Source organism: Streptococcus bovimastitidis (assembly GCF_001885095.1).
In the GTDB taxonomy this organism is placed as follows: domain Bacteria; phylum Bacillota; class Bacilli; order Lactobacillales; family Streptococcaceae; genus Streptococcus; species Streptococcus bovimastitidis.
This window is the reverse complement of sequence record NZ_LZDD01000002.1, coordinates 115,344-346,029: the sequence shown is the minus strand read 5'-3', so window position 1 is coordinate 346,029 and position 230,686 is coordinate 115,344. Positions and strand designations below refer to the sequence as shown.

At 37.0% G+C, this 230,686-nt stretch carries 225 protein-coding genes and 4 pseudogenes (2 of these 229 only partly in view); 168 read left to right on the top strand and 61 right to left on the bottom strand.

What is annotated here, in order from left to right; all coding sequences use genetic code 11:
• Nucleotides 1–937: pseudogene (locus A9Q68_RS07450) on the bottom strand (MATE family efflux transporter) (it extends 423 nt beyond the left edge of the window).
• Nucleotides 938–1,045: 108 nt separating this feature from the next.
• Between A9Q68_RS07450 and A9Q68_RS07445 the strand changes: the two are divergent.
• Together A9Q68_RS07445 and A9Q68_RS07440 are read left to right on the top strand one after the other, a co-directional pair.
• Nucleotides 1,046–1,573 (top strand): 5-formyltetrahydrofolate cyclo-ligase, encoded by a 528-nt coding sequence (locus A9Q68_RS07445; RefSeq protein ID WP_071794053.1) that lies wholly within the window; start codon nucleotides 1,046–1,048, stop codon nucleotides 1,571–1,573.
• Nucleotides 1,570–2,241 carry a rhomboid family intramembrane serine protease gene (locus A9Q68_RS07440; RefSeq protein ID WP_071794052.1) on the top strand — a complete coding sequence of 224 codons (672 nt, stop codon included), beginning with the start codon at nucleotides 1,570–1,572 and terminating at the stop codon, nucleotides 2,239–2,241. Before A9Q68_RS07445 ends, A9Q68_RS07440 begins: the two co-directional genes overlap by 4 nt.
• A 44-nt stretch (nucleotides 2,242–2,285) precedes the next feature.
• Here the strand turns inward: A9Q68_RS07440 and galU are convergent, their stop codons facing one another.
• Together galU and A9Q68_RS07430 are read right to left on the bottom strand one after the other, a co-directional pair.
• Nucleotides 2,286–3,215, bottom strand: coding sequence for a UTP--glucose-1-phosphate uridylyltransferase GalU (gene galU / locus A9Q68_RS07435; protein WP_071794051.1), 930 nt, complete (start codon nucleotides 3,213–3,215; stop codon nucleotides 2,286–2,288).
• Nucleotides 3,216–3,239: 24 nt separating this feature from the next.
• Nucleotides 3,240–4,256, bottom strand: coding sequence for an NAD(P)H-dependent glycerol-3-phosphate dehydrogenase (locus A9Q68_RS07430; protein WP_071794050.1), 1,017 nt, complete (start codon nucleotides 4,254–4,256; stop codon nucleotides 3,240–3,242).
• Nucleotides 4,257–4,471: 215 nt separating this feature from the next.
• Here A9Q68_RS07430 and A9Q68_RS07425 point away from each other — a divergent pair, with 215 nt between their 5' ends.
• From A9Q68_RS07425 to A9Q68_RS07415, 3 genes are read left to right on the top strand one after another with little or no spacing between them, the layout of a single operon-like run.
• Nucleotides 4,472–4,924, top strand: coding sequence for a MarR family winged helix-turn-helix transcriptional regulator (locus A9Q68_RS07425; protein ID WP_071794049.1), 453 nt, complete (start codon nucleotides 4,472–4,474; stop codon nucleotides 4,922–4,924).
• Nucleotides 4,917–6,629 carry an ABC transporter ATP-binding protein gene (locus A9Q68_RS07420; RefSeq protein ID WP_071794048.1) on the top strand — a complete coding sequence of 571 codons (1,713 nt, stop codon included), beginning with the start codon at nucleotides 4,917–4,919 and terminating at the stop codon, nucleotides 6,627–6,629. Before A9Q68_RS07425 ends, A9Q68_RS07420 begins: the two co-directional genes overlap by 8 nt.
• The gene (locus A9Q68_RS07415; protein WP_071794047.1) at nucleotides 6,629–8,413 is read left to right on the top strand and encodes an ABC transporter ATP-binding protein; all 1,785 of its coding nucleotides are present in this window, start codon (nucleotides 6,629–6,631) and stop codon (nucleotides 8,411–8,413) included. Before A9Q68_RS07420 ends, A9Q68_RS07415 begins: the two co-directional genes overlap by 1 nt.
• A 53-nt stretch (nucleotides 8,414–8,466) precedes the next feature.
• Here A9Q68_RS07415 and A9Q68_RS07410 read toward each other — a convergent pair whose 3' ends face one another.
• From A9Q68_RS07410 to A9Q68_RS07400, 3 genes are all read right to left on the bottom strand, one after another.
• Nucleotides 8,467–9,258 (bottom strand): formate/nitrite transporter family protein, encoded by a 792-nt coding sequence (locus A9Q68_RS07410; RefSeq protein ID WP_071794242.1) that lies wholly within the window; start codon nucleotides 9,256–9,258, stop codon nucleotides 8,467–8,469.
• An 80-nt stretch (nucleotides 9,259–9,338) separates the two neighbouring features.
• Nucleotides 9,339–10,586 carry an NAD(P)H-dependent oxidoreductase gene (locus A9Q68_RS07405; RefSeq protein ID WP_071794046.1) on the bottom strand — a complete coding sequence of 416 codons (1,248 nt, stop codon included), beginning with the start codon at nucleotides 10,584–10,586 and terminating at the stop codon, nucleotides 9,339–9,341.
• An 18-nt stretch (nucleotides 10,587–10,604) separates the two neighbouring features.
• Nucleotides 10,605–11,207, bottom strand: coding sequence for an NADPH-dependent FMN reductase (locus A9Q68_RS07400; RefSeq protein WP_071794045.1), 603 nt, complete (start codon nucleotides 11,205–11,207; stop codon nucleotides 10,605–10,607).
• Nucleotides 11,208–11,396: 189 nt separating this feature from the next.
• Between A9Q68_RS07400 and A9Q68_RS07395 the strand changes: the two genes are divergently transcribed.
• Nucleotides 11,397–11,756 carry a YbaN family protein gene (locus A9Q68_RS07395; protein WP_071794044.1) on the top strand — a complete coding sequence of 120 codons (360 nt, stop codon included), beginning with the start codon at nucleotides 11,397–11,399 and terminating at the stop codon, nucleotides 11,754–11,756.
• Nucleotides 11,757–11,839: 83 nt separating this feature from the next.
• Here A9Q68_RS07395 and A9Q68_RS07390 read toward each other — a convergent pair whose 3' ends face one another.
• The 3 genes from A9Q68_RS07390 to A9Q68_RS07380 are packed head-to-tail and all read right to left on the bottom strand — an operon-like array spanning nucleotide 11,840 to nucleotide 12,954.
• Nucleotides 11,840–12,199, bottom strand: a complete 360-nt coding sequence (locus A9Q68_RS07390) for a hypothetical protein (protein WP_071794043.1) — start codon at nucleotides 12,197–12,199, stop codon at nucleotides 11,840–11,842.
• 54 nt (nucleotides 12,200–12,253) lie between these two features.
• Nucleotides 12,254–12,595, bottom strand: coding sequence for a hypothetical protein (locus tag A9Q68_RS07385; RefSeq protein ID WP_083426043.1), 342 nt, complete (start codon nucleotides 12,593–12,595; stop codon nucleotides 12,254–12,256).
• 20 nt (nucleotides 12,596–12,615) lie between these two features.
• Nucleotides 12,616–12,954, bottom strand: coding sequence for a hypothetical protein (locus tag A9Q68_RS07380; protein WP_071794042.1), 339 nt, complete (start codon nucleotides 12,952–12,954; stop codon nucleotides 12,616–12,618).
• A 329-nt stretch (nucleotides 12,955–13,283) separates the two neighbouring features.
• Here A9Q68_RS07380 and A9Q68_RS07375 point away from each other — a divergent pair, with 329 nt between their 5' ends.
• From A9Q68_RS07375 to A9Q68_RS07310, 14 genes are all read left to right on the top strand, one after another.
• On the top strand, nucleotides 13,284–13,730 hold the full coding sequence (locus tag A9Q68_RS07375; RefSeq protein WP_071794041.1) for a dUTP diphosphatase: 447 nt from the start codon (nucleotides 13,284–13,286) through the stop codon (nucleotides 13,728–13,730).
• A 29-nt stretch (nucleotides 13,731–13,759) separates the two neighbouring features.
• A complete protein-coding gene (gene radA / locus A9Q68_RS07370) occupies nucleotides 13,760–15,130 on the top strand; it encodes a DNA repair protein RadA (RefSeq protein WP_071794040.1) in 1,371 nt (456 codons plus the stop codon).
• A gap of 154 nt (nucleotides 15,131–15,284) precedes the next feature.
• Nucleotides 15,285–15,782, top strand: a complete 498-nt coding sequence (locus A9Q68_RS07365) for a beta-class carbonic anhydrase (protein ID WP_071794039.1) — start codon at nucleotides 15,285–15,287, stop codon at nucleotides 15,780–15,782.
• Nucleotides 15,783–15,923: 141 nt separating this feature from the next.
• Nucleotides 15,924–16,637, top strand: coding sequence for a TIGR00266 family protein (locus A9Q68_RS07360; protein ID WP_071794038.1), 714 nt, complete (start codon nucleotides 15,924–15,926; stop codon nucleotides 16,635–16,637).
• A gap of 185 nt (nucleotides 16,638–16,822) precedes the next feature.
• Nucleotides 16,823–18,268 carry a glutamate--tRNA ligase gene (gene gltX / locus A9Q68_RS07355; protein WP_071794037.1) on the top strand — a complete coding sequence of 482 codons (1,446 nt, stop codon included), beginning with the start codon at nucleotides 16,823–16,825 and terminating at the stop codon, nucleotides 18,266–18,268.
• Between the two features lie 546 nt (nucleotides 18,269–18,814).
• Entirely contained in the window at nucleotides 18,815–19,774 is a 960-nt protein-coding gene (locus A9Q68_RS07350; protein ID WP_131814174.1) for a hypothetical protein, read from the top strand.
• Between the two features lie 4 nt (nucleotides 19,775–19,778).
• Nucleotides 19,779–21,134: a sensor histidine kinase gene (locus A9Q68_RS07345; RefSeq protein WP_083426042.1), complete on the top strand. Its 1,356-nt coding sequence runs from the start codon at nucleotides 19,779–19,781 to the stop codon at nucleotides 21,132–21,134.
• 47 nt (nucleotides 21,135–21,181) lie between these two features.
• Nucleotides 21,182–22,495: a hypothetical protein gene (locus A9Q68_RS07340; protein WP_071794035.1), complete on the top strand. Its 1,314-nt coding sequence runs from the start codon at nucleotides 21,182–21,184 to the stop codon at nucleotides 22,493–22,495.
• A 1-nt stretch (nucleotide 22,496) separates the two neighbouring features.
• The gene (locus A9Q68_RS07335; RefSeq protein WP_071794034.1) at nucleotides 22,497–23,843 is read left to right on the top strand and encodes a GHKL domain-containing protein; all 1,347 of its coding nucleotides are present in this window, start codon (nucleotides 22,497–22,499) and stop codon (nucleotides 23,841–23,843) included.
• 111 nt (nucleotides 23,844–23,954) lie between these two features.
• On the top strand, nucleotides 23,955–25,259 hold the full coding sequence (locus A9Q68_RS07330; RefSeq protein WP_071794033.1) for a hypothetical protein: 1,305 nt from the start codon (nucleotides 23,955–23,957) through the stop codon (nucleotides 25,257–25,259).
• Nucleotides 25,260–25,601: 342 nt separating this feature from the next.
• Nucleotides 25,602–26,606, top strand: a complete 1,005-nt coding sequence (locus A9Q68_RS07325) for a GHKL domain-containing protein (protein ID WP_165605229.1) — start codon at nucleotides 25,602–25,604, stop codon at nucleotides 26,604–26,606.
• Nucleotides 26,607–26,733: 127 nt separating this feature from the next.
• The gene (locus A9Q68_RS07320) at nucleotides 26,734–28,080 is read left to right on the top strand and encodes a GHKL domain-containing protein (protein WP_071794031.1); all 1,347 of its coding nucleotides are present in this window, start codon (nucleotides 26,734–26,736) and stop codon (nucleotides 28,078–28,080) included.
• On the top strand, nucleotides 28,081–29,388 hold the full coding sequence (locus tag A9Q68_RS07315) for a sensor histidine kinase (RefSeq protein ID WP_071794030.1): 1,308 nt from the start codon (nucleotides 28,081–28,083) through the stop codon (nucleotides 29,386–29,388). It abuts the gene before it with no gap.
• Nucleotide 29,389: 1 nt separating this feature from the next.
• The gene (locus A9Q68_RS07310) at nucleotides 29,390–30,127 is read left to right on the top strand and encodes a response regulator transcription factor (protein ID WP_071794029.1); all 738 of its coding nucleotides are present in this window, start codon (nucleotides 29,390–29,392) and stop codon (nucleotides 30,125–30,127) included.
• 318 nt (nucleotides 30,128–30,445) lie between these two features.
• On the opposite strand, the pseudogene A9Q68_RS07300 reads toward A9Q68_RS07310, so the two are convergent.
• Nucleotides 30,446–30,949 (bottom strand): annotated as a pseudogene (locus A9Q68_RS07300) (transposase); the annotation flags it as partial.
• A 521-nt stretch (nucleotides 30,950–31,470) separates the two neighbouring features.
• On the opposite strand from A9Q68_RS07300, the gene rnpA reads away from it, so the two are divergent.
• The 3 genes from rnpA to A9Q68_RS07285 are packed head-to-tail and all read left to right on the top strand — an operon-like array spanning nucleotide 31,471 to nucleotide 33,682.
• A complete protein-coding gene (gene rnpA, locus A9Q68_RS07295) occupies nucleotides 31,471–31,830 on the top strand; it encodes a ribonuclease P protein component (RefSeq protein ID WP_071794027.1) in 360 nt (119 codons plus the stop codon).
• Complete coding sequence (locus A9Q68_RS07290; protein WP_071794026.1) at nucleotides 31,814–32,626, top strand: YidC/Oxa1 family membrane protein insertase; 813 nt, start codon at nucleotides 31,814–31,816, stop codon at nucleotides 32,624–32,626. The genes rnpA and A9Q68_RS07290 overlap by 17 nt, the downstream gene beginning before the upstream one ends.
• 51 nt (nucleotides 32,627–32,677) lie before the next feature.
• Nucleotides 32,678–33,682, top strand: a complete 1,005-nt coding sequence (locus A9Q68_RS07285; protein ID WP_420806786.1) for a Jag family protein — start codon at nucleotides 32,678–32,680, stop codon at nucleotides 33,680–33,682.
• A gap of 30 nt (nucleotides 33,683–33,712) precedes the next feature.
• Here A9Q68_RS07285 and A9Q68_RS07280 read toward each other — a convergent pair whose 3' ends face one another.
• Nucleotides 33,713–34,162: an SRPBCC family protein gene (locus A9Q68_RS07280; RefSeq protein WP_131814172.1), complete on the bottom strand. Its 450-nt coding sequence runs from the start codon at nucleotides 34,160–34,162 to the stop codon at nucleotides 33,713–33,715.
• A 121-nt stretch (nucleotides 34,163–34,283) separates the two neighbouring features.
• Between A9Q68_RS07280 and A9Q68_RS07275 the strand changes: the two genes are divergently transcribed.
• The 13 genes from A9Q68_RS07275 (at nucleotide 34,284) to A9Q68_RS07215 (ending at nucleotide 44,620) form a co-directional block, all read left to right on the top strand.
• Nucleotides 34,284–35,138 carry an ABC transporter ATP-binding protein gene (locus A9Q68_RS07275; protein ID WP_071794023.1) on the top strand — a complete coding sequence of 285 codons (855 nt, stop codon included), beginning with the start codon at nucleotides 34,284–34,286 and terminating at the stop codon, nucleotides 35,136–35,138.
• Nucleotides 35,135–35,980, top strand: coding sequence for an ABC transporter permease (locus tag A9Q68_RS07270; protein WP_071794022.1), 846 nt, complete (start codon nucleotides 35,135–35,137; stop codon nucleotides 35,978–35,980). Before A9Q68_RS07275 ends, A9Q68_RS07270 begins: the two co-directional genes overlap by 4 nt.
• Nucleotides 35,981–36,108: 128 nt before the next feature.
• The gene (locus tag A9Q68_RS07265; RefSeq protein ID WP_071794021.1) at nucleotides 36,109–36,558 is read left to right on the top strand and encodes a LytTR family DNA-binding domain-containing protein; all 450 of its coding nucleotides are present in this window, start codon (nucleotides 36,109–36,111) and stop codon (nucleotides 36,556–36,558) included.
• 10 nt (nucleotides 36,559–36,568) lie between these two features.
• A complete protein-coding gene (locus A9Q68_RS07260; RefSeq protein ID WP_071794020.1) occupies nucleotides 36,569–36,955 on the top strand; it encodes a DUF3021 domain-containing protein in 387 nt (128 codons plus the stop codon).
• 143 nt (nucleotides 36,956–37,098) lie between these two features.
• Entirely contained in the window at nucleotides 37,099–37,233 is a 135-nt protein-coding gene (rpmH, locus tag A9Q68_RS07255; RefSeq protein ID WP_000831903.1) for a 50S ribosomal protein L34, read from the top strand.
• A 205-nt stretch (nucleotides 37,234–37,438) separates the two neighbouring features.
• Nucleotides 37,439–38,143 (top strand): N-acetylmannosamine-6-phosphate 2-epimerase, encoded by a 705-nt coding sequence (locus A9Q68_RS07250; RefSeq protein WP_071794019.1) that lies wholly within the window; start codon nucleotides 37,439–37,441, stop codon nucleotides 38,141–38,143.
• A 15-nt stretch (nucleotides 38,144–38,158) separates the two neighbouring features.
• Nucleotides 38,159–39,052 carry a carbohydrate ABC transporter permease gene (locus A9Q68_RS07245; protein ID WP_071794018.1) on the top strand — a complete coding sequence of 298 codons (894 nt, stop codon included), beginning with the start codon at nucleotides 38,159–38,161 and terminating at the stop codon, nucleotides 39,050–39,052.
• Between the two features lie 8 nt (nucleotides 39,053–39,060).
• Nucleotides 39,061–39,897, top strand: a complete 837-nt coding sequence (locus A9Q68_RS07240) for a carbohydrate ABC transporter permease (protein ID WP_015911954.1) — start codon at nucleotides 39,061–39,063, stop codon at nucleotides 39,895–39,897.
• A 46-nt stretch (nucleotides 39,898–39,943) separates the two neighbouring features.
• Nucleotides 39,944–41,299 carry an ABC transporter substrate-binding protein gene (locus tag A9Q68_RS07235; protein WP_071794017.1) on the top strand — a complete coding sequence of 452 codons (1,356 nt, stop codon included), beginning with the start codon at nucleotides 39,944–39,946 and terminating at the stop codon, nucleotides 41,297–41,299.
• A gap of 21 nt (nucleotides 41,300–41,320) precedes the next feature.
• Nucleotides 41,321–41,806: a NanQ anomerase/TabA/YiaL family protein gene (locus A9Q68_RS07230; RefSeq protein WP_071794016.1), complete on the top strand. Its 486-nt coding sequence runs from the start codon at nucleotides 41,321–41,323 to the stop codon at nucleotides 41,804–41,806.
• A 2-nt stretch (nucleotides 41,807–41,808) separates the two neighbouring features.
• A complete protein-coding gene (locus A9Q68_RS07225; RefSeq protein WP_071794015.1) occupies nucleotides 41,809–42,726 on the top strand; it encodes a dihydrodipicolinate synthase family protein in 918 nt (305 codons plus the stop codon).
• Between the two features lie 17 nt (nucleotides 42,727–42,743).
• A complete protein-coding gene (locus A9Q68_RS07220) occupies nucleotides 42,744–43,643 on the top strand; it encodes an ROK family protein (protein ID WP_071794239.1) in 900 nt (299 codons plus the stop codon).
• A complete protein-coding gene (locus tag A9Q68_RS07215) occupies nucleotides 43,640–44,620 on the top strand; it encodes an alpha/beta fold hydrolase (RefSeq protein WP_071794014.1) in 981 nt (326 codons plus the stop codon). The genes A9Q68_RS07220 and A9Q68_RS07215 overlap by 4 nt, the downstream gene beginning before the upstream one ends.
• Before the next feature lie 18 nt (nucleotides 44,621–44,638).
• Here the strand turns inward: A9Q68_RS07215 and A9Q68_RS07210 are convergent, their stop codons facing one another.
• Complete coding sequence (locus tag A9Q68_RS07210) at nucleotides 44,639–45,451, bottom strand: MurR/RpiR family transcriptional regulator (RefSeq protein ID WP_071794013.1); 813 nt, start codon at nucleotides 45,449–45,451, stop codon at nucleotides 44,639–44,641.
• Between the two features lie 128 nt (nucleotides 45,452–45,579).
• Here A9Q68_RS07210 and A9Q68_RS10780 point away from each other — a divergent pair, with 128 nt between their 5' ends.
• The 4 genes from A9Q68_RS10780 (at nucleotide 45,580) to rsmA (ending at nucleotide 48,166) form a co-directional block, all read left to right on the top strand.
• Complete coding sequence (locus A9Q68_RS10780; RefSeq protein ID WP_165605228.1) at nucleotides 45,580–45,735, top strand: hypothetical protein; 156 nt, start codon at nucleotides 45,580–45,582, stop codon at nucleotides 45,733–45,735.
• A gap of 90 nt (nucleotides 45,736–45,825) precedes the next feature.
• Nucleotides 45,826–46,602, top strand: a complete 777-nt coding sequence (locus tag A9Q68_RS07205; protein WP_071794012.1) for a TatD family hydrolase — start codon at nucleotides 45,826–45,828, stop codon at nucleotides 46,600–46,602.
• Nucleotides 46,571–47,161 (top strand): ribonuclease M5, encoded by a 591-nt coding sequence (rnmV, locus tag A9Q68_RS07200; protein ID WP_071794011.1) that lies wholly within the window; start codon nucleotides 46,571–46,573, stop codon nucleotides 47,159–47,161. Before A9Q68_RS07205 ends, rnmV begins: the two co-directional genes overlap by 32 nt.
• Nucleotides 47,162–47,293: 132 nt before the next feature.
• Nucleotides 47,294–48,166 carry a 16S rRNA (adenine(1518)-N(6)/adenine(1519)-N(6))-dimethyltransferase RsmA gene (gene rsmA / locus A9Q68_RS07195; protein ID WP_071794010.1) on the top strand — a complete coding sequence of 291 codons (873 nt, stop codon included), beginning with the start codon at nucleotides 47,294–47,296 and terminating at the stop codon, nucleotides 48,164–48,166.
• Between the two features lie 68 nt (nucleotides 48,167–48,234).
• Here rsmA and A9Q68_RS07190 read toward each other — a convergent pair whose 3' ends face one another.
• Together A9Q68_RS07190 and A9Q68_RS07185 are read right to left on the bottom strand one after the other, a co-directional pair.
• The gene (locus A9Q68_RS07190) at nucleotides 48,235–48,951 is read right to left on the bottom strand and encodes a DUF4811 domain-containing protein (protein WP_071794009.1); all 717 of its coding nucleotides are present in this window, start codon (nucleotides 48,949–48,951) and stop codon (nucleotides 48,235–48,237) included.
• Nucleotide 48,952: 1 nt separating this feature from the next.
• Nucleotides 48,953–50,452: an MDR family MFS transporter gene (locus A9Q68_RS07185; RefSeq protein WP_071794008.1), complete on the bottom strand. Its 1,500-nt coding sequence runs from the start codon at nucleotides 50,450–50,452 to the stop codon at nucleotides 48,953–48,955.
• Nucleotides 50,453–50,705: 253 nt separating this feature from the next.
• On the opposite strand from A9Q68_RS07185, the gene rsgA reads away from it, so the two are divergent.
• From rsgA to fusA, 10 genes are all read left to right on the top strand, one after another.
• Nucleotides 50,706–51,578 carry a ribosome small subunit-dependent GTPase A gene (rsgA, locus tag A9Q68_RS07180; protein ID WP_071794007.1) on the top strand — a complete coding sequence of 291 codons (873 nt, stop codon included), beginning with the start codon at nucleotides 50,706–50,708 and terminating at the stop codon, nucleotides 51,576–51,578.
• Nucleotides 51,579–51,587: 9 nt separating this feature from the next.
• Nucleotides 51,588–52,250 carry a ribulose-phosphate 3-epimerase gene (gene rpe / locus A9Q68_RS07175; RefSeq protein WP_071794006.1) on the top strand — a complete coding sequence of 221 codons (663 nt, stop codon included), beginning with the start codon at nucleotides 51,588–51,590 and terminating at the stop codon, nucleotides 52,248–52,250.
• On the top strand, nucleotides 52,243–52,875 hold the full coding sequence (locus A9Q68_RS07170) for a thiamine diphosphokinase (RefSeq protein WP_071794005.1): 633 nt from the start codon (nucleotides 52,243–52,245) through the stop codon (nucleotides 52,873–52,875). The genes rpe and A9Q68_RS07170 overlap by 8 nt, the downstream gene beginning before the upstream one ends.
• 34 nt (nucleotides 52,876–52,909) lie before the next feature.
• Nucleotides 52,910–54,148, top strand: coding sequence for a DNA recombination protein RmuC (locus tag A9Q68_RS07165; protein ID WP_420806785.1), 1,239 nt, complete (start codon nucleotides 52,910–52,912; stop codon nucleotides 54,146–54,148).
• On the top strand, nucleotides 54,138–55,076 hold the full coding sequence (locus tag A9Q68_RS07160) for a 3'-5' exoribonuclease YhaM family protein (RefSeq protein ID WP_071794003.1): 939 nt from the start codon (nucleotides 54,138–54,140) through the stop codon (nucleotides 55,074–55,076). The genes A9Q68_RS07165 and A9Q68_RS07160 overlap by 11 nt, the downstream gene beginning before the upstream one ends.
• Nucleotides 55,077–55,211: 135 nt before the next feature.
• Nucleotides 55,212–56,027, top strand: a complete 816-nt coding sequence (gene purR, locus A9Q68_RS07155; protein WP_071794002.1) for a pur operon repressor — start codon at nucleotides 55,212–55,214, stop codon at nucleotides 56,025–56,027.
• 28 nt (nucleotides 56,028–56,055) lie between these two features.
• Nucleotides 56,056–58,845 carry an SEC10/PgrA surface exclusion domain-containing protein gene (locus tag A9Q68_RS07150; RefSeq protein WP_240494213.1) on the top strand — a complete coding sequence of 930 codons (2,790 nt, stop codon included), beginning with the start codon at nucleotides 56,056–56,058 and terminating at the stop codon, nucleotides 58,843–58,845.
• A 187-nt stretch (nucleotides 58,846–59,032) separates the two neighbouring features.
• Nucleotides 59,033–59,446: a 30S ribosomal protein S12 gene (rpsL, locus tag A9Q68_RS07145; protein WP_003085715.1), complete on the top strand. Its 414-nt coding sequence runs from the start codon at nucleotides 59,033–59,035 to the stop codon at nucleotides 59,444–59,446.
• Between the two features lie 20 nt (nucleotides 59,447–59,466).
• On the top strand, nucleotides 59,467–59,937 hold the full coding sequence (gene rpsG, locus A9Q68_RS07140; protein WP_071794000.1) for a 30S ribosomal protein S7: 471 nt from the start codon (nucleotides 59,467–59,469) through the stop codon (nucleotides 59,935–59,937).
• 140 nt (nucleotides 59,938–60,077) lie between these two features.
• Entirely contained in the window at nucleotides 60,078–62,156 is a 2,079-nt protein-coding gene (gene fusA / locus A9Q68_RS07135; protein ID WP_071793999.1) for an elongation factor G, read from the top strand.
• Between the two features lie 82 nt (nucleotides 62,157–62,238).
• On the opposite strand, the gene A9Q68_RS07130 is transcribed toward fusA, so the two are convergent.
• The gene (locus tag A9Q68_RS07130) at nucleotides 62,239–63,498 is read right to left on the bottom strand and encodes an ISL3 family transposase (protein ID WP_071793998.1); all 1,260 of its coding nucleotides are present in this window, start codon (nucleotides 63,496–63,498) and stop codon (nucleotides 62,239–62,241) included.
• Nucleotides 63,499–63,887: 389 nt separating this feature from the next.
• Between A9Q68_RS07130 and gap the strand changes: the two genes are divergently transcribed.
• The 10 genes from gap to A9Q68_RS07080 all read left to right on the top strand — a co-directional run bounded on the left by gap (nucleotide 63,888) and on the right by A9Q68_RS07080 (nucleotide 74,913).
• The gene (gene gap / locus A9Q68_RS07125; RefSeq protein ID WP_071793997.1) at nucleotides 63,888–64,898 is read left to right on the top strand and encodes a type I glyceraldehyde-3-phosphate dehydrogenase; all 1,011 of its coding nucleotides are present in this window, start codon (nucleotides 63,888–63,890) and stop codon (nucleotides 64,896–64,898) included.
• Nucleotides 64,899–65,046: 148 nt separating this feature from the next.
• Nucleotides 65,047–66,243 (top strand): phosphoglycerate kinase, encoded by a 1,197-nt coding sequence (locus tag A9Q68_RS07120; RefSeq protein WP_071793996.1) that lies wholly within the window; start codon nucleotides 65,047–65,049, stop codon nucleotides 66,241–66,243.
• 406 nt (nucleotides 66,244–66,649) lie between these two features.
• Entirely contained in the window at nucleotides 66,650–67,165 is a 516-nt protein-coding gene (locus A9Q68_RS07115) for an FUSC family protein (protein ID WP_071793995.1), read from the top strand.
• Between the two features lie 80 nt (nucleotides 67,166–67,245).
• On the top strand, nucleotides 67,246–67,617 hold the full coding sequence (locus A9Q68_RS07110) for a MerR family transcriptional regulator (protein WP_071793994.1): 372 nt from the start codon (nucleotides 67,246–67,248) through the stop codon (nucleotides 67,615–67,617).
• A gap of 42 nt (nucleotides 67,618–67,659) precedes the next feature.
• The gene (gene glnA / locus A9Q68_RS07105; RefSeq protein ID WP_071793993.1) at nucleotides 67,660–69,006 is read left to right on the top strand and encodes a type I glutamate--ammonia ligase; all 1,347 of its coding nucleotides are present in this window, start codon (nucleotides 67,660–67,662) and stop codon (nucleotides 69,004–69,006) included.
• A gap of 229 nt (nucleotides 69,007–69,235) precedes the next feature.
• Nucleotides 69,236–70,894, top strand: coding sequence for a peptide ABC transporter substrate-binding protein (locus tag A9Q68_RS07100; RefSeq protein ID WP_071793992.1), 1,659 nt, complete (start codon nucleotides 69,236–69,238; stop codon nucleotides 70,892–70,894).
• A 70-nt stretch (nucleotides 70,895–70,964) separates the two neighbouring features.
• Nucleotides 70,965–71,879 (top strand): ABC transporter permease, encoded by a 915-nt coding sequence (locus A9Q68_RS07095; protein ID WP_071793991.1) that lies wholly within the window; start codon nucleotides 70,965–70,967, stop codon nucleotides 71,877–71,879.
• 9 nt (nucleotides 71,880–71,888) lie between these two features.
• A complete protein-coding gene (locus tag A9Q68_RS07090; RefSeq protein WP_071793990.1) occupies nucleotides 71,889–72,920 on the top strand; it encodes an ABC transporter permease in 1,032 nt (343 codons plus the stop codon).
• An 11-nt stretch (nucleotides 72,921–72,931) separates the two neighbouring features.
• Entirely contained in the window at nucleotides 72,932–73,978 is a 1,047-nt protein-coding gene (locus tag A9Q68_RS07085) for an ABC transporter ATP-binding protein (protein ID WP_071793989.1), read from the top strand.
• Nucleotides 73,978–74,913: an ABC transporter ATP-binding protein gene (locus A9Q68_RS07080; protein ID WP_071793988.1), complete on the top strand. Its 936-nt coding sequence runs from the start codon at nucleotides 73,978–73,980 to the stop codon at nucleotides 74,911–74,913. Before A9Q68_RS07085 ends, A9Q68_RS07080 begins: the two co-directional genes overlap by 1 nt.
• A gap of 184 nt (nucleotides 74,914–75,097) precedes the next feature.
• On the opposite strand, the gene rnjA is transcribed toward A9Q68_RS07080, so the two are convergent.
• Both rnjA and A9Q68_RS07070 read right to left on the bottom strand, forming a co-directional pair.
• Nucleotides 75,098–76,783, bottom strand: a complete 1,686-nt coding sequence (gene rnjA / locus A9Q68_RS07075; protein ID WP_071793987.1) for a ribonuclease J1 — start codon at nucleotides 76,781–76,783, stop codon at nucleotides 75,098–75,100.
• A 1-nt stretch (nucleotide 76,784) separates the two neighbouring features.
• The gene (locus tag A9Q68_RS07070; RefSeq protein WP_071793986.1) at nucleotides 76,785–77,015 is read right to left on the bottom strand and encodes a DNA-directed RNA polymerase subunit epsilon; all 231 of its coding nucleotides are present in this window, start codon (nucleotides 77,013–77,015) and stop codon (nucleotides 76,785–76,787) included.
• Nucleotides 77,016–77,293: 278 nt separating this feature from the next.
• On the opposite strand from A9Q68_RS07070, the gene tsaB reads away from it, so the two are divergent.
• Genes tsaB through tsaD form a run of 3 tightly spaced genes read left to right on the top strand, consistent with a single transcriptional unit; the run spans nucleotide 77,294 to nucleotide 79,414 of the window.
• Nucleotides 77,294–77,986, top strand: coding sequence for a tRNA (adenosine(37)-N6)-threonylcarbamoyltransferase complex dimerization subunit type 1 TsaB (tsaB, locus tag A9Q68_RS07065; protein ID WP_071793985.1), 693 nt, complete (start codon nucleotides 77,294–77,296; stop codon nucleotides 77,984–77,986).
• 2 nt (nucleotides 77,987–77,988) lie between these two features.
• Nucleotides 77,989–78,414, top strand: coding sequence for a ribosomal protein S18-alanine N-acetyltransferase (gene rimI / locus A9Q68_RS07060; protein WP_071793984.1), 426 nt, complete (start codon nucleotides 77,989–77,991; stop codon nucleotides 78,412–78,414).
• Nucleotides 78,404–79,414, top strand: a complete 1,011-nt coding sequence (gene tsaD / locus A9Q68_RS07055) for a tRNA (adenosine(37)-N6)-threonylcarbamoyltransferase complex transferase subunit TsaD (RefSeq protein ID WP_071793983.1) — start codon at nucleotides 78,404–78,406, stop codon at nucleotides 79,412–79,414. The genes rimI and tsaD overlap by 11 nt, the downstream gene beginning before the upstream one ends.
• Before the next feature lie 348 nt (nucleotides 79,415–79,762).
• On the opposite strand, the gene rpsN is transcribed toward tsaD, so the two are convergent.
• Both rpsN and aao read right to left on the bottom strand, forming a co-directional pair.
• Entirely contained in the window at nucleotides 79,763–80,032 is a 270-nt protein-coding gene (gene rpsN / locus A9Q68_RS07050) for a 30S ribosomal protein S14 (RefSeq protein WP_071793982.1), read from the bottom strand.
• Between the two features lie 206 nt (nucleotides 80,033–80,238).
• Complete coding sequence (aao, locus tag A9Q68_RS07045; protein WP_071793981.1) at nucleotides 80,239–81,411, bottom strand: aminoacetone oxidase; 1,173 nt, start codon at nucleotides 81,409–81,411, stop codon at nucleotides 80,239–80,241.
• Nucleotides 81,412–81,745: 334 nt separating this feature from the next.
• Between aao and A9Q68_RS07040 the strand changes: the two genes are divergently transcribed.
• Together A9Q68_RS07040 and A9Q68_RS07035 are read left to right on the top strand one after the other, a co-directional pair.
• Entirely contained in the window at nucleotides 81,746–82,273 is a 528-nt protein-coding gene (locus tag A9Q68_RS07040; RefSeq protein WP_071793980.1) for a DUF536 domain-containing protein, read from the top strand.
• A gap of 42 nt (nucleotides 82,274–82,315) precedes the next feature.
• Complete coding sequence (locus tag A9Q68_RS07035; protein ID WP_071793979.1) at nucleotides 82,316–82,903, top strand: 3'-5' exonuclease; 588 nt, start codon at nucleotides 82,316–82,318, stop codon at nucleotides 82,901–82,903.
• Between the two features lie 135 nt (nucleotides 82,904–83,038).
• On the opposite strand, the gene A9Q68_RS07030 is transcribed toward A9Q68_RS07035, so the two are convergent.
• The 7 genes from A9Q68_RS07030 to A9Q68_RS07000 all read right to left on the bottom strand — a co-directional run bounded on the left by A9Q68_RS07030 (nucleotide 83,039) and on the right by A9Q68_RS07000 (nucleotide 87,560).
• Nucleotides 83,039–83,338, bottom strand: coding sequence for a YbaB/EbfC family nucleoid-associated protein (locus A9Q68_RS07030; RefSeq protein WP_071793978.1), 300 nt, complete (start codon nucleotides 83,336–83,338; stop codon nucleotides 83,039–83,041).
• Between the two features lie 77 nt (nucleotides 83,339–83,415).
• On the bottom strand, nucleotides 83,416–84,567 hold the full coding sequence (locus A9Q68_RS07025; protein ID WP_071793977.1) for a site-specific integrase: 1,152 nt from the start codon (nucleotides 84,565–84,567) through the stop codon (nucleotides 83,416–83,418).
• The gene (locus A9Q68_RS07020) at nucleotides 84,564–84,815 is read right to left on the bottom strand and encodes a DUF3173 family protein (RefSeq protein ID WP_071793976.1); all 252 of its coding nucleotides are present in this window, start codon (nucleotides 84,813–84,815) and stop codon (nucleotides 84,564–84,566) included. Before A9Q68_RS07020 ends, A9Q68_RS07025 begins: the two co-directional genes overlap by 4 nt.
• A gap of 1 nt (nucleotide 84,816) precedes the next feature.
• A complete protein-coding gene (locus A9Q68_RS07015; RefSeq protein ID WP_071793975.1) occupies nucleotides 84,817–85,386 on the bottom strand; it encodes a replication protein in 570 nt (189 codons plus the stop codon).
• Between the two features lie 163 nt (nucleotides 85,387–85,549).
• Entirely contained in the window at nucleotides 85,550–85,954 is a 405-nt protein-coding gene (locus A9Q68_RS07010) for a hypothetical protein (protein ID WP_240494212.1), read from the bottom strand.
• A gap of 215 nt (nucleotides 85,955–86,169) precedes the next feature.
• Nucleotides 86,170–87,246, bottom strand: a complete 1,077-nt coding sequence (locus A9Q68_RS07005; RefSeq protein ID WP_071793973.1) for a cell division protein FtsK — start codon at nucleotides 87,244–87,246, stop codon at nucleotides 86,170–86,172.
• Nucleotides 87,246–87,560 (bottom strand): hypothetical protein, encoded by a 315-nt coding sequence (locus tag A9Q68_RS07000; protein ID WP_071793972.1) that lies wholly within the window; start codon nucleotides 87,558–87,560, stop codon nucleotides 87,246–87,248. The genes A9Q68_RS07005 and A9Q68_RS07000 overlap by 1 nt, the downstream gene beginning before the upstream one ends.
• Nucleotides 87,561–87,850: 290 nt before the next feature.
• Here A9Q68_RS07000 and A9Q68_RS06995 point away from each other — a divergent pair, with 290 nt between their 5' ends.
• The 5 genes and pseudogenes from A9Q68_RS06995 to A9Q68_RS06975 form a co-directional block, all read left to right on the top strand.
• The gene (locus A9Q68_RS06995; protein WP_071793971.1) at nucleotides 87,851–88,186 is read left to right on the top strand and encodes a PadR family transcriptional regulator; all 336 of its coding nucleotides are present in this window, start codon (nucleotides 87,851–87,853) and stop codon (nucleotides 88,184–88,186) included.
• Nucleotides 88,173–88,787 (top strand): DUF2812 domain-containing protein, encoded by a 615-nt coding sequence (locus tag A9Q68_RS06990; RefSeq protein ID WP_071793970.1) that lies wholly within the window; start codon nucleotides 88,173–88,175, stop codon nucleotides 88,785–88,787. The genes A9Q68_RS06995 and A9Q68_RS06990 overlap by 14 nt, the downstream gene beginning before the upstream one ends.
• A 59-nt stretch (nucleotides 88,788–88,846) precedes the next feature.
• Complete coding sequence (locus A9Q68_RS06985; protein WP_071793969.1) at nucleotides 88,847–90,100, top strand: erythromycin esterase family protein; 1,254 nt, start codon at nucleotides 88,847–88,849, stop codon at nucleotides 90,098–90,100.
• Nucleotides 90,101–90,237: 137 nt separating this feature from the next.
• Entirely contained in the window at nucleotides 90,238–91,128 is an 891-nt protein-coding gene (locus A9Q68_RS06980; protein WP_165605225.1) for a hypothetical protein, read from the top strand.
• A gap of 298 nt (nucleotides 91,129–91,426) precedes the next feature.
• Nucleotides 91,427–91,648, top strand: a pseudogene (locus A9Q68_RS06975) (IS3 family transposase); the annotation flags it as partial.
• A 166-nt stretch (nucleotides 91,649–91,814) separates the two neighbouring features.
• On the opposite strand, the gene A9Q68_RS06970 reads toward A9Q68_RS06975, so the two are convergent.
• Both A9Q68_RS06970 and A9Q68_RS06965 read right to left on the bottom strand, forming a co-directional pair.
• A complete protein-coding gene (locus A9Q68_RS06970; protein WP_071793967.1) occupies nucleotides 91,815–92,204 on the bottom strand; it encodes a hypothetical protein in 390 nt (129 codons plus the stop codon).
• A gap of 234 nt (nucleotides 92,205–92,438) precedes the next feature.
• Nucleotides 92,439–92,969, bottom strand: a complete 531-nt coding sequence (locus A9Q68_RS06965) for a hypothetical protein (protein WP_071793966.1) — start codon at nucleotides 92,967–92,969, stop codon at nucleotides 92,439–92,441.
• A gap of 247 nt (nucleotides 92,970–93,216) precedes the next feature.
• Between A9Q68_RS06965 and A9Q68_RS06960 the strand changes: the two genes are divergently transcribed.
• From A9Q68_RS06960 to A9Q68_RS06900, 13 genes are all read left to right on the top strand, one after another.
• The gene (locus A9Q68_RS06960) at nucleotides 93,217–94,923 is read left to right on the top strand and encodes a helix-turn-helix transcriptional regulator (RefSeq protein WP_131814171.1); all 1,707 of its coding nucleotides are present in this window, start codon (nucleotides 93,217–93,219) and stop codon (nucleotides 94,921–94,923) included.
• A gap of 1,389 nt (nucleotides 94,924–96,312) precedes the next feature.
• Nucleotides 96,313–97,473: an MFS transporter gene (locus A9Q68_RS06955; protein ID WP_071793964.1), complete on the top strand. Its 1,161-nt coding sequence runs from the start codon at nucleotides 96,313–96,315 to the stop codon at nucleotides 97,471–97,473.
• A 358-nt stretch (nucleotides 97,474–97,831) separates the two neighbouring features.
• On the top strand, nucleotides 97,832–98,341 hold the full coding sequence (locus A9Q68_RS06950) for a GNAT family N-acetyltransferase (protein WP_206281801.1): 510 nt from the start codon (nucleotides 97,832–97,834) through the stop codon (nucleotides 98,339–98,341).
• Nucleotides 98,342–98,350: 9 nt separating this feature from the next.
• Entirely contained in the window at nucleotides 98,351–99,142 is a 792-nt protein-coding gene (locus A9Q68_RS06945) for a PhzF family phenazine biosynthesis protein (RefSeq protein ID WP_071793963.1), read from the top strand.
• A 41-nt stretch (nucleotides 99,143–99,183) separates the two neighbouring features.
• Nucleotides 99,184–99,714, top strand: a complete 531-nt coding sequence (locus tag A9Q68_RS06940) for a GrpB family protein (RefSeq protein WP_071793962.1) — start codon at nucleotides 99,184–99,186, stop codon at nucleotides 99,712–99,714.
• Between the two features lie 511 nt (nucleotides 99,715–100,225).
• Nucleotides 100,226–101,341, top strand: a complete 1,116-nt coding sequence (locus A9Q68_RS06935) for a hypothetical protein (protein WP_206281800.1) — start codon at nucleotides 100,226–100,228, stop codon at nucleotides 101,339–101,341.
• Nucleotides 101,342–101,422: 81 nt separating this feature from the next.
• On the top strand, nucleotides 101,423–102,865 hold the full coding sequence (locus A9Q68_RS06930; RefSeq protein ID WP_071793960.1) for a HEPN domain-containing protein: 1,443 nt from the start codon (nucleotides 101,423–101,425) through the stop codon (nucleotides 102,863–102,865).
• Between the two features lie 460 nt (nucleotides 102,866–103,325).
• On the top strand, nucleotides 103,326–103,904 hold the full coding sequence (locus A9Q68_RS06925) for a hypothetical protein (protein WP_071793959.1): 579 nt from the start codon (nucleotides 103,326–103,328) through the stop codon (nucleotides 103,902–103,904).
• A gap of 2 nt (nucleotides 103,905–103,906) precedes the next feature.
• Nucleotides 103,907–104,125, top strand: a complete 219-nt coding sequence (locus A9Q68_RS06920; RefSeq protein ID WP_071793958.1) for a helix-turn-helix transcriptional regulator — start codon at nucleotides 103,907–103,909, stop codon at nucleotides 104,123–104,125.
• Between the two features lie 2 nt (nucleotides 104,126–104,127).
• Nucleotides 104,128–104,316 (top strand): hypothetical protein, encoded by a 189-nt coding sequence (locus A9Q68_RS06915; protein WP_071793957.1) that lies wholly within the window; start codon nucleotides 104,128–104,130, stop codon nucleotides 104,314–104,316.
• A 358-nt stretch (nucleotides 104,317–104,674) separates the two neighbouring features.
• The gene (locus A9Q68_RS06910) at nucleotides 104,675–106,468 is read left to right on the top strand and encodes a serine hydrolase domain-containing protein (RefSeq protein WP_071793956.1); all 1,794 of its coding nucleotides are present in this window, start codon (nucleotides 104,675–104,677) and stop codon (nucleotides 106,466–106,468) included.
• 11 nt (nucleotides 106,469–106,479) lie between these two features.
• Complete coding sequence (locus A9Q68_RS06905; protein ID WP_071793955.1) at nucleotides 106,480–107,139, top strand: response regulator transcription factor; 660 nt, start codon at nucleotides 106,480–106,482, stop codon at nucleotides 107,137–107,139.
• Entirely contained in the window at nucleotides 107,136–108,068 is a 933-nt protein-coding gene (locus A9Q68_RS06900; protein WP_071793954.1) for a sensor histidine kinase, read from the top strand. The genes A9Q68_RS06905 and A9Q68_RS06900 overlap by 4 nt, the downstream gene beginning before the upstream one ends.
• A gap of 106 nt (nucleotides 108,069–108,174) precedes the next feature.
• Here the strand turns inward: A9Q68_RS06900 and A9Q68_RS06895 are convergent, their stop codons facing one another.
• Both A9Q68_RS06895 and A9Q68_RS06890 read right to left on the bottom strand, forming a co-directional pair.
• On the bottom strand, nucleotides 108,175–109,464 hold the full coding sequence (locus A9Q68_RS06895; protein WP_071793953.1) for an MFS transporter: 1,290 nt from the start codon (nucleotides 109,462–109,464) through the stop codon (nucleotides 108,175–108,177).
• Between the two features lie 165 nt (nucleotides 109,465–109,629).
• Nucleotides 109,630–110,679, bottom strand: coding sequence for a helix-turn-helix transcriptional regulator (locus tag A9Q68_RS06890; RefSeq protein WP_071793952.1), 1,050 nt, complete (start codon nucleotides 110,677–110,679; stop codon nucleotides 109,630–109,632).
• Nucleotides 110,680–111,152: 473 nt separating this feature from the next.
• On the opposite strand from A9Q68_RS06890, the gene A9Q68_RS06885 reads away from it, so the two are divergent.
• The 11 genes from A9Q68_RS06885 to A9Q68_RS06835 all read left to right on the top strand — a co-directional run bounded on the left by A9Q68_RS06885 (nucleotide 111,153) and on the right by A9Q68_RS06835 (nucleotide 122,404).
• A complete protein-coding gene (locus A9Q68_RS06885) occupies nucleotides 111,153–111,590 on the top strand; it encodes a TM2 domain-containing protein (protein WP_071793951.1) in 438 nt (145 codons plus the stop codon).
• A 117-nt stretch (nucleotides 111,591–111,707) separates the two neighbouring features.
• Nucleotides 111,708–112,799: a hypothetical protein gene (locus tag A9Q68_RS06880; RefSeq protein WP_071793950.1), complete on the top strand. Its 1,092-nt coding sequence runs from the start codon at nucleotides 111,708–111,710 to the stop codon at nucleotides 112,797–112,799.
• Between the two features lie 10 nt (nucleotides 112,800–112,809).
• Nucleotides 112,810–114,696: a zinc ribbon domain-containing protein gene (locus A9Q68_RS06875; protein ID WP_071793949.1), complete on the top strand. Its 1,887-nt coding sequence runs from the start codon at nucleotides 112,810–112,812 to the stop codon at nucleotides 114,694–114,696.
• Between the two features lie 50 nt (nucleotides 114,697–114,746).
• Nucleotides 114,747–116,342: an Hsp70 family protein gene (locus A9Q68_RS06870; protein ID WP_071793948.1), complete on the top strand. Its 1,596-nt coding sequence runs from the start codon at nucleotides 114,747–114,749 to the stop codon at nucleotides 116,340–116,342.
• Nucleotides 116,339–116,857, top strand: coding sequence for a hypothetical protein (locus tag A9Q68_RS06865; protein ID WP_071793947.1), 519 nt, complete (start codon nucleotides 116,339–116,341; stop codon nucleotides 116,855–116,857). The genes A9Q68_RS06870 and A9Q68_RS06865 overlap by 4 nt, the downstream gene beginning before the upstream one ends.
• Before the next feature lie 9 nt (nucleotides 116,858–116,866).
• Nucleotides 116,867–117,652: an ATP-binding cassette domain-containing protein gene (locus A9Q68_RS06860; protein WP_071520120.1), complete on the top strand. Its 786-nt coding sequence runs from the start codon at nucleotides 116,867–116,869 to the stop codon at nucleotides 117,650–117,652.
• Between the two features lie 8 nt (nucleotides 117,653–117,660).
• Nucleotides 117,661–118,482, top strand: a complete 822-nt coding sequence (locus tag A9Q68_RS06855; protein ID WP_071793946.1) for a serine/threonine protein kinase — start codon at nucleotides 117,661–117,663, stop codon at nucleotides 118,480–118,482.
• Nucleotides 118,479–118,682, top strand: a complete 204-nt coding sequence (locus A9Q68_RS06850) for a hypothetical protein (RefSeq protein WP_071520122.1) — start codon at nucleotides 118,479–118,481, stop codon at nucleotides 118,680–118,682. Before A9Q68_RS06855 ends, A9Q68_RS06850 begins: the two co-directional genes overlap by 4 nt.
• Nucleotides 118,683–118,697: 15 nt before the next feature.
• Nucleotides 118,698–120,491 (top strand): DUF6287 domain-containing protein, encoded by a 1,794-nt coding sequence (locus A9Q68_RS06845; protein WP_071793945.1) that lies wholly within the window; start codon nucleotides 118,698–118,700, stop codon nucleotides 120,489–120,491.
• Nucleotides 120,492–120,538: 47 nt separating this feature from the next.
• Nucleotides 120,539–121,597 carry a hypothetical protein gene (locus A9Q68_RS06840; protein WP_071793944.1) on the top strand — a complete coding sequence of 353 codons (1,059 nt, stop codon included), beginning with the start codon at nucleotides 120,539–120,541 and terminating at the stop codon, nucleotides 121,595–121,597.
• A gap of 57 nt (nucleotides 121,598–121,654) precedes the next feature.
• The gene (locus A9Q68_RS06835) at nucleotides 121,655–122,404 is read left to right on the top strand and encodes a ChbG/HpnK family deacetylase (protein ID WP_071793943.1); all 750 of its coding nucleotides are present in this window, start codon (nucleotides 121,655–121,657) and stop codon (nucleotides 122,402–122,404) included.
• Between the two features lie 53 nt (nucleotides 122,405–122,457).
• On the opposite strand, the gene A9Q68_RS06830 is transcribed toward A9Q68_RS06835, so the two are convergent.
• Complete coding sequence (locus tag A9Q68_RS06830) at nucleotides 122,458–122,739, bottom strand: hypothetical protein (RefSeq protein ID WP_071793942.1); 282 nt, start codon at nucleotides 122,737–122,739, stop codon at nucleotides 122,458–122,460.
• Between the two features lie 286 nt (nucleotides 122,740–123,025).
• Here A9Q68_RS06830 and A9Q68_RS06825 point away from each other — a divergent pair, with 286 nt between their 5' ends.
• From A9Q68_RS06825 to A9Q68_RS06790, 8 genes are all read left to right on the top strand, one after another.
• Nucleotides 123,026–124,876 (top strand): PTS fructose transporter subunit IIABC, encoded by a 1,851-nt coding sequence (locus A9Q68_RS06825; RefSeq protein WP_071793941.1) that lies wholly within the window; start codon nucleotides 123,026–123,028, stop codon nucleotides 124,874–124,876.
• 60 nt (nucleotides 124,877–124,936) lie between these two features.
• Nucleotides 124,937–127,537 carry a glycoside hydrolase family 38 N-terminal domain-containing protein gene (locus A9Q68_RS06820; protein ID WP_071793940.1) on the top strand — a complete coding sequence of 867 codons (2,601 nt, stop codon included), beginning with the start codon at nucleotides 124,937–124,939 and terminating at the stop codon, nucleotides 127,535–127,537.
• Nucleotides 127,538–127,545: 8 nt separating this feature from the next.
• Entirely contained in the window at nucleotides 127,546–128,403 is an 858-nt protein-coding gene (locus A9Q68_RS06815; RefSeq protein WP_071793939.1) for a carbon-nitrogen hydrolase family protein, read from the top strand.
• Between the two features lie 38 nt (nucleotides 128,404–128,441).
• The gene (locus tag A9Q68_RS06810) at nucleotides 128,442–129,164 is read left to right on the top strand and encodes a MurR/RpiR family transcriptional regulator (protein ID WP_071793938.1); all 723 of its coding nucleotides are present in this window, start codon (nucleotides 128,442–128,444) and stop codon (nucleotides 129,162–129,164) included.
• A 4-nt stretch (nucleotides 129,165–129,168) separates the two neighbouring features.
• Nucleotides 129,169–130,227 carry a glycerate kinase family protein gene (locus A9Q68_RS06805; RefSeq protein WP_071793937.1) on the top strand — a complete coding sequence of 353 codons (1,059 nt, stop codon included), beginning with the start codon at nucleotides 129,169–129,171 and terminating at the stop codon, nucleotides 130,225–130,227.
• A 236-nt stretch (nucleotides 130,228–130,463) separates the two neighbouring features.
• A complete protein-coding gene (locus tag A9Q68_RS06800; RefSeq protein ID WP_071793936.1) occupies nucleotides 130,464–131,828 on the top strand; it encodes an MmgE/PrpD family protein in 1,365 nt (454 codons plus the stop codon).
• A 25-nt stretch (nucleotides 131,829–131,853) separates the two neighbouring features.
• Entirely contained in the window at nucleotides 131,854–132,993 is a 1,140-nt protein-coding gene (locus A9Q68_RS06795) for a 2-methylaconitate cis-trans isomerase PrpF family protein (RefSeq protein ID WP_071793935.1), read from the top strand.
• A 3-nt stretch (nucleotides 132,994–132,996) separates the two neighbouring features.
• Complete coding sequence (locus A9Q68_RS06790; RefSeq protein ID WP_071793934.1) at nucleotides 132,997–134,355, top strand: CitMHS family transporter; 1,359 nt, start codon at nucleotides 132,997–132,999, stop codon at nucleotides 134,353–134,355.
• Here A9Q68_RS06790 and A9Q68_RS06785 read toward each other — a convergent pair.
• Both A9Q68_RS06785 and citC read right to left on the bottom strand, forming a co-directional pair.
• Nucleotides 134,352–135,254, bottom strand: a complete 903-nt coding sequence (locus tag A9Q68_RS06785; RefSeq protein ID WP_071793933.1) for a LysR family transcriptional regulator — start codon at nucleotides 135,252–135,254, stop codon at nucleotides 134,352–134,354. The two genes, A9Q68_RS06790 and A9Q68_RS06785, sit on opposite strands and share 4 nt — an antisense overlap.
• A 151-nt stretch (nucleotides 135,255–135,405) precedes the next feature.
• Nucleotides 135,406–136,452 (bottom strand): [citrate (pro-3S)-lyase] ligase, encoded by a 1,047-nt coding sequence (citC, locus tag A9Q68_RS06780; RefSeq protein WP_071793932.1) that lies wholly within the window; start codon nucleotides 136,450–136,452, stop codon nucleotides 135,406–135,408.
• A 210-nt stretch (nucleotides 136,453–136,662) separates the two neighbouring features.
• On the opposite strand from citC, the gene A9Q68_RS06775 reads away from it, so the two are divergent.
• Entirely contained in the window at nucleotides 136,663–137,727 is a 1,065-nt protein-coding gene (locus A9Q68_RS06775; protein ID WP_071793931.1) for an AbrB family transcriptional regulator, read from the top strand.
• Between the two features lie 35 nt (nucleotides 137,728–137,762).
• On the opposite strand, the gene citG is transcribed toward A9Q68_RS06775, so the two are convergent.
• The 3 genes from citG to A9Q68_RS06760 form a co-directional block, all read right to left on the bottom strand.
• On the bottom strand, nucleotides 137,763–138,653 hold the full coding sequence (gene citG, locus A9Q68_RS06770) for a triphosphoribosyl-dephospho-CoA synthase CitG (RefSeq protein WP_071793930.1): 891 nt from the start codon (nucleotides 138,651–138,653) through the stop codon (nucleotides 137,763–137,765).
• Nucleotides 138,637–139,338, bottom strand: a complete 702-nt coding sequence (locus A9Q68_RS06765; RefSeq protein ID WP_071793929.1) for a GntR family transcriptional regulator — start codon at nucleotides 139,336–139,338, stop codon at nucleotides 138,637–138,639. Before A9Q68_RS06765 ends, citG begins: the two co-directional genes overlap by 17 nt.
• Before the next feature lie 144 nt (nucleotides 139,339–139,482).
• A complete protein-coding gene (locus A9Q68_RS06760; RefSeq protein ID WP_071793928.1) occupies nucleotides 139,483–140,886 on the bottom strand; it encodes a CitMHS family transporter in 1,404 nt (467 codons plus the stop codon).
• Between the two features lie 341 nt (nucleotides 140,887–141,227).
• Between A9Q68_RS06760 and A9Q68_RS06755 the strand changes: the two genes are divergently transcribed.
• From A9Q68_RS06755 to A9Q68_RS06720, 9 genes are all read left to right on the top strand, one after another.
• Nucleotides 141,228–141,551: a hypothetical protein gene (locus A9Q68_RS06755; RefSeq protein ID WP_071793927.1), complete on the top strand. Its 324-nt coding sequence runs from the start codon at nucleotides 141,228–141,230 to the stop codon at nucleotides 141,549–141,551.
• 19 nt (nucleotides 141,552–141,570) lie between these two features.
• Nucleotides 141,571–141,981 carry an acetyl-CoA carboxylase biotin carboxyl carrier protein subunit gene (locus A9Q68_RS06750; RefSeq protein ID WP_071793926.1) on the top strand — a complete coding sequence of 137 codons (411 nt, stop codon included), beginning with the start codon at nucleotides 141,571–141,573 and terminating at the stop codon, nucleotides 141,979–141,981.
• A gap of 29 nt (nucleotides 141,982–142,010) precedes the next feature.
• Nucleotides 142,011–143,132 (top strand): sodium ion-translocating decarboxylase subunit beta, encoded by a 1,122-nt coding sequence (locus A9Q68_RS06745; RefSeq protein ID WP_071793925.1) that lies wholly within the window; start codon nucleotides 142,011–142,013, stop codon nucleotides 143,130–143,132.
• 34 nt (nucleotides 143,133–143,166) lie between these two features.
• Nucleotides 143,167–143,292, top strand: a complete 126-nt coding sequence (locus tag A9Q68_RS11065) for an OadG-related small transporter subunit (RefSeq protein ID WP_276204047.1) — start codon at nucleotides 143,167–143,169, stop codon at nucleotides 143,290–143,292.
• 67 nt (nucleotides 143,293–143,359) lie between these two features.
• The gene (gene citD, locus A9Q68_RS06740) at nucleotides 143,360–143,665 is read left to right on the top strand and encodes a citrate lyase acyl carrier protein (protein WP_071793924.1); all 306 of its coding nucleotides are present in this window, start codon (nucleotides 143,360–143,362) and stop codon (nucleotides 143,663–143,665) included.
• The gene (gene citE / locus A9Q68_RS06735; protein ID WP_071793923.1) at nucleotides 143,653–144,540 is read left to right on the top strand and encodes a citrate (pro-3S)-lyase subunit beta; all 888 of its coding nucleotides are present in this window, start codon (nucleotides 143,653–143,655) and stop codon (nucleotides 144,538–144,540) included. The genes citD and citE overlap by 13 nt, the downstream gene beginning before the upstream one ends.
• Nucleotides 144,540–146,072 carry a citrate lyase subunit alpha gene (gene citF / locus A9Q68_RS06730; RefSeq protein WP_071793922.1) on the top strand — a complete coding sequence of 511 codons (1,533 nt, stop codon included), beginning with the start codon at nucleotides 144,540–144,542 and terminating at the stop codon, nucleotides 146,070–146,072. Before citE ends, citF begins: the two co-directional genes overlap by 1 nt.
• Nucleotides 146,065–146,619, top strand: coding sequence for a citrate lyase holo-[acyl-carrier protein] synthase (citX, locus tag A9Q68_RS06725; protein ID WP_071793921.1), 555 nt, complete (start codon nucleotides 146,065–146,067; stop codon nucleotides 146,617–146,619). Before citF ends, citX begins: the two co-directional genes overlap by 8 nt.
• A 1-nt stretch (nucleotide 146,620) precedes the next feature.
• On the top strand, nucleotides 146,621–148,012 hold the full coding sequence (locus A9Q68_RS06720; protein WP_071793920.1) for an oxaloacetate decarboxylase subunit alpha: 1,392 nt from the start codon (nucleotides 146,621–146,623) through the stop codon (nucleotides 148,010–148,012).
• Nucleotides 148,013–148,047: 35 nt separating this feature from the next.
• Here the strand turns inward: A9Q68_RS06720 and A9Q68_RS06715 are convergent, their stop codons facing one another.
• Together A9Q68_RS06715 and A9Q68_RS06710 are read right to left on the bottom strand one after the other, a co-directional pair.
• Nucleotides 148,048–149,685, bottom strand: coding sequence for a phosphoenolpyruvate carboxykinase (ATP) (locus tag A9Q68_RS06715; RefSeq protein WP_071793919.1), 1,638 nt, complete (start codon nucleotides 149,683–149,685; stop codon nucleotides 148,048–148,050).
• Nucleotides 149,686–149,782: 97 nt separating this feature from the next.
• Nucleotides 149,783–150,664: a MurR/RpiR family transcriptional regulator gene (locus tag A9Q68_RS06710; RefSeq protein ID WP_071793918.1), complete on the bottom strand. Its 882-nt coding sequence runs from the start codon at nucleotides 150,662–150,664 to the stop codon at nucleotides 149,783–149,785.
• A gap of 172 nt (nucleotides 150,665–150,836) precedes the next feature.
• Here A9Q68_RS06710 and A9Q68_RS06705 point away from each other — a divergent pair, with 172 nt between their 5' ends.
• From A9Q68_RS06705 to A9Q68_RS06695, 3 genes are read left to right on the top strand one after another with little or no spacing between them, the layout of a single operon-like run.
• Nucleotides 150,837–151,181: a Lin0368 family putative glycerol transporter subunit gene (locus A9Q68_RS06705; protein ID WP_071793917.1), complete on the top strand. Its 345-nt coding sequence runs from the start codon at nucleotides 150,837–150,839 to the stop codon at nucleotides 151,179–151,181.
• Nucleotides 151,178–151,519, top strand: a complete 342-nt coding sequence (locus tag A9Q68_RS06700; RefSeq protein ID WP_071793916.1) for a Lin0368 family putative glycerol transporter subunit — start codon at nucleotides 151,178–151,180, stop codon at nucleotides 151,517–151,519. The genes A9Q68_RS06705 and A9Q68_RS06700 overlap by 4 nt, the downstream gene beginning before the upstream one ends.
• 22 nt (nucleotides 151,520–151,541) lie before the next feature.
• A complete protein-coding gene (locus A9Q68_RS06695; RefSeq protein WP_071793915.1) occupies nucleotides 151,542–152,978 on the top strand; it encodes a 6-phospho-beta-glucosidase in 1,437 nt (478 codons plus the stop codon).
• Nucleotides 152,979–153,017: 39 nt separating this feature from the next.
• Here the strand turns inward: A9Q68_RS06695 and A9Q68_RS10580 are convergent.
• The 3 genes and pseudogenes from A9Q68_RS10580 to A9Q68_RS06685 all read right to left on the bottom strand — a co-directional run bounded on the left by A9Q68_RS10580 (nucleotide 153,018) and on the right by A9Q68_RS06685 (nucleotide 155,537).
• A pseudogene (locus tag A9Q68_RS10580) lies at nucleotides 153,018–153,944 on the bottom strand (MFS transporter).
• Nucleotides 153,945–153,949: 5 nt separating this feature from the next.
• Nucleotides 153,950–154,183: a hypothetical protein gene (locus A9Q68_RS10570; protein WP_083426039.1), complete on the bottom strand. Its 234-nt coding sequence runs from the start codon at nucleotides 154,181–154,183 to the stop codon at nucleotides 153,950–153,952.
• 193 nt (nucleotides 154,184–154,376) lie between these two features.
• Nucleotides 154,377–155,537, bottom strand: coding sequence for an MFS transporter (locus A9Q68_RS06685; protein ID WP_071793914.1), 1,161 nt, complete (start codon nucleotides 155,535–155,537; stop codon nucleotides 154,377–154,379).
• A 159-nt stretch (nucleotides 155,538–155,696) separates the two neighbouring features.
• Between A9Q68_RS06685 and A9Q68_RS06680 the strand changes: the two genes are divergently transcribed.
• Nucleotides 155,697–156,620 carry a LysR family transcriptional regulator gene (locus A9Q68_RS06680; RefSeq protein WP_071793913.1) on the top strand — a complete coding sequence of 308 codons (924 nt, stop codon included), beginning with the start codon at nucleotides 155,697–155,699 and terminating at the stop codon, nucleotides 156,618–156,620.
• A gap of 43 nt (nucleotides 156,621–156,663) precedes the next feature.
• Here A9Q68_RS06680 and A9Q68_RS06675 read toward each other — a convergent pair whose 3' ends face one another.
• Nucleotides 156,664–157,008, bottom strand: coding sequence for a helix-turn-helix transcriptional regulator (locus tag A9Q68_RS06675; RefSeq protein WP_071793912.1), 345 nt, complete (start codon nucleotides 157,006–157,008; stop codon nucleotides 156,664–156,666).
• A gap of 176 nt (nucleotides 157,009–157,184) precedes the next feature.
• On the opposite strand from A9Q68_RS06675, the gene A9Q68_RS06670 reads away from it, so the two are divergent.
• Nucleotides 157,185–157,415: a helix-turn-helix domain-containing protein gene (locus tag A9Q68_RS06670; RefSeq protein WP_071793911.1), complete on the top strand. Its 231-nt coding sequence runs from the start codon at nucleotides 157,185–157,187 to the stop codon at nucleotides 157,413–157,415.
• Between the two features lie 87 nt (nucleotides 157,416–157,502).
• On the opposite strand, the gene A9Q68_RS06665 is transcribed toward A9Q68_RS06670, so the two are convergent.
• Both A9Q68_RS06665 and A9Q68_RS06660 read right to left on the bottom strand, forming a co-directional pair.
• Nucleotides 157,503–157,838: a hypothetical protein gene (locus tag A9Q68_RS06665; RefSeq protein ID WP_071793910.1), complete on the bottom strand. Its 336-nt coding sequence runs from the start codon at nucleotides 157,836–157,838 to the stop codon at nucleotides 157,503–157,505.
• Nucleotides 157,839–157,868: 30 nt separating this feature from the next.
• Nucleotides 157,869–160,151, bottom strand: a complete 2,283-nt coding sequence (locus tag A9Q68_RS06660; protein WP_071793909.1) for a Xaa-Pro dipeptidyl-peptidase — start codon at nucleotides 160,149–160,151, stop codon at nucleotides 157,869–157,871.
• Between the two features lie 121 nt (nucleotides 160,152–160,272).
• Here A9Q68_RS06660 and gla point away from each other — a divergent pair, with 121 nt between their 5' ends.
• From gla to A9Q68_RS06635, 5 genes are all read left to right on the top strand, one after another.
• Nucleotides 160,273–161,121 (top strand): aquaglyceroporin Gla, encoded by an 849-nt coding sequence (gene gla / locus A9Q68_RS06655; protein WP_071793908.1) that lies wholly within the window; start codon nucleotides 160,273–160,275, stop codon nucleotides 161,119–161,121.
• A 168-nt stretch (nucleotides 161,122–161,289) separates the two neighbouring features.
• Nucleotides 161,290–162,042: a CppA family protein gene (locus A9Q68_RS06650; RefSeq protein WP_071793907.1), complete on the top strand. Its 753-nt coding sequence runs from the start codon at nucleotides 161,290–161,292 to the stop codon at nucleotides 162,040–162,042.
• Nucleotides 162,039–162,971 carry a serine hydrolase domain-containing protein gene (locus A9Q68_RS06645; RefSeq protein WP_071793906.1) on the top strand — a complete coding sequence of 311 codons (933 nt, stop codon included), beginning with the start codon at nucleotides 162,039–162,041 and terminating at the stop codon, nucleotides 162,969–162,971. The genes A9Q68_RS06650 and A9Q68_RS06645 overlap by 4 nt, the downstream gene beginning before the upstream one ends.
• 707 nt (nucleotides 162,972–163,678) lie before the next feature.
• Nucleotides 163,679–164,023 carry a hypothetical protein gene (locus A9Q68_RS06640; RefSeq protein ID WP_240494211.1) on the top strand — a complete coding sequence of 115 codons (345 nt, stop codon included), beginning with the start codon at nucleotides 163,679–163,681 and terminating at the stop codon, nucleotides 164,021–164,023.
• Nucleotides 164,014–164,274, top strand: a complete 261-nt coding sequence (locus A9Q68_RS06635) for an IS3 family transposase (protein ID WP_071793905.1) — start codon at nucleotides 164,014–164,016, stop codon at nucleotides 164,272–164,274. Before A9Q68_RS06640 ends, A9Q68_RS06635 begins: the two co-directional genes overlap by 10 nt.
• A gap of 51 nt (nucleotides 164,275–164,325) precedes the next feature.
• Here the strand turns inward: A9Q68_RS06635 and A9Q68_RS06630 are convergent, their stop codons facing one another.
• Together A9Q68_RS06630 and pflB are read right to left on the bottom strand one after the other, a co-directional pair.
• On the bottom strand, nucleotides 164,326–164,763 hold the full coding sequence (locus A9Q68_RS06630) for a GNAT family N-acetyltransferase (RefSeq protein WP_071793904.1): 438 nt from the start codon (nucleotides 164,761–164,763) through the stop codon (nucleotides 164,326–164,328).
• A 58-nt stretch (nucleotides 164,764–164,821) separates the two neighbouring features.
• The gene (gene pflB, locus A9Q68_RS06625) at nucleotides 164,822–167,149 is read right to left on the bottom strand and encodes a formate C-acetyltransferase (RefSeq protein ID WP_071793903.1); all 2,328 of its coding nucleotides are present in this window, start codon (nucleotides 167,147–167,149) and stop codon (nucleotides 164,822–164,824) included.
• Between the two features lie 208 nt (nucleotides 167,150–167,357).
• Between pflB and dinB the strand changes: the two genes are divergently transcribed.
• On the top strand, nucleotides 167,358–168,452 hold the full coding sequence (gene dinB / locus A9Q68_RS06620) for a DNA polymerase IV (protein ID WP_071793902.1): 1,095 nt from the start codon (nucleotides 167,358–167,360) through the stop codon (nucleotides 168,450–168,452).
• A 64-nt stretch (nucleotides 168,453–168,516) separates the two neighbouring features.
• Here the strand turns inward: dinB and A9Q68_RS06615 are convergent, their stop codons facing one another.
• From A9Q68_RS06615 to rnhC, 4 genes are all read right to left on the bottom strand, one after another.
• Nucleotides 168,517–169,002 (bottom strand): hypothetical protein, encoded by a 486-nt coding sequence (locus tag A9Q68_RS06615; protein ID WP_071793901.1) that lies wholly within the window; start codon nucleotides 169,000–169,002, stop codon nucleotides 168,517–168,519.
• Between the two features lie 71 nt (nucleotides 169,003–169,073).
• On the bottom strand, nucleotides 169,074–171,566 hold the full coding sequence (gene recD2, locus A9Q68_RS06610; RefSeq protein ID WP_071793900.1) for an SF1B family DNA helicase RecD2: 2,493 nt from the start codon (nucleotides 171,564–171,566) through the stop codon (nucleotides 169,074–169,076).
• A gap of 53 nt (nucleotides 171,567–171,619) precedes the next feature.
• Nucleotides 171,620–172,213 carry a signal peptidase I gene (gene lepB, locus A9Q68_RS06605; RefSeq protein WP_071793899.1) on the bottom strand — a complete coding sequence of 198 codons (594 nt, stop codon included), beginning with the start codon at nucleotides 172,211–172,213 and terminating at the stop codon, nucleotides 171,620–171,622.
• A gap of 11 nt (nucleotides 172,214–172,224) precedes the next feature.
• Complete coding sequence (rnhC, locus tag A9Q68_RS06600; RefSeq protein WP_071793898.1) at nucleotides 172,225–173,127, bottom strand: ribonuclease HIII; 903 nt, start codon at nucleotides 173,125–173,127, stop codon at nucleotides 172,225–172,227.
• 117 nt (nucleotides 173,128–173,244) lie between these two features.
• Between rnhC and A9Q68_RS06595 the strand changes: the two genes are divergently transcribed.
• The 4 genes from A9Q68_RS06595 (at nucleotide 173,245) to trxA (ending at nucleotide 176,927) form a co-directional block, all read left to right on the top strand.
• The gene (locus A9Q68_RS06595) at nucleotides 173,245–173,553 is read left to right on the top strand and encodes a hypothetical protein (protein ID WP_071793897.1); all 309 of its coding nucleotides are present in this window, start codon (nucleotides 173,245–173,247) and stop codon (nucleotides 173,551–173,553) included.
• Between the two features lie 2 nt (nucleotides 173,554–173,555).
• The gene (locus A9Q68_RS06590) at nucleotides 173,556–174,101 is read left to right on the top strand and encodes a CvpA family protein (protein WP_071793896.1); all 546 of its coding nucleotides are present in this window, start codon (nucleotides 173,556–173,558) and stop codon (nucleotides 174,099–174,101) included.
• Nucleotides 174,102–174,170: 69 nt separating this feature from the next.
• A complete protein-coding gene (locus tag A9Q68_RS06585; RefSeq protein ID WP_071793895.1) occupies nucleotides 174,171–176,504 on the top strand; it encodes an endonuclease MutS2 in 2,334 nt (777 codons plus the stop codon).
• Nucleotides 176,505–176,612: 108 nt separating this feature from the next.
• The gene (trxA, locus tag A9Q68_RS06580; RefSeq protein ID WP_071793894.1) at nucleotides 176,613–176,927 is read left to right on the top strand and encodes a thioredoxin; all 315 of its coding nucleotides are present in this window, start codon (nucleotides 176,613–176,615) and stop codon (nucleotides 176,925–176,927) included.
• A 534-nt stretch (nucleotides 176,928–177,461) separates the two neighbouring features.
• Here the strand turns inward: trxA and mutY are convergent.
• On the bottom strand, nucleotides 177,462–178,619 hold the full coding sequence (gene mutY, locus A9Q68_RS06575; RefSeq protein WP_071793893.1) for an A/G-specific adenine glycosylase: 1,158 nt from the start codon (nucleotides 178,617–178,619) through the stop codon (nucleotides 177,462–177,464).
• Between the two features lie 938 nt (nucleotides 178,620–179,557).
• On the opposite strand from mutY, the gene rpsF reads away from it, so the two are divergent.
• The 3 genes from rpsF (at nucleotide 179,558) to rpsR (ending at nucleotide 180,739) form a co-directional block, all read left to right on the top strand.
• Nucleotides 179,558–179,848, top strand: coding sequence for a 30S ribosomal protein S6 (gene rpsF, locus A9Q68_RS06570; protein ID WP_071793892.1), 291 nt, complete (start codon nucleotides 179,558–179,560; stop codon nucleotides 179,846–179,848).
• Nucleotides 179,849–179,868: 20 nt separating this feature from the next.
• Entirely contained in the window at nucleotides 179,869–180,363 is a 495-nt protein-coding gene (locus A9Q68_RS06565) for a single-stranded DNA-binding protein (protein WP_071793891.1), read from the top strand.
• 136 nt (nucleotides 180,364–180,499) lie between these two features.
• Entirely contained in the window at nucleotides 180,500–180,739 is a 240-nt protein-coding gene (gene rpsR / locus A9Q68_RS06560; RefSeq protein WP_002983142.1) for a 30S ribosomal protein S18, read from the top strand.
• 279 nt (nucleotides 180,740–181,018) lie between these two features.
• Here rpsR and A9Q68_RS06550 read toward each other — a convergent pair whose 3' ends face one another.
• Together A9Q68_RS06550 and A9Q68_RS06545 are read right to left on the bottom strand one after the other, a co-directional pair.
• Nucleotides 181,019–181,693, bottom strand: coding sequence for a DUF1129 domain-containing protein (locus A9Q68_RS06550; protein ID WP_071793889.1), 675 nt, complete (start codon nucleotides 181,691–181,693; stop codon nucleotides 181,019–181,021).
• A 169-nt stretch (nucleotides 181,694–181,862) separates the two neighbouring features.
• Nucleotides 181,863–182,807 carry a magnesium transporter CorA family protein gene (locus A9Q68_RS06545; protein ID WP_071793888.1) on the bottom strand — a complete coding sequence of 315 codons (945 nt, stop codon included), beginning with the start codon at nucleotides 182,805–182,807 and terminating at the stop codon, nucleotides 181,863–181,865.
• Nucleotides 182,808–183,026: 219 nt separating this feature from the next.
• Here A9Q68_RS06545 and uvrA point away from each other — a divergent pair, with 219 nt between their 5' ends.
• The 6 genes from uvrA (at nucleotide 183,027) to nusB (ending at nucleotide 189,079) form a co-directional block, all read left to right on the top strand.
• Nucleotides 183,027–185,855: an excinuclease ABC subunit UvrA gene (uvrA, locus tag A9Q68_RS06540; protein WP_071793887.1), complete on the top strand. Its 2,829-nt coding sequence runs from the start codon at nucleotides 183,027–183,029 to the stop codon at nucleotides 185,853–185,855.
• Nucleotides 185,856–185,994: 139 nt separating this feature from the next.
• Nucleotides 185,995–187,065 (top strand): M24 family metallopeptidase, encoded by a 1,071-nt coding sequence (locus tag A9Q68_RS06535; protein WP_071793886.1) that lies wholly within the window; start codon nucleotides 185,995–185,997, stop codon nucleotides 187,063–187,065.
• A gap of 10 nt (nucleotides 187,066–187,075) precedes the next feature.
• Nucleotides 187,076–187,534 carry a deoxycytidylate deaminase gene (locus A9Q68_RS06530; protein WP_071793885.1) on the top strand — a complete coding sequence of 153 codons (459 nt, stop codon included), beginning with the start codon at nucleotides 187,076–187,078 and terminating at the stop codon, nucleotides 187,532–187,534.
• Nucleotides 187,535–187,666: 132 nt separating this feature from the next.
• Nucleotides 187,667–188,224, top strand: a complete 558-nt coding sequence (gene efp, locus A9Q68_RS06525; protein WP_071793884.1) for an elongation factor P — start codon at nucleotides 187,667–187,669, stop codon at nucleotides 188,222–188,224.
• Between the two features lie 41 nt (nucleotides 188,225–188,265).
• Nucleotides 188,266–188,655, top strand: a complete 390-nt coding sequence (locus A9Q68_RS06520) for an Asp23/Gls24 family envelope stress response protein (RefSeq protein ID WP_071793883.1) — start codon at nucleotides 188,266–188,268, stop codon at nucleotides 188,653–188,655.
• Nucleotides 188,648–189,079 carry a transcription antitermination factor NusB gene (gene nusB / locus A9Q68_RS06515; RefSeq protein WP_071793882.1) on the top strand — a complete coding sequence of 144 codons (432 nt, stop codon included), beginning with the start codon at nucleotides 188,648–188,650 and terminating at the stop codon, nucleotides 189,077–189,079. The genes A9Q68_RS06520 and nusB overlap by 8 nt, the downstream gene beginning before the upstream one ends.
• Before the next feature lie 40 nt (nucleotides 189,080–189,119).
• On the opposite strand, the gene A9Q68_RS06510 is transcribed toward nusB, so the two are convergent.
• A complete protein-coding gene (locus A9Q68_RS06510; protein WP_071793881.1) occupies nucleotides 189,120–190,085 on the bottom strand; it encodes a LacI family DNA-binding transcriptional regulator in 966 nt (321 codons plus the stop codon).
• 4 nt (nucleotides 190,086–190,089) lie between these two features.
• Nucleotides 190,090–191,526, bottom strand: a complete 1,437-nt coding sequence (locus A9Q68_RS06505; protein WP_071793880.1) for a sucrose-6-phosphate hydrolase — start codon at nucleotides 191,524–191,526, stop codon at nucleotides 190,090–190,092.
• A 180-nt stretch (nucleotides 191,527–191,706) separates the two neighbouring features.
• On the opposite strand from A9Q68_RS06505, the gene A9Q68_RS06500 reads away from it, so the two are divergent.
• From A9Q68_RS06500 to A9Q68_RS06450, 11 genes are all read left to right on the top strand, one after another.
• Complete coding sequence (locus A9Q68_RS06500; protein ID WP_071793879.1) at nucleotides 191,707–193,575, top strand: sucrose-specific PTS transporter subunit IIBC; 1,869 nt, start codon at nucleotides 191,707–191,709, stop codon at nucleotides 193,573–193,575.
• A 131-nt stretch (nucleotides 193,576–193,706) separates the two neighbouring features.
• Nucleotides 193,707–194,588: a fructokinase ScrK gene (gene scrK / locus A9Q68_RS06495; protein WP_071793878.1), complete on the top strand. Its 882-nt coding sequence runs from the start codon at nucleotides 193,707–193,709 to the stop codon at nucleotides 194,586–194,588.
• A gap of 106 nt (nucleotides 194,589–194,694) precedes the next feature.
• Nucleotides 194,695–195,471, top strand: a complete 777-nt coding sequence (locus A9Q68_RS06490; RefSeq protein ID WP_071793877.1) for a MurR/RpiR family transcriptional regulator — start codon at nucleotides 194,695–194,697, stop codon at nucleotides 195,469–195,471.
• 91 nt (nucleotides 195,472–195,562) lie between these two features.
• On the top strand, nucleotides 195,563–196,855 hold the full coding sequence (celB, locus tag A9Q68_RS06485) for a PTS cellobiose transporter subunit IIC (RefSeq protein WP_071793876.1): 1,293 nt from the start codon (nucleotides 195,563–195,565) through the stop codon (nucleotides 196,853–196,855).
• A 62-nt stretch (nucleotides 196,856–196,917) separates the two neighbouring features.
• Entirely contained in the window at nucleotides 196,918–198,336 is a 1,419-nt protein-coding gene (locus A9Q68_RS06480; RefSeq protein ID WP_071793875.1) for a glycoside hydrolase family 1 protein, read from the top strand.
• Nucleotides 198,337–198,361: 25 nt separating this feature from the next.
• Nucleotides 198,362–199,312, top strand: coding sequence for a mannose-6-phosphate isomerase, class I (gene manA / locus A9Q68_RS06475; RefSeq protein WP_071793874.1), 951 nt, complete (start codon nucleotides 198,362–198,364; stop codon nucleotides 199,310–199,312).
• Between the two features lie 144 nt (nucleotides 199,313–199,456).
• Nucleotides 199,457–201,988, top strand: a complete 2,532-nt coding sequence (gene secA, locus A9Q68_RS06470) for a preprotein translocase subunit SecA (RefSeq protein WP_071793873.1) — start codon at nucleotides 199,457–199,459, stop codon at nucleotides 201,986–201,988.
• 111 nt (nucleotides 201,989–202,099) lie between these two features.
• The gene (acpS, locus tag A9Q68_RS06465; RefSeq protein ID WP_071793872.1) at nucleotides 202,100–202,456 is read left to right on the top strand and encodes a holo-ACP synthase; all 357 of its coding nucleotides are present in this window, start codon (nucleotides 202,100–202,102) and stop codon (nucleotides 202,454–202,456) included.
• Nucleotides 202,453–203,556 (top strand): alanine racemase, encoded by a 1,104-nt coding sequence (gene alr / locus A9Q68_RS06460; RefSeq protein WP_071793871.1) that lies wholly within the window; start codon nucleotides 202,453–202,455, stop codon nucleotides 203,554–203,556. The genes acpS and alr overlap by 4 nt, the downstream gene beginning before the upstream one ends.
• A gap of 65 nt (nucleotides 203,557–203,621) precedes the next feature.
• Nucleotides 203,622–205,637: an ATP-dependent DNA helicase RecG gene (gene recG, locus A9Q68_RS06455; RefSeq protein WP_071793870.1), complete on the top strand. Its 2,016-nt coding sequence runs from the start codon at nucleotides 203,622–203,624 to the stop codon at nucleotides 205,635–205,637.
• A gap of 126 nt (nucleotides 205,638–205,763) precedes the next feature.
• Complete coding sequence (locus A9Q68_RS06450) at nucleotides 205,764–206,681, top strand: aldo/keto reductase (RefSeq protein ID WP_071793869.1); 918 nt, start codon at nucleotides 205,764–205,766, stop codon at nucleotides 206,679–206,681.
• A 42-nt stretch (nucleotides 206,682–206,723) separates the two neighbouring features.
• Here the strand turns inward: A9Q68_RS06450 and A9Q68_RS06445 are convergent, their stop codons facing one another.
• Nucleotides 206,724–207,686: an asparaginase gene (locus A9Q68_RS06445; protein WP_071793868.1), complete on the bottom strand. Its 963-nt coding sequence runs from the start codon at nucleotides 207,684–207,686 to the stop codon at nucleotides 206,724–206,726.
• 70 nt (nucleotides 207,687–207,756) lie between these two features.
• Here A9Q68_RS06445 and A9Q68_RS06440 point away from each other — a divergent pair, with 70 nt between their 5' ends.
• Nucleotides 207,757–209,154: a Cof-type HAD-IIB family hydrolase gene (locus tag A9Q68_RS06440; protein ID WP_071793867.1), complete on the top strand. Its 1,398-nt coding sequence runs from the start codon at nucleotides 207,757–207,759 to the stop codon at nucleotides 209,152–209,154.
• Nucleotides 209,155–209,179: 25 nt separating this feature from the next.
• Here A9Q68_RS06440 and A9Q68_RS06435 read toward each other — a convergent pair whose 3' ends face one another.
• Entirely contained in the window at nucleotides 209,180–209,632 is a 453-nt protein-coding gene (locus tag A9Q68_RS06435; protein WP_071793866.1) for a universal stress protein, read from the bottom strand.
• A gap of 192 nt (nucleotides 209,633–209,824) precedes the next feature.
• Between A9Q68_RS06435 and A9Q68_RS06430 the strand changes: the two genes are divergently transcribed.
• Entirely contained in the window at nucleotides 209,825–211,039 is a 1,215-nt protein-coding gene (locus tag A9Q68_RS06430; protein ID WP_071793865.1) for a pyridoxal phosphate-dependent aminotransferase, read from the top strand.
• Nucleotides 211,040–211,230: 191 nt separating this feature from the next.
• Nucleotides 211,231–212,013 (top strand): GTP-sensing pleiotropic transcriptional regulator CodY, encoded by a 783-nt coding sequence (codY, locus tag A9Q68_RS06425; protein WP_071793864.1) that lies wholly within the window; start codon nucleotides 211,231–211,233, stop codon nucleotides 212,011–212,013.
• A gap of 49 nt (nucleotides 212,014–212,062) precedes the next feature.
• Here codY and A9Q68_RS06420 read toward each other — a convergent pair whose 3' ends face one another.
• Entirely contained in the window at nucleotides 212,063–212,323 is a 261-nt protein-coding gene (locus A9Q68_RS06420) for a metal-sensitive transcriptional regulator (protein WP_071793863.1), read from the bottom strand.
• A 134-nt stretch (nucleotides 212,324–212,457) separates the two neighbouring features.
• Here A9Q68_RS06420 and A9Q68_RS06415 point away from each other — a divergent pair, with 134 nt between their 5' ends.
• Genes A9Q68_RS06415 through A9Q68_RS06405 form a run of 3 tightly spaced genes read left to right on the top strand, consistent with a single transcriptional unit; the run spans nucleotide 212,458 to nucleotide 214,742 of the window.
• Nucleotides 212,458–212,784 (top strand): rhodanese-like domain-containing protein, encoded by a 327-nt coding sequence (locus A9Q68_RS06415; protein ID WP_071793862.1) that lies wholly within the window; start codon nucleotides 212,458–212,460, stop codon nucleotides 212,782–212,784.
• 15 nt (nucleotides 212,785–212,799) lie between these two features.
• On the top strand, nucleotides 212,800–214,449 hold the full coding sequence (locus A9Q68_RS06410; protein WP_071793861.1) for an FAD-dependent oxidoreductase: 1,650 nt from the start codon (nucleotides 212,800–212,802) through the stop codon (nucleotides 214,447–214,449).
• Nucleotides 214,446–214,742 (top strand): rhodanese-like domain-containing protein, encoded by a 297-nt coding sequence (locus A9Q68_RS06405; protein ID WP_071793860.1) that lies wholly within the window; start codon nucleotides 214,446–214,448, stop codon nucleotides 214,740–214,742. The genes A9Q68_RS06410 and A9Q68_RS06405 overlap by 4 nt, the downstream gene beginning before the upstream one ends.
• Nucleotides 214,743–214,804: 62 nt before the next feature.
• On the opposite strand, the gene A9Q68_RS06400 is transcribed toward A9Q68_RS06405, so the two are convergent.
• Nucleotides 214,805–215,779, bottom strand: a complete 975-nt coding sequence (locus A9Q68_RS06400; protein ID WP_071793859.1) for a 3-hydroxyacyl-CoA dehydrogenase — start codon at nucleotides 215,777–215,779, stop codon at nucleotides 214,805–214,807.
• Nucleotides 215,780–215,964: 185 nt separating this feature from the next.
• Between A9Q68_RS06400 and ccpN the strand changes: the two genes are divergently transcribed.
• From ccpN to A9Q68_RS10775, 10 genes are all read left to right on the top strand, one after another.
• Nucleotides 215,965–216,594: a transcriptional regulator CcpN gene (gene ccpN, locus A9Q68_RS06395; RefSeq protein ID WP_071793858.1), complete on the top strand. Its 630-nt coding sequence runs from the start codon at nucleotides 215,965–215,967 to the stop codon at nucleotides 216,592–216,594.
• Nucleotides 216,595–216,606: 12 nt separating this feature from the next.
• The gene (locus A9Q68_RS06390; protein WP_071793857.1) at nucleotides 216,607–217,422 is read left to right on the top strand and encodes a pyruvate, water dikinase regulatory protein; all 816 of its coding nucleotides are present in this window, start codon (nucleotides 216,607–216,609) and stop codon (nucleotides 217,420–217,422) included.
• A 13-nt stretch (nucleotides 217,423–217,435) separates the two neighbouring features.
• The gene (ppdK, locus tag A9Q68_RS06385; protein WP_071793856.1) at nucleotides 217,436–220,081 is read left to right on the top strand and encodes a pyruvate, phosphate dikinase; all 2,646 of its coding nucleotides are present in this window, start codon (nucleotides 217,436–217,438) and stop codon (nucleotides 220,079–220,081) included.
• Between the two features lie 225 nt (nucleotides 220,082–220,306).
• Nucleotides 220,307–220,609: an Asp-tRNA(Asn)/Glu-tRNA(Gln) amidotransferase subunit GatC gene (gene gatC, locus A9Q68_RS06380; RefSeq protein ID WP_071793855.1), complete on the top strand. Its 303-nt coding sequence runs from the start codon at nucleotides 220,307–220,309 to the stop codon at nucleotides 220,607–220,609.
• The gene (gene gatA / locus A9Q68_RS06375; protein WP_071793854.1) at nucleotides 220,609–222,075 is read left to right on the top strand and encodes an Asp-tRNA(Asn)/Glu-tRNA(Gln) amidotransferase subunit GatA; all 1,467 of its coding nucleotides are present in this window, start codon (nucleotides 220,609–220,611) and stop codon (nucleotides 222,073–222,075) included. Before gatC ends, gatA begins: the two co-directional genes overlap by 1 nt.
• Nucleotides 222,075–223,514, top strand: a complete 1,440-nt coding sequence (gatB, locus tag A9Q68_RS06370; protein ID WP_071793853.1) for an Asp-tRNA(Asn)/Glu-tRNA(Gln) amidotransferase subunit GatB — start codon at nucleotides 222,075–222,077, stop codon at nucleotides 223,512–223,514. Before gatA ends, gatB begins: the two co-directional genes overlap by 1 nt.
• Nucleotides 223,515–223,653: 139 nt before the next feature.
• Nucleotides 223,654–224,331 carry a phosphoribosylaminoimidazolesuccinocarboxamide synthase gene (locus tag A9Q68_RS06365; protein ID WP_071793852.1) on the top strand — a complete coding sequence of 226 codons (678 nt, stop codon included), beginning with the start codon at nucleotides 223,654–223,656 and terminating at the stop codon, nucleotides 224,329–224,331.
• A 176-nt stretch (nucleotides 224,332–224,507) separates the two neighbouring features.
• The gene (locus tag A9Q68_RS06360) at nucleotides 224,508–225,443 is read left to right on the top strand and encodes a DMT family transporter (protein WP_071793851.1); all 936 of its coding nucleotides are present in this window, start codon (nucleotides 224,508–224,510) and stop codon (nucleotides 225,441–225,443) included.
• 63 nt (nucleotides 225,444–225,506) lie between these two features.
• Nucleotides 225,507–225,743: a GlsB/YeaQ/YmgE family stress response membrane protein gene (locus A9Q68_RS06355; RefSeq protein WP_071793850.1), complete on the top strand. Its 237-nt coding sequence runs from the start codon at nucleotides 225,507–225,509 to the stop codon at nucleotides 225,741–225,743.
• Between the two features lie 269 nt (nucleotides 225,744–226,012).
• A complete protein-coding gene (locus A9Q68_RS10775) occupies nucleotides 226,013–226,177 on the top strand; it encodes a hypothetical protein (RefSeq protein ID WP_165605227.1) in 165 nt (54 codons plus the stop codon).
• A 51-nt stretch (nucleotides 226,178–226,228) separates the two neighbouring features.
• Here A9Q68_RS10775 and A9Q68_RS06350 read toward each other — a convergent pair whose 3' ends face one another.
• Entirely contained in the window at nucleotides 226,229–226,432 is a 204-nt protein-coding gene (locus tag A9Q68_RS06350) for a cold-shock protein (RefSeq protein WP_071793849.1), read from the bottom strand.
• 224 nt (nucleotides 226,433–226,656) lie between these two features.
• Nucleotides 226,657–226,953 carry a DUF4298 domain-containing protein gene (locus A9Q68_RS06345; RefSeq protein ID WP_071793848.1) on the bottom strand — a complete coding sequence of 99 codons (297 nt, stop codon included), beginning with the start codon at nucleotides 226,951–226,953 and terminating at the stop codon, nucleotides 226,657–226,659.
• Nucleotides 226,954–227,289: 336 nt separating this feature from the next.
• Here A9Q68_RS06345 and A9Q68_RS06340 point away from each other — a divergent pair, with 336 nt between their 5' ends.
• The 5 genes from A9Q68_RS06340 to A9Q68_RS06320 all read left to right on the top strand — a co-directional run.
• Nucleotides 227,290–227,556 (top strand): ACT domain-containing protein, encoded by a 267-nt coding sequence (locus A9Q68_RS06340; RefSeq protein ID WP_071793847.1) that lies wholly within the window; start codon nucleotides 227,290–227,292, stop codon nucleotides 227,554–227,556.
• A 14-nt stretch (nucleotides 227,557–227,570) separates the two neighbouring features.
• The gene (locus A9Q68_RS06335) at nucleotides 227,571–228,908 is read left to right on the top strand and encodes a PFL family protein (RefSeq protein ID WP_071793846.1); all 1,338 of its coding nucleotides are present in this window, start codon (nucleotides 227,571–227,573) and stop codon (nucleotides 228,906–228,908) included.
• A gap of 95 nt (nucleotides 228,909–229,003) precedes the next feature.
• Nucleotides 229,004–229,153 carry a CsbD family protein gene (locus tag A9Q68_RS06330; RefSeq protein WP_071793845.1) on the top strand — a complete coding sequence of 50 codons (150 nt, stop codon included), beginning with the start codon at nucleotides 229,004–229,006 and terminating at the stop codon, nucleotides 229,151–229,153.
• A 149-nt stretch (nucleotides 229,154–229,302) separates the two neighbouring features.
• Nucleotides 229,303–230,010, top strand: a complete 708-nt coding sequence (locus A9Q68_RS06325; protein WP_071793844.1) for a histidine phosphatase family protein — start codon at nucleotides 229,303–229,305, stop codon at nucleotides 230,008–230,010.
• Nucleotides 230,000–230,686, top strand: the 5' portion of a protein-coding gene (locus A9Q68_RS06320; protein WP_071793843.1) for a M15 family metallopeptidase. Its footprint extends 69 nt past the window's final position; 687 of the gene's 756 nt are visible here — the first part of the coding sequence; the start codon lies at nucleotides 230,000–230,002; the stop codon falls past the right edge of the window. Before A9Q68_RS06325 ends, A9Q68_RS06320 begins: the two co-directional genes overlap by 11 nt.

Sequence of the window (230,686 nt, the reverse complement as noted above, 5' to 3'; positions counted from 1 at the left end):
GAGACCCTGACGAATTCTAGCATATTCTTTTGCTCCGTAATTCTGGGCAGTAAAGGTTGAGATGGCTAAGCCCAGGTTAATCATGGGTAGCATTGCCAGTTGATCGGTTTTGCTAGCGATGGCCTGTGCTGCGATAGCATCTGTTCCCAACTTATTAATGGTAATTTGGAGGGTGATGGCTCCAATGGCGATAATGCTAGCTTGGAAGCCCATGGGAAATCCCAGGTGGGCGTGGTTGCGCAAGTGATTGGAATCTAAATGCAAGTCTTTACGACTGATGTGGAAATAAGGGATGTACTTTTGAATATAAACCGCTAAGTAAAGGACGGAAAAGGCTTGGGCGATGATGGTCGCAATACCTGCTCCTAAAACGCCCATTTTCAAGTAAAGGATAAAGAAAAATTCCAAGAGAATATTGAGAAGGCTGGCAATGATAAGGGCAACCAGGGGTGTTTTGGAGTTTCCTAAACTACGGATGGCACTGGAAAGGTAATTGAAGAGGATGGTGAAGACCAGGCCACCGAAAATAGCCAGTAAGAAATCGTAGGCATCTTGGATTAAGTGCTCAGGCGTTTGCATCAATACTAGGAGTTGTCGTAGAAAGATGAGGGAGATAACACTTAGAACAAGGCTGACCACAATAGAATAAAAGAGGCCATGGACAAAGCTTTTCTTAACCCCTTCAAAATCTTGGGCACCATAGAGTTGTGAGGTGACAATGGTTAAACCTGAGGTCAACCCCATGGCAAAACCGATAATCAGAAAGGTCAAACTTCCGGTTGCTCCAACACTGGCAAAGGCGTTCTGCCCTAAAGTATGTCCAACGATAATGCTGTCGGCAAAGTTGTATGTGAGCTGAAAAAAAACTCCCAATTAAGAGAGGAATGGTAAAAGCTAAAATGACAGTTAGGGGATTTCCTTTGGTTAAATTTTGCATGTTTTTCTCCGTGAATTCAGTTACCTTTCCATTCTACCTTTTGTTTTCTTAAATTTCAATACAGTTTAGAAGCATCAGGAAAAGGAAAAAATGTGTTAAAATAGGCCTATGTTAAAAAAAGAAATTCGAAATCAGATTATTCAAGAGATGAAATCTCTGGATAAAACAGAAAAAGCTGAAAAAGATTTAGCCCTACTAGAGGAATTACGAGCAAGTCAGGATTATCAAAGTGCTAAGGTGATTGCGACTTATCTGCCAATGCCCCATGAATACAAAACAGGTCTCCTGATTAAGCAGGCTCTAGCTGATGGCAAGCAGGTAGTGATTCCCAAAACTTATCCTAAAGGTAAAATGATTTTTGTAGCCTACGACCCTAAAAATTTGGAGCGGACGAACTTTGGACTTTTGGAACCCAAAAGTGAAGATGAGGTAGCTAAAAATCAGATTGACCTGATTCATGTCCCAGGAGTTGCTTTTAACGAGGCAGGTTTCCGTATTGGCTATGGGGCTGGTTATTATGATCGTTACCTAGCAGACTTTCAAGGAGCAACTGTCTCTACCATTTACGACTGTCAAAAGGCTGAGTTCCAAGAAGAAACTCATGATGTCGCGGTTCAGGAGGTCTTGATGAAATGACCTACAACCTTAAGAAAAGTCCTGTCACCTTCTTTTTCCTAGCCATCACAGTTCTGGTTTTCCTGGCAATGCAAGTTTATTATGGGTCGGTTGCAAGCTCTCCTCAGGCAGTTTTTAACTTTGGTGGTATGCTTGGTTTGGTAGTGAAAGCTGCGCCTAGTCAGGCCTGGCGTCTCATTACACCAATCTTTGTTCATATTGGTTGGCAACATTTTTTTGTTAATGGATTGACCCTTTTCTATGTTGGTCAACTAGCTGAGCAAGTTTGGGGTTCGAAAAATTTCTTCTTACTTTACCTATTATCAGGTTTTATGGGTAATCTCTTAACCTTGCTAGTGACGCCAGGAGTGGTTGCCGCAGGCGCGTCCACATCCTTATTTGGGATCTTTGCAGCCTTAGTCGTTCTTGGAATCTTTAGTAGAAACCATAGTTTAAAGGCCTTTGGCAAGACTTATCTGACCTTGATTATTCTCAATTTGGTCATGACTGTATTCATGCCTAATGTTAGTTTAGTAGGACACCTAGGTGGGGTTCTTGGTGGTGCTTTAGCAGCAATCTTCCTCACGAATCAGGTTGATCAGGCCTTATTTTCCCCTAGAAAAAGACAAGTGGCTTTCCTAATTTTTGGGGTTCTATCATTAGCCATTTTAATAGTAACTTTTATGTAAGAATAGAAAAAACGCAACTACAGGAAAGTAGTGCGTTTTTCTTTTTATTTTGTTTCTTTTGTCTTTTCAGTTTCTTTTTTCGTGTCAGCTTCGAGTGCTTTACCCAATTGGATGATATAGTCTTTGAGGTCATCTTTAACCTGTTCATGTTTGAGAGCATAATCAATGGAAGTTTTCATGAAGCCGAATTTGTCCCCGACGTCATATCGCTTACCAGTAAATTCACGAGCAAATACTCTTTGGGTTTTGTTCAGAGTATCGATAGCATCTGTTAATTGCACTTCGTTACCGGCACCTGGAGCTTGGTTTTCAAGTAAATCAAAAATTTCTGGTGTTAAGAGGTAACGACCGATAATCGCAAGGTCACTAGGTGCATCTTCAGGTTTTGGTTTTTCCACAAAAGTATCAACACTGTATAAACCATTAACGGATTTGCTATGAGGGGCAATGACGCCATAATTAGAGACTTCTGAATGTGGGACTTTCATGACGGCTATAGTTGAGGCATGTGTTGTTTCATAATCGTCCATCAATTGTTTTGTTAAGGGAACAGCTGAGCTATCAGTAATATCCATTAAATCATCACCTAACATGACGATGAAAGGTTCATTTCCGACAAAAGCTTTGGCTTGTAAAACAGCGTCGCCAAGACCACGTGGATGACTTTGACGGATAAAGTGCAGATTGATTGAAGTGGTTTCGTTGACCAGTTTTAAGAGTTCAGTCTTACTCTTAGCTTTTAAATTGTATTCTAACTCAAAGTTAGAGTCAAAGTGGTCTTCGATGGAACGTTTAGCTTTACCAGTAACGATTAAAATCTCTTCAATACCAGATTTCAAAGCCTCTTCAACGATAAATTGAATGGTTGGTTTATCCACAATTGGTAACATTTCTTTGGCAAGAGCCTTTGTAGCTGGTAAAAAGCGAGTTCCAAGACCAGCAGCAGGGATGATAGCTTTTCTTACTTTTGTCATTTAATTCTCCTAGTACCGATTAAATTAATGCCATTCGTTTTCAGATTTAAACTCGTTGGACATCATGCCTAGAATGCTTTCTTTAACACCAGCACCTTCATAAATAGATTTATAAATAGCCGTTGTGATTGGCATGTAGACACCAAGTTCTTGAGCAATCTCGTAAGCAACTTTAGTAGTTGAAATACCTTCGATAACCATACCCATGTTGCGTTCGATGTCTTCTAATTTTTCACCGCGACCAAGGGCATCACCAGCGCGCCAGTTACGTGAGTGTACGGAAGTTCCGGTAACAATCAAATCGCCAACACCTGATAAACCACTGTATGTCAATGGGTCAGCACCAAGCTTAACTCCAAGACGTGTGATTTCAGCTAAGCCACGTGTGATAACAGCGGCTTTAGCGTTATCCCCATAGCCAAGGCCATGAAGGGCACCTGCACCGACTGCAATAATATTTTTAAGCGCTCCAGCAGTTTCAACACCGATCACATCACTATTAGTATAGAGACGGAAATAACTATTGCTAAAGAGGGCCTGCACATATTTTGCTGCTTCTAAATCCTGTGATGCGGCAGTAATCAAGGTAATATCACGAACAATTGTTTCTTCTGCATGACTTGGTCCTGAAACAACAACGATTTCGCTTCTTAAGTCAGCTGGTACTTCTTCAGAGATAACAGTTGAAAGACGTTCATGGCTACCAGGTTCTAAACCTTTTGATGCGTGCATCATAACAACTTTATGATCTAAGGTTTGAGCCACTTGTTTAGCGACTAAACGAGTTACCTTTGTTGGAACAACGAAGAGAACAGCTTGAACACCCTCAAGGGCTTCTTTTAAATCTGTTGTCGCTTTAATTTTTTCATCAATTACAATATCTTTAAAATAGCGTGTATTTGTATGTTTGCTATTGATTTCATCGATTTGTTCTTGCGAGTCACCCCAAAGGCAAACTTGATGGCCGTTATCGTTTAAGACTTGGGCAAGTGCAGTACCCCATGAACCAGGGCCTAAAATAGCAATTTTTTCTTTTGTCATTTCTAATCTCCTTTAAGAGTCATCACTTCATTATATCATAAGAGCTAGTATTACTCTATTAGAAATGGTTAGTCTCAGCCTTAAGTATAAGCTATGATAAGGCTATCATGTCATTTATGAAAAAAGAAAATTGAAATTTTCAGAAAAAATCATATTCCTTGACAATAGTTCTTAAGAGAACTAAAATAGTTAGCACGAGAACTAAGGAGGATTACATGTCACGAATTATCGCTGATCTGAGAGAATTAACCCATCAGATTGAACAAATCAGTGAAGAAATTGCCAAAAAATATGCCATCGACCATCTATCAGGTCCCCAAGGGCATGTCTTGGTTTTTCTCCATAAAAATCCAGATACAGAGATCTATGTTAAAGACATTGAAATAAAACTTGGAATCTCAAAATCAGTTGCTAGTAACCTTGTGAAACGGATGGAAAAGAATGGTTTTATTGAAGTCTTTCCATCGCAGACTGACAAGCGTTATAAACAGGTGATTATGACGCAAAAAGGGGAAGATAAGCTGCCGCTTTTACAAGAATGTCGCAAAGACATTGAAAACTACTTTTTTAAAGAAATTACCCATGAAGAGTTTCAAGTGGTTCGTAAAGTCATTGATCAATTAAAACAAAATATGCTTGATTATAAAGAAGGAGAAGATGATGCTTAAAAAAGCCATTATGAATTACAAATGGTATGCTCTGGGATCATTATTGATGATAATTGCTGTTGTTGCAAGTACCTTGTTACAACCTCATTATTTAAAAGATGTTTTAGAAGCAGTCATTAAAAACGATAAAGACAAAATTGCCCAAGTTGGTGTTTTGCTTTTAATTATTGCGGGTGTTGGTTTAGTTGCCGGAACGGTTAATACCATTCTTTCAGCTAAGATTGCCCAAGGGGTTTCAGCGGATATTCGGGAAGAAACTTTCCGTAAAATTCAAAGTTTCTCATATGCTAATGTGGAAGAATTTAATGCCGGAAATCTGGTTGTTCGGATGACTAATGACGTTAACCAAATTCAAAACTTAGTCATGATGCTCTTCCAAGTCTTATTCCGTTTGCCAATTCTCTTTATTGGGGCCTTCTATATGGCTGTTCAAACCTTACCAAAATTATGGTGGGTCTTGGTCTTAATGGTAATCTTAATTGCTATTATTATGGTCCTCGTCATGAGCCAAATGGGTCCACGTTTTGGAAAATTCCAAACCTTAATGGATAAAATTAACCGTATTGCCAAAGAAAATCTTCGTGGTGTCCGAGTTGTTAAATCCTTCGTTCAAGAACGTGAGCAATATGCTAAATTTAAAGAAACTTCAAATGAACTTTTAGGTCTTAACCTCTTTATTGGATATGGTTTCTCAATGATGCAACCAGCCTTAATGTTGGTTTCCTATTTAGCCGTTTATGTTTCTATTTTAGTGGTTTCTGGGATGGTTAAAACGGAACCAACAGTAATTGGTGGTATTGCTTCTTTCATGACCTATATGATGCAGATTATGTTTTCTATTATCATGGTAGGCTTTATGGGAATGCAAGCAAGCCGTGCTTTCATTTCTATTGGTCGGATTAAAGAAGTTCTAGAAACAGAGCCAGCCATGACTTATGTCAATAAAGATGAGGCCGAAGATATTTCGGGTGATATTGTCTTTGAACATGTCAGCTTTACTTATCCAAATGAAGAAGAAGCAACCTTGAAAGATATCTCTTTCTCAATTGCTTCAGGTCAAATGGTTGGTGTTGTTGGTGCTACTGGTGCAGGAAAATCAACCTTAGCACAGCTTATCCCTCGCTTATTCGATCCACAAGAAGGTCGTATTTTAGTGGGTGGTAAAGATCTTAAGAGCCTCAGCCAGAAAACGCTGAAAGAAAATATCTCTATTGTTTTACAAAAAGCTATTCTCTTTTCCGGAACAATTGCCGATAATTTACGTCAAGGAAATTATCGTGCTGATTTTGAAACCATGCAAAAAGCTGCTTCCATTGCTCAGGCGCGTGAGTTTATTGACCGAATGGATCAAGGTTATGAGAGTCAAGTTGAAGAACGTGGGAATAACTTCTCTGGTGGTCAAAAACAAAGGATGTCCATCGCGCGTGGAGTTATTAATAATCCGAAAATTTTAGTATTGGACGATTCGACGTCAGCCCTGGATGCTAAATCTGAAAAATTAGTTCAGGAAGCTTTAAACCATGATTTGAAAGAAACAACAACTATTATCATTGCTCAAAAAATCTCATCTGTTGTCAAAGCAGACATCATTTTAGTCTTAGATAATGGTCGCTTGATTGGTCAAGGGAAACACGCCGAATTGATTGCTTCAAACGATGTTTATCGTGAGATTTATGAAACACAGAAAGGTAAGGAGGAAGAATAATGAAAACAGCACGTTTTTTCTGGTTTTATTTTAAACGCTATAAAATATCATTTTTCTTTATTGGACTAGCGATTATTCTTGCCACTTACCTTCAGGTAAAAGCGCCCGTCTTTCTAGGGGAAGCTTTGACTGAACTTGGTAAAATTGGTCAAAAATACTATATGGCTAAGATGATGGGGAAAACAGGTTACAAACCTGATACTTCAGCTTTCATGGCCGTCATGACAAAATTATTGTTAGCTTATCTCTTTACTGCTTTAGCTAACTTTGTTTACAGTTTACTCTTTACTCGGATTGTTGCCCAATCGACAAACCGCATGCGTAAGGGTCTCTTTGGTAAATTGGAACGCTTAACTGTTTCCTTCTTTGATAGCCATAAAGATGGTTCTATCTTATCTCGTTTTACCAGTGACTTGGATAATATTCAAAACTCGCTCAACCAATCTTTAGTGCAAGTTGTTACCAATATTGCCCTTTATATCGGTTTGATTTGGATGATGTTCCGCCAAGATACACGTTTAGCCCTTTTGACGATGGCAACGACACCTGTAGCCATCATCTTCTTGGTTATTATTATCCGTTTAGCCCGAAAATACACTGATATTCAACAAAAAGAAGTTTCAGCTCTTAATGCCTACATGGATGAGAAGATTTCCGGTCAAAAAGCGATTATCGTTCAAGGTGTTCAAGAAGAAACTATCGACGGTTTCTTAGAACATAATGAAAAAGTAAGAGCTGCAACCTTTAAAGGTCGTCTCTTTGCGGGTCTATTATTCCCAGTCATGAATGGAATGAGTCTCTTGAATACAGCTATTGTTATTTTTATCGGTTCAAGTATTGTCCTCAATGATAAATCAATCTCAATGGCTGTAGGCCTTGGTTTGGTTGTTACCTTTGTACAGTTCTCTCAACAATATTACCAACCAATTATGCAGGTTGCCGCTTCATGGGGCGAGCTTCAGTTGGCCTTCACAGGCGCTAGCCGCATCCAAGAAATGTTTGATGAGGAAGAAGAAGTTCGTCCTCAGAATGCTCCGCTATTCACCGAATTAAAAGAAGGTGTTGCCATTAATCACGTTGATTTTGGTTACAAACCTGGGCAAAAGGTTCTTTCAGACGTGACCATTCAAGCGCCTAAAGGTAAGATGGTGGCTGTCGTTGGACCAACGGGTTCAGGTAAGACAACCATCATGAACCTGATCAACCGTTTCTATGACGTTGATAGTGGTTCCATTACTTTTGACGGCATCGACATCCGTGATTATGACTTAGATAGTCTTCGTAAAAACGTTGGTATTGTCTTGCAGGAATCAGTCCTCTTCTCAGGAACAATTGCTGACAATATCCGATTTGGCGATGATTCCATTGGTCAGGATATGGTGGAAATCGCTGCGCGTGCCACCCATATTCACGAATTTATCAAGTCTTTACCGGAAGGTTACGAAACCATGGTCTCAGACGATGAGAATGTGTTCTCAACTGGGCAAAAACAGTTGATTTCAATTGCCAGAACCCTACTGACCGACCCACAAGTTTTAATTTTGGACGAAGCAACATCCAATGTTGATACCGTAACCGAAAGTAAAATTCAAAAAGCTATGGAGGCCATCGTAGCAGGTAGAACCAGCTTCGTTATCGCCCACCGCTTGAAAACCATCCTCAACGCAGATGAAATTATCGTCCTTAAAGATGGTAAAGTCATTGAACAAGGTAATCACCATGAATTATTACGCCAAAAGGGCTTCTATTCTGAACTTTACCATAACCAATTTGTCTTTGAATAAAACAACAAAAAGCCGAGAAATCTCGGCTTTTTGTGTTTTATAAATACTTAGTATTAGCTTTCAATGTGTTTAGTCTTGGTTTGATTTAACCAGGCATAGGCGATTCCCATAAAAAGACCGCCGCCAACCCAGTTGCCAAAGAAGACGACTGTCCATTGGCGTAAGACATTGATGACTGTAAATCCTTTAATATGATCAACGGGACTAAAGCCTGCTAACATAAAAGAGGCAAAATTGGCGATTAAATGCTCGTTGACTAAAAAGACAAACATAAAGATGGCAGTGACAACAACAAAGATTTTTGCAGATTCCTCTTTAAGTAACATGTAACCTAAAACAGCGATATTAACAAACATGTTGGCAGTAATACCTTCAATAAAGTTCATCCAGTCGGTTTTAGCTAGTTTTAATTGAACGGCATTGATGACAAAACTCTTATCCGTTAATTGGTGGTAAGTGAAGGATTGGTTAAAGAGCCAAGCTAAGAAGATGGCACCAACTAAATTAAAGAGTGTACAGTAGAGTAACATCAAGGTTACTTTTGACCACTTTATCTTTTTATAATAGGCACCGGCACTCAAATACATCATATTTGAGGTAGCTAATTCGCCATTAAAAATCAGGACATAAAAGAGACCAATAGCGAAGATTGCTGTAAACGTAAAACGTCCAAGAGATGGAAATTGAGTTGAAATCATATCAGCAGCTAAGATACCAACAGCTGTTGACATGGTAAGATAGGCACCGGCAAACATTGAGCGGACACCGTAACGAGCGAGACTTTCGTCAAAAAGTGCTTCTTTTTTGGCACAGGCTACTTCTATTTTTTCTTGAAAAGGAGACATGATTTCTACCTCGATAATCATAAAAACGAGAGAAGTTAATCTCTCGTTGAAAATAACTTATTTTATATGAAGGTCTAAAATTAATGCTCAGAGGCACCAGATGTGGCATCTGCTTCAGCAACTGCTGGAGTAGCAGGAGCTCCACCGGCATCAGATGCGCCAGAAGTAGCATCAACACTGCCATGTCCAGCTGGCATAGCGCTAGCTTTTCCACCAGCCAAATGCTGACCAGTTTCTTTCAAATACCAATCTAACCAAGGTTTAAAGTTGAAAACAATCTCGTTGATACCTGAGAAGGAACCATCTGGATAGTACATAGCTTGGTAATTGTGGGTATTAATGACTTCGGCTGGGCCACCAGGAACAATTGTCCGAACGTACTCTTCATTACCATTGCGGAGAGAACCAACAACCCACTCAACATTTTTCATCCGAGCGGCTGGAAGTGAGCCATGAACAGTTGATAAGCGGTTACCCACTTGTTCTGGAAGACGTTTAGCATACATTGTTTCTGGATCTTGATGGGCATTGTTGTAGTAAAGGAATTGGTTATTGTCATCTGAGTAAGTTAGTTCAAATGGCATAGCTTTCAAGAACATATTGATTTGATCAACTGTTAAAATCCCATGGTCAAGCTTAACATAGGTGTCCCCTTCTACAGCATTCACTAACTTGGCAGCTTTGTCAACCCAATCAGGATCATCAGGGTCAACTCCAGTGATAGTTGTCGCAATTGGATTGTTACAGTCTAAATCTTCTTTTTCAATTGGTTTTGGTTGACGCAAAGCTGAAACCACTTTAACGTATTTAATGAAATTATCTAAACAAGTTTCTAAGAATTTCACGGTACCCTCATTTATAATATTGCCATTGTTATCAAAAGCTTCTTTAGCTTTTCCTAGTAAGAATTCATTACCTGGAAGGGTGAAGGCATTAACCCCTGGCGCTTCCAAAATTTTACGGAGATGCACTTGGGCACGTGATGTTCCTTGGTCATAATAAGAGGCACCAACAATCATGACTGGTTTATTTTCAAGTGGGTGTAAGTTAAAGGATAACCATTCAAGAGTGCTCTTAAGAGCAGGTGTAATGGTATGGTTGTGTTCAGGTGTTGCAATAATAACACCATCAGCGCGAGTGATTTTATTATAAAGGTATTTAACTGCGAAAGAATCAGATTGATCTTCGTCTTGGTTAAACATTGGAATATCTTTAATTTCTAAGACTTCGAGTTCACATTTTAATTTAAATTGGCGTCTCATGAATTCTAACAACATGCGGTTGTATGATTGATCTGCATTTGAGCCAACAATACCAACAAATTTCATAGGTAAGATCCTTTCTTATTACAAGTTTTCCCAATCAAAATCTTCAGCTTCTTTACGCAAAAGTTCTTGAGCATTAGATAATTTTCCAGCAATTTTAACAAAAATACGGAAATCATCGAAGATAGCATCTAATTTTTGAATGGTTTCTAGGTCAAAAAGATTACCATTAGCATCAAATGCTTGTAATGAATGAGAAAGTAAAAATTCATCAGGAAGAACAGTCGCTTTCAATTCAGGCGCATTTAAAATTTGACGCAACTGCAATTGAGCACGAGATGAGCCAAGAGTACCATATGAAGCCCCTGTAATCATAACTGGCTTACCGAGTAATGGGTAAATACCGTAAGACAACCAGGCCAAGGCGTTCATCAGTGAAGCAGGGATAGAATGGTCATATTCTGGAGTACCGATGATGACGCCATCAGCCTCTTGAATTTTTGCGGCCATTTCCATAACACTTTCAGGTAATTCCTTATTAGCAGGCTTATTGAAGAGTGGTAAATCCTTGATTTCCATCAATTCAATTTCTGCTTTATCGGCAAAATGATTTGACATGTATTGGAGAAGCTGACGGTTAGTGGAACGGCTTGAATTAGTACCAACAAGACCAATGACTTTCATAATTTTTCCTCTATTTCTAAAATTTCAAGACTTTTATATCTTGTCTTTATGATAACGCTTTATTGCAATAATATCAATTATTTTCTGAAATATTCATTTATCTTGAATATTCTTATAAGCAAATGAATAAGCTGAAGGAGTGAATTTTTGTTATAATGATATATTGAAAAACTAAATAAAAGGATTTATATGAAAAAGACACTATATATTATTGCTGGCTGTGTCAGCTTCGCTCTCGCCATTATTGGTATTCCCTTACCTATTTTACCAACAACTCCCTTGCTTCTTTTAGCTGGTTTTTGTTTTTCACGCAGTTCAAATCGTTTCAACGATTGGTTATGTGGAACCAAAGTCTATAAATATTATGTTGGTGATTATTTAGAAACTCGTATTATCAAACGTGAGCGCAAGAAACAAATTTTGGTCCAAGTTTGGATTTTAATGGGAATCTCCATTATCTTTGCACCTTTTGTTTGGGTGAAAATTCTCTTTTTCACCATGACAACCATTATGTCATTTGTATTATTTAGATTTGTACCAGAAAAATAAAAAGAATCCCATCTAATAAAATGGGATTCTTTTACCACCATCTGAGAAAAGGTCTAGCCTATTAAGAGGCTAGACCTTTTCTATTAGGAGTTAAGTGAAAACCAGGTAAATCGGAGATTACGGACTTCAACTTGATTTTTATCCAGATGATATCTTTCCAAAATCATTTTGCGAATGTCGTTTGGATTCTGCTTTGTTTGACCATAATAGCCACCAAGATTTTTGCGATAAGTCCAATGACATAATTGATCAAGCTGCGGATAATCTGTTGGTTTTTTATCGGCAGCTTTAAAAATGATTAAAGTGGAGTAAGGAATTGGCTTTTCATTATTGGCTTTTAATCCTCTTTGGAAATAGATAAAACCAATAATCAGGATAAGAACAGTGATTTCGCCAACTATGATGTAGGGATCACTTTTAATGAATAGAGCGGCTTCTAGCATTCTTGTTCCTTTCAAAATTTAGCTTTCTTATTTTTTCAGTTGTTTGTCTTTCAATTAGACTGCCCCTAAAGTACCTGAAACTTGGAATGATGTTACAGACACTTCTTGATTACTTAAGTTGTATGCTTTTTTGATACTTTCTCTTAAGGCTTTATCATTTATTTTTGATTTAACAGAATAGATATCTGAGCTGGGCGCGTGAGAAATGATTTTGATATTTCTTAATAAAGTGGTATTTTTTGCTAAGTCAACTTCTTTTTCAGTATTAAGTTTAATGACATAACTATAACCACTGATTTTGGTAGCTTTTGACATGCCCTTGAAGGCTGAAGAAATCATAAAATTGACGATGGCAATAAGTAGGACAAAAACAAGTATTTGTAATACTAATTCCATGGTGATTAGACCTTTCTATATTAATGGACCGCTGGTCCCATACTGATATATTGTGAATTTTGAATGCTTATGTGACTAGGATTTAATTCTAATGTTTGACTGAGCAATTGCATGAGTTGATCATTAGTGAGGTTAGTTTGAACACTATAGGCAATATCATTTTGAAAATGATGAATAATTTTAATCTTCTTTAACAATTGAGGGTAGTCAGATAAGACGACCTTTGGTCCATCTTTATTAAATTTGATTAATTTAGGAGAAGATATATTTTTGCCAGCCCAAGGTCTTGCCGTTCTGGTCAAGAAAAAGATGAGGAAAACAAGGAGATAAAAGAGATATAAAGGCCATTCTGTTGGCATAAGATCACGCTTTCTTTAATGGAATTGAGATTATTATAGTCTTCTCATAATCTCATGTCAACACAATAAGCGAGCTATAGTTTTTTAATATAGTGACACAGGATGTAGTGCTTTGAGTCACGTTTAGCTACTAGGAGTAGATGACAAGAGATTTATTAAGTGCCAAGACTATAACTCTTTTAATTTGTGAAGCAATTTTCTTGTCATTTTCTTTTAAGACTATAAAAATATAGTGCTTCTTTTTTGTTTAGATGGGGTATTTTTGCTATTCTTTTACGAATAATTTATAATAGGGAGAATGAATTTTGTAGAGAAAAGGAAGTAATTTAATGAAAGTACGTGGCTTCGAGTTAATTTCAAAATATGCTGACGCTGCTCAGCTATTACCCAAAAGAGAAACAAAACATGCAGCTGGATATGACTTAAAGGTGGCAGAGGCGATTGAAATTGCTCCGGGTGAGATTAAATTGGTAGCAACTGGAGTGAAAGCTTACATGCAAGCTGGAGAAGTTCTTTACCTTTATGATCGCTCGTCTAATCCGCGTAAAAAAGGTTTAGTATTAATCAATTCCGTTGGTGTGATTGATGGTGACTACTATAATAATGAGGCCAACGAAGGCCATATTTTTGCGCAGATGCAAAATATTACGGATCAGTCAGTTACTTTAGAAGTTGGGGAACGGATTGTGCAAGCTGTTTTCGCTCCATATCTTTTGGTTGATGGTGATCAGGCGGAAGGTGTTCGAACTGGCGGTTTTGGCTCTACCGGTCACTAAGAGAGTCATTTTAAGGAAAAGAAGAAGTTATGGCAAAGAAAAAAGCAACTTTTGTCTGTCAGGAATGTGGTTACCATTCGCCAAAATATTTGGGACGCTGCCCCAATTGTTCGGCCTGGTCTTCATTTGTGGAAGAAGTGGAAGTTCAAGAAGTTAAGAATGCTCGTGTCAGTTTAACGGGTGAAAGAAGCAAACCGGTTAAACTTAAAGATGTTGATAACATTAATTATGCAAGGACAAAGACAGACATGGATGAATTTAACCGTGTCTTGGGTGGTGGTGTTGTTCCCGGCAGTTTGATTTTGATTGGTGGGGACCCAGGTATTGGGAAATCGACCTTGCTCTTACAAGTGTCGACACAATTGGCTAACAAAGGTACCGTTTTATATGTTTCAGGTGAGGAATCAGCAGAACAAATTAAATTGCGGAGTGAGCGTTTAGGCGATATTGACAATGAATTTTATCTCTATGCGGAAACCAATATGCAAAATGTACGGGCGGAAATCGAAAAAATTCAACCTGATTTTCTCATCATCGATTCCATTCAAACCATCATGAGTCCTGAAATTTCGGGTGTCCAAGGGTCTGTCAGTCAAGTTCGAGAAGTTACGGCTGAATTAATGCAGTTGGCTAAAACCAATAATATTGCAACTTTCATTGTTGGCCATGTCACTAAAGAGGGAACTATTGCCGGCCCAAGAATGTTAGAACACATGGTGGATACTGTTCTATATTTTGAAGGTGAGCGTCATCATACCTTTAGAATTCTAAGAGCCGTCAAAAATCGCTTTGGTTCTACCAATGAAATTGGGATTTTTGAAATGCAATCAGCTGGTTTGGTAGAAGTGACCAACCCTAGTCAAGTCTTTCTCGAGGAACGCTTAGACGGCGCCACTGGTTCAGCGATCGTGGTTACAATGGAAGGTAGTCGACCAATTCTTGCCGAGATTCAATCCTTAGTAACTCCGACTGTTTTTGGGAATGCCCGGAGGACAACAACAGGCTTGGACTTCAACCGTGTTAGTTTAATTATGGCAGTTTTGGAAAAACGCTGTGGCTTGCTTCTGCAGAATCAGGATGCCTATTTAAAGGCTGCCGGCGGCGTTAAATTGGATGAGCCAGCCATTGACCTTGCGGTTGCCGTTGCGATTGCATCTAGTTATAAAGAAATGCCGACCAATCCCCAAGTAGCCTTCTTGGGGGAAATTGGCTTAACAGGTGAAATTCGGCGGGTAACGCGGATTGAACAAAGGATTAATGAGGCAGCCAAGTTAGGATTTACCAAAATTTATGTCCCTAAAAATGCTCTCCAAGGTCTTGATATTCCAAAAAGTATTGAGGTTGTAGGGGTGACCACTGTCGGCCAGGTATTGAAAGCAGTCTTTTCTAACAAAGGTTAGGAAATAGACACTATTTATCGGAATTATTTAACATATCAAATTAAATATGCGAACATTTCTTCTGAATGAGTTAAAATTTTAGAATTTTTGCTGTTAAAGTGCTATGATGGCTACAAGAATTTGTTTAGCGGTAGAGTCATTTTAAGGAGGAATTATGTCATATTTTGAAAGTTTCATGTTAGCCAATAGTGCCTATGTTGATCTTCACGGAACAGCACATTTGCCATTAAAGCCAAAGACCAGGGTTGCTATCTTGACCTGTATGGATTCTCGGCTCCATGTGGCTCATGCACTGGGTTTGGCACTTGGTGATGCCCATATTTTGCGAAATGCTGGGGGTCGTGCAACCGATGATATGATTCGTTCACTGGTTATTTCCCAACAACAAATGGGAACACGGGAAATTGTTGTTCTTCATCATACTGATTGTGGAGCTCAAACCTTTACCAATGAAAGTTTTGCTCAACATATCCATCAAGAATTAGGTGTGGATGTTTCAGGTAAGGATTTCTATCCTTTCCAAGATGTGGCAGAATCTGTTCGTGAGGATATGCGTATTTTGAGAGAGTCACCACTTATCCCAGAAGACGTCGTGATTAACGGGGCTGTTTATGATGTGGATACTGGTAAAATGACTCAAGTAAAAGCTTAAAAATAACAACAAAAAGAGGGAAAATAATTCTCTCTTTTTTTCTTAATATTCTTATGTAAACATTGGACAAAAGCTCTTGAAATAGGCTATACTGAGGGTGTTAGAAAAACTAAATATGGAGATTTTTAAAGGAGAGTTCCAATGGCAGATAACCGGATGAAATTCACAATCGATTCAAACATGCAATTCCCTTTGGTAGAGATCGACTTAGAGAACGGAGAGTCAATCTTTTTACAACATGGAAGTATGGTTTATCACAACCCTGAAGTCCAATTATCGACAAAACTGAACAGTAAAGGTTCAGGTTTAGGTAAATTGGTCGGAGCTATCGGTCGTTCAATGGTTTCAGGTGAGTCAGTCTTTATTACCCAAGCTCATTCTTCTAGTGATAATGGCAAACTAGCTTTAGCTCCCAACACTCCTGGACAGGTTATTGCCCTTGAACTCGGTGACAAACAATACCGACTCAATGATGGTGCCTTCTTAGCGCTTGATGGTTCTGCCCAATACACAATGGAACGTCAAAGTATTGGTAAAGCCTTATTCGGTGGTCAAGGTGGACTCTTCGTTATGACAACAAGTGGCCAAGGAACTTTATTAGCCAATTCATTTGGATCAATTAAGAAAATTGATTTAAACGGTGGTGAGATGACAATTGATAATGCCCACGTTGTTGCTTGGAGCAAAGAGCTGGATTATGATATCCATTTAGAAAATGGCTTTATGCAGTCTATTGGAACAGGAGAAGGTGTGGTTAATACTTTCCGTGGCGTGGGAGAAATCTACGTTCAAACCCTAAATCTTCAACAATTTGCTTCATCACTCCAAAGATATATCACGACAAGTAGCAATTAATCAGAAGACAAAAATCAGCTTTTTTAAGGCTGATTTTTTATACTCAAAGGTGGAAAATATGCTATAATAGTAAAGATTTGAAACATTAATAGTTAGTGAAATGACCAAAGAGAACAAGCTCAAGATTCATTGTTGCTTGTTTTTAGCTGACTAAAATGCTTTTTAATAGGAATAGGAGAACTAGAATGTCTAAACCAATTCGTGTGCGTTATGCACCAAGTCCAACAGGGTTATTGCATATCGGTAATGCCCGTACAGCACTCTTTAATTATCTTTACGCTCGTCACCACGGTGGTACTTTTATTATTCGTATTGAAGATACTGACCGTAAACGACACGTCGAAGATGGTGAGCGCTCACAGCTTGAAAACCTCAAGTGGTTGGGAATGGATTGGGACGAAAGCCCTCAAACCCATGAAAATTACCGTCAATCAGAGCGTTTAGAACTTTACCAAAAATATATTGATCAACTTTTGGAAAAAGGCTTAGCCTACAAATCATATGTCACAGAAGAAGAATTGGCTGCTGAACGTGAACGTCAAGAAGCTGCTGGTGAAACGCCTCGTTACATTAATGAGTTTATCGGTATGTCAGAAGAGGAAAAAGCAGCTTATATTGCTGACCGCGAAGCGCAAGGAATTATTCCTACTGTTCGTTTGAAAGTCAACGAATCTGGTATTTACAAATGGACTGATATGGTCAAAGGTGATATCGAATTTGAAGGTGGCAACATAGGTGGAGATTGGGTTATCCAGAAAAAAGATGGTTATCCAACTTATAACTTTGCTGTTGTTATTGATGATCATGACATGCAAATTTCTCACGTCATTCGTGGAGATGACCACATTGCCAACACACCAAAACAATTAATGGTTTATGAAGCACTAGGTTGGGAAGCACCTGAATTCGGACACATGACCTTGATTATCAATTCTGAAACAGGTAAAAAATTATCAAAACGCGACACTAACACCCTTCAATTTATTGAAGATTATCGCAAAAAAGGTTACTTACCAGAAGCTGTCTTCAATTTTATCGCACTCTTAGGATGGAATCCTGGTGGTGAAGATGAAATCTTCAGTAGAGAACAATTAATTGAGCTCTTCGATGAAAATCGTCTCAGCAAATCACCAGCTGCCTTTGACCAAAAGAAAATGGACTGGATGAGCAATGAATACCTTAAAAATGCTGATTTTGCTAAAGTTTTTGAGCTTTGCAAACCCTTCTTAGAAGAAGCCGGACGCTTAACTGAAAAAGCGGAAAAATTAGTTGAACTTTACCAACCACAATTGAAATCAGCTGATGAAATCATCCCCCTAACAGACCTCTTCTTTAGCGAATTCCCAGAATTAAGCGAAGCTGAAAAAGAAGTTATGGCAGGGGAAACAGTACCAACAGTCTTGAAAGCCTTTAAAGAAAAATTAGAAGATATGACTGATGAAGATTTTAAACCCGAAAACATCTTCCCACAAATTAAAGCTGTTCAAAAAGAAACAGGAATCAAAGGGAAAAATCTCTTTATGCCAATCCGTATTGCGGTATCTGGTGAAATGCATGGACCAGAATTACCAAACACAATCTACTTATTAGGTCGTGAAAAGTCTATTCAACACATTAACAATATGTTGTAATATCTGAAATAGTGACTCACTTAAATGGACATTACCCCAATTTTTAGATAGTCTATCTATGAATTGGGGATGCTTTAAGCTAAGTGGGTCATTTTTTGTTTTTTCTCACTTGATGAAAAATGATAATTGTTAGAAATTGCCATATAGTAAGGCTTGTAGTATGATTATAGAAGCTAGAGAAAGTGAGGAAATAGACTAATTTTATCAATAAGAGTGCTAGTGTTATTCACTCGTTTTTTGACTTCTTGGACCATTTTCTTTTTGAACAGTGAGGAAGATAATAAATTAGTTAAAGCTGTTCTGTTAACAATTGGCGAGGTAATATTGGTATATTATTTTAGAGTACCCTTCACAGTTTTAGAACCACTGTTAATGTTATCTTATCACCTTCTTTTCCATGAAAAAATGTCTGTCTTTCTTAGAGTTTATTACACTCTTTTTCCAATCGTTTTGACCAGTTTAATTTCAAGTTTTTTGATTTTCTTTATTTTTCCCTTCCTCACTAGACAAAGTCTTTCGACGATTTGGCAGAGTGACGAGTATGAAATGTTATCTTATCTCTGTGTAATTCCACTTCTTACTTTTATAGAACGGATTTTCACTATTGAAAATTTTAAGTTTACTTATCCAGATTTGACAGTTACAAAGCGCTATTTATGGATTACCGATTCGTCCTTGGTCATTTACTTCTTAGGATTTTATTTCTTTGAATCAAAAAATGCTGAGGGTGGCGATTTGTTCTGGCTTTCTAAAATATTAATTCTTATCTTTTTCTTTATCTTCTTATATCTAGCTTCTTATTTAAATAATTTTTATAGAAGCATTGTCCAAAAACAAATTGAAGAGAGGGAAAGTCGTCATATGCTAGTCCTCGAACAATATAATCATTATATTGAAAATCTCTATAAAGGGGTTCGTTCCTTTAGACACGATTACCACAACATTCTGCTAAGTCTGGAAGGTAGTATTAATCAAGGTGATATCGATGCTATTAATACGGTCTACCACGAAACACTGGATAAGATGGCTAAGTCTACCCAAAGTGATGTCACTTTCGATACTTCTTATTTTGCGGGACTTAAGAACACTCAACTTGAAATATACTTGACCCTCAAGAGGGAAAAGTTGGCAGAAAAAGGTATTACTTTTGAACTTGTCAGTGATTCTGACTTGAGTCAACCTCCAATCAAAGAAGTTGACCTTCTGCTTATTCTTTCTTCTCTTTTAGAAATTGCAGAGCTGACAACTAGTTGTGAAGGGTCACCTTATATCAAGCTATTTTTGAAGTTAAGTCAAAGTCAGAGACTATCAATCTTAGTAGAAAGTTCATATTCCAAAGATTGGGAAAAGCAGACTCGAGACCGTAAGCTACCAATGGATAAAGTGAGATTAATTTTGAGATACTATTTAAAAGAGTGGCCAGAACTAATCTATAAAAGAGACAAAACAGACTTTCTGCTTTTACAGTCCCTAACCTATTCCCCAAGCCATGAAATAGAGAAGTGAGCAAATGTATTATTTTTTTGATTTTTTATTATACCTAGTTCTATTTATTAATACTTATCTCCTCTTTGTTATGGTTAGTGGGAGGAGAGCAAAATGGTACCAAGTTGTTTTATTTGGGATTATTAATATTGTCTTATCCTATGTTTTAGACAAGTTTTCAATTATGTTAGATCCACTTTATTTATTAGCTTTTTCTTACCTTACAAAGCAAGAACAAGCACTCTCATATCACGTTTTTTATAGTTTTTATGTTTTTACAAATGTGGACCTTTTTTCACGTCTTATTGGTTATTTAGTCTTACCAACTTTTTTAAATATTTCTATTGATCAAATTAATAATAATATTTGGCTGGTTCTACTAACTTATATGCTAGTTATTCCTTTTCATCTATTTTTTAAATCTCTTTTACACATTGACTACCACAACTTTCATGAAAATAACGTCAGTCATCTTAATCAAAGTCAGATTTTTAGACCTCTTAATGTAACTATGGTCCTTTTCTTTATTGTTTTGCAAACTTTAATATTTTGTCAATATAATATTGAAGGCTTCCCAGCCTATACGGAACAGTTTCGCTACATCCTAATTTCTTTGTATGTCTTAATCTTTTTCTATGGCTTATATCAGTTGAATAGACAGACTATGGAATTTTTACATCTAAGGATGGAACGTGACAAACAACAACAATATGACCATTTGACTCAATATAATTCTTATATTGAGTCACTATTTGCGGAAGTTAGCCACTTTAAAAACGATACTAAACATTCCTTACTTGCTTTTGGAAAAATTGTTGAAAAAGGACAATTATCAGAGATAAAAGAGTCCTATAAAAACTTGTTTGTTGGGGAAGATGTGCCCTTTCATCATCGAAAGTATAATTTTGACCATCTAACCAATTTAAATATACCGACAGCTAAAAGCTTTTTAGCCGCCAAATTATTTGATGCTCAGAACAAGGGAATGGATGTTAGCATTGAAATTCCTGATCTTATTACAGAAATACCATTAAAAATTTTGGATTTTATCATTATCATTTCAGTTTTTTGTGATAACGCCATTGAAGCTGCCATGACTTCTGAGAAAAAGCTCATTCGTTTGGCAATCTTTCAAACGGAGGAAAATCTTCATTTTGTGATTGAGAACTCAACTTCTGATAAAAAGATTGTTATTAATCAGATTTTTGAAGAAGGCTTTTCAAGTAAAGGCGGTGATAGAGGAATTGGATTAGCCAATGTTAAAACAATTCTTACAGACTATCCCTATTGTAGTTTAGCAACAAAGAGTGATAATTTTCTCTTTACTCAAAAATTATCTATGCCAAAATGGAAGAAAGAAATTAGAAGAAATCTGCAATAATTTTCTTATCAATTTTGATAGATGCCCCATTGGAGAGCCAACACCATATGTCGATATTAACAGTTGCAGTGTTTTTTACACGTTTTTTAACCAGTTGGACTATATTTTTCTTAAATACCAATACAAAAAATAAACTTCTTCGTGTTATTATTCTGACGATATTTGAAGTCTATTTAGTTCTTTTTTTACATATTCCATTTGTTATTTTAGAACCCTTCCTAATGCTTCATTATCGTGTCATCTTTCACCCTAAAGATACGTTACCATTAAGGATTTACTATACCCTCTTTCCAATTGTATTGACTAGTTTAATTTCCTCAGTTATGATCTTTTTTGTCCTTCCTTTTCTAACCCATCAAAGTGAATTGACAGTCTGGAAAAGTGCAGAAATGGAACTTTTTTCCTATTTATGTGTGATCCCAGTTTTGAATTTTGTTGAGCGGATTTTCAATATCGAAAACTTTTCTTTCGACCATTACTACCTACAAACCATATCCAAATTTTTATGGGTAACAGATATCTTATTGAGTTTTTATTTTTTCGGCTTTTATTTTTTTGAAAGTGCTAATGCTGAAGATACCTCGCTTTTCGGAATTTCAAAGATACTTATCTTACTTTGCTTCTCAATATTTTTGTACTTAACTTCTTATTTAAATGCTTATTCCAAGACCAGAGCTAAAAGACAAATTCAAGAAGAGGAAAACCAACACTTGCTGATGCTGGAAGCTTACAATGCTTATATCGAGGAACTTTATAAAAAAATTCGTTCTTTCAAGCACGATTATGATAATATCATTCTCTCTTTAGCAGGTAGTATTGATAGACGGGACCCAAAAATTATCAAAGAAGTGTATCAAGAAATTGTCGAAAAAATGGAAGTGACAACACACGATAACTATTCCATTAATCTTGAGGAATTTTCAAATATTAATAATTCTGATTTACAAATCTTTTTTGCCCTTAAATTTCATGAGTTACGGCAAAAAGGATTCGTTTGTAAATTCGTTAATGTTAGACCAATTTCTAACTTGCATCTTAAAACCTTTGATTTTTTAGTTCTGATGGCTGTCTTTATGGATTTTGCAACGATTTCAGGACAAGGCCTTGACGAACCATTCCTGACCATCTTTTGTCAAGAAGATGCAAATCAAAACATTTCGATTATTGTCGAAAGCCAACATAATCAAATGAATACTAAGGATTCAACTCAAAGATTGGAAGCACTTGAAAAGCTTAATCTGATTATTGATTCTTATCAAGATAAATACCACAATATTTCTTTTGAGCGAGATAAAACGGTTTTTACTTATAAGCAAACCATGAATATTAGTATTACTACCTTTGGAGAGGAGATAAATTAGAATGACAGACTTACTTTTTTATCTGCTTTTTTACCTGGTTCTTTTCCTAGATTATTATCTCCTATTTATCCTCGTCAGTGGACGCAGAGAAAAATGGCAATATGTTCTTATATATGCCCTTATTGGCATGTCAATGAATTATTTTGTCGATCATTTATCCTTTGTTTTGGATCCACTATACCTTTTTCTTTTCTCTTATTTAACTAAAAGAGATCTGCCGTTGAATAAGCATCTCTTCTATAGTTTCTTTGTCTTTACCTCTGTTGATTTGTCGGTTCGTCTGCTAGAATATATTATCCTACCCACACTGATGCAAAGCTCAGCTACAGTACTCAGAGAAGATGGCTGGAATATTTTATTAGCCTATGCTCTTATTATTCCAGTCCACTTTTTTATGAAATTTTTGCTACATGTTGATTATGAAAGTATTCGTGAGGCTTCTGATAATACAAAGGCTAATATTTTTCAAAATTTAAATCTTGGTATGATTCTTATGTTCATTTTTGTTCAAGTGAGTACCTTTTTTCAATACAATATTGCGTCTATGTCAGAAGTTTTTAATGAGTATTATCGTTACTTGGTTATTTCCATCTATGTCCTTATTTTTTTAGTTGGTGTTAATCGGCTCAATAGTCTCGCCAGTCACATTCTTGAAGAACAATTATTAAGGGAACAAGAACATCACTTTCACAACTTGGCCAATTACAATCAATATTTGGAAGGCTTATTAAAAGAAATTAACTCTTTTAAAGAAGAAACGTCTCTGTCGCTTAATCGATTGGGACAGGTGGTTGATCATGAAGATGTCGATGCGATAAGTGATGAATTTGACCAACTCTTTAAAATTGGCTTTAATCCATTTAAAAATCAACGGTTTAATCTCGATAAATTGGTCAATATTAATATTCCCACTTTAAAAAGCTTTTTGGCAGCAAAAATTTTCGAAGCACAAAAACTAGGCATTGAAACAAAAATTGAAATTCCAGATAAGATTATGGCATTGCCTATGAAATTGATTGATTTTATCATTATTATCTCTATTTTCTGTGATAACGCAATAGAAGCATCAGTGGAGTCGCAAGCAAAAGAGATTAAAATTGCCTTTTTTTGCCATAACGACGCCATCGTTTTTCTGATTGAGAATTCTAGCAAAGTAGAAAGAATAAATATCAGTCAAATATACAAAGAAGGTTATTCGACTAAAGGTAGAACAAGGGGAATTGGTTTACACAATGTTATGAAACTCCTTCAACCCTATCCCTTTGCGACATTGACCACAAAAAGCAAAGATTTCAGAGTCTCCCAAAGGCTTGAGATGGTTTTTAATAGTCAACAGACCATGTTTTGAAGAGTTGAGAAAAGAATGAATTATGTTAAAAATGAATAAAAATTAGAAAACAATTGCCTTTAAGAATGGCATATAGTATGATTAAATGGATTAAATTGAAAGGAAAAGTATTTGTTAGACATAACTGCTACGGTTTTTTTAACCCGTTTTTTAACCTCTTGGACCATCTTCTTTTTGTTAACAACAGAAAAAAATAGGCTGTTTAAGGTTTTGATTCTAACCTTAGTTGAAGCAATGCTTTATCTTTATTTGCATATTCCATTTGTTATTTTGGAGCCACTAATGATGCTCGTCTATCGGAGAAAAGCCTATCCAAACGATGGCATTTTTCATCTGATTTACTATATCTCATTTCCGATAGTTATCACCAGTTTATTTTCTAGTTTGATGATATTCTTTGTTTTCCCGTTTTTATTTGATATGACAACCTTAGCTGTCTGGAAAAGTCCGGAAATAGAATTGCTTTCTTATATAAGTGTTGTTCCGCTATTAACTTTTGTTGAAGAAGTTTTTGCAATCCAAACATTTCGATTCAAACATGATTATCTAAAAGTGATTTACAGACTATTAATCATTAGTGATATCTTCTTACTTATTTACCTGACTGGTTTTTATTATTTTGAAGTTAATAATAGTTCAGGGGGAGAATCAATATGGATATCAAAACTCTTAATTCTTTTTTTCATTTTTGTTTTCTTATTTCTATCTTCCTATATTAATCATTATGGTAAAGTTAGATCTGAACGCTACATCGAATTAGTTGAAGAACAGTATTTACTGGCCTTAGAGAATTATAATGTTTATATTGAAAACACCTATCAAACGATTCGTTCCTTTAAACATGACTATGAAAACTTGATGATTTCCTTAGCGGGGAGTTTAGAGCATAATGATCCAAGATTAATTCATCGAATTACTAGAGATATTTTAGCGAAAATGGGAAATGAAGCTGTTACCATTAATCAACTTTATGATGAAAAATTTCAAGAATTAATGGATAAAGATTTAGAGTTTTTTCTTTCTCAAAAATTTTATGAGCTAGAGAATAAAGGGGTTTTAACTTCTGTTCAAATTCTAAATCCAATAGATAACTTACATATCTTAACGATGGATTTCATTGTTCTTTTAACAGCAATTTTTAAATTTATTAATACTACTATCCCCAAAAATGAAAATGCAACAATGACATTTGTATTCAATAGTGATATGCATGGTACTGGTTTCCTAATTATTGAAAGCACCTATGATAAGTTTTTTAAAAGTATTAATAATTTACCTAAAGAATTGGTCGAACAAAATAATCTCATTTTTGATTATTTAACGGATAAGTATTCCAACATTTTTATCTATCGAAATCAAGGCGATTCAGTCTTTCAATATCGCATTAATATCACTAATCCTAAATCAGTGGAGTAGAAATGAGGGCTAATGGAAGAGATTTTTTATAGTGTGACTTTTTATTTTCTCCTTTATTTCAATTTATTGCTTATCTTTCAAGATATTTCAAAAGTGAAAGTACGAAAAATTGAATCCATTTTATTTATTTTTTTGAGTGGTTTATGTAGTTACTTTTTGGATAATTTTTCACTTATTATTGATCCCATATACCTATTAATTTTTTCTTTCGTAATAAGACCACAATTTTCTTGGTCGAAGCATATTTTTTATAGTTTTTTTGCTGTAACTAATATTGAACTTTCGTCTCGAATTATCTATTTTCTTTTCATTCCTGTTATTACAAATCAAACTTTAGATAAAATGACAAATCATCTATGGTATATTCACCTAGTTTATCTTTTGATTTTGCCTTATTACTTTTTTATTAAAGCAATGCTGCATATTGATTATGAAAAAATTCGTTTGGCTAATGACAAATCAGAGAATAGTTTGTTTAAACCTTTAAATATTTCAATGATTATTGTGTTTGTTTTAGTTCAAGGTTTGATTTTTATTGAAAATAATTTTAAATGGTTTGTTGCTTATGACCAAAACCTGAAGTATTATATTATTTTAGTCTATATGATTATCTTCTTGATTGGTATTAGAAGACTAAATGACCGGTCTTTGACTATTATTAATGAAGAGGTTCAGGCCAATCAAAGCCGTCACTTTAAACATTTGTCAGAATATAATGTCTATTTGGAAAAGCTATATCACGAAATTTCAAGCTTTAAAGATGATACGCGAACGTCTTTAGAAAGGTTTGAAAAGATTGCGCAGACGGAAGATTTAGATAAGATTAAAGCAGAATATAATACAATATTTACAAGTATCGATAACCCCTTCCGTGATCATCATTTTGATTTAGACCGGCTTGTCAATATTTCAATTCCAACGGTCAAGAGTTTTATGGCTGCAAAATTGTTCGAGGCTCAATCTGCAGGTGTTTCAGTATCAGTGGAAGTACCAGATGTTATTAGGAACATTCCAATGAAACTTATTGATTTTATCATTATCATATCTGTTTTCTTCGATAATGCCATTGATGCAGCTAAAGAATCAGATGTAAAAGAAATTTCGCTAGCATTCTTCTGCCAAAATGATACTATTATCTTCTTATTAGAAAACAGTAACAAGGTTGAGCGCATTAATATTAGTCAGGTTTTTCAAGAAGGTTATTCAACTAAAGGGGAAAACCGTGGCATTGGTCTTGCCAATGTCAAAAAAATCTTAGAGCAGTATCCCTACACAACAATTGTGACTAAAAGTGGTGATTACCATGTTTCACAACGACTAGAAATGATTTTTTCAGTAGATGTTTAATTACTAAATGTCTATCGAAAAATGTTTAAAGCACGTTTTTTAGGTGCTTTTAAAAAAAGAATAACTCTGTCTACATTTATATGATAGAATATATAAGTTACAGAAATTTTCAAGAAAGGAGAGCTTTATGTCAGTGACGTTTTTGATTGGGTTTCAACTGTCGGTCATTATTTTTTATTTTTCGGAAGTTAGTATTTTTACCTTCTTAACTGATATCAAGCTAGCTTTCTGGAAAAAACTTTTTATCATTTCAGCTTGTGTTTTCATGAATCAAATACCGAGTTTAGCACCATTAATAATCGATCCCATCTTTTTTTGGTTAATATTAATTATTAGAAAACATAAACCACTGAGTCTTAGAACGATTTATTTAGCCTTAGCTCCAAGTGTCTTTGTTGATTTGATCTCGCGTTTTTTGGAATCTTGTTTAATCCCCTATCTTTTACAATTAAATACAAGTATTAGTAACCATCTTTTAACAAGCATTCTTGCTTATTTACTCTTGTTTCCTTGTCTTAAAATCACGTCTTACTTGATTGGCAAAGATTATAAAAAGCTTTATGAAAATGAATCTTCAGAGCGCTCTAAACGATTTACGACAATTATGTTGTTTTTCATTGTTGCCTATTATATTGATGCTTTCTTTATTTTAGGCTTTGACGATCCTTTTCTATATTATTTAAAACCAATAGGAATCCCAAGGTCTTATCAGATTTTATACTTAATTTTTACAGGTCTGTTTTTAATTATAATTGCTTACTTTAATCGACAATCCAAACGTCATCTTGAAGATGACTTGAAACGAGAAAAAGAAGCCTACATCGAAAATTTACTTGATTATGGCAATAACCTTGGAAAGCTTTACGAAGATGTTAGACAATTTAAAAAATCGTATTTAAAAAAATTGGAAACAATCGGAGGGGCACTTGAAGAACAAGATATTCATAAAATTAAACATGTCTATCAAGCTACAGTAGGTGAAGCAAAAGACTACTGGGATGATAAACATTATACTATTTCAAAATTGTCAAAACTTGGAATGCCCTCTATCAAAAGTTTATTATCCGCTAAAATTATAAAAGCAGAAAAAGCAGGTTTAACTGTTCATTTAGAATTACCTGATACTATTAATGATACATACATTTCGCGCTTTGATCTTCTATTATTATTCTCTATTTTCTGTGATAACGCTATTGAATCTGCCGTTTTGTCGAAAGAAAAAGTGGTAAGTATTGCTTATTTCCTAGACCAAGATAATCAAATCATAACCATTTCAAATAGTACACAGGAAAAGCAAATTGATATCAATCGTATTTTTAAGGATGGTTTTTCTACAAAAGGGGGAGGACGAGGAGTTGGGCTAGCCAATGTCCTTTCAATTATCAAAAAGTATCCTAACATCTCTTTAAGTACCAAGAGTAAAAACTATGACTTCCAACAAACCTTAATAATCCATAAAGAAAGTGAGCAATAAATGTCAGATACCATTCATACAACATTATTTTGTTTGATTATTTTTATTGTTGATTGGTTTGTTTTTCAGAAATGTACCAATATTCGCTTGTCATTTAGTAAAATTGTGGGGATTTTTCTAATATTGTTTCTCACTAATCTTGTCACAACAGAGCTCATTATGGTCGATCCCATCCTTCTCATGCTTGTTAGTCGCTTTGCAATGCCTCAAAAAAGATGGTCGGAACATATTTTCTATGGCTTCTTCTCAATTATGCTAGTTGAAGTGGTCTTTCGAATGATTTCAGGGGTAATATTACCAATTATTACTGGTTATACTATCAACCAAATTGTTTCTAATATTTATCTCTTAGAGTTTTCTTACTTGCTAATCATCCCTGTGGCTTATGTCTTTAACTATACCTTTGGTTTTAACTTTAGTTTGATCCGTTTTATTTCTCACCAAAAATTGCAGTCTTGGTTGATTGGAATGAATTTTGCCATGATTACCTATTATCTGATTATTCATTTTTTCGCCCACTTAGAAAGTCCTTATCAGATTTATTTTAGGGAATATCGAACGCTCTTTATTTTTATCTATCTGGGAATGATGGTCACCGTAGTTTTTAAATTGGACCGCTTTGCGAAAGACCAATTGGAAAAAGAGGTTGCAGATGCTGAGTCAGCGAGAATTCATTATTTAGAGAATTATAACAATTATATTGAGCAGCTCTATCGAGACATTAGAACCATTAAACATGATTCTGAAAACATCTTAATCAGTCTTAAAGATAGTATAGACCGTGAGGACATGGCTGACATTACTTTTATCTACGAGTCAATCCTGCAAGAGTCTCAGAGACAAATGAAATCATTGGGACCAGATCTTAGTTCATTGAACAATGTCAAAGAATCAGTGGTCAAGTCTCTCTTGAATGTCAAAATTTTAGAAGCTAAGTTACAAAAAATTGATGTTTATGTTGAAGTTCCAGATCATATTAATAAAAATTATGTTGATATTTTAGATTTAGTGCCGTTACTATCGCATCTCTTTGACCACGCCATTATTACGGCTAAAGGTAGTCGTAATCCATTTATTTCTCTAGCTTTTTTTGAACAAGATGGAAAGCAGTTTTTTATCATGGAGAATAGCTCCAAAATGAAAAGAGTTGACATTGGACAGTTATTTGAAGACAATAGGAATGATGAAGTTAAGGTGGGGGAGAGTCACACACGTTTTTTAGAAATACTGTCTCGTTATCCTAAAGTTGTATTTTCAACAAAAAGTGATCACTACAGATTTAGGCAATTTTTAGAAATGGGGAATTAGAATGAATATTTTTATTTTAGAAGATGATTTTATTCAACAAGGACGGATTGAGACCGTTATTGATGAAATCTTAAAAGAACAGAAAATTACTAAATCTTATATGGAGGTTTTTTCAAGTCCTCAGAAATTACTTGATAGTATTAAAGAACGAGGTGAACATCAGCTTTTCTTCTTGGACATTGAAATCAAGAATGAAAGCAAAAGAGGGCTTGAATTAGCTGCAGATATCCGCAATCTAGATCCTAATGCAGTTATTGTTTTTGTGACAACTCATTCAGAATTTGCGCCAATCTCCTTTAAATATAAAGTTTCAGCACTTGATTTTATTGATAAGGCCGTTGATAATGTTCAATTTAAAGATCAAATTCAAGAATGCATTCTTTATACCTACCAAATGATGTCCAGTCATGAAACTGAAGAAATGTTCTTATTTGAAACGCCACAAACCAGACTTCGCTTACCTTATCGTGATATTCTATATTTTGCGACGTCGACAACACCACATAAGGTTTGTCTTTGGACACAAACAGAACGCTTAGAATTTTATGGAAATTTAGCTGAAATCCAAGATGCTGCTCCAAAACTTTTCTTATCCCATCGTTCCTTCTTAGTTAATTTAGAAAATGTTGTTCGAATTGATAAATCACACCAATTAGTCTATTTTGAGAATGGAGATTCTTGTATGGTTTCTCGATTAAAGATGAAATCATTAATAGAGAAATGGGAGTCAATCCACTAAATGATTAGAAATTTGACATTTTAGGACGGATTTTTGACATTTTAGGAAAAATATCACCATTATTTGTATTTTTATTTATAATAAGTTTATAGATAAAGACTTAAGTTATCTCTTAAAATAAGTTATTCCCCAATATATCAAAATATTGTTTTCTCTCTCTCTCCATAAAAAAACAAATAGTATTTTTGATTTAACTTGACTAAAAGCGATGACCAAAAAATTGTCTTTGTTTAGATATGAAACTGATTTTAATCAGTGAAAGCCTAGAGATATCTAGGTTTTTTGGCTCTTTGTCAACTGTAGTGGGTAGATGAAAAGCTAAGTTCTAGAGAGTATCAAATTGATACTCTCTTTTTTGAGGTTCAAAGCAATCAAAATACGTTTCTTAAAGTTTTCAAAGTTCCGAAATCCAAAAGCAGCTCTTTTAATATCTTTTATGAGTTTATTAGTAGCTTCTAGTTTGGCATTAGAAAAAGAAGTTTCGAGGGCATTAGTGATATACGTCTTATGTTTCATGAAGTTCTTAAAGACTGTTTTAAAGATTTTGTTTGTGGCTGTTAAGTTCTCTTCAATCAAACTAAAAAATGCATCAATTCTCTTCTCTTGAAAGTGAAAAAGTAATAATTGATAGAGATCATAGTAGTAACGAAGTTCCTCACAATGACTAAGAGCTTTATGAAGCACTTCCTTCGGAGTTACAGTTTGACCTAAGGTTCTGCAGTAAAAGGGTTTAACGGAGAGTTTACGGCTGTCTTTCTGAAAGAATCGCCAATGGAATTTCAAGAGACGGTAAGTCTGAGATTTAGTATCAAAAGATTTCATGAAAAGAGAATTAATCAGAAAAAATAGCAAATAGAGAAAATTCTGTCATTTTATCAAAAAAGACATAAATGGATTAGAAAATTAAAAACCAATGGCTAAAATAACATTTTAGGATAAATATGCAACATTTCAGGACATATATAAAAAAATCTGTTTTTATCAGCTATAATTATATTTGTAAAATAAAGACGGAAACTTGAGACAAGTACTAGAGTTCATTCCCCAATTTTATCAAAATATTGTTTCTCTCTCTCTCACCTAAATAACAAATTTTGAAGAACTTCTAGGAAACAGGTCCAAAAACAATTGTCTTTGTTTGGATATGATATACATAAAAAAACCGGTCTCTCACCGGTTTTTTTGTATTCTCCAGGATTTTATCGATACATGCCCTTTCCTTGACTTAACAAGGAGCGATTAGGTCATGACTTGTAAGCAGAAAAAGTGGCTAGAAACCAAGATTTGAATAGGTTTAGGGCTTGTGGTATAATGTAACTAATTTAGATTAATGGAGTTAGATTTTGAAGAAATCCTATCGGGTAAAGCGTGAAAAAGATTTTCAAGCCATTTTTGATGCCGGGAAAAGTACGGCTAATCGAAAATTTGTCATACATTTTTTAGAAAAAGACCAAGCTCATTTTAGGGTAGGCATATCTGTGAGCAAACGTCTTGGCAATGCCGTGACAAGAAACGCAGTCAAACGAAAAATCAGACACGTCCTAATGGAATTTGGAGAACATCTCAAAAGTGATGATTTTGTCGTCATTGCCAGAAAAGGTGTCGAAGAATTGGATTACCAACAAGTGAGACAGAACTTAAAACATGTCTTAAAGCTGGCAAAATTGCTCGAGGAAGGTTTTGAAAGTGAAAAAGAAAATTAAAATTGTAGGATTACTACCAATAGTCATCCTTCTTGCTGCTTGTGGAAGAGGTCAAGTATCCGCAAATTCTGCAAATGGATGGGATCAATTGGTTTATTTTTTTGCCAAGTCTATTCAGTGGTTGTCCTTTAATGGATCAATTGGGGTCGGGATTATCCTTTTTACCCTCTTAATCCGTATCTTGTTAATGCCACTATTTAATATTCAAATTAAATCAAGTCAAAAAATGCAAGATTTACAACCTGAATTAAAGAAAATTCAGGCTAAATACCCAGAAAAAGATTCCGTTAGTCGTATGGCCTTAGCAGACGAGACACAGGCTTTATATAAGGAAAATGGCGTCAACCCATACGCCAGCATGTTGCCTTTGTTTATTCAAATGCCAATCATGATTGCACTTTTCCAAGCACTAACCCGCGTGCCGTTCTTGAAGACAGGAACCTTTTTGTGGACGGAGTTGGCTCAACATGATCAGCTCTTCATTTTACCAATTCTAGCAGCTATTTTTACTTTTTTATCATCATGGTTAACCAATATGGCTGCCAAGGAAAAAAATATGGTAATGACCATTATGACCTACACCATGCCATTAATGATCTTTTTTATGGGATTCAGACTGGCAAGTGGGGTAGTTTTATACTGGGTTGTCTCAAATGCTTTCCAAGTCTTCCAGTTGTTGTTATTGAATAACCCATTCAAAATAGTAGCTGAAAGAAATCGTCAAGCACAAGAAGAAAGAGAGCGTCGTGCCAGAGAAAGACGTGCTCGCAAAAAAGCATTAAAACAAAGAAAGTAAAGTAGGAGTAATCTTATGGCCTTATATACAGGTAAAACAGTAGAAGAAGCAATTGAAGCAGGATTGCAAGACTTACACATTTCGCGCTTAAAAGCCCATATTCGTGTTATTTCAAAAGAGAAAAAAGGTTTTTTAGGCTTTGGGAAAAAGCTAGCGCAAGTAGATATCGAAGGTATTAATGAAGATACCGTTTATCAAGCAGACAAAGAAGCTATCAAAGGGGTTCCCGACGACATTAACCGTCAAAATGCACCCCTTGTCAAACCACAAGGATTTGTGAACCTGGAGAATCAACCGGAAGCCTCAGACTCAGACAGTTCTGAGATCGAAACAGTAACTACAGACGAGCAAGACATTCCAGTTGATAAAGCTAATGCTGAAAAAACAGATTCAGTAGAAGAAGCTCCTCAAGAAGTAGAGCTTAAGGAAGATTTTAGCCAAGAAGCTTCAGACATGCAATTGGCGGACCAAGAAGCTAGTGATAACCAAGCCCAAGCAGAAAATCAAGTTGCCCCGTCTGAAATCTCAGATCAAAAAGCTGAAGATGATTCTTTTGAAGCTTTCATTGCCAGCGAATTTCCAGAAGATGCCATCAGCAAAGATATTGAAAAAGCAACCGATGAAGTGGCTGATTATGTAACAAAAATCATCTATGAAATGGATATTGAAGCGACAATTGACAAGAGCCATAATCGTCGCCAAATTAACCTACAGATTGATACCCAGGAAGCTGGGCGTGTTATCGGCTACCATGGTAAAGTTCTTAAATCCTTGCAGCTGTTAGCTCAAAACTTCTTACACGATCGTTATTCAAAAAACTTTTCTGTAACCCTTAATGTTCATGATTACGTTGAGCACCGCACAGAAACCTTGATTGATTTCACTCAAAAAGTCGCTAACCGTGTTCTGGATAGTGGTGATAACTACACCATGGATCCAATGAGCAACAGTGAACGTAAAATTGTTCATAAAACCATTGCTGGCATTGAAGGTGTTGAATCTTATTCAGAAGGAAACGACCCTAACCGTTATGTTGTCGTAAGTTTACAAGCTTAATAAATAAGAAAAACTGCTAAGCCTAATGCTTTAGCAGTTTTTTTGAATTTCTTGTCTTACCCATTCCTGACAGTCCATAAAAGATTCCATAATATCGGGAATCTTACCAGTCTTGAAATAACTTTCTAGTCGTCGGTTTTGGTTGATCCAACCGGCCAGGTCTCTTTCTAGGTTGGGGAAGTGGCTTGGGGATTTTTCAGTGAAAGTAACCAGAGTTTTACCCTTTTCTTCCCTAAAAGCGAAGCTATTGACCGCACCAAACCAGTCAAAACTAAAGAGTTGGTTTTTGATTTCTTGTTGAATAGCCAAGCATTCCTTAAAGTCTGGCATATTAAAAACGAGTTCTTGCTCTTGCCGAGACAGTTGGGGAAACCAAAGGGCCAAGCCTTTAGAGCTAGTTAGCAAGTGCCAAAGCTGATTTGGACCTGAAGAAATCGTGTAGGTCAGCTGTAAAAGGTAATGATCGTGAGATTTTGTCAATTCTTTTTCCATAAGTCAAGTATAGCATAGAACCACTTAGGACCCGAAATAGATCACTTGACGAAAAAGTGGTCTTTTTGTCTGCTTGCTTTGCTACTCTATAGTCATGGAGGAAGTAACAATGACAACTTTAATTGAAGCAAAAAATGTAAGTAAGAAGTACGGAAACAAACAAGTTCTAAATCAACTCAATTTGACAATTGAAAAAGGGAGTTTAGTGGCTTATCTGGGAACCAATGGGGCTGGCAAGTCAACGACCATTAAAATCTTAACAGGTTTATTAAAGGCTAGTTCAGGAACTGTGATTAAGGATAAAGATATTAAAATTGGTATGGTCTTTCAAGATTCGATTTTAGATGGTGACCTCAAAGTTATTGACAATCTCAAGAACCGTTTCAAATTGTATAAAGACCAAGATAAAGAGTGGTTTAACAAGATGATTGATTTAACAGGTATCGATCAGATTTTGAATCAAAAATACAAAACCTTATCTGGTGGGCAAAGACGGCGCGTGGATATTGCTCGAGCTTTGATTCATAAACCGAATATCCTCTTTTTAGACGAACCAACAACGGGTTTAGATATTCAAAGTCGAGAAAGTCTTTGGCATTTATTTAGAAAACTGCAAAAAGAAGAACAGTTAACACTCTTTTTAACGACACATTATCTAGAGGAAGCTGAAAATGCAGAGATGACCTATGTCATTGATAAGGGGAATATTTTAGCTATGGGCTCAAGTCAGGAATTAATTGAAAAGTATGCCAAAAGTCATTTGCACTTAAGTTTTGAAAAGCCTCAAGCGGATCCCGACAATAGTGTTCAAGTGGTTGAAGATTTGGACCTTGAAGGTTTAGATGCCAGAGAAACGTTAGCCGTTCTCAATCACTATCAAGCTCAAATTAAGGATTTTGACTACCAAAAAGGGAACATCAATGATGCTTTCCTTGCGATAACAGGAAAGGAAATGGAATCATGATTGCAACTATTGAACGTCATTTAAAATTGTACTTTAATCAAAAAGCTGGGGTTTTCTTTTCCTTGCTTGGTGCTTTAATTGCTTTTATTTTATACCTTGTTTTTTTACAACATAATTTGGAAATATCCTGGAAAGAAAGCTTGCCCCACCCAACAAAATATTTAGATTTATGGGTTATGGGAGGTGTCTTGGCTGTCACTGCTATTACGACCTCTTGGGCAGCGCTATCGCGCATCGTGACGGATAAGGAAGAATCCATTTGGGATGATTTTCTCTTAACCGATGTCAGTCCAGTAAGCTTAAATCTTGGCTATTTTTTAAGTGGCACCATCATTTCCTTTATCATGCAGCTCGTCGTTCTTTCAATTATGGCCCTTTATTTCCAGATACAAGATCAGGTTATTTTTGATACTTCCTTGTTGCCACAACTAGCTTTAGTTGCTTTCTTGGGAGCTTTACAATCCTCCTTATTTGCGACAATTGTTTTACAGTTTATTGGAACAAAAGAAGTGGAGAGCCGCGTGTCAACTATTATTGGGACTGCCTCCGGTTTCTTAGTTGGTGTTTATATGCCCATTGGTGTTTTACCAGACGCAGCTCAAACTCTTGTTAAATTAACCCCTGGTGCCTATATTGCTTCCCTTTACCGGCAAATTTTACTGAAGTCTTCTCTTGCTGATTTAGGCAAAGGTCAAGCTTATTTTAAAGAATTTATGGGAATTGGCATAAAATTAAAGACTTTATCCAACCTAAATCAAGATTATCAACTTGTACTTCTGACAATTGGGATTTTATTAGTAATCATGGTTTTAGTGGTTTTCTTCAAGAGTCGTCAAAAATAAATGCTACTAGAGACCAGAGAAATCTTTTGCCACTTACCTCTTAAATTGGACCTCTTGGCGAATTCTTGTACTCTGAGCATCCATTTTTTGGTATCATATGGGTAAGAAATAAGCGAAGGGGTTTGTCGATGAAATGGCTATTTAAAGAAAACAAAGAGCAGAACGATTTGGTTTTGACCATTGAGAAAGCACAATATGATAAACAAGTTTCGGATCTGGTAGACTATTTAGAAGCTTTTCAGGCTATGAAAACGGATGTGATTGCCGTTAAATCAGATGACCATATTTACCTGCTGAAGACGGATGATATCATTGCTATTGAAGTTGATGGTGATTATTTGGTGATAATGACTAAAGAAAAAACGTTTCGCATGCGGGAACGCCTTTATAAAATGAAGGATCGATTGCCAAGTGATTATTTTGTCCAAGTTTCCAAACAAAGTTTGATTAATCTAGACCATTTGCAAATGATGGAGGCTTCTTTTTCAGGTAACATGCTAGCTATTTTAACTAATAAGACAAAGGTTATTATTAGTCGTCGCTATTTGAAGAATTTAGAAGAAAAACTAGGACTGTGAGGGTGAGATCATGAAAAAATTAATCAATATGTATATCTACGGTATTGGGATAGGGGGCATTATTTATAGTTTTTGTTTGCTTGCTGGGGATGTTGAAACACAGACCTTATCCAATATTATTTCCTGTTTATCTTTTAGCGGTTTTATGGGACTTGCCAGCCTCTATTATGATATCGAGAAATGGTCCTTCTTGAAACAAAGTTTCTGCCATTTCTTGACGATTGCTTTTATTGTTTTTGGGATGAATACCTATAATCATTGGCTGTCACCCAGAGAATATTTAGGATTTTTCCTTGAATTTTCACTTATTTATATTGTTGTTTGGCTATGTATTTACTTTTTGAATTACCGTAGTAGTCAAGAAATTAACAAAAAGTTGCGAGAAAGAAATAAATAATCGGTCATAATAGAATCTGAAACAAATGGGAAATATACCTTGACAAGGCAGTCAATATATAATAGAATATTAAGGTATGTTTAGTAACTGATATCACAATAGCCGGCTAAACGAATACGAAAATCTATGAGGAGGTATTCACTGTGAAACGTACTTATCAACCAAGTAAAATCCGTCGTCAACGTAAACACGGATTCCGTCACCGTATGTCAACAAAAAACGGACGTCGCGTGCTAGCTAGCCGTCGTCGTAAAGGGCGTAAAGTATTATCTGCATAATTGCGAATACAAAATAAAATCAAACCAAGAGTGCTCGAGACTCTTGGTTTTTTTGTGCTCTGAAAATAGTTTCAGAATTTGAGAAAAAAGACCTGATTTTGAAAGTATTATCTAAAGGTCTATAAACTATTGAAAACGCTTTATTTATTGTTATAATGAGGATTGTGAACGTTCTCTTTAATACATTACCCAAAGGAGCAATCAAATGCCTGATAGAATCAGCAAAGAAACTTTTTTAACAAACATTAAAGATGGCATAATTGTCTCTTGTCAAGCCTTGCCAGGGGAGCCATTATATTCTCCTGAAGGTGGCGTTATGCCTTTGATGGCAAAAGCTGCTGAAGAGGCAGGAGCTGTTGGTATTCGAGCAAATTCTGTTCGTGATATCAAAGAAATTCAAGCGGTGACTGATTTGCCTATTATTGGTATCATCAAAAAGGATTATCCACCTCAGGAGCCTTTTATTACAGCTACAATGGCTGAAGTTGATCAACTGGCAGAACTAGGCATTGCTGTTATAGCATTAGACTGCACAAAACGTCAACGTTATGATAGTCGACCAATAGAGGATTTTATTAGGGAAATCAAAAGGAAATATCCGAATCAGCTCTTTATGGCAGACATTAGTACGTTTGAAGAGGGGTTTAAAGCTTTTGAAGCAGGAATTGATTTTGTAGGAACCACCCTCTCTGGATATACTTCCTATAGCCGTCAACAAGAGGGGCCAGATATGACTTTAATAGCGGAGCTTTGCCAAGAAGGTATACCAGTTATCGCAGAAGGAAGGATTCATACTCCAGAACAAGCGCGCCAAATCAATGAATTGGGTGTTGCGGGTATCGTCATTGGTGGTGCTATAACAAGACCAAAGGAAATAGCTGCGAGATTTATAAAGGCTTTGAAAGACTAAGGATATGTGAGGTGAATGGCTTTGAGTTTAGAAAAAAATAGGATACGAAAGAACACGAGTCAAACGGCAGGCTATCTATTTATAGCTCCACAAATGCTCTTAATGCTTATTTTTATTGTCTATCCGGTCATTAAAGGATTCAAGATGAGCCTCTATAAGGTTTACGGCATGGATTCTTACTTTGTAGGGCTAGATAATTTTAAAGCATTATTTGAAGATGCGGTTTTTGTCAAATCCATTCTGAATACGGTCTTTTTTGTAGTCGCCATTGTGTTATTAACCATTATATTTGCTCTTTTTGTCTCAACGACAGTTTATGATAAAAATACAAGATACGTCTCTTTTATCAGGGGTTCATACTATCTTCCTGTTATGGTTTCAATGGTTGTTATGAGTATTGTTTGGAATTTTTTACTAAATCCATCGAATGGTTTGGTCAGTTATGTCTTTCAACAAATGGGATCCGGTCATGTCAATCTCTTAGGTAATCCTAAAACAGTTATGCCAATTATTGTCTTTGTGACCTTTGTAGGAAATGTGGGACAAGCTATTATTCTTTATTTAGCGACCATGATTGGGATTTCACCGGATTATTTTGAGGCTGCTCAATTAGATGGGGCAACCAGATGGCAACGTATTCGCCATATTATTATTCCTTTAGTTCGTCCGACAACAGCCTACCTCATTGTTATCAATATTATTGCTGTATTAAAAATATTTGTCGTTATTCAGCTGTTAACAGGTGGTGGTCCAAATAATGCTTCTGTGACAATGATGTATTACCTCTATCAAAATGCATTTGTTTACAATAACACAGGGGCTGCTTCAGCAATTGGTGTTCTGATGTTTATGATTGCACTCATACTGAGTGTGCCACAATTAAGAAGCTTTGTAAAAACAGATCGTTAGGAGAAGATATGCTTGAAAAACTAAAAAAGATGGAAAAATTTGATCTCATCACAAATGTTATAGTCTTAGTTTTGGCCTTATTTTTCCTATTTCCATTATTTTGGTTAGTGACTAATACCTTTAAAACCTCAGCAGAAATTTACAAAATGCCACCCGATATTCTCCCTCAAAAATGGTACATGGGAAATTTGGGGGAACTATTTGCCGGGCAACCAACACTAAAATGGGTCCTGAATAGTTTTATCGTTTCTTTTTTAACAGCTTTATTGAGTGTCTTCATTTCAGCTTTAGCAGCCTATGGCTTTTCAAAATTATCATTTAAAGGTAGAACAGTTCTCTTTTTAACGGTTATTGCCTCTATCATGATACCTAAAGAAACTTTCATTGTGCCATTATTTGATATTATTGAAAATTTGAATTGGATTGATACCTACCAATCCATGATCATTCCCAATCTAGCAACAGGTTTTGGAACATTTATGCTTTATTCTTATTTTAAAGTTATTCCAGAATCTATCCGTGAATCTGCGAAGATTGATGGTGCTAGTGAATGGACTGTTTTTTCAAAGCTCATGTTACCAATTGTAAAACCTGGTATAGGAGCTCTATTTATTCTAAACTTTGTAACTGCTTGGAATGATTATTTGTGGCAGTTATTGATGGCAAGAAGTAAAGAAATGAAAACACTAACCATTGGGGTGGCTAGCTTACAGCAAGATATCAATCCCAATATTGGTTTAAAAGTAGCGGGTGCGGCTATTGCTGCCTTGCCAATGATCATTATCTTCTTTATGTTCCAACGATTCTTTGTAAAAGGCGCTACAAATGGTGCTATCAAAGAATAAGTCACTTTGTTTATTTTAAAATTATATAGTTGAAAGGAATGTCAAAATGTCAAAAAAAATCTTAAAATTAGCTACACTAGCTATCTTGCCCTTTGTAGGACTTACAGCATGTTCTTCCAAAAAAGAATCAGCTAAAAGTGATAAAAATCAAAATCAAATTGAAGTATGGTTAACACCACAATGGAAAGGAACATACAGCGGGACAGAGGAAGGTGCTGATTATGATTCTTTCTTTAAAACGGCAGCAAGCATGTATGAAAAGGAACATCCAGGAAAAAAAATTAGTGTTCAGGTTATCCCAGGCGAGGAAAGAGATAGCAAGTTAAGTGTTGCCACACAAACGAAAACTCTTCCAGATGTTTTCTTCGAATCTACTTTTGCTATTAGCAATTACGCTCATCAAGGTCTATTAGCACCTTTAGATAACATTATTGACTCAAAAAGCAAATCAGATATTTCTTCATCTGTTTGGGAGAATGTTTCTATTAACAAAAAAACCTATTTTTACCCATTTGCGCAAAATCCAGGCATGCTAGTCTATAATGCTGAAATGTTTGAAAAAGCGGGTCTTCAAAAGTATATTGCTGATAAAGAAAAAATTGCAGATTGGACAGTAGATGATTTTAAAACAATTTTAACCGGCTTAAAAGCTAGCAATGAGAACGTTTCTCCGCTTGGATTTTATGCTAAAAATAATCAGGCTGATACCTGGACAATGATGTACCTTAGAATGTTTGGCTCATCTTTCTTTGGTAAAGATGGAAAATTAACTGTTAATGATAAAAAAGGTGTCGAAGCACTAGATTTTATTAAAGAGCTTAATGATAAAAAAATGATTACCTCAGGAGCAGAATCATTGACAAGTAATGATGTTAATGCCATGTTCCAAAATCAACAAGTAGCTATTAGTTTTACCAATTCCGTTGTTTATAAAGGCATGCAAGATAGCATGAATAATGGAACTTTAACTAAATTTGATGCCCGTTTAGCAAATGTTCCAAATGTAGAAGATCCAAAATCATTCACCTATGTTTTAGGTTCTGCTGTATTTAATACTAACGGTGACAAACGTATGAAGTTGGCTAAGGATTTTGTGAAATATTATTCTGAAAACGAAGAATTAATCAAAGCTAGTATGAACTTCATGCCAGTACGTAAATCATTGGTTGACAAAGAAAAAGCAAACAATCCATTGCTTGAAACCTATATCAACAATGATAAACATGTGATTAACTTTTCAAATAATACTCCGGGTTATGTTGAAATCAGAAATGCTTTATTCCCAGAAATTCAAGCAGCTTTAACAGGGGAAAAATCTTCTAAAGATGCCTTAGATGCATTTGTTAAAAATGGAAATAAAGCAATTGAAGAAGGTCAAAAACATTCCAAAGCACTTAAATAAACACTTCAAAAAGGAGATAACATGATTTTTGATGCAATCAGCCAACTGTCAAACTATCGCTATTTACATCCAAGACTTGCTGAGGCCATTGATTATATTTTGAACAATGACCTTCAGAGTCTACCTTTTGGTCAAAGTGTTATCAAGGATCAAGAGCTCTTTTTGAATTATACTAACAGCGTTTTTGAAGAAAAAACTTCGAGTACTTACGAATATCATAAAGATTATGCTGATATTCATATCATTTTGGAGGGCTCGGAAAAGATTTTTTATGGTGATGAAAAGGGAAATGATATCAAACCATATGATAGTGACAATGATTTTGCCTTGGCTCAATCCCAAGTCATTGCAGATCTTCTCTTGAGACCAGGGTATTTCATTGTCTTTTTCCCTGAAGAAAAACACCAACCTGGCGGACAAGTGCTAAAAGATGAACAGGTTAAAAAAGTTGTCTTCAAAGTTCGGATGACTGACGGTAAAGAAACAAATGAGAATAGGAAGAGATAATCATGACACATTTAGAGAAATATAAAGGCATTATCCCAGCATTTTATGCTTGCTATGATGAGAAGGGAGAAATTAGCCCTGAAAGAGTACAGGCCTTGACACATTATTATATGGATAAAGGCGTTCAAGGTTTATACTTAAACGGCTCTTCAGGAGAATGTATTTATCAAAGTGTGGCAGATCGCATCTTAGTTCTAGAAAATGTGATGTCGGTAGCTAAAGGAAAGTTAACCATCATAAACCATGTGGCTTGTAACAATACTAAAGATAGTATTCTTCTAGCCCAACACTCAGAGGAAATGGGTGTAGATGCCATAGCAGCTATTCCGCCAATTTATTTTCGACTCCCTGATTACGCAGTAGCCGACTATTGGCAGACCATTTCAGCTTCTGCGCCAGATACTGATTTCATTATTTACAATATTCCTCAATTAGCTGGAACTGAACTCAATGCAAGTTTGTATCAGGAAATGCTCAAAAACGAACGAGTTATTGGTGTTAAAAATTCTTCCATGCCAGTACAAGATATTCAACAATTTTGTTCTATTGGAGGAGAAAATCATATTGTCTTTAATGGCCCTGATGAACAGTTTTTAGCAGGTCGCCTAATGGGAGCTGAGGCTGGAATTGGTGGAACATACGGAGCCATGCCAGAACTTTTCTTGAAGTTAAATCAACTCATTTCTGAGAAAGATTTGCAAAAAGCTAAACAATTGCAATATGCTATTAACGATATCATTACAGTCTTGGTGTCTGCTCATGGGCATATGTATGCAGTCATAAAAGAGGTTCTTCGTATCAATGACTCCTTAGATATTGGAGGTGTTCGTTCTCCTTTAAGCAATTTGAGAGATGAGGACAAAGCTATTTGTCTTCAAGCGGCGAAACTGATTCAGCAAACAAAGGAAACATTTTGTTAACGACAGGAGGAAGTGATATGACTTATTATCTCTCTATTGATATTGGTGGAACAGCTATAAAGTATGGTTTATTAACGGAAACTGGTACCTTTATTGAAAAGCATGAAATGGCTACAGAAGCTTATAAAGGTGGACCTGCAATTCTTGAAAAAGTGAAAGACTTGATCAAGCAATATCAGGAAAAAAATCCACTTTCAGGAGTAGCCATTTCTTCAGCGGGAATGGTCGACCCGGATAAGGGAGAAATTTTTTATTCAGGTCCCCAAATTCCCAATTATGCTGGAACATCCTTTAAAAGTGAGATTGAAGATTATTTCCACATTCCTTGTGAAATTGAAAATGATGTTAATTGCGCTGGTTTAGCGGAAGCAATTTCTGGAAATGCAAAAGATAGTAAAGTGGCTTTATGTTTGACAATTGGTACAGGGATAGGGGGATGTTTGCTACTCGATAAACACATTTTCTCTGGTGTTGGCAATTCGGCCTGTGAAGTCGGCTATATGCATCTTGGAAAAGGTTCTTTCCAAGATTTGGCTTCTACAACGGCCTTAATAAAAGATGTGGCTAAAAGAAAAAATGAGTCTGAAGAAAGTTGGAATGGACGACGTATTTTTGAAGAGGCTAAAAAAGGAGATCAGCACTGTATTGCGGCAATTCAGCAAATGGTAGATTTTCTTGGTCAAGGGCTTGCTAATATGGCTTATGTCACTAATCCAGATCTTATTGTTTTAGGTGGAGGCATTATGGCTCAAGAGGATTACCTAGCACCATTGATAAAAAAAGCTCTTAAAAAGTATCTTGTTTCAAGCCTATTCGAGGTTTTAGACGTACGTTTTGCTCAACATAAGAATGATGCTGGTATGCTAGGGGCCTATTACCATTTTTGTCAAAAACAAAAGGAGAGAACTTTGGCATGATTGAAACGTTAGCAAAAAAAGACTTACAGGCATACAGGGGGAAAAGGGAAGTTCCAGAAGATTTTAACGATTTTTGGAATTCCAATCTTCAAAAGATTAAAGAATCTATTCCTTATCAATTGAAAGAAAAAGATTTTGGCTTATCTTTTGTCAATTGTTTTGAACTGACATTTGAAGCTAGTGGAAAAGGTACTGTTTATTCAAAATGCCTATTTCCTAATGTCAATGAACCTGTTCCAGTCATTTTTGTCTTTCATGGCTACCAAGGACAAAGTCCAGATTGGACAGAAAATCTCAAATATATTGCAGCAGGTTATGCTGTCGTATGCATGGATGTTCCTGGCCAAGCAGGTCACTCAGTCGATTCTGGTCAATATAAAGGGATTACCGTCAAAGGTCAGGTCATTAGGGGAGTTAGTGAAGGACGAGAACACTTATTCTATAAACATGTGTATTTAGACATTTACCGTCTGATATCAATTGTTTCTTCTTTATCAATGGTTGATGAAGATATGCTTTATAGTTTAGGAGCTTCACAAGGTGGTGCCCTTGCTTTAGTAGCGGCAGCCCTTCATCCCTCTATCAAAAAGACAGTAACGGTTTATCCTTTTCTATCTGACTTTGAAAGAGTTCTTGAACTTGGTAATCATTCAGAAGCTTATGATGAATTATTTAGATATTTTAAATTTACAGATCCGTTTCACCTAACGGAGGAAAAAATCTTTCAGATCTTATCCTATATTGATGTCAAAAATATGGCACAACGGATTAAAAATCCCGTGTTAATGGTAACTGGAATGGATGATGATGTTTGTCCTCCGTCAACGCAATACGCAATATTTAACAGATTAGAAGGCCAAAAACATCATTATGTTTTACCTGAGTACGGTCATGAGGCCTTAAATGTTGGTGTCAATGATTTGATTTATGATTTTTTAATTGGTTCTACAATCATGTCATCCGAAAAAGAATCCTAATGCCTTAGGATTCTTTTCTTAATTTATAATCGTATCTTTAAAAATTTCTTCTTTTTTCGCTTTGTCAATAGCTAAGACATAGGCGTAAATGATATCCATCATGATGAGCAGGGGGAATTGTGGCGAAATGCGGTTTCCGTAATTGAGTTTATGGGTAGAAGCCACTTTGATGACTTCGATTTCTTTGGGGAAAGCAGGTTTAGGATGTGTTGTGAGTAAAATACTTGGAGCTCCCTTTTGACTAGCTTTCTCTAGGGCCGAGATAACAGATTGCGTTTTACCTGAAAGTGAAAAAGCGATAACCAGACATTTTTCATTGACTAAACTATTGGCCCATGTAAATCCGTCGGTGTCAGAATAAGCATCGCAGATGAGACCAAGTCTCATAAAACGAAGTTTCATTTCTTGAGCAACCAATGCAGAGCTTCCTTTGCCATAGAAATAGATCCGTTCCGATTGATCAATTTTTTGAGCTAAAGCTTGCAACTTAGCCTCATCAATGAGATCGTATGTTTTATCAATCAGGGAATCGTAATCAAATAAAACCCGTTTTGTCCGTTCTAAGGTAAAGTTTTGACCGTTTGACTCATTTTTTTGTACACTTTTACTGTACTCAAAGGAAAAGGCACGGTAACCTGAAAAGCCACATTTTTTTGCAAAGCGTGTTAAAGCGGCGTTTGAAATATGTAGACGTGAGATGATTTTGGCAGATGCTAAATCATCATCTTTCAAATCTGATTCGATAAAAAAACGCGCAATTTCTTTTTCTAAAGGTGTCATTTGTTCAATGGCTTCCTCAATTTTGCTCATGAAATGATGTTTATGCCGCATAATCTTTTCCTCCTGTAAGCCCTATCAATCAGTATAGCATATTGTTAAGGAGATGATAAGCTTATACTTGTAACAGATGGCGAAGGAGGGAGGGGAACTGGCATAATGAGGCTATTAGGATTGTCATTATGATTTCTGTTAGTAAAGAATATTTGAAAAATGCGGAATTTAAAAAACTTTTTTCAGTCATTCGTTATGTGAGTCAATCCCAAGAACGGATCGACCAGATTTGTCAAAGTCATCATGCCCTAGAGATTTTACACCTCTTATCATTTTATGAATAAAGGTATCCAATTAAGGATTCCTTTTTATGGTATAATAGGGAGAATTGGAACACTAATGAGTCAATCAAAAGCATGATTAAAGGAAGACAAATGATCCCTATTTTTGACACACATACCCACTTAAATGTAGATAATTTCAAAGGAAAAATAGAAGAAGAACTTGCTCTCTCTAAGGAAATGGGAGTTGGTTACCACAATGTTGTTGGTTTTGATCAAGAAACCATTGATGAGGCTCTTTTATTAGCTAATAACTATCCTGACATCTATGCCACCATCGGTTGGCATCCAACAGAAGCCGGATCCTATAACCAAGACGTTGAGGAGATGCTTGTCTCACACTTAAAGGACCCTAAAGTGATTGCCCTAGGGGAAATTGGTTTGGACTATCATTGGATGGAAGATCCAAAAGAAGTACAGATTGAGGTTTTTAAAAAGCAGATTCAGCTGTCTAAAGATTACGATTTACCTTTTGTGGTCCATACCCGCGATGCTCTGGACGACACTTATCAAGTTATCAAAGAAGCCGGTGTAGGCCCTCGTGGGGGAATCATGCATTCTTACTCGGGTTCCTTAGAAATGGCTAACAAATTCATTGAGCTAGGCATGACCATTTCTTTCTCAGGAGTCGTCACTTTCAAAAAAGCACTAGACATTCAGGAAGCAGCTCAGCAATTACCCCTAGACAAAATTTTGGTAGAGACCGATGCCCCTTACTTAGCACCTGTTCCTAAGCGTGGTCGGGAGAATCGCACAGCCTATACCCGATATGTGGTTGATAAGATTGCGGAATTGCGGGGTATTTCAGTTGAGGAAGTGGCTGCGGCAACGACAGAAAATGCGAAAAGGATTTTTAGAATTGAGAGATAGAATTAAAATTCAGGAAGTGGTTGTGGTCGAGGGTAAGGATGATACGGCAAATCTAAGGCGTTTTTATGATGTCGATACCTACGAAACGCAGGGTTCAGCGATCAATGAGGAAGATTTAGAACGGATCCAAAGGCTCCAAGACTTGCGTGGTGTTATTGTCTTTACGGATCCAGATTACAATGGCGAACGGATTCGAAAAATCATCATGCAAGCTGTACCGACTGTCCGCCATGCCTTTTTGAACCGTGACGAGGCTGTACCAGGATCCAAGTCCAAAGGCCGCTCCTTGGGCGTTGAACATGCCTCTTTTGATGACTTGCAAAAAGCCTTATCAAAAGTAACCCAGGCTTTTGATGATGATAACCAATTTGATATCACAAGTGCCGATTTAATGAGACTGGGTTTAACCCTAGGTCAAGAAAGTCGACAAAGACGGGAATATTTGGGGGATCAACTCCGCATTGGCTACTGTAATGGCAAACAACTTTTGAAACGATTAGATCTTTTTGGCATTACTTTAGCCCAAGTTGAAGAAGCCATGGCTGATTACAATAATTAAAAAAAACTCACAAGGTTGGCTTGTGAGTTTTCTAGTGGTAATTTAGCATTTGGACAAAATGAACCCTATCTAATATTAGATATAAAAATTATGCTACAATAGAGAAAAGAAAAAAGTAGGAATATAAATTAAATGAGAATTGCTGATTACAGTGTGACTAGAGCTATCCTTGAACGCCATGGTTTCACTTTTAAAAAATCCTTTGGTCAAAACTTTTTGACGGATACCAATATCTTGCAAAAGATTGTAGATACGGCAAAGATTGACAAGCATGTTAATGTTATTGAAATTGGACCTGGTATTGGAGCGCTAACTGAGTTTCTAGCTGAGAATGCAGCAGAAGTTATGGCTTTTGAAATCGATGATCGTTTGGTGCCAATTTTAGCGGATACCTTAAGAGATTTTGATAATGTGCAAGTCATCAATCAAGATATTTTGAAGGCTGACTTACAAACACAAATTAAGGCTTTTAAAAATCCAGAACTACCTATTAAAGTTGTTGCGAACCTACCTTATTACATCACGACCCCGATCCTCATGCACTTGATTGAAAGCAAAATTCCTTTCCAAGAGTTTGTGGTTATGATGCAAAGAGAAGTGGCCGATCGCATATCTGCTGAACCTAACACCAAGGCTTATGGTAGCTTATCAATTGCCGTTCAATATTATATGGCTGCAAAAGTTGCCTTTATTGTTCCAAGAACAGTCTTTGTTCCAGCACCAAATGTGGATTCGGCGATCTTGAAAATGGAACGCCGTGTTGAACCCTTAATTAAGGTTCAAGATGAGGATTTCTTCTTCCGAGTAGCTAAAATGGGCTTTGTCCATCGTCGTAAGACTCTTTGGAACAATTTAACCAGTCACTTTGGTAAAACTGAAGAAGTCAAAGCAAAATTGGAAAAGGCTTTGGAGTTAGCCGATATTAAAGCAAGCGTTCGTGGTGAAGCCCTAACGATACCTGAATTTGGGAAATTAGCTGACGCTTTAAAAGAAGTTGGATTTTAACGATTAAAAGACCATAACAAATAAAGTTATGGTCTTTTTGAATGTTTGTGAATCTAAAAACGATAAAACTATTCTGTCATTCCTAAAGCTTTTTTCAATTGCTCTATTTGCATTCTGGTGAAGGCTTTTGGATCTTTTTTGGCTAATGCTTGCATCTGCATAGCCATTTTGGGGTTAGCTTTCATGGCTTTTTCTTGTTTTACTTTAAGCTGAGGTGCTAATTTAGTTAATCTTTTAGCTTGTTTTGGTGTTAGGGCTAACCAAGAATCTTTTGGAACAATGACTTGTGATTTTTCAGAAATGAGTTCATGATTTTCACCCCCAAAACCGTATATGAGTTTATCCAAATCAGAAGCCCAAATGTATCGTTTGGTTCTTGTTTTAAGAATAGCTTTGTCAGTGTCAGCTAATTTATAGTTTGCTGTCTTTTTAATGGCTTGGTTGATTTTTTTCTTATTTGGAACGAAGTGAGCCTTGGCTTCTTTTTGGCCTTTGCTGTCTCTAAAGACCAAAACATGATGGTCAGACTTGCTACCAATTTTTTGATTAATCAGAAGTCCGAAAGTGGCTTTAGGGTCACCGGCTGTGTAGATCGTTTTTTCTTCTGTTTTTGTTTCTACTTTCATACCACTATGGTTGACAAAATGGTTGGTTAAAAGAAGAGTGCTAGCTAAAAGAGTGACTAATGACAAACTACCTAATAGGTATCGAAGCCCTGCTTTTTGGATATACATCCAAGTCGCGAAGGATAGGATTGTTGATAAAATGATAAGGAATAAGATCATCTTAGAGCTCCTTTTCTACTTCAATAACTTTTCCTTTGCGAAGGAAAAGGGAGACAACAAAACCAATTACAGCGAAGGAAAGGCCGATGGCAAATGAGACATGGAAGCCTTTAAGGCTAGCATCAAGCATCTTAGCGGCGTATTCGAGTGGGTTTTGGTCTTGTAAGAGTTTTGAAGGTTTATTGTTATTGATGACGTTTTGTGTCACACTTGATAAGAGGGCAACGACTATAGCAGATGCGATTTGTCGAGCTGTATTATTTGAAGCTGTACCATGAGCAGCTTCATGCGGTGGTAAGGCACTCATCGCTGATGCCGTTAAAGGCATCATAATCATAGCAATACCGAACATACGAACTGCATATAAAAGCGTAATGTAGTGGTCTGGAGTAGTTCCTGTAAGGAAAATGAAAGGAATAGTACCGATGCCCAAAATTGTGAATCCGATTAGGGCTAAGCGGCGAGCACCAACTTTATCGTAAATACTACCTGCGATTGGACTGACAAGTCCCATCATTAGGGCTCCGGGTAATAGGACAAGCCCTGAATCAAGGGCTGAAAGGCCATGGACATTTTGTAAGTAAAGCGGAAGCATCATCTCAACCCCCATCATAGCCATCATTGACAGTGCAATAGCAAGGGTCGTCATGGAGAATTGTTTTACTTTGAAGACACGAATATCAAGGAAGGGTTGGTCCAAAATTAATTGACGGTGAATAAAGATTGTGATGAAAATCACGCCCACGAGGATTGGTGTGATAACTGTTTTGATATCGTCCCAACCGTCGCTAGCTACATTGGTAAATCCCCAAAGGAAAAGGCCAAAACCAATAATTGAAAAGATGAAGGAAGGGACATCTAAGGTCATTTTTTTGTTTGGGATGACATCTTTAATTAAAAATGGTGATAAGAGGAAAGAAATAGCCAATATGATGAGCGGTAAAACAAAGATTGCTCTCCAAGCTAAATTGTGTCCTAAGATAATGATGTCGTGTTTTAAGAGCCAGCCAGCAAATGTTGGGCCGATGGCAGGGCCAAGTCCGACGACTAGTCCACTAAGTCCCATGGCTGCTCCCCGTTGTTCTGGGGGATAAATATTAACCATAACCACTTGCATTAGTGGCATTGTGATACCTACGGCGATAGCTTGAACAATACGTCCAACAAGGAAAAGAGACCAGTTCGATGTCGGGGCAAGGGCAGTTATCAATAATCCAATAACCAAAGTAGCATAAGCAAATACATAAAGTAATTTTGTTGAAAAGCGAGTTGCTAGGTAAGCAGATACGGGAATCATAATTCCGTTTGCTAATAAGAACCAGGTTGTTGCTTGTTGAGCTGTTGCTAGGTTGATGTTAAAACTATCCATAAGTGTAGGAATAGCAGTTCCAAGACTGGTTTGATTTAAAATCCCGGCAAAGGTTGCGACCAATAATAGAATGACCATTGCTGTTCTATTAAAGTGTTTGCCATGGATATCAACGTTGTAATCTGTTGACATAGTTCTCTCCTTTTGTAAGTGGTGATTTTGTAAATGAATGAAATACATTATATTTTCAGAAATTCAAATAGTTACCCTGAGAACTATACCACAAGAAAAAATCTCCTGCAAGGATTTTGCACTAATTTGTAATAAAAAAATAAGACTCAGACATTTTTGAATTACTCAACTTGACAAAAATGTAAATCTACTGCTTTAAGTCCTTATTTTTGCTATAATGAACTTATTGTTATTATAGTTAAGAGGAGTTCATTTGCAAGGTAGAATTGTTAAATCCTTAGCTGGCTTTTATTATGTTGAGTCAGATGGAAAAGTATTTCAAACACGAGCGCGTGGAAATTTTAGGAAAAAAGGGCAAGTCCCTTATGTTGGTGATTTTGTGGAATTTTCTGCTGAAGATAATTCAGAAGGTTACATTCTAGCAATTCAAGAGCGTAAAAATGAATTGGTTAGACCACCAATTGTCAATATTGACCAAGCTGTCATAGTCATGTCGGCTAAAGAACCAGATTTTAATAGTAATCTATTAGATCGCTTTTTAGTATTGCTGGAAAACAAATCGATTAAGCCAATTGTTTATATTTCAAAACTTGATTTGCTTAATGACATGTCTGAGATTGAGGCTATTGCTCAAAAATATCATGATATTGGCTATGATTTTGCCTTGTCCTTGGAAGATTTGTTACCTCATTTGACTGGTAAAATTACTGTTTTCATGGGGCAAACAGGGGTTGGTAAATCGACCTTACTCAATAAAATTTCACCAGAACTAGGCTTGGAGACGGCAGCTATTTCAGATAGTTTGGGACGCGGACGCCATACCACGCGTGCTGTCAGTTTCTATGATGTAAATGGTGGAAAAATTGCTGATACGCCAGGATTCTCCAACTTAGACTACGCTATTGACAATGCGGAAGACTTGAGTGAAGCTTTCCCAGAGATTAGACATTTTAGTCATCATTGTAAATTCCGTTCTTGTAGTCATCGCCATGAACCGCAGTGTGCTGTAAAAGCAGCGGTTGAATCGGGTGATATTTGGCAAGTACGTTATGATAATTTCTTACAATTTCTTAGTGAAATTGAAAATCGTCGTGAAACCTTTAAAAAAGTAATTAAAAGAAAGTAGGTCTATCTAATGACAAGTTACAAAATCGCACCATCTGTTTTAGCAGCTGATTATGCTAATTTTGCTTCTGAATTGAAACGTATTGAGGAAACTGATGCGGAATATGTTCATATTGATATTATGGATGGGCAGTTTGTTCCCAATATCAGCTTTGGTGCGGATGTCGTTGCTAGTATGCGTAAACATAGTAAACTCGTTTTTGATTGTCATTTAATGGTCGTAAACCCTGAACGATATGTCGATGCCTATGCTCAAGCGGGTGCTGATATCATGACCATTCACACAGAAAGTACTAGTCATATTCATGGAGCTTTGCAAAAGATTAAAGCTGCCGGTATGAAAGCTGGAGTTGTCATTAATCCAGGAACGCCCGTTTCAGCTCTTGAACCAGTTCTTTCTTTAGTCGACCAAGTCTTAATTATGACCGTTAATCCAGGATTTGGGGGACAAGCTTTTATTCCTGAATGCCTTGATAAAGTGAGACAAGTTGTTGACTTACGTCAAGCAGGTGGCTTTGACTTTGATATTGAAGTTGATGGTGGTGTAGATGATAAAACCATAGCTGCATGTGCCAAAGCAGGAGCTAACGTTTTCGTTGCAGGCTCATATCTTTTTAAAGCTGAAGACCTAGTCTCACAAGTTCAAATCTTAAGGACAGCATTAGATGCCTAAGATTGCCTTAGTTGCTGGTGGTGATTTCTCAGGAATTTTTGGGGAATTTGACTATTTCGTTGGTATTGATCGTGGGAATCTACACCTCATGGCAGGAAATTTTCCAATTGATTATGCGATTGGCGATTTTGATTCCGTTTCTGCTCAAGAATTATCGGATATAAAGGTAAGGGCCAAAAAGTTTCAACAAGCACCAGCTGAAAAAAACGATACAGATACGGAACTAGCCCTTAAAATGATTTTTCAGGAATTTCCAGATGCCCAAGTGACTATTTTTGCAGCTTTTGGTGGACGGTTAGATCATTTGATGTCCAATCTCTATCTTCCTAGCGATCCGGAAATTGAACCGTTCATGTCCCAAATTCAATTGATGGACGCGCAAAATATTGTCCAGTTTCGCCCAAGTGGTAGTCATTTAGTTGAAGAAGTAAAGGGCATGAAATATGTGTCTTTCATGTCTGAAAGTCAATCCCCATTAACCATAAGAGGGGCGAAATATGACTTGGACGCTAGTAATTATTTTCAGAAAAAAGTCTATTCTAGTAATGAATTCATAGGACAGGCAATAGAAGTTAGTACGCAAACAGGTTATATTATCATTATTCAAAGTAAGGATAGGAGTTAAGTTGGAAATTATTATTGTGATTCTACTCATTCTGATGGGAGTTATCAGTATTTTTCTCTATCAAAAAGTGCACGCCTTAGAGGGTCAGTTGCAAAAAACTTTAGAGAGCAATGCCGATAATCTTTCAGATCAATTATCTTATCAATTAGAAAGTTTTAGTAAAAATCAGATTATTGAGATGAGTTCATTGGTGAATCGCAATCAGAACGAACTTTATCAACAATTGAATGATTTAAAAACAGTTCTCTATCAAAATTTATCAGAAAGTCGTGATCGTAGTGATCAAAGGCTGGCATTGATTGATAAGAATCTTTCACAATCGGTAAAAGAAATGCAAGATTCTAACGAAAAACGTTTAGAAGAAATGCGCCGAACTGTCGAAGAAAAACTAGAAGAAACTTTAAATAAACGTCTCCAAGTCTCCTTTGAAACTGTCTCAAAACAACTGGAAAATGTTAATTTGGGACTGGGAGAAATGCGTTCCGTAGCCAAAGATGTCGGAACCCTTAATAAAGTTCTTTCAAACACTAAAACAAGAGGTATTCTTGGAGAATTACAATTAGGTCAAATTATTGAAGACATCTTAACTGTTCAACAGTACGAAAAAGAGTTTGCAACCATTAAGGGGTCTAGCGAACGGGTAGAATATGCCGTTAAGCTACCAGGTCAACATGAGGATGACTATGTCTATTTACCAATTGACTCCAAATTTCCATTAGAAGATTATTATCGATTGGAAGATGCCTATGAATCTGGCGATAAACTCTTAATAGAACAGTCCCGAAAAGCCCTTTTGACAGCTATTAAGCGATTTGCTAAAGATGTGAATAAAAAGTACATCAAGCCACCAGAAACCACAAACTTTGGGATTCTATTTTTACCAACCGAGGGTCTCTATTCAGAAGTGGTTCGAAGCGCAGCCTTTTTCGATGCTCTCCGTAGAGAAGACAATATTGTTGTTGCCGGTCCGTCAACCTTATCTGCTTTGCTTAATTCCCTATCAGTAGGATTCAAAACCTTAAATATTCAAAAAAATGCTGATGATATTAGTAAGATTTTGGGGAATGTTAAGGTTGAATTTGAAAAATTTGGCGGTATTTTAGTTAAAGCGCAAAAACAAATTAATACTGCTAATTCAACACTGGATTCTTTGATTTCTACTAGAACAAATGCCATTGTTAGAGCCTTAACCAAAGTTGAAACTTACCAAGATAAGGATACCGAAGCCTTACTTAATTTGCCTGATTTAGAAGAGGATACAAATGAAAATTAACCAAATGAAGAAAGACCAATTATTCGAAGGCTTTTATCTGATAAAATCCGCTGAAGTCAGAAAGACAAGGGCGGGGAAGGATTTTATTGCCTTTACCTTCCAAGATGATTCAGGAGAAATCTCGGGGAACCTTTGGGATGCTCAACCATTTAATGTTGAGGAATTTGTGGCGGGTAAGATTGTTCATATGAAAGGCCGACGGGAAATTTATAATGGGACACCTCAGGTAAACCAAATTACTTTGCGGAACACTCGTGAGGGAGAACCAAATGACCCACGCGATTTTAAAGAAAAAGCCCCTGTAAGTGTTACCGATGTCAAAGAGTATTTGGAGCAAATGCTTTTCAAAATTGAGAACGCAACTTGGCAAAGAATTGTTCGAGCCCTCTATCGAAAATACGATAAAGAATTTTATACATATCCTGCTGCAAAAACCAACCACCATGCTTTTGAATCTGGATTAGCCTATCACACTGCTACCATGGTACGTTTGGCTGACAGCATAGGCGATATTTACCCTGAGTTAAATAAGAGTCTTCTTTTTTCAGGAATCATGTTGCATGACTTAGCTAAAGTTTTAGAATTAACCGGTCCTGATCATACAGAATATACAGTTCGTGGTAATTTAATTGGCCATATTTCATTGATTAATGAAGAAATCACAAAAGTTATTAATGAATTGCAAATTGATGATACAAAAGAAGAAGTTATTGTCTTACGTCATTTAATTCTAAGCCATCATGGACAACTAGAATTTGGAAGTCCTGTTCGTCCAAGAATTATGGAAGCTGAAATATTACATATGATTGATAATATTGACGCCAATATGATGATGATGTTAACTGCCTTGGGCCGTGTAGGCGAAGGCGAGATGACCAATCGTATTTTTGCAATGGATAACCGCTCGTTTTACAAACCTAAGTATTAAATATTACATTTTTGTTAAATTATCATCAAAAGTCCGAGAATAGCTTAAAAAGGCGATTTGTCGCAGTTGCGAACGTTCGTCTTTTTTTTGTCTTTGTGTTATAATGGCTCTAAAGTACATTATTATGGGGTCATTATGAAATTAAGACGTAGTGAACGGATGGTAGTTATTTCAAATTACTTGATTAACAATCCGTATAAATTAACAAGTTTAAATACATTTGCAACGAAATATGAAGCAGCTAAATCTTCTATCTCAGAAGATATCGCTATTATAAAAAAAGCTTTTGAAGAATCAAATATCGGTGAAATCGAGACTTTAACAGGAGCTAGTGGCGGTGTTGTCTTTACACCTAGTATTTCTGAAGAAGAAGCGAAGAGTATTGTTCAAGACTTGTGTCAACGTCTATCGGAAAATAATCGTATTTTACCTGGCGGATATATTTACTTATCTGATCTATTAAGTACACCGAAAATTCTCCAAAATATTGGCCGAATTATTGCAAATGCTTTTAAAGGACAAAAAATTGATGCAGTAATGACAGTTGCAACTAAAGGTGTTCCTTTAGCAAATGCAGTTGCAAATATATTGAATGTACCTTTTGTCATTGTTAGACGTGATTTAAAAATCACTGAAGGGTCAACAGTATCGGTAAACTATGCAAGTGCTTCAAGTGATCGTATTGAAAAGATGTTTTTATCTAAACGAAGCTTGCAACCAAATAGTAGAGTTTTGATTGTAGATGACTTCTTAAAAGGTGGTGGGACTATCACTGGAATGATTAGTCTTCTAGCAGAATTTGATAGCACACTAGTTGGTGTTGCAGTTTTTGCCGAAAACGCTAGAGAAGAACGTGAAGATATGGCTTACAAGTCACTGCTTAAAGTGTCTGAAATCGATGTTAAAAATAACAAGGTTGTTGTCGAAGTCGGAAATATCTTCAATAAATAAGGAATTGAACGAGAGAGAAAAGGGAAAAATGATGGAAACCGAAAAAATAAAAGGGAAGCAACTCAAAACAACAATCGCTTTGACATCTACTTTGGCTTTATTAGGAGCAAGTGTTGGTGTGCAACAACAAGTCAAAGCTGATGAATATGCTAGCCGTGAAACAAGTAATGCAGCAGCACCAACTCCAACAGCTGAAGAAACACAAGTGGCTCTTGATACTAAAGAAGCAACTTTAGCAAAGAAAACAACAGAACTTTCGACCGTGAATGCTTCTATTGAAAAAACAACTCAAGAAATTGCTGCTTTGGAAGCTGAAAAGATTGCAAATGAAACTGCTGTTGCGAATGCTGAAAAGACTTTAAAAACAGTTTCAAACGCTTCTGAAGAAGAGTTTACAGCACTTGTTGATCAACATAAGGCTGATTTAGCAAAAACGAATAGTCAAATTCAGGCTACAAAAGCAGCTGAAGTGAAAGTGAGTACTCAAGTTGCAACTCAAGCTAAAGAAGTTTTAGTAGCTTCAAATGAAGCAAAAAAATTAGCTGATCAAGCTAAGGAAGCTAACAAAGAAGTCACTAGTTTGACTAATCTTGTTTCGAAACCAGAAACAATTACGACACAGGCTGAAAATGCTACAAAAGCAGTTCAGACTGCTACTAGTGACTTAGCCAAAGCACAGACAAACTTAAAAACTGTAACTAATACAACTAAAACACAATTAACAAATGAATTGACTAGTAATCAAGCGGCCTTGGCAAGTAAAAAAGCGGAATTGGCTAAAGCTCAGACAGCTACTAGCAATATCAATGTTAACATTACTGGTGCTAACAAAATGGTTGCTCCAGCTGGTTACCCAATTAATGAAATTAAACGTTTGATTTCTAGTGGTTACATTGGAAGTCAATCATATCTTAATGCTTACTATCAAATGCAATCAACTTTGGTTTCAAAAGCTAATCCAGGCGCATCAATTAACCATTATGTTGATATTGCTAAGGACTTAAACCGTTTTGTTAACCCTGATAAGTTAACGCCTGAAATCCAAGACGAATTGGCATTATTTGCGGCATCGATGATTAATTCTGTCCGTAGCCAACTTGGTTTATCTCCGATTGTTGTCTCTAAGGGGTCACAAGAATTTGCACGTATTTTGACAACAACTTACAAAGCAACTCACGGAACTAGGGTGCCATTCTTTAATTATGGGCAACCGGGTGTAGCTGGTCACTATGGCATCGGCCCACATGACAGAACATTAATTGAGAATGCGGCTACTTCAGTCGGTTTAATCCGCAATGATGATAATATGTATGAAAACATCGGCTTCTTTAATGATGTTTATACAGTAAACGGGATAAAACGTAGTATCTACAATTCTTTGAGATACATGCTCTTTACTGATAACATGCATGGTAATACATTTGGTCATACGGCTAACCTTCTTAGAAGTGACAAAACCAACCCAAGTGCTCCTATCTATCTAGGTGTTTCAACTGAAACTGTGGCTGGATTAGGAACTCACTACGTTGTCTTCCCAGCTTCTAATATCCGGTATGCAAGTTTATTTGATAAGACACTTGTTTCTGCTCCAACGAAAACGACAATTGATCAAACTAAAGTTGCAAGCATTAAAACAAGTATCGCAACTATTTCTAATAAAATCACATCACTTCAAAATCGTTTGAATCACCTGACATCAGAAGCGCAAGTGGTTATCGCTCAGAAACAAGTTAATGTTAAGAAAGTTCAATTAGATGCTGCTAAAACTTTAGCGACAAGCTTAGCTAAACAAGTTGAACAATTAAAAGAATCTAAAGCTTACTTGCAAAAACAATTGAAGCAAGCACAAGCAAACCAAGCAGAAATTAAGGCTGAACTAGATAAAGTATTAGCGAATTTAGCTAGTCAAAAAGTTGTCCTTCATACTTTAGAAGAGCAACAAAAAAATCTTGGTTTACAAGTGACGGCTTTAGTTTCGAAAAAAGTTGAACTGGAAAAAACAGTTAACATCAAACAAGATTCTAAAAACCAACAACAAGCTCAAGATAAGCTTGACGCTGCTAAACGTGATTTAGCTAAAACAATCTCAGATTTAGCTGCGAAGAATAAACGTCTTGGAGAATTGGCTAGCCTGAAAGTTAATTTAGAAGCAGAAATTAAGGCAAATGATCAACAAGTGGTAGTCTTAAAAGAACGCCTTGCAAATCAACTTGAAGATAAAGGTCAATTAAATAAACCAACTATTGATCATGGGGCAACTCATGAACCTAAACAACCTGTTGGAAACATTATCCCAGGTGTAACAAATGGCGATAAGAATTTAGATGCACCAACGGTACCTGCAAAACCTGTTGAAACAGTACCAGTTGTTCCAACTGTTCCAGCTCCAGTTGTACCAGTTGAGGATACAACAAATGCTGAAAAAGTAGTTGCAGGCGAAGAAAAAGCACCGGCAGCAGATATTAATGAAACAAGTAAAGTCATTGCAAGTGCAGTGAATAAAGTTGAAGAAAAAGCTACTGAAGTGATTGCGTCTACAGCACAAGCTGTAACTGCAAATGCTACAGAAACTGTTAAAGAAGCATTGCCTGTAGTTCCAAGCATTGTTGGAAGTCAAAGTGTTGTTGGTAAAGTTGCTGAAAATGTAACCAAAAACAATAAATCTGATAAGAAAGAATATGCCACTGGTTCAACGACCGCAGGGAATATTGCAACATCTAGCGATGAAAGCACAAAACGTGCTATCCGCGCGGGAGTAGTTATGTTAGCTGCAGTAGGATTAACAGGCTATAAACTCAGAAAAGATAGTAAAAAATAAGAAAATTCAAGTAAAATTGAATTGACAAAGAGTGCCGTCTATGTTACTATAGTAGACGGTACTTTTTACTTTTGGTCTCTCAAAAGTGTACAGAGACGTGCTGACAATTGTTGCAAAAGTACACCCGGATATAGGCTGTCACCAAGCGCTATATCAACCAAAAATAAAAAAATACAGGAGAATGTAGATGCCTACAATTAACCAGTTGGTACGTAAACCACGTAAATCTAAAATTGAAAAATCAGATTCACCAGCTTTAAACATCGGTTACAACAGTCATAAAAAAGTTCACACTAAAATGTCTGCACCACAAAAACGTGGAGTTGCAACTCGTGTTGGAACAATGACACCTAAAAAACCTAACTCTGCCCTTCGTAAATTCGCTCGTGTACGTTTGAGCAACCTTATTGAAGTTACAGCATACATCCCAGGTATCGGACACAACTTGCAAGAACACAGTGTTGTTCTTATTCGTGGTGGACGTGTAAAAGACCTTCCAGGGGTACGTTACCATATCGTTCGTGGTGCACTTGATACTGCGGGTGTTGCTGATCGTAAACAAGGCCGTTCTAAATACGGTGCTAAACGTCCAAAAGGATAATAGAAGGGAGATAAGAATCAATGAGTCGTAAAAATCAAGCGCCTAAGCGCGAAGTATTGCCAGATCCATTATATAACTCAAAAATTGTAACACGTCTTATCAACCGTGTTATGCTTGACGGTAAACGTGGTACTGCTGCAACTATCGTATATGATGCTTTTTCATCAATCAAAGAAGCAACTGGAAATGATGCTTTAGAAGTTTTTGAAACTGCAATGGACAACATCATGCCTGTACTTGAAGTACGTGCACGCCGTGTTGGTGGTTCTAACTACCAAGTCCCAGTTGAAGTTCGTCCTGAACGTCGTACAACTTTAGGTCTTCGTTGGTTAGTAAATGCATCACGTGCTCGTGGTGAACACACTATGAAAGAACGTCTTGCAAAAGAAATCATGGATGCTGCTAACAACACTGGTGCATCAGTTAAAAAACGTGAAGATACTCACAAAATGGCTGAAGCTAACCGTGCATTTGCACACTTCCGTTGGTAAGATCTTTCAATTCTTTGAATTGATAATAATCAAGACTGCAAAAGTTTAATAATCTTGATAACGGGTAGGTCCTGCCTATCCGTTTTTTATAAATCATGATATAATAAACTTATCAAAAAAATAATAGGAGAAACAACCTAATGGCTCGCGAATTTTCACTAGCAAAAACTCGTAATATTGGTATCATGGCTCACGTCGATGCCGGTAAAACAACTACAACAGAGCGTATTCTTTACTACACTGGTAAAATCCATAAAATCGGTGAAACTCACGAAGGTGCATCACAAATGGACTGGATGGAGCAAGAACAAGAACGTGGTATCACAATCACATCAGCTGCAACAACTGCACAATGGGATGGACACCGTGTAAATATCATCGACACACCAGGTCACGTGGACTTCACAATTGAAGTACAACGTTCACTTCGTGTACTTGATGGTGCTGTAACTGTTCTTGATGCACAATCAGGTGTTGAACCTCAAACTGAAACTGTTTGGCGTCAAGCAACTGAATATAAAGTTCCTCGTATCGTTTTTGCTAATAAAATGGATAAAATCGGTGCTGACTTCCTTTATTCAGTAAGCACACTTCATGACCGTCTTCAAGCAAATGCTCATCCAATTCAATTACCAATCGGTGCTGAAGATGATTTCTCTGGTATCATTGACTTGATTAAGATGAAAGCTGAAATCTATACTAACGACCTTGGTACAGATATTCGCGAAGAAGATATTCCTGCTGAATATGTAGATCAAGCTAACGAATATCGTGAAAAATTAGTTGAAGCAGTTGCTGAAACTGATGAAGATTTAATGATGAAATATCTTGAAGGTGAAGAAATCACTAATGAAGAACTTGTAGAAGGAATTCGTAAAGCAACTATCAACGTTGAATTCTTCCCAGTTCTTTGTGGTTCAGCCTTCAAAAATAAAGGTGTTCAATTAATGCTTGATGCAGTTATTGACTACCTTCCAAGCCCACTTGACATTCCTGCAATCAATGGTGTTAACCCTGATACAGAAGAAGAAGAAACTCGTCCAGCATCTGATGAAGAGCCATTTGCAGCTCTTGCCTTCAAGATCATGACTGACCCATTCGTAGGTCGTTTAACATTCTTCCGTGTTTACTCAGGTATCCTTGAAAGTGGTTCATACGTTATGAATACTTCAAAAGATAAACGTGAACGTATCGGACGTATCCTTCAAATGCACGCAAACACTCGTAAAGAAATTGAAAAAGTGTATGCTGGGGATATCGCAGCAGCAGTTGGTTTGAAAAACACTACAACTGGTGATTCATTAACTGATGAAAAAGCAAAAGTTATTCTTGAGTCAATTGAAGTTCCAGAACCAGTTATCCAATTAATGGTTGAACCAAAATCTAAAGCTGACCAAGATAAAATGGGTATCGCTCTTCAAAAACTTGCTGAAGAAGATCCTACATTCCGCGTTGAAACTAACGTTGAAACTGGTGAAACAGTTATCGCTGGTATGGGAGAACTTCACTTGGATGTCCTTGTTGACCGTATGAAACGTGAATTCAAGGTTGAAGCTAACGTTGGTGCACCTCAAGTATCTTACCGTGAAACATTCCGTGCTTCAACTCAAGCTCGTGGTTTCTTCAAACGCCAATCTGGTGGTAAAGGTCAATTTGGTGACGTTTGGATTGAATTTACTCCAAATGAAGAAGGTAAAGGATTCGAATTTGAAAATGCTATCGTAGGTGGTGTGGTTCCTCGTGAATTCATCCCTGCAGTAGAAAAAGGTTTGGTTGAATCTATGGCTAACGGTGTCCTTGCTGGTTACCCATTAGTAGACGTTAAAGCTAAACTTTACGATGGTTCTTACCATGATGTCGATTCATCAGAAACTGCCTTCAAGATTGCTGCATCACTTGCACTTAAAGAAGCTGCAAAATCTGCACAACCTTCAATCTTAGAACCAATGATGCTTGTAACTATTACAGCTCCAGAAGATAATTTAGGAGATGTTATGGGTCACGTTACTGCTCGTCGTGGACGCGTTGATGGTATGGAAGCTCGTGGAAATGTACAAGTTGTTCGTGCATATGTTCCACTTGCAGAAATGTTTGGTTACGCAACTATCCTTCGTTCAGCAACTCAAGGACGTGGTACATTTATGATGGTATTTGACCATTATGAAGATGTTCCTAAATCAGTTCAAGAAGAAATTATCAAAAAGAATCATGGTGAATAATTAATTCACTTAAAAGAAGTTAGGACTTTGTCTTAACTTCTTTTTTTGGGCTCTTTGTCAACTGTAGTGGGTAGATGAAAAGCTAAGCTCTTGAGAGTATCAAATTGATACTCTCTTTTTTGAGGTTCAAAGCAATCAAAATACGTTTCTTAAAGTTTTCAAAGTTCCGAAATCCAAAAGCAGCTCTTTTAATATCTTTTATGAGTTTATTAGTAGCTTCTAGTTTGGCATTAGAAAAAGAAGTTTCGAGGACATTAGTGATAATATATGTCTTATGTTTCATGAAGGTCTTAAAGACTGTTTTAAAGATTTTGTTCGTGGCTGTTAAGTTCTCTTCAATCAAACTAAAAAATGCATCAATTCTCTTCTCTTGAAAGTGAAAAAGTAATAATTGATAGAGGTCATAGTAGTAACGAAGTTCCTCACAATGACTAAGAGCTTTATGAATCACTTCCTTCGGAGTTACAGTTTGACCTAAGGTTCTGCAGTAAAAGGGTTTAACTGAGAGTTTACGGCTGTCTTTCTGAAAGAATCGCCAATGGTATTTCAAGAGACGGTAAGTCTGAGATTTAGTATCAAAAGATTTCATGATGGCTATTCTTGTAGTCATCATAGCACGTGATAAATGTTGGATAAGATGAAAGCGATCAAGGACAATCTTAGCTTTAGGGAACAATTGTTTAATTATAGGAATATAGCTTCCAGACATATCAACAGTCACAACTTTAACGTGTTCTCTCGCCTTTCTAGTGTATTTATAGAAATAGTTTTTGATGGTGGTTTGACGGTTATTGTCAAGAATGGTGATGATTTTACGCGTTTCAAAATCTTGAGCAATAAAAGCTAGTTTTCCTTTGTTGTGAGAAAACTCATCCCAAGATAGTATCTCTGGTAAAGATGAAAAGTTCTCTTTGGAGGTGAATTGTGCTAACTTCCGTTGAATGGCAGATACAGAGACATGAAGAGTTCTAGCAATGTCAGAATGAGTCATTGTATTAGTGAGGAGTTGGGTCATTTTAAATAGTACAGGTTGAGATATTTGATGATTCTTTAGAACTAGAGGAGTCTGCGCAACAGTTACTCTAGAGCACGATTTACATTGGAAGCGACGCTTTTTGAGATGGAGGACGCAAGGGAATCCTTGGCAATCAAGTATAGGAATTTTTGATGGTTTCTGAAAGTCATACTTGATCATAGTGCCTTTACAATGAGGACAAAGAGTAGGCTTGTAATCTAGCTTAGCTCTCATTTCAATATGGGTTTGATGTTTTAAGACAAATAACATTTTGATATTAGGGTCTTTTAAACCGAGCAATTCTGTGGTATTCTTAAGTAGTTCCATATGATTCTTTCTAATGATATTGTTTGCGCTTTTCATTATAGGACATATGGGGCTTTTTTTGTGTGAAGAATTTAGAAAAAGAAAAAGACCCTATAATCTCTTTTGTGGATTTACCCACTACAGAAATTATAGATCCTTTTTTTGATGGATCTAAGATTTCTATCCTATAAAACAGTGAAAACACTTTCACAAAAACCTTGATATATAAGGGATTATGGGACTTTTAAAGTTTGTGAAATTAGTTATTTTGTTTGCAATTTTTAAGAAATAGTTATATAATAGTTCTGTTGAAAGGTTAGGACAAGTTCTTGTTGTTAATCTTTTCACAATAGGTAGGGACTTGTCCCTTAATAATAATTCTTTTGATTTTCATAAGGAGGAAATCACTAATGGTAGTTAAAGTTGGTATTAACGGTTTCGGTCGTATCGGACGTCTTGCATTCCGTCGTATTCAAAATGTTGAAGGTGTTGAAGTAACTCGTATTAACGACCTTACAGACCCTAACATGCTTGCACACTTATTAAAATATGATACAACTCAAGGTCGTTTCGACGGAACAGTTGAAGTTAAAGATGGTGGATTCGAAGTTAACGGAAACTTTATCAAAGTTTCTGCTGAAAAAGATCCAGAACAAATTGACTGGGCAACTGACGGTGTAGAAATCGTTCTTGAAGCAACTGGTTTCTTTGCTAAAAAAGCGGCTGCTGAAAAACACTTACATGCAAACGGTGCTAAAAAAGTTGTTATCACTGCTCCTGGTGGAGACGATGTGAAAACAGTTGTATTTAACACTAACCATGATATCCTTGATGGAACTGAAACTGTTATCTCAGGTGCTTCATGTACTACAAACTGTTTAGCTCCTATGGCTAAAGCTTTACAAGATAACTTTGGTGTTAAACAAGGTTTAATGACTACTATCCATGCTTACACTGGTGACCAAATGGTTCTTGACGGACCACACCGTGGTGGTGACCTTCGTCGTGCTCGTGCTGCTGCAGCAAACATTGTACCTAACTCAACTGGTGCTGCTAAAGCTATCGGTCTTGTTATCCCTGAATTAAATGGTAAACTTGATGGTGCTGCACAACGTGTTCCTGTTCCAACTGGATCAGTTACTGAATTGGTAGCCGTTCTTGAAAAAGAAACTTCAGTTGAAGAAGTTAATGCAGCTATGAAAGCAGCGGCTAACGATTCATATGGTTACACTGAAGATCCAATCGTATCATCAGATATCGTTGGTATGGCTTTCGGTTCATTATTTGATGCTACTCAAACTAAAGTTCAAACTGTTGATGGAAATCAATTAGTTAAAGTTGTTTCATGGTATGACAACGAAATGTCTTACACTGCTCAACTTGTACGTACTCTTGAGTACTTCGCAAAAATTGCTAAATAATTTTAGATAGAAAAAGGAAGAGCAATCTTCCTTTTTTTTTTGCATGAAAAAATTGTGAAAAAAATAATTAATTGCTTTCATTTTTATCTATCTTTCTAAAATTGTGCTATAATAGGGTGTATAAAATATTATTAAGGAGTCTATACAAATGGCTAAAATGACAGTTAAAGACCTTGACTTAAAAGGGAAAAAGGTTCTCGTTCGCGTTGACTTTAATGTCCCTTTGAAAGATGGTGTTATCACAAATGATAACCGTATTTCTGCCGCATTACCTACAATTAAATACATTGTTGAAAATGGTGGTCGTGCAATTCTCTTTTCACACTTAGGTCGTGTTAAAGAAGAAGCAGATAAAGAAGGTAAATCACTTGCACCTGTAGCTAAAAGCTTAGCTGAAAAACTTGGTCAAGATGTTGTTTTCCCTGGAGTAACTCGTGGTGCTGAATTGGAAGAAGCAATTAATGCTTTAGAAGATGGACAAGTACTTCTAGTTGAAAATACACGTTTTGAAGATGTAGACGGTAAAAAAGAATCTAAAAATGATCCTGAATTAGGTAAATATTGGGCATCACTTGGCGATGGCATTTTTGTAAATGATGCTTTCGGTACTGCTCACCGAGCTCACGCTTCTAACGTTGGGATTTCTGCAAATGTGGAAAAAGCTGTGGCTGGCTTCCTATTAGAAAATGAAATTGCATACATCAAAGAAGCAGTTGAAACACCAGAACGTCCGTTCGTGGCAATTTTAGGTGGAGCTAAAGTTTCAGATAAGATCGGTGTTATTTCAAACTTATTGGAAAAAGCTGACAAAGTTATCATCGGTGGAGGAATGACATATACATTCAACAAAGCTCTTGGTTATGAAGTTGGAAATTCACTTCTTGAAGCTGATAAGGTTGAATTGGCAAAAGAAATCTTGGCTAAAGCTGGAGATAAATTAATCTTGCCAGTTGACTACAAAGAAGCTAACGATTTTGCAAACTACACAGAAGTTAAATATACAGAAGATCAAAACATTGATGAAGGTTTTGAAGGTTTAGACATCGGACCAAAAACCATCAAAAACTTTGATAAAGCCCTTGAAGGTGCTAAAACAGTTGTATGGAATGGACCAATGGGTGTCTTTGAAAACCCTGATTTCCAAGCAGGTACAATTGGAGTGATGGATTCAATCGTTAAACAACCAGGAGTGAAATCTATTATCGGTGGTGGTGATTCTGCAGCAGCAGCAATCAACTTAGGCCGTGCAGAAAAATTCTCATGGATTTCAACAGGTGGTGGAGCCTCAATGGAATTACTAGAAGGTAAAGAGCTACCAGGATTAGCTGCATTAACAGAAAAGTAGGCGGTAAGTCAGGAATCTATGATTCCGTTGACACATATCCCCGCAAGGCTAAATAGGCTGTTCACACTACTAAAGAGGAGAAGAGCCGTTCAGCTAATGTACATTAAGTTTAAAAGAGTTGGATTTTTCCAATTCTTTTTTCTCATTATTTTTAGGAAATAATGAGAAAATCAAAACTTAAATTCAAGTATTGATGGAACTCAATCTTTTTCTGCGTATAAATTTTCCTAAATTATGAAAAATATAACATATTATAAGCTCTAATCTTAACTAATAAACATCCATAAAAAATTGTGTTTTTATTCAAATAATCTTTTCCATTTCCTAATGACAAGTTACAAAAGCTAAATGACAAATAGCTTATAATTATGGTAAACTAGCTATAATTAGAAAGGGGAAGTCACTGATGAGATATTATTTTGATCCCAAAAAAATAAAATTAGGGATGCGAACCTTTAAGACAGGATTCTGTGTTTTCTTGGTTATCTTATTCTTTCATCTTTTTGGGCTCGAAGGATTACAAATTGGTGCTCTGACTGCGGTTTTTAGTCTTCGCGAAAGTATGGATGAAACGGTCTCGTTTGGAACATCTCGAATTATCGGTAATAGTATTGGTGGCCTTTGTGCCATGCTCTATTATGTTTTGCAAATTTTCTTTAACCATCAGTTTTGGGTGACATTAGTTTTCGTACCTATTGTAACCATGCTTACGATTATCATTAACGTAGCGATAAATAATAAAGCTGGTATAATAGGAGCTGTTGCAGCATTACTGGTTATTACTTTGTCTATTCCGACAGGTGATACTTTTGTTTATGTTTTAGCTAGAGTTTTTGAAACTTTTTGTGGTGTTTTTGTGGCTATTTTAGTCAATACCGATCTCGAAAATATTCGAAAGAAGTGGCAAGAAAGAAAAAAATAGAACCGATGTGAGAAAATGTCACATCGGTTCTTGACATTTTAATATCATAGGTTATAATAAAGGATGTGAAAGGGGGATTCATGAAAGAAAAAGAATTAAGACGCTCGATGGCTGTCTTTCCAATTGGTACAGTAATGAAGTTAACAGATTTATCTGCTAGACAAATTCGTTATTATGAAGATCAAGAGCTGATTAAACCTGAACGGACTGAAGGAAATCGTCGAATGTTTTCATTGAATGATATGGACCGGTTATTAGAAATTAAGGATTTTATTGATGATGGTCTCAATATCGCTGCCATAAAACGTGAGTATATTCAAAGGGAAATAAAATTTAATCAGGCTGATAAAGCATTAACTGATGCTGACGTAAGGCGCATTCTACGTGATGAACTCTTAAATCAAGGTGGTTTCAGAGCACCAGCACAATCAATGGGTAACTTTCGTATTTAACTACGAACTAGATTTTTGGAAATAGTAAGGAGAATTATTTCTATGGCAATCACAGCAGCTGACATTCGTCGCGAAGTTAAGGAAAAAAATGTCACGTTTTTACGTTTAATGTTTACTGACATTATGGGAATTATGAAAAACGTTGAAATTCCAGCAACCGACGAACAGTTGGAGAAGGTCTTATCAAATAAAGCAATGTTTGACGGTTCATCTATCGAAGGATTTGTCCGTATTAATGAATCAGATATGTATTTATACCCAGATTTGGATACATGGATTGTTTTCCCTTGGGGTGATGAAAATGGTGCCGTCGCAGGCTTGATTTGTGACATTTATACTGCCGAAGGTGAGCCTTTCCCTGGCGATCCCCGCGGTAATCTAAAACGTGCCCTAAGACACATGGAAGAAGTTGGCTATAAATCGTTTAACCTGGGACCAGAACCAGAATTTTTCCTTTTCAAAATGGATGAAAAAGGAAATCCAACTCTCGAAGTTAACGACAATGGTGGTTACTTTGATTTAGCTCCTACTGACTTAGCTGACAATACACGTCGTGAAATCGTTAATGTTTTGACAAAAATGGGCTTTGAAGTAGAAGCAAGTCACCATGAAGTGGCTGTTGGTCAACATGAAATTGACTTCAAGTACGATGATGCCTTAAAAGCTTGTGATAATATTCAAATCTTTAAACTTGTTGTTAAAACAATTGCTCGTGAGCATGGCTTATATGCTACCTTTATGGCAAAACCTAAATTTGGAATTGCTGGTTCTGGTATGCACTGCAATATGTCATTATTTGATAAAAATGGTAAAAATGCTTTCTTTGATGAAAATGATAGCCGCGGTATGCAATTATCAGAAGATGCTTACTTCTTCTTAGGTGGTCTGATGAAACATGCATACAGCTACACAGCAATCATGAATCCAACTGTTAACTCATATAAACGATTAGTTCCAGGCTATGAGGCTCCTGTTTATGTAGCATGGGCAGGTCGTAACCGTTCTCCATTGATTCGCGTACCTGCTTCTCGTGGCAATGGTACTCGTTTAGAATTGCGTTCTGTAGATCCAACTGCCAACCCATATTTAGCAATGGCTGTGCTTTTAGAAGCAGGAATTGACGGAATCATCAATAAAATTGAAGCTCCACGCCCAGTTGAAGCTAACATCTATACAATGACTATGGAAGAACGTCAATCAGCTGGTATTATTGATCTTCCATCGACTTTACACAATGCCCTTAAAGCACTTCAAACAGATGAAGTGGTGATTGAAGCTCTAGGTGAGCATATCTATACAAACTTTATTGAAGCAAAACGTATCGAATGGGCTTCTTATGCAACCTTTGTTTCACAATGGGAAATCGATAATTATTTACATAGTTACTAATGCTAAAATCACTAAGTTTTCTTAGTGATTTTTATTATATTCATCTGACTGATTTTTTATTAACACGATAGTGCATAATCCTTGGTATCAAAAGGTTTGAAAATTATAGTATTTTATAAAAATTTAATATCAAAATTTTCAGATAAATCTATTCCTTTTTTTCTGAATTGTGATATAATTTAATCTATCAACTTTTACACAAAAAAATGTTTGACTAGGAGGTCTTTACATGAAAGAGCAACAAAAAGCAAATTGGAAGCGTGTAGGTCTTGGAGCAGTTACTCTTGCTTCTGTAACCCTTTTAATGGCTTGTGGAAACAAATCAACAGCCCAATCAGGAAACAAAGATGAAATCAACTGGTATACACCAACCGAAATTATCTCATTGGATATTTCCAAAAATACGGACACCTATTCTGCTTTAGCAATTGGGAACTCTGAAAGTAACTTACTCCGTGTTGACGGAAAAGGTAAACTTCAACCTGAATTAGCTAAAAGTGTTGACGTTTCAGAAGACGGTTTGACTTACACAGCTACTCTTCGTGATGGCTTAAAATGGTCTGACGGTAGTGAATTGACTGCTAAAGATTTTGTTTATTCTTGGCAACGTATTGTTGATCCAGCTACTGCCTCTGAGTATGCTTATTTGACTTTTGATGCTCACTTAAAAAATGCTGAAGAAATCAACAGTGGTGCGAACAAAGATATCAACTCTTTAGGTGTTAAAGCTGAAGGTAACAAAGTTATCTTCACACTTTCTAAACCATCACCACAATTCATGAGCTTGTTGTCATTTGCAAACTTCATGCCACAAAAAGAAGAATTTGTGAAAAAAGCTGGTAAAGACTACGGTACTTCATCAGACAAACAAATTTATTCTGGACCATACACTGTTGAAAAATGGAATGGTACAAGTGGTACATTCAAACTTGTTAAAAACAAAAACTATTGGAATGCTAAAGAAGTTAAAACTAAAGCAATCAATGTTCAAACTGTTAAAAAACCAGATACTGCTGTTCAAATGTATAAACAAGGTAAACTTGATTTAGCTAATATTTCAGGAACTTCAGCAATCTACAATGCCAATAAGAAAAATAAAGATGTTGTAGATGTACCAGAAGCAACAACTGCATACATGGTTTATAACCAAACTGGTAAAGTGGAAACTCTTGCTAACACTAAAATTCGTCAGGCGCTTAACTTGGCAACAGACCGTAAAGGAATTGTAGCGGCAGCTGTTGATACTGGCTCAAAACCTGCGACAGCGATCGCCCCAACAGGCCTTGCAAAACTTAAAGATGGCTCAGATTTAACTAAATTTGTTGAACCTGGCTATAGATATGATGAAAAAGAAGCAGCTAAAGTCTTTAAAGAAGGTTTGAAAGAACTTGGTAAAGATTCAGTTAAAGTAACAGTTACTGCGGATGCTGATAGCCCAGTTGCTAAAGCGACAGTTGACTACATTAAAGAAACTTGGGAAAAAGCTCTTCCTGGTCTTACAGTTGAAGAAAAATTTGTAACCTTCAAACAACGTCTTGAAGATACTAAAAACCAAAACTTTGAAGTTGCTCTTGTTCTTTGGGGTGGTGACTATCCAGAAGGTTCTACTTTCTACGGCCTATTCACTTCAAATGCAGCCTACAACTATGGTAAATTCGCAAGTAAAGAATATGATGCAGCTTACAAAAAAGCTATCACTGATGATGCTCTAGATACTGATGCAGCAGCAAAAGATTATAAAGATGCTGAAAAAGTTCTTTATGACAATGCTTACTACAACCCAGTATACTTCAGAACTACACAAGCTTTACAAAATCCAAGCATCAAAGGTCTTGTTCGTAATTCAACTGGTTTAAACGTTGACTTTACACATGCTTATAAAAAATAAGAGACCTTAATCGTAACGAAATAGTGCAAGAATTGGTGACCCCAGTTCTTGCTTTTGTTAGAGGGAAATCATGACTAGATATTTATTAAAACGTGTTGCTATACTATTAGTAACTTTATGGGTAGTTGTAACTCTATCGTTCTTCTTAATGCAAATTATGCCAGGAACACCTTACAACAGTCCCAAATTAACAGCAGAAATGATTGCTATGATGAATAAGCAATATGGCTTAGATAAACCATTGTGGCAACAGTATTTGAAGTACTTATTTGATGTATTGCATGGGGACTTTGGTACAAGTTATCAATCTATCAACCAATCTGTAACCAAATTGATTACACAAAGACTTGGCGTTTCTGTCCATTTAGGTATTCAAGCTCTTGTTGTCGGTATTTCTGGTGGTTTGTTAGTCGGTGCTATTTCAGCACGTAATAAAAACAATAAAATTGATGGCTTCTTAAGTGTTATTTCAACGTTAGGAATTTCTGTACCAGCCTTCATCATTGGCTTATTACTATTAGACTACTTTGGGTTCAAATGGGGTCTATTACCACTTTCTGGATGGGGTTCTTTTGCACAAACCATTTTGCCAACATTTGGTTTAGCCATTCCTGTATTTGCGCAAGTTACCCGTTTCTTCCGTAGTGAAATGATTGAAACTTTAAATACTGACTATATCCAGTTGGCTCGTGCTAAAGGTTTGACTAATCGTCAAGTAACCAATAAACATGCTTATCGTAACTCAATGATTCCAGTTTTGACATTAGTTGGTCCAATGGCTGCTAATATATTAACAGGGTCTGCCTTGATTGAACAGATTTTCTCAATACCTGGTATCGGGCAACAATTTGTCTCTTCAATCCCAACTAAAGATTACCCAGTTATTATGGGAACAACGATTGTTTATGCCTTGATGCTAATGGTGGCAATCTTAATTACTGACGTTATTATCAGTATTGCAGATCCACGTGTACGTCTAGGATAGGAGAGTAAGATGCTAGAAGATACAAAATCATTTAAACTTGTTGGTGTTGGCTCTGCTGACTCACAAGAAAAAATAGAAAAGCCAGCCTTATCTTTCCTTGAAGATGCTTGGCGACGCCTTAAGAAAAACAAATTAGCTGTAGTTTCTATGGTCTTTTTGGCGACCCTATTAGTTTTTGCTGTTGGTTCAACTTTTGTTGTTAGTAAAAATGATGCTAATAGTTTTGACAGTAAAGAAGTTTCGATTTATCGTAACTTACCACCAAAAATTAGCTCAAGTTTACCTTTCTGGAATGGTAGTATTACCTATGCTGGAAATACTGAACCTAACGATGCTTATGCTGATCAAGGGGTTCCAGAAGATAAAAAGTTCTTATTGGGAACAGATAATTTAGGCCGTAGTATTGGAAAACGGATTACAGTTGGTATTCGTATTTCACTATTAATCGCCATTGTTGCAACCATTATTGACTTAATTATTGGGGTTACATATGGTTTAGTATCAGGATTTACTGGTGGTAAAGTTGATACGGTTATGCAGCGGATTATCGAAGTTATTTCATCAATTCCTAACTTGGTTATTGTAACTATGCTTGGTTTACTCTTAGGGAATGGTGTCCTTTCAATCATTATTTCGATTGCAATTGTTGGCTGGACCTCGATGGCTCGTCAAGTACGTAATTTAACCTTGTCTTATCGTGAGCGGGACTTTGTCCTAGCATCACGGGCATTAGGGGAAAGTAACTTTAAAATTGCCTTTAAGCATGTACTACCAAATATCTCAGGAATTATTATCGTACAAATTATGATGACAGTTCCAAGTGCAATCATGTATGAATCAGTTCTTTCGGCTATTAACCTTGGGGTTAAACCACCGACAGCATCGCTTGGTTCATTGATTACGGATGCGCAAGAAAACTTGCAATATTTCCCATATCAAGTCTTGCTTCCTGCCCTTGCGCTCGTTCTTATTTCACTTGCCTTTATCTTATTAGGTGATGGTTTACGTGATGCATTTGATCCAAAATCAAGTAACGACTAGGAGGAAAAAACATGTCAAATGAAACTATCTTAAATGTTAAAAACCTCCACGTTGATTTTAAAACATATGCTGGAGATGTAAAAGCCATTCGTGATATTAATTTCGAATTATACAAAGGTGAAACACTTGCCATCGTAGGTGAGTCTGGTTCTGGTAAATCTGTAACAACTCGTACCTTAATGGGATTGAATGCCAAAAATGCAAGCATTACTGGTGATATTGATTTCAAAGGTAAAAAACTAAATGAACTCAAAGAGGAAGAATGGGTAAAAGTTCGTGGTAAGGAAATTGCTATGATCTTCCAAGATCCCATGACCAGTTTAGATCCTACCATGAAAATTGGAAAGCAAATTGCGGAAGCTATTTTAATCCATGAGTCTGTTTCCAAACAGGAAGCCTTAGACCGTGCTTTGAAATTGATGAACCAGGTTGGTATTCCAAATGCTGAAGAGCATATCAATGATTACCCTCACCAATGGTCTGGTGGTATGCGCCAACGTGCAGTTATTGCGATTGCCCTTGCCGCTAATCCAGAAATCTTAATTGCTGATGAACCAACAACTGCCCTCGATGTAACTATTCAAAATCAAATTTTGAAATTAATGAAGGGCTTGCAATCACAAATTTCATCTTCTATTATCTTTATCACCCACGATTTAGGTGTTGTTGCTGGTATGGCTGATCGTGTAGCGGTTATGTATGCTGGTAAGATTGTTGAATATGGAACAGTTGATGAAGTTTTCTATAATCCACAACACCCATACACTTGGGGACTTCTAAAATCAATGCCAACAACTGATACAAAAGCAGGTAGTCTTGAGTCAATTCCTGGAACACCTCCAGATTTATTGAACCCTCCAAAAGGGGATGCCTTTGCTGCTCGTAATGAGTTTGCTTTGGATATTGACCATGAAGAAGAACCACCAATGTTTAAAATTTCAGACACTCACTACGCAGCGACTTGGTTGTTAGATAAGCGTGCACCTAAGGTGACACCTCCTGTACAAATTCAAAAACGTTGGGAAAAATGGGCTGAAAAGAATGGAGGTCAAGCTTAATGACTGAAGAACGTAAAAAATTAGTTGAGCTTAAAAATGTGTCATTGATCTTCAATAAAGGCAAGAAAAATGAAGTTAGAGCCATCAACAATGTTAGCTTTGATATCTATGAGGGCGAAGTTTTCGGACTAGTAGGAGAATCAGGTTCAGGTAAAACAACAGTTGGACGTGCTATCCTTAAGCTTTATGAAATCAACGAAGGTGACATTATCTTTAATGATAAATCTGTCTCAAATCTGACTGGTAATGACCTTCGTGAGTTCCGCAAAGATGCCCAAATGATTTTCCAGGATCCACAAGCTAGCCTCAATGGTCGGATGAAAATCCGTGACATCGTTGCCGAAGGTTTGGATATCCATGGATTGACAAATACTAAGAAAGAGCGCGAAGAGCGTGTTCAAGAGCTTCTTGAACGCGTTGGTCTTAACCGTGACCATGTGACCCGTTACCCACATGAGTTCTCAGGTGGACAACGTCAACGTATCGGTATCGCCCGTGCTCTTGCTGTGAAACCAAAATTCATCATTGCTGATGAGCCAATCTCTGCCTTGGACGTGTCAATTCAGGCCCAAGTTGTCAACCTAATGCAGAAGTTGCAGGCAGAACGTGGCTTGACATATCTCTTTATTGCCCATGATTTGTCTATGGTAAAATACATATCAGATCGAATTGGTGTTATGCACTGGGGTAAAATGTTAGAAATTGGGACATCAGACGATGTCTACAATAATCCAATCCACCCTTATACACGAAGCCTGCTATCAGCCATTCCAGAACCGGATCCAGATATCGAACGCCAACGTGTTGCTGAAATCTATGACCCAAGTATGGAAATGGATGGACAAGAACGTCAGATGCATGAAATCACACCTGGTCACTTTGTCTTAGCAACAGAAGCTGAAGCAGAAGCTTATAAAGCTAAATACAGTATCTAGTCAAAAAGCAACCAGAAGGTTGCTTTTTTCTTTGCATAGAGCTTTATCTTGAGTATTTTAAAAATGTCATTTACTGACATCTTATATGTAATCAGAACGATTTCTTCCCTGGTTCATGTTTTTGATTTGGAAGTATCTTTCAAGAGGACAAAGTAAAACCCCAATCAGGAGATTGGGGTTGATTTTAGTTTTCTTTATCAGGCGTTAAAATCATTGGAATAATGATAGGTTCCCGTTCAGTCTTTTCATATAGGAATGGACGAAGGGCATTCACAATAGCTCCATTAACAGATTGAATACTTGCTTCCTTGTTTTTCAAGGCAATGCGGATAGCATTGAATAAAACACGTTGGCTTTCACGAATCAAGTCACCAGATTCACGCATGTAGATAAAACCGCGACTTAGGATATCTGGACCAGCCAGAATCATTTGCGTGTCAAAATCAACAGTAGCCACGGCAAGGACAACCCCGTCCTCTGAAAGATCACGACGATCGCGAAGAACAGCCGTACCAATGTCACCAATCCCGTTACCATCCACATAGATGTCTTGGGCATTAAAGTGTCCAGCACGACGAGCAGAGTCACTAGTCAAAGCAAGCACGTCACCATTTTCCAAGATGAAGATGTTTTCTTCTGGAATACCAGTATCTTCAGCTAAGCCTGCGTGGACTTTCTGCATCCGGTATTCACCATGGACAGGCATGAAGAATTTTGGTTTCATCAAGCGCAACATCAATTTTTGTTCCTGTTGGCCACCGTGACCTGAGGTATGGATGTTGTTAACTTTACCATGGATAACTTCAACACCAGCTTCTTGGATGGTATTAATTAATTTATTAACACTAGTTGTGTTACCAGGAATTGGACTTGAAGAGAAGATAACCGTATCACCAGGTTGCAAGGTCACCTGACGATGCGTACCGTTGGCAATTCTGGCAAGAGCAGCCATGGACTCCCCTTGACTACCAGTACACATAATCAATACTTCATTAGCATGGTAATTTTTGATTTCATTAGGCTCAATAAAAGTCCCTTTAGGCACCTTAATATAACCAAGTTCAATCCCGTTGACAATGGCTTTTTCCATAGAACGACCGAAGACACAAATTTTACGACCGGTCTTAACCGCAGCTTCAGCAGCTTGTTGTAAACGGTAAATATTTGAGGCAAAAGAGGCGAAAATAATCCGACCATGAATGCCTTCAATAATTTTTAAGATAGATTGACCAACCACTTTTTCCGAGTTGGTAAAAGTAGGCACTTCCGCATTGGTTGAATCAGATAGTAAGCAAAGAACACCTTCTTCACCAAGGGCAGCCATGCGATGGATATCAGCAGGGTCACCGACTGGGGTAAAGTCGAACTTAAAGTCACCGGTACAAACAATTTTACCTTGAGGAGTATGAATGACAATTCCTAAAGGTTCTGGAATAGAGTGAGTCGTTCTAAAGAAAGTCACACTCAAATTCTTGAAAGTCAATTCTGTATTGTGGTTGATTTCATACATGGTTGAATCACGAAGCAAACCATGTTCTTCTAATTTACCACGAATCAAGGCAAGCGCTAAAGGACCAGCATAAATTGGAATATTAGCTTGTTTTAACAGGAAGGGAATCCCACCAATATGGTCTTCGTGTCCATGGGTGATTACTAAGGCTTTAACACGATCAATATTATCAACAATATAAGAATAATCAGGGATCACATAGTCAATCCCTAAAAGATCATCTTCAGGGAATTTTATCCCAGCATCAACGATAATAATCTCATCTTGATATTCGATGCCGTATGTGTTTTTGCCGATTTCTCCTAGACCACCAATGGCGAAGACGCCAACTTCATTAGGTTTTAAATCGATAGTTGACATATTATAACTCCGTTACTTGGAAAACACCGGTTTCTTTTTCATATTCCAAGTGTTTATCTGAAAGAAGCTCAATAAATTCAACGTTGTAGCTTGTTTTTTCTTCAACTAATTTACGGACTTTGATACGGCCTTCCAACTCATCTTTAGCTTCAATATCAATATATAAAGCCTTAGTATTTTCTCGGCGTGGGTTGCGGTCTTTTGATTCTTGGTAGAATACTTTGTAGATCATTTCTATTTTTCCTTTCTGGGTACATCAATGATTGAAACTATAATAAAACAAGTCAAATAACCCAATCGTCTAGTGACCGTTTGCTATAAGTAAGAGTGTAGTAGTTTTAATCCTGATTCTGTGCAATTAATAGAATTATACCATATTTGAGCCTGATAGTAAAAGCATTGAATGCAAGAATCTTGAGCCCACAAGCGATCAGGCGAACACCCCTTTGTTCAGAAAGGGCAATTTGTGATATAATTGGACAATAGAAATCCACAGAAAAGAAGGGTAAAATGAAGACATTAGCATTTGACACCTCAAATAAGAGCATGTCCTTGGCCATCTTAGAGGACCAAACCTTATTAGCCGACCTGACCATCAACATCAAAAAAAATCACAGCATTAGCCTCATGCCCGCCATCGACTTCTTGATGACTTCCTTGGATTTAAAGCCTAGTGATTTGGGTCGAATCGCAGTCGCAGAAGGACCAGGTTCATATACAGGCTTACGCGTCGCCGTTGCAACTGCTAAAACCCTAGCTTACTCCCTAAAAATTGACTTAATCGGCATTTCAAGCCTCTATGCATTAGCAGCAGGAATCAAGGAACCAGATACCTTAGTTATCCCCTTAATTGATGCTAGACGGCAAAATGTTTATGCAGGATTCTATGTAAATCAAGAATCTGTTGGCCCAGACCAACACATAGCCTTATCCGATTTACTTGAGCAAGTTAAAAAGCAGGACAAAGTCATCTTCACAGGAGAAGCATCAGTCTTCACCGACTTGATCAAGACGGAAATGCCAGAAGCACAAATCCTACCAAGTCTCCCATCAGCCTATGAACTGGGCCTAAAAGCTCAAACCATGCCAGCAGTCAATGTCGACGCCTTTGTGCCAGAGTATCTGAAAAAAGTTGAAGCCGAAGAGAATTGGTTGAAAACGCACCAAGCTGGCAATGATGAAAACTATATTAAGCGTGTTTAAAGATGAATGCAAAAGACGATAAAATCACAGCTGTTTATGACATCCTAGGCCAGGTTTACCAAGAATCGCCCTGGACCAAAGAGCAAGTAGCAAGTGATATGGCCTCACCAGAGGTGGACTATTTTTATGTCTATGATGATCAGAAAATTGTCGGCTTCCTGTCCTTACAGAATTTACTAGGCGAATCTGAAATCACCAATATTGCTGTTTTACCGCAATACCAAGGAAAAGGCTTAGGGGCACAGCTCCTAGAGCGAGTCGTGGATGATAACATCCCCATCTTTCTAGAAGTCCGAGAATCCAATCTAGCCGCGCAAGCCCTTTACAAAAAAGCTGACTTTACAGTCGTCGGTAAACGCAAGGACTATTACAAAAACCCTGTCGAAGGGGCACTATTGATGAAACGAGAAGGAAGAAATGACAGATAGATATCTCATGGCGGTCGAAAGTTCCTGTGACGAAACCAGTGTCGCCATCCTCAAAAATGACAAAGAACTCTTAAGCAACATCATTGCTAGCCAAGTGGAGAGCCACAAACGCTTCGGAGGGGTGGTTCCAGAAGTAGCCAGTCGCCATCACGTGGAAGTGATCACCAGCTGTTTCGAAGACGCCCTCCAAGAAGCAGGCATTACAGCAGAAGAATTGGACGGCGTTGCCGTTACATATGGACCAGGATTAGTCGGTGCCTTGTTGGTGGGAATCGCTGCCGCAAAGGCCTTTGCCTGGGCACATCAAATCCCACTGATTCCAGTCAACCATATGGCCGGCCACCTCATGGCTGCGCGTGAAGAGAAAGAACTAGAATATCCGCTGATGGCACTCTTAGTTTCTGGAGGACACACAGAGTTAGTTTACGTCTCAGAACCGGGAAGCTACCACATTGTTGGCGAAACGCGGGACGACGCAGTAGGCGAAGCCTATGACAAAGTTGGCCGAGTAATGGGCTTAACCTACCCAGCCGGACGTGAAATTGACCAATTAGCTCACAAAGGGCAGGATACCTACAACTTCCCAAGAGCTATGATCAAAGAAGATCATCTAGAATTTTCTTTCTCAGGGCTCAAGTCAGCCTTTATCAACCTGCACCACAACGCAGAACAAAAAGGAGAGGAACTCGTTCTAGAAGATCTTTGTGCCTCATTCCAGGCAGCGGTCCTTGATATCCTGATGGTAAAAACGCAAAAAGCCTTAGCAAAATACTCAGTCAAAATGCTAGTTGTAGCAGGGGGTGTTGCTGCCAATCAAGGCTTGCGTGAACGTTTAGCTCAAGACATCACCGATGTCCCAGTAGTCATACCACCACTCCGCCTTTGTGGAGACAATGCTGGTATGATTGCCTTAGCAGCAGCCGTAGAATATGACTTGGGTCATTTTGGTCAAATGGACCTCAATGCCAAACCAAGCCTAGCTTTTAGTTATCTTGATTAAAGATAACTAAATGAACTCCTAGACCTTCTGGTCATGGAGTTTTTTGTATGATTGTGTGAAAGTGATTCAATTTTTATCTAGTATCTCAGAAAATTTAAATATGGCAGTCACGTTTGCACAACTCTAAATATACCCTCTAAGAATCAGAAAATGGCAAAATCTATAATCTCTGTATCCAAGGAAAACCATTCTTAACTGTATAGAAAGATTTGCCGAAAGCATATTTTGTACAAACAAAAAAACTCGGTATCTTGGCATACCGAGTTTACTGTGATAAATAATTGGCTTCTATGATTACTAATAGTTAAACACCCACCTGCAAAATAAGTGTTTGAAAGTGTGACAAGCTTACCAGCTAGCTTTAGTGACGCCAGGAAGTTGGCCTTTGTGAGCTAGGTCGCGGAAGTTGATACGGCTAACGCCAAACTTACGCATGTAAGCATGGGGACGGCCATCAATTAAATCGCGGTTTTTCAAACGATTAGGGTTTGAATCACGAGGCAATTTGCGAAGTGCTTCATAATCCCCAGCGGCTTTAAGCTCGCGACGAAGGTCAGCGTACTGTTCAATCAGTTGGAGCTGCTTTTGGTATTTAGCAATTTTTGATTTTTTTGCCATTGCTTTCTCCTTCATTCTATTAATAATCTTTGGGTTTATCAGGCCTGTTTCTTAACTGGTAATTAACTGGTTAAGAAAACATAAAACTATTATACACTAAGTCGGGAAGATAGGCAACCAGTTAAGTAAAAAAGACAGGATAAATTTCCTGTCTTCCGCTTAAATCATTTGATTATGAAAAATCACATTTTAAAAAATGTCACATCTTAATAATGGGGACTACCAGCCACCCAACCAGAACAGAGGGCAGAAGTGATGTTGAACCCACCAGTGTGGGCGTTGATGTCCAAAACTTCCCCAGCGAAATGGAGACCTGGAACCTTTTTGCTCTCCAAAGTTTTAGGATTGATCTCTTTCAAATCGACCCCGCCCTTGGTCACAAAGGATTTAGCTAGGGACATTTTACCCGTAATTGCTATGGGGAATCGCTTAAGCTTTCCGACCAATTCTTCTTTTTGAACTGGCGATAGCTGTTTAACTTTTTCGGAATAGCTTGCGCTAAAGAAATTAGCCACCCTTTCCGGAACCAAGGACTTAAGTGCATTCTTGACAGCTTTTTCGCGATTTTCTTCCAAGAAATTGTTGAGAAGATCTTCAGACATTTGAGGCAAGAAGTCCAGCTCAGCTATTTCACCACCCTTAACAAAAGACGAAAGACGAAGAGCAGCAGGACCTGACAAGCCAAAGTGAGTAAAGAGCAGGTCGTGGGTGATGACATGTTTACCATAAGATAGGGTTACATCATCCAGGGAGATGCCTTGCAGTTCTTTATGTGGGAAGTCGGTTAAGAGCGGGCTTTCAGCAGATTCGAGGTCAGTCACTTCAATCTTGAAATGACGGGCGATATCGTGGCCGAAACCAGTAGAACCAGTTGAAGGATAGGATTTGCCACCAGTCGTCACGATTAGTTTTTGACAAGTGAATTCTTGGTCTTTCGATTTGAGCAAGAAATTGTCGCCTTCCTTTTTGACAGAGACAATTTCGGTAGCTGTTAAAACTTGGCCACCCAGTTCCTTGATTTTTTTATCCAGGGCTTCAATAATGGTTTTGGACTTATCAGTTGTTGGGAACATGCGACCATGGTCTTCTTCCTTGAGTTTAACCCCATTTTCTTGAAAGAAATTGATGATGTCGTGGTTATCAAACTGGGAAAAGACACTGTACAAGAAGCGACCGTTACCAGGAATACCTTCCAAGAGTTCATCCAATGTTCCGTTATTGGTCACATTACAGCGTCCCCCACCTGTACCGGCAAGTTTTTTGCCCAAGCGACGGTTTTTTTCGATTAACAAGGTTTTGTAGCCGTAATAGCTAGAGGAGATGGCTGCCATCATACCGGCAGGACCACCACCAATTATTATCGTATCATAAGTATTCATAAGCCTATCTTATCATAATGCTTGCTTTTTTTATAGCAGATAAGCCAGGGCAATTTAGGAGGTATTCATTAGACAAGAAATCTTTCCCACGTTATAATAAAAGTAGTAAGAGATGATATTTCTTACATCAATCTTATCAATAATAGAAATGGAGGCTTTTTCCTTGAAACCGACTGAAAACTGAAAGGAAGGTGATCCAATATCTATGTCTCGAGCCGTACATTAGAACGGCTTATTTTGTTTTTAATGGCTCCTTAACCTAGCTGAAATTGACAGAATACTAGTATTATGTTACTATGCTTATTAGAATATTCAGTAATGTAAAGAGGATCATATGACAATAGAAAAGACAGTTAGTGAACTAGCTGAAATTTTGGGAGTCAGTCGTCAGGCCGTCAATAATCGTGTCAAAGCACTTCCCGAAGAAGATCTTGATAAAAATGACAAGGGTGTCACTGTGGTTAAACGTAGTGGCCTTATTAAGTTGGAAGAAATTTATAAAAAAACGATTTTTGACGATGAACCGATTAGTGAAGAAACCAAACAACGAGAATTATTAGAAATTTTAGTTGATGAGAAAAACACTGAAATTACCCGACTTTATAATCAATTAATGGCTAAAGATGAGCAGTTGGCAGCCAAAGATGAGCAAATGCGGGTTAAAGATGTTCAAATTGCTGAAAAAGATAAACAATTAGACCAACAACAACAATTAACTGCCAAAGCAATGGCTGATAAAGAAACCTTGAAGTTGGAATTAGAAGAAGCAAAAGCAGAAGCTGATCAAGCCAAAAATCAAGTAGAAGAAGTAAAAGGCACAGCAGGTAAAAGAGGCTTCTTTAGCCGATTATTTGGAAAATAAGACAAAGAAAGGCCCTCAAGGATCTTTTTATCTAGGAGACTTATGGAAAATCTGACACAATATATTGCCTTTGATTTAGAATTTAATACAGTTGATGAGGTCAGTCACCTGATTCAATTGTCAGCTGTCAAAATGGACCAGCATGAAGAAGTTGACAGATTTGATACTTATGTTTACACGGATGTTCCCCTCCAAAGCTTTATCAATGGACTAACCGGAATAACTGCCGATAAAATTGCTAGGGCACCTAAGGTTGACACGGTTCTAGCGGACTTTAAAGAGTTTGTCGGTGATTACCCTCTGATAGGCTACAATTCCCAAAAGTCCGACCTGCCAATCCTAGCGGAAAACGGCCTCGATTTAAATGGGCAATACCAAGTGGACCTCTACGACCAGGCCTTCGAGCGACGCAGCACTGACCTCAACGGCATCAGCAACCTCAAGTTGACCAATGTTGCCAGCTTTTTAGGCATCAAGGGCAAGGGGCACAACAGCCTAGAGGACGCCCGCATGACGGCGCGTGTTTACGAAACCTTCCTGGAACTGGACGACAATAAACAATACCTGAATCAGCAAGAAGAAGTGGCCAGCAACAACCCCTTCGCCGGCCTGGGTGGCTTCTTTGATTAAAAAACCAGCCAAACTAACCTAAGGTTGAGACGATACCAGCCCCAAACCAAACCCAAGCAAAGTTGCACTTGAAAACAAGCCCAAAAGAAAGGAGCAAAGACCAAGGTCTCTGCTCCTTTTAATATGTTCAGAAAGTTAGAATGGCATTTTGCCAGCAAAAGCACCAAGCGTCTTCTTAGTTGCTTCATCAATCTGAGTCATAGCATCATTAATCGCTTGCGCCGTCATATCAGACAAAGTCTCAAGATCCTCAGGATCCACAACAGCTTCCTTAAAATCAATGGAAACCAATTTCTTATCACCCGTAAAAGTAGCCGTCACAAGTTCCTGAGCAGACTTTCCAACGAAAGACATAGCCGCTAAATCAGCCTGCTTTTGTTCCATCTGTTTCTGAAGCTTTTGTGCCTGTTTCATCATATTTTGCATATTCATCATAAGATTTCTGAGATTCCTTTCGTATCAAGGGTTTAGACCCTGTTATTAATTTATAATTGCCTTACACTGCCTTATTGTTAAAAATTATCAAAAGCAGATGCAATCTCTTTTTGTTGTGTGGGAAATAAATGTGAGTATACATTTATAGTTGTATTAATTGATGAGTGTCCAAGTCTTTTCATCAAAGTAAAGAATATATAATCTTTTCCTTCAACATTTCGAAGCCCTTGTGAGATTAAGAATGCAGCATGAGAATGTCGAAAATCGTGATTTCGAATTAACACTATATTTGGAGATAATCTTTTTTTCAAAATTATTCTAAAGTTAGAAATATTTGGAGTTGTTAAAACTTCCGGTGTACTTTGAAAAATTTGTAAACTCTCTAAATCATTAGTGAAATCCTTAAGTATTACTTTCTGTTTATATTTCCATTCTTTTAATTCTGTAACGAAAGCATCATGAATATAAATTCTTCTATTAGACTGGGTTGTTTTAACAGTTCCAATATGGAGTTTATTATTTCTATAATATGCCGAATATTGAATATCAATATACTTTTCGACAAGGTTTACATTATTCCATGTTAAGGCTAAAGCTTCACCCATTCGGACACCAGTATACATCAGAAGTCTATATAATAATTGGAATGAATATTCATCTTCTTTAAAGACACTATCAAATTGTTTGAATTGTTCAGGAGTATAATAGTTCATTTCTTTATGTTTTTCAGGTAATCTACGTATTCCAGAACAAGGATTATCTTGCCTTAATTGGTTATTTACAGCAACTTCAAATAATTTATGTACAAAAATCATTTGTTGATTAACATGAGAATTTGATAAATTACCCCCTTTAATGCTAGGTTGTGATTTTAACCAATCTCTATAATCTTTTATATCATAAATAGTCACTTTACTCATATCGGCTTTAGAAAAATAAGTAGACACATATTGTCTAAAATATGACTCTTGCGTATCAATAGTTCCTCGTTTATTACCTCGGAGTTTATCCTCAATCCTTACTAAACCATAAAGGTATTCAACTGAGATTCTATCTTTATATGATACTTGGTGGAGTTTATTTAAACGATAGTCTGCTTCATACTGTTCAGCTTCTCTTCTTGACTTGAAATCTGTTTTCCTGTGACGTCTCTGTTCACCTGTAATAGGATTATAACCGTCACTAATATCCACCTTCCATTTTTTATTTTTTTGTCTAGTTACTGTCATTTTTGCTCCTCTTTGCTAGAGACAGTATCTTTCTGTACGTTATTTATTATATCATTTTCATCTAATAACTCAATTCCGAGAAGCTCTTCAACAGTCTTTAATGGAACTTTTCCAACTCGTTTATTAGAGTACCAACTAAAACCTTGGGAAACAAGATTAATTTTAGCATTTCGAATGAGCTTTTTAGTTTGACTCTCAGAGAGACCAGTTAAGACCATTAAATCATTTTTATTTACAAGTTTTATCATTTTAAGATTCCTTTCTTTCATTTCTTCTAGAATCAAGAAATTTTGCAAAAAAGTAAGTTTTATCAATAATAAGAGCAAGTAACAATTTATCTTCCTTTCTTGCATAATGAACTAACTTGTTAAATTCGGTAAAATTATTTTCCTCAATAATGTCAATAACTTGTGATAAAAACTCATCACTATTATTTGAAGTAATAAATTTATCTAATTCAAATCCACATCCTGATTCAATGTCATTGATATCATAAAGGGTTTTATCAGGATTCTCTGCATGAGTAAAATAGTCATACATACCTTTTGGTGACATAATTACTTCAATATGAGAAGGAGAGTTAAGTTTTTCAGTCAGCATTTCTGATATTTGAGAATAGCTTTTTAACGATTCGAAGTATAAAGCACCGTGTTTGTGTGATTTTTTGAACTCTCCAGTTTCTTTATTGATATCCTTATCATGCCAAGGGCTTAATATATATGGAATATGTAAATCCTCTAAGACCTCTAAATAATTTTCTGGAGCACTTTCTTTATATATAAGGAAAGCCCATTTATTAGAGCGTTTATCTTTAGTCAATATTACAACCTATATCTTTCTATATCTTTGATTAATCAATGTACCATATCTATGATTATTGATTACTGATGTAATGGGGGTCGTAGTAGCCCCATTACAAATTATTAGTTATGAAAAGGCTGTACTATTGGCGTTCACTTCGTGAGCCTAGCCAGCCTTTTCCTTACCTTCTTGTTCCAATATACCAGAGACTATTACCTTCCCTGTTTGGTGCAGAGAAATAGTAGTTAGGATTTTGATTTGAAACTTCCTCTTTAATATGTTCTTCCATGTCTTTCAATAACTTTTGAGATTGTTGTGTCTTAGGGTATTGGATATATATAATAACTGATTTATTACGGACATCCACAAGACACTTATCTATTGCCTGATTAAATTGTTCTAATATTGGATTTAACTTAGTTACAGATCTTTGATCATCTATAGATATGACAGACTCTGACTTTTCTTCCTGTTTTAGAAATTGTCTTAGGTGTCTCGTTTGATATAGAGATTTGAAATAATTCCAGAAGTTATCTTGCCTAATACGTATCATAAACTCAGTTAAAAGTAATGTGATAGGAATCATAAGTATTCCATACGTAAGGAATTTTAAGTAGTGTAAAAAAATACTTAGATATTGTAAAAAAATATTGATAAAGCTATCTAACGGTTCTATACTAATGGAGCCTATACTTATTTTTAATAACAAGACTCCAATATATAAAAACATACTAGTAAAACCAAGGAAGAAGGAAGTTTCTATGACAGAATATGTTTTTTGAAAGAAAGTGTTTTTCATATTTAGATTATTCCTTTCCTTGTGTTATAAGTAGGACAAAGTAATGGAAGTACTTGATAAGGATGTTCATTATCAATAATTTGAATCAAACCAGTCCCCTTACCTATTGGGATAACAATTCCTTCTGGGTCTAAGTCAGGGAATAGAAATTGTGTGGTCTTCTTATTGATATTTCCGATTTGAATCAATACATTTAACTGCTCACGAACTGATACTGGAATCGTATTGTGGTCGAAACGCTGGCTAACTAATAGTAGATGGACTTTAGTTGCCCGACCAAGAAGAGCAATTTGTGATAAGAGAGAGAAGAAAGAATCTTTTATTGTTCTGTTGACACCCTCGCTCAAAGCTAATACTTCATCAATGACAATAGTTAAATGGTCAAACTGATGTTCAGGATTATCATAAAGAATTTCTTGGCGTTGCTGAATGAGATTTAAGCAAGTACTGAGATTCTCATTAATTTCTGAAACAAAATCCGATTTTGAGCGATTCTTTTGGGGGTGAATCACAGCAATACCATTTTCACGAGCCCAACGAGATGGGGCGTCAAATTTGAAGTCCACGATGATGAGATCAGAAAAATGTTTTAATAAACTTAGAAAATAAGTAAGGGCATATGACTTCCCAGAACCACTATTTCCAGCGATAGCTAACGATGTCACTTTGTTAAAATTTAAAGTGAGGTTTTTCATAATTGGAAGAGTGTTTTTATCCTGCATTTTTGAAAAATCATCTAAATCTGAGATGATAAGGCGTTCGGAAACTCCTTTTTTCCAAGGGAAGAAGAGACCACGTTGTATGTGAATGTCATCAGTATCTAGCGCCATAAAATAGGCTGAGTTTTGTTTTAAGAGGGTATAACGTGGGTATAGAGCAGCATTTGCAATCAGGAAAATTTTCTGATAGAGTTCATCACCAATAATATAGCCAGCTGGCAACCGTGGAATAAACAGAAAACCATTAGACATTATAGTTGTGTCAAAGCTGTTTGTGTAGCTAGTTTCACCTTGCATAAGAGCTCCAAGCCCCATATTGAGACTTTGGATTAGGTATTGGTTTAATTCTTTTTCTGTCACTATTTAACCTCTTTAAGACCATTAGCGCGGAAGTATACATTAAATCCTACTTCACATGCTTCTAAATTATCAAATTCGATAAGGGATAAATAGTTAGGTAAATTTATCTTAGTTTCAAATTTGACTTGAAAAGGGGGAAGTCCTTTTTGTGAGAACCATGCTTTATAAGCGATAATTTCATCTGTAGGTTGATTATCTTCAAATTTTAATTGTGGTTCTAGGTCAACAGATAACAATTGAATAGCATTTTTTGAGTCAATATATTGACTAGCAGTATTGGCAGAATAGCCACTTTGACGATTTCTTGTTTTCATAGTAGTTTACCTCTTTAAATTATTTGTGTCTTAGCTAAGTACAAATAAAGTATACTGTAGGTTGTAACAAAAAATCCGCCAAAATTTTTGGTGGATAGTACCTATTTTTAATTTTTCATAAAAAAACACATCAAAAAATATTTAAAACTATCCGGTGGTCAGCAATCTTTTGCAAAGAAATGTCATTTTAGTAAAAAACATTAAATAATAAAATTTCTATATACAGTTGACATATATAGTTTAGCTATATATAATAGTGTTATAAAGTCGAACTATATAAAGGTGAATTTATGAAAAGAAACAAAAATCTCCCATTAACTGAAACAACCTATTATGTCCTATTAGCCTTAATTGAGCCAGCTCACGGGTATCTTATCATGCAAAAGGTTGAGGAAATGAGTGATGGAGATGTACGAATTGCTGCTGGAACAATGTATGGGGCTATTGAAAATCTTCTAAAACAAAAATGGATAAAATCTGTTCCAGGTGAAGACAGTAGAAGAAAAGTTTATATCATAACTGAAGCAGGCCGTGAAATTGTAGAGTTAGAAACGAATCGCTTAACTAAGTTATTGAGTACTGCAAAGTTAATTGGTTTTAAAGGAGAAAATTATGATGAAATTTAAATTATTTTTTAAATCAGTAGCAGAAGAGGAAGACTGGATAAATATGACTCAAAAAAAGGGTTTTAGATTCACTGGAGTTAACTTATTTCTTCCATCTTTATACTATTTTAAAAATGATAAAATCGAAAATAATAAATTAATAAAAATGGATTTTAAAAAATATATGTCAAGAGACAAATATATAGACTATATTACTTTATTTGAAGACAGTGGTTGGAAACATATTAATGGGAGTCGATGGGGAGGGCTCCATTATTTTCAGCAACTAAATTCTAATACTAGTTCAGAAATATTTTCAGACAATGAATCAAAAACAGCAATGGCTAATAGTTATTATAAATATGCTAGTGAGTATGCTTTCATTTTTATTATTTATTTTTTTATTTTAATAAATATCACTCCTATTGATATACTTAATCCTCAAAGCTGGTATTTAACACCTAGACTTTGGGAGATGAATGGAAAATTGTTTTGGTTAGCTTTCCTATTTGAAACACCATTTGTTTTATTAAGGATTTTGCCTTTGTTTTATATATTAATTGCGGGAATATATTATATGTCGAGAGCAGTGAAGCCCAAAATAGAAGACCATCAACCATAAAATATACTTTGAAATTAAAATTTAGAATAAAAAATGATACTTTATAAAAAGGAGATAAAATGAAAAATTTTTTTAAATTATCAGGTGAAACAATGTTCATAATGATAATATTAATTATTGGGTATTTTGGCTGGCAATTTATTCACTTTAAATCAACTACTGTTAGTCAAGAGACACTAAATACACAAATGAAAGATTTTTCGGTTGATCCCTCAGTGAAAATTGTAGGACTTGGAGAAGCTAGTCATGGGGTCGCGGAGTATCATCAAACAAAAATAGATATTTTTAAAGCATTGGTTACTAATAATAAAGCAAAAGTCTTTGTCATTGAAGGTGACTTTGGTGGAACTTTAAATGTTGAAAAGTATATTCAAGGCGGACAAGGTTCGGCTAAGCAAGTTGTTCAAGATATTGGTTTTCAAATGTATCATACAAAAGAGCTAGTAAATCTGATTGAATGGATGAGAAATTATAATGCTAAAGTTTCCAACCCATCTGAAAAATTACACTTTTATGGTATGGATATGCAACGATTTGATTTCAGTAAAAAATACTTATTTGAAGCACTAGAGTTGGCTGATCCCGAATTAAAGCAACAATATGAAAAGAAACTAAATGCTTTAAATGATAGGGATAGGACTAACCTATCTAATACAACTGTTAAAGCAGGACAGAAAGAACTTTTGGAATTAAGAAAAGAATTTATAACTGTCAAGGATAAAATAATAAGTAGAAAAGGATCTTCATATTATGAAGTTGCAAATGAGTGTTTAAACTCTCTTATCCAATACACTAAAGTATTTACGGCAAAGAACTATAATCAAAAAAGAGATTCTGTCATGTTTAGTAAAGTAAATTGGATTAAAAAGCATGAACCTAATTCTATCATTTTTATAAATGGGCATAATGGTCATATCAGAAAGTCATCGGGTGCATTATACACATCTTTAGGTAATCGATTATTAAATGAATATAAACAATCATACTTTGCTATTGGAACTGATGCGAAGAATACTCATTTCAATTCACAAACCGATAATGGCTTTAAAAAAAGTAAGGGTTATAATCAGAATGAGTTAACTGATCAACTTAAATCTACACAAGCTAAGAAATATTGGATCAAATTTTCCGATGTTGAAAATGATAATAAATGGGAAAAAATCATTAATAAAAAGCAAAGAATGACTTCATTTAACGTTACAAGTTCGTTTAACTTCATTAAGTTTTTCTATACTGAACAAATCACACCGAAAAAATCTTATGATGCATTAATAATATATGACACAGTACATCCAAGTCATTTGTATAATTAAAAAATGAGAATAAAATCGTGTCAAGTTCTTATTTTGAAATAGATTATTTGACTACATCTTTTATCTAACAATAAAAATTGTTACATATAATAACTTCATAAGTTTATTGTTAAGTACTTAATCAGGAGAGTCTACTAGTGGATTACAACTATTATGTTTGTGATAAAACATCACCTCAAAATCAAATTTTTGATTTAACTGAAATTGAGTTTAATGAATTAGAAGGTTTATATCAAACTTTCTCTAAATTTTCAAATATTGTTGATTGTTACTATAATTTTATTATATCTACACAAGATTTAATTGACTTAATAGACTTTATCAGTTCTCCTGATTGTAATAAGGAGAATAATGATGAGATTATGAAAATCTATCCCCATCTAAAATATAGATTTGTATCAAATGTTATATTTGGGAGATTACTTTTTGATAATTACCAAAACTTCTGCAAGCAATTACAAAACCCCAAGTTTAATGCTATAAAGAAAAAGTATAATAGAAACGAATCCTTTAAGATGATGAAATTATTAAGAGATTATTCCATACATTATTCTTTAGCTATCTCAGGATTAACTAGAAGTATTAGTTTTACTCAGCCCTTTGATAAATTAAGTATCTACGGTGAGAAAAGGGATTTAGAAAAGAATTATGGGGCTAATCGTGAAAACGATCAATTTTTAAAAACTATTGATCATGATAAAATATTGTTAATAGATGAGTTTTATAAGTGGCGGGATGCATTAGAGGAATTTTATTCTGAAGTGCTAGAAGTTTATGTAGAAACCATAACAGAAGAACAACAAAAATTATTCTATACAAATTTTAAATATAGAAACGGATTACCGAATCTTGTTGATTCTAAATTGTTTATTCCTGATTCTATTCATATGACTTTACCGCAAAAAAATATTCCTATAGAATTTAATGGAAAAAAATACATGGTAAGCAAAACTATAAAATTTTACACATTTAATACTCCCGCTTTAGAAGAGATAATAAATGTCTTAAATGTAAAATTGAAGGAGTAAACTAATAAAAAGAATTGGCAATTAATTATTAGAGAATCAATAAAATTGTGCATTAGGTATGAAAAGAATATTTTGAAGCAATTGAAAGTCAGAAAATTTCTAATTCTCAAGTTAATATCAAAAAATATAGTAAATAATTTCTGGGACAAATGATGTTACAAATCTAACTTAAACAAGCATAAAAGCCTTTAAATAAAGGCTTTTTATATATAGTTATATGTGTTCCCTACATAGAGAGAAGGTAGCGGTATAAGAGAATCTATAACTTTTATACTGATTTTAAAGGTTATAAAATTTAAATTTGTCACGTAAAGGAAATTGCTTAGACAACGGCATGAAGGTATCTTTCTTTGGAACATTAAAGACAGAAATGTTTTATGGGTTTGAGAAGGAATTTACTTTCCTCGAAACATTAAAAACAGCTATTTCAGAATATATCAACTACTACAACACTAAACGAATCAAACTTACATTAAAAGGACTAAGTCCTGTGCAATACAGAACTCAATCCTTAACTTAAATATTTAGTCTAACATTTGGGGGGCACTTCAATTTTCCATTCTTTTTATTAAATTTTCTAAATGTTGATTAAAAATATATACCTTCACTCTTTTTTATGATTTCTTGGAAATTTATTTACCACTTATTAAAATCTTTTGATTCAAAGTTAGACATCCCAGATTTGTTTAGAAACCTGTAATAGGATTTATTGCACAGTCCAATAACAAGTTTGTTATTTCTCTCCATAATAATTGAAAATCCTTTAAAGCATTGCATAGATATTGTTCTTCTTTTTCAAGTTTACTCAGTTTTTGGACAAATAATAAAATTGCATTTATATCTTTTAAGTACATATCAATATTATTTAGGTGAGACTTAATTTCATCATCATTGTGATAAGAAAATTCATCTATAGTGATTTGATTCCTTATGTATCCAACCGAATTAATAAGTTCAGAAAATATATACTTTTTATTGTGGAAGATATAATAACTTTCCGAAATTGTAGAAACGTAATCATCAAGTTCATTCAAGTCGGGAATAATATTGTCTATGGTTGTAATTAGTTCTTTCATATGTTTTAGTCCTCTTTATTTTTTTAGTGTCAATAATAGAGATTGATTCTAAATATTAATATTTAAAATTATTTTTCTTCAATATTTTAGATTATCAATTCTATTGTGAATTTTTATTTCTCTTTCTTGTAAAAGTCCCCATGTATGATGTTTTCTAAGAAAACTAGCTACTTATACTTATATAATAGTGAAAACATAAATATAAATCTCCCAAAATATTTGGTGGCCGATTTGTTAATTTTGTGAAATAATACATGCTAACTCTATTAACCAATCACAGATTAGGAATGAGATATACTTAGATGAAAATTCTTTTGATTCATTTGGAACTATAGTAAGGAATGATTTCAAAAAGATTTCTTTGTGTTCCTCCACAAAATACTCAATGTATTCAGGATTTGAATGATTATTTCCTAATTGCTGTAACATTGTTTGTTTGAAGAAAGAATTATTGAAGTGATTACTATATATAACTAGTTTAAAAATTTCTTTAATGATTTGAAGGCAGAACCCATCCGAGGGGAAATACATTTCTTGTGAAGTATTATAATTCAATGTTTGTAGAAAAATTTTTACTGAGTTCGTTGTTAGATTACGATTTCCATTAAGAATTCCTCGAATTGTCGAATCTGAGGAAAATTTTGTATCATCGACATCATCAAAGCCAAAATCAATAATTTTAACATGTTCGGATTTCATTCGCTCTCTTAGCGTTTGACCGAGTGCTGTATAGTATAGTTTAGATATCACATCGATATTAGACATAGGTTGCTCCTTTTGTCCAAGGAGCCACTAGGAAAATTTTATAATTGTAAATCAGATCACACTAAAAACAATTTCAAATTGAAATTAGTAAATAGAACAAAATAATTTTTCTAGTAGCTCTTCGATGCGCATCTTTTTGAACTATTAATTTATGAGGTTTTCCTCATAAATTAATAATACAATAGTCACCCAATTGAAAATTAAGTGACATTTTGTATTTATTGTGATTTTTGGTTATAATCAAACTATGAATGAAGAATTTAGTGAATTTTTAAATAAATTTTTGATAGTATTAAAAAAACAGTTTGGTATAACTTCTAAATCATTAGCTAACGTTTTAGATATTTCACCAAATACTTTGACTAATTGGAAAAAAAGTTCTAACAATATAAATAGAAAGTTGTTACAACGATTTTTAAGTTATATTGATCAATTTTATAAGACTAATTCTAAAACAATAGATTCTGATATTTCTTTGAAAAAAATAATTAATCAATTATATATTGAAACATATAAACTTTGTAATAAAGAATTATCAACTCATAAATTAAGAAAAATAAATGAAGAAAAATTACTAGATACTCGTCGGAAATATTTTAAGATAAACTTCAATAAGCTTATTTGCTTTATAAAACAGGTAGCAAATCTCTATGAAGTAGATTATGATACTGATAAATCAGATTTCTTGAAATTACAGGGATATCAAAAAAAGGAACTATATGATAATTTAATATCTCTAAAACTAATTAGTAGAAATGTACATGGATATCTTTCAGTTCAAAAAGAACTAGCAAAAATACTAGATGTTAGTGAGGCGCAAGTATCTCGTTGGAAAAACGGATTAGACTACCCGTCAAATGAGAATTTGTTAAAATTAGCTTTTTTTTGTAATAAATCTTCAGAAGTTGCATTCAGTCTCTTTGAATTGAATAATGATGATATTGCTTCAATGTTTATAAAAAGTCCATACTACGCTATGCGAATAGAGGAGTTTGAGAGAGAATATTTCGATTGCTTAAAATTAGTTATTAGTCAAACAATCGGTAAAGAGATATTTAGTAATCTAGTGAGAGAGAAGAATTATCTTCTAGCCTATGAAGACGAAGACACTGAAATTGTAAAAAAATTATTATTTAGAGATTGTATAATATTACTAAAAGAATCTTTTGATATATTGAACTTAAAAATTTCTTTTGAAAATTGGTTAATCGAACAAACTGCTTTTGGTACTGATTTTTTTTATATTAATATTGTTGAACCATTTAAACTTGATACAAATGATGACTTTTACAAGTATGCTGAAAAAATAGATGACGGATTCAAATTTTTAAGAAACTATTTAAGCTATAACCAAAGTTTTTATCTATTACGTGAATACGTACTAACTGACTATTCAATATTAAATATGGCAGTACATGTTCTAAAAATATTGCATGATAATAATCAAGACTTCTCAGAATGGTATCATAAAGAATCAGAAGTATATGCTGATAATAATTATATCCGAGAGGGATGCAGAAATTTATGTGCTTCTTTAACATCTAGGAAAAAAATTGGCGGAATTAATTATTTTGAAGCATTTTTTGAACAGTTTTGGAAATTAATATTATATAAAAATATAGCAGTCAATACAGATATCTGGCCGGTAGATAGTATTTTTCCGAATGACGGTGTTGGAATTTTATATCAAATTGAAATAAATTATAAACTAGTTGCTTCTATCATATCTAATCAAAGTAAAGAAAAAAACAATATAAATATAGCAAATTTTCAAATTTACAATAATTTACAATATTTAGAATATGGGAAAGAACTTTTTGAGGAAATTTTATTTTCAGATTCTAGTATTGAATATAAAAAAAAGTTTGATGAGAGTGGTGGTGAGTTCGATATTGTTAAAGATTTAGAGAAAAAATATCAAAAAGTACTTGATTTCCAAACATCTTGGACTTAATGTAAATACTTTAAATAACAGTATAAAAAAAGGTAAAAAATTAAAATAATTTTTTTACTTTTTTTGGTTTTGGATAGCATGTTTTTTGCTCATCTATATATTAAAATATTTGATCTATTTGGAGTAAACCAATTATTCGATATAATTATATATATTTACAAACAGATAATTAAAAACCCAACTCATTTTTTGTATTGATTGTCAGTGTTGTAGCCATTAATTTAGAAACCACTAATGTAATAAAGTCAGATAGAAGATCAAGGTTTTCAATTTCTTATAAAATAGAAAAAAAGCAAAAAATAAAATATTAAAACATTAAAACATCATTTAATGGTGAGCAAAAGAAAATTGAATTCCCTAAAATAAGGGTATTTGAAAATTCTGGCACTATAAAATCGACCTATGTTTTAACTCCATAATGATAATAATCTTCTTGAGAATCGACTTGATAATGACTATTTTTCATTTAATTCAGTTCATATTCATTTGGATGAATTATCTAATACTTTTAAACCTGCAAAACTTCACTATGAAAACTTTATAGTACCAAAATCATTTATTTCGAATAACCCTAATGAAAATCAATCTCATTTTATTTTTGTTTTACTTGAAGGTGTGGATGGTACATATAAAATGTTAATGCTTGTATATTTTTAAGATGGGACAGAGAATTATTCACTTGAGGTAATTGATAGACTAGATGCATTAAAAATAAAAATGCTGTAAACTTTCACCATTACTATGATCAATTTAAGAAATGTGAAAAATATTTGTCAGACAATAATATAATCATATCTTGAAAATAAAACAAATAGATTTTGACGTCAAAAGAAATAATAAAAATACTTCACTTAAATAGTGAAGTGTTTTATATATGTACAGAAGAAACCATAGTTTTCTATTTTTTGTCTTATTGTAATAAATTTAAGCGATTTTAGTTGGTCTTAGTAAATTTTAAAAGGCTTAAAATTAACTTTTCTGACGATTTCGAGACTTAAAAAATCGTGGAATAAGTTTTGCATATTCCTTATAAGATTTCATTCTCTTTAGTAAAAGTGATTACTGTAATATTATAGCATAGGAAGGGAGGAGTTTCATAAGGTTAAGATAATATTGAATTAAGTTAGTAGATGGATAGTCTATGTTTGTTCAAAAGACTAAACCAATCAGAGAGGATGCTTCTGAGATGGTAGTAAGATCTTAAATTATTTCAAAAGAATATTATGCTATAATAGGTTTATTAACGATAAAAACATATATTTACAAGAATTTTAGATAGAAGGAGATTTGAATAGTTTAACTATTCAATTGGAGGAAAGATGTAGGCTCTATGATTGTTTAGTCAGATATGACTCATAACTAGAATTTTAAAAAAAGGAATGTAAATATATGTTTAAACAATCGTATAAAAGTAATATTACTCTGCTTGGAGCAAGTGAATTACTTAGTTTTTTTGGTATTACTTCTTTTTGGCTTTTATTTTTAAGTCAAAATGGAATGAGTCTCTTTCAAATTGGTCTCCTTGAAAGTTTATTTCATGGAACGAGTCTTATTTCTGAGGTTCCTTCAGGAATGTTGGCAGATCGTTTTACTTATAAGACTAATTTGTATTTTAGTCGTCTTTCAACTATCTGCTCAGCTTTTCTAATGCTAATGGGGAATGGCAATTTTTGGATATATGCCTTAGGAATGATTATTGGTGCCTGGTCATATAATTTTGATTCGGGAACAACTAGTGCAATGCTGTTTGAGTCTTCAAAAGAAGCCGAACTTGAGGAAAAGTATTTAAAGTATACTAGCTTTATTTCGGGAATTTCCGAAGCAACTAGAGCTCTAGGAATGGTTTTAGCAGGTTTCTTTGTACATGGTTTTTTGGATATTACCTATATGATTCAGATAGGCTTATCACTTTTAGCAATATTGGTTATTTCGTTTATGAAAGAGCCGAAAGTTAAAAAACAAAATGAAGTTAGTTCAACTTTTGGAGATATCTATAAATCGGTCTTAATGACATGTAAAACCAATCCGAGATTAATAAAGTGGATGGTAATCAGCCAAACACTAGTTACATTTACCTCAATGTTTTATTTTTATTATCAAAATGAAATGTCTCATTTACAATCATGGCAAATTAGTTTAACGATGTTAATCTCTTGTTGTATCAATATATTCGGTGTTTGGATTGCCAGTAATATTGGTGAAAGATTGTCAGCAAGACAAGTCTTTAAGATGATAATCCCCATTTCAGCGATCTTATTTATTTTAGCTATATATGCTCATCCAGCCATTTATGTTGTCATCTTCATAGTTAGTGATGGACTTGTGGCTATGTTTATGCCTATTTACAATAATGACATCCAACATGAATTTGAAACTTGTAACAGGGCAACTATGTTAAGCGTTAACGCTATGATTGGAAGCTTGATAATGATTTTTATTTTTCCATTAATGGGTATTATTATTGATTCTTTAAGCTTTTCAATCGCATTTATGTATTTAGGAATTTTCCTTTTATTAGTGAGTATTGGGATATTCAAATTTGTTAAATAAAAATAAAAACTAATCAGACAAAATTATATTTGCTGGTTAGTTTTTTTAGATGTAATATTTGGATTTTTACGTTTATACAAGATAATTTATTTATTCGCGTGCTTAGGTTAGAATTCTACTCCAATATAATATTATTTTTAAATAAGTTGTCTGATTAGATAATTAATGAGAAAATAACAGAAATAAATTAATATTAATTTCAAAGTCTCACAATAAGGCTTTTTTAGTAGTTATTTGAGATAAAAATTATATAATATAATTAAAATATTTTTAAACAGCTAGTTTATTGCTGTAGTTAGTTTGGATAATAATTGAGAATGTAAAGAAATTTGTCAAGTCACATCAATAAGGACGAATAATGAAGAATATAATTTTAGAAACTAGGCGATTTATTTTATTAGAATGGGATGGCAGAGATTTATCTGAGTTAAAGTCGTTTTTGCAAGACGAAGAAGTGATGTGGGCTTATGACAAGAGTTTTACTGATCAAGATTGTCAGAACTGGTTAGATTGGAATTTGAATTCTTACCGTGCTTATGGATTTGGTCTGTGGAAAATTATTGATAAAGAAACTTCAGAGGTCGTAGGTGAATGTGGCATTACAATGCAAACTGTTGAAGGAGAAAATTACCCTGAAATAGGTTACCATCTTAAAAAAGAGTATTGGAATAAAGGAATTGCGACAGAAGTTGCTAAGGCAGTACGAGATTATGCTTTCGAAGAGCTAAACCTTAAGGAACTCATTATTATCAGTCGAGATATTAATTTACAGTCAATGAATATTGCCATAAAATCAGGATTTACTATTAAAAAAAGATTTTTGAAGAATGCTAGAATTCCTCATTTTATGTTTTACTTGAAAAGATAGGAATGTGATATGTTACCTTATTATGTTGTGAATGCTTTTACCAATAAGGCGTTTAGTGGCAACCCTGCGGGGGTTGTGGTTTTAGATGAACCGATTAAAGAGGATTTAATGCAGAAAATAGCTAAAGAAAATAAACTATCTGAGACTGCATTTGTTTTAAAAGAAAAAGATCTATATAAGATTAGATGGTTCACACCAGAAAAAGAAGTGGATTTATGTGGACATGCGACTTTAGCAAGTACCTTTGTTATTTCACGATTTCTTGAAAATAATGTAAATCATATCACTTTCTCTTCAAAGTCAGGACTTTTAGAAGTAACTATTGAGGGTGACGAAATAACCTTAATTTTTCCAATGGTGGACGTTAAGCAAGTTCCAATAACAACGACGGTGAGTGAGACTATTGAGTCTGAAATACTGGAAGCTTATCGAACAGCTGATGAAGAGCATCTTGTTTTATATCTGGAAAATCAAGAATCTATAGAGAATTTCAAAATTGATTTAGAGAAAATTAGTCAATTAGCACCACATGGAGTGACACTTACAGCCCAAAGTTCAGAAAAAAATATTGATTATGTTCTTCGTTACTTTGCACCAAATTATGGTATCAATGAAGATCCTGTCACTGGCTCAGCACAAACGCGTCTAGCACTAATTTGGGCGATAAAACTTGGAAAAAAACGATTAATAGCTAAGCAATTATCTGAAAGACAAGGGTTGATGATGATTGATTTGGAAGAGAATCATGTTAAAATATCAGGACAAGCTAATTTATATCTGAAAGGTAGTATTGATATTTAGTACTTGAAAGCTAACAATTTTAGTGAAGTAGGAGTATACTAATGAGAAAAAGAGAAATGAAACTCGAACTATATAATAATAAATGGCCAGAGCAGTATCAAGAAATTAAAGAAGAACTTACTAAACTATTAAGTGGACTAGAATTAGAATGTCATCATTTTGGGTCAACTTCAATCAAAGGTATGACCTCTAAACCGATTATTGATATACTCATATTTGTTAAGAATATTAATATGGTAGATACTTATAATGATTCCATGTTGCAATCTGGATATGTTGCTAAAGGTGAGAATGGGATTCCTAGAAGAAGATACTTTGTTAAGTATGCAAAAGACGAAATAAACCATATAGTACATATACATTTTTATGAAAAGGGAGATCCGAAAGGTTTACAAGAGTTACGATTTAGAGATTACTTAAAAGAAAATAGGATGGCATTCAAACGTTATTTAGAGGTGAAAGTCGAAGCGAGTGAGAAATATAAAGATAATCCAGAAGCCTATCAAAATCATAAGTCTACGGTTATTGATGATATTAATAAAGAAATTGCAAAGACAAAAGCTTTTAAATAAACCTAGATAAAAAATCAATGAACTATTCGACTTAAGAAGAAAACTAATAGATATTAAAAAATCGTTTTACATAATTTTGTAAAACGATTTTTCTTGTGTATAAAAGATATTGCCTTTGTCTATTTTTTGTCTTATTGTAATAAATTTTAGTGTTTTTAGTTTAATTTAGTGATCAAAGGAAGGCTTTGAAGTAGTATTCCTGATGATTACAAGACTTTAAAAATCGAGTAACAAGTCTGCAAATAAAACAAGATATAATTTAGTTATTCAAAAAAGATTTTTCTCTTTTCAATACGAAATATATTGATGTTGAAAAGAGAAAAGAAATTATAAAAAATTTACAGCAGATATTAGTCCTAGTTTAAAAAAGTTAATAATGCAAATAAATCTCACAATATTTTGGGGTTTATTTATTTTTAGCTTTTTTACTTCACTATTTATTAGTTTTTTTGTCAAGTGTAAGAGTTTTGAAGTATAATATTAATAGATAAAACGAATTGAGGAAGTAGTATTGGCCGAATCATATATCTCAGATTTATTGCCAGCTAAGTTTAGAAAACGTCATCAATTGATGCTTTATTTATATGACATTTTAGTTGATATATTGGTTAAGGCTGATAAATATAAATTATCAAGTTTGTCTTTTAGATATACTGATGAGATAGACGAGAAATCTGACATTTTTGATGAACTAGAGAGACAAAAGGATATAGATATTTCTGAAAAAGTCTTTGTTCCTCATATATTCTTTTCAATTCTACGAGACTTAAATTATTATCTTTTTGAATCACTGAGCTGCATCGAGAGGGGAAAGGTAACGGTTGCTTTTTCACTTGCTAGGAAGCCTTTACAGGATAATTTATTCTATTTAAGTTGGATACTAGTTCAACCACTTGAATTTTTAGGAAAAGTGCAATATGGAAGTCCTAAAGAATATGATGTTAGTGATTTAAAGGGGAAGAAAGATTTCACTATTGATTTGTTCTCAAAAGCGAAGGTATTAGTTCAATCTAGAAATACTGCACTGGATTTTATTCAAGAATTAGTTAATCCAGAATTGCTATATGATGTAATATACAATCGTAAGGCTGAAAATAGTTTAACTAGTGCATTTGATAAATCAATTCATTTGGTGACTAGAAATCAAAATTATCCCACCGAGAAGCGAAATCTTAATTTTATCTTTGCAGATGATGAAATTTGGGATGATTTTTGGAATTTGTATTACGAAAAAATTCCATATGTTCTACTATATTTAGTGGAGGTTATTGTTGCTATTTTTGAAAAATATGTAGATATAGATAAGAAAACATCAGAGTTTAACCGATATATCAGAAATTTGAAGATAATATTAGCATTATCAGAGGATGATAATAAAGAATTAGAGAACATTTTTGATTTAATATTTAGCAGTGACCATCTTAGTATGACCTGTGATGGGTGTGGCAAACAATTTGAATTCAATACATCTTTAGTGAATGAAATAAGAGAAGATAATCTTTACACTTGTCAGAAATGTGGTTTTGTAGAACGATTAGGACAATATTTTGTGAGCGACGAATTGTTAAGTAGTCATAGAAAGATTTTGATTGATAACATGGATAATGATAATTGGAAGTTGGTTTAATATAAATAATGCTACTACCATCGTAAACTTTGAAGTTGAAAAAATATGAAAAATTTCTGATTAACAGTTAGGAAAGATAATATGACATTTAAAAATTATACTTGGGATAGAGAGTTTGAAATTAAGGGTTATTTTTCAGAATTGCCCGAAGATATTGTTAATGAAAATAATTACTTAAGTGGTATTTTACATTACTCTCCTAGAGAAATAATTTTGGAATTATTTGGTGAATTTCTAGAGGAGAAAGATATTTCATATGGATTTGGAAAACACTTAGAAAAGATATATGGGTATTCTAGTAACGGTAATATCTTAATTTTAAATACTTACGGAGAACCAAGTGTAATCTCTACTTACCCTGGATTCCCTATTACCAAATATCGTGTAAAAAATTTTAAGATATATAACGTATTTTATAATGAAATTGATGATTTTGATGGTAGACCTGAATCTTTTAAATCTTTAATTAACAAACTAGACTCTCAAGAAATTAAAGACTATAAATTTAGTTTTGAACATATTGAAGAATGGATCGAAAAATCATTAGTAACCATTAAGCATGGTGATAATCAAACCATTTTTGAGAGTGCTGTAGACGAATATCAGTCAACAAAAGTATTAATAAAATCACTTGGGATGAACTTTGAAGATATGGCAACACTACATTCTTCGTTTACGACTACTTCATTTTCAAGTGATTATTTCATCAAACTTACCTCGGATGATTCAAGTATAAGATGTTTCGATGAATTCTATCAAGCTTCTCGTAAATTTAAAGAATTTATTGAAATTTTATCAAATATCCCTTTATCGTTTACTAATATTGAATTTCTAGTTGATTATAAAATGTTAGAAGATAAGCGTTTGCCGATTATAGAGGGGAAGTACTTTGTTCAGCATGCTAGAAAGTCTAAAAAATGGGGACATTCTCGACAAGATATTTCTTTGAGGAAACTTGAGGATAACTTTGAATTTATTTTAAATCATTGGTTTGATAAATCTGAGATGCTTGAATTTATAGTGAGACAATTTTCAAAAAATCTTCATGGTGATTTATATTTAGAAGACCAACTAATTGATGCTATTAGGAATTTAGAAGTTTATTCGAGAAATTTTAAGAATTTTAGAATTCCACAATATCTATCTGAGATTGAAAAAAACGCTAAACAATCTTTGATTAAGTTTATAAATACACATATTTTAGAAGATGTTAGAGAAAAATTTAGGAACAGATTAAAATTCAAGAAGAAAGAGCCTAGTCTTTCCGAACGTTTAAAAAATTTATTTGATTCAATAGATGAAATTAATCGGACTAAAATTTTTTCGAACTGTGATAGAGAAGTACTAATAACAAAATTGATTCAAACACGTAATTATTATACTCATGGTGATTCAAAAGATAAATATCCAGAAATGATAACGGATGTTCATGAGATGTATGATACCAAATTGCTTCTTCAAAAAGTTCTGAGATATTATATCTATCAAGAATTGAATATGGAATATAAGTATGAAAATTTCTAAATAAATAAAATAGCTTCCCTCATTTTGAAGGAAGCTATTTTAGTACAACTGAGATACTGTCTTTGTCTATTTTTTGTCTTATTGTAATAAATTTAAGTGATTTTATCTTAATTTAGTAAATTTAAAAAGGCTTAAAATCAACCTTTTTGACGATTTCAAGACATAAAAAATCGTGGAGCAAGTCTTGCATATTCATCATAATATTTTTTCTTCTTAGTAAAAGTGATTACTGTAATATTATAGCATAGGAAAGGTGGGGTGTCATAAGGTTAAGATAATATTGATTCATGTGGTTGACTGAATTGAGAAGCTAACATCAAATTTCTGATTATCAGAAAATAATGGCTTGGAATTTTCTTGCTATTATAAATTGGATGTGATATATTTATAACAAGTAAAAGTGATATATTTATAACAAGTAAAAGTGATATATTTATAACATGTGAAGGGATTTAATCTCATGAAAAATAACAAATTTCTCTTAATTGGTTTGATTGCTATGATAATAATCATAGATGTTAATTTATTATTTGGTAGTAATCGTTTATCTGCTCATGCAAAATTTTGGATATTATTAATAAGTAGTGTGGCAGAACTCTGTTCTATTTTTGCAATGGCAGTTTTTAAACCGTCCATGCAAAATCTAAAGGAACCATTTGGCTTAAAAGCAAAATTTTATTCAATCGTTCTATTCTTGGCAACGACGCTTTATACCATTGGTATTTGGAATATGACACCAGCTACACCTAATTTAGTTAAGGAAACATTACTAGGTACAGCCATTATTATTCAGTTGTCACTTTTGGTTTATTTTTGCTTAAAGAAAACTAAGGAATTTCCGGATGAAAGATTTTATAGCAATCTGGCTATTTCTGCATCTTTAATGTTTGTTATTGCTTTAGCGGTTTTAATAATGATTGCTTTCTATATTCAGTTTGTCGGTAGCTTGAGCTTACTTCCGGGTTATATCTATATTCTGATTGGTTTGTTGCTTTTAATGTTTGCTCTTGCTTATTATTATTTTGAAGAACGGAGGTAGTGATGGGAAAAGAAACAAAAATCATTACTTCTTTGAAAGAAATAAGAGAAAGGAATGGGATGACACAACAAGAATTAGCTGATTGCATTGGTGTTAGAAGAGAGACAATTGGTCACTTAGAGAATAATAGGTACAATCCATCTCTAGAAATGGCCTTAAAAATTGTAAAAATCTTTGATTTAACCGTTGAAGAAGTTTTCCATTTAAGAAACGAGGAATAGTTATGAAAGAAATGGTTTGTCACTTTTGTGATGGAAAAGAATTCATCACAATGAAACAACATAAGGGCTACGCGGGCTTATTACCCCTCCACAAACCTTTAGCTATGGGGATAGAAGTCCATCATGAGGTCTGCAAAAACTGTGGAACAATTGTTAGAAGCTATATTGCTGATTTGGATAAGATAAAGTAACTACAATAGTCATTGTTACTAAATAAGGTATCCATTTCAAAAGGACTCAATTTGAAAGTTACTTTTGAAAATAGAAAACTGGAAAAATAGGATGATCAAAAAAGATTACATTCTATTGATTAATAAGTGTTTCATCTCTCACCAATCAAGTTATAAGCAAAGACAAGGCAGATTTCCTTTGTCTTTTTATTATTATTTCAGGATGCCGTCAAGTGGTTTTCTCCTTTTTTCATATCAAGAGAGTAATCTCGTAATCAAAAAGATGAGATGAAAAAATTACAAAATACCTCTTACATTAATCTTCAGTTAATAGTTCTTTTTTATACTTAGGCTAGAGATAAAAAAGAGGTGAATACTGATGAAAAAATGTCTGATTTTGTTCTTGTTCATTTGTTTAGTTTTTTCAGATTTGATGCCTGTTATGGCTATGGATAAAGAAGACTTTTCAAGGCCACAAGTGATTGAAAGCCAATTAGCCGACTATCTTAAGAAGCGAAAGGATACAAGGGCTTCAGTCTCAATTGCCCTTTTTCGAGACGGGCAAGTAACCTTTCAGAAACAGGCTGGTTATATGGATTTAGAGCAAAAAATTCCAGCTAGTCAAGATTCCATTTATGAATGGGGATCCGTTTCTAAAACATTGATTTGGGTGTCTATGATGCAGTTGGTTGAAGAAGGAAAACTAGATTTAAACCATTCTGCTTTATCCTATCTTCCCAATAACTTTAAAAAACAACTTCATCTAAAATACGACTTTACCTTATTGGATATGATGAATCACCAAGCAGGATTTCAAGAAACAATATATCCGATTGAATACCCATCAGCAAAAGAGATTATCCCTTTGAAAAATCTTTTGCTGAAAGCCAATCCGGGGCAAGCTTATCAACCGGGGACAGTGACCGCTTATAATAACTGGAGTGCGGCTCTAGCAGCCTATATTGTTGAATGTCAAAGTGGCCAGGACTTTTATTCTTATGTTCAAAAGCATATTTTCGCACCACTAGGCATGAGCAAAACAAGCATCAAGCCAGATTGGTCGGATAATCCTTTCGTGCAAAAAGGCAGACAAAAAGGCCGGTCGTATGCTATCACAACCGACGGCAAAGAAAGTTACGGAAAGAGTATTTCTTACATTGGTCTCTATCCAGCAGGCTCTTGCGCCGGTACCCTTGCAGATTTTGCGCGTTATTGTAGCCAATTTACCGCCTCAAATAGTCCCCTTTTCAAAAAAGCCAGGACACTTGAGCAGTTTAAAAAAGCCAGCTTAACTTATAAAAATTCAAATGAAGGTCGGGTCTATCATGGCCTTTGGCGCCTTGATTATGGCCAAACCTTAATTGGACATGCCGGCAATACCAATGGTTATTCTTCCGCCTTTTGGTTTCAACCGCAGAGCAATACAGGCTATTGTGTCATGACCAACGAAGTTGGGGAAACCACATATAATTACGGACTGGCGGAGCTTTTCTATGGAGCTTATAAGAAACCCTTACATACATCTGAAGAATTAACGGGCATCTATACCCCCGCAAGAACTGTCGAAACTGGCTTCGCCCGCTTCTTTAAGTACACCGCAGGCATCTTACCCATCCAAAAAAGCAAAAAAACAAACGTCTATCAGGTTCCAATTGTAAATGCCAAAATTAAGAGCTTGGGCAAGAATATCTATCAACAAGATCAAAATGGTTTGAGTGTCTTATTGCGCTATCAGCCAAAAGAGCAGCTGATTGAGAATTATACCAGTGATTACTTCAAACTAGGTAAAGGCGAGCTTGTCACGGCAGTCATTTCCTTCTTGGCATTGGGATTAAACCTCATTGTTTTACCCATTGAGTTATTAGCTGGGCTATTTCAAAAAATAAGAAAGAAAAAAAGCAGTCAGAATGTCAAATTGATGGTGGTGGCCGAACTGGCGGCAACGCTGGTGTCTGGAATTGTACTCTTCCTCTTAGCCAGCACCTCTTACTATAGCAGCTTAATCGGCATAGGGATTTGTTGCCTATCTTGGGCACTAGTCATTATCATCTTGACCTCACTGGCCTTACAGCTTTATAATGAGAGTAAGAAATGGTTTAAATGGCTATTATTAAATAGTCTGCCAATGATATCGCTAGTGGCAATCTTCTTTTTCCACCTTTACCATCTATAGAAGGGACTTACATGACGCCTTATCACCTTTTAATCTGCGATGATGAACAAGAAATTATTGATATCTTAAAACTTTATTTGCAAAGTGGTCACATGCAAGTGCTTGAAGCTCATGATGGGCTTGAGGCTTGGCAGATCATCCAGCAAGAAAAGGTTGACTTAGCAATCATTGACCTGATGATGCCGAAAATGGATGGTTATCAGCTGATTGCTAAAATTAGAGAAAGCCATACATTTCCCTGCCTGATTCTGTCTGCGAAAACACAGTTAGAGGACAAGCTGCAGGTCTATGATTTAGGGGCGATTGACTATATTACCAAACCTTTTGAACCTAAGGAGGTTGTGGCTAAGGTAAAAGCCCAGCTCAGTATCAGACAAGGACATGAAAACAAAATTGTCTTGGATGAGGTCACATTAGATTTGGACCAAGTCATCGTATCCAAAAATGAGCAGCACTACCCACTGACAGCTGTTGAATTCACCATCTTACAGATGCTTATGGCTTCGCCGAAACAAGTCTTCACAAAGGCTCAGCTCTATGAAAAAGCTTGGCAACAAGACTATAGTTATGATGACAATTCCTTGCGCGTGATCATGAGTCGCTTGCGAGATAAGGTGGGTTCAAAACATATTGAAACCATTAGAGGACTAGGATACAGGTGGAAAAGATGAAAGATGTGCGGCGCAAAATTATTATTCTATTTCTGATATCAGTCATCGTCTTTGATAGCTTAAATATGATTTCAGATGGTCTCTTTGAACTGTTGCTGCGGAAATTTCCAGATGACAGTTTGCCATTTAATATTGTCGGATTCTTCAATATTTTAGCCAGTATTATCTTAATTACCATCATTTCCTATTTTTTCATCCACAAGCTCGACAAAATTGTAGATGCTGAAATGGCTCGTCGCCTAGAAGCGGAGCACCTCTTATTTGCCTCAATAGCACATGATGTTCGGACCCCTTTGACCTCAGTCAGAGGCTATGTCTCCGCCCTAAAAGATGAGAAAATTGAGGAAAATCAAAGACAAGAGGTCTATCAAAAAATCCAGACAAAAGTTGACAAGACCACCTCTCTACTAGAGCAATTAATGCTGTACACCAAACTAGAGAGCGACACTAGCGAAAATCAATTTGAGCCCCTGGATCTCAATCAAATAGCTAAACAAGTCATAAGTGACTCTTATGACATTATCGAACATCATGCCATTGATTTAGAGATGGCATTAGCTGACAAAGCCTTAGACATGCAGGGCAATAAGGAACAAGTATATCGCCTCATTGAGAACCTCCTACTCAATGCTTGCTACCACAATGAAAAAGGGAGCAAAATTTGCATTTCCAGTAAAGAAGACAAGAAGAACGTTTATTTGCTGGTTTCTGACAATGGAAAACAACTAGCGGTTGGAGCTTTAGAAGAACTGACAAAACCATTCCACAAAGAAGATAAGGCAAGAAAAACAAAAGCCAATTCTAACTTTGGACTAGGTCTTGCTATTGTTAAGACCATCGTCGAACACCATCACGGAAGCATTGATGTCATCAAAATGCCTATTCCCTACACAAAAGCTTTTCAGGTTAGCTTTCCTAAAAATAACTAAATGATTAACAGACCACTCTCAGGAGTGGTCTGTTAGTGATTAGGATTGTGAAGAATTATAAGCCTTGGTCTAATTCCATTGGTATGCTTGGTGGAATAATGATGTCTTATTCACTATACTTCTGATATTTCTGATAAAACATATAACTGATTAGGATAAAGACGATGGGGATGAAAAAGGCTTGGAGGGCAATAGCTTTTGTGGTTTGTAAGCTTTGGTCCTGATTTGGGAGGTAGTGGGCTAGTGCTAGTCCATAGCCAAGGCCGAAGCTGGCGATGGCATTGGCGAATTTCGAAACCAGGAGTTTTGCGGAGGTAAGTAGGGCTGGGTTGAAATAGCCACTCTCTTTGTGGTGGATGCCGATGGTATTGGCTAATTCTGCCGTGGCTGAGACTAAAAACAAGCCGGAACCAAACTGTTTCGCGCTAGCCATGAGGAACATCATAAAACTGTTGTTGGGCATTGTCTGACCTATACTGTATAACCCGAGCATTCCAATGATACTAAGAAATGAAGAAAGGAGAAAAATGGTCTTTTTAGTCATTGAGCGCCTTAGGATGCTGTAAGAGAAGGAGCCTAGCATTTGGGCGAGAATGGTGAAGGCGTAGAGGGAGAAGAATTTTTCCTGTTTGATGCTGTAGATGAAATAGTAAATATTGTAGGCATTCATCCACTCGAAGGACAGTTGGAAAAAGAAAAAGTAAAGAACGTATTTGAAGAAAATACGGCTTTTTTTGATAATTTTGAGATTTTCTAATAGTGTAAAGGACTTTTGATTGCGACTTGATATGGCTGAACTTTCAGGTAGGAATTCGAAGGTTAGGCCTGTGATGATACAGACGAAGACTGCTAAATAAAGGGATAAGCGGTTAAAGCCTAAGTTGAGGTTGTCTGGGCCTAAATAATGAAGTAAGGGCAAAACGGAACTGAAGCAAATGAGGGCCGCAAAACTTGTTAGTATTGTCGCTGCGCTGGACAGTTGGCTGCGACTTTTATCGGAATCTGAAAGGATTGGCAATAGCGACCAATAACTGATGTCCATGATTGTGAAAAGTGATCCCAGAAGGAAGTAGAGCAGGCATGTTAAAGGGATTAAGAGTTTTGTTCCAAAATTAGCATTAAGTGAAAAAATACCTAAAAATAATAAGAAGGCTAGTGAAAAGGCCACGATGAACCAATTTTTCAAACTATTCCGACTGTTCTCTAAAAAATTAGCCACTAGAATGTCAAAAAAAGCATCGAAAATGCGACCTGCGAAAAGGATACTACCAACAAGTATGGGCGATAATCTAATGGCATCGGTGAGGAAGAGCATAATCATCCCGCTAAAAAAATACATCATTAAATCTTTGGAAAATCCAAGACTAGCATAGGCTACAATTTCTTTTCTGGTCATCTCAATACTCTCTCAATTTGATTAGTTATATGATAATATAATTTCTCATATTTGGCGATAGCAAATAACATTAATTTGAGATTTACCTGTACATTTCAGATAATTGACTAATTCTATAAAGCTAAAAAGGCACTCACTGATTTCATTTAGTAAGTGCCTTTTGCTTTAATTATTCGAATTATCTTCTTGATAATACTCTAAGATACGCTTGGCTTGTCTGGTTAGGTAATCAATCATGACTTGCGGTCTCTTAACTCGGACCATATCACCCTGCATCAGTAACCACATTTTAACGCCATAGCCATCATTGGTGACCACTTGAAAACTGGTGATACCGTTTTCTTGCTTGACAATTTTAGCATTTGGGAAGCGATCCATGACATAGGCTGGTTCATAAAGGAAATCAAATTCCAAAGTGATTTTTTTCCCGTAAAATGGCAATTGGCCTGTCGTATTTTGAAGGATACCTGTTTGAATGCGGTCACGGTAAGTCACGTTGGTTTTAAAGTCACGAGGCCGATGAATCAGCTGCAAATTTTTCATGTTGTTAATTCTAAATTTGCTTAAAAAATCCAAATCATCATCATCAATGGCCATGTGGTTGTTACTAGACATAAAGAAATAAAGGTCTTTAAAGAAAATGGACGTTGGCTTTTGATTGAAAGTCTTAGTCACAAAATTCTTGGTATAGGTAAAGGAAACAAGGTAATCTTCCTTAATAGCCTTGAAAATAATAGCTAATTTATCCAGCAAAGCCATTTCATCTTCAGTTTCACCAGCTTTTGGCACCCCATTATAGTACTCTTTTTCATTAAGGATTATTGGTAAAATGTCCTTTGAAAATTCAGAAAATGAGAGTATCTTTTCAATCATCTTTGTCATAGCGTCTTTCTCAAGAGCTCTGCTTGATAAGAGGATTTTCACCAAAGCTAAAATTTCCATCTTCGAGAATACACGTCCAGCGTGACCTTCAGTAAAGGGATTATTTTGCAAAATGTATTTTCCCTTATGACTTTTATCAATGTAGGGAAGGGCATTCTCATCTAATTCCACTAAGTTTGTGGCAAATTCGTCTAGTGCTTTGTCAATATGTGCTATGTCTCTCTGCACAGTTTTTGCAGTAGTATTATATTCAAGGATTAAATCTTGTTTTACGAGGACTTTACCCTGTAGCAATCTGAAAAAGGTTAATAAAATACGACTTTGACTATCCATTATGGCCTCCTTTGAATGGCCTCATTATAGCACAAAAAGTGGACTGAATATGTCCACATAGACAAACAACAAAAAAATTCGAAAAATTTTTTAAAATCAAAAAAATTATCTGCGTTAATTATTGTGGACAAAATAAGACCAGATGAAAACTATAATCATAGCATAAGGTGTACATTACCATACCAAATCCAAGAATTAGAGGTGAAAAAATTTCAAAGATTCATTTCATTTATATTATTTTAGAGTAAGTGAGAATTTACTATCGTCCAAAAGCTATTTGATTATGGCATTTGGTTCTAGTATTAAAAAAGAAATGGCATAGAAAGTTTAGAGGTTTTGTAACTTGTAGACTTTCTTACACAACAGTTCTAAGAAATTATTTGGATTTTGTAGTTTATAAAAAGGAGAAGGTGACAAAATAGAGTTGATTAAATGATTAGGGTGTCGATTGTAACTACATAAAGGAGAGAAAGATGAATAAAATTATCAAAATAGAAAACCATATCACTTATATCGGAAATGAACACGGTGAATTTACAGAAATTCCAATTGAAAATTTTGGCTTTGACCCGCATGTTGGAGATTACGTTGAATTTCATAAAAATGGAGAAGATTTTATTGTTTCAAAAATTAATCCGGTTGATCGTCTAACTGGGGGAAAATCAAGTAAATCAAAAGTTGTTGCTGGTATATTAGCTCTATTTCTTGGAAGCTTAGGAATTCATTGGTTTTATCTAGGCTTTACAACCAGAGCTATTATTCGTTTAATAATTTGGTTAATCGTTTTTTGGACTGGTTTTGGCTTTGTCATAATGGCTATCTGGGCTCTTGTGGATGGCATCTTACTTTTAACTGCGAAAGAAGGGTCGAAATGGCATAAAGATAGTGCAGGTCTGGAACTCACAGATTAAAAAAATGATACTTTTTAAAGTTTATTTTTATCAAAAAAAACTTTGTAAAGCGCTTTTTATGTTATAATAGTATTAAATTATGAAACAATTATTATTTGGTTTTGAAGGAGAAACGGTATGAACAAGGAAGACTGGTTAGAATATTTTGAAGCAATTAATGAAAGACAACCGACGGCAGAAGAAATTAGTCAAGCATTAAGAAATGGTGATTTCCAAGACTATCAAGTGAGGGATATTCCTCATGCACAGGAAAAAGTGCAAGAAATTTATGATCCTATTGAAGAAGATCACATGGAGCGTCAACCGATTCCTGAGTCTCAAAACAATTACTATCAAGAAGCCAGTCAACCAATTTCTAGCCCTCCTTCAAGCCAATCCAATTCCATGGCAAATGTCGATAACTTAAAAGTTGGAGGCAAAAACTATCTGGCTTGGTTCTTAGACAATTTAAAGAATCCTCAAGCACGCGCCAAGGATTCTCAATTTATTTTTGGACTGATTAGTCTTTTAGCATCAGGACTTTTCTTTGCTTGGGCAATTGTCAATTATTTTAGTCGAATATTGATGTCTGTCGCAAATATGACATTTGATGGTAAAAGTTTAGAATCTCTTTTCCCAGACGGCTACGCAAGAGTTAAAAACATTATTGCCAGTCAATTTGGTTTTGGTAAGATTTTTTACTTAGCTATAATTATTTCTGTTATTTATTTTATCAGCATTTTTATTCCTTATGTCATCAATAATATGTCTAATAAAAAAGGTGACTTTAAAGACGAAATGGGTCGCATGATGTCTTTCACCCCATTACTTCTTATCATTAACTTGCTTGCTTTCTTGTCTACCTTCCTAGTCAATAATCGCTTAGATGTATCAGTAGATATCTATGATAAAGTCTTTAGTATCTTTACGGAATTTACCAGCAATGCTTTTCAAGCCATTACAGATACCATTGATTTATTAAAAGAAATTCCAGGACTTGCCAGCATTAAGTCAGTTTTCATATACTTACTAATTCTTGCGATTCTGGGCTTGTTAGTAATTTTTGTAAATATTATCAAAAATATTAATGGTAGTGTGGGCCTTGCCAATGCCTTCTATATGACCATTGCTGCCATTATTGTCCTATCACTTATTATCTTCTTTGCCGATAAGATGATTGTTAAAGCAATCATTGATTCCTTCGTTGCAATGAAATCAATTGTAAGTTAAGGAGCACTATATGGCAACACAAGAAAATTGGATTACATTATTTGAAAAAGTTATTGGTCGCCAACCAGATCAAAATGAAATTGCTTTAGGTTTGGATTCGGGTTTTTCACCTTCAAAAATTAAAGCCATTGCAGCTATGACTGACAATGACGTCATCTCTGAAGAAATGGTTTTTGAAAGTTTTGGTGTTGCTGAATCAGACTTTAGTGACTCTAGTCTTTCTTCCGATTTGGAAAATAGCCAGGGGCTTGAAGACGAACAATTCTATGATGTCTATGAAGAATCTCCAGAACAAGTTCCCTATCAGGCAGCTGCCATGGAAGAATCAGTTGATCCTGAGAAATCTGTTTCCGTCTATGATGTGGCTGAAGGGCCTATGGCGATTGACCCAAATCCTATGGAAATGACTAATAGTGGGCATGAAGCCCTTGTTTCAAATCCTCAATCTAATGATTTTCAGATGATCAGCAAAGGTAATCCTGAGAAGTCAGATAAGCAAATTTGGGTGGAAGCCTTTGAGCGTTATTTAGGACGCAAACCTAATCCTGATGAATTTATCATTGGAAAAAATCAGGATTTTGATTTGACCTCGATTAATCTATTTCTAAAAAATGCAAAAAAAGTTCCTAAGGCGACCTCTTCTGTTAAGCGTGATAAGAAAACAACCTTGATTTACGCCTTAATTGGTGCTCTTTGTATTGGTGGTTTAGCCTACTACATGACTTATCAAAAATTCTTTTCACGTCAGGCTGTGATGGATAAATACATCAGTTTAGCAACTCAAGATGGTAAGAAAGCCATGGAATATCAAGTCTGGTCCGACACATATAAATCGATTAAGAGCTCTGAATTAAAATACACAGACATGGACGCTATCTATTATCCAAAAACCAGTTCTAAATTATGGGGCAATGATGGGATGCGTAAGGTTGGTCAGAAATACTTGATTTTCCCAGACTGGAAAGTTTTGATTCATCCGGTAAATGCCACAGTCAACTCCAATACAAAAGGTTTGGATTTAGAAGTCAATGGTAAAAAATGGACCAAGACTGATTCTAATACCTTTTCTAAAAAATTGATGCATCTTTACCCTGGAGATTATGACTTTAAAGCAAGTGGTAAAGTTAATAACCAAGATATTAGTATTTCCAATCAAGAATCCCTCGAAGATTCTAAGAAAGTAAACCTTAATGTTTCTTACCTTTCCTTCACCGTGAAAAGTAACATTCAAGATGGTGAGCTTTATATGGGGTCTAGTAAATTAGGTAAATTGACTAACGGTGAAGCCAGCATTTCTAAAGCTGCTGTTAACAAAAGCTCTACTTTGTATGTCAAGAAATCCTTTAAAGATGGGTCAAGCGTTAAATCAAATACGCAAAAGGTGTCAACCTTAATGGATGACGACACAGTAACCTTGGATAGTGATTCTGTATTAACCCGTGATACTGCCGATAGTTTGCTTGAGGCTGCTTATGGCATGCTCCAATCTTATAGTTATGACAATACCAACCCAAATGGACTTGATAGTATCTTTGTGAATGGCAATAAAAATAACTTTTATGCTGATGTGGTTAACATGATCGATACCAATACCATCAATGCCAAGAATCGTAGTGCTGATTCTATCAGTTTTTCAGAAGTAGATGTTAATAATGTGGTGCAGACAGGTGCTAGAACCTATACTGCTGATTTCACAGTCCTTTATGACTTCTATTATGGTTATGATTCTAAACATAGATCTTCTGGCGACATTAAACAAAAAATGTCTTGGTCAGTCATTATCGAATACAAACCTGGTAGCAATAATGAAGACTACTATGGAGGTTATTCAAACTTTATGATTTCCGGTAAAAATGGGGAATCAAAAGCATTGTCAACAGAAAATACAGTTGAATAATAGTCAGGCTTTGCTATTTTTAGCATAGCCTAGTTTTGGTTAGGAGAGAAATGAGAAAAAAAGCATTAGGAATCGATTTAGGAACAACCAATTCGGCCATGGCCATGGTTAAGGACAATAAAGCGCAAATTATCCCTATTGGCGCTAATGATGAGTCTGTTTTAAGGTCTGCCATCTATTTTTCCAATATATCTGGTAAAAATCGTGTATCGATAGGTTTAGACGCGATCAATCGTGGGACAAAAGTTGGTAAAATCGAGTATTTCAAACATGATTTCAAACGTGATATTGCCAAGTCAGTCGAAAGTGAAGCGCCAAATCATGTTCGGGTAAACTCGGTTATTTTGTCTGCCTTGATTTTAAATGAATTTAAAAAACGGGCAGAAATTGTCGCTCGAGAATTAGGGCAAGATGATTTAAAAGATGTGGTTATTACAGTACCAGCCTATTTTACGTCGGATCAGCGCAAAGCCACTAAAGATGCCGGTAAAATTGCTGGCTTCAACGTTTTACGAATTATTAACGAACCAACTGCCGCAGCCATTTCATATGCCCATGAGAAAAACATCTCGGGTAATGTTCTGGTTTACGATTTAGGTGGTGGAACTTTTGATGTTACCATTATGCATGTTGCGGATCATCATTATGATATATTAGCGACTGATGGCAACCATCGTCTGGGTGGCTTGGACTTTGACAAACGACTAGTAAATCTCATCAAACAAAAACTGGAAAATCAAGGATTAAATATGACCAGTTTGACAACAAAAGAAGAGATTCAATTACGCTACCAAGCGGAGAAAATCAAAATCGCTCTTTCGGTTCATCAATCAACCTACTATGAGCATTTTTCGGATAATGGCGATTTCGAAGTGGAAATCACCCAAAAAGATTTTGCCCTCGCTATTCAGGATTTAGTTAAAGATACACAACTAAAAATTGAAAGTACCTTGTTAGAGTCAAAATTAAGATGGGCAGACATTGATCATATTTTATTGGTTGGTGGCTCAACGCGTATGCCAATTGTTCGTCAAATGATTGAGTCAATTAGTGGCAAAATGCCCCACTATGAGATCAATCCAGATACCATTGTTGCTGAAGGTGCTAGTATCATTGCTGATTTGATTGTCAATGATCAAGTTAGCTTTAGAGAACAACAAAATGGTTTAGATACCAATGATAATAAGGTTGTTGTTCGAGACGTGACCTCACAAGGTATTGGTATGCTATTTAGAAAAGTACCTGGACGACAATATGATTTTGTTGGAGATTTTGTGAATAGCGTTCTTGTTCCAAGAAATACACAAATTCCGGTTACAGTAACAAAGGATCTTTATGCCTTTGTTGATGGGCAACCCAATTTCCAATTGAAATTAACAGAAGGTAATTATGCCAATCCAATCAATGTTCAACAGATATTGAAGCGCGTGGTTTACCTATCAACGCCTCGTCAAAAAGGTGAAAAATTAGCCAGTGTTCACTTAACTTTTGATGAGGAACAGATGATTCATATTTCAATTTTTGATAGTTTGACAAACACTTTGTTAGACGAATTCGAAATTAATGCTCAGTCAAATACTGAGAAGCAAGCCGTTGAAGATGACTTAGAGGAGTTAAAAGCAATTTTTAACCAATTTGTACTATGATAGATTATTACCAAGGAATAGAGACGGAGACAGGCGAAGAAATTGCCTATCTCCAAGATGTTGCAAAATTACTAAGTGTTCAAGACACGACAACAGAGATATATCACAAACTGACTCGCTTATCAGAAGAATTAGCTGATCGAGAAAATTTGGGTCAGTTTGATGTCAATAGTGCCAAACTAAGTCAGGAATTAAATCTCCTCAAAAAAATATTTTTTGATGATACAACAAGAAACAAGTATGATAAAGCCTTAATTGATACTCTGAATCAGACAAAGTATCAAGATGTCATGGAAGAACCCTTGACGACTAGTCGTTCTCAAGCAAGTATTAGAGAGCAAAGTCGAAATAGAAAGCTTAATCAAAAATTTAATCTCTCCTGGCAAAAACTCTTAGTTCAGGCCTTAATCTTAATTATTATTATCAGTATGTCGATTTTTATGAATATCAAAATGAGTCTTCTGGTGATAATATTACTGGTCTTGCTTGTTTTTGGGCTTTTGTTTTCAAATTAAAGGGAAATTATGGATCAACATCAATTAGTATATAAGCATATCTGTTTTAAATATAAGGGCAATAAAGATCTCCTTTTCTACAATTTGGATGTTACCATTCAAACTGGTGAACTGGTTGGTATTTTAGGCACTTCAGGTTCAGGAAAAACAACCTTGACAGAAATTTTACTGGATAAACTATCACCAACTTGTGATGATTTTCAGATTTATGAAGATGGACAAGTTATTAAAGGCGATCAAAATCGTTGGAGTTATGTCCCACAAAAGAATTTATTAAGGGACTTTTTGACCATCTCCCAAACGTTTACTTTTTATGCAGATATTCACTTACCTGGTGAAAGTAAGGGTGAAAAAGAATTTCAAATCTCGCAAATTTTACATGATTTAGGACTCTGGAGTCTAAAAGACAAAAAAATTTCCCAGTTAAGTGGGGGCCAACAAAGACGGGTTAGCATTGGAGTAGAGCTTTTAAGTAAATCAAGGTACTTTATTTTAGACGAACCTTCAAGTGGCTTAGATGCTCTAAGTGATCGGAATCTTTTAAGGACATTGAAGATTTTAGCGAAATCAAGAAATAAGGCCATCATCGTTATTACCCATAATACTGAGAATTTAAATATTCTTGATAAAATCATCTTCTTATCACAAGGCTTACCAAAATTTGTCGGAAGTTTTCCAGAGCTCTTAAAAGAATTCAAAACAACGGATGACTATACCATCAGTAAGTTCTTAGATATGAATATTGCAGAAGTCTATCAGGAGTTATTGGCTTCTGGAAAAATTTATAAAATATAGGAGTCACTATGGACGCTTCCCTTAAGTTAAATTGGTATAAATTTAAAGCAGGATATTGGGATTTTATCAAAGTTTTATTTGGCATTCTTCTTTTTGAAGTTTTAATTTTATTTATTCAAAATGATGGTTTTCTAGAAGACTTTGAAACCAGCCGTATGACCCTTTTCTTACTTCTATTTTCTGCCAGCTTATTAATTTTAGTTCAAAACAGCATATATATCAGTAAAGAGTATGCCATCCTAGAAAGAGATTTTTTCTCGGGGTTAAATCGTCTTTGGTATGGTTTAACATCACTTGTTTTTGGATTTATCTTTGCCTTATTAGAAACAATCTTTTTCTTATTTAGTTTCCAAATTCTCCTTTGGTTTTTTGAAAAAGATTTGCCAAAGCATGGTTCTTTTTTTCAAAATATCAATTTTGAATTATTCCTTACCGTATTACTGCTATTTATTGCAGCACACTTTATCGCTTTAGTAGTTTCAGTGATTTCACGCGAAAGCGTCATTAGTTCCATCATTTTATCGGTGGTGATTGGTATTGCCCAATTTTCCTTATCGGGAACAATTCTCCAATTGCCTAAATCAATCAAACAATTTTCAAATCTGGTTTTTTTAGGCTATGGGCACAAGTTATTTGGTATGTCGGCTAAAATTAGAAAATTGCCTTCGATTTTAGAAAAATTTCATGTTCCAGTGAATCCGAGCCAGTTAAAACAGTTTAAAATCAGCGATCAGCTCTTTGTTCATCACTGGTTAGCATTATTAGCTCATATCGTCGTTTACGCATTACTTTTTATTATTATTTTACAATTTAGGAGGAGAAAACAATGACACAAGAAGAATGGTTGATGGACTTTCAAATCATGAACGGAAGAAAACCAACGGAAGCTGAATTAGCTCAAGCAGCAAAAAATGGTTTCAAAAAACAGTCAGGTAAATTTAATCTGACAGATTCCCAAAACTTAATGAAAATTGCGGCAGGTTTAGCAGTAGCTATTTTTGGTTATGTTGTTGGCTATTTATTCATGTAAGAAAAGAGTGAGATAATGAAAGATAAGAAATTTATTGCCAGTTTATTGATTATATTTTTAATTTTTTCTGTAACTGGAAAGTACACCAAGGACCGTTCCAAGTTAAGTTCTAACTATGTTTATGCAACAACGGTTAAAGACCCTAAGACAGGTAAAGAATTCCAATATGAAGTTCAGATGGTTGCTGATGATAAGGTTAAAGTTGCCAAAACAAATGTGGAAACTGGTCAAAAAGTCTATGAAGAGGTTTATCAGGGATCTGCAACAAGAGTTCAAATTTCCGTAAACTTACCGAAAGATCAAACTCAATTGGTGGTAAAACGTAATGATAATCCAATGCCGTTAGTGAAACCAACTAGTAAGGTTGAGGTCAAATCGAAGAAGTATGTGCAAATTCCAAAAACAACTGCCACAATTCCAGTTGCTAAAAAGACAGAACTAGTCTCATCTTCATCAACTTCTAGTTCCACTTCAAAAGAATCGTCAAGTAGTCAAAGTGAAACGAAAGCTTCTACTAGTGATTCTTCTAAGAAATCTGAAGACAAATCAACAAGCCAAACAAGTAAATCAACAAGTTCAAGCACAGAATCAAGTTCAAGTTCTACGGTGGCTTCATCATCAGCAAGTAAGATGGAAGCTGGTCCTGGAGCTAGCCAAACAGAAGCCTTACCTGTACAAGCTTTCACTAAAGAAGAATCTGAAACCATTATCTCAGAATTTGGTAAATGGCTTTCTGAGAGTGACTATGGTAAGGATGCCATCGTCGTTAGAAATAAAGTTGATGGTGTTTGTCATTTTGGTGCTTCCAATACTGTCTTCACTTCTGCTAAAACAATTGATGGTAAGCTCTTAACTAGACTCTTAGGTAAAGTTGAAGGTGACATATCTGAGGATGTCAATGGTATGATTGACGGTGAAAAAGCTAGTAGTGAAGAATTAATAGCTCATAAAGATTCTTTCGATTTAGCCCTTCTTGGTCTTGACCTAGAAAGTACTGATGCCGCAGATTACCAATCTGAAGGTGCCTTCAGAATCTACTCATTGAAGAAAGCAAAACAAGCTTATTACACTAGTCAAAATGATGAGTTTACTAAAGAAGTAACTCCAGCAGTACCGGATAAAGAAAATGTTGGTGCTAAAAATGATGGTTATGATTATTACTATGACCAAGTGGTTGATCAAACCAAAGATAGTTATCAAATCCTATTAGCTAATAATGGAAGAGTCTATTTTGTGAAAAATTACTGGATTGGTGAGGACCGTAAAGTCGAACGTGACTACCAATTAGCAAATGATGATATCCAAAAAGCCTATCAAACCATCATCAAAAAATATAAAAAGACAAGTGACTCAAGCTCTTCAACTAGCAGTTCATCAACAGAAGATGAAACCTCTACAAGCAAGACGGAAGCAACAACTGGCTCAAAAACTATGAACATTGAAGAAATGAAAAATGGGAACTTCTCATCTGTTGCTGGTGTTTGGAAGAGTTCAAGAACAACAATGACCATTGATGCTTCTGGTAATGTTACTTATACACCAAGCACATCAGGTTTTACTCAATATATTGATATTAAATATGCCAAGATTGAGGATGGAGTCTTAAATGCTGCTATTACATCACCAGAAGCTATGGCATCTGGTACGGTTCCATTTATCTTTATTCCGGCAGGAGTTGAGATCCCAACAATGGCATTTGTTGACGGAGAAGTTGATAAGACTGATAAAAGTAAGGACCGCTTCTTTGGAACTCAAAGTAAAATGACAAGTGATGGCTTAAATCAAGAAATCTTCTATCGAGCTGAATAAGCATCTATACTAGATTCTTAAAAGTTTCAGCAAAATTAGGTAGGAAAATGAAAAATAAAAACTATTTACTAGCATTATTGTTGCTTTTCTTTCTAGGCTTATTTTATGGTAGTTTTATCTCAAAAAATGCTTTAAAAGATACAAGAATGCAATATGCAACCACTTTAATTGAAAATAAAAGTGGCAAAGAAGTGACCTTTTATGTTCAACGATATGACGATAAAACCTTCCAAGTAACCAATTCTCAAGGAATGGTTTATATCAGTAAATTAGACAAGGCCTTGGCCGATGAGAACACTTTAACGATTGAACTTCCAGGTCATATTGGGAAGTTTAGTCTTCAAGGCTCCATTCTACCTTGGGGACAAGCAAATTTAAGTTTAATTAGGTCTGATCTTTATAGTCAGAAGGAAAATTCATCCGAGAATCAGCAAGTGGCTCAAATTCATAACCTAAAAGAAAGTAACCTTTCTAGTGAAGACACTGGAAAAAACTTGAAGACCTTAAAGCTCAATCTAACCAAACAAAATATAGAATCCATTATTTCTGACTTTGGTAAATGGTTATTCTTTAGTAGTTATGCTGAAGAAGCAATCGTAGTAAGAGAACCTTTTGACCAATACCGTCTTCCAAGTCTTGAAAATAATCAGGCCCTTGAAGTGACGACAAAAAATTACAATATATTAACAAGAATAATTGGAAATCAAGAAAGTCAAATTGAAGATATAAAAGCTGAAAAAGCCTATAATTTAACTCTGTTGGGTAATAATTTAGCTAGCAGCTCTATTGATGACTTCCAATCTTCGGCTAGCTTCAGACTTTACCATCTGCCAACAAAAGTCCATAAATACTATGCTAATACTGGCTCAGAAGCGGGAGAATTGTTAGGGAATAGTCAAAATTACCAAAACTATTACCAGACTACCGTTGATTCTAAGAAGACAAGTTATCAAATCATTTTGGGGACTAATGGAACAGTCTATTTGCAAGACAAATTCCAGCCAAACACGTCATCTGAACTACCAAAATTCAAAGAAGCACCACAAGATATGCAAGATGCCTATCATAAACTACTTGAAAAATTCTCTAGTGAAAAAGAGCAGTAGATAAGCTTTTCTGCTATACTTACTTTAATAAACTGAATATATCATTGAGGTGCAAGTATGTCTAAAAACTTACTCTTTAGGGCTGATGATTTAGGTTACTCAGAAGCGGTCAATTTTGGTATTGCTAAGACACTGGAATCTGGTTTGGTCAGAAGTCTGGGCGTCATGATCAACATGCCAGCTACCCAGCATGGAATGGATTTGGTCAAGGATTTTGATATTGCCTTGGGTCTCCACACCAACATTTGCGCCGGAAGGCCCTTAACAGATCCTGCCCTGATTCCGTCTTTAGTGGATGAGCATGGCTATTTCAAGAGTTCAAAGCTTTACCGCACAAGTCAAGAGGACTTTCTAGACCTGGATCAGGCGATTTTGGAAATTGAAGCTCAGCTCAGTCGATTCCGTGATTTAACAGGCAAAGACCCGGACTACTTTGAAGGTCACGCTGTCGCCTCTAGGCAATTCTTCAAAGCCTTAGAAATCGTGGCAAGCAAGAATCAGCTCAAGTATTCGGGCATGGCCTTGGAGCAAGAACCCATCCAAGTCGGAGCGTCGCTGGTGGTCTTCTACATGGAATCCATGGCTGCAAACTATGATCCCTTTAAAATGATAGCCAAAATGGCAGCATCTGACCAAGAAGCCATCCCGGTCGGCATCTTTCACCCGGGTTATTTGGATCAAGAAATTCTAATCAACTCCACCCTAACCCTGCCCCGGCCACTAGAGGTTGCAGTCTTAACCGACCCCAAAACTAAAAATTGGCTTGACGCAAGACAGATTAAATTAATAGACTATCGGGAATTATAAGAAAAAACCCGGCCACATCAAGTGGTCGGGTTTTTTCTTATCCATGACGATCTTTAGTGAAACCATCCGGTCAAATTTATAATACCGCGATATTTATTTGTATCTTTAAGTAGATAGAGCTGTAAGTCAATTAGCTCTTGACAAGGGTTACTTATGAGGTACTGGTCTAAAAATGGAGCCAATCGAACCATTGCTATATCAGGATCGTCACCCATATTTAGGCTGTCAATTGCCTCACTAATAACCTGTTTAAACTGCTTATTTGACTGATAGAGATGTGTCTTTTGAGTTGCAGTTAGAAGACTTAATACTGGTGTGATTTTTTCTTGCTTCACTGAAGTCCTCCTTACTCAAGATATGTGATTTTTATAATTATTATATAATAATTATAAAATTAAGTTAAGTTGTTTTTGCTTGTATTTTAAAATAGCTGAATTGAAAGAAAAACAATTAAGAATCAGTAATATCAGAAATACTTATTGGATAAATTAAATCATGTAGAATTTGTGTAATTTACACAAAAAAATAAAGAAAATAAAAAAATCAGAACATTTTACAAAAATTCAGAAACCGCTTTCTTTTATTGGTAGAATAAGTGTATAAAAAGCAAGGAGAAATAAAATGGATCTTAGACAAGCGACCAGTAGTGATTTGATTTTTTTAGATCAGGAATTCACCAGTAAGGCTGCCATTTTTGAGTTTGTATCTCAAAAATTTGAAGAAAAAGGGATTGTTGAATCCAAAGATTCTTTTTTACAAGCATTAATTGCTAGGGAAGCAGAAGGAGTAACAGGATTTGAAAATGGTCTTGCCATTCCTCATGGTAAATCTTCTACAGTTAAGAAAGCAACTTTTGCCATTGTTAGATTAAGTCAAGCATTGACACCAGAGGCTTATCCATCACTTATCGAAGATAATCGTGTTAGGTTATTATTTATTTTAGCAATTCCAGAAGGTTCAAATGCAGAACATATTAAATTGCTAGCTGAACTATCAGGGAAATTAGCAGATAAAGATGTTGTTAATGCCTTTATGGAAACTAAATCAGTTGATGAAACAATGCATCTATTGGAATTTGGTGAGGGAGAAAAAATTATGGCAAATGAAAAAGGCTTAATTTTGGCTGTAACTGCCTGTGCGGCTGGAGTAGCTCACACTTACATGGCGGCTGAAGCTCTTACGAGAGTGGGTAAAGCTAAAGGTTATGATGTAAAAGTGGAGAAACAAGGAGCTGCAGGCGTAGAAGATATGATTACAGCAGCTGATGTTAAAAATGCAGTTGGTGTTATTCTCGCTCATGATGTTCGTCTGAAAGATGTAGACCGATTTGAGGGCCTACCTGTGATTGATACAAGTGTAGGTGCACCAATTAAAAATGCTGAAAAACTTATTGATGATTTATTACTTCAAAAAGGGAATAAAGTAACACCGATTGCTTCACGTACAGAAGTCCAGGAACAATCTAAAGAATCTAAAGGATTCTGGTCTGATATTTTCGAATCAGGTAAAACTCATTTAATGACGGGTGTTTCATATATGTTACCATTCGTTGTTGCTGGTGGTATGATTCTAACAATTGGCCTATTACTAGGTGGTGGAAAAGTAGATAGTGGCTGGACAAAAACAACCGTTGAAGTCGGCGTAGCAATCTTTGGCTTAATGTATCCTGTATTGGGTGGTTATATTGCCTACTCGATTGCTGACAAACCAGCACTTGTTGTAGGTATGGCAGGTGGTCTCCTTTCCAATACTGTGGGGGCAGGTTACTTAGGTGCCTTACTTGCTGGTTTCCTAGCGGGAGCCATTGTAAAATTAATCAAACGAGTTCCAGTTCCTGAATTTATTAAACCAATTGTACCTTTGGTTATCATTCCACTTGTTGGTTCTGCAGCTATTGCTGTTATTATGTATGGTATTGGTGGTCCTCTCCAAGCTCTTAACAAAGCAATGGAAAATGGACTCTCATCAATGCAAGGTGGAAACTTAGTTCTATTAGGACTTATCATTGGTGCTATGATGGCTGTTGATATGGGTGGTCCAATTAATAAAGCTGCATTTGCTTTCTGTGTTGGAATGATTGGTCAAAAAATCTATGCTCCAATGGCAGCTTGTTGGATTGGGATTATGACTCCTCCAGTTGCACTTGCAATTGCAACAATGATTGCACCGAAAAAATTTACTGAAGCAGAGAAAGCTAGTCGCTTAACAGCAATTATCGGTGGTTTAACGGGTATTACTGAATTCGCTATTCCATTTGCAGTCCGTGATCCTTGGAGAGTTATCCTTTCACTTGTCATTGGTTCAGGTGTTGGTGGGGCGTTAGCCTTAGGATTGGGAGTTAAAGCTTCAATTCCTTCAGGAGGTATCTTTGTGGTTTGGGCATTTGAAAATCCAATTGGTTTCTTAGTGGCTTTCGTAGCAGGTATCTTAACAACTGCACTTACTGTTGTTGCTTTGAAAAAAGAAGTTTAAAAATGACATTCTAATGGAGCTATCAATGGTAGCTTCATTAGCTATTTAAAGGAGAATATCATGAAATTTTCAATCGTTGCTCATACACATTGGGATAGAGAGTGGCATAAAACTTTTGAAAAATATCGCGTTCGCTTGGTTGATTTTTTCGATGATTTAATCGAAACCTTAGAAAATGATTCTGATTTTTCATGTTTTGTGATGGACGGTCAAATGGTCGTTTTTGAAGATTATTTAATCATTGAACCAGAAAATCGGGAAAGCTTAGTAAAACTGATTAAAGAAAATCGGATCATTGTTGGACCTTGGTATACACAGCCTGATGAGTTTGTTCCAAGTGGTGAATCACTTATCCGGAATCTTTTAATTGGTAAAGAATTGGCCAATGCTTTTCATGATGAAATGGAAATTGGTTACCTTCCTGATTCATTTGGGCAATCGGCACAAATTCCTCAATTATTAAATGGATTTGGTTATAATCGTGCACTTTTTTGGCGAGGGATGACTGGTGAAGAAACAGCCTCAGAAAACTTCCTTTGGAAAAGTCAAGATGGTTCACAAGTGGAGACTACTGTACTTAGTCAAGGATATGGTAATGCGCGTGACTTAAGTTTGGATCTTGACAAAAATATTGAAATTATTGAAGAAAATATAGAACTACTATCTAAAACATCACCTTCTGGTCATATTTTGTTAATGTGTGGTTTTGACCAACGCAAAATTAAAAAGCATTTGCCGAAGATTATTTCAGATTTAAATCACCATTATCAAGGCCAACATGAATTTACCTTATCAAGTTTACAAGCCTACCAAGATTTGGTTTTTGAGCATGATGTTAATAAAGAGGTCGTTACAGGTGAATTCCGAAAAGGTAAAAACATGCGCGTCCATGTAGGGATTGGTATGACCCGACCGGATTTAAAACGAAAAAACTATGATGTGCAAACACAACTTTTCAGTCAAACTGAACCATTATCTGCTCTGCGATTTCTAGAAACTGGAAAATATCCAAAAGGGTTAATTGATCATGCTTGTAAATATATGTTGCAAAACCAAGCTCATGATTCCATCTGTTCAGTTTGTACTGATGAGACCCACTTAGAGATGAAAGTTCGCTATGATAAGGCGCTTCAATTAGCATCTGAATTAAATATTCTTGCTTATGAAGATATTTTGGATTTGGATGGAAATAAAGCACTATCATTTGATAAGTTTGCCCTCTTTAATTTAAATGCTCATCAAGATCTTCTTGAAACGACTATTGATATTTACACAAGCCATAAAGAATTCTCTATTTCTTGTTCAGAAAGTCATGATAATCTCCCATTTACTTTGATTTCACAAGAACAATTGAATCTTAATGACACAACAATTGAAATTGGTGGAAAAAATGAGGATATCTATCTTTATAAGAATAGAATTTTCTTAAGCGTTCCAGTTAACGGAATTGGTATCCATTATTTTGATATTTCAGATGCTATTCCAGGAAGTCTAGAGAAGCAAAAAGAAATTTTTAATAATGAAGTTTTTGAAAATGACTTTTTCACATTAAAATTGGAATCTGATGGGACTTTTACATACTTTGATAAAGAGTCAAATGAATCATTTAGCCATCTCAATCGCATCATTGAAAATGGAAATGCTGGTGATGAATATGACTATTCGCCTCCACTAAATGATCAAAATTTCCAAGCAAATCTAGAGAATTGGCAAGTTTTAGTGAATTCGACAGACTTAGCTCAGATGGCAATTAACTATAAATTGGAGGCACCAATTGATAGTGATGTAACGAATCGTAGTGAAGAAACAACGAATATCTCTATACAAACACTTGTGACAGTTACAAGACACTCTAGAAGAATTGATTTTAAAACAAACATTGAGAATACAGTTAAGAATCACCGAATTAGTGTGTCTTTTGCAAATAACAAAAAGACTGAAAAGCATTTTTCAGAACAACAGTTTGGTCTTTTGTGGAGAGAAAATCAAATTGAACGAGCTATAGACTGGGAAGATTGGCAAGAACTTTACTATCCTGTTTATCCACAGCAACGCTTTACAGGATTTGAGAGCCATGGAAGCAATATGATTATTTTGAATAAAGGATTGGTTACTTATGAAATCCCTGAAACTGTAGATAAGGATTCAATCACTATCCCACTCTTAACTTCAACTGATTATATGGGTAAACAAGATTTACTCTATCGACCAGGACGTCGCTCAGGTCTTCATGTCGCAACACCAGACAGTGAGATGATTGGGTCACATGAATTTGAATATGCCTTTTTTGCCGGAGAAATAACGGCTATTGCAAAAGAAGCAGATCGGTATCAACAAGCACCTTTTGCCTCACAAACTATATCATCTCATATTAGTGAAAGAGACTATCTATGTGTAGAGAATTCTGAGCTAAGTATGCATGCTTTGAAAAAGGCAAATACCTTTGATGGCCTAATATTCCGTATCGTAAATGAAGGGCAAGAGAGTCTTAAAAATGCCAAAATTGTTTTTGATAAGGAAATTCTGTCTAATCCTAGATTGGTCAACTTATCTGAGAATGTACTTGAAAGTCAAGAAAATATTTCAGTTACCAATCAACAAATTAGATTAAATGACATTGAACCTAACCAAATTATTAGCATAGCATTTGATAGAAAGTGAGAAATTTTATGAAAGTATCAACGTGTCAAATGACACCGATTACCAGTGATAAAAAAAGCAATATGGAAAAGATGACTCGTTTTATCCAAGAAGCTGCAAGTGAAGGTTCAGATTTAATAGTATTTCCTGAGCTTGTTTTAACTGGCTATAATTGCGGTGATGACTTTTTCAATCAGGCTGAAATAATACCTGGAAAAGCAAGTGACTACTTTGCTGAAATAGCTAAAGAAGAAAATATTTATATCATTTGGGGAATGCCGGAAGAGGGTGCTGAAGGTGTTCTATACAATGCTGCAGTATTAGTAGGACCTGAAGGTTATATAGGTAAATGGCGCAAAAACTATTTACCAGGACATGCAACTGATACGGGTGGTGATGGCGCTTTTCCCGATCGTCGTTTCTTTAAGACTGGACAAGAATTACAAGTGTTCCAAACAAAAATTGGAAAAATTGCTTGCTTAATTTGTTATGATATCTTCTTTCCAGAACTAGCTCGATTAATGACTCTTAAAGGAGCAGATTTACTAGTTGGAATTTCAGGATCGCCAAAATTTGAGAAGGAAATCTTTGAACCGATTGTTAAGGTGAGAGCCATGGAAAATACAATTCCATTCCTTTATACAAACCTAGTCGGAAAAGAAGGAGCAACAGAATACTGGGGTGGTTCATGCGTTTATGAAGCTGGGGATGTAGAACTTAAGGTACCTGGCTATCCAATGATATCGAAATCTAGTTATGATAAAGAAGAAATTCAAACAGTTGCCATAAATATGGATAAAAAGGGCATTCGTCAATTTTTCCCGGTTTTACGTGATTTAGATGAAAAAGTCTATTTACAACTATTAAATACGGTAAAAAACTATTAACGACTTGTCATATGATATAATTTCTTTGGAGGTATTACATGAACTTTGAAGAAAGAAGACGTCTATTTGAATCGCACTTTACTGATTTGGAAGATGATATTTGTGATTATATTAGTGCGAATAAAACTCAAATCCAGGATGTCAAAATAATTGAATTAGCTAGACAATTTTATACTGTTCCTAATACCATTACGAGATTATGTCATAAACTTCAATATACGGGATTTTTGGAACTAAAAAAATCGCTATGTCAAGAGAGCTCGGATAGGCAAGCAGGGCAAGAAAAAACTTATTTAGATTTTGTTCATAAAAATATTGATTTAATAAAACAGATTGAACATAAGAAAGTTATTGAATTATTTTGTAAAAGTAAACAAGTTATTATTTTTGCAGTTGGTTCAACGGCTTTTGTGGCAAAAATTTTTGTAGATACATTAAATGCTGTAGAAAATAAGTTTTATTTTATCGAGTATGAGCATGAATTACGAAAACAAGTAAATCAAAAGGAAAAGAAGACTATCCTCTTTATAAGTCTAACCGGCGAAACTGAACCGGGCTTACAACTGGCAAAGGATGCAAAGTCACTAGGTCATCAAGTCATTTCCCTTACTCATTTTGCGGATAATTCCTTATCAAAAGTTGCTGACCTCGAGCTATATTGTATTAGTCCGAAGAGGACTTATGATGGTTCAAATGTAACGGACAAATTGCCCCTACTGATTGTTCTAGAGAGACTCTTCACATCCTATTCTGAAAGGTGAAAGCATGCATTTTACGATTGCAATTGATTCTTTTAAAGGCTCTGCCACTAGTAGTCAGCTCAATGCGGCGGTGGAAGCTGGTATTTTGGCTGTCATGCCGGAAGCAAGGGTGACCAAGGTTGCCATTGCTGACGGGGGCGAGGGGACCATTGCTGCTTTAGCAGAAAACTTAGATGGGGAATTTATTGAGGTTGAGACCCTTGATTTGTTAAAAAGACCGATTATGGCAAAGTATTTGAAGGTTGGCAACATGGCCTTTATTGAGTCGGCTGAGGTTGTGGGTCTGGATAAGATTGTGCCGACTTCGGAGACTTATCGTCAGGCTACTTCGTTTGGGCTTGGAGCTCTCATTTTGGATGCAATCGACCGTAACTGTCAGAAAATTTATCTAACTTTGGGAGGGACTGGCACCTCTGATGGGGGTTATGGCCTTTTAGAAAGTCTGAATTTTTCATTGACAGGCGACTCCTTCCAATTGCCCTCTCATGTTGAGCTGATTGGTTTGACAGATGTCACCAATCCCTATTACGGCCTCCAGGGCTATGCTGCTGTTTTTGGAGCACAAAAAGGTGGAAGCCCTCAAGATATTGCTGACAGTGATGCTTGGGCTAGGTCTTTTGCGAAAATGGTTAGCACCCAAAGAGGGCTTGACCTACAGAGCATATCCGGTACGGGTGCTGCGGGAGGCCTAGGCGCTGCGATCAGAATTCTCGGTGGCAGATTAGAAGCAGGCTTTCCTAGCATTGCAGACCTCATCGGTTTAGAAGAACAGATCAAAGTGTCAGACATTGTCATCACTGGTGAAGGCCAACTGGATATGCAATCCAAGTCTGGAAAAGTTCCAGTTGGTGTAGCTAGAATGGCTCAAAAACATGGCAAACCGGTTATTGCCCTTTGTGGCAGTATTTCTCCTAAATTTACCAACACTTCTGACTATTTCACGGGAGTCTTTGCCATCCAAAGACAAGTCTTGACCCTAGCCGCAGCTATGGAGACGGAAAGAACTTTGGATAATGTTAAGAAAGTTATGGAGAACATAATAGCTCTTATGGCCTTAGATTAAAAAACATAAAAAGAACACTTGGAAAAACTCGACAATTTTTTAAAATATTACTCTTAAATCCTAAATAATTTTGTTAATTATAAAGAAAAATCCCCAAAAATAGGCACTTTTCTATGAAAAGTGCTTCTTTTTTATGATGAATAATAGGTTTTGGCTATAATTATCATTATATTTATCAATTTGTTGCATGAATGCGTTTACGTTATAATGACATTATAAAAATTAAGGAGAAAAAAATGACAGAACTTACAGTAGTTGAACAAATTGGTAAATGGGTTGATGCGAAATCATTTGAAGACTTATCTAAGGAAGAAATCGCAGCATTAAAAGGTCGTGTTCTTGATGCTATTGGGTGTGCAATTGGATCTTTAGAGAGTGAAACAATCAAAAGCATTCAAAAAATGACACATGATTTAACGAAAGATGGTTCAGCAACTTTAATCGGTGGCGGTAAAACAACTCCTGATTACGCAGCTTTATTCAATGGTGCAACTATTCGCTATCTAGATTACAATGATTCATATCTTGCAAAAGGCGAAACTTGTCACCCTTCAGACAATATCTCAGCAGTTCTTGCTGCGACAGAACATAATGGTGGAACTGGTAAAGACTTCTTGCTTGGTTTAGCAATTGCTTATCAAATTCAATGTCGTTTATCAGATGAAGCTCCTGTTCGTAAACATGGTTTTGACCACACAGTTCAAGAAGCTTATGGTGCAGCAGCAGGTGCAGCGAAAGCATTAGGTTTAGATGCTAAACAAATTGCTAACGCTATTTCAATTTCTGGAACAAGTTACAACTCACTTCGTGTAACAAGAACTGGTGCTTTATCAAACTGGAAAGGTTTGGCTGCTCCGAATACAGCACGTGGAGCAATGTCTTCAGCTTTACTTGCTAAATATGATATCACAGGACCTCGTGAAGTTTTTGAAGGAAATAAAGGTTTCTACGAAACAATTGCTGGTCAATTTGAGATTGATTGGGAAAATGAAGGTTTAGGTCGTGTCCTTGACACAATCATCAAACGTTACAATGCTGAAATTCATTCACAATCATCAATTGAAGGATTGATTGAATTCCGTAATAAAGAAAATATCCCAGCAGAAGACATTAAAGAAATTCGTTTAGATACCTTTGATGTTGCCTTCAATATCATTGGTGGTGGTGAAGAAGGTGAGAAGAAAACAATTCGTGTTAAAGAAGAAGCCGACCATTCACTTCCATACATGCTTTCTGCAGCTTACCTTGATGGGCAAGTATTGCCAGCTCAATACGAGCAAGACCGTATTTTAGCTGATGACATTCAAAGCCTCCTTCAAAAAGTGACTGTTAAAGAAAATCCAGAGTTTAGCCAACGCTTCCCTAAAGAAATGGCTATCAAGCTTGAAGTGGAAACAAATGATGGTAAAGTATACGAAATCAATAAAGATGACTACCAAGGTTTTACTTCACGTCCAGCAACATGGGATGTTCTTTTAGAGAAATACAATTTATTGACAGCGAATATCGATTCTAAATTAGCTTTAGATATTGCGGATACTATCAATCGTTTAGAAGAAATTGAGATTAGTGAATTAACAAATCTTCTTGCAAAAATCTAATTCACAATAAGGAAAGGAAGTTGCTATGTTAGTAGAAATACCTGTTAGTATCTATCGTGGTGGAACAAGTAAGGGTCTTTTTATCGACGAAGCTAACCTTCCAGTAGAAGAAGATGCCCGTAATCTCATTTTACTGAAACTCATGGGAAGTCCAGATACTAGACAAATTAATGGTCTGGGCGGAGCTGTTTCAACAACAAGTAAAGTTGCCATCATTTCAAAAGAAGAAAAAAATGCTTGGGATGTTAATTACACATTTGCTCAAGTATCAGTAGATAAGCCTGTAGTTTCCTACTCTGGAAACTGCGGGAATATCTCATCTGCTGTCGGCATCTATGCTATTGAAAACCAACTTGTTGAAATAACTTCTCCAATGACAAAGGTTGCTGTTTATAATACAAATACCAAGAAAGTTATTAATGAATATATCCCAACACCAAATGGTCAACTGACTTATGAAGGTGATTTTGAGATTTCTGGAGTTCCAGGGAAAGGTCTCAAAATTGAATTGGAATTTTTAGATCCTTCGGGTGCTTTTTCTGGCAAATTACTGCCAACTGGCAGACTCAAGGATGAGATTGACTTAGAAAATGGTAATAGGGTAACTGTGTCCATTGTCGATGCAGCAAATCCTTTAGTCTATCTCAAAGCAGAAGACCTTGATTTACAAGGAATTGAAACACCAGAAGAAATTGATAGTAATGTTCCTTTGCTAAGTCTTTTGGAAGAAATCCGTGGTAAAGCAGCTGTATTAATGGGAATCATTGATGATTACAAAGATAGTGCTGTCATAACGCCAGGGGTTCCTAAAATGACTCTGATAGCAAGTCCGATTGACTATCAAACAACAGGAGGGGTATCTATCGCTGCTAATGATTATGACTTAAGTGTCAGAATGATGAGCATGCAAAAGGCCCACAAATCAATTGCGTTAACAGGTGCGCTTTGTACTGGAGCAGCAAGTTATATTGAAGGTACTTTAGTGCATGATTTATTAAAAAATAAAAATCAAGATAAAGCTCTTGAGATTGGTCATAGTAGTGGTAAAATTACAGTTTCTACCTTGGCACAAAAACAAGACAATAAACAAGAGATTCAGTCAGTGTCAAGTTATCGTACAGCAAGAAAATTGATGACTGGTACTGCTTATATAGAGGAGGCATAGCGGATGCTTGCAATACTAGGTTATTTAATGATCGTGACCTTTATGGTCTTACTTTTGACAAAAAAGATGACACCTTTTAATGGTTTAGTCTTAGTCCCAGTTGTCTTTGGCTTAATTGCAGCACTTGTAACAAAGACCCCAATTTTAGATGCTTTCCAATGGATTTTTGAGGGACTTTATTTCAAACCAGGTGATGCAGGAAAAATTACTGCCGGTGTTGCACCGACAATTACTCTGTTACTTTTTGCCATTCTCTATTTCTCAGTAATGCTTGATGCTGGTCTCTTTGATCCTTTAGCGGTCTATATGATTAAATGGGCCAAGGGAGATCCGATGAAGATTACCATCGCCTCTGCCCTCATTACACTTGCGGTTTCACTTGATGGTGATGGAACAACAACCGTATTAATTGTAACTTCAGCCATGCTTCTTATGTACAAAAAAATGGGCATGAAACAGATTTACCTAGCAGCTATTATAGGTTTTGGTAATTCTGTTATGAACTTGGTTCCTTGGAGTGGTCCAATGGCTCGCGCAATGCCTGTACTAAATATTGGCCCTAAAGAATTCTTACTACCAGTATTGCCAGGAATGTTTGCGGCCGGACTATTGTGTATTTTCCAGGCTTACACTTATGGTAAGAAAGAAAGAAAACGCCTTGGTTATAAACCAGGCATGGGTATCTTAACGGATGATGAAACAGAACATATTATTTCAGATGTTACCTTAAATAATATTCAATACAAACGACCAAAACTGATTTGGTTCAACTTAGCTTTAACCATTGCTATCATGGTCTTGTTGATTATGGATGTGATTAATGGTGGTATTCTCTTCCTTTTAGGAACTGGTATCGCTTTAATGGTCAATTATAAAGACCTTGATTTACAAAATTCACGTCTATTAGCTAATGGTGCAGAAGCCTTAGGACCTGTTTCACTTGTCTTTGGTGCAGGTGTTATTATGGGAATCTTAAATGGTTCAGGCATGAGTAGTGCTATTGCGACACAATTAGTATCTATGATTCCAGAAAACCTAGGTTCCTATATTCCCTTTATCCTAGCTTTAATCTCCTTGCCAGGATTATTCTTCCTGCCAAATGATGCCTTCTATTTTGGAATTTTACCGGTAATTGCACCGATTGCCTATAGCTATGGTGCAACACCAGTGGAAATTGGGGTAGCCTCTTTAATGGGTCAAGCTGTTCGTTTTGCTAGTCCATTAGTTGCCTTCTTATATGTCTTAGTAGACCGTACTGAAGTTAGCTTTGTCGATTATCAAAAAGAATACTTAAAATGGGGTTTAATCAGTTTTGTTCTACAAACTGCCATTGCCATTTTGACAGGTGCCATCCCACTTTAAATGGTATCTTTACAAATATCAATAAAGCTTTTAGCATAAGAAGGCAACTGTCGATTTTTGCGATAGGCTACAATCAAATCAACATAAAATGGAATTTTTAATGAAAAGAATGACAATTTATCTGTGATTAAATGTTTAGTATGACTATTGTTGATGAAACAAACACCTTGATTATTAGCAACCAGATTTGTAGCAGTTTCAATATTTCTGGTTGCTAATATTTTATCTGGATGGAAATCATGTTTGGTGAATATGGTATCAGCCACTTGACGGGAAAACTGATCAGGTTGGTGGAGGATAAAAACTTCCTCTTTCAAATCCCTTAAATCAAGAACTGGGAATTCGTGTCGGTCATCTCTGATTGCTTTAGGACATAAAGTGTGTTTCGTTGGGAGTGCAAGTAGTATTTCTTCGGACTTAATTTTTTCGGTTTGCAGATGATCATAACTATCAGACCGGTTCATTAAGGCTAAATCAACATCCCCATTTTCAACTAAACTAGGGAAATTTGCTGATGAGGATTCATTCAAAAGAATATCAACATTAGGATAGATTTCCTTAAATATAGGCAAAAGAACAGGAACTAAATAAGAACTCCGCAATAAAGGAATGGCAATTTTTAAGCGACCGTATTGATTGTCTTGAATATTTTGAAGACGATCATAAAAGTCTTCTTTGATTCTCAAGATTTGAAGTCCATATTTTAAAAATTCTTCCCCAAGGTAGGTGAGTTCGAATTTCTTGCCATGTTGGATAAAGACATCAAAGCCTAAGCGTTGCTGCATATTTTTGATGTAGGTGCTTAAGGATGGTTGTGTGATATAAAGTGCTTCAGCAGCTTTCGTGATACTTCCATGGTCTAAGATAGCTTTAATATATTCAATATCTTTGATTTCCATATGTGATTCCTCGACTTAGTCTTTAGCGTCATTATAGCATAGGTTTTTTATCAAAAACAATGCTATAATAGCAGTATCTTCGGTATTATTTTATATAATATATTTAGTGAAAAGCCACCAGTTTTGTAAGGGAAACTGGTGGTTTTATGTTTTAGTAATGGATAACATTAGCTTGTTTTTGGATATTATCAATGATCTCTTGCGCCTCTGGACGGTTTAAGTAGTCGAATGTTGATTGAGGGACTAGAGCTTTGATTGCAGAAAGGTTATCTTCTTTGATATATTGGCGAACAGTTGATGCACTAATAGCTTGACCATCACTTTCAATCCGAGGAATAATGGTACAGTTTATCCCATTTTGAGGTAAGTTTTCTTGCATGATTCTGTTATAGAGGTTTGTCACCACACTTGTTGGTTCATCTCCTACATATCGTCTGCTAATGCTAAGTTCTTTTGCAATGGCCACAAAAATGCTTAAGTCTAGTTGTGCTTGACTTCTAATAACACTTTCTTGATCTTTTTGAAAGTAGCTTGGGAATGTTGCTTGACTAATAATATAAGGACCTGTTTCATGGTAGACAATATTGTTCAGATGCGCTGTACCAGCAAGGATTAATTCTTTGCGAACCTTAAATGGAATTAAGCTACTATCCTGACTGACCATGAAAAGGTGGACAACCTTGTTTTCTGCAGCAGCTTTTTCCACCAAATGAAGATGGCCTAAAGTAAAAGGGTTGGCGTTCATGACGATGGCTGCACTCTCTTGAGTCGTCTTGCTTTCGTCCTTGAGCTTTTTGAGGTAATCGGCAAAGCCAGACTTGCGATTTTCCATGAAGGTGACCAGATGAGGAATTTCGGCGATAGTATAAAAGCCTAAGTCTTTGAAGAATTTACTGGTCTCAGGTTTCGTGTAGACAAAGAGATGGGTGTTACCACGCTCAAACTGGATGCTAATCAGATGGGTGACCAGGATATTGAGAAGGGCGGCACCGCTATATCGTTTACAGATGGCAAAGCAACGTAGGGTATTTGCAAATAAGCTCCCAGTAGCGATTAATGTGCCGTCGTCCTCGAAGATACCACAGGTATAGTCAAGATTCTGGTCGCGTTTTATTCCAGCATCTTCCAATAATTGCGTAACTTTGGCCTGATTAACCTTGTCTGAAGGGAAAATTTTTGAAACGGTAAATTCTGACATAGGAAATCCTCCTTTTCTGGAACTAATTCCTTTCTATTATACCATTGGACGCCTTTCTAAAGAGTATTAGGAAGTGTTTTGGCTTTGAAAAGACATTAAAAAGACAGCAAATATCAGATTATTTCTTCGATTAAACTAGAATGATTGTCCATATCGTGCTAAGATGATTAATGAATAAAGATTTGAAAGAAAAAATAGATTGGAGAAGGCGTGATCACTTTTGAAATAACACTCTTGGTAGGATTAATCGGTGGCCTAGTGGCTAAAAAATTAAAAGTGCCAGGTGCATATATGATTGGTAGCATGATTGCTGTTGCTTCTGTCTCGATTTTTACAGGACAAATGGCTATTGCCCATCAATTTAAAATACTTGCTCAAATCATTAGTGGTGCCTATATAGGACAGCAGGTTTCAAAAAGGGATTTCATGAATCTCCCACATTTGGCAAAAGCCATAGCGGGGCTGATGACTCTCTTTACCCTCAATATGTTTGTCTTAGGGTCTGTCTTTATGATCTTTTTTAAGATGGATATGATGACTGCTTTCCTTTCTTGTTTGCCTGGAGGTATTGTTGATGTTTCTCTAATGGCCATTGATATGGGGGCTAAGCCAGATATTGTGGCAACTATGCAATCTGTTCGCTTGATTGGTATTCTATTAATTTTGCCTGCTTGGGTTTCTTTTATTACAAATCGCTTCGCACCAGAGCTAAGACAAGGAGCTGCGACTGCTTCAAAACAAGTAGGGAAAGCAGGACAAGTGTTGACTGGCAAGAATCGACTTAAAAATGACTTACTCATTCTGCTAGTGGCAACCATTGCAGGCTTGATTGGCAATGCCTTAGGTGTTCCCGTTGGCGCACTTATCTTTGCACTTCTAGCATCTTCCGCTCTGAAAATAAAAAAAGAAACGGTGCAGATGACAAAGTCCATTAGGTCCTTTGCCCAAATTTTAGCAGGTGCTTTGATTGGTACTAGTTTTAGCCATGAGAGTTTATTGGATATGAAAGACCTTTTTATTCCTATTCTCCTCATGCTTGGCAGTTACATGTTGATTAATGGCTTTTTCGGCTATCTCATGTATAAACGTGGGCTTTTGGATATTCAATCGGCTCTCTTTGCCTCTTCCCCAGCTGGCGCTACAGATATTTCCTTGTTAGCAGGAGAACTTGGTGGTGATATGCCTAAAATTGCCGGCATTCAGATTAGTCGGACCATGTACACCGTTATCATCATGCCCTTGTTAATCAAACTCATTTTTCATCTTTTCCACTAAAAAAACAGGTTGCTAAATGGCAACCTGTTTTTTGGTTATATGAGTTTTTCTAAAAAAGCAAAGTAGAAGGTAAGTGCTAATAGGTCCGCAGAACCACCTGGACTGAGATTACGTTTGACCATGCTGCAGTTGTAATCTTCTAAGGCACAAACGATCTGTTCATAAGTATTGTTCTTTTTAAGCAAGGCTTGGCTTTCAGCTTGTACCTGATACATGTCTTCAATGCTTCCTCGGTGGATGACATTAGCATCTTCAACAAATGTCATCAGGAAGAGTAAAAGTCGTAGTTGTTGTTCATGACTTGACATTTCCGTTTTCGCTAACTGCCGTAGATAAGGTAATGCCTTTTCCCCGATACTAGGATAACCTTGACTGGCTTCGCCTCTTGGCCCCTTTATACCATAGTTTAAATAGAGTTTTTCACCATAAGTCAATTCTGTTTTGCTCTGCAAATCGCCTAAATCCATTTCAATTAAATGGCTGGTCATTGGGATGATAGCTTGACAAATGGCTTGGCTATTTTCCGCCGAAAAAGAGGAAGGGTTGTCTAAAAGTTCTGGATGTTGGGCGAGATAGGCGCCGGTCGAACCTAATAGCAAGGCGAAAGAGAAGTTGACTCCTTTATGGGTGTTGATACCTTGAGTAGCTTCAAACATAGATTTCTCAGCTAATATACCTTCTTGCCGCAAGAGTTCAAAGAGTTCTTGTGGCTCCTTTTGATGGTGGGAATAACCCAGCTCTAGATAGCGCTGGAAGTGGGGAGCAAGAGCCAGAGTAGAATCAACGAATGTTGTCAAGGTCATGTCCGTATGAGATCCATTATTTGCTCCATCAACAAGCCCCGGCTTTGGGGTTAAGGTTACTTCGTAGAGTAAAGCTTTTATGGCTAATTGACTGAAATAAGCCAATTTATCTGTCTGGATCATTGTCTTGTTCCATTTCTTGAATAATGAAATCTAAGGAGTGGTTTAAATGCTCATGGGTAATTAAGGTAACTTGTTGGTAATCCTTGTTCTTCATACCACGATAAATCATCCAATGTTCATCGAGTGCCTTACGCCGCCGGTCATCCGAGGAAATAGAGATGCGACGGAAATAGAGTAAATAAGCTTGCAATTCAGAAACGATTTCTTTCAAACGAAGCATTTGACTTTTTTCATAAATCAAATTGTTAAAATCGTTGAAATTTTTTAAGACATTATCGATATTATGCTCTAGTAAATAACCTTCACAAGTCTCTAAAAGTTCCTTCATCTCATCAAAATCGGCTTTTGTCATCTTGTTCATGGCAGTGGTTGATGCGAGAGTTTCTAGTGATTTCCGAATTTCAAAAATTTCGTGCGCATCTTGTAAACTGACACCTTTAACGATAATCCCTCTGTTTGGGATATGTTCAACTAATTTTTCCTCCTCTAGGACACCCAATGCGTAACGAATAGGAGTCCGGCTGATATTTAGTTCAGTAGAGAATTCTTTTTCATTAATCCGTGTGCCGGCAGGAATTTCTCTGAGGACAATGGTTTTTTTGAAGGCTTCGTACAAGGCGATTTTTAGAGGTATATTTTTTGATAATTCTAAGTTATTTTTGACCAATTGTGTTATTGAAGTCATAGGGTCTCCTTCTTGCTTTTCTTTTCATTATAACTAAATTTTGTTAATAAATATAGGTTGAGCTAGATTGAAGAGTATTATCTATTAATTGAAAAAAAGGTTATCCTGCAAGGAGAATAACCTTTTTGGCGGAGGTAAATCACATTATTGTGGAATATAAATTGGCATGTGTCCCATAAGAACAATTGTGACGATAAAGATAATGAAGATACCAAGGGCATATTTACCAGCAGTACGCTGCCATTCTCCCATATCTAATCCAGTTAAACGAAGAAGTAGGTAAATGAAAGCAACTAGTGGACTGAGCAAGTGGAAAGCTTGACCCATTAGGGAAGCTAAGGCCATTGACATATTATCGAAACCATAACGAGCTCCAGCTTGAGCAAGTACTGGCATAATACCGTAGTAGAATCCATCATTTGAGAGGAAGAATGTTCCTGGAGCAGATAGGAGGGCGATAATTATTCCCCAGAAGCCAGCTAATTGTTTAGGGATAATTGTTGTAAAGCTTTGTGCTAATGCATTTGCCATACCTGATCCTTGGAATAATCCCATAAAGATTCCGGCAGCAAAGACGAGAATAACAACTTGAACAGCATCACCGGCATTGTCACCGATACGTTTTGATTGATCTTTTAAGTTTGGATAGTTAACCATCAAGGCAACAATAGTTCCAACGGCAAAGAGTAGTAATGAAGGGACTTCGATTGCTGAGATAAATGAACCAGCAACCAACCATGCGATTAAGACAATAGTCATAATCCCATTGAAAAGGAATAAATCAGGACGGCGGGTTGCTTCTTTTTCAGGATCAGAAATTTTAGTTAATTTGCTCATTTCTTCATCTGAAAGGTGAGTGATCCCAAGACGTTTTCGTTCTTTACGCCCCATACTTGGAGCTACAAAGAAGATTACATAGAGTAGTGAAAGAATCATTCCTGGTGCTAAGTAAGCTAGAATTTCTGAACCAACGTTAAGAACTGACATGGCGCGGGCCGTTGGGCCACCCCATGGTAGTAAGTTCATAATAGTATTTTGAAGGATGATTAGAACACCTAAGTTCATAACCTTCATGTTCAATTTTTGATAAATTGGTAAGAAGGCAGAAACTACAATTAGTGTAGTTGTTGTACCGTCACCATTCATCGATACAGCTGCAGAAACAATAGCAGTTGCCATCAAGACTTTCATTGGATCGCCTTTAGCGAAGCGAATCATTTTTTCTGTAATCGGGTCAAATAAACCAGTATCTAACATGATTGAGAAGTATAAGATTGCGAAAAGCAACATAATACCAGTTTTGGCAGTTTGGTTAATACCATATAAAACCATAGGTCCAATAGCTGATAAGTTATTGGCAAGTTTTTCCCCACCTAATGATTCAACAAAGGCTGGGTCCGCTTTGATATCAGCAACACCTGTAAGGAAGGCGATAATGGTGAATACCAAAGGTATCATGACTAGTGCTGATAATGGCGACATTTTCTTAGACATTACAACGTACATGAAAATAGCAATCATAGCATAAGCTAAAATAGTGAGTAACATAAGCATCTCCTTTTATAAAATATATTTAGTGATAAATTTAGTATTTGCTTAAATGACTAACAAAAAAGGAACATTAAAAAATCTGTCTTCAAGCAAGTAACAACCATAGTTTATATGAAAGCGTTTGAAAACGAAAGCGCTTTTTTAAGAAAAAACAATAAAAAAACATAAAAGAGAAAAATATTTTCAAAATAGAAATAATTTTTTCAATGATATTATCAGAAAATGAAAAAACACAAAAAAGCCAAAAATAAATGCGTTTTCATAATATAATAGACTTAGAAATAATCCTACGAAGCTACAAGGCTTATATGATTCAATGAGTTGAAAGGAGGAAATAGATGGGAATATTGCAACGTCTATTTGGTAAAACCAAAGAAGATAAAGTAGTAAGAAGTCCAGATACGATAACGGTTAATCAAGAAAAAGATGATTGGGAACTATTACCTGGTTATATTCCAGCTGAACCTGAAGATACTCGACTTGTTACTTTAATTGCCAGTTCGATTGCTGCGAGTGATCAATCTGAAAGTGAATTTAAAGTGAAAAAGATTTGGCAAAGAAATCCTGAAGTTGTTACGGTTTCTTTAATAGCAACGAGTATTGCCAGTATTGATCGTCCAGATAGTCAATTAGTCGTAAAATCTGTTTATCGCAAAAAATAATTAATATAGGAGAATAAAAATGTTACGCAAATTCAAAATTAGTATTGATGGAAAAGAATATATGGTTGAGATGGAAGAAATTGGTGGAACACCAGCACCGGCACCAGCACCAGCACCGGCACCAGCACCTGCAGCATCTACACCTGCTGCAGCTGAAACACCAGCTCCAGCACCAGAAGAAAAAGCAGCGCCTGCGGCACCGGTAGCACCTGATAGTGCAGATGCTATGGCTTCACCAATGCCTGGAACAATCTTAAAACTTCTTGTAAATGTTGGGGACAGCGTTACGGAAAACCAACCATTAATGATTCTTGAGGCAATGAAAATGGAAAATGAGATTGTTGCTAGTCAAGCAGGAACAGTTTCAGCAATTCACGTTTCTCAAGGACAAACAGTTAATGCTGGTGACGGTCTTATTACAATTAATTAAAAAAATAAATTTAGAAAAGGAAGTGTCTCGTGGAAATATTAATTCAAGGTATTACATCGATCACCATCCCGCAAATCGTGATGATGCTCATCGGTGGCCTATTAATGTATTTAGGTATTAAAAAAGAATATGAACCAACTCTTCTTGTTCCAATGGGACTTGGAACAATTTTGGTTAACTTCCCAGGGACTGGGGTCTTAACCCAGGTTGTCAATGGGGTTCATCAGGAAGGTGTCTTTGATACCCTCTTCAATATTGGTATTGGAACAGAGTTATTCCCTCTCTTAATTTTTATTGGTATTGGAGCAATGATTGACTTTGGTCCATTATTACAAAATCCATTTATGCTTTTATTTGGAGCAGCTGCCCAATTTGGGATTTTCTTTGTAGTAGTTGTGGCTGTTATGGCCGGTTTTGATATTAAAGAAGCTGCTTCTATTGGTATCATCGGTGCAGCAGATGGTCCAACTTCCATTTTTGTTGCTAACCAATTGGCACCAAAACTATTAGGTCCGATCACAGTTGCGGCTTATTCTTATATGGCCTTGGTACCAATTATTCAACCATTTGCAATTAAAATGGTTACAACTAAAAAAGAACGTCAAATCCGTATGACTTATAAAGCGGAGAGTGTTTCAAAATTAACAAAAATTCTTTTCCCAATTGTTATTACATTCGTAGCTGGATTTATCGCCCCAATTTCGTTACCACTTGTTGGTTTCTTAATGTTTGGTAACCTTCTTCGTGAGTGTGGCGTATTAGATCGTTTGTCAATGACAGCTCAAAATGAGTTAGTTAATATTGTATCAATCCTTCTAGGGTTAACCATTTCTGTAAAAATGCAAGCTGAATTATTCTTGAATTTCCAAACCTTGATGATTATTCTTTTTGGTTTAGTTGCCTTTATTATGGATTCTATTGGTGGTGTTGTTTTTGCTAAAATCTTAAATCTTTTCCGTAAAAACAAAATTAACCCAATGATTGGTGCAGCTGGTATTTCAGCTTTCCCTATGTCAAGTCGTGTTATTCAAAAAATGGCTACCGATGAAGACCCTCAAAACTTCATCTTGATGTATGCTGTTGGCGCTAACGTTTCAGGTCAGATTGCATCGGTTATTGCAGGTGGCTTATTACTATCATTCTTTAGTTAATAAGGAAGAGTTAGAAGAAAAGGAAAACAAGATTATGAATATGGAACACTTAGTCATGGCTTTTGAGCTGATGGGATTAGGTATGGCAGGAGTATTTATTGTATTAGGTATTCTCTATGCTGTAGCAGAACTTCTCATCAAGCTATTGCCAGCAAAATAAAAATTGTAAATGAATTGCCTAACATCTAAAAAGAGATGTCAGACATCAAAATAGAAGAGGTATATTTATGGAAATTTCACAAACTGCTGTTGCAGGAAGTCTGGAATCAAGCGACATTATGGTAACAGTAAAACCTGGAGCAAATGGTATCACTATTGATTTAGAAAGTAGTGTTGAAAAACAATTTGGTCGTCGCATCCGACAAGTCATTGAAGAAACTTTGAAAAACTTGGGCGTTAATGATGTCGCTGTTCAAGCAGTAGATAAAGGTGCTTTGGATTGTACCATTCAAGCTCGTACAATCGCAGCTGTTCATCGTGCAGCTGGTGTAGATCAATACGACTGGAAGGAGATTGACACATGGAACGTTTAAGAAGAACAATGATGTTTGTCCCAGGTGCAAATGCAGCAATGCTTAGAGATGCTCCTTTATATGGTGCAGATTCAATTATGTTTGACTTGGAAGATTCAGTATCATTAAAAGAAAAAGATACTTCACGCGCTTTAGTTCATTTTGCTTTGAAAACTTTTGACTATAGTTCAGTTGAAACAGTTGTTCGCGTCAATGGATTAGATACAGTAGGAGCTTTAGATATTGAAGCAGTTGTCCTAGCCGGAGTTAATGTTGTCCGCTTACCAAAAACGGAAATAGCTCAAGATATTATTGATGTTGAAGCTGTTATTGAACGTGTTGAACGTGAGAACGGAATCGAAGTCGGTCGTACAAAAATGATGGCAGCCATTGAATCCGCTGAAGGCGTACTAAATGCACCAGCCATTGCTAAAGCATCAGACCGTTTAATTGGTATTGCTTTAGGTGCTGAAGATTATGTGACAAATATGAAGACACGTCGTCATCCAGATGGGCAAGAATTGTTCTTTGCACGAAGTATGATTCTTCATGCCGCTCGTGCTGCTGGAATTGCAGCTATTGATACTGTTTATTCTGATGTTAATAATACAGAAGGCTTCCAAGACGAAGTTCGTCTAATCAAACAACTTGGTTTTGATGGTAAATCAGTCATCAATCCACGCCAAATTCCATTGGTCAATGAAATTTATGCACCAACTGAAAAAGAAATTCAAAATGCCAAAGAAGTAATTTGGGCTATTCGTGAAGCTGAAAGCAAAGGTTCTGGTGTTATTTCCCTTAAAGGTAAAATGGTTGATAAACCAATCGTTGAACGTGCAGAACGTGTTATCATGTTAGCAAAAGCTGCTGGATTACTTACTGAGGAGGATTTATAATGGTTGTCAATAAAGTTAATCGCGATATTCCTCAAGAATATGCTGATGCATACGGCGTATTCGAAGGTGAATTAGCACATATTAAAGAGTATCAAGAAGTGAGTCGCAATATTCGTCCTGTAAAACCTCAAGACGATAAAATGTTAGCAAACATTCGTGAAGCAATTGAAAAAACGGGCTTAAAAGATGGCATGACGATTTCATTCCACCATCATTTCCGTGAAGGTGACTATGTTATGAACATGGTCTTGGATGAAATTGCCAAAATGGGAATCAAAAATATTTCTATCGCACCAAGTTCAATTGCTAATGTCCATGAACCATTAATCGAACATATCAAAAATGGCGTTGTGACAAATATTACGTCTTCTGGTCTTCGTGACAAAGTCGGCGCAGCAATTTCTTCAGGAATAATGGAAAATCCAGTTGTTATCCGTTCACACGGAGGTCGTGCACGCGCTATTGCTGCCGGTGATATCCATATTGACGTTGCCTTTTTAGGGGCACCAAGTTCAGATGCCTATGGAAATGCTAACGGTACAAAAGGGAAAGCTACTTGTGGTTCTTTAGGTTATGCCATGATTGATGCAAAATATGCAGATCAGGTTGTGGTTATCACAGATACCTTGATGCCATATCCTAATACTCCAATTTCAATCCCACAAACAGATGTCGATTATGTCGTTGTTGTTGATGCTATTGGAGATCCTGAAGGAATTGCCAAAGGTGCAACTCGCTTTACAAAAAATCCCAAAGAGTTGCTCATTGCTGAGTATGCCTCAAAAGTTATTACCAACTCTCCATATTATAAAGAAGGATTCTCATTCCAAACGGGAACTGGCGGAGCCTCTTTAGCAGTTACACGTTATATGAGAGAGCAAATGATTAAAGATGGTATCACAGCAAGCTTCGCTTTAGGTGGCATTACAAATGCCATGGTTGAATTGCTACAAGAAGGATTGGTAGAAAAAATTATCGACGTTCAGGACTTTGACCATCCATCAGCTATTTCTTTAGACCAAAATAGCCACCATTATGAAATCGATGCTAATATGTACGCTTCACCATTAAGTAAAGGTTCTGTTATCAATCAATTGGACACTTGTATCTTATCAGCATTAGAAGTTGATACTGATTTCAATGTGAATGTCATGACTGGTTCTGACGGTGTCATCCGTGGTGCATCTGGCGGTCACTGTGATACAGCCTTTGCAGCTAAGATGAGTTTAGTGATTTCTCCACTAGTACGTGGCCGCATCCCAACCTTTGTTGATCAGGTTAATACCGTTATTACACCAGGTACAAGTGTTGATGTCATTGTTACTGAAATTGGTATTGCGATTAACCCTAATCGTCCAGATTTAGTTGAGCATTTCAAAGACTTGAAAGTACCACAATTAACTGTCCAAGAATTAAAAGAAAAAGCTTATTCAATTGTTGGTCAACCAGATGCTATTGAGTATGGGGATAAAGTCGTTGCATTGATTGAATACCGTGATGGTAGCTTAATTGATGTCGTCCGCAATGTCTAAGACAAGTATTTTTACAGGTGAGAATGTTAGTCTGGAAGAAATGATGGCTGCCAGGGAACAACGAAGCTTCCGGCAACTATCATTATTCAAGAAGTATCCCGATACTAATCTCCTATCGGTTACCATGAATATACCAGGCGCTATTAAAACTTCACCAAAATTAAAGCAAGTTTTTGAAGAAATGGTCGATCAGATTGAAGTTAGTCTAGCTGATCAAGAGATTCTTTTTAAGCATTACTTACCCTTAAAAACAGGATCAGAATATTACCTCTTAACGACATTATCGGCACAAGACTTGAAAAAGAGAATGATAAATCTTGAAACTGAGAATAGTTTAGGACGATTATTTGATTTAGATGTCCTTTGGCTCAATAGAGGTAAGATGGAAGCCATTAGTCGCCAGGATTTAGGACTAGCAGCCAGAAAATGTTATGTTTGTGCTGATAATGCAAAATCATGTGGCAGGTCTCGGAAACATTCAGTAGAAGAAATGCAAGCTGTTATCAGTCAAATTATTACGTCCAACAAAGAAAAAGAGGAGGAATAAAATGCCAAAAATCCGTATTACGGAAACGGTTCTTAGGGATGGTCAACAGAGTCAGATTGCAACACGTATGACAACTGAACAAATGTTGCCAATTCTGGAGAATCTGGATAATGCTGGTTATCATGCATTAGAAGTATGGGGTGGAGCAACCTTTGATTCATGTCTACGTTATTTAGACGAAGATCCTTGGGAACGCCTACGTACAATCCGTAAAGCTGTTAAAAAAACAAAATTACAAATGTTACTTCGTGGGCAAAATTTACTGGGTTATCGTAATTATGCAGATGACGTGGTTTGTTCATTTGTTCAGAAATCCATTGAAAATGGTATCGATATTATCCGTATTTTTGATGCCCTTAATGATCCTCGAAATCTCCAAACAGCTGTTTCAGCGACAAAGGAATTTGGAGGTCATGCCCAAGTAGCTATTTCATACACGACAAGTCCGGTTCATACAGTCGATTACTTTGTTCAGTTGGCAAAGGATTATGCTCAAATTGGCGCAGATTCGATTTGTATTAAAGACATGGCAGGAGTGCTTACGCCACAAACGGGTTATGATTTGGTTAAAGGTATTAAGGCAGTGGTGGATTTACCTTTGGAAATCCATACACACGCGACAAGTGGTATTTCTGAGATGACTTATCTTAAAGTGGCTGAAGCTGGTGCTGATATCATTGATACTGCAGTGTCTTCATTTGCTGGAGGAACAAGTCAACCAGCTACTGAGTCACTCGTCATGGGACTAGAAGAATTAGGATTCCAAACGGGTATTGATTTAAAAGAAGTCGAGAAAGTAGCTGCGCATCTTAACACGGTTCGTGATCACTTCCGTGCTGAAGGTCTGCTGAATCCAAAAGTCAAAGATGTCGAACCAAAAACCTTAATCTATCAAGTACCTGGTGGGATGTTGTCAAACTTATTAAGCCAATTAACCGAACAAGGTTTGGCTGATAAATATGATGAGGTACTTGCAGAAGTTCCACGTGTTAGAGCAGACTTGGGATACCCACCATTAGTTACACCTTTATCACAAATGGTAGGAACGCAGTCTCTCATGAATGTTATCTCAGGCGAACGCTTCAAAGTTGTTCCAAATGAAATTAAAGATTACGTTCGGGGTTTATATGGACGATCACCAGCACCTTTAGCTGAGGGTATCAAGGAAAAAATCATTGGTGACGAAGAAGTTGTTACGATTCGCCCAGCTGATTTAATTGAGCCACAATTACCAACGCTTCGTGAGGGAATTGCCAAATATGCTAAGTGTGAAGAAGACGTTCTAAGTTATGCTTCCTTCCCTAAACAAGCTAAAGATTTCCTTGGTCGCAGAGAAGATCCTTTCTACGATGTACCTGTCCAAGAAGTAAAAGTTAGCCTTGATTTAAACTAAAAAAACGCTAAGTGCACGGCACTTAGCATTTTTTGTTAGTTTAAAATTCTGACAATATCTTGGAACTTTTTGACACTTTCAGAAATGATAGCATTATCTTTATTATCCTCAGCTAGTTTTTCCAAATATGATAAACGGAAACGCATTCTTTCTGCCAGTAAAGTTAGGTAGTCAGTATTGTTTTCGTCGACAACAAAGTCCTCTATATCTAAATATGAGAAGCCCGGCAATTTGTCAAAATCTTGGAAATGAGCTGTCTGATCAATCACTACTTCAATGCAGGAAAGAGTTGTTTCTTTGCCAATATTTTGATTTAAATAGTCTCCTGTATTGATAATGTAGCAGTCGACTCCGGATGCAAATAGCTGATAGAATTTCTCGAAGTCTTCTTGCAGTGGATAAATTCGGAAAGGGTTAGCATATGGCTCGATAACTAATGTCCCTAAGTCACCAGCAGAGTTTTCGGCGTTTGAACGCTTTGTCATTAAGGTGCAACCTAAAGCTGAAGCCATGACTGGGTCTGTAACCTTGACTAATGGTGGTAAGGAGTCATCTTTCATGATCCAATAGATAGCAGAAATTGGGTCATGGACGCAATCGACACGGTCAGGAGTAGAAAAGCGAGATTTAACCGTTCGGCCATTGCCATTACGGATATCCTCTGTGACCAAAACTTTATGACCATCACTGTCTAAAGTGACACCACAATTTTGAACAGTTAAGAAATAGTCCTGTTCAGGATGACCTGCTGGGTAGTCACTGGTTTTATCAAAATAGGCAGGTTCCAATGCTACTGAGGAACCGTCTTTATTAGAAATAATGAAGGCATCATCGTGTAGGACTTGAATTGGATATTTACAATCGTGTTTGGCATGTGTCAGAGTTGATTTGCCGGAACCTGATAATCCAAAGAATGATGCTACATAAGTTTCTTTGTTAGTTTTGAATTCTTTTAGGCCACCATGACAGGCGACATAGTCATTACGAGCTGCGCTTGCCCAGGCTAAAGTCAAGGTTGCTTTTTTGATTTCACCAAAGTAATTTAAGCCTAAAATTGCTGCGACATTGTGATCTTTATCAAAATAAGCTAAGCCATCAGGATAGTCTTCATGGGACCAATCTGGATTAAAATAAATGTATATATCATTTTCTTCATATCTTTGCGAACTTTGAAGCAGTTTCAAATAGTCATTATTAAGAATTTGAAAGTTTAATAGCCAAGAATACATATTATTACTTTCGCTTTTAGGCATCATAATGTTGGCCTGCATCATGAATTGTTGATCTAAGCCTACGACGGCTTTTCCGGAAATAAAAGGGAGAAAGCTAGATTGGTATAGTTCCTCACGTAAAATAGCAGCTATTTTTTTGTCTTCTTCACTATCCTGCCCCCAAAGACGTCTGGCTTTAGCAGTCCTTCCAACAACTGCACCACCGTTAGCTACTAGGACTCGGGTATCTTCAGCTAGTCCTAGTTCTTGAGCTTTAGTAATGATTTGATCTAAGATAATAGTATTTGGTGCCGAGGACGCTAGTTGATAGGCCTGATCCAAATTGTCAATGGCTTGAACATTGTTGCCATAAAAGGCAGTTTCAATAAGCGTTTTTAGCATTGAAAATTGGGGATTGTCTTGACGGATAGTTTCTTTTTCGAAACGGTTTAATGTTGCCATAGGCTTTCTCCTTTGATTTATTATATTCATTCTATCAAATGAAAAGGCTTACAACAATAGTGAGTTATCATAGAAACAGTTTAGGAACACTTTAAGCTTATCTCTCTTCCTCTGTAATCCGAGAATAAGCAAAGCGTTCGGTTTCAATTTGTTGGGAGGTTATTTGGCGGAAGGCTAGGTTGGCATCGTAATCTTGGCGGAAATAGATGGAGTAGAGGATGTCTAATAGATAAGTGATGGAAGCATCCGTTGCGTAGGTTCCTATTTTTGAGTAGAGTTTTTCTTTAGTTGATAGGCGAAGCGTCAGGTCTGCTAGAGCTTGCAATGGGTTTTCACCCAGACTGGTTAGAGCAATAATGGGGATTCTCTTTTTCTTTAGAGTTTCCGCAATCTTCATCAGACTGGCAGTTCCACCCGAGTATGAAATGATGATGGCACAGGAGTCTTCTTTGGCTAGGAGGGCATCAAAGTGAACTTCCCCATGGAGGTCATGGATTTGCACGTCTTTTTGCAGCCGTTTCATGTTATGGGCGAATTCACGCGCATTATGCAAATTATTGCTGGCTGCGAAGATGTGCACCGTGGAGGCGGCTGTCATGTAGGCGACAGCCTGGTTTAGCTCCTTGTTTTTCAAGAGCGACAAGGTTTCATCAATGGCTTCCTTTTTCAGCTTAGCGATTTTACTAGCAATCTCCAAATTATGATCGCTTTTAGAAAAGGGCAGGTTGGCATCTTGGGCGTCGGCTTGTTGACGCAAGTAGTTGAGCTCTTCCAAGTAGGCTTTTTTGAAGTCAGTCCAGCCGGAGTAACCTAATTTTTTGGCAATTCTCACCAGACTCGATTTGGAGGTAAAAGTAGCTTCGGCAATTTTTCCGACGGACAGGTCGTTGATGTTGTCGCCTTCCTTCAAGATAAAATCCACTACCTCTTGTTCACTTGGTGAAAATGACTGTAATTCTAACTTTTCGATTAAAAACATATGCTCTTCCTTTTTTTGAAACATGGTTTCAATTTTTCTGCTTCTTTTGGGGAAAATTTGTGAACAGTGGTTCAAAATTGTCCTGGTATCTTATCATCTATTATAACAAATGCTATTATTAGAGTAACTCGAAATAATTGGTTTTTGAGGTAGAAGGAGATTCCAATCAACAATGACGTTTTTGCGGAGCATTTTAGCCTATTTTTTTGCGGCAATGATGATTAATATCTTCTGGCCCTTATTAGCGACACCATTTGGTCCCTATGCCGGTTTCATTGCTGGAGCTCTTGTTATTGGCCCAACCTGGTTTATCTGCCACTATAAAGGCTTTATTAGTCAGGGCAAGCATTTAGCTCTTGATATGGGGGGAGCCATTGCAACTTCTGTTTTAGTTAAAACAGCTTTGAATGCTAGTTTTTCAGAATCCTTGGCCGCTCTACCAACTTTTTTAGCAATAATCATTGGTGCTATCTTAGCTGGTTGGTTTTATTGGAAAATTGAAGGAGCTGAAAAATGACAGTCTTTCAATTTTTAACGACCCTTCTGGGTGGCTTTCTTTTACCCTTTACCATCTTAATGGTTTGGGGGAAGATGGTTGATCATTTTGGCGCAAAAGGTGGTTTCTTAGCAGCATTTATCATTATCGGACCCATCTGGTTTTTAAATCATGGTATGGCTAATCCCTTAATCCATCAGGGCTCATCAGTCTTTATCGATATGGGTTATGCCACAGCGATTGGTCTCTTTGCTTACGGTCTATTCCGTGGGCTAGGTCTCAAGGTTCATCTTCACAATCTAGGGGCAATGCTGATTGGCGGTTGTCTTGCTGGTATTGTGATTCATATATTGTTTTAATAAATAGGAAAGAGGAGAAAAGATGACTTTTCCAAAGAATTTTTTATGGGGTGGCGCTCTAGCAGCCCATCAATTTGAAGGCGGTGTTCTTGAAACATCTAAAGGGCTAAGTGTAGCAGATGTTATGACTGCTGGCGCCCATGGGGTTCCGCGCGTGATTACTGACGGTGTCGTGGAAGGTAATTATTACCCCAACCATGTTGGTATTGACTTCTACCATCGTTATAAAGAAGATATTGCCATGTTTGCTGACCTGGGCTTCAAATGTTTCCGTACCTCAATTGCTTGGACACGTATTTTCCCAAATGGAGATGAAGCTGAGCCAAACGAAGAAGGCTTGCAATTTTATGATGACATGTTTGATGAACTCTTGAAATATGGCATCGAGCCGGTGATTACCCTCTCTCACTTTGAAATGCCATACCATATTGCCAAAGAATATGGTGGCTTTATGAGCCGTAAGACAGTGGACCTCTTTGTTAAGTTTGCCGAAGTGGTATTCCGCCGCTACAAGGATAAAGTCAAGTACTGGATGACTTTCAATGAAATCAACAACCAAATGAATTATCATAATGATATCTTTGGTTGGACCAATTCAGGGGCGCATTTTGGTGACTATGAGAATCCCGAAGAAGCTATGTATATCTGTGGACACCATACCCTATTAGCATCAGCCCTTGCTGTTAAAATCGGAAAAGAGATTAACCCAGATTTCCAAATCGGTAACATGATCTCTATGGTACCAATTTACCCATTTTCTTGCCGTCCTGAGGACGTCTTGCTGGCTAACCAAGCCATGCATGACCGCTGGTTCTTCTGTGATGTGCAAGTGCGTGGACACTATCCAGCTTACGCCTTGAAGATGTTTGAACGTAAAGGATTCAAAGTTGGCATCACTGAAGAAGACAAAGAAATTTTGGCAAATGGTAAAGTGGATTACATTGGTTTCTCTTACTATATGACTAACGTTGTTGATTCTCAAAAAGAAATGGCTGATTTATCAAAAACAATTGAAGCCTCTAACCCATACAATGTTAAGAACCCATTTATCAAAGAATCTGATTGGGGTTGGGCAATTGATCCAGTCGGCATGCGCTATGCCTTGAATCAATTCTACGAACGCTATGAATTACCACTCTTTATTGTGGAAAATGGCTTTGGTGCCATCGATATCAAAGAAGAAGATGGTTCAGTTCATGACCCATACCGCATTGATTACTTGAAATCACATATCCAAGAAATGGAAAAAGCCATCAATGAAGATGGCGTTGACTTGATTGGTTATACTCCTTGGGGCTGTATCGACTGTATTTCATTTACAACAGGAGAAATGAAAAAACGTTATGGTTTCATCTATGTTGACCGTAATAATGACGGTTCAGGAACCCTTGAACGGAGCAAAAAAGACTCTTATGACTGGTACAAACAAGTCACAGCAAGTAATGGGGAAATCCTTTAATATAAAGCAAAAAGCCTTCCGTGTGGAAGGCTTTTTGCTTTAAGATTTTTCTTTCAAAATCAGACTGATCGTAAGCACAAGTAGTGTAGTCGCCAGTGTTAGTAGGGTTAAGGAATGAATGCCAAAATCTTTAATGACGATAACGGCAATACTTAAGCCAAAGACTTGGCCTAATTGGATATTGGAGCTGTTGAGGCTAAGGATGAAACTGGATTTGTTTTCGTTTGTTGTGGCAATGCCAGAATTTAATTGGAGATCTTTATACCAGCCCATAAATTCAAAGAGAAAGACTAGAATCAGTGTTATCCACATGACATGGTGGAAGAGGTACAAAAGTCCAGTTAGTAAGGCTTGTGTACTAGTACCTATTAAGAGAGCTTTTTTATAACCAATTTTATCGCAAACATAACCTGCAAAAAGATTGCCGACAAAGCAACCAATCCCCTTAATAATCAGGTAGATACTGAGGAAACTATTAACCTGTGGGAAAAGTTTCAATAAGTAGGGTGTAATATAGGTAAAGAGGGCTCCATAGCCAAAAAAGATTATTAATGAACTAAAGAGGACGAAAAGTATTTCCTTGTTTTTTAAGAGTTGGAGTTCGGTCTTGAAATTGACTTCTTCATCATTGTCACTCTTTTCCAGTGGTGACAGGTGTCGGATTAAATAGAGTAAGGAGAGAAGCATTAAAAAGACTAGGAAGGCATAATCGATTTTCTAATCAAAGTAGTGCGACAGCAAGCGGGTTAGGGGCATACCGATGACAAGTGACATGGACGCTCCCATTAATAATTTTGCCAGGGTTGAACCCAGTTTTTCTGGTGGTGATAAGATAGCGAAGGTGCCTAATGCCAGCACCCAGAAACTGTTGCCGGTAATTCCCGTCAGGAAACGGATCAAAAGCAGTTCTTCAAAACTTCTGGCCATCAGCATCCAGATGCTAGCGACGATTGTCAGCAGAAGCATGATTTTTAAGATTTTGGTTCTTTCGATTTTGCGGAAAACGAATAAGGTGATGGGACTCCGAAGCCTGCTCCATAGGCATAGGCCGAGTTGAGAAAGCCGGTTTCAGCTAGCGGAATCTGCATTTGTTTGGCTACTTGGTCTAAAATCCCATTAAATAAAAAGGCGGACATAGCAAGGACAAAGTTCATGATGATGAAGACAGTAAGTGTCATCTTGCTAAGTGTATGTTGTGATTCCAATTCTATACCTCTTTTTGTCTTATCTTCAAATTCGTATTTTTCAGCAAATCAAATAGAATCTTTTGCCAATTTATTGATAGCGACTTTATAGGGAAATAGCAATATCAATTGAGGGTTTTTGCAAAAAATGTTTCTAATATCAAGTAATTCTAAAACTATAATAGCTAAAAAAGCCTTCTGTTGAAGGCTTCTTTTAGGCTCTTTCTTTTAAGACTGTTGAAATTAGGAGTATGAGTACTGCTGAGGATAGGGTTAGTAAGCTGAGACTTTGAATACCAAAACTTTTGATGATGAAAACAGCGATGCTTAAACCAAAAGCTTGGCCTAGCTGAATATTTGAACTGTTGAGACTAAGGATGAAGCTAGATTTGTTTTGGGTTGTAATATTGATACCAGTGTTTAATTGGAGACCGACAAACCAGCCCATGAATTGCCAAAGGAGAATCAGGATTAAGGTCACCCACATTTGTTTTTGGAAGGCAAAAATCAAAGCTGTTAGCAAAATTTGAGAGGCTGTTCCCATAAGAAGGGCTTTTTTGAAGCCAATTCGGTCTGACATATAGCCACCAAATAAATTTCCAGAGAAGCAGGATAGGCCCATGATAATTAAATAATAACTGAGGATATGGTCAACATTTGGGAAAAGTTCTAATAGGTAAGGTGTCACATAAGTAAAGAGTGATCCATAACCGATAAATGTGATTAGTGAACTAAAGAGTACGAAAAGAGTTTCCTTGTTCTTGAGGAGAGCTAATTCCGATTTGAAATTGATATCATTTTGATTTGATTTAACGCTTGGTAAAAAATTCAAGAAGTAGATGAAGGCAATAATCATCAAAACAATGAGGAAAAGATAATCAACCTGCCAGTTAAAATACTGTGATAGCATTCGTGTTAAGGGCATTCCAATTACCAAAGCTAATGAAGCCCCCATGATCAGTTTGGCAAGGGTTGAGCCTAATTTTTCAGGTGGAGTCAAAGCAGCGACGGTTCCCATCGCTAAGACCCCATAGCCATTACCTGTGACACCAGTCAGAAAACGGATTAAGAGTAATTGTTCAAAGGAAGTGGTGAAAATCATCCAAATACTAGCCAGAATAGTTAAGGCTAGCATTATTTTAAGCATGCTTGTTCTTTCAAATTTTCGAAATAGGACCAAAGTAATGGGAACCCCTAGACCTGCTCCATAAGCATAGGCTGAATTAAGAAGTCCAGTCTCTGAAATTGGAATAGTTAATTGTTGCGCCACTTGGTCTAAAATACCATTAAATAGAAAGGAAGACATGGCTAGGACAAAATTCATTAATGTAAAAATAAAAAGTGTTGGTTTGGTTAAACGCTTATGTGTTTCCATATTTCTCCTCATTCATCTTTATCTATAAATACTACTTAGGGCTAGAAAGAGTTACTTATTTAATCATAAATTGTAAACGCTTAAATAGCAAATGCTTTTATTAAATATGATATTATACTAAATAAGCATAACAAATATCAAAAGTTAAAAGAGGAAAATATGGAAATTAGAGTTCTTCACTATTTTTTAACAGTTATTAATGAGGGGAGTATCTCCCGTGCAGCAAATAGCTTACACATTACCCAACCAACTATCTCTAGACAACTGAAAGAACTTGAAGAAGAATTGGGGAAGCAATTATTTATCCGACATAAAAAAAGAGGGATTTCTTTAACTCCTGAGGGCTTGCTCTTACAAAGTCGTGCCCAAGAAATTATAACCATGGTCGAACAAACGGAAAAAGAATTCTTGGACCTAACCGATTTGGTTCAGGGTGATATTTATATTGGCGGTGGCGAGACTAAAACCTTTGCTCAAATCGCAAAATTAGCCAAGGAATTGCAGGCGGATTTCCCAGGTCTTCATTATCACCTCTATTCAGCTGATGCAGAGGAAATCCTGCTCCGCTTAGAAAAAGGCTTGCTTGATTTCGCCCTCCTCACCTATCCTCAAATCAATCAAAATTATGATTATCTTAAATTACCAACTAAGGATCAGTGGGGGTTAGTTCTACCAAAGACAGATGAGCTTGCGCAAAAGCAGAAAATTGAAATGAAAGATATCAAAAAGCTACCGCTGATCATTCCTCGCCGAACCTATCTAAGTAGCGATAGTAATAATAAAGTTAGAGCATGGTTCGGTAAACAGTTTGCCAACTTAAATATTATTTCCACCTTTAATTTGGTTTACAATGCTAATTTTATGGTCCAAGAAGGCATGGGTTATCTCTTATGCTTTGACCATTTGTTGAGTAATGATAACTTGGTCTTTATACCATTGGAGCCAAAACTAGAAACTGAACAATATTTGGTTTGGAAAAATGGCAAGGTTCTTTCTCCAGCCGCAGAACTCTTCTTGGACAGTTTAAAGGTCTACTTAATCGACTACCAGAATCCAGAGAATCACTGTCCTAAAAAAGCATAAGAAAAGCATCAGCTTTTAGATTCCCTCAATGCTGATGCTTTTTTTACTCAATATCTTTTTTGTTTAACAGCTCAGTGCCCATAGCAATCCATTGTTCCTTGAGAGTAGGAGGTAGATTTTCTGAAATATAAGATATTTCTTCTGCAGATTCTTGTTGGCTTGATAGGGGATAAGTAGTGAGGTCACGATACAGGAGGTCATCAAGACTTATTTTAAAGATGACAGTTAGGAGATGTAAGGTTTCTTTTTTTGGTCCGTATTTTCCTTTTTCCCATTCACTAATGGTCGAAGTCCCTTTTCGACCTAGCAAATGAGCTAGATCTAATTGAGTCATACCTTTTTTTAATCTTAAGTATTTAATATTGCTCGCTAAAAAAGATTTTCTCATAATCGAAATCGGACTCCTTTGTCAGGTTATTACCCCTATCATACCATAAATGTCCGCTTTTCAAAAGGCTTGATAAAAAAATAGACAGAAAAAGCAGAAATTTCTTGACTTCGTTATTTCCGAAGTTTATAATATAAATACCATTTAAATTTAATCAAAAGTTTAGGAGGAATACAATGACTAAAAGGAGTTTAAAGGAAATTCGCAAATCTCGTCAATTAACTCAGGAAGAATTAGCCTTTCAAACAGGCATTTCTATCAGAACTATTGCTCGCTATGAAAAAGATGTGACCATGCTGCGAAGGGCTAAGTATGAAACCTTGAGTATGATTGCGACTATTTTAGAGGTCAGTGTGGACGATATTTTTTTAGGAGAAACTTCGGTTTTTGCGAAATACTCTTGTTAATAGCCTTAACTTCTCACTTTAGTGTTCTTATTTTCTCTCTTCCCTTTCTATCAAAAAAGCTTGCCAGCAGGCAAGCTTTTTGACTATTTAGGATTTTAATTGTTTTTGGAATTCTGCTTTCCATTCATTGATAGCATCCAAATGAAGGGCAAAATCGAAATCTTTGAGGTTTGTTTGAAGCTCATAGTTGCCTTCTTTGAAACGAATCATCAGCGGCATTGTTTCAAGACTTTGACCGAAATACCAGTAGAAGTCATCTTCGATTGGAAATTTATTTAGATCTTCTTTGATGACAGTCACCAGGCTTGCTAACCAGTCTGTTTGGTGATTGAAAATTGCTCCATATTCGTGGCTTTGAGTGGTATCAACTTGATACCAAAAATGGTGGCTGTTACCGTAGTTTTCTTGTGCAAAAGATTTCATTTCGTCTCCTTAAAAGGCTGTTTTTTTCTATTATAAGGTTTCTACTGGGAATTCCATAGAAGATTGCTCACAGTCAATGACTAATTGGTAATCACTATTATCACGGACAGTATGCTCAAAGTCCGTTGTGTAAAGCAAGAGCTCAAGAGTATCACCTTCTTTAAAGCGATAAATACTTGGTTGCAAGTAAAAATCAAAAGTCATCCATTGATCCGGTTCAATAGTTTTGATCTCCATAAGATCCTCACGGTTTTGCAAATTAAGGACGCCTTTGGCAACTACCCGCTCAGAACTCATGCTCATCGGTAACTCTTTGAGATCCTCACGCGCGAAGTTCTGACCATTATCAATAACCCTAAGGTCAATAACTGCTGGCGTATCTCCTAGGCGTTTTTTAGGACCCTTGTCCAATAGCTGAGCAGAAAGGATGCCTTTGTTGACGGAGGATTTGAGGCGCAAATGTAAGCAAATTTCCCCGTTAAGGTGAACATCTTGACCTAGCTTGAACTCTAGCGCAAGGGCGTTGGCTTTCCCAGAGAATAAATCTTTCTTGAAGACCCGGAAGTCCTTGCCAAATGCCGCAAATCTATCTTCAGTGTAATGATTGTTAATGGTTTTTTGTCCTTCTCCAAAAGAAAGGTTATGGCGTCCACTTGCTCCAAATTGGTCAAGGACTTGCCAGGATTGTTCTTTCTGGTTGTCCTGCCAAATGAGGATTGGAAGTTGGAACTGGTTGTCGAGACCAAGTAATTTTTGGCTAAGAAGAGCATTCATGCTTTCTTTAAAGTCAATGGATTGCCAGTTATGCATGTAAACGTGTTGACCATGATGGAGAAAGGCATGCTTATTGACCGTCTTAGGTAAAGCATTAAAGATTTGATAAACCTGACGGGGTTTGACATTCCAGTCTTGAAGACCATGGGTGAAAACTACCTCACAAGTGACCTTGTTGGTATTTGGTAGATAATTGCGGTCATGCCAGAATTGGTTGTAGTCGCCACTTGCACGGTCAAGAGCAGCAGACTGATGATCTAGAAGTTCTTGGTATTTGTCTTTAGTTTTTAAATAGTCGCCGGCTAACAAAGAGCGGGAATAGGTTAATTCAGTCAAAACATCCAGGTCTTCGCCTGGGTATCCGCCTGGGCTACAGATTAATCCGTTTTCACGGTAGTAGTCGTACCATGAGGAGATGGCAGCTTCTGCGATGATCACTTCCAGTCCCTCAACCCCTGTGGTGGCTAAACCTGTTGACATGGTGCCCAAATAGGATTTACCGGTAGTTGCTACTTTGCCATTGGTCCAGTCAGCTTCGACCAGAGTTTCACGTTTATGGCTACTATATGCAGGTGCTTTGCCATTCAACCAATCAATAACGGCCTTGAAGCTTTCCACTTGCAGGTAATCGCCGGAAGTCATGAAGCCTTCCGAACCTGCTGTACCGACGCCAGAGACATAGATGTTGGCAAATCCACGCGCTAAGAAGTAGTCATTGAGGCCATAAGAGTTGATGTAGGCGAAAGTTTCGCTAGCAGGAGCCGTAGGCAAATCAAGCTTTTCTTGATCAATTGTCGTAATGTGGCGGTCTTCCACATGGATTTTCCCGCTATCCTTAACAGCTAGGTTCCCTTCCATTTTATAAAGTTTCTTGTCGTTAGCCACTTCATTGACCCCTTGGTGATATGGACTTGCAGTCATCATCACGGGGATTTTGTGGGCTGTTTTTGGTCTGAGAATATTAACTTTAACCAAGTCTCTTTGACCATCTAGATCCGTATCAATTGGTGCTTCCACATAAACAATTTCTTTAATCAGCTCATGGCTATTAAAGGTGGCTAAGCTTTTCCCGTTAAAGAAATGGTAGTCATTATCCTGAGCTAGAATACCTTGGCTAATCAAATCTTCTACCAAGGTCATCCCTGTTTTGTTGCGGCAGGATAAGAGTTGGTGGATGCTAAGAATAAAGTCCTCTTCCTGATATTGGACGGGTAAATTAATTTTTTGGCTAAATTCTTGGGCGTCTTGAAAATCAAAGTTTGGAACAAAACCTAGTAGCTGTAAGGCTACCAATTGGAAGATAGGCTCAGTTAAGCTGTCTTCTGATTTGAAAAAAGTTTCTAAATCTCGGTTCTGATCAGCCAACAAGAGGCTAAGCGGATAGTCTTTGTCACTGTGATGAAAATAATAGTGGTCTAAAAAACGTTTAAAAAGGGCTTTTGGTGTGTCTAAATTTGTAAAAGTAAAACCTAGATTTTCTAAATCTTTTAAGGCTTCTTGAGCATTTGTTTTGATATAAGAGAATTGATTGTATTTCATGGGCTATCCATTCTTTCTATAAAGTAAACGTTTTAATTTTTTTAATAACTTTACATTGTCTATTATACTTGATAAAATGGTACTTGTCTAAACTATAAAAAATTTGGAGGCTTTCATACAAATGGATGTAACATGGACTGTGAAGTACATCACAGAATTTCTTGCCACTGCTTTACTTTTGATTTTAGGTAATGGAGCAGTTGCGAACGTTGACTTAAAAGGAACTAAAGGAAATAACTCAGGTTGGGTTATTATTGCTTTAGGTTATGGTTTTGGAGTTATGATGCCAGCATTGATGTTTGGTAATGTTTCGGGAAACCACATTAACCCAGCCTTTACCTTAGGTTTAGCTTTCTCAGGCTTATTCCCATGGGCTCACGTTGTTCCTTATATCATTGCTCAAATGCTTGGTGCAATGTTTGGTCAATTGGTTGTTGTTGGTGTCTATGGACCATACTTCCGTAAAACTGAAAATCCAAATCCAATTTTAGGTTCTTTCTCTACAATATCAGCTCTTGATGATGGTACTAAAGAAAGCCAAAAAGCATCATTAATCAATGGTTTTGCTAACGAGTTTGTTGGTTCATTTGTCCTCTTCTTTGGTGCACTTGCCTTAACTAAAAACTTCTTCGGTTCAGAATTAGTTGGTAAATTAGTTGAAGCTGGTTATGATAAAACAATGGCTGAAACACAAGTTTCACCATACACATCAGGAAGCTTGGCTGTAGCTCATTTAGGAATTGGTTTCCTTGTGATGACTCTTGTTGCTTCATTAGGTGGACCTACAGGTCCTGGCTTGAACCCTGCGCGTGATCTTGGTCCTCGTATCGTTCATCATTTCTTACCTAAATCAGTCCTTGGTCAAGCTAAGGGCGATTCAAAATGGTGGTATGCTTGGGTTCCTGTTCTTGGACCAATTGTAGCTGCTATTCTTGCCGTAGCAATGTTCAAATACCTTTATATTAAATAAGAAAAACAGAATAAAGAGCACTATTATTGGGAAATCCATTAATAGTGTTTTTTTTTATTAATCTATTTCATATGAAAGGTCAAGGACATGTCATTTGGACACAAAGCACATAAATTCTTGTCAAAAAATATAATTTCGCTTATAATAACAGAGGATTAGGAGGAAACTATGTCTTTATTAGAAAAATCGGTCTTTTTAACCCCTGTTTTTAGGGTGAATAACCGACAATTAAACATTGATTTTTATAAAAAAAACTTAGGATTTAAATTAGTATATGAAGAAAATGCCATTGCGATATTCACTTCCTTTGGATCAGGAAATGAACGCTTTGTTATTGAGGAATCACCATCTGTACGGACACGTGCAGTAGAAGGCACTAAGAAAGTCAATACCATTGTTGTAAAAACTAGCGATGCTAAAGCTATTGAACAACTCTTGGCGCACGGTGCAGAGACCGATGCCCTTTTTATTGGCCCAAATGGCTATGCTTTTGAAACCTTATCACCTGAAGGGGACCGCTTTTTATTGCATGCTGAAGATGATATTTCTAAGTTGGAAGTCACTGACCTACCTGAATTGTTGGCAGAGGATGACTTTAAGGGCTTAGCTGATTTTAGCTTTGAGACAATTGTTCTCAACGTCTTGGATGAAGAAGTGTCTCGTTCATTCTATCAAGATACTTTCCAAGGTCAATTCCCCGTAAAAATGGATTTCATTGAAGAGCAAGGTCCAGACTTGGCTATTGAGCCACATATCGCTTGGGATTTGGAAATTTTGGAAGTTAAAGTGCCAGAAGATTATGATTTGGCAGCTTTCAAAGTCTACTTGGAAGAAAAAGGTTTGTCCGTTTATTTAGACGCCAAAGAAAAGGTTTTGGTTCTATCTGATCCAAGCCTCATCGAAATTTGGTTTATGAAATGATGTCTAGAATTACCGATTTTATTCAAGAACAGATTTCTGCAGGTATTTATCCGGGGGCTAGTTTGGCCCTTTTTCAGCAGGGAAAATGGCAGGAATATTATTTTGGAACCATCGATGGGCAAGAGCCCGTGCGAGCCGGATTAACCTACGATTTGGCCAGTGTGTCCAAGGTGGTTGGAGTTGGGACGCTTTGTATCTTTTTGGTTAATAGCGGAGCCCTTGATCTGGATAAGTCCTTGCAGTTTTACTATCCTGCTTTCAAACGGACTGAGGTCACTGTGCGGCAGCTTCTAACCCATACAAGTGGCTTAGACCCATTTATCCCCAATCGGAATCAACTGGGTGCAGAAGAACTTAAGGAAGCTATAAATCACTTGCAGATTAAAGCAGATAAATCTTTTCACTACACAGATGTGAATTTTCTGCTTCTTGGTTTTATGTTAGAAGAGATGCTTGGTGATTCCTTGGATTGGTTATTTGAAAAGCAAATTTTTCAACCCTTTGGTATGACTGAAACCCATTTTGGTCCTCATCCAGGAGCAGTACCGACCGTCAAAGGCATTACAGGTGGTCAGGTTCATGATCCTAAAGCCAGGGTTTTAGGTCACCATGCGGGTTCAGCAGGCCTCTTTTCAACAGTTAAAGATTTAGAAATCTTTTTGAGCCATTACATGCTAGACCTCTTCGCAAAAAATCTCTTTGAAAATTATAGTCAACAAGAGAAAAAGCGTTCTTTAGCTTGGCGCATCAATCAAGGATTCCTCGATCACACCGGCTATACCGGAACCTTTATTATGTTTAATCAGCATCTAGAAGCTGTTATCTTTTTAACCAATCGCACTTTTGATAAAGATGAAAGAGAAGCCTGGATCAAAGACCGGGATCAGCTTATGGACATTATCATAGAAGAATTTGCTAAGAATAAGTAAAAAGATGTCATTAGAGACTCCGATGAAAATCTAGAATATGAAGAGGTTCATGCCATGGATTTCTATTGTGGTGAGAATCTCTTGGAAGGTCATCATCACTCGATGGAGGGCTCTCGCTACCTTATGGATTAGTCAGCAACTTTAGCATCGGATAAAGATTTTGTTTTCCAACAATACCGAAAACTTTGTCAGTTGAAGTCGACAAATACTGCTTTACATTGGGGTGCTTTTAATATCCTGAACATGTCTGGTCAGCTTTTTGACTTTTGTTGCTTAACCGTTCAGGAAGCCCTGCTTTTCATTTGGTTAAATGAGGAGGAGACCGTCACTATTCAAGTTAATTTATCAGATTTTGGCTTACAGGCTTCAGATACTTCCTGTCTACAAAGGTCATATTGATTGGCAAAAAATAGGGACAGATCTTGAACTAGCAATTCCAAGTCAGGAATCAGGGATTTTATCAATCGTTCTGAAGTGAGTAAGTCGACCGATAAGACCCTTAGCAATTGCATTAGTATTGATTAAGACATAAAAAAAGAGCCCTAGGTGAAAAGAACCGCTTATAATGGACAGTATAAAAAGAAAGTTATACTGTTCTTATAAGGAGGTTCTTTTTCTATGGCTAAAAAGGAAGTCGGTTTCAACGTTATTCATATGAATTTAAACGTCAAGTTGTTGAAGATTATCTGAGTGGACAAAGTGGAGGTATGCCTGCAATTGTTAAAAAATATGGACTAAAATCTACTTATCAGATTAGTGCATGGGTGAAGAAATATCAAGCATACACTACAGAACTATCTCTAGACTTACGAGGCTCTGGTAGAAAACCTAAAATTAAAAAGATTAATTTAGAGGAAATGACTCTAGAAGAACAAAATGCCTATCTTCGTATGGAGAATGATATTTTAAAATCACTACGGGCTCTTCAAAAGAAATATCATTATTGTAGACAAGGTGAACTAAATGAAAAGGCAAGACACGTCCACAAAAGAATGCATCGTTCATTCAGATCAGGGATCAGGGGTTCCTATATACTAACAAAGTGTACTTAAAGAAGCTAGATCAACTAGGAGTTACTATTTCCTACTCTGGTCAAGGTAACTGTTGTGATAATGCCTGTTGTGAGAATTTCTTTTCCCATCTCAAAAGTGAATCCTTAAAACTTCATATACCTGAAGACAGGGCTAGTTCAACAAATCAAATTGATGACTATATTCTTTGGTATAACACTGATAGACCGCAAGAAAAACTAAAAGGTATGACTCCTTGTGAATTTAGGGAATCATACCTTCTAAATAACTAGCTTTTTTTAACTGTCCATTTTAAATGGTGCTTGACAAAGGCCTCTTTTTTCTTATAATGCTTTTTCCATTGTAATATGTTTGATACCAGCTTCTTCGAAGATATCTCCAACTTCATGGAAACCTAATTTTTCATAAAAGTTTCGAGCGGACAATTGAGAGTGGAGGATGATTTTTTCAAATCCCTGAATTTGTGCATAATCCATGACGTATGTCAATAGTGTTTGCCCGATTTGATCACCTCTGAAGTCGTAGAGAACGGCCATTCGTTGTAAGGTGACAGTAACATGATCCTTACTTGGAAGCAAGCGACAGGTTGCACATGGTTTGCCTTCATCATGGTATACCGTGAAATGTAGGCAGTGGGCTTCATCTTTATCAATCTCTATCGATGCGGGTACTCTTTGTTCATTAACAAATACTGTTTGACGAATTTTCACTGCGTCAAGATAGGTTTTTGATAAGGTGTTTCGAGTCTGTTTGATAATCATAAAACTATTTTAACCGAAAAAGAAACAATGTCAATAGACATTGTTCTTTTTCAGAAAATTATTTTCCTGAAATCGCTTCAGCAGCGTCATCCATAGAAAGAACTTCGTGGAAGACACGTTGAGTCAATTCTTGTTTTTGATCAGGTGTAAGGTATTTAGTGTTTACACAGTATCCTGAGATACGTACGATAACATCTTCACCAGACATGATTTTTTCGTAAACATCGTTAAGGTCCATAACGTTCAAGTTAACGTGTTGTCCACCGTTTTCGAAGTAACCGTCAAGAACTGTAACCAAGTTATCAACTTGTTCGTCAAAAGTTTTACCTAATGCACGTGGTGATACTTGGGTAGTCAATGAGATACCATCGTTAGCGTGTGAGAATTCAAGTTTAGCAAGTGAGTTAAGGTTTTGTAACCATCCACCTTTAGCTTTGTTAGATGGGTTAGCACCTGGAGAGAAGAATTCAACTTCGCTGGTGTTAACTGTTCCATCTTCGTTCAAGAAGACACCACGGTGAACCGGAGAGTTACCAGTTTGTTTAGAGTAGGCAACGTTTGAAGTGATTGTAAGAAGTGATACAGAAGCTTCAGCGTTCTTGTAAAGTTTATGACTTGCAAGACGGGTGTGGTAAGCTTCCATCAACCATTTAGCGATATCATCTACTCGGTCATCATCTTCACCGTAACGAGGGAAGTCACCAATAACTTCGTAGTCATAGATGTAGCCGTTTTCATCGCGGATAGTTTTAACTGTAGCGTATTTGATAGCTGATAATGTATCAACAGTATTTGCGAAACCACAGATACCGAATCCCATGTTAGCGCGTTGGTGACTTGGTAAGAAGGCCATTTGAACTGCTTCATAGTTGTATTTATCAGTCATGTAGTGGATGATGTTAAGAGCATCTACGTATGTATCTGTCAACCAGTCAAGAGATTTTTCAAAGTTAGCCATAACTTCGTCATATTCAAGAATTTCAGAAGTAATTGGTTCAACAACGTTAAATACTTTGTAATCTCTGTGAACATCGTCGTAACCACCGTTAAGACCAGTAAGAAGAGCTTTAAGTACGTTTACACGAGCACCAAAGTATTGGATATTATGACGTTGGTTTTCGTTTTCTGGATCAAGAGGTGATACACAACAAGAGATACATGACATTTCGCCATAACCTTCTTTAGCCATTGTTGTAACACCTTCATATTGGATTGAAGAGTGTTTATGACTCATTGTCATACAGTAGCGACGGAATGCATATGGTAATTGGTCAGTCCAAAGAACTGTTAAGTTTGGTTCTGGAGAGTTACCGATGTTATCAAGAGTGTTCAAGAAACGGTAATCCATTTTAGTAACACGGTGACGACCATCGTTACCCATACCAGCCATTGAAGTTGTGATAAATGTTGGGTCACCTGAGTAAAGGGCATCGTAAGCTTTAGTACGACCGAATTTAACAGTACGTAATTTAAGAACGAAGTCATCAACGAATTCTTGAATTTCTGATTCAGTGAATGTTCCACGAGCAAGGTCACGTTCAGCGAAGATGTCAAGAACGATTGGCACACGTCCAAGAGAAGTTGCAGCACCATTGATAACGCGACATACAGCCATGAATGCAATGTTTACCCATTGGATAGCTTCTTTAACGTTTTCAGCAGGACGACGAACGTCAACTCCATAAAGATCACCAAGTTTAGCGACTTCACCAAGTGCTTGGTATTGTAAGTTGATTTCTTCACGAAGACGGATTGTTTCTTCGTCGATATCGTTTAATGCATTCCAGTCATTAACTTTTTCTTGCATTAAGTAGTCTGCACCGTAAAGTGCAAGACGTGCGTAAACACCGATGATACGTCCACGTGAATAAGCATCTGGAAGACCAGTTACTGTATGCGCATGACGAGCACGACGTATGTTTGAAGTGTAAGCACGGAAGATACCATCATTAACAGTAGTAACATATTTTGTGAAGATTTCATGTACTGCTGGGTCTGGTTCATAACCATTTTCTTTAAGAGTAGTTTCCGCCATACGGATACCACCTTTTGGCATGAAGTTCAATTTGAACAATTCATCATTTTGAATACCATAGATAAGTTCGTTTTCTTTATCGATGAATCCTGCAGGGATACCAGCGATTGAAGAAGGACGAGTATCAAATGGGAAACGTGTAGCTTCATACTTAGCTTTAGTTTCTTCAATGATTTTTTTGATTTTCAACGAACGTTCAGTTGCACCAGCAAGGAATGATTCATCACCATCATAAGGTGTGTAGTTTGCTTGTACGAAACGAGAAACACTTGCTTTTTCTTTCCAATCAGTTCCTTTAAAGCCTTCCCAAGCTTTTTCGAAAACATCTGTGTTAGTTTTTACAGTTGCCATAAATATCTCCTTAATAATTCTAGTAACAAAGCTATCTGTTACATTAACAACTTCAGTTTAACATAAAGGAAACGGTTTCCCAAGCAAATTTCTTGACAAAATACTTTTTCTTTTATAATACAGTTTGATAAAACAGTAACAAACTGTATTATACATATTTGCTTGGCTTTCCAAAAGCTTAAAGGTATAATGTTTTCAGGGGGGAACTATGCTAATTTTTCCATTACTAAATGACACATCGCGAAAAATTATTCACATTGATATGGATGCTTTTTTTGCTGCTGTCGAAGTCAGAGATAATCCGGAATTAGTTGGAAAACCTGTTGTTATTGCCAAGGATCCTAGAGAAACAGGAGGACGGGGTGTTGTTTCAACCTGTAATTATGAAGCAAGGGCTTTTGGAATCCATTCAGCCATGAGCTCCAAAGAGGCCTATGACCGTTGTCCTCAAGCCGTTTTTATCTCAGGTCGTTATGAGGTCTATCGGGAAGTCGGGATGGAAATTCGCGAAATTTTCAAGCGTTATACTGATTTGGTTGAACCCATGTCCATTGATGAAGCCTACCTAGACGTTACCGAAAATAAATTAGGCTTGACTTCGGCTGTGAAAATAGCCAAGCTGATTCAGTACGATATCTGGAAGGAATTACATTTGACCTGTTCAGCAGGTGTCTCCTATAATAAGTTCCTAGCAAAATTAGCTAGTGACCATGAGAAACCTCATGGTTTAACCCTTATTTTACCTGAAGATGCTCAGGCCTTTTTAGAAAAAATGCCCATTGAAAAATTCCATGGTGTCGGCATCAAGTCAGTTGCAAAACTCCATGAAATGGGAGTCTATACAGGAAAAGACTTATTAGAACTACCTGAAATGACCCTAATTGATCACTTTGGCCGCTTTGGCTTTGATCTTTATCGAAAGGCTCGAGGAATCAGTCATTCACCGGTCAAACCCAATCGTATTCGCAAGTCCATCGGCAGCGAAAGAACCTATAGTAAACTATTATATAATGATGCGGATGTTAAAGCGGAAATTGCCAAAAATGCTCAACGGGTTTCAGATACTCTTCTGAAAAACAAGAAAAAAGGTAAGATTGTTGTCCTCAAAGTCCGTTACTCAGATTTTTCTACTCTTACCAAACGAATTGGGTTAGATGAAGCAACCAATGATTTTGAGATTATTAGCCAAACGGCTAATACAATTTATGATAGTATTGAGGAATCTGTTTTAGGAATACGGCTTTTAGGTGTAACTGTAACACAATTAGAAGAAAAACAAAGTGAGATTCGTTTAGATTTTTAAAAGGCATGAGTCGACTGACTCATGCCTTTTTGTGTTAAAATCCTTACCTTAATAAAGAAGCAAACTATTCAATTGTTTGATCGTCTTCTTGTTCTAAATCTTGGTCTTTATTGTTTAAAGTTCTAGCTTTTTGATAAGCGAAAAAGTATAAAGTTAATAAAAGTAATTGAATAATAGCACCAATAATTGAAGGTGTCGTTAACAATGTTGAGATAATATTAAGAAGTGACAAGGCAAAACCTAAGTAGTAAGGCATATATGAAACTTCCAGCGCTTTTTTGATTTTTGATTGGTTCATAACTGTTAAGACGATGATAGCAATCATCAAGGCAAGACCAACAGTAGAAATAAAAAGCGAGAATGGCGTCACAGCTTCTTGCATGACAGCCCTTTGTTCAGATCCTAGTTGGTCCATCACTTCTTTATTATTGACAATTAATAATAAAGAAACAAGTCCAAAAGCTGATACAATAGTCAAAAGACTATTAAGGACAATAATGACAATATTTGATGTTTTAAGTGATTGACGCACTTTTTCATATGAAATCATAAGCAACCTCGCTTTGTATGTTTTTAATAATACAATTATAACACACATCTACTAGAAAATGATAGGTTTATTTAGTTTTTTTGAAAAAAAATGAGAATATCTTCCTCTGTTAGGCCAATCATCGGGTCGATAGTCAGTAAATTCTCACTAGTCAAACGAAAACCAGCTTCAGGAACCTGTTCAATATCAACTTTTTCATTTTCGCCTTGTGGAAGTCCCTCTTTTTCGCTGGCATCAGCTCTTTTACTTGGAGCTTGCTCACTTGGCTTGACCGACCTCTTTGTCTCTTTTTCCTTTTCGGGGAGAATGGCCGAGCTGTCCACCGATTTTTCAGCAGAAAGAGTGTCTACTTCACTTTCACTTGTTAACCCAAAGCGCTGCACCAAATAGGTTTGTCGTTTATCACCCTCATTTTTGATGGCATAATCAAAGGCGCTGTATTCCCCTAGCATAATCAACTTACTCTTAGAGCGGGTCACCGCCGTATAAATGAGATTGCGTTGAAGGAGACGACCCGACTGGCGGGTAATGGGGAGAATAACAACCTGGAATTCACTGCCCTGCGATTTGTGAATACTCATGGCGTAAGCCAAGGTTATCTTGAGCCATTCATTACGGGGGTAGCTTACTTCGCTGCCCTCAAAAGACATGACGATTTCATCTTGTTTGGACTCCGTGTATTTTGCCGGTATCAGGTCTGTAATGTAGCCAATATCCCCATTGAAGACATTCAATTGCGCATCATTAACCAGATGTAGAATTTTATCCCCAATCCGAAAATGCGTATCATTAAAGAAAAATTCCGTCTTCCCATCTAAAGGGTTGAGCAGTTCTTGCATCAGTTGGTTGAGGTTATTAATCCCAGCCTGCCCCTTATACATTGGTGCTAAAATTTGAATCTCATCCTGATCAATGCCGCTTTTAATAGCTGCTGCCACAATCTTGGTCACCATGGTCGGAATATGTTGTGGTAAAGCATCGAAGTAGGAACGGTCAGCCTTTTTCTCCTTAAAGTCAGCCGGCAAGTAGCCCTGGCGCATCTGATTGGCTAGGTCCACTATGGTAGAATCTTGTGATTGGCGGAAAATTTTGCGAAGCGCAATTTGTGGGACTTGAGGGACTTTGAGCAAGTCGGCAAGGACTTGACCTGGGCCGACTGAAGGCAATTGGTCGCTATCTCCCACAATAATGACTTGGGTTCTAGAAGAAATCGATGAAAGCAATTGATTGGCCAACCAAGTATCGACCATGGAGAATTCATCGATAATGATCAGGTCGCAGTCTAAGTAGTCCTCAATTGCTTGATAATCATTATCTCCATTTAGACCTAAATGACGGTGAATGGTAGCACTAGGAAGGCCAGTCAATTCATTCATGCGGCGTGCCGCCCGACCTGTTGGGGCAGCTAGGATGATGGGTAGGTCTTTTTTGTAAAGGTCGATATCATGAAGGCTAGCATAAGCCTGTAAGATTCCTTTGATAACAGTTGTTTTTCCGGTACCAGGTCCACCCGTTAAAATAAAGACCTTACTTTGTAATGCTTTCCGAATAGCTTCCTTTTGGACTTGGTCGTACTGGATATTTAAATCTTCTTCAATTTGCTCAATGCTTTGGCTAATCTGGCTCTCCTCTATGCTCTCTTCTAGAGGCATATCGAGTATACGGTCAAGATTTTTTTGGATACCTCCCTCAGCTTGATAAAGACTACTATCGAAGATTTTGGTATCAACATTATAGACTTTTTGGTCGTCAATTAACTGAGTTAATTCCCTAGCAACATCGGCTGGGTCGCATTCGATTTGTCGGGCTTCTTCTAAGAGAGTAATAGCAGCTTCTAATAAATCACGAGCTTCTATATAGGTATCCCCTTGGCTAATGGATTCTTGCAGGAGACTATGCAATAGTGCTGCCCGGTAACGTTCCGGAGCGTCACTTTCAATCCCGATTTCTGCTGCCAGATTGTCAGCCAGTTTGAAACCTATTCCCTGGATATCTTCCACCAATTGATAAGGATTACTTTTGACCCTCTCGAGAGCTTCTTCTTTATAAGCGTCGTAAATCTGGAAGGCAAAGTGGTTGGAGATACCCAGTTCGACAAGGCCGGCGATAATCAGTTCGGTACCATAGTTGAGTTTTAAGGTGTTAACAAAGGCTTCACGATTAGATTTTGAGAGGCCAGTAATCGTTTCTAACTGGCTAGGGTCGTCAAGGATTTTGTCGATGGTATTGTCACCATAAAGGCTAACAATTTTCTCGGCTGTTTTTTTACCAATTCCTTTAAAGTGATCACTTGCAAAGTATTTAACCAGGCCGGATTTAGTGGGTTTAGCTTTTTGGTAGCGACTCAATTTCAACTGTTGACCGTATTTGGGGTGTTGGGTCAGTTGGCCCCAGAAGGTGTAATCCTCCCCCTCCATGACATCAGCCATAGTACCGGTCACAATGATTTCAAAGTCATCAAAATCACTGTCAGTATCTTCGACTTCAAGCAAAAGGATTTTAAAAAAGTTGCTGGCATTTTCGAAAATAATCCGATCAATGGTTCCTGAGAAAAAATATTCCATGTGGGAGCCTTTCTAAAGCAGATAATAGAAAACCTGCCAGGGGCAGGATATTTTTAGTTGAATAAATTAACTTGATTTAATGGCCAATAACGGAATTTCACTTCTCCGATAAAAGCTTCTTTTTTGAAAGTTCCGACTTCACGACTGTCGCGAGAGACAATACGGTCATCTCCTAATAAGAAGTATTGGCCTTGAGGGATCTTGACTGTAAATTCTGTTTGACCTGAACTATCAATAGTAAAGGCATTAGCATTTTTTGCTAGCTCTTGAAAGAGGGGGTTGTAAGAATAGGTTTTGTTGAGTTTATCCTCTTTAAAAGCAGCTAAGTATTCTTTCAAGTAAGGTTCCTTTTTCTTTTTACCGTTAACGTAAAGAGTATCGTTTTTGTATGAAATAGTATCACCAGGCAAACCAATGACACGTTTAACGATTTCTTTTACCTGACCATTTTCTTCTTCTTTTGCGACAATCATATCAAAACGATCAATCTTGGTATGATTTAAGACAATAAGGCGTTCATTGTGGGCAAGAGTTGGATCCATTGAATGGCCATCAACTCTAACGGGTTGCCAAAAGAATAAACGTGAGATGCCAAAGACTAAGATGAAGAGGGTGAAGAGACCCCATTCTTTGATTAGGTTTTTCATAATACTCCTTTTTATTTATGACTCAAAGCGATTGCTTTTTGAGTGTTTGCGAAATGTAATTTGGCACTATATTCTAAAGCCTTCATGCCATAGGCTTTTAGTAATTGACTAGCAACCTTATCAGAAGCCTGACCTGCCCCACTAGGCAATTTGTAACCTAATTCTTGACTGAGTAGATCGAGATTTTCTAAGAAGAGATTGCGAGCAATGATGGAAGAAACAGCAACCGCCAAGAATTGTCCTTCGGCTTTTTCAATCAAAGTCACTGGATTTTGAAAATGATTCTTTTCCTTTTTTAAGTGCTTTTGATAATTTCCAGAAGTCGTAAAGGCATCGATAATAATTTTTTCAGCTTTCACGCCCTCTTTTAATAAGAGGAAAATAGCCTGATTATGAAGGGCAACTTTTACCGAAACTGCGTTATAAGGCTTATCAGGACCAACCATTTGATTGTATTTTTGAGGTGATAGTAACAAGGCTTTATGCTTTATTTTTTCCATTAAGATTGGAGCTATCAACCTTATTTTAGCATCATTAAGCGTTTTGGAATCATCAACACCCAATTCTTTTAAAAAAGCATGGTCTTTTGGCTGGACAAATGATGCGACAATAGCAAGACCGCCAAAGTAAGAACCATTACCAACCTCATCAGTACCGATAAGAGGCAGATTTTGGTTTTTAGAAGTCATTTCCTGACTTGGTAGGTCTATTTTCAGACCAAGCTCTTGAGCCACCTCTTGAGCCTGATTTCCTTGTAAGACAAGTTTTCCAGAACTGTATAACAGGCAGGTGACTGACTTATACTTAGCAGCTAGGGTAACATACTGACTAGGATTGCTGATTTGATAGGCTTTTAACTGCTGAGTGACCTTATTAATGTCTTTATTTTGCAGTTTTACAACAATAGTTTCCATAGCAAATATTTTATCATAAAAAAGAGGTCAATGCGAAATCAAATACTACTTTCTTTCAAATGTTGTTATTTTACGAATGGCTGAAAATGCGGTATAATGCTAAAAAGAGGTGTACCTATGAAAAGTAATAATCGTTTTAAATTTACCTTTGGTGAAAAAAATTTAACCTTAACAACTGACAAAGATAATCTCTTTATGGAAGAAGTTGAGCATGTAGCAAGAGAAAAATATAATGCCATAAAGGCGCGATTACCAGAGGCTGATAATGAAACAGTCGCTATTTTGATGGCAATCAATTCATTATCAACACAATTAAGTCGTGAAATCGAAGTAGAAAAATTAGAAAAAGAAATCAGTGAATTACGTCAGAAAACAGTAGTTGGTATTCAAGAAAAGGCTAATCTTGCTGGAATGAATGAGGAATAATTATGGTTTCCTTACTCATTTTTCTGATTCTACTCTGGCTCTTTTATATTGGCTATAGTAGAGGTATTCTTTTACAGTCCTTTTATTTTATTGGTGCGCTAGTTTCGCTTTTTGTAGCCAAAAATCACTACCAAAGCTTGGCTCAAAAAATCGCCCTTTGGGTACCCTACTCTAATCCCATTGAAGGCACTAAAATGGCTTTCTTCAAAGACGTCAACGTTTTTGAGTTAGGTAAGGTCTATTATGCCGGTATTGCTTTTATTGCTATTTTTTTATTGGTCTACGGTATTGTTCGCTTGATTGGGGTATTTGTTCATTTCTTTCCTACCGACTATTTTACAGATATCAAATATCAAATCATTAGTGGTGTCTTAGCTGTTTTTGTAGGAATGATGGTCTTTTCCATGATTTTTTCGGTTCTAGCAACTATACCAATGCCAGCAGTTCAGGAACAACTATCTCATCATTTTCTAGTTAATGTACTGGTAGCCCACTGCCCACCAATGACATCCTTGATTCACTATCTGTGGATTGACCAAGTTATTTAAGATCAGAAGGTGCATTTCTGGTCTTTTTTCATAGAACCAGAAACATCTATTTGAGGTATAATAATAAACATGAATAATAGAATTTTAGAGCAGCTCGAGTTTGCCAAAGTCAAGGAACAATTCCAGCCATACTTGCAAACGGCACAAGCCAAAATAGAGTTGCAACAATTAGAACCCAGTCAACAAAAAGAGAAAATTCAGGACTATTTCAGTGAAATTGATGAAATGGCTGCCATCTTTGTTGAAAATCACCACTTCAGTATTGGTGGCTTAAACGATTTGACAGAGAGCATTCGCCGCTTAGAATTAGAAGCCGACCTCAGTATTCAAGAACTGCTTGATATCAAGAGACTTTTAATGATTTCTGCTGAAGTCAGTCGTTTCTATCAAAACTTGGAAAATATTGAATTATTTGTTTTAAAGCGTCTATTTGAAAAAATAGAAACTTTTCCCCAGCTCCAAGGTTCCTTGCAAGCTATCAATGATGGCGGATTTGTCGAGAGCTTCGCTAGCCCAGAATTAGAAAAAATTCGCCACAAAATGACGGATAGCGAAAATCAAGTGAGACAGCTCTTACAAGATATCCTAAAAAAACAAAGTGACTATCTGTCAGAGTCCTTAATTGCTAGCCGGAATGGCCGCAGTGTCCTACCCGTCAAAAATACTTATCGGAATAAAGTGGCAGGGGTAGTCCATGATATTTCGGCATCTGGGAATACCGTCTATATTGAACCAAGAGCCTTGGTTCAACTAAATGAAGAAATCACTCAATTACAGGCTGACGAACGACATGAAATCAGCCGCATTCTTAGAGCCCTATCAGATATGTTACGCCCCCATAGTCGGGCTATGGCTAACAATGCTTGGTTGATTGGGCATTTGGACTTTGTCAAAGCCAAATACCAATACATGATTGACCATCAGGCTAGTCTACCGAAAATTTCTTCCGATAAATCGCTTAAATTATTGAATGTTCGACATCCGCTTATCAAGGACCCGGTGGCCAACGACTTGCATTTTGCGCGCCAGTTAACGGTTATTGTCATAACTGGTCCTAACACGGGTGGGAAAACAATCATGTTGAAAACCTTGGGATTAGCCCAAATCATGGGACAATCAGGCCTACCAATCTTAGCTGATCCAGGATCAACCATTGCCGTGTTCAATCATATTTTTGCAGATATCGGTGATGAGCAATCGATCGAGCAGAGCCTATCAACCTTCTCAAGTCATATGACCCACATCGTGGAAATCTTGGATCAGGCCGATCAAGACAGTTTAGTCCTCTTTGACGAGTTGGGTGCCGGTACCGACCCTCAAGAGGGTGCCAGCCTAGCCATGGCTATTTTGGAGCAACTGCGCCTGACTGCAATCAAAACTATGGCAACCACCCACTATCCTGAGCTCAAGGCCTACGGAATTGAGACCGAGTTTGTGGAAAATGCCAGCATGGAGTTCGACAGTCAGAGCCTGAAACCGACCTACCGCTTCATGCAAGGTGTGCCTGGGCGCTCAAATGCCTTTGAAATTGCCCGTCGTCTTGGTTTGTCTGATACGATTGTGAATGAAGCCGAGCAGATGACAGGTGGCGACAGTGACGTCAATCGGATTATAGAAGAGCTTGAAAGACAGACGCTTCAAAGTCGGCGTCGCCTTGATCACATCAAAGAAGTTGAGCAAGAAAATCTTAAATTCAACCGTGCTGTCAAAAAACTTTACAATGAATTTAGCATGGCCAAGGACAAGGAAATTGCTAAAGCCAGTCAAGAAGCCCAAGAAATTATTGATTTTGCTCTTGCGGAAAGCGAATCAATCCTAGCCAAACTGCATGACAAGGCAGCCATTAAGCCTCATGAAATCATTGAAGCTAAGAGCCAGTTGAAGAAATTGGTTCCAGCAGCAGATTTATCTAAAAATAAAGTCCTTAAAAAAGCTAAGAAATTACGGGCGCCACAAGTTGGCGATGATATCATCGTAACTGCCTACGGCCAAAGAGGAACCTTAGTCAACCAAGTTAAGGGCAATAAGTGGGAAGCTCAAGTTGGCCTGATCAAAATGACCTTGCAAGAAGACGAATTCCAATTGGTTAAAGTCAAAGAAGAAGAAGCAAAACCTAAGAAACAAACCATGAGTGTGGTAAAACGCTCTTCAAGTGCTGGTCCACGTGCCAGACTTGATTTGCGTGGCAAGCGCTATGAAGAAGCTATGCAGGAATTGGATGCCTTCATTGACCAGGCCTTAGTCAACAATATGAGTCAAGTTGATATTATTCATGGTATCGGTACAGGTGTTATCCGTGAAGCCGTTACCAAATATTTACGTCGCAACAAGCATGTCAAGAGTTTTGGCTATGCTCCTCAAAATGCTGGAGGATCTGGCTGTACCATAGCCAATTTAGGTTAGACAACAGATACCTTTAGGGGTTTATCTTTTTCCGTAGCAGATGTTTGCTTTATCCAAACATTTGCCCTAAAATAAACTTATGATTTAGAAAGAAACGGAGAAAAAATTATGACACAAATCGTTACAGATGCAACTTTTGCTGAAAAAACTAAAGAAGGATTAGTCCTTGTAGACTTTTGGGCAACTTGGTGTGGTCCATGTTTAATGCAAGCACCAATCTTAGAACAACTTTCTCAAGAAATGGATGAAGATGAATTAAAAATTCTTAAAATGGACGTTGATGAAAATCCAAACACTGCGCGTGAATTTGGTATCATGTCAATTCCAACTCTTCTTTTCAAAAAAGACGGACAAGTTGTTAAACAAGTGGCTGGTGTTCACACCAAAGACCAAATCAAAGCTATCATTGCTGAATTAGCATAAGAAAAGAAGCTCCCTTCGAGGAGCTTTTTTCTTATGTCATTCAAAAAAATTATTAAAAATCTAATTAATATTTTGATATTTTAATTAGGTAGCTCGGACGCTAGCGAATTCCTTTGGAATTCCATACAAAATCTTAAGCCCCTTCGCTTAATAATTTTTTTGCTCTGGCAGAAATCATCCACCGGATAATTTCTCTCTTAAGATTTCCGAACACCAGAAACTATCAGTTTCTGGTGTTTTTGCTACGGGGTAAATTATCGTTTTGGCTCGTTTCACTCGCATTCTCTGCTATTCAACAATATTGAAAATGATTTGATTGTATTATCTGTTTAGTTGGGCGGTGATAATAAACTACTTTATTTACAAATGAAAGATCACTGTTGATCGTGAGATAAATTCATATCGGTAACACAGTATATTTTGATGAAAAATATTCAAAAATAAGAAGATTCGTTTAGGTAAAGATAGTTTTCTTTGTTTAAAATAATTGATTATTTAAAAAGTTTTGCTAATGTTTAAAAGTGAATTTGCTAGCTATAACAAAGCCTTTTCTTTCATGTAAGTTTCCAACATTTTTTTCTGTGGGGTGGCCATTGGGTAGTCGGACATTTCTTCTAAGCTAACCCAGGCCAATTGGCGTCCCTGGCTTTCTCCTTTTGAAAGAAGTTGGCCCTCTGCTATGGAAATGGTCCATTTCTGGTGGCTAAAGGTGTGTTTGACCAAAGGAAATTGGGTCTGTGACCATTTAACCTCAAGGTCATAATCTGCCTCAAAAGCAGCTTTTTTTGAGACCTGCTCCATGACCTCATCGTCTCTGTTGTCAAAAAGGTCCAGTTGCTGGCTGACTAAGTTGGTCTCCATGATTGGAAATGACCAGAACCCCCCTAAAAGACGACCTTGATTATTTTTCTCAATCAAATACTGACCAACGTCATTGGTCACAATTAAAGCCTGTATTTCGATTGGACGCGGTTTTTTCTTAGGCTCTTTGATGGGGTATTTGTCATAGGTCCCATGGAAATAGGCTGCGCAGAAAAAGCGAATTGGCGATTGATCGGGTTTGGGATTCTTAGCTGACTCGATATCGGTGCCCAAATCCATAAGGGCTTGGTTGAAGTCACCAGGACGGGAAGGGTCAATTAAGGCTTCCATGATAGCCTGAAAAATCTTGCGATTTTTGGGGTCGCCGATATCATAGTCTACTTCAAAAAGTCTAGCCATGACCCGCATGACATTGCCATCAACGGCTGGTTGCGGTAAATTAAAGGCTATACTAGCAATTGCGCCTGCAGTGTAAGGGCCGATACCCTTTAATTTGGCGATGTCTTCATAGTCTGATGGGAATTTCCCATCATAATCTTCCATGATTTGTTGCGCAGCCTTCTGCATATTTCGTACACGGGAGTAGTAGCCTAATCCCTCCCACGCTTTGAGCAAAGGCTCTTCGTCAGCAACTGCCAATTCCCCAACAGTCGGAAAAAGCTTGAGGAAACGCTCATAATAAGGGATAACGGTCTGGACTTGAGTTTGCTGAAGCATGATTTCGGAAACCCAGATGAAGTAGGGGTTCTTTGTTCGGCGCCAAGGCAGATCGCGTTTTTCTTGGTCATACCAGGATAGGAGTGTCCGACGAAAATCAGCGATTTTGTCACTTGGCCACATCTCAATGCCATAATCTTTTAAATTTAACATGGTCTTATTGTATCAAAGTTTTTGGACTTTTTAAAAAAGATGAAACGTCTAGGAAAAAATTGGCAAAAAAAAAATTTGATTGACAAAAGCAAACGCTTACATTATAATGAAAGTGTAAAGAAGGATGACATATGACACAGATTTATAGGAGGTATTCTTATGATGAAACTACATGTCGCGCGGTACAAAAACGGAGACTAAGTAGCTCCAACAACGGTAGGCAAACCAATTTTACAACAATGCAATGTGATCACACTGTAAACTTATTAGTCAGTGCGTTATTTGGCCAAAGGAGTGCTCTGTACAGTATAAGTTTTATGAAAAGTCTCCACTTTAAAAAGGGAGATGATAATCCATTTATACAATAAAGGATTTTTTTGGAGAAGGGACTTGGTCATCTGCCAAGCTATTCCCCACTCCTTGTCGTTATTGTCACTTAGGTTAAAAGAATTAATGAAAATTTTTATTGTTATTGTCGCACAGGGATTGAGTTTTTTTCTAGTTATAGGAGGATCTTATGAACATTGCAAGATACAAAAATGGAGACACTTTAGGCTATTGCAAAAAATAGCTTAAGGAGTGAAACCAATGTAAATCGTTTCATTAACATAATTGTCATATAAATAAGACCTTAGATTTCATAATTAAGAAAGGAGATTACTTTATTCTAAAATATAAAAAATCTTCCTTTAGGGAAGGACAAGAAACCATAACCTCCTTATGAGATGAAAGTGAAAGGAGTATATGACGTTAGTAAAATAATAAAATTCATAAACAAGTAAAAATGAAGACATCCAAAGTGTGCATTGGGTGTCTTTATTTATGGAAAAAATTCTTGTATTCTCAAATGGTTTATGGTAAAATAGTTTTCTGTGAGCATACCTCACTTACCTATATCATAAGATGTAGGTCATTAGACCAAAAGGAGGAAAATATCAATGGCTAAATACGAAATTCTTTATATCATTCGTCCAAACATTGAAGAAGAAGCTAAAAACGCTTTGGTATCACGCTTTGACTCTATCTTAACTGACAACGGTGCTACAATCGTTGAATCAAAAGATTGGGAAAAACGTCGTCTTGCATACGAAATCAATGATTTCCGTGAAGGACTTTACCACATCGTTAACGTTGAAGCTGAAGATGCAGTAGCTCTTAATGAGTTCGACCGTCTTTCAAAAATCAACGGTGACATTCTTCGTCACATGATCGTTAAACTTGACGCTTAAGACAAGTAAGAAGGTAGTTTATGATTAATAATGTAGTACTAGTTGGTCGTATGACCAAGGATGCAGAACTTCGGTATACACCAAACCAAGTAGCAGTAGCTACTTTTACCCTTGCTGTTAACCGTACCTTTAAGAGCCAAAATGGCGAACGTGAAGCAGATTTTATTAACTGTGTTATCTGGCGCCAACCTGCTGAGAATTTGGCAAACTGGGCTAAAAAAGGTGCCTTAATCGGAATTACTGGTCGTATTCAGACTCGTAACTACGAAAATCAACAAGGACAACGTGTTTATGTAACAGAAGTGGTTGCGGATAATTTCCAAATGTTGGAAAGCCGTGCTACACGTGAAGGCGGTTCATCTAACTCTTATAATGGTGGTGGCTTTAATAATAATGCTTCATCAAATAACAGTTATTCAGCTCCTTCTCAACAAACACCTAACTTTGGTCGCGACGAAAGTCCATTTGGAAATTCGAATCCAATGGAAATTTCAGATGACGATCTACCATTCTAAGAATGGGTTTGAACGAATAAGTAATTATTCGATTGCGGGTGTGAGTGCCCCAAGTAAATTTAAGACTTGTTCTCAAATTTTAGTGGATGACTACTCACCAATACCCTAACATCATAATTTATAAAGGAGAAAACACATGGCTCAACAACGTCGTGGCGGATTCAAACGCCGTAAAAAAGTTGACTTTATCGCAGCTAACAAAATTGAATATGTTGATTACAAAGACACTGAACTTCTTAGCCGTTTCGTTTCAGAACGTGGGAAAATTCTTCCTCGTCGTGTAACAGGAACTTCAGCTAAAAACCAACGTAAAGTAACAACAGCTATCAAACGCGCTCGCGTTATGGCACTTATGCCTTACGTAAACGAAGATTAAATCAAAGAAGCCTTTCGGCTTCTTTTTTGATGCTATCGAATAAGAAGGTGATTGTATCGAAGACAAAGACGAGATACAATCAAACTAGAGCAATGGCACTTATGCCTGTCGTAAATGAAACCAAAGAACCAGTGGGTCGGTCTTTGGTTCTTGTGTTCAAAAAATTGAGACAAGACAAGCAGAGGATGTGGGCTGTTTTTTCTTGTATTCTAGAAATTCTAAAAGCAGTCCCAACTTAGAGTAAAATCTATAGTTGGGACTGCTTTTAAATTATTATATTTAACGTGTTGACATAGCGTTTTGGATGTTGTATTTCTTTTGCATATAGTAACGAACAGCTAATGCAATGGCACCTAGTACGATTAAGACAATTGATGGTAATTGTGGGTTTAATGATTTTGGTAAGAAAGCAGTTGCTGAATAAAGGGTTACCCAGATTAGCATGGCTAATGCTAGTGAGCCAATAATTTTAAACCAGCCAGGACGTTCGCTTTTTGGTTTGCCTAAATGACGGTATACAAAGTAGTAAGTTGCGTACATTGAAGCACCACCACCGAAACCAAGAGCTAATAGGGAAATTAAGCCTGTGCCATTGGTATTGGCGTTTGGATTGATTAGAGACATGAGACCGTTTAAGAGAGCTACGACTCCGATAAAGATTAGAGAAGTATCTAACCACATTAACCAAGGGTTGGTATTTTTAGGAGCTTCTTCAGGACGTTTGTTATCATTTGGACCGTATATTGGTTTATCCGTAAATGATGCTGCCCAAGCAGTTGGAGCCCCAAGAAAAGTCCGTGCAGGAATACCCTGTCTTTGTTTTTCAAGAATAGTTGGAACAGTTTCTTCTAAAATATCCTTGATTTCTTGATCAGACTTTCCGTCTTGAATCAAACGATTAGTAGCAATATGAACAAATTCTTGGTTTTTTTTAGTTAGATTTTGCAAATCCATAATATCTCCTTAAGATAATAACGATATATTCAGTTTGTATTATTTGATAATGTAAAAGTTGACACGTCAGACTGCTATATAGAGTAAAGTTTTCTAAAGGAATCACGACGTGATAGGAAAAAGGCGATAATACTTTTGCCTAGTGCTAGTAAGTGAGTTAGGCTCACAATCAGAACCATTTCTTACGTAAGAAATAAATGATAACGCCTGATGAGCCCAGGGCAGCGATAAGGACGATGAGGAAGAATCCATGCTCCAAATCATTGAAAGGCATCCAGTTGTTTTGGAAGTTCATCCCATAAGCCGAGAAGATAACCGTTGGGATATCAAGGGTCATGGTCATCAGTGCCAAGGTTTTCATGATGGTGTTCTGGTTGTTATTGATGATTGAAGCCGTTGTTTCAGTCATAGCATTCAAGACATTTTCATAAATGCTGGCCATCTCAATGGCCTGTTGGGTTTCAATCAGGGTATCTTCAAGCAAATCTTCGTCTTCGATGTATTTCTTTAGGGAAGAAGTAGAACTGGACAGTTTTTTGACGATTCGTTCATTAAATTTGAGGGAGGCTTTCAAGTAGACAATGGATTTTTCAAGTTCCATCATGTCAACAAGTTCTTCATTACGAGTTGCCTTCTCAAGCTGTGCTTCCAAACGGTCACTCTGGCGGTCGATTGATCGCAGTGCGGTTAGAAAGAGCTCAGCGTTGCGGTATAAGATTTGGAAAACGAATCGGGTTTTCATGAAGGTATAAAAGTTTTTAACCCGTTTATTGTGAAAATGGTCAAAAAGGGTTAAATCATTTAAACAAGTGGTAATAACAGCTTGTTCGGTCACGATGATACCTAAGGGAACTGTTACATAATAACTTTTATTATTTCGCTCTTCATAAGCGGGAACGTCTACGATTATCAGTGTATAGTCATCTTCTACAGCGATACGAGATGTTTCTTCAATATCCAATGGGGCTCTTAAGTCTTCAATATCAATGTCAAATTGATCAGCAATTTCAAGAGACTCTTCCTGGGAAGGGTTTACCAATTTAATCCAAGCCCCTGGCTCGAATGTTTCAATTTCTTTAAATTCAATTGCTGATGAAAGAAACATTTGTTTCATGACAAGCCCTCCTTTTTTGAAATGTCGTATTGCTTTTGGGAAACGGTCTTTGAAAATTTTTGAAAAAAGATTGAAAACTGATAGTGACACGTAATATCCCTAATTATAATTAAATACTATCCTATTATACTACAAATGCTCGAGTTTGGGGCAACTGAATAATGGAAAATTTTGGTATAATAAGTAAAACTGTATAGAGAAAGATCGGTCATCATAGACATGCAAGATAAATTAATTATTCATGGAGCGCGAGCTCACAATTTAAAAAATATAGATGTGGAAATTCCTCGGGATAAACTTGTAGTTGTGACAGGATTGTCTGGCTCGGGAAAGTCAAGTTTAGCCTTTGATACCATCTATGCTGAGGGGCAACGACGCTATGTTGAAAGTTTGTCGGCTTATGCCCGTCAATTTTTAGGTAATATGGAAAAGCCTGATGTTGACTCTATTGATGGTCTCAGCCCAGCTATTTCCATTGACCAAAAAACAACCAGTAAGAATCCTCGTTCAACCGTTGGCACTGTTACTGAAATCAATGATTATTTGCGTCTTCTTTATGCACGTGTGGGAACACCTTATTGTGTGAATGGACATGGTGCGATTACGGCTTCATCTGTTGAGCAGATTGTCGAGCAGGTTCTGGAACTGCCGGAAAGAACACGGATGCAAATCTTGTCTCCTATTGTTCGTCGGAAAAAGGGACAGCATAAAAATATCTTTGAAAAAATTCAAAAAGATGGTTATGTACGGGTGCGTGTTGATGGCGACATCTATGACATTGCCGAAGTACCAGAACTTTCAAAAAGTAAGATGCACAATATTGAGGTGGTTATTGACCGTTTGGTTAATAAGGAGGGTATTCGTAGTCGCCTTTTTGATTCGATTGAAGCAGCTTTACGCCTTGGCGATGGTTACTTGATTATTGATACTATGGACGGCAACGAACTTCAATTTTCAGAACATTATTCTTGTCCCATCTGTGGCTTTACCGTTCCTGAATTGGAACCACGTCTCTTCTCTTTTAATGCGCCATTTGGTTCCTGTTCAACTTGTGACGGTTTAGGAATTAAATTGGAAGTCGATATGGATTTGGTTATTCCTGATCCAAGCAAGACTTTAAGAGAAGGGGCTTTGGCTCCTTGGAATCCCATCTCTTCTAACTACTATCCAACCATGCTGGAACAAGCTATGACGGCCTTTGACATTGATATGGACACCCCATATCAAGACTTGACTGACCAAGAAAAAGAAATTGTTCTATATGGTTCAGGTGACCGGGAATTCCATTTCCACTACGTTAATGATTTTGGTGGCGAACGCAATATAGATATCACATTTGAGGGTGTGGTTACCAATGTTAATCGTCGTTACCATGAAACCAACAGCGAATACACGCGAACTGTCATGCGAGCCTATATGAATGCCTTGACTTGTACCGCTTGTCATGGCTACCGTTTAAATGATCAGGCGCTTTGTGTTCATGTTGGAGGAGAAGATGGGCCTAATATTGGCCAAATCTCAGATCTTTCCATTGCCGACCATTTGCAACTCTTAAAAGGTCTAACCTTAAGCCAAAATGAAAGCACCATTGCTCGTCCCATTGTTAAGGAAATTCATGACCGTTTGACTTTCTTGAATAATGTTGGTTTAAATTATTTAACCTTGTCTCGTGCTGCTGGGACTTTGTCTGGTGGAGAGAGCCAGCGTATTCGCTTAGCGACACAAATTGGTTCCAATCTGTCTGGTGTCCTCTATATCCTAGATGAACCATCAATTGGTTTACACCAAAGAGATAATGATCGTCTGATTGAAAGCTTGAAAAAAATGCGTGATTTGGGAAATACTCTGATTGTCGTTGAACATGACGAGGACACCATGATGCAAGCAGACTGGTTAATTGATGTGGGTCCTGGTGCCGGTGAATTTGGGGGTCAAATTATTGCCTCTGGAACACCGAAACAGGTCGCTAAAAATAAAAAATCCATTACAGGACAGTACCTGTCAGGTAAAAAATATATTCCAGTACCCTTGGAAAGAAGGACAGGCAATGGACGCTTCCTTGAAATCAAAGGGGCTTCTGAGAACAATCTTCAAAACGTTGATGTCCGTTTCCCACTTGGGAAATTTATTGCAGTCACTGGGGTATCGGGTTCTGGTAAATCTACTTTAATCAACAGTATCTTGAAAAAAGTCGTTGCCCAAAAACTCAATCGTAACTCTGAAAAACCGGGTAAACATAAAGGCTTTGAAGGGATTGAACATATTGATCGCCTGATCGACATTGACCAAAGTCCAATAGGTCGGACACCACGTTCAAATCCAGCCACTTATACCGGTGTTTTTGACGACATTCGTGACCTATTTGCCCAAACGAATGAGGCTAAAATTCGTGGCTATAAGAAAGGTCGTTTCTCCTTCAATGTTAAGGGTGGACGATGTGAAGCTTGTTCTGGAGATGGGATCATCAAGATTGAAATGCACTTCTTACCAGATGTTTACGTTCCTTGTGAAGTCTGTCATGGTCGTCGCTATAACTCCGAAACTTTAGAAGTCCATTACAAGGACAAAAATATTTCAGAAATCTTGGACATGACAGTAGATGATGCCTTAGAATTTTTCGCACCAATTCCTAAAATTGCCCGTAAAATCCAAACCATTAAGGATGTTGGTCTTGGCTATGTGACCTTAGGGCAACCAGCCACAACCCTTTCTGGTGGTGAGGCACAACGGATGAAGTTAGCTAGTGAATTGCACAAGCGCTCAACAGGTAAGAGCCTCTATATTTTGGATGAACCAACGACAGGGTTGCATACCGATGATATTGCGCGCTTACTAACCGTTCTTGAACGCTTTGTTGACGACGGTAATACCGTCCTGGTCATTGAACACAATTTAGATGTTATCAAATCAGCTGATCATATCATTGATTTGGGACCTGAAGGTGGTATTGGCGGTGGTCAAATCATTGCGACCGGAACACCGGAGGAAATCGCTCAAGTTGAAGCTAGCTTCACTGGTCAATACCTCAAACATAAACTATTGCAATAGTTAATTCATTTGCAAAATAAGAGATAATTAAAAGTGATGATGCAAGTCATCGCTTTTTTGACGCTTTTAGGAAAAGACTTTAAAAGCCTTTGAAATCATGGTAAACTTAAGAAAGTTAAGACTGTAAAAGGAGAAACTCATGTCGATTCACCAACAAAGATTGCAAAAATGCCAGGATTTAATTGCGGAGGCTGGACTAGATGGCTTTTTAGTGACTAACCTCACTAATATCTATTATTTAACGGGCTTTTCCGGAACGGCAGCCACTCTTTATATTTCTGCAAAACGTTGTCTCTTTTTTACCGATTCTCGCTATACGCTAATGGCTAAAGAAACCGTTACTGGTTACGATATTATTGAAACCAGAACAGCATTAAAAGAAATTGTCAACTTCTTGCTAGAGGATAAAGTCACTCGCCTAGGATTTGAAAATGACATGACTTTTGCCTTCTATCAATCCTTAGAAGCAAATTTTGGTAAGGTTACTTTGCTTGCTCAAAATGGCTTGGTTGAAACCATACGTCAAATCAAAGATGCCAGTGAGATTGCGACCATTGCTAAAGCCTGTTCCATTTCAGATAAGGCCTTTATTGACGCTTTGGACTACATTAAAGCAGGGCAAACGACTGAAGTGGAATTAGCAAATTTTTTAGATTTTCAAATGCGCAAATATGGTGCAACAGGTGTTTCATTTGAAACCATTGCTGCATCGGGTAAACGCTCGGCAATGCCCCACGGAAGAGCCAGTAACAAAGTTATCCAAGCAGGTGATAGTTTAACCATGGACTTTGGTTGCTATTACGACCATTATGTTAGTGATATGACGCGGACCATTCATGTCGGCCATGTGACGGATCAGGAGCGGGAAATCTACGACGTAGTTCTTAGGGCCAATAAGGCTTTGATTGAAAAAGCGCGTGCAGGCATGACTTTTACCGACTTCGACAAGGTGCCACGTGACATTATTGTTAATGCGGGTTACGGTAGCAACTTCACACACGGGATTGGACATGGTATCGGACTGGATATCCACGAGAATCCATTTTTCGCTAAATCAGACAAGGTCCTAGAAGCAGGTATGGTCGTGACTGACGAGCCAGGGATTTACATTGATAATGCCTACGGCTTACGCATTGAAGACGATTTAGTCATTACAGAAGAGGGTTGCCAGGTCTTAACCATGGCCCCTAAAGAAATAATTGTCATTTAAGGAGACTACTATGGGAAACCGACTATCTTGGCAAGACTATTTTATGGCCAATGCCGAATTGATTTCCAAACGATCAACCTGTGACCGGGCTTATGTTGGAGCCGTTCTAGTAAAAGATAACCGCATTATCGCAACAGGCTACAACGGTGGGGTTTCAGCAACTGATAACTGTGACGAAGCCGGACATTACATGGAAGATGGCCATTGCATTCGGACGGTCCATGCCGAAATGAACGCTTTGATTCAATGTGCTAAAGAAGGGATATCGACAGATGGTACCGAGATCTATGTGACCCATTTTCCCTGCATCAACTGCACCAAGGCTCTTTTACAGGCAGGAATCAAGAAAATCACCTACAAATCCAACTACCGGATGCATCCCTTTGCTGTTGAACTGATGGAGAAAAAAGGAGTAGCCTATGTCCAGCATGATGTGCCAATCCTAACTTTGGGAAGTGACCAAGATTAAGCTTTTTTGGGGAAATAGCAGAGCAGGGCTGAGTTGCGTCTGAGTAGGTCTTGTAAAGGCATAAAAGATTTGAGTAAAAGGCACTTTTGTGGTAGAATGAAGTGATAAAATTTTAGTAAGAGGTAATAATAAATGATTGAAGCAAGTAAGCTTAGAGCAGGTATGACATTTGAAGCTGAAGGTAAATTAATTCGTGTTTTAGATGCAAGTCACCATAAACCAGGTAAAGGGAACACCATCATGCGTATGAAATTACGTGATGTTCGTACTGGTTCAACTTTTGACACAACTTACCGTCCAGATGAAAAATTTGAGCAAGCTATTATTGAAACAGTTCCAGCTCAATACCTATACAAAATGGATGACACAGCTTACTTCATGAACACTGATACTTATGATCAGTATGAAATTCCAGTAGCTAATGTTGAACAAGAATTACTTTACATTCTTGAAAACTCAGATGTTAAAATTCAATTCTACGGAGATGAAGTGATTGGTGTTACAGTTCCAACAACTGTTGAATTAACCGTTACAGAAACACAACCATCAATTAAAGGGGCAACTGTTACAGGTTCAGGTAAACCAGCTACTCTTGAAACAGGATTAGTCGTTAACGTTCCAGACTTTATCGAAGTTGGACAAAAACTTGTTATTAATACAACTGAAGGTACTTACGTTTCTCGTGCCTAAGGATTTTGTCAACAAGGGTTGAGAAAAGGAAAGGAAATGCTATGTTAAGTGAAAATATTGGTGAAATCGTTATTTCACCTCGCGTTCTTGAAGTCATCACAGGCATTGCGGCAACTCAGGTTGACGGTGTCTATTCACTTCATAACAAAAAAATGTCAGATAGCTTTAATAAAGCTAGTTTAGGTAAAGGGGTTTACTTACGTACCGAAGAAGACGGTACAGTAACCGCTGATATCTATGTTTATCTTCAGTATGGTGTTAAAGTACCTACTGTTTCTGTGGCTATTCAAAAAGCTGTTAAAGCAGCTGTCTATGACATGGCAGAAGTGACTATCTCATCTGTTAACATCCATGTTGAAGGAATTGTACCTGAAAAAACACCAAAACCTGATTTGAAATCACTTTTTGAAGAGGATTTCTTGGATGACTAGTAGTTTTAAAGATTCCAGAAGAGATCTTCGGGAACGTGCTTTTCAGGCCCTATTTAATATGGAACATGGGGGTGACTTTTTAGAGTCATCGCAATTTGCCTATGACTATGATAAAGACTATGATCAAGAGCAACCTTTAGATGTCCCAGCCTTCCTATTAACCTTGGTTAATGGCGTTAAGGACCACAAGGACGAATTGGATGCGATTATCAAGGACAACCTTAAACAAGGTTGGTCACTTGAACGTCTTACCTTATCAGATAGAACCATGTTACGTTTAGGACTTTATGAAATTAAGTTCTTTGATGAGACACCAGACCGAGTGGCATTAAATGAAATCATTGAAATTGCCAAAAAATATTCTGACGAAACATCAGCCAAGTTTATTAATGGATTGTTAAGTCAGTTCGTAAAAGAAGACTAAAGAAAAAGCATCTATTTCAATTGAAATAGATGCTTTTTTATTAGGTGCTTTTTCCTGGTAGGAGAGTTATTGGTAAGATGTAGTCCTTGCTAGTTTTTTCTTTGGCAATCCGTTTCATGAGAACTTCAACGCTAAGAGCTGCAATTTCTTGAATGGGTTGTTTGATGGTTGTCAGTTGGGGGAAGTAATTTTCGACAAAAGCTGTGCCATCGTAACCAATCAATTTCAACTCTTCAGGAATGGAGAGTCCCATTTGTTTAGCAACCTTCATAATTAAGATGGCTGTTAGGTCATCGGAAGCAAAGATGCCATCGGGTTTGCGGGTGGCCAAGATAGACTTGATTTCCATCTCACGACGAATGGTTGATAAATGATTAGGAAGTTTGATAATTTCAGCCGTTTTTTTGAGTTGGTAAGAAAAACCAAGTTGACGAAGACCGGTAGGGGAGTCAGAGTTATCGTTACCAGTAATCATGATAATTTTTTGACATTTAAAATGTTGCAAGGTTTGGGCAGCTAACTGCCCACCCTGAAAATTATCTGATGAAATGATTGGGACATTAGGAGCTAAATTACGGTCGAAAGCAACAATTGGAGCTTCAACCCGTTCATAGTCGTCAATCCCCAAATTATGACTGGATGAAATGATACCATCCACCTGGTTGGCAGCCAACATTTCTAAATATTCTCTTTCTTTTTGCGGATCATGCTGACTGTTACAGATGATGGTTTTGTAGCCTGCTTTGAAGAGTTCAATTTCTAAATACTCAATCAGCTCGGCATAAAAAATATTAGAGATATTTGGGAAAATCAGTCCAATTAATTTGGCTGATTTTCCTTGCAAACTGCGGGCGAAATTGTTGGGTTGATAGCCCAATTCACGCATGGCAGCTTGTACCCTATCAATGGTTTTTTGTGATAAATAGCCTTTTTTATTAATGACGCGTGAGACTGTTGTCGGACTGACACCGGCTAATTCAGCCACATCGGTTAATTTTGCGACCACCCTATTACCTCATTTCATAGTAATGACCATCAACCTTGCCTTTTGGCATCAAAATAGCAGAAGCACCATTTTCTGGGAAGTAGCGGCTGGTTAAGACAGCCTGTCCATCGTTTACAAATACTTCGATGATTGATTGGTCTACGTAGATATTAAGTGTAACATCTTCTTTGGGTATTTGGCAAGAACGCTTTGTTCCATATGCCTCCGCGAAGCCATGTTTGGTCTTGCTGCGGTCCAATGTCAAAGTGCCTGTTACCGTATCAGCTGCGATTGCGAAGCCATTGCCGTAGGCATCGGCCATAAGTAGCAGTTCTTTTTGACTTTGAGCTGGAATGGTTACTTGTAAGTGATAGGAATTTGTTGTAGTATTTTTTTCTTCGAGGATTTGAGCTTGTCCTTGTAAGTTGCTCATAGCTGAGACTGGTTTCTGATAGAGGACGCCATCTTTTATGGTCAATTCTTTGACGAGACTGAGGGCTCCTTGGTAATCATAGTCATCAGTTGGATAGTCCACATCTGGTAAACCAATCCAAGAGACAGCAAGAGCTCGGCCATCGGGGCTATTGAAGGCTTGTGTAGCATAGGCCTCGAAGCCAAAATCGAGGTTTTGTAAAGGAGCGTCACCTATAAGTTGCCCCTTTTCAGGATCAAAGGTGTCAAAGATTTGATAGGTGTTGGGATAAATATTATCATAGTTTAACTCATCTTTGCTGAGGCCTTGAGGGCTGTATATGAGTATAGGTTTTTCATTCACAAAAACTAAGTTGGGACACTCAACCATATACTCGCTAGCCTGTCGACCTAAATCCAAATCGGCCACAAACTTCCAATTTTCAACATCATTAGCGACTGCTTTATAAAGTTTAATAAAGCCTTTTTGTTCATGGTTTTGGGCACCAACAATCGCATAGAAATGCTCTTGGTATTTAAAGATTTGCGGGTCACGGAAGTGTTCGGTCACGTCTTCTGGTTGGGAAATAAGGACCTGAGAACATTTTTCAATCTGGCCATCCTTGGTCATGTAGGCACCAATTTGTCTTGGGTCGCGGACCCAATTTTGGTCACGGACATTACCAGTATAGAAAAGAAATAATTTGTCATCAACAGCATAGGCAGAGCCGGAATAGGCACCTTGTGCATCGTTAACATGATCGGGAAGCAATTTTGTACCGCTTTCTTCAAAGTGAACTAAATCTTCTGAAGTCATATGAACCCATTGTTTCAAACCATGCGCAGCACCGTAGGGCCAATTTTGGTAGAAGAGGTGGTATTTTCCATCGAAATAAGAAAAACCATTAGGGTCATTGAGCAAACCTGTTTGTGGTTCACTATGATAGTTGGCATGCCAAGGGGATTGGGCAACCTTGTTTTTTATCTGTAAGAATTGATCTTCTGTCCATTCCTGATAGGGTCGATAGCGAACCTCTTGTGGTAAATTCATGGCAGATACTCCTTTTGTAGTCTTAGTTCTATACTAAACGTTTTCTTTCTAAAAATCAACATTTTTGCAGTAAATAAATTATTTTCTGTCAAACGCTTGACATATTTTCCTAAGCTGATAAAATGATAGTCAAGAGATGGCAAAAAAGCTATCAAAAAAATAAAGGAGATTTTTACAAGGATGGATAATAGAGAAATTGCAAAAGATGTTATCGAAGCCTTAGGTGGACGTGATAATGTTAAAAGTGTAGCTCATTGTGCGACCCGTTTGCGCGTGATGGTCGTTGACGAAGATAAAATTGATAAGGAAAAAGCAGAGAATATTGAAAAAGTAAAAGGTGCTTTCTTCAATTCTGGTCAGTATCAAATGATTTTTGGAACAGGTACAGTTAATAAAATCTATGATGAAGTTGTTGCTTTAGGGCTACCAACTTCGACAAAATCTGAAATGAAAACAGAAGCTGCTAAACAAGGTAACTGGTTCCAACGCTCAGTGCGTACTTTCGGTGATGTGTTTGTTCCTATTATCCCAGCAATTGTTGCGACAGGTCTTTTTATGGGACTTCGTGGTTTGTTAGGAGCTTTAGGTGTTACTTTGCCTGAAGACTTAAATGTTTATTCACAAATTTTAACAGATACAGCCTTCATCGCCCTTCCAGCCTTAGTGGTCTGGTCAACTTTCCGAGTATTTGGTGGTAATCCCGTCATCGGTATTGTCTTAGGGTTCATGCTAATCTCCGGTTCCCTTCCTAATGCTTGGGCAGTTGCCTCTGGTGGTGACGTCAAAGCAACTGTTTTCTTTGATTTTATTCCGGTCGTCGGCTTACAAGGTTCAGTATTACCGGCCTTCATCATCGGTATTATCGGTGCGAAATTTGAAAAATTTGTCCGTAAATATGTTCCTGAAGTACTTGATTTATTGGTAACACCATTTGTGACTTTATTAGTCATGTCAATTCTTGGCTTGTTTGTTATTGGTCCAGTATTCCACGTTGTTGAAAATTATATTCTTATTGGGACAAATGCTATTTTAGATTTACCATTTGGTCTTCCTGGATTACTTATTGGTGGGGTTCATCAAATTATTGTCGTTTCTGGTGTTCACCATATCTTCAATTTATTGGAATCACAATTAATTGCTCATAATGGATCAAATCCTTTCAATGCCATTATTACAGCTGCCATGACTGCTCAAGGAGCAGCAACAGTAGCCGTTGGTGTTAAAACTAAAAATCCTAAATTGAAAGCTCTAGCTTTCCCAGCTGCACTTTCTGCCTTCCTAGGTATTACTGAACCAGCTATTTTTGGGGTTAACTTACGTTACCGTAAACCTTTCTTCCTTTCACTTGTTGCAGGAGCTATCGGTGGGGCAACAGCTTCCCTTCTTGGCCTAGCTGGAACTGGTTTTGGTATTACCATTATTCCTGGTACCCTACTCTATTTAAATGGACAATTAATTTCTTACCTTATCATGGTGGCTGTATCTTTTGCGGCTGGTTTCATGCTTACTTACTTCTTTGGATTTGAAGATGAAGTTGAGGAAACACCTGTAAAAAAGTCTGAAACTCCAGCTTTAGTTTCTGATGCTGTTGAAGCTGAAGAAGAAGTGCTTGTAGCACCTTTAGCTGGTGAAGTTCTAAATTTAGATGCCGTTTCAGATCCTGTTTTTGCATCAGGAGCATTGGGTAAAGGTGTCGCTATTAAACCTAGTGAACAAGCTGTTTATGCTCCAGTTGACGGTAAAGTTGAAGTTGCCTTTGAAACTGGACATGCTTTCGCAATTAGATCAGTCAATGGTGCAGAAGTGTTAATTCACATTGGTATTGATACGGTTTCTATGGCAGGAACTGGCTTTGACGCAAAAGTCACAGTTGGTCAGATGGTTAACAAAGGCGATTTGCTAGCCACTTTTGACTCGGCTAAAATTTCTGAGGCTGGACTTGATGATACTACGATGGTTATTGTCACTAACTCAACGGATTATCAAAGTGTCTCTGTTTTGGCACAGGGTCAGGTGGCTTCAGGTCAAGACTTGTTAGCAGTCAAATAAAAAAGGGGCTAGTCTTTCTAGCCTTTTTAGCTGGCGATTTTCCCAAAGTAAAAAGAGAAACTAGTCTTGCTTTCAGAAAAGCTTTTCCCTATAATATTAAGCAAGAAGACGTTTTTATGAAGGAGATTTTAATGACACGATTGTATGGAAGTATTGAAGCGGGTGGTACTAAATTTGTCTGCGCTATTGGTGATGATTCCTTTAGCGTTATTGAACAGACGCAGTTTCCAACGACTAATCCGCAAGAGACTATTGCCAATTGCATTGCCTTTTTCAAGCCTTTTGCTAAAGATTTAGTAGGTTTAGGCATTGGCTCGTTTGGTCCTATTGATATTGACCCTGATTCAGCCACTTATGGCTATATTACCAGCACTCCAAAACCAGGATGGGCTAATGTTGATTTGTTGGGTGGTCTTAGAAATGCCCTTAAACTGCCTATGTATTTCACGACAGACGTTAATAGTTCAGCCTATGGTGAAATGATGGCTCGGTCAGGTGTCGATAGCCTAGTTTATTACACAATCGGTACTGGAATTGGGGCTGGAGCTATTCAAGATGGTCAATTTGTTGGCGGTATGGGGCATACAGAAGCTGGTCATACCTATGTTATGGCTCATCCGACTGATATTGAAAATGGTTTTACTGGAGTTTGCCCTTTCCATAAGGGCTGTCTCGAAGGGATGGGCGCAGGACCAAGTTTAGAAGCTAGAACTGGTATTAAAGGAGAGCTTATTCCAATGGATTCACCAGTTTGGGATATTCAGGCCTTCTATATTGCGCAAGCGGCCCTTCAAGCAACCATGCTCTATCGCCCAGAGGTCATTGTATTCGGTGGTGGCGTTATGGCTCAAGCACATATGGTTGATAGAGTTCACTGTCAATTCGTAGAGCTGCTTAACGGCTATCTACCAGTGCCTGATCTTAAATCTTATATTGTTACCCCTGCTATTGAGAATAATGGCTCCGCAACACTTGGTAACTTTGCCTTAGCCAAAGCTGCCGCTGAAAACTAAATTTGACAGACTTCCTAAAATAGCCTTTTAGGAAGTTTTGTCTTTTCTTTCTAGCAGAGAGATGTTAAGCTAAAAGGTAAGAAAACAAGAGAATAAAGGAATAAAGATGGATTTTAAAGAACGGATTTCAGTAAATTTCACCAACTTAACCAAGACTGATAAAAAGATTTCCAACTGTTTATTAGAACATCCAGATTATCTGATTAATCATAATGTTCAAGATGCTGCCCAATTGATTGAAACTTCACCGGCAGCCTTGGTTCGCCTTGCTAAAAAAATTGGTTACAAGGGTCTGCCAGATTTAAAAATAGGATTAGAAGAAGCGTCGCATAAAAGTCAGAAAGAACCTCAAGGCCAAGGCAAAAAAATCATGTCTAAGGTTTTAAACAATTACCGGGATAATATTACCTTGTTAGAAAGCCATTTGGATGAGGCGCAGTTGCAGCGGATTGCTAAAATATTGGCCTCATCTGACCTCATTAAGGTTTTAGGTATCGGGAGTTCTGGTCTAAGTGCTGAACAATTGGTCTATTCCCTTCTCTATCAGGACAAATATACGGAAAGCATTACCAGTAAAACGAAAATGTATTACCTGTCTAGAACCCTGACAAAAGAACATGTCCTTCTTTTTTATACTGTAACAGGTAACAAGGATTTTGAAGAATTATTTGAAGCGGCTAAGGCCGTCGGCTGTCAGGTCATCATCGTTACAATGGTCGATAGTCCCTACATCAGACAGTATGCAACAGAATTAATTGTTCTGCCTTCCAATGTCATGCAACTACGCAATCCCTCTGGAGATTTTTATCAATTGGATAACCGTTCCCTCTTCCTGATTTTGTCAGAAATTCTAGCAGCCTATGTCAATCAAAATTTAAAATAAATTTTATTTTGAAAAACTTATTGAAATAAATTTCATAAATGGTATACTATTCTTACAAATAAATACTAGTCACTAGTAAAAGGAGATTACCATGAATAAATTTATGGATATGCTAAGTGAAAAGATATTACCAGTAGCAACAGTTTTAGGGAACAATAAATATTTATTAGTTCTTCGTGATGCTTTTATGTTATCTTTCCCACTAACAATGTTTGGATCATTGATCGTCGTTTTCAATAATCTACCATTCTGGCCAGATAGCTTAAAAGCTCAATTTTCAAACCTCTTTGGTAATGGTCAAAGTGCAACCATGTCAATCATGACCATCTTCGTAACCCTTGGTATTGGTTACTACATGGCCAAATCAGAAGAACTTGAAGAAGGGATTTACTCAGCAGTCGTTGCCTTGTCTTCATTCTTAATTTTGACACCATTTTTCTTTGACGTCTTAGGTGGTGATGGCAAAGTGGCCGCTCAAGCCAATGGAGCACTTAGCTTAGATCGTTTAGGGGCTAAAGGAATGTTCCTAGGCATCATCGCAGCCTTTATTGCAGCTAAACTTTTTGCTTATTTAACAAAACGTGGGTTCACGATTAAAATGCCTGAAAGTGTGCCACCAGCTGTTTCAAAATCATTCTCAGCCTTAATTCCAGCACTTGGAACCTTAATGGTTTTCTTGATTGTGAATGCTCTCATGGTCTCACTTTTCCATACTAACCTTCATGATGTTATCTACAATCTCATTCAAAAACCATTGACTGGTTTAGGAACTAGTTTACCAGCAACCATTGTTGCCCTCTTCTTTGTTCAATTCTTATGGTTCTTTGGTCTTCATGGACAAGTTATTGTTAACTCAGTATTTGAACCATTCTGGCAAACTAACATGTTAGACAACGCCGAATTGACAAAACAAGGTGCAGCAGCTTTAGCAGAACATGGTCATATCGTTACCAAATCATTTATGGATACCTTTACCGTTGGTTTAGGTGGTTCAGGGTCAACCTTAATTGTTGTTTTAATGATGGCTTTCATTATGAAGAGCAAACAATATAAAGAAGTTGGACGTTTTGCCTTAGGACCTGGTATCTTCAACGTAAACGAACCAGTTATTTTTGGTCTACCAATCGTGATGAATGCAAGTATTTTTATTCCTTGGTTATTGGCTCCAATCGTTTCAGTTATCGTTGCCTACCTTGGTTTTGCAAGTGGTTTAGTACCACTTACAACAGGGGCTCAAGTTCCTTGGACAATGCCAATTTTCATTTCAGGATTTTTAGCAACCAACTCTATTATGGGTTCATTATTGCAACTGGTTCAAGTTGTGGTGATTGGCTTGATTTGGTTCCCATTCCTTAAAATGGTAGATAAATCTGAAAAAATTTAATTGACTTGATAATGGAGTTGGAAGCAATTTCCAACTCCTTTTTTAAAAAAAGGAGAGATAAGATGACACAATTAGAATTTCCAAAAAAATTCTGGTGGGGTGCAGCAACAAGTGGTCCTCAATCAGAAGGCTCATTTAAAAAACAACACCAAAATGTCATGGATTACTGGTATGATATTGCCCCTCAAGATTTTTATAACCATGTAGGGCCAGATACAGCTTCAAACTTTTATTATGATTATAAGTCTGATATCCAATTGATGAAAGATTGTGGTCTTAATACAGTGAGAACTTCTATTCAATGGTCACGCTTAATTGATGACCTAGAGACAAATACTGTTAATGAGGAAGCAGCAGGCTTCTATAATGCGGTTATTGATGAATTTATTGCTCAAGGAATTACTCCTTTCTTTACACTCCATCATTTTGATATTCCAGTAGAATTATTGCATAAGTATGGTGGATGGGAAAGCAAGCATGTGGTAGACTTATTTGCTGGTTTTGCGGAAAAATGTTTCCAACTTTTTGGTGACCGTGTTAAATATTGGTTTACGCACAATGAACCCCTCGTGGTGGTTGAGGGTGGCTATTTAGAACAATTCCACTACCCTAAACGTGTCGATGGCAAAGCTGCTGTTCAAGTTGCTTACAATCTCCAATTAGCTAGTAGTAAAGCTATCGCAAAATATCGTGCCCTTGATTTGAATGGCCAAATTGGTATTATCTTAAACTTAACCCCGGCTTATCCAGCTAGTCAAGAAGCAGAAGATGTTAAAGCAGCCCATATTGCCGACCTTTGGTACAATCGTCTCTTTATGGATGCAAGTAGTAAAGGTGAATTTCCTGCAGAATTAGTTGCCCTTTTAGAAAAAGAAGGTGCTCTCTGGGAAAGCAGCCAAGAGGAGTTAGAGATCATCAAAGATAATATTATTGATATTCTTGGTGTTAATTTCTACCATCCAAATCGTGTTCAACGCCCTAAATATTCTTACAATAGCTTGGCTGTTGACTTCTTACCAACTAAATTCTGGCAAGCCTACGAAATGCCTATGGCACGTATGAATGTTGACAAAGGTTGGGAAATCTATCCAAAAGCAGTTTACGATATTGCCAAAGATATTCAAGAAAACTATGACAATATTCAATGGTATATCAGCGAAAATGGTATGGGTGTTTCTCGCGAAGACCGTTACCTCAATGAAGAAGGCATGATTGAAGATGATTATCGAATTCAATTTATTACTGAGCATCTCTATTGGTTACATCGAGGTATCAGCGAAGGTAGTAACTGCCTAGGCTACCATTTGTGGACACCGATTGATTGTTGGTCATGGGCTAATGCTTATCGAAATCGTTATGGCTTGGTTACCAATAACATCCATAACCAGGTCAAATCTCTGAAAAAATCAGGCTATTGGATGCGTCAATTGGCCGAAAGTGGTCAATTAGAGGTGAAAAATGCTATAATGGATATATTATAGTATTAGTTTAGAAAAGAGGCTTGTAATGGCAGAACCGTTTTTCCTAGAATCTTTTATGCATGATAAAATTTGGGGTGGCACCAAATTAAGAGATATTTTCAATTATGAAATTCCAACTGAAACAACTGGTGAGTATTGGGCAATTTCAGCTCATCCTAATGGTGTTTCAACTATTTCAAATGGTCAGTTTGCGGGGCAGAAATTGGATCGTGTCTATGCAGAAAATCCTGCTTATTTTGGTAATCCTAAGGAAAAAGTATTCCCGCTATTGACAAAAATTTTAGATGCTAATGACTGGCTTAGTGTTCAAGTGCATCCAGATGATGCTTATGGAATGGAACACGAAGGCGAGCTTGGTAAGACAGAGTGTTGGTATATTATTTCCGCGGAGCCAGGTTCAGAGATTATTTATGGACACAATGCGCAATCTAAGGAAGAGCTTAAGGCTTTGATAGAAGCCGGTGACTGGGACAATTTACTGACAAAAGTACCAGTTGAGGCTGGGGATTTCTTCTTTGTTCCTAGTGGAACCATGCATGCTATTGGTAAGGGTATCATGATTCTGGAAACACAACAGTCTAGTGATACTACTTATCGTGTTTATGATTTTGACCGCAAAGATGCAGATGGTAACTTACGTGATTTGCATTTGAAACAATCGATTGATGTTTTAAATCTTGGTGAGCCAGAAAACAGTATACCTGCAACTATTGTTGTTGACCATTTAGTGTCTACTTGTCTTGTTTCCAATCCATTCTTCACTGTTTATAAGTGGGTGGCTGATGGTTTGGTAGAGATGAAGCAAACAGCGCCATATCTCTTGGTCAGTGTTTTAGAAGGTCAAGGGAGACTTGCTGTTGGTTCTGAAGCTTATGTTATCAAAAAAGGAATGCACTTTATTCTACCAAATGATGTTAAAGCTTGGACTTTTGAAGGACAATTAGAGATGATTGCCAGTCATCCAAATAACTTATAATTTTATAAAAATTATCATTTAGAAATGCTTAAGAGAAAAGGTTTGGAATGCTTTCCCCTTTTCTCTTTTCCTTTGTTGGGTTTTCTTGTACTGACTCCTTAATTATGATAAAATGAACTGATAAGATGATCGAAAGGAATTAGAATGGCCAATATTCTACGCAAAGTCATTGAAAATGACAAAGGCGAAATAAGAAAATTAGAAAAACTTGCTAAGAAAGTTGAATCTTATGCCGATCAGATGGAAGCAATGTCTGATCAAGATTTACAAGCAAAAACACCCGAATTTAAAGAACGATATCAAAAAGGGGAAACCCTTGAACAATTATTACCTGAAGCTTTTGCAGTTGTCCGTGAAGCTGCCAAACGTGTTTTAGGACTTTATCCTTACCGCGTCCAAATCATGGGGGGGATTGTTCTCCATAATGGTGACGTTCCAGAAATGCGTACCGGTGAAGGTAAAACCCTTACAGCGACAATGCCCGTTTATTTGAATGCCATTGCTGGTGAAGGTGTTCACGTTATTACTGTTAATGAATACCTTTCAACACGTGATGCGACTGAGATGGGTGAAGTTTATAGCTGGTTAGGTCTTTCTGTTGGGATTAACTTAGCAGCTAAATCACCTGCTGAAAAACGTGAAGCTTATCTCTGCGATATTACTTACTCTACTAACTCAGAAGTTGGTTTTGACTACCTCCGTGACAACATGGTTGTTCGTCAGGAAGATATGGTACAACGTCCACTTAACTATGCTTTAGTCGATGAAGTGGACTCCGTTTTGATTGACGAAGCCAGAACACCATTGATTGTATCGGGGGCTGTCAGCTCAGAAACCAATCAATTATATGTGCGTGCAGATATGTTTGTTAAGACCCTTAAGGTTGACGATTATATCATTGACGTGCCGACTAAAACCATTGGTTTAAGTGATTCTGGTATTGACAAAGCTGAATCTTACTTTAACTTGGCTAACTTGTATGACATCGACAATGTTGCTTTAACTCACTTTATTGATAATGCCCTTCGTGCCAACTACATCATGTTGCTTGATATTGACTATGTGGTTAGTGAAGAAGGTGAAATCCTTATCGTCGATCAGTTTACTGGTCGTACCATGGAAGGTCGTCGTTTCTCTGATGGCTTACACCAAGCTATTGAAGCTAAAGAAGGTGTTCGCATTCAGGAAGAGTCTAAAACGAGTGCTTCAATTACCTACCAGAATATGTTCCGGATGTACAAAAAATTGGCTGGTATGACAGGTACAGCTAAAACAGAAGAAGAAGAATTCCGCGAAGTTTATAACATGCGTATTATTCCTATTCCAACCAACAGACCTGTTGCACGTTTAGACCACACCGATTTGCTTTACCCTACCTTAGAATCTAAATTTAAAGCAGTTATTGCGGACGTTAAAGAGCGCCATCTAAAAGGACAACCTGTCCTTGTTGGTACGGTTGCTGTTGAAACCAGTGACTATATTTCGAAACAATTGGTTGCTGCCGGTGTTCCCCATGAAGTTCTTAATGCTAAAAACCACTTTAAAGAAGCTCAAATTATCATGAATGCTGGTCAACGTGGTGCGGTTACTATCGCCACCAATATGGCCGGTCGTGGTACCGATATTAAATTGGGTGAAGGCGTTCGTGAACTAGGTGGACTTTGTGTTATTGGTACAGAAAGACACGAAAGTCGTCGTATTGATAACCAGCTTCGTGGTCGTTCAGGTCGTCAAGGAGATCCAGGTGAATCACAATTTTATCTGTCATTAGAAGATGACTTGATGAGACGTTTTGGTTCTGACCGCATTAAAGCTTTCTTGGATAGAATGCGCGTGGAAGAAGAAGATGCTGTCATTAAATCTCGGATGTTAGCTCGCCAAGTTGAGTCAGCTCAAAAACGTGTTGAGGGTAATAACTATGATACCCGTAAACAAGTCCTTCAATACGATGATGTTATGCGTGAACAACGTGAAATCATCTATGCTAACCGCCGTGATGTTATCACCGCTAACCGTGACCTTGGTCCAGAAATTAAAGCTATGATTAAACGGACCATTAAACGGACGCTTGAAGCTCATTCAAGAAGTAATCGTAACGATGCTCTTGATGCTATTGTAGCTTTTGCCAGAACTAATATTGTTCCAGAAGAATCCATTTCTGTTAAAGATTTACGTAATCTTAAAGACGACCAAATTAAAGAGTTGCTTTATAAACGTGCCCTTGACATCTATGAGAGTCAAATGGCGAAATTGCATGACCAAGATGCTGTCTTGGAATTCCAAAAAGTATTGCTCCTAATGGTTGTCGATAACAAGTGGACAGAACATATTGATGCTTTAGATCAATTACGTAACTCTGTTGGTCTCCGTGGTTATGCCCAAAATAATCCGGTGGTTGAATATCAGGCTGAAGGCTTTAAAATGTTTCAAGATATGATTGGTGCCATTGAGTTTGATGTTACGCGCACGATGATGAAAGCTCAAATTCATGAGCAAGAAAGAGAACGTGCTAGTCAACATGCAACAACAACGGCTACACAAAACATTTCAGCTCAAACTGATAATGAACAAGCACAAGCTGCTCAAGTTTATGAAAATGTCAAACGTAATGATCCATGTCCTTGTGGATCAGGTAAAAAATTCAAAAATTGTCATGGCCGTAAAGCATTTAATTAATGCCGGTCAGATCAATTCAGAAAGATAAAAAAGTGAAGCTAAGACCTTGTCTTAGCTTCATGGACTTTCACTTCATCAATGGAAGAATAGACAATCAAGACAGGTAATTAAATGATTATTGGACACGGCATTGATTTGCAAGAAATAGCTGCTATTGAACGAGCTTTTAAACGGAATCCGCGCTTTGCTCAAAAGGTCTTAACGGCAAGTGAGCTAGCTATTTTTGAGGCCCATAGTGATTGGCGCCAAATAACTTATTTAGCCGGCCGTTGGGCGGCAAAAGAAGCCTTTTCCAAAGCTATGGGAACTGGTATCGGTAAGTTAAGTTTTCAAGATATTGAAGTGGCGTCAGACCCTAAGGGAAGACCTTATTTTAGCCGCTCGCCATTTTCAGGCCAAAGCTTCTTAAGTATTTCGCATAGTGGTGATTACGTGCAAGCAAGTGTCATATTGGAGGAAAAAGAGTGATTTCAAGTTTACATCGTCCAACAGTAGCAACTGTGGATTTAAAAGCAATCCAAAATAATATTAAGGCTGTTCAAACACATATCCCGCAAGGGACCAAAACCTATGCAGTCGTCAAGGCCAATGCCTATGGCCATGGTGCGGTAGCAGTCGCCAATGCTATCAGTCAAGAAGTAGATGCTTATTGCGTCTCCAACTTGGATGAAGCCTTGGAATTGCGACAAGCTGGTATCAAAAAGGAAATCTTGATTCTTGGCGTTGTTTTAGCTTCTGAGTTGCCTTTGGTAATTGAAAATCAGATAACCATTACGGTTGCTAGTCAGGAGTGGCTAAATGCTGCCCAAGCTTACTTCAGTGACCTTTCCAGACTTCATGTGCATCTCAAAGTCGATTCTGGAATGGGTAGAATTGGTGTCCGGTCCTTAGCTGAAGCTGATCAATTAATTGCCAATATGCTCAAGGCTAATATTCAAGTGGACGGGATTTTCACTCATTTTGCGACGGCAGATGAGGCTGATACTGAAAAATTCCAGGCCCAATTGACATTCTTTACAGAATTAGTAAATGGTTTGACTTACAAACCAGCCTTGGTTCACGCTAGCAATTCTGCAACTAGTATTTGGCATAGTGAAACTATTTTTAATGCAGTGCGCCTAGGAATTGTCATTTATGGTTTAAATCCAAGTGGTTCAAAATTAGCCTTACCTTATCCTTTGGAAGAAGCTTTGACTTTAAGTTCGCGATTAGTCCATGTTAAGGCCATTCATGCCGGTGATACGGTTGGTTATGGAGCGACTTATACCGCCAAAGCAGATGAATTCGTGGGGACAATCCCGATTGGCTACGCCGATGGTTGGACTAGAGACTTGCAAGATTTTTCAGTCTTGATTGATGGACAATTTTGCCAAATTATTGGCCGGGTTTCCATGGACCAAATCACTGTTAGATTGCCTAAGGCTTATCCGATTGGTGAAAAAGTAACCTTGATTGGTAAAGATGGGGATAAGGAAATCACGGCCACTGATTTGGCCAACAAAAAAGGGACCATCAATTATGAGGTTCTCTGCCTTTTGAGTGATCGCATCCCAAGAAAGTACCACTAATGCAATAATAAGCAAACTCTTGTATAATAGGTACAAGAGTTTTTCTTTAGGACGGAAGGATTATCATGCATTTAGAGTCACCAGTTTCAGAGTTGAAGGGTTTTGGGCCCAAATCAGCTGAGAAATTCCAAAAATTAGATATTTTCACCATTAAGGATTTACTGCTCTATTATCCTTTTCGTTATGAGGATTTTAAAAGTAAATCCGTTTTTGACTTGCAAGATGGGGAAAAGGCCGTTGTCACGGGGACTGTTGTCACACCAGCTAATGTCCAGTACTATGGCTTTAAGCGTAATCGCTTGGCTTTTAAAATTAAGCAGGATGAATTAGTTATTGCCATTAACTTTTTTAATCAACCTTATCTTGCGGATAAGATTGAATTGGATAAAGAAGTGGCTATTTTTGGTAAATGGGATCAGAAAAAAGCAAGCTTAACAGGCATGAAATTTTTAATCAGCTTGGAAGATGATTTACAGCCGGTTTACCATGTGACTCAAGGCGTCAGCCAAGCAGCCTTGATTAAAGCCATCAAAGCAGCCTTTGATAGTCAGGTTTTAAGCCAGATTGAAGAAAATATTCCAGACATCTTAGTTCAAAAATACCGCCTGATGGCTCGACAAGATGCAATTAGGGCTATGCATTTTCCTGTGGATTTAGCCGAGTATCGGCAGGCTCTTAGACGGATAAAATTTGAAGAACTCTTCTATTTCCAAATGCAATTGCAGGTGCTCAAGCATGCTAATAAGACGGAGTCCTCTGGACTGGCTATCCCCTTTAAGCAAGAAGCTGTTGACGCGGTTATTCAAGGCTTACCCTTCCCTTTGACGGGTGCTCAAAGTCGGAGTTTAACGGATATTTTAAAGGATATGAGGACAGGTCAACATATGAATCGCCTTTTACAAGGTGATGTCGGTTCGGGGAAAACGGTTATCGCCAGTTTGGCGATGTATGCTGCTTATACGGCTGGCTATCAGTCCGCATTGATGGTTCCCACTGAAATCTTAGCCGAGCAGCACTATCAAAGTTTGACGGAGCTTTTCCCAGATTTATCCATTGCCATCCTCAAGTCAGGGATGAAAGCGGCAGCTAGAAGAAGTGCCTTGGCTGCTATTGCTGATGGTTCCGTTGACATGATTGTTGGCACCCATGCCCTGATTCAAGATGCTGTTCAATACCATCGTCTTGGCTTAGTCATTACCGATGAGCAGCACCGTTTTGGCGTCAATCAACGTCGGGTTTTCCGGGAAAAAGGTGAAAATCCCGATGTTCTCATGATGACCGCGACTCCGATTCCACGAACTTTAGCCATTACAGCCTATGGGGAGATGGATGTCTCAATCATTGATGAACTACCAGCAGGCCGTAAGCCCATTATTACCCGCTGGGTCAAGCACCAACAGTTGGAAAAGGTTTTGGCTTGGATGGGTCAGGAAATTGCCAAAGGCGCCCAAGTCTATGTGATTTCTCCTTTGATTGAAGAATCAGAGGCATTGGATTTAAAAAACGCTGTCGCTTTAGAACATGAGTTGAAAGACTACTTTAAGGATCAAGCAAGAATTGCCCTCATGCATGGTAAGATGAAAAATGAGGACAAGGATACCATCATGCAGGCCTTTAAAAACCAAGAAACTGATATCTTGGTTTCAACGACGGTTATTGAAGTTGGGGTTAATGTTCCTAACGCCAGTATTATGCTTATTATGGATGCTGATCGTTTTGGTCTCAGCCAATTACACCAGTTACGTGGTCGGGTTGGTCGTGGTCATAAGCAATCATATGCTGTTTTGGTTTCAAATCCCAAAACGGATAGTGGTAAGGATCGGATGCGAATCATGACAGAGACCACTGATGGTTTTGTCTTAGCCGAGGCTGATTTGAAAATGCGCGGTTCGGGTGAAATCTTCGGAACTAGACAGTCTGGGATTCCAGAATTTAAAACGGCCGATTTGTTAGAAGACTACCCTATTTTGGAAGAAGCCAGAAGAGTAGCTAGTGAAATTGCTAGTCAAGAAAATTGGCAAATCGATCCGCGCTGGCAACTCATTGCCGATAATTTAGAGGAACAAGGAGCCTTTGACTAGAGTCAATAATAAATGTCTAGGAAACTAGCAATGCTTGAGTTAAGTTTAAAAAGTCAGTCTTATCTCAGAAATCGTTTGCAATTCATGCTATAATAGAGAAAGTTATTAGTCAAAAAGGAGAATCTTATGACAACACAACTCATTGGACAAACAGGTCTTGAGGCCTCGCGTATTGCTTTAGGCTGTATGCGGATGGCAGCTTTGGAAGTCGCTCAAGCTGAAAAAATAATTGCGACTGCCTTAGAAGAAGGTATCAGTTTTATTGATCACGCTGATATCTATGGCGGCGGAGAATCAGAAATCCGTTTTGCCCAAGCAGCTAAAAATTTAGGTATAAACCGCGATGATTATATCCTACAATCAAAATGTGGTATTCAAAAAGGTTATTTTGATTTTTCAAAAGAACATATTATTTCATCTGTTGAAGGTATTTTAAGCCGACTTGAAACAGATCATTTAGACTTTCTAGTCCTTCACCGTCCAGATGTTTTAGTGGAACCTGAAGAAGTGGCTGAAGCCTTTACGCAATTGGAAAAAGCTGGTAAGGTCAAACATTTTGGTGTTAGTAACCAAAATCGCTACCAAATGGAACTCTTACAAGCTTATATGGACCAAAAAATTGCCGTTAACCAAATGCAATTATCACCTGCCCATACACCAATGTTTGACGCTGGTTTGAACGTTAACATGCGTAGTCAGGCGGGTATCGACCGTGATAATGGTGTGGTTGAATATTGTCGCTTAAATAAGGTTACGATTCAAGCCTGGTCGCCTTTCCAAATTGATTTGGACAAGGGATTATTTACTGGCAATCCTGATTATCAAGAATTAAACGAAACCATTGAAAATCTGGCGAATCAATACCAGGTATCATCTGAGGCTATCATCATTGCTTGGATTTTACGTCATCCGGCACAAATGCAAGCCATTGTTGGTTCCATGAATCCAGAACGCTTGAAAAAAATTGCGCAAGCTAATTCAGTCAACCTCACTCGTACAGAGTGGTACGACATCTATCGAAGCGCAGGCAATATCCTACCATAATGAAAAAGAACCTAGCTAGAGAATCTAGCTAGGTTTCGTTTGTTATCCTTCAATGTAATCTTTTAAATCTTGGCCATTTAAACCGGCATTTAAGGCAATCAAGAGTTTAAGGCGAGCTTTGGGAGCATTAAGTTCTTTGACAAACATGACTCCGACATCGCGCAGCATAGCACCGCCACCTTGGTAGGCATACACGGGTTCGGCGATACCGTTAAAGCAACGTGAAACCAAGGCTACTGGGATCCCAAGAGCGATAAGTCGTTGGACTTCGGGGGCTGCTAGTGGAGGGATATTTCCAGCCCCTAAGGCTTCGATGACTAAGCCTTGAATACTGTCAGGATTGAGGAGACTTAAGATCGAACCGTCTCCCATACCAGCATAGGCCTTAATAATGGGAACAGTTCCTGAAACAGTTTGGAGATCAAAGCGGACACGAGGTTCAGCGGTTTTGAAAAAGAGGATATCGTTTTTCATAATGACACCAAGTGGGCCGTGTGTTGGTGTTTGAAATGTGGATACATTAGTTGTATGGGTTTTGGTCACATATTTGGCGGCGTGGATTTCATCATTCATAACCACAAGAACGCCTTTACCCTTTGATTTGTCATGACTGGCAACTTTAATGGCTGTTAAGTAGTTGTAAATACCATCGCTACCTATTTCATTGGAGGACCGCATAGCACCTGTGACAACGATAGGAATATCTGGGACTTCCATCGTATCAAGAAAGTAGGCTGTTTCTTCTAAAGTATCTGTTCCATGTGTAATAACAATGCCATCATAGTTATCACCAATTTCTTTAATTTTGTGATAGAGTGCCAACATGTGTTTGGGAATAATATGTGGGCTTGGCAGATTAAGAAAGTCGATGACGGTTAAATTGATATTGTCGATATCCAATCCAACTTGAGTCATGGGATTGACTTGATTGGGGGCAACTTTTCCATTGGCATCAGCCTGCATGGAAATTGTTCCTCCTGTGTGTAATACAAGAATTTCTTTCATTATTTGCCATTCTTTCTTCGAAATATGTTATAATCTATTCTATCATAAATAGAAGAGAGTAAAAAAGGTTTTGACAATTAAAGCAGTCTTTTTTGACATTGATGGGACATTATTAAATGACCGAAAAAATGTTCAAAAAACAACACAAAAAGCCATTCAAAGTTTAAAAAAACAAGGAATAATGGTGGGCTTGGCAACTGGTCGAGGCCCAGGTTTTGTGCAGCCTTTTTTGGAAAACTTTGGTTTAGATTTTGCGGTTACTTATAATGGTCAATACATTTTAACCAGGGATAAAATTCTTTACCAAAATCAATTGCCAAAATCACTGATTTACCGTGTAATTCGCTTTGCAAGTGATAAGAAAAAAGAAGTTTCACTTGGTACAGCTTCTGGTTTGGCAGGCTCTCGGATTATCGACATGGGGACTAGTCAATTTGGTCAAGTCGTTTCTAGTATTGTTCCCAAGAGTATGGTGCGTACCGTTGAAGGAAGCTTTAAGAATTTAATCAGACGGGTTAAACCACAGAGCTTTGATAATTTAGTTACCATCATGCGGGAACCTATTTATCAAATTGTTATGGTTGCCTCTGCAGAAGAAACAGCTGCCATCAAAGAAAAATTCCCCCATGTAAAAATCACCAGAAGTAGTCCCTACTCGATTGACTTGATTTCAGTGGATCAATCAAAAATCAAGGGGATTGAACGTCTTGGTGAAATGTATGGCTTTGAACTATCAGAAGTTATGGCCTTTGGCGATTCTGATAACGACATTGAAATGCTTAATGGTGTCGGTATTGGGGTTGCAATGGGTAATGCCGATGATCTCCTTAAAGCCGACGCTAGCTTTGTCACTTCCTCAAATAACAATGGTGGTATTTCTAAGGCCTTAGCTCATTATGGCTTGATTCACTTTGATATTGAGAAAAGCTTTAAGAGTCGGGATGAAAACTTCAACAAAGTCAAAGATTTTCATCGTGTTATGGATGGTGATACCATTGAGACCCCGAGAGGTTATGCTTTGAAGGATGCTAGTCATCGTGCTGATTTCAAAATTGAAGAATTGGTTGAGTTTATTCATGCTGCCAGCCAAGGTGATAAGAATAAGTTTACACAAGCTTTAATGGACATGCATTCGGCTATTGATAAGGCTGCTATTAAAGTTCAGGATAAGGATAATACTGATTCACCATTAGTAGCACAAGTTGATGCTTTGACAGACTTGCTTTATTTCACCTATGGTTCCTTTGTTTTAATGGGTGTGGACCCACAACCCATCTTTGAAACGGTCCATGAATCAAATATGGGGAAACTTTTCCCAGATGGTAAGGCGCATTTCGATCCGGTTACTCATAAGGTTTTAAAACCTGATAATTGGGAGAAACAATATGCTCCGGAAAAGGCTATTAAAAAAGAGCTAGATAAACAACTCCAAAAATCTTTACAGCGTTTAGAAAAAGAAAAGGCTTGAGTAGATGAAACTACTCAAGCTTTTGTTATAGGGTTTTGTTACTATCACGAACAACTAACAAGTCAACTTTAGCATGTCGCATGATGTATTCAGAAGATGAGCCTATCAATAGGCGTTCAAATGTATTTAAACCAGTAGCTCCGACCATAATCAGGTCGACATTTTCACGATCCGGTATCTCATGAGCTAATAGATTTTTGGGATTTCCAAATTCAATGACTTGTTTGACCTTAGTAACGCCTTGCTCGCGTGCTTGCTTTTCTAGGTCAGAAAGAACTTCTTTGGCTTCTTGTTCTAACTTGTCATAGATATAGGTGTCAAATGTAGCGACGCTCTGTAAGGCCCGTGTATCAATTACGTGAGCTAAAATAAGTTCACCGTTATTACGTAAGGCAACGTTGACACCTTTGTCAAAAGCAAGTTCAGATTCAAAAGAACCATCGACGGCAACTAAGATATGTTCATATTTTTGGATCATAGTGACGACCTCCTTTTTTTACGAAGTTGCTAATTTCTATTTACCTTTATTATACTCTTTTTTTTGCAATTTTGAAAGCGGTTAACGATTTTTCAGAAATTTTTTTACCAGAATTTTTCATCACTAAAATTGTTGGAAAATTCTTTTTATTTTTAGTGATTTTGTTATAATGTTTAGTACGAGGTAAAAGTTATGAAAATATTTGAGAAATCATCCAAGTTAGAACATGTTGCCTATGATATTCGAGGTCCAGTATTGGAAGAAGCTGAACGCATGATGGCCAATGGCGAAAAAATTCTTCGATTGAATACTGGTAACCCAGCTGCTTTTGGCTTTGAGGCCCCAGATGAAGTTATTCGAGATTTAATCCTAAATGCTCGTAATAGTGAGGGATATTCTGACAGTCGTGGTATTTTTTCAGCCCGCAAAGCTATTATGCAATACTGTCAACTAAAAGATTTTCCGGAAGTTGATATCAATGATATTTATTTGGGAAATGGTGTTTCAGAGTTAATTTCTATGTCAATGCAAGCTCTACTTGACGATGGCGATGAAGTGCTTGTTCCTATGCCAGACTATCCATTGTGGACTGCCTGTGTCAGCCTAGCAGGAGGTCATGCCCGTCATTATATTTGTGATGAAGAAGCTAATTGGTACCCTGATTTAGACGATATTCGCTCTAAAATTAATAATCGTACTAAGGCCATTGTCATTATCAATCCAAATAATCCAACTGGTGCTTTATATCCAAAAGAGCTTTTAGAAGAAATTGTTGCGATTGCGCGTGAACATCAATTGATTATCTTCGCTGATGAAATCTATGATCGTTTGGTTATGGATGGTGGTGAGCATATTGCAATTGCAAGTTTAGCTCCGGATGTTTTCTGTGTTTCTATGAATGGTCTGTCGAAATCACATCGTATTGCGGGCTTCCGTGTAGGTTGGATGGTGCTCTCAGGTCCTAAAGAAAATGTGCGCGGTTATATTGAAGGCATTAATATGTTAGCTAATATGCGTCTTTGTTCAAATGTTTTAGCTCAACAAGTTGTTCAAACCTCTTTGGGCGGACACCAATCGGTGGATAAACTTTTGCTACCTGGTGGTCGTATTTTTGAACAAAGAAACTTTATTTATGAAGCTATCAATAATATCCCAGGTCTTTCGGCAGTGAAACCACAAGCAGGTCTCTATATTTTCCCTAAGATTGACCGAAAAGTGTATCGCATTGAAGATGATGAGCAATTTGTTTTAGACTTGCTAAAACAAGAAAAAGTCATGCTGGTACATGGACGAGGGTTTAACTGGAAGGATCCTGATCACTTCCGTATTGTCTATCTACCAACTGTAGAAGAATTAGCAGATGTTCAAGAAAAAATAACGCGTGTTTTGAATAACTATCGCCGTTAATCAAAATCTCATTAAGAAGAAAAAATAGGATAGTCTCGAAAAAATTCGAGGCTTTTTTTTTGAAAAAATGGTTAAATGTCTTGAAAAATATGAATTGTAGAAATTATAAACAATTTTCTGATAATTCCTTGCTAAATCTAACATTATTTGGTATAATTAAGTCGAAAAATATCAAAGGAAACAGGTTAATTATGCCCAATTTATTAGAAAAAACCCGTAAAATTACATCTATTCTTCAGCGTTCTGTCGATAGTTTAGAAGCTGAATTACCGTATAATATCATGGCATCTCGATTAGCGGATATCATCGATTGTAATGCTTGCATTATCAATGGTGGTGGAACTCTTTTAGGGTATGCTATGAAGTACAAAACCAACAATGACCGTGTTGAAGAATTCTTTGAAGCAAAGCAATTCCCAGACAGCTATGTCAAAGCTGCAAGTCGCGTTTATGATACAGAAGCTAACTTGCCTATCGATAGTGACTTGACTATCTTCCCAGTTGAATCTAAAGAAGATTTTCCTGATGGATTAACAACGATTGCACCTATTTACGGTGGTGGTATGCGTCTTGGTTCATTGATTATCTGGCGTAATGACACGAAATTTAACGATGATGATTTGATTCTGATTGAAATTTCAAGTACCGTAGTAGGTATCCAATTGTTAAATCTTCAAACAGAAAATCTTGAAGAAACCATTCGTAAACAAACTGCCGTTAATATGGCTATGAATACCTTATCTTATTCTGAAATGAAGGCTGTTGCTGCTATTCTTGGAGAATTAGATGGTAATGAAGGTCGTTTAACAGCATCTATTATTGCTGACCGCATTGGTATTACCCGTTCAGTAATTGTTAACGCATTGAGAAAATTGGAAAGTGCTGGCATTATTGAAAGTCGTTCCCTTGGAATGAAAGGTACCTACCTTAAAGTTATCAACGAAGGTATTTTTGAAAAACTTAAAGAAATTTAAGCAAAAAAGTGAGCCATGGACTCTAGTCCGTGGCTCATTTTGATGTCTTTTATTTTTTGATAATTAGGTTTACTGCTTGATTGATGCGTTCTTCTTGGAGTTCAGGATCATCGACAGGGTTTTCGATGACATCGGTAATTTTATTGCCAATGATAACACCCATGGTTGAATTGATACTAGATCGAATGGCTGTTAGCTGGGTTATGATATCAAAACATGTTTTCTCATCCTCAATCATCTTTTGAACCCCACGTAACTGACCTTCGGTACGCTTTAATCTATTGATAATATCTTTTTTCTCAGTCCTCATAAAAACCTCATTTCCTTAGCCATTATACGTTGCAAAAATCTTTTTGTCAATTTTTTGCTAGCGTAATTTCTTGACTTTAAGTTATGAGCATGCTATTCTTGATATACCATATAGGGTATAAAAAAGGAGTTTAAATGATTTTTATTCTTTTTGGAAAAAAACAAGAATTCATATCTACTAATCAATTAGCGACACTTATGAAGGAGCAATCTCTTGAACTTCTTGACGTGAGAAGTCCTCAAGAATTTCAAGCCGGTCATATTCAGGGGGCAAGAAATTTCCCTTTAAATCACATCAAAACTTTTAAAGGTAATCAAAAGAAAACCTATTATGTTATTTGTCACTCTGGTCTTCGCAGTAAACGAGCATGTCAGCATTTGAATACCATGGGCTATCAAACAGTCAATGTCAAAGGTGGCATGTCCCGTTGGCAAGGTCCACAGATCACTAAAAAGAAATAAAATAGAGGAATTTACATGAAAATTATCATTATTGGTGGTGTTGCCGGGGGTATGTCGGCAGCAACTCGTCTCCGTCGTCTCATAGAAGATGCCGAAATTATTGTCTTTGATAAAGGGCCTTATGTTTCTTTTGCCAACTGTGGGCTTCCTTTCCACGTTTCTGGTGAAATTGCAGAGCGAGAAGCACTTTTAGTCCAAACCCCAGAACGTCTGAAAGCCCGTTTTAATCTAGATGTTCGACCAAATTCAGAAGTGCTGGCTATCAATCCTGAAGAGAAAACAGTTACTGTCAGCCATGAAGGTAAGAACTATACAGAAAACTATGATAAATTAATCTTATCTCCAGGTGCCAAACCCTTTATTCCGCCAATCGTTGGGCTTGAAGATGCCAAAAATGTCTATAGTTTGCGTAACATTCCAGACTTAGATCAAATATTGGCTCATATCAGTGGTCAAAATCTTGGTAAAGCCACTGTTATTGGTGCTGGCTTTATTGGACTTGAAATGGCTGAAAGCCTAGCTCAAAAAGGCTATCAGGTGACTATTGTTGAGATGGCGCCGCAAATTCTGCCACCTCTGGACCAGGAAATGGCTCGGTTCGTTGAAAATGAACTGCTTGCTAAGGGCATCACGGTCATTACAGGCCGATCTGCGCAGGCCTTTTCACAAGAAGGAAAAGTCATCAATCTAACAGACGGCCGGACTCTTGAATCAGACTTGACCATTATGTCAGTTGGTGTTAGCCCAGCCTCAGATATTGCCAAGAAGGCCGGTGTGGCATTGGGTCTTAAGGGTGGTATTTTAGTTGATGACCATTACCAAACCAATTTGCCAGATGTTTATGCTGTTGGTGATGCCATTGTCGTTAAGCAAGAAATTACCGGCAAGGATGCTTTGATTTCCTTAGCCAATCCAGCTAACCGTCAAGGTCGCCAAGTAGCCGATGTGATTGCCGGTATTGAGCGTCCAAACAAGGGCAGTATCGGTACAGCTATCGTCCGTGTCTTCGGCTTGGCAGCAGCTTCAACTGGCTTGAGTGAGCGCGTGGCCCGTCAGGAGTTTGACGATGTGGAAGTCCTTCATATCAGCGGTAAGGATCACGCTTCTTATTTCCCAGGTGCCACCGATATCAACCTTAAATTGGTTTTTGGTAAAAATAGTGGCCGGATTTACGGGGCTCAAGCAGTGGGCAAGAAAGGTGTTGATAAACGGATTGACATTCTGGCTACCGCGATCAAGGGAGACTTGACTGTCTTCGATTTACCGGAGTTAGAATTCACTTATGCTCCACCTTTTGGCTCTGCTAAAGACCCGGTTAATATGGCTGGTTACGCAGCTATCAACTTGATGGAAGGCACTAGTCGAAGTATTCAACATTATCAATTGGAAGAGGCTTTGACAGCAGGGAAGATTCTCTTAGATGTGCGAACTGAGAGTGAATTCTCTAGAGGTCATTTTGGCAATGCAATCAACATCCCACTGGATGACTTGCGTAGCCGAATTGGCGAGCTTGACGCGGCTAAGGAATTCATTGTTTCGTGCCAGTCTGGTTTGCGGTCTTATATTGCGGAACGCATCCTTAAACAAAATGGTTTTAATGTTGAAAACTTAGATGGTGCTTATGCCCTCTATAGCACGGTTTATCCAGAAAGGATTGAAAAATGAAAAGTGAATCGATTCAGGAGCTAGCTAACTTACTAGCTGATAGTAAACTTCATTTAATTGATGTTCGTGAAGTGGACGAGTACCAAGCTGGTCATGTCCCTAGTGCAGTCAATCTCCCTCTATCATCTCTAGCAAACAATTACACAGAATTGTCTAAAGGTGAAACCTTACACATTATCTGCCAATCGGGTGGACGTTCGGTAAGAGCTTGTGACTTCTTAGAAGCTAATGGCTATGATGTTATCAATGTCGAAGGTGGAACTGGTGCTTGGACAGATTCTTTAGAAAAATAAAAGCAATACCCTATTTCAGTTGAAATAGGGTATTTTTCTGTGCTTTTTAAAGGTTTTATAGCTTAATCCTTCTTGCTGTAGTCATAAAAACCATGTCCAGCTGCTTTGCCGTAATAGCCTTTGTCGATAAATTCTTCTTTAAGCATTTTGGCTAGGCAGGCATGGAGGCAATCTGGATCTGTAGTGGTATCGGCGTAATTTTTAAGAATGTTATAGGCTGTTTCAATGCCAATGATATCTAAGATTTCCAAGGGTCCGTATGGTGCACCGGTTCCAATTTTCCAGGTGCGGTCAATGGTTTGGCAATCTGCGACTTTCTTGTAGTAAAGTGTTAGGGCTGATTCTAAGAATGGGACCAAGATAGAGTTGAGGATGTAACCTGGTTGCTCAACTTGAAGTTGTAGTGGTATCATCCCAATTTGTTGGGCAAAGGTAAGGACTGCCTGGTGGGTATCAGGGCTTGTTGTTGCATGTCCCATGATTTCAACCATATTGTTTTGCCAGATGTTGTTGGCGAAGTGGAGAGCGATGAATTTTTCTGGTCGTCCTGAAACTTCAGCAAATTGGCTTGGTAGGAGGGTTGATGAGTTGGTGGCAAAGATAGTGTGTTCTGGTGCCACCTGACTCAATTTTTGATAGAAGTCTTCTTTGATGTCAATTCTTTCTGGAACAGCTTCAATGACAAGATCAGCTTTTTGGACAGCGGCAGCCATGTCACTTGTGAAGTGAATGTTTCGTGGCAGTTCATCAACCAATTCCAATGACTGTGCAACTTTTGACAAAAAAATATCATCCAATTTTGGAAGAAGGTTTTTGTTATAGTTGATGTTGAGCGCTTTTTCGCTGTAGTTGGTTTTGGCGATAAGAATTTCTTCCTGATAGAGTGAAGCTAGGTGCTGAATCCGCAATTTCCCTTGTTCTAGGGCCTGATCATTAATGTCGTAAATGGTCACATCAAAGCCTTTATAGGCTGCTTGGAAGGCAATTTGGCTGCCTAATATCCCGGAACCGGCTACGCTTACTTGTTTAATTTTCACGAAAGGACCTCCTGTAAAACATAGTTTGAAAACGATTACAAAGGCATTTTAGCAGAATACGCAAACAATAGCAAGTAAATATTGGACATAAATAAAAAATATTTTTTAACTTTTCTACTTGATTTTTAAAAAACGCAATATTATAATATACTATATAATAAATAGTATAGCACATTAGGAAAGTGGTGAGTATTATTCAACTAACGAAGAGACAAGAAGAGATTAGCCAAATCGTGCAAGAGCACCAGCCCATAACAGGTGAAAAAATCGCTGAGTATTTAAAAGTGACCCGGGCAGCTTTGAGGTCTGATTTGGTGGTCTTAACTATGATTGGACTATTAGATGCCAAACCAAAGGTTGGCTATTTTTACGTGGGAATAGACGATCAGAAAAATGAATACAACCATTTTAAGGACATGAAGGTATCTGATATTATGGGGATTCCTTTGACGGCCCACCAGACAGAATCAGTTTATGATGTAATTGTCAAAATCTTTATGGAAGATGCGGGTTGCGCCTTTATTCTTGATGAGGAAGATTATTTCTGTGGTGTTGTATCACGTAAAGATCTTTTAAAAGCAAGTATTGGTGGCGGCGACTTGAGTAAAATTCCAATCGGGATGATTATGACTCGGACGCCAAATATTACGACTGTTTTGGAAGAAGAACTGGTTCTTGAAGCAGCTGAAACCTTAGTGGAAAGACAAGTTGATTCTCTCCCAGTCGTTCGCTATGCGGAAAATGGCAAGTCCAAAGTTGTTGGCAAACTTTCAAAAACAATTATTACCAAGCTCTTTTTAGAAATTAAGGAATAGAAAGGAGGTAGCATGGACGAACAATTAACGCTTTATATTATTTCAGATTCATTAGGTGAAACGGCTAGAGCCATTGCTAATGCCTGTATGCAACAATTCCCCCAGCATGATAAGTGGCGCTTTGAACGTTTTTCATATATCAATAATAAAGAACTTTTGGATGCCGTTTTTGAAAAAGCCAAAAATAAAAATGTCTGTCTGATGTTTTCTTTAGTTGATGACCAGCTGGCTCAATATGCTAAGGTGCGGTCAGAAGAAGAAAATTTTGTTTATGTTGACCTTCTTTCGAATGTCATCAAGGCTATGTCGAAAATTTCTGGTTTGTCACCTTTAGGTCAACCAGGTCTATTACGGAAATTAGACCGGGAATACTTTAAGCGGGTTGAAGCCATTGAATTTGCAGTTAAATATGATGATGGGAAAGACCCACGCGGTATCCTATTAGCAGACTTGGTTCTACTAGGAATTTCAAGGACCTCTAAGACGCCTCTAAGTATGTATTTGGCTGACAAACATGTTAAGGTCGTCAATATTCCTTTAGTTCCAGAAGTACCAATTCCTAAAGAAATTTACGAGATTAGCCCCAAAAAGATTATTGGTTTAACCAATTCAGTGGAACGGCTCAGTCAAGTTCGTAAGGAAAGACTGAAGTCCATGGGATTGTCTAGTACAGCCTCTTATGCTAACCGTGATCGTATCTACGAAGAAGCAGCATATGCTGAAGAGTTGATGAGAAAATTAAAATGTCCAATCATTAATGTTTCTGATAAAGCCATTGAAGAAACAGCAACTATCATTTTGGAAATCCTAAAAAATAACAGCCTATAAATTGGAGGAAATCATGGGAAGAAAATTTGTTTATCGTTTTGCAGAAGGTCATAAAGACATGAGATCATTACTTGGTGGTAAAGGTGCCAACCTAGCGGAAATGACGAGTATCGGCCTACCAGTACCTCAAGGTTTTACCATAACTACTGAAGCTTGTAATGATTACTATGACAATGGCGAATTAATTCGTTCTGAAATTTTAAATGAAATTGACCAAGCTTTGGCTGCTCTTGAATTGGAACAAGGTAAACGCCTTGGTAGTGATCAAGATCCATTATTAGTATCAGTACGTTCAGGTGCTGTCTTCTCTATGCCTGGGATGATGGATACTATTTTGAATCTTGGTTTAAATGATACTAGTGTTCAAGGCCTTATTGCTGCAACTGATAACGAACGTTTCGCATATGATAGCTACCGTCGTTTCATTCAAATGTTTGCAGATGTTGCTATTGGTATTCCAAAATACAAATTTGAAGCCATCTTAGACCAAGCAAAAGAAGCAAAAGGCTTTACTGATGATACACAATTAACAAGTCAAGATCTACAGGAAATTGTAACCGCATACAAGAAAATTTATTTGGAAGAAACAGGAAAAGAATTCCCACAACATCCAAAAGAACAACTCTTATTAGCCATTGAAGCAGTTTTCAAATCTTGGAATAACCCTCGAGCTAAAGTTTACCGTCGCTTGAACGACATTTCTCATACTTTAGGAACTGCCGTTAACATTCAAGCAATGGTCTTTGGGAATATGGGTGAAAACAGCGGAACAGGGGTTGCTTTCACTCGTAGCCCATCGACAGGTGAAAACCACTTGTTCGGTGAATACTTAATAAATGCCCAAGGTGAAGATGTCGTTGCCGGTATCCGTACACCTCAATCTATCGACCGCCTTAAAGAAGATTTACCAGAAATCTATCAAGAATTTGTAAACATTACTAAACTACTTGAACAACACTACCATGACATGCAGGACGTTGAGTTCACTATTGAAAAAGGCAAACTCTTCATGCTACAAACCCGTAACGGTAAACGAACAGCCAAAGCTGCCATCAAGATTGCCGTAGACCAAGTTAAAGAAGGTTTAATCACAAAAGAAGAAGCTATCATGCGCATTGAGCCAGGTCAATTGGAACAACTCTTGCACCCAGCTTTTGACCCTAATGATTTGCAAAAAGCACAGCGTTTAACAGGTGGCCTTCCAGCTTCACCAGGTGCTGCTTGTGGACAAGTTTACTTCCATGCTGATGATGCTGTAAAAGAAGCTAAAGCTGGAAAAGAAGTTCTCCTTGTTAGACAAGAAACCTCTCCGGAAGATATAGAAGGAATGGTATCAGCAAAAGGGATTATCACAGCACGTGGTGGTATGACATCACACGCAGCGGTAGTTGCGCGTGGCATGGGTAAACCTTGTGTTGCAGGTTGTAGCCAGCTTCAAGTTGACGAAGTACAGAAAGAAATCACTATGGGTCAAGTGACCATCAAAGAAGGTGACTTCTTATCAATTGATGGTGGAACAGGTGCCGTTTATATTGGTCAAATCCCAATGGCAGCAACTGCTCTTGATGCTGACTTCGAAGAATTTATGTCTTGGGTTGACCAAGAACGTGATATGAAAGTACGTTCTAATGCTGATAACCCACGTGATGCTCGCAAAGCCCTAGAATTCGGTGCTGAAGGTATTGGTCTCTGTCGTACAGAGCACATGTTCTTTGATGAAGAACGTATTCCTTTGGTTCGTGAAATGATCGTTGCGGACAATCTTGAAGACCGTGAAAAAGCTTTAGAGAAATTATTACCTCACCAACGTGGTGACTTCTATGATCTCTTTAAAGCGCTTGATGGCAAATCTTGTACTATCCGCCTTTTGGACCCACCATTGCATGAATTCTTACCACATGATAAGGCTTCTATCGAAAGTCTTGCTGGTCAGCTTGGCATGCCTACACGCATGTTGGAAAAACGTATCCAAGAGTTGGCAGAATTCAACCCTATGTTAGGACATCGTGGATGTCGCCTTGCGATTACTTACCCAGAAATGTATCAAATGCAGGCGCGTGCAATTGCCCAAGGTGCAATCCAAGCTAGTCAGGAAGGCTTTACTGTTGCGCCTGAAATCATGGTGCCTCTAGTAAGTATTGTGGATGAACTTCGCATTCTTCGCAAATTGATTGCTGAAACTGTGGATCAAGAGTTGGAAAAAGCTGGTGTGACAATGTCTTACACTATCGGTACCATGATTGAAATCCCTCGAGCTTGTGTGACTGCTGATGAAATTGCTAAAGAAGCTGACTTCTTCAGTTTTGGTACTAACGACCTTACACAAATGGGATTTGGCTTCTCTCGTGATGATGCTGGTAAGTTCTTAGGTGAATACATTGAAAAAGGCATTTTCGATAAAGATCCTTTCCAAGTCTTAGATCAAAATGGTATCGGTCGTCTTCTTGGTATGGCGGTTAAATTAGGTCGTGAGACTAAGCCAGACTTGAAGATGGGTATCTGTGGAGAACACGGTGGTGAAGCAGCAACTGTTGGTTTCTGTTACCAACAGGGTTTGAACTATGTTTCTTGCTCACCATTTAGAATTCCGATTGCCAAATTGGCAGCGGCACAAGCAAAAATCAGCAAAAACGGTAATGCTGTAAGCCGTGATAAATAATTTCGTTTTATGAGGGGTAAAGCAGCCCTTGTAAATAAATAAAACCTCACATTTGTCTCTCGAAACAAATGCAGTGGACCTAGAAGAGTTGGTGGTGATTCTTTCTTCTTGGCCCACTTTTTTCTTGCTCAGAATGCTAGGTTTTGAGGGGAGTTAGCTAGCTGAATTGAGGTCATTTGTGATATAATAATTTAGACTATGTAAAAATAGAACTAAGGAGAAATGATGAAAATTTCTGAAGAAGAAGTGCGCCATGTAGCCACTCTATCAAAATTAACATTTTCTGATCAAGAAACCAGTGAATTTGCCACTACTTTGACAAAAATTGTTGAAATGGTTGAATTACTAAATGAGGTTGATACAGAAGGTGTTGCTATTACAAGTACAATGGCTGACCGTAAAAATGTGATGCGTCAAGATGTCGCACAAGAAGGAACTGACCGTAACTTGTTATTTAAAAATGTCCCTCAACATGAGAATAACTATATTAAAGTACCTGCCATTCTAGAAGATGGAGGAGATGCCTAATGTCTTTAAATACAAAAAATCTATCTGAACTTCATGAAATGTTGGTGGCTAAAGAAATTTCGGCTAAAGAATTAACTGTTTCAACGATTGAAGATATCAAAAAACGTGAGGAAAGTATTGGCTCTTTCATTACCGTTGCTGAAGAAGCAGCTTTAGCCCAAGCACAAGCTATTGATGACAAAGGGATTGATAAAAATAATATACTTTCAGGTATCCCACTCGCTGTTAAAGATAATATCTCAACTAAAGGCATCTTAACAACTGCAGCATCAAAAATGCTTTACAATTATGAGCCGATTTTTAACGCGACAGCCATTGAAAATGCCCTTAACAAGGATATGATTGTCATTGGGAAAACCAACATGGACGAATTTGCCATGGGTGGCTCTACTGAGACTTCCTATTTCAAAAAAACCAAAAATGCTTGGGATCAAACTAAGGTTCCAGGTGGTTCTTCAGGAGGTTCAGCTACAGCCGTTGCTTCAGGTCAAGTTCGCTTATCACTTGGTTCTGATACAGGTGGGTCTATTCGCCAACCAGCAGCTTTTAATGGGGTTGTCGGTATGAAACCAACTTATGGTACAGTATCTCGATATGGTCTGATTGCTTTTGGTTCTTCACTAGACCAAATTGGACCATTTTCACAAACTGTTTCTGAAAATGCTCATTTATTAAATGCCATTGCTAGTCCTGATGCTAAAGATTCAACGTCAGCACCGGTTCGAGTGGCAGACTATACTAGCAAAATAGGTCAAGACATCAAAGGTATGAAAATTGCCCTTCCAAAAGAATATCTTGGTGAAGGAATCGACCCACAAATCAAAGAAAATGTTTTAGCTGCTGCTAAACAATTCGAAAAATTAGGTGCAATTGTAGAAGAAGTTAGTCTTCCTCATAGTAAATATGGTGTGGCTGTTTACTATATTATTGCCTCATCAGAAGCCTCTTCAAACTTGCAACGTTTTGATGGTATCCGCTATGGTTTCCGTGCTGAAAATGCAACAAGTCTTGAAGATATTTATGTCCAAACCCGCAGTCAAGGCTTTGGTGATGAAGTCAAACGCCGGATTATGCTTGGGACCTTTAGTTTATCCTCTGGTTACTATGATGCTTACTTCAAGAAAGCAGGTAAAGTACGTACCTTAATCATTGAAGATTTTGCTAAAGTTTTTGCTAACTATGACTTAATCATTGGCCCAACGACACCGTCAGTTGCCTTTGGTTTAGATACCCTCAACCATGATCCAGTATCCATGTATCTTGCTGACCTATTGACTATTCCAGTCAACTTAGCAGGACTTCCTGGAATCTCTATTCCTTCAGGTTTTGCTGATGGCTTACCAGTTGGCTTACAATTGATTGGACCAAAATACAGTGAAGAAACCATTTACCAGGCCGCCGCTGCTTTTGAAGCGACAACAGATTATCATAAACAACAACCGCTTATTTTTGGAGGTGACAAGTAATGAATTTTGAAACAATTATTGGACTCGAAGTTCACGTTGAACTTAACACCAAATCCAAAATTTTCTCACCCTCATCAGCCCATTTTGGTCAAGATGCTAACGCAAACACCAATGTTATTGACTGGTCGTTCCCAGGAGTTTTACCAGTCATTAACAAAGGTGTAATTGATGCGGGAATCAAAGCTTCGCTGGCCCTCAATATGGATATCCATAAAAATATGCATTTTGACCGTAAGAATTATTTCTATCCTGATAATCCCAAAGCCTACCAAATTTCCCAATTTGATGAGCCAATCGGATATGATGGTTGGATTATGATTAAACTGGAAGATGGCACTGAGAAAAAAATCAGAATTGAACGAGCTCACTTAGAAGAAGATGCTGGTAAAAATACCCATGGTACAGATGGCTATTCTTATGTCGATCTTAATCGTCAAGGTGTCCCCTTAATTGAGATTGTTTCAGAAGCTGACATGCGTTCACCTGAGGAAGCTTATGCCTATCTAATAGCTCTTAAAGAAATTATCCAATACACAGGAATTTCAGACGTCAAAATGGAAGAAGGATCGATGCGGGTTGATGCCAACATTTCCCTTCGTCCTTATGGTCAAGAAGCTTTTGGAACAAAAACAGAATTAAAAAACCTCAATTCTTTCTCAAATGTTCGTAAAGGTCTTGAACATGAAGTGGAACGTCAGGCTAAAATTCTTCGTTCAGGAGGAATTATCCGTCAAGAAACACGCCGTTATGATGAGGCCAACAAAGGAACCATTTTAATGCGGGTTAAAGAAGGAGCAGCAGACTACCGTTACTTCCCAGAACCAGATCTTCCCTTGTATGAAATTGATGATGCTTGGATTGAAGAAATGCGCTCTGAATTACCAAAATTCCCAGCAGAACGCCGAGCAGAATACATTTCTCAGTTAGGTCTTTCTGACTATGATGCCAGTCAATTAACAGCAACTAAAGCCTTATCAGACTTCTTCGACAAGGCAGTAGCGCTTGGAGGAGATGCGAAATTAGTCTCTAACTGGTTACAAGGAGAAGTGGCACAATTCCTCAATTCAGAAAATCAACGGATTGATACTATTTCTCTAACGCCAGAAAATCTAGTGGAAATGATTCAATTAATTGCGGATGGCACTATTTCTTCTAAAATTGCTAAAAAAGTTTTTGTTCACTTAGCTAAAAATGGTGGCTCTGCCCGTGAATATGTGGAAAAAGCAGGCTTAGTTCAAATCTCTGATCCAAATGTCTTGATTCCAATTATTCACCAAGTCTTTGCTGATAATGAAGCTGCAGTAGCCGACTTTAAATCAGGCAAACGGAATGCAGACAAAGCCTTTACAGGATTCTTGATGAAAGCAACCAAAGGCCAAGCCAACCCACAAGTGGCTCAACAACTCTTAGCTCAAGAATTACAAAAATTATTAGACTAAAAAAGAAAGCTCAAGGCTTTCTTTTTTGGATAACTTTAATAAAGTGTTCGTGTTTTGTTGTTAAATTCAATAAAAATATTGAAAATATAGCAAAAAATAATATAATAAAAGAACAATAAAAGAAAAATTGGAGAAAATCATGGAAAAGATTTATAGCGGAAAAACCAAAGATGTCTTTGCGATTGATGAGCAAAATGTTCTTTTACACTTTAAAGATGATGTAACCGGTAAAGACGGCGTCTTTGATCCAGGTGAAAATCAAGTTGGCCTACAAATTGAAGGAGCAGGTCGTTCAGCAGTCTCAATGACTAAATTCTTCTACGAAAAACTTAATGCTCTAGGATTAAATACCCATTTTGTTTCAGCTGACATAGATAAAAATGAAGCCATTGTTCGTAAGGCTAAGGTTTTTGGCAAAGGGCTTGAGGTTATCGTCCGTTACCGTGCAGTTGGCTCATTCATCCGTCGCTACGGCGACTATATTGAAGAAGGAACAGTCATTCCTCCATATGTCGAAGTTACCTTGAAGGACGATAAACGTAATGATCCACTGATCACGGCTGACGCATTAGACACCTTGAATATCTTAAGTCTAGCTCAATATGATGAATTAGCTAACCTTGCCCGCCAAATTGGTCAGGTTGTTAAAGATGAACTTGCCAAAAAAGATTTAGAGTTATATGATATTAAATTTGAATTTGGTGATATTGACGGCAAAGTAACCTTAATTGACGAAATATCTGGTGGTAATATGCGTGCCTATAAAAATGGCCAATACATCCAACCGCTTGAATTAGAAAAATTATTATTAGGGTAAAGCAAATAAAAAATGATTCTGATACTTCCTTGCGGTTGCAATCATCCGTCTAACAATTGAGATGGCATCAGAATCATTTTTTTGTGTCAAAAAATATGAAAACCCTCTCAAAAAATCTATCAATCTTTTCTTAACTATGTTACACTATGATTAGTTTTTTAAAAGAAGGGAATTTCATGTCCAAAAAATGGAGTGGAAGTATTATGGTTTTATCAGCAGCCACAGCCTGGGGGATTTCAGGTGTGTCTGGTCAATATTTAATGAGCCATGGTATTCATGTTGATTTATTAACCTCATTACGTTTATTGCTCTCAGGGCTTTTTTTGTGTGGACTGGCTTTGGTGACTCAAAAAGAACATTTTAAAGTTATTATCAAACAACCCAAGCTTTTGCTTGCTATTTTGTTTTTTGCCATCTTTGGTTTATTAATGAACCAATATGCATATCTCAATGCTGTCCAATATACCAATGCCGGGACAGCCACAGTCCTTCAATTTCTATCACCTATTTTTATTTTGCTTTATGTCTCCTTGGCGGAAAAACGCAAACCCTCTGTTACAGAATGTGTTGCTATGGTTCTAGCCATCTTAGGAACACTGGTTATTGCGACTCATGGCAACTTGTCTCAATTAGCTATCACGCCTAAAGGTTTATTCTGGGGCCTCTTATCAGCAGTAACCGCTGCGCTTTATATCATCATCCCGGCTCGTCTGATTGAAAAATGGGGTAGCCTGGTCATTATTGGCCTAGGCATGCTTTTTGCAGGTAGCTTTTTCCCGTTTGTAACACTAGCATGGCAGCACCCCTTACCATTAGAAGGTCACAATATATTAGCCCTCTTTGGATTAATTGGGGTCGGAACTATCTTTGCTTACACGATTTTCCTCAAAGGCACAGCCTTGGTCGGACCTGTTAATGGGAGCTTACTATCGTCAGTGGAGCCAGTTGCCTCAGTAGCCTTTGCTATTCTCCTCCTAAAAGAAGTCTTTTATCCCATTGACCTCTTGGGGATGACCTTGATTTTAGCTTCTGTCTTACTGATTTCATATCGGGATTGGATCATCATGCACAATGTTAAAAGAATTGATGAAGGTGATAAATTGTCAATATAAAACAATAAACTTTGCTTTTTATAACTTTGTGTCATAATATGAAGAACAGAGAAGGAGTTCGTTATGATTGGATCATTAATTGTTGGCGCTATCATTGGGATGATCGCCGGTAGAATCACAGAAAAGGGTGGCAAAATGGGTTGTTTTGCTAATATTGCAGCCGGTTTATTTGGTTCCTATGTAGGGCAATTGATTTTTGGGAATTGGGGACCGCGTTTAGCTGGTATGGCTCTAGTTCCATCTATTATCGGGGCTTCATTAGTCGTTGTCGTCGTTTCCTATTTAGTAGACAAAAAATAAAAAGTCCAAATCAATTGAAGACACCCCAGTAGTTAGACAGAAATGATATGTACCTAGAATCTTGGACACATATTTATAAATTAGGCGGAACCCCTGGATGTTATCTTGTATTGTACAGGTGACATCCGTTTTGTTTCTACCTGAAATGAAGCGATGGATCATAGTTAGAAAAATGAATGACTAATATCATTTCTTTTTTATTTTGAATTGTACTTTCTACTTGAAAAGAAGAGGAGTTGGGAATATGATTAGACAAAAGAGGTATTCGTATGGATATTTTCATGGTCGTTCTATGTATTCTAATGGTTATTGTCATTCCTAATTGGATTTGGTATAAAGTTTACAAATATCATAAAAAAGAAATTGATGCATTTATCAAAGAAGATATTGCCAAAGACGAGGAGTCTGCTCTTTTTCATCGAACCTTAAAATAGAAAATTTTTAGACAAAAAAGAACCCTAGCGCGCTAGGGTTCTTCATGTTAATTAACCAATTTTAGTGATGTTAGTTGCTTGAAGACCACGTTGACCTTGTTCAACATCAAATTCAACTTTTTGATTTTCGTCTAGAGTTTTGAATCCATCAGTTTGGATAGCTGAGAAATGTGCGAATACATCAGCACCATCTTCTTGAGTGATAAAGCCGAAGCCTTTTTCTGCGTTAAACCATTTTACTGTTCCTTGAGCCATTTTGAGTTACCTCTATTATTATTATTTGTAAAAAAAATCTTAAAGAGATAAAACATAGTAAAAACTGATACTTTGACTCGAAAAACTTATTTACACTCTTTAGTCTAACAGTAAAGATGGCAGAAGTCAATGATAAAAGACAAATAAATGAAATAAATATTTAAGCAAAAGAATATACTAACCTTATTCACTGACATACCAGGCTTTTGGAGGATTTTGCTATTTTAGAGTTTTTTGTACATTCGCTCACTCAAGGTAAAGAAACGGCCCAAGATGTGGTTATGGTCTACTATTAAATTATAGAGTTGGTCTTGACTTAAAATGCCACTTTTAATCTTGTCGTGATCTTCTTCAAATAAGTCAAACCATTTAGTACTGCCATGGAATTGACGTAAGTCAAGATAGTCTTGATAAGCATTTTCGAAGGCATCTAAATCATCATCTATTTTTTCTAAAATTGGATGTAAGTAATCGTAAGCTTTTTCTAAATTCTCAATCAGCTCTCTGTCGTCTTTTGTCATCTTTCTTCATCCTCTCTAGGCGAAACTTTGCAAATATTATTTGTCTTATTATCTCTACTATCAAAGAAAGAGTGGAGGTAATCGAAAAGACACCCTTTATCTTAGAAAAGAGTGTCTTTTTTATGAGCAACTATAAAATTGTCTTATCTTTTTAATCTGTTGCCTCTCTCTTATTATAGGTTAGGATTATTGAAAGAGCTTGTCAGTTTGGTAACAAATAAGGCCAACTTTGAGATAGTTGACATCAATTTGTAACTAACTAGTGCTAACTCTTGATGTGTCTAGTATAATGCCTACAATTGTGGTAAAATGTAACAAATAAAAGGAGGTGCTTTCATGAAAGCAATCATTACAGTTGTTGGTAAGGATAATAAAGGAATTGTCGCTGGAGTTTCTGGCAAGATTGCCAATTTAGGGTTAAATATCGATGATATTTCGCAAACGGTTCTTAGCGATTATTTCACCATGATGGCTCTTGTATCAAGTGAAGAGAAAAAAGACTTTAGTCAATTACGGGAAGAATTCACTGCTTTTGGTGAAAGCCTTCAAGTTAAAATTAATATTCAAAGTACGGCTATCTTTGATGCTATGCACAATTTATAAGGAGATTGCAGGTCATGGACATTAGACAAGTTTCTGAAACAATTGAAATGATTGAAGAGCAACATTTCGATATCCGTACTATTACAATGGGGATTTCTCTCTTAGACTGTATCGATCCAGACATTGATAAGGCAGCAGAGAAAATTTATCAAAAAATCGTCTCTAAAGCTGGTAACCTTGTTGAAGTTGGTGATGAGATTGCGGCCGAGTTGGGAATTCCAATTGTTAATAAACGGGTTTCTGTCACTCCAATCGCTCTAATTGGTGCAGCGACAGATGCTAAGGATTACCTTCCTTTAGCAAAAGCTTTGGATAAGGCTGCCCATGAAATTGGTGTCGATTTTATTGGTGGTTTTTCAGCTTTAGTTCAGAAGGGCTACCAAAAGGGTGATGAAATCCTCATTAATTCTATTCCAAAAGCACTAGCTGAGACCGACAAGGTCTGTGCTTCCGTTAATATTGGTTCAACCAAGTCAGGCATTAACATGTCTGCGGTCGCTGATATGGGCCGTATCATAAAAGAAACAGCTCAGGAATCTGATTTAGGGGCTGCTAAGCTTGTTGTTTTTGCAAATGCGGTTGAAGATAATCCTTTTATGGCCGGCGCCTTTCACGGGGTTGGTGAAGCAGATACGGTCATCAACGTGGGTGTTTCTGGTCCTGGTGTTGTGAAACGTGCTTTAGAAAAAGTGCGCGGTGAGAGCTTTGATGTTTTGGCTGAAACGGTTAAGAAAACGGCCTTTAAAATTACGCGGATTGGTCAACTAGTTGGTCAGATGTCTAGCGAACGTCTTGGTGTTAAATTCGGGATTGTTGATTTATCACTTGCCCCAACACCTGCTGTTGGCGATTCAGTTGCCCGTGTTTTAGAAGAAATGGGTCTAGAAGCTGTCGGTACACATGGGACAACGGCTGCCCTTGCTCTTTTGAATGATGCTGTTAAAAAAGGTGGCGTTATGGCCTGCAACCAAGTTGGTGGTTTATCTGGTGCTTTTATCCCTGTTTCTGAAGATGAAGGAATGATTGCGGCCGTTCAAAGTGGTGCTCTTAGTTTAGAAAAATTAGAAGCGATGACGGCCATTTGTTCTGTCGGGTTGGATATGATTGCCATCCCTGAGGATACTCCTTATCAAACGATTGCTGCTATGATTGCAGATGAGGCGGCTATTGGTGTTATCAATCAAAAGACAACTGCTGTTCGCATTATTCCAAAAGGTAAAGTCGGAGAAATGATTGAGTTTGGCGGCCTTTTAGGAACTGCACCGGTAATGGCAGTTAATCAGAATTCTTCAGTTGATTTTATTGCGCGTGGCGGTCAGATTCCGGCTCCTATCCATAGCTTTAAAAATTAGTTAGCCGCTATTGAGACTGTCAGAGGTTCCAGTTTTTCCTTGAGCAATTTTTCTAATTATGCTATTATTTAGAAAAATAAGAAGGAGGCTTTATCATGACAGAAGAAAAATTTGATCCAAAGTTTGAAGAAGTTAAAGGCAGTGCTAAAGAGGCTGCTGGGAAAGTCCTCGGCGATAAAAAATTAGAAGTTGAAGGTTTGGTTGAAAAAGAAATCGGAAAAATCAAACAAGAAGATGATAAATAATTTATAATAGGAAAGTGACATCACATTGTGGTGTCTTTTTTTGCATGATAGCCTTAGACTGGATAAGTGTAAGTAGCGTGTGGCTTTCCTTGTCTCTTAAGCTAAAATCATGCTATAATCTTATTATGTAGAGATTATGGAGGTTTACAATGACTAAAACCAGATTATATATTGCTCGCCATGGAAAAACTATGTTTAATACAATTGGTCGTGCTCAGGGCTGGAGCGATACTCCTTTAACCAAAAAAGGTGAGGAGGGTATTCGTGAATTAGGTTTAGGGTTAAAAGATGCGGGCATTCCTTTTAAAGCGGCTTTTTCAAGTGATTCAGGACGTACCATGCAAACCATGGAAATTATTCTCCGTGAGTCGGAAAATGAGTTTCTCCCATATACTAGAGATAAAAGAATTCGTGAATGGTGCTTTGGCAGTTTAGATGGTGCCTATGACGCGGAGCTTTTTATGGGTGTGTTACCGAGAACAAAAGCCTTTGAAGGTAAAAATAACATGCGTGAAGTTCCTTATTCAGAGTTAGCTGAAAGTATTGTAGAAGTTGATACAGCTAACTGGGCTGAACCTTGGGATGTTCTTAAAAAGAGAATATATGATGGTTTTGAAGCCATTGCTTTATCCATTGAAAATTCTGGCGGAGGTAACGCCATCGTTGTTAGTCATGGGATGACAATTGGTACTTTTATGTATCTTATTGATTCTAATCGTGAAAAACAATTTATTGATAACGGTAGTGTTACGGTTGTTGATTTTGAGGAGGGTAAGTTCCAAATTAAGGCCGTAGGTGATATGAGTTACCGTTATCGTGGTCAAGAAATAATAGAAAAAATGTCTCATGAAAAATAATAAAGTTTTACTCATTTTGTTACAGCTTTTTGCCTTAGTATTATTTGCTTTCTGCCTCTATGTTTTTATTACAGGTGATCGTAATATCATTAATCCAAAACAGGCAGTGGCTAGTCAATCTGTAATCAAGAAAAAATCCAAATCCACTAGTAAAACAGCTAGTAGTTTACCGAAACTTTCTACTAAAGATTGGCAATTGGTTTTAGTTAATCGTGATCATCCAAAGGATGAAATGAATCCAGAGCTTGCGGATATCAATGGTATTTATGTTGATACTCGGATTGCGGATGCGGCGACTAATTTTTTAGCGGCAGCTCAGGCTATCGACCCGCAAGAACACCTAATCTCGGGTTATCGTAGTGTTGAGTATCAAGCTCAGCTATATCAAGGATATGTCGAACAAGAAATGGCCAATGACCCTAGTTTAACGCAAGAAGCTGCTGAAAAACTTGTCCAAACCTATTCACAGCCTGCAGGCTCTAGTGAGCATCAGACTGGTTTAGCGATTGATATGAGTACAGTTGATTTACTCAATCAGAGTGATCCTGCTGTGGTTAAGCAAATCGTAGATATAGCTCCAGAGTATGGTTTCGTTCTTCGTTTTAAGGAAGATAAGAAAGGTAGTACTGGTGTCGGTTACGAGGATTGGCATTACCGTTATGTCGGAAAAAAAGCA

Excerpts from the sequence above, each read along its gene's own strand:
- A9Q68_RS06815 (WP_071793939.1), top strand. The coding sequence starts at position 127,546 with ATGAAAGTATCAACGTGTCAAATGACACCGATTACCAGTGATAAAAAA.
- A9Q68_RS07345 (WP_083426042.1), top strand. The coding sequence starts at position 19,779 with ATGTATTATTTTTTTGATTTTTTATTATACCTAGTTCTATTTATTAAT.
- A9Q68_RS07420 (WP_071794048.1), top strand. The coding sequence starts at position 4,917 with ATGCTTAAAAAAGCCATTATGAATTACAAATGGTATGCTCTGGGATCA.
- A9Q68_RS06415 (WP_071793862.1), top strand. The coding sequence starts at position 212,458 with ATGATTTTTATTCTTTTTGGAAAAAAACAAGAATTCATATCTACTAAT.
- A9Q68_RS06645 (WP_071793906.1), top strand. The coding sequence starts at position 162,039 with ATGATGTCTAGAATTACCGATTTTATTCAAGAACAGATTTCTGCAGGT.
- A9Q68_RS06930 (WP_071793960.1), top strand. The coding sequence starts at position 101,423 with ATGACATTTAAAAATTATACTTGGGATAGAGAGTTTGAAATTAAGGGT.
- A9Q68_RS06840 (WP_071793944.1), top strand. The coding sequence starts at position 120,539 with ATGAAAAATAAAAACTATTTACTAGCATTATTGTTGCTTTTCTTTCTA.
- A9Q68_RS06700 (WP_071793916.1), top strand. The coding sequence starts at position 151,178 with ATGACAGTCTTTCAATTTTTAACGACCCTTCTGGGTGGCTTTCTTTTA.
- A9Q68_RS06670 (WP_071793911.1), top strand. The coding sequence starts at position 157,185 with ATGACTAAAAGGAGTTTAAAGGAAATTCGCAAATCTCGTCAATTAACT.
- ppdK (WP_071793856.1), top strand. The coding sequence starts at position 217,436 with ATGGGAAGAAAATTTGTTTATCGTTTTGCAGAAGGTCATAAAGACATG.
- glnA (WP_071793993.1), top strand. The coding sequence starts at position 67,660 with ATGGCAATCACAGCAGCTGACATTCGTCGCGAAGTTAAGGAAAAAAAT.
- A9Q68_RS06995 (WP_071793971.1), top strand. The coding sequence starts at position 87,851 with ATGAAAAGAAACAAAAATCTCCCATTAACTGAAACAACCTATTATGTC.
- A9Q68_RS06820 (WP_071793940.1), top strand. The coding sequence starts at position 124,937 with ATGAAATTTTCAATCGTTGCTCATACACATTGGGATAGAGAGTGGCAT.
- A9Q68_RS06640 (WP_240494211.1), top strand. The coding sequence starts at position 163,679 with ATGCCTGCAATTGTTAAAAAATATGGACTAAAATCTACTTATCAGATT.
- A9Q68_RS06480 (WP_071793875.1), top strand. The coding sequence starts at position 196,918 with ATGACACAATTAGAATTTCCAAAAAAATTCTGGTGGGGTGCAGCAACA.
- A9Q68_RS06360 (WP_071793851.1), top strand. The coding sequence starts at position 224,508 with ATGTCCAAAAAATGGAGTGGAAGTATTATGGTTTTATCAGCAGCCACA.
- A9Q68_RS06715 (WP_071793919.1), bottom strand. The coding sequence starts at position 149,685 with ATGGCAACATTAAACCGTTTCGAAAAAGAAACTATCCGTCAAGACAAT.
- A9Q68_RS07130 (WP_071793998.1), bottom strand. The coding sequence starts at position 63,498 with ATGGAACTACTTAAGAATACCACAGAATTGCTCGGTTTAAAAGACCCT.
- A9Q68_RS06805 (WP_071793937.1), top strand. The coding sequence starts at position 129,169 with ATGCATTTTACGATTGCAATTGATTCTTTTAAAGGCTCTGCCACTAGT.
- A9Q68_RS06420 (WP_071793863.1), bottom strand. The coding sequence starts at position 212,323 with ATGAGGACTGAGAAAAAAGATATTATCAATAGATTAAAGCGTACCGAA.
- A9Q68_RS06885 (WP_071793951.1), top strand. The coding sequence starts at position 111,153 with ATGAATAAAATTATCAAAATAGAAAACCATATCACTTATATCGGAAAT.
- A9Q68_RS06870 (WP_071793948.1), top strand. The coding sequence starts at position 114,747 with ATGAGAAAAAAAGCATTAGGAATCGATTTAGGAACAACCAATTCGGCC.
- A9Q68_RS06945 (WP_071793963.1), top strand. The coding sequence starts at position 98,351 with ATGTTACCTTATTATGTTGTGAATGCTTTTACCAATAAGGCGTTTAGT.
- A9Q68_RS06860 (WP_071520120.1), top strand. The coding sequence starts at position 116,867 with ATGGATCAACATCAATTAGTATATAAGCATATCTGTTTTAAATATAAG.
- citF (WP_071793922.1), top strand. The coding sequence starts at position 144,540 with ATGGTTGTCAATAAAGTTAATCGCGATATTCCTCAAGAATATGCTGAT.
- gltX (WP_071794037.1), top strand. The coding sequence starts at position 16,823 with ATGTCTAAACCAATTCGTGTGCGTTATGCACCAAGTCCAACAGGGTTA.
- A9Q68_RS06835 (WP_071793943.1), top strand. The coding sequence starts at position 121,655 with ATGTCTAAAAACTTACTCTTTAGGGCTGATGATTTAGGTTACTCAGAA.
- A9Q68_RS07085 (WP_071793989.1), top strand. The coding sequence starts at position 72,932 with ATGTCAAATGAAACTATCTTAAATGTTAAAAACCTCCACGTTGATTTT.
- A9Q68_RS06595 (WP_071793897.1), top strand. The coding sequence starts at position 173,245 with ATGAAAAGTAATAATCGTTTTAAATTTACCTTTGGTGAAAAAAATTTA.
- manA (WP_071793874.1), top strand. The coding sequence starts at position 198,362 with ATGGCAGAACCGTTTTTCCTAGAATCTTTTATGCATGATAAAATTTGG.
- purR (WP_071794002.1), top strand. The coding sequence starts at position 55,212 with ATGAAATTAAGACGTAGTGAACGGATGGTAGTTATTTCAAATTACTTG.
- recG (WP_071793870.1), top strand. The coding sequence starts at position 203,622 with ATGCATTTAGAGTCACCAGTTTCAGAGTTGAAGGGTTTTGGGCCCAAA.
- A9Q68_RS06340 (WP_071793847.1), top strand. The coding sequence starts at position 227,290 with ATGAAAGCAATCATTACAGTTGTTGGTAAGGATAATAAAGGAATTGTC.
- A9Q68_RS06990 (WP_071793970.1), top strand. The coding sequence starts at position 88,173 with ATGATGAAATTTAAATTATTTTTTAAATCAGTAGCAGAAGAGGAAGAC.
- rpsN (WP_071793982.1), bottom strand. The coding sequence starts at position 80,032 with ATGGCAAAAAAATCAAAAATTGCTAAATACCAAAAGCAGCTCCAACTG.
- A9Q68_RS06705 (WP_071793917.1), top strand. The coding sequence starts at position 150,837 with ATGACGTTTTTGCGGAGCATTTTAGCCTATTTTTTTGCGGCAATGATG.
- citX (WP_071793921.1), top strand. The coding sequence starts at position 146,065 with ATGTCTAAGACAAGTATTTTTACAGGTGAGAATGTTAGTCTGGAAGAA.
- gatC (WP_071793855.1), top strand. The coding sequence starts at position 220,307 with ATGAAAATTTCTGAAGAAGAAGTGCGCCATGTAGCCACTCTATCAAAA.
- trxA (WP_071793894.1), top strand. The coding sequence starts at position 176,613 with ATGACACAAATCGTTACAGATGCAACTTTTGCTGAAAAAACTAAAGAA.
- A9Q68_RS07010 (WP_240494212.1), bottom strand. The coding sequence starts at position 85,954 with ATGATTCCTATCACATTACTTTTAACTGAGTTTATGATACGTATTAGG.
- A9Q68_RS07090 (WP_071793990.1), top strand. The coding sequence starts at position 71,889 with ATGCTAGAAGATACAAAATCATTTAAACTTGTTGGTGTTGGCTCTGCT.
- A9Q68_RS06910 (WP_071793956.1), top strand. The coding sequence starts at position 104,675 with ATGAAAAAATGTCTGATTTTGTTCTTGTTCATTTGTTTAGTTTTTTCA.
- A9Q68_RS07095 (WP_071793991.1), top strand. The coding sequence starts at position 70,965 with ATGACTAGATATTTATTAAAACGTGTTGCTATACTATTAGTAACTTTA.
- A9Q68_RS07110 (WP_071793994.1), top strand. The coding sequence starts at position 67,246 with ATGAAAGAAAAAGAATTAAGACGCTCGATGGCTGTCTTTCCAATTGGT.
- A9Q68_RS07390 (WP_071794043.1), bottom strand. The coding sequence starts at position 12,199 with ATGCTAGAAGCCGCTCTATTCATTAAAAGTGATCCCTACATCATAGTT.
- A9Q68_RS06405 (WP_071793860.1), top strand. The coding sequence starts at position 214,446 with ATGAAAAGTGAATCGATTCAGGAGCTAGCTAACTTACTAGCTGATAGT.
- A9Q68_RS06545 (WP_071793888.1), bottom strand. The coding sequence starts at position 182,807 with ATGAAACAAATGTTTCTTTCATCAGCAATTGAATTTAAAGAAATTGAA.
- A9Q68_RS06410 (WP_071793861.1), top strand. The coding sequence starts at position 212,800 with ATGAAAATTATCATTATTGGTGGTGTTGCCGGGGGTATGTCGGCAGCA.
- A9Q68_RS07400 (WP_071794045.1), bottom strand. The coding sequence starts at position 11,207 with ATGAAAGTCATTGGTCTTGTTGGTACTAATTCAAGCCGTTCCACTAAC.
- A9Q68_RS06530 (WP_071793885.1), top strand. The coding sequence starts at position 187,076 with ATGGGAAACCGACTATCTTGGCAAGACTATTTTATGGCCAATGCCGAA.
- acpS (WP_071793872.1), top strand. The coding sequence starts at position 202,100 with ATGATTATTGGACACGGCATTGATTTGCAAGAAATAGCTGCTATTGAA.
- A9Q68_RS06325 (WP_071793844.1), top strand. The coding sequence starts at position 229,303 with ATGACTAAAACCAGATTATATATTGCTCGCCATGGAAAAACTATGTTT.
- A9Q68_RS06955 (WP_071793964.1), top strand. The coding sequence starts at position 96,313 with ATGTTTAAACAATCGTATAAAAGTAATATTACTCTGCTTGGAGCAAGT.
- mutY (WP_071793893.1), bottom strand. The coding sequence starts at position 178,619 with ATGTTAAATTTAAAAGATTATGGCATTGAGATGTGGCCAAGTGACAAA.
- citG (WP_071793930.1), bottom strand. The coding sequence starts at position 138,653 with ATGATCCAGACAGATAAATTGGCTTATTTCAGTCAATTAGCCATAAAA.
- aao (WP_071793981.1), bottom strand. The coding sequence starts at position 81,411 with ATGAATACTTATGATACGATAATAATTGGTGGTGGTCCTGCCGGTATG.
- A9Q68_RS07250 (WP_071794019.1), top strand. The coding sequence starts at position 37,439 with ATGCCTGATAGAATCAGCAAAGAAACTTTTTTAACAAACATTAAAGAT.
- radA (WP_071794040.1), top strand. The coding sequence starts at position 13,760 with ATGGCAAAGAAAAAAGCAACTTTTGTCTGTCAGGAATGTGGTTACCAT.
- A9Q68_RS06650 (WP_071793907.1), top strand. The coding sequence starts at position 161,290 with ATGTCTTTATTAGAAAAATCGGTCTTTTTAACCCCTGTTTTTAGGGTG.
- A9Q68_RS07080 (WP_071793988.1), top strand. The coding sequence starts at position 73,978 with ATGACTGAAGAACGTAAAAAATTAGTTGAGCTTAAAAATGTGTCATTG.
- dinB (WP_071793902.1), top strand. The coding sequence starts at position 167,358 with ATGCTAATTTTTCCATTACTAAATGACACATCGCGAAAAATTATTCAC.
- A9Q68_RS07425 (WP_071794049.1), top strand. The coding sequence starts at position 4,472 with ATGTCACGAATTATCGCTGATCTGAGAGAATTAACCCATCAGATTGAA.
- A9Q68_RS06765 (WP_071793929.1), bottom strand. The coding sequence starts at position 139,338 with ATGACTTCAATAACACAATTGGTCAAAAATAACTTAGAATTATCAAAA.
- A9Q68_RS06675 (WP_071793912.1), bottom strand. The coding sequence starts at position 157,008 with ATGAGAAAATCTTTTTTAGCGAGCAATATTAAATACTTAAGATTAAAA.
- A9Q68_RS06795 (WP_071793935.1), top strand. The coding sequence starts at position 131,854 with ATGTTAGTAGAAATACCTGTTAGTATCTATCGTGGTGGAACAAGTAAG.
- A9Q68_RS06355 (WP_071793850.1), top strand. The coding sequence starts at position 225,507 with ATGATTGGATCATTAATTGTTGGCGCTATCATTGGGATGATCGCCGGT.
- A9Q68_RS06435 (WP_071793866.1), bottom strand. The coding sequence starts at position 209,632 with ATGATCCAAAAATATGAACATATCTTAGTTGCCGTCGATGGTTCTTTT.
- A9Q68_RS06680 (WP_071793913.1), top strand. The coding sequence starts at position 155,697 with ATGGAAATTAGAGTTCTTCACTATTTTTTAACAGTTATTAATGAGGGG.
- A9Q68_RS07235 (WP_071794017.1), top strand. The coding sequence starts at position 39,944 with ATGTCAAAAAAAATCTTAAAATTAGCTACACTAGCTATCTTGCCCTTT.
- pflB (WP_071793903.1), bottom strand. The coding sequence starts at position 167,149 with ATGGCAACTGTAAAAACTAACACAGATGTTTTCGAAAAAGCTTGGGAA.
- efp (WP_071793884.1), top strand. The coding sequence starts at position 187,667 with ATGATTGAAGCAAGTAAGCTTAGAGCAGGTATGACATTTGAAGCTGAA.
- A9Q68_RS06630 (WP_071793904.1), bottom strand. The coding sequence starts at position 164,763 with ATGATTATCAAACAGACTCGAAACACCTTATCAAAAACCTATCTTGAC.
- tsaD (WP_071793983.1), top strand. The coding sequence starts at position 78,404 with ATGACAGATAGATATCTCATGGCGGTCGAAAGTTCCTGTGACGAAACC.
- rnhC (WP_071793898.1), bottom strand. The coding sequence starts at position 173,127 with ATGGAAACTATTGTTGTAAAACTGCAAAATAAAGACATTAATAAGGTC.
- rpsF (WP_071793892.1), top strand. The coding sequence starts at position 179,558 with ATGGCTAAATACGAAATTCTTTATATCATTCGTCCAAACATTGAAGAA.
- A9Q68_RS06940 (WP_071793962.1), top strand. The coding sequence starts at position 99,184 with ATGAGAAAAAGAGAAATGAAACTCGAACTATATAATAATAAATGGCCA.
- A9Q68_RS06365 (WP_071793852.1), top strand. The coding sequence starts at position 223,654 with ATGGAAAAGATTTATAGCGGAAAAACCAAAGATGTCTTTGCGATTGAT.
- uvrA (WP_071793887.1), top strand. The coding sequence starts at position 183,027 with ATGCAAGATAAATTAATTATTCATGGAGCGCGAGCTCACAATTTAAAA.
- A9Q68_RS07350 (WP_131814174.1), top strand. The coding sequence starts at position 18,815 with ATGTTATCTTATCTCTGTGTAATTCCACTTCTTACTTTTATAGAACGG.
- A9Q68_RS06785 (WP_071793933.1), bottom strand. The coding sequence starts at position 135,254 with ATGGAAATCAAAGATATTGAATATATTAAAGCTATCTTAGACCATGGA.
- A9Q68_RS06350 (WP_071793849.1), bottom strand. The coding sequence starts at position 226,432 with ATGGCTCAAGGAACAGTAAAATGGTTTAACGCAGAAAAAGGCTTCGGC.
- A9Q68_RS06345 (WP_071793848.1), bottom strand. The coding sequence starts at position 226,953 with ATGACAAAAGACGACAGAGAGCTGATTGAGAATTTAGAAAAAGCTTAC.
- A9Q68_RS07035 (WP_071793979.1), top strand. The coding sequence starts at position 82,316 with ATGGAAAATCTGACACAATATATTGCCTTTGATTTAGAATTTAATACA.
- gla (WP_071793908.1), top strand. The coding sequence starts at position 160,273 with ATGGATGTAACATGGACTGTGAAGTACATCACAGAATTTCTTGCCACT.
- fusA (WP_071793999.1), top strand. The coding sequence starts at position 60,078 with ATGGCTCGCGAATTTTCACTAGCAAAAACTCGTAATATTGGTATCATG.
- A9Q68_RS07340 (WP_071794035.1), top strand. The coding sequence starts at position 21,182 with ATGTCGATATTAACAGTTGCAGTGTTTTTTACACGTTTTTTAACCAGT.
- A9Q68_RS06865 (WP_071793947.1), top strand. The coding sequence starts at position 116,339 with ATGATAGATTATTACCAAGGAATAGAGACGGAGACAGGCGAAGAAATT.
- A9Q68_RS07405 (WP_071794046.1), bottom strand. The coding sequence starts at position 10,586 with ATGAAATTTGTTGGTATTGTTGGCTCAAATGCAGATCAATCATACAAC.
- codY (WP_071793864.1), top strand. The coding sequence starts at position 211,231 with ATGCCCAATTTATTAGAAAAAACCCGTAAAATTACATCTATTCTTCAG.
- A9Q68_RS07150 (WP_240494213.1), top strand. The coding sequence starts at position 56,056 with ATGATGGAAACCGAAAAAATAAAAGGGAAGCAACTCAAAACAACAATC.
- A9Q68_RS07325 (WP_165605229.1), top strand. The coding sequence starts at position 25,602 with ATGACAAATCATCTATGGTATATTCACCTAGTTTATCTTTTGATTTTG.
- rnjA (WP_071793987.1), bottom strand. The coding sequence starts at position 76,783 with ATGTCAACTATCGATTTAAAACCTAATGAAGTTGGCGTCTTCGCCATT.
- A9Q68_RS07310 (WP_071794029.1), top strand. The coding sequence starts at position 29,390 with ATGAATATTTTTATTTTAGAAGATGATTTTATTCAACAAGGACGGATT.
- A9Q68_RS07440 (WP_071794052.1), top strand. The coding sequence starts at position 1,570 with ATGACCTACAACCTTAAGAAAAGTCCTGTCACCTTCTTTTTCCTAGCC.
- A9Q68_RS06710 (WP_071793918.1), bottom strand. The coding sequence starts at position 150,664 with ATGTTTTTAATCGAAAAGTTAGAATTACAGTCATTTTCACCAAGTGAA.
- rnmV (WP_071794011.1), top strand. The coding sequence starts at position 46,571 with ATGCGAAAAGGATTTTTAGAATTGAGAGATAGAATTAAAATTCAGGAA.
- A9Q68_RS07385 (WP_083426043.1), bottom strand. The coding sequence starts at position 12,595 with ATGGAATTAGTATTACAAATACTTGTTTTTGTCCTACTTATTGCCATC.
- A9Q68_RS06855 (WP_071793946.1), top strand. The coding sequence starts at position 117,661 with ATGGACGCTTCCCTTAAGTTAAATTGGTATAAATTTAAAGCAGGATAT.
- A9Q68_RS06585 (WP_071793895.1), top strand. The coding sequence starts at position 174,171 with ATGAATAATAGAATTTTAGAGCAGCTCGAGTTTGCCAAAGTCAAGGAA.
- A9Q68_RS07190 (WP_071794009.1), bottom strand. The coding sequence starts at position 48,951 with ATGATCTTATTCCTTATCATTTTATCAACAATCCTATCCTTCGCGACT.
- A9Q68_RS06810 (WP_071793938.1), top strand. The coding sequence starts at position 128,442 with ATGAACTTTGAAGAAAGAAGACGTCTATTTGAATCGCACTTTACTGAT.
- rimI (WP_071793984.1), top strand. The coding sequence starts at position 77,989 with ATGAATGCAAAAGACGATAAAATCACAGCTGTTTATGACATCCTAGGC.
- A9Q68_RS11065 (WP_276204047.1), top strand. The coding sequence starts at position 143,167 with ATGAATATGGAACACTTAGTCATGGCTTTTGAGCTGATGGGATTAGGT.
- A9Q68_RS06330 (WP_071793845.1), top strand. The coding sequence starts at position 229,004 with ATGACAGAAGAAAAATTTGATCCAAAGTTTGAAGAAGTTAAAGGCAGT.
- A9Q68_RS07185 (WP_071794008.1), bottom strand. The coding sequence starts at position 50,452 with ATGTCAACAGATTACAACGTTGATATCCATGGCAAACACTTTAATAGA.
- galU (WP_071794051.1), bottom strand. The coding sequence starts at position 3,215 with ATGACAAAAGTAAGAAAAGCTATCATCCCTGCTGCTGGTCTTGGAACT.
- A9Q68_RS07315 (WP_071794030.1), top strand. The coding sequence starts at position 28,081 with ATGTCAGATACCATTCATACAACATTATTTTGTTTGATTATTTTTATT.
- A9Q68_RS07070 (WP_071793986.1), bottom strand. The coding sequence starts at position 77,015 with ATGATCTACAAAGTATTCTACCAAGAATCAAAAGACCGCAACCCACGC.
- A9Q68_RS07020 (WP_071793976.1), bottom strand. The coding sequence starts at position 84,815 with ATGATAAAACTTGTAAATAAAAATGATTTAATGGTCTTAACTGGTCTC.
- A9Q68_RS06490 (WP_071793877.1), top strand. The coding sequence starts at position 194,695 with ATGGATTTTAAAGAACGGATTTCAGTAAATTTCACCAACTTAACCAAG.
- A9Q68_RS06905 (WP_071793955.1), top strand. The coding sequence starts at position 106,480 with ATGACGCCTTATCACCTTTTAATCTGCGATGATGAACAAGAAATTATT.
- A9Q68_RS06790 (WP_071793934.1), top strand. The coding sequence starts at position 132,997 with ATGCTTGCAATACTAGGTTATTTAATGATCGTGACCTTTATGGTCTTA.
- citC (WP_071793932.1), bottom strand. The coding sequence starts at position 136,452 with ATGTCAGAATTTACCGTTTCAAAAATTTTCCCTTCAGACAAGGTTAAT.
- A9Q68_RS07360 (WP_071794038.1), top strand. The coding sequence starts at position 15,924 with ATGGCAGATAACCGGATGAAATTCACAATCGATTCAAACATGCAATTC.
- A9Q68_RS07165 (WP_420806785.1), top strand. The coding sequence starts at position 52,910 with ATGGGAGTTATCAGTATTTTTCTCTATCAAAAAGTGCACGCCTTAGAG.
- secA (WP_071793873.1), top strand. The coding sequence starts at position 199,457 with ATGGCCAATATTCTACGCAAAGTCATTGAAAATGACAAAGGCGAAATA.
- A9Q68_RS07030 (WP_071793978.1), bottom strand. The coding sequence starts at position 83,338 with ATGATGAATATGCAAAATATGATGAAACAGGCACAAAAGCTTCAGAAA.
- tsaB (WP_071793985.1), top strand. The coding sequence starts at position 77,294 with ATGAAGACATTAGCATTTGACACCTCAAATAAGAGCATGTCCTTGGCC.
- A9Q68_RS06985 (WP_071793969.1), top strand. The coding sequence starts at position 88,847 with ATGAAAAATTTTTTTAAATTATCAGGTGAAACAATGTTCATAATGATA.
- rpsR (WP_002983142.1), top strand. The coding sequence starts at position 180,500 with ATGGCTCAACAACGTCGTGGCGGATTCAAACGCCGTAAAAAAGTTGAC.
- A9Q68_RS06590 (WP_071793896.1), top strand. The coding sequence starts at position 173,556 with ATGGTTTCCTTACTCATTTTTCTGATTCTACTCTGGCTCTTTTATATT.
- A9Q68_RS07375 (WP_071794041.1), top strand. The coding sequence starts at position 13,284 with ATGAAAGTACGTGGCTTCGAGTTAATTTCAAAATATGCTGACGCTGCT.
- A9Q68_RS07220 (WP_071794239.1), top strand. The coding sequence starts at position 42,744 with ATGACTTATTATCTCTCTATTGATATTGGTGGAACAGCTATAAAGTAT.
- A9Q68_RS06505 (WP_071793880.1), bottom strand. The coding sequence starts at position 191,526 with ATGAATTTACCACAAGAGGTTCGCTATCGACCCTATCAGGAATGGACA.
- gap (WP_071793997.1), top strand. The coding sequence starts at position 63,888 with ATGGTAGTTAAAGTTGGTATTAACGGTTTCGGTCGTATCGGACGTCTT.
- A9Q68_RS07120 (WP_071793996.1), top strand. The coding sequence starts at position 65,047 with ATGGCTAAAATGACAGTTAAAGACCTTGACTTAAAAGGGAAAAAGGTT.
- A9Q68_RS07415 (WP_071794047.1), top strand. The coding sequence starts at position 6,629 with ATGAAAACAGCACGTTTTTTCTGGTTTTATTTTAAACGCTATAAAATA.
- A9Q68_RS06535 (WP_071793886.1), top strand. The coding sequence starts at position 185,995 with ATGTCGATTCACCAACAAAGATTGCAAAAATGCCAGGATTTAATTGCG.
- A9Q68_RS06900 (WP_071793954.1), top strand. The coding sequence starts at position 107,136 with ATGAAAGATGTGCGGCGCAAAATTATTATTCTATTTCTGATATCAGTC.
- A9Q68_RS06755 (WP_071793927.1), top strand. The coding sequence starts at position 141,228 with ATGGGAATATTGCAACGTCTATTTGGTAAAACCAAAGAAGATAAAGTA.
- A9Q68_RS06760 (WP_071793928.1), bottom strand. The coding sequence starts at position 140,886 with ATGTTACTCACTATTTTAGCTTATGCTATGATTGCTATTTTCATGTAC.
- A9Q68_RS06615 (WP_071793901.1), bottom strand. The coding sequence starts at position 169,002 with ATGATTTCATATGAAAAAGTGCGTCAATCACTTAAAACATCAAATATT.
- A9Q68_RS06430 (WP_071793865.1), top strand. The coding sequence starts at position 209,825 with ATGAAAATATTTGAGAAATCATCCAAGTTAGAACATGTTGCCTATGAT.
- A9Q68_RS06850 (WP_071520122.1), top strand. The coding sequence starts at position 118,479 with ATGACACAAGAAGAATGGTTGATGGACTTTCAAATCATGAACGGAAGA.
- gatA (WP_071793854.1), top strand. The coding sequence starts at position 220,609 with ATGTCTTTAAATACAAAAAATCTATCTGAACTTCATGAAATGTTGGTG.
- A9Q68_RS06925 (WP_071793959.1), top strand. The coding sequence starts at position 103,326 with ATGAAAAATAACAAATTTCTCTTAATTGGTTTGATTGCTATGATAATA.
- A9Q68_RS06720 (WP_071793920.1), top strand. The coding sequence starts at position 146,621 with ATGCCAAAAATCCGTATTACGGAAACGGTTCTTAGGGATGGTCAACAG.
- A9Q68_RS07000 (WP_071793972.1), bottom strand. The coding sequence starts at position 87,560 with ATGAAAACAAGAAATCGTCAAAGTGGCTATTCTGCCAATACTGCTAGT.
- citE (WP_071793923.1), top strand. The coding sequence starts at position 143,653 with ATGGAACGTTTAAGAAGAACAATGATGTTTGTCCCAGGTGCAAATGCA.
- A9Q68_RS07225 (WP_071794015.1), top strand. The coding sequence starts at position 41,809 with ATGACACATTTAGAGAAATATAAAGGCATTATCCCAGCATTTTATGCT.
- gatB (WP_071793853.1), top strand. The coding sequence starts at position 222,075 with ATGAATTTTGAAACAATTATTGGACTCGAAGTTCACGTTGAACTTAAC.
- lepB (WP_071793899.1), bottom strand. The coding sequence starts at position 172,213 with ATGAAAAACCTAATCAAAGAATGGGGTCTCTTCACCCTCTTCATCTTA.
- A9Q68_RS06335 (WP_071793846.1), top strand. The coding sequence starts at position 227,571 with ATGGACATTAGACAAGTTTCTGAAACAATTGAAATGATTGAAGAGCAA.
- A9Q68_RS06845 (WP_071793945.1), top strand. The coding sequence starts at position 118,698 with ATGAAAGATAAGAAATTTATTGCCAGTTTATTGATTATATTTTTAATT.
- A9Q68_RS07320 (WP_071794031.1), top strand. The coding sequence starts at position 26,734 with ATGTCAGTGACGTTTTTGATTGGGTTTCAACTGTCGGTCATTATTTTT.
- A9Q68_RS06875 (WP_071793949.1), top strand. The coding sequence starts at position 112,810 with ATGGCAACACAAGAAAATTGGATTACATTATTTGAAAAAGTTATTGGT.
- A9Q68_RS07240 (WP_015911954.1), top strand. The coding sequence starts at position 39,061 with ATGCTTGAAAAACTAAAAAAGATGGAAAAATTTGATCTCATCACAAAT.
- A9Q68_RS07160 (WP_071794003.1), top strand. The coding sequence starts at position 54,138 with ATGAAAATTAACCAAATGAAGAAAGACCAATTATTCGAAGGCTTTTAT.
- A9Q68_RS06500 (WP_071793879.1), top strand. The coding sequence starts at position 191,707 with ATGGATAATAGAGAAATTGCAAAAGATGTTATCGAAGCCTTAGGTGGA.
- A9Q68_RS07445 (WP_071794053.1), top strand. The coding sequence starts at position 1,046 with ATGTTAAAAAAAGAAATTCGAAATCAGATTATTCAAGAGATGAAATCT.
- A9Q68_RS07210 (WP_071794013.1), bottom strand. The coding sequence starts at position 45,451 with ATGCGGCATAAACATCATTTCATGAGCAAAATTGAGGAAGCCATTGAA.
- A9Q68_RS06685 (WP_071793914.1), bottom strand. The coding sequence starts at position 155,537 with ATGGAAACACATAAGCGTTTAACCAAACCAACACTTTTTATTTTTACA.
- rpsL (WP_003085715.1), top strand. The coding sequence starts at position 59,033 with ATGCCTACAATTAACCAGTTGGTACGTAAACCACGTAAATCTAAAATT.
- A9Q68_RS07365 (WP_071794039.1), top strand. The coding sequence starts at position 15,285 with ATGTCATATTTTGAAAGTTTCATGTTAGCCAATAGTGCCTATGTTGAT.
- A9Q68_RS07395 (WP_071794044.1), top strand. The coding sequence starts at position 11,397 with ATGAAAAAGACACTATATATTATTGCTGGCTGTGTCAGCTTCGCTCTC.
- A9Q68_RS06695 (WP_071793915.1), top strand. The coding sequence starts at position 151,542 with ATGACTTTTCCAAAGAATTTTTTATGGGGTGGCGCTCTAGCAGCCCAT.
- rsmA (WP_071794010.1), top strand. The coding sequence starts at position 47,294 with ATGAGAATTGCTGATTACAGTGTGACTAGAGCTATCCTTGAACGCCAT.
- A9Q68_RS06520 (WP_071793883.1), top strand. The coding sequence starts at position 188,266 with ATGTTAAGTGAAAATATTGGTGAAATCGTTATTTCACCTCGCGTTCTT.
- A9Q68_RS06565 (WP_071793891.1), top strand. The coding sequence starts at position 179,869 with ATGATTAATAATGTAGTACTAGTTGGTCGTATGACCAAGGATGCAGAA.
- A9Q68_RS07380 (WP_071794042.1), bottom strand. The coding sequence starts at position 12,954 with ATGCCAACAGAATGGCCTTTATATCTCTTTTATCTCCTTGTTTTCCTC.
- A9Q68_RS07205 (WP_071794012.1), top strand. The coding sequence starts at position 45,826 with ATGATCCCTATTTTTGACACACATACCCACTTAAATGTAGATAATTTC.
- A9Q68_RS06970 (WP_071793967.1), bottom strand. The coding sequence starts at position 92,204 with ATGAAAGAACTAATTACAACCATAGACAATATTATTCCCGACTTGAAT.
- A9Q68_RS07430 (WP_071794050.1), bottom strand. The coding sequence starts at position 4,256 with ATGACAAAAGAAAAAATTGCTATTTTAGGCCCTGGTTCATGGGGTACT.
- citD (WP_071793924.1), top strand. The coding sequence starts at position 143,360 with ATGGAAATTTCACAAACTGCTGTTGCAGGAAGTCTGGAATCAAGCGAC.
- A9Q68_RS06920 (WP_071793958.1), top strand. The coding sequence starts at position 103,907 with ATGGGAAAAGAAACAAAAATCATTACTTCTTTGAAAGAAATAAGAGAA.
- A9Q68_RS06950 (WP_206281801.1), top strand. The coding sequence starts at position 97,832 with ATGAAGAATATAATTTTAGAAACTAGGCGATTTATTTTATTAGAATGG.
- A9Q68_RS06450 (WP_071793869.1), top strand. The coding sequence starts at position 205,764 with ATGACAACACAACTCATTGGACAAACAGGTCTTGAGGCCTCGCGTATT.
- A9Q68_RS07270 (WP_071794022.1), top strand. The coding sequence starts at position 35,135 with ATGATTGCAACTATTGAACGTCATTTAAAATTGTACTTTAATCAAAAA.
- A9Q68_RS06660 (WP_071793909.1), bottom strand. The coding sequence starts at position 160,151 with ATGAAATACAATCAATTCTCTTATATCAAAACAAATGCTCAAGAAGCC.
- A9Q68_RS06445 (WP_071793868.1), bottom strand. The coding sequence starts at position 207,686 with ATGAAAGAAATTCTTGTATTACACACAGGAGGAACAATTTCCATGCAG.
- A9Q68_RS06825 (WP_071793941.1), top strand. The coding sequence starts at position 123,026 with ATGGATCTTAGACAAGCGACCAGTAGTGATTTGATTTTTTTAGATCAG.
- scrK (WP_071793878.1), top strand. The coding sequence starts at position 193,707 with ATGACACGATTGTATGGAAGTATTGAAGCGGGTGGTACTAAATTTGTC.
- A9Q68_RS07275 (WP_071794023.1), top strand. The coding sequence starts at position 34,284 with ATGACAACTTTAATTGAAGCAAAAAATGTAAGTAAGAAGTACGGAAAC.
- recD2 (WP_071793900.1), bottom strand. The coding sequence starts at position 171,566 with ATGGAATATTTTTTCTCAGGAACCATTGATCGGATTATTTTCGAAAAT.
- A9Q68_RS06915 (WP_071793957.1), top strand. The coding sequence starts at position 104,128 with ATGAAAGAAATGGTTTGTCACTTTTGTGATGGAAAAGAATTCATCACA.
- A9Q68_RS07230 (WP_071794016.1), top strand. The coding sequence starts at position 41,321 with ATGATTTTTGATGCAATCAGCCAACTGTCAAACTATCGCTATTTACAT.
- A9Q68_RS07215 (WP_071794014.1), top strand. The coding sequence starts at position 43,640 with ATGATTGAAACGTTAGCAAAAAAAGACTTACAGGCATACAGGGGGAAA.
- A9Q68_RS07245 (WP_071794018.1), top strand. The coding sequence starts at position 38,159 with ATGGCTTTGAGTTTAGAAAAAAATAGGATACGAAAGAACACGAGTCAA.
- A9Q68_RS10775 (WP_165605227.1), top strand. The coding sequence starts at position 226,013 with ATGGATATTTTCATGGTCGTTCTATGTATTCTAATGGTTATTGTCATT.
- A9Q68_RS06965 (WP_071793966.1), bottom strand. The coding sequence starts at position 92,969 with ATGTCTAATATCGATGTGATATCTAAACTATACTATACAGCACTCGGT.
- A9Q68_RS07410 (WP_071794242.1), bottom strand. The coding sequence starts at position 9,258 with ATGTCTCCTTTTCAAGAAAAAATAGAAGTAGCCTGTGCCAAAAAAGAA.
- A9Q68_RS10780 (WP_165605228.1), top strand. The coding sequence starts at position 45,580 with ATGATTTCTGTTAGTAAAGAATATTTGAAAAATGCGGAATTTAAAAAA.
- celB (WP_071793876.1), top strand. The coding sequence starts at position 195,563 with ATGAATAAATTTATGGATATGCTAAGTGAAAAGATATTACCAGTAGCA.
- A9Q68_RS07335 (WP_071794034.1), top strand. The coding sequence starts at position 22,497 with ATGACAGACTTACTTTTTTATCTGCTTTTTTACCTGGTTCTTTTCCTA.
- rpe (WP_071794006.1), top strand. The coding sequence starts at position 51,588 with ATGACAAGTTACAAAATCGCACCATCTGTTTTAGCAGCTGATTATGCT.
- A9Q68_RS07100 (WP_071793992.1), top strand. The coding sequence starts at position 69,236 with ATGAAAGAGCAACAAAAAGCAAATTGGAAGCGTGTAGGTCTTGGAGCA.
- rpsG (WP_071794000.1), top strand. The coding sequence starts at position 59,467 with ATGAGTCGTAAAAATCAAGCGCCTAAGCGCGAAGTATTGCCAGATCCA.
- A9Q68_RS07260 (WP_071794020.1), top strand. The coding sequence starts at position 36,569 with ATGAAAAAATTAATCAATATGTATATCTACGGTATTGGGATAGGGGGC.
- A9Q68_RS06895 (WP_071793953.1), bottom strand. The coding sequence starts at position 109,464 with ATGACCAGAAAAGAAATTGTAGCCTATGCTAGTCTTGGATTTTCCAAA.
- A9Q68_RS07040 (WP_071793980.1), top strand. The coding sequence starts at position 81,746 with ATGACAATAGAAAAGACAGTTAGTGAACTAGCTGAAATTTTGGGAGTC.
- A9Q68_RS07170 (WP_071794005.1), top strand. The coding sequence starts at position 52,243 with ATGCCTAAGATTGCCTTAGTTGCTGGTGGTGATTTCTCAGGAATTTTT.
- A9Q68_RS07115 (WP_071793995.1), top strand. The coding sequence starts at position 66,650 with ATGAGATATTATTTTGATCCCAAAAAAATAAAATTAGGGATGCGAACC.
- A9Q68_RS07265 (WP_071794021.1), top strand. The coding sequence starts at position 36,109 with ATGAAATGGCTATTTAAAGAAAACAAAGAGCAGAACGATTTGGTTTTG.
- A9Q68_RS07025 (WP_071793977.1), bottom strand. The coding sequence starts at position 84,567 with ATGACAGTAACTAGACAAAAAAATAAAAAATGGAAGGTGGATATTAGT.
- nusB (WP_071793882.1), top strand. The coding sequence starts at position 188,648 with ATGACTAGTAGTTTTAAAGATTCCAGAAGAGATCTTCGGGAACGTGCT.
- A9Q68_RS06890 (WP_071793952.1), bottom strand. The coding sequence starts at position 110,679 with ATGGATAGTCAAAGTCGTATTTTATTAACCTTTTTCAGATTGCTACAG.
- A9Q68_RS06390 (WP_071793857.1), top strand. The coding sequence starts at position 216,607 with ATGGACGAACAATTAACGCTTTATATTATTTCAGATTCATTAGGTGAA.
- A9Q68_RS06665 (WP_071793910.1), bottom strand. The coding sequence starts at position 157,838 with ATGAAATCTTTTGCACAAGAAAACTACGGTAACAGCCACCATTTTTGG.
- A9Q68_RS06880 (WP_071793950.1), top strand. The coding sequence starts at position 111,708 with ATGAACAAGGAAGACTGGTTAGAATATTTTGAAGCAATTAATGAAAGA.
- A9Q68_RS06550 (WP_071793889.1), bottom strand. The coding sequence starts at position 181,693 with ATGGATTTGCAAAATCTAACTAAAAAAAACCAAGAATTTGTTCATATT.
- A9Q68_RS06960 (WP_131814171.1), top strand. The coding sequence starts at position 93,217 with ATGAATGAAGAATTTAGTGAATTTTTAAATAAATTTTTGATAGTATTA.
- A9Q68_RS06800 (WP_071793936.1), top strand. The coding sequence starts at position 130,464 with ATGACAGAACTTACAGTAGTTGAACAAATTGGTAAATGGGTTGATGCG.
- A9Q68_RS06750 (WP_071793926.1), top strand. The coding sequence starts at position 141,571 with ATGTTACGCAAATTCAAAATTAGTATTGATGGAAAAGAATATATGGTT.